Here is a 230686-nt window from a genome sequence, read left to right as displayed (position 1 = left end):
GGCGGACCAGGGCCCGGGCGATCGCGACGCGCTGCTGCTCGCCGCCGGACAGCTTGTCGGGCAGGTCGTCGAGCCGGTCGCCCAGCCCGACGCGCTCGAGCATCTCGGCCGCGAGCCGGTTCCGGGACCAGAACTGCCGGCCCCGCGCGTACAGCAGCGGCGCGGCGACGTTCTCCAGCACGGTCCGGCCGGTCAGCAGGTTGAACTGCTGGAACACGAACCCGAACGACGCCCCGCGCAGCCGCGCCCGCCGGCGGCCGGACAGCCGACGGGTGGAGGTGCCGTCGAGCAGGTACTCGCCCTCGGTGGGGGAGTCGAGCAGCCCGAGCAGGTTGAGCAGCGTCGACTTGCCGGTGCCGGAGCGCCCGACCACGGCGACGTGCTCGCCGGCGTCCACGCTCAGCGTGACGCCGCGCAGGATGTGCAGCACCCGGTCGTCGGCCAGCCGCACGGACCGGGTGACGTCCGTCAGCTCCAGGAGGCTCATCCGCCGCACACGTTCGGGTCGGCCGTGGCGGGGTCGGTGCAGTCGACGTCGGTCAGGCTTGACACCGGTGCGTACTCCAGGACGGTGTCGCCCTCGGCCAGCCCCTCGGCGATCTGCACCTGCTTGCCGTCGGTGAGGCCCAGGACCACCGCACGCTGCTCGCTCGCGCCGTCCGCGCCGACGACCCACACGTTGCCGTTCTGCACGGAGCCCTGCACGGCCGTCACCGGCACGACGAGCGCGCCCTCGGCGGTGCCGTTCACGATCTCGATGTCCGCTCCCAGCCCGGGGAACGCGGTGACCTCGGCCGGCACCGCGCAGGAGACGGTCCCGGAGGTGGAGGCGCCGGCGTCGGGGGACTGCGGGTCCGCGGGCTCGTCCTGCGCGGCAGCCCCGATCCGCAGCCCGGTGCAGGTGAACGGCGCGGGGCCGCCCTTGAGCGTGACGGTGGCCTCGCCCGGCGCGTCGACCAGCCGGTACTGCTGGTCCGGGGTCAGCGTGCCCTGGACGGACAGCGTGCCCGGGGTGACGGTGCCGACGGAGTCGCCCACGGCCACGACCTGGTCCTTCAGCACCGAGAGGCGCAGCGTCCCGGCCGTGCCCGCGAGCACCGTCTGCCGGGTGACCTTCGGCTTGTTCTCGGTGACGGTCTGCATCCCGGTCTCGGGGTCGGTGGTGACCGTGGGGTCGACCGGGGTCTCCGAGCGCAGCTCGAGCACCGGGGTGTCGGCGGCGACCGCCTGCCCGTCCTGGGCGAGCAGCCGGTGCACCGTGCCGGCGAGCGTCGCCCGCACCGGCTTCGGCGCGTCCGCGACCACCGAGGCGGAGACGGTCACGGCGTTGGTGACGGTGCCGGTGGTCACCTGCACCTGCGGCTCGGTGACCTGGGCGGACGGCTGCAGCGGGTCCTCCGCCGCGGACACCCGGTCGGCGCCCGCGAACGCGATCTTCGCGAGCGCGACGGCGATGACCGCCCACAGGACGATGCGGATCGCGGGGAACACGATCCGGCGCGTGACGCCCACGGCGCCTCCTCCGGTCCACGCGCGCGGTCCGGGGTGCCGCACGCTATCTCGCGGCGAACGCTACCGCGCGAAGCGGACTACCGGGGCAGGTTTCGGCCCCCGACTTCCCACGAGCACGAACGGGACGCCCGCGGCCCGCGCCGTCGCGCGCCGAGATCGGTGCTCCGGGCCGAGATCGGTGGTCCGGAGCACCGATCTCGGCGAGAAGCACCGATCTCGGCGAGAAGCACCGATCTCGGCGAGGGCCCGGCGTGGGGTCAGGCGGCCGGGGCGCTCGCCGTGGCCACCAGGAACGCCGGCGCGTGCAGGCCCTCGGCCGCGAACGCCGCCGCGACGGCCGCCGCCACGGCGTCCACCGCGTCGGCGCGCACCAGCGCGATCGCCGAGCCGCCGAACCCGCCGCCGGTCATCCGGGCGCCGAGTGCGCCGGCCCCCCGCGCGGACTCGACGGCGACGTCGAGCTCGCGGCAGGACACCTCGTAGTCGTCGCGCAGCGAGGCGTGCGAGGCGTCCATCGCCGACCCGACCTCCTCGACGCGGTCGTCGTCGAGCAGCCCGACGAACTCCTCGACGCGCGCGATCTCGGTCACGACGTGCCGGACCCGGCGCACCAGCACCTCGACCTCGTCGCGGCCCTCGCCGACCGGCCCGGTGCCGTGCGCCAGTGCGGCCAGCGCGTCGCCGAGCCCGTCCAGGTCGATCTCGCGCAGGGTCGCGATCCCGAGGCGGGACGCGGCCTCCTCGCACGCGGCGCGGCGGGCGGCGTACTGGCCGTCGACGAGCGCGTGCTCGGCCTTGGTGTCGATGACGAGCAGCGCGAGGTCGTGCGCCGACAGGTCGAACGGCACGTGCCGGGTCGACCCGTCGCGGCAGTCGAGCAGCAGGGCGTGGCCGGCACGGGCGCGCAGCGACACCGCCTGGTCCATGCCGCCCGTGCTCGCGCCGGCGATCTCGTTCTCCGCGCGGATGCAGGCGTCGGCCAGCGCGGCGCGCCCGGCGTCGTCCGGCGCGTCGGCGGTGCCCGCGAGCCCGAGACCGTACAGGGCGTCGAGCGCGACGGCCGCCGCGCACTCGAGCGCCGCGGACGAGGACAGGCCCGCGCCGTACGGGACGCACGAGTCGACCGCGACGTCGAAGCCGCCGACCTCGTGGCCCGCCTGGCGCAGGGCCCAGGCGACGCCGACGACGTAGGCGGGCCAGCCGCTCACCGCGCCGGGCGCGACCTCGGACAGCGCGACCTCGCGGACGCCGGTGCTCTCCTGCGCCGACACCAGGCGCACGGTGTCGCCGTCGGTGCGGCGCACGGCGACGTAGGTGCGGGTGGGGGAGCGCGAACGGCAGGCAGAGGCCGCCGTTGTAGTCGGTGTGCTCGCCGATGAGGTTGACCCGGCCCGGCGCGGACCAGGTGCCGTCGGGCTCGGCGCCGAACCGGTCGGCGAACAGCGCGCGCACGCGCTCGGCCCCCGCGGCGGGCTCCCAGGCCCCGACCCACACCGGGGTGTCCTCGTGCTGCTGCTCCATGCGCGTCATCGCTCCTCGGGCTGGTGGTCGGTCGGGGTGAGCAGCGCGCAGCCGGCGTCGGCCAGCACCGCCCGGGCGGGTTCGGGGAGGCCGGCGTCGGTGACGACGACGTCCACCTCCTCCAGGGGCGCGATCCGGGCGAGCCCGACCACGCCCCACTTCGTGTGGTCCGCGAGCACCGTCACCGCGGCCGCGCACCGCAGCAGGGCGCGGTCGGTGGCGGCCTCGGCGAGGTTCGGGGTCATCAGACCCGACTCGTCGAGCCCGTGCACGCCGAGGAACAACCGGTCGACACGCAGCGTCGCGAGCGCGGTGTGTCGGCGACGGGACCGACGAGGGCGTCGGACGGGGTGCGGCTGCCGCCGGTGAGGATCACGTCGAGAGCGCCGCCCGCCGCGCCCGCCGCCTCGTGCAGCGTCCGGGCGACCGGCAGCGAGTTGGTGACCACGGTCAGCGGCCGCAGCGCGGGGTCGGCGGCGATCTGCTGCGCGAGCAGGTGCACGGTCGACCCGGCCGACAGCGCGACGGCCTGGCCGGGCTCGATGGTGCGGGCGGCGAGGGCGGCGATGTCCCGCTTCTCGGCGGTCGCCCAGGTGCTCTTCTCGGCGAAGCCGGGCTCGTCGGTCGGCCGGCCGGGCCCGCCGTCCGCGGCCACCGCCCCGCCGTGCACGCGGCGCACGAGGCCGGCGCGGTCGAGCTCGGTGATGTCGCGGCGGACGGTCATCTCGGAGACGTCGAGCTGCTCGACCAGGTCGGCGACCCGGACGGCCCCGTGGGCGCGCACCTCCGCGAGGATGCGGTCCTGACGCTGGCTGGCGAGCACCGCGACAGTATCCACCAGGACCGCACACGAACCAACATGCCCACGCGCGGCGCGGGGTGGCGGCGCACCGCGGGTCGGAGGGACGCCCGCGGTGCGCCGCCGGCTCAGGCGGCCGCGGCGGCCGGCGCGAGGGGGAACGCCCGCGCGTACGCCTCGGGACCGTGCCACCGCTCGACCCACGACTGGTGCGGCAGGAGGACCCAGAGCAGCGGGTACAGGAGCACCGGGGTCCCCGGCAGCACGACCAGCACGATCAGCGCGAGCCAGCGCATCGGCCAGTCGCCGATGCCCGCACGCCGCGCGAGTCCCGCGCACACCCCGCCGAGCACCCGGCCGTCCCGGGGCCGGACCAGGCCGTGCCGCCACATGAAGCCGTAGATCCCGTTCATCGTCGTCTCTCCTCCGGTCGGTTCTGATACCCAGAACACTCCCGGGGAGCGGGGGTGCGGCACATCGGGGGACGACCCCGGACCGCCCCTGAGATCGGCGCGGCCGGGGTCGGCCGGACGGGCGAGGCGGGCCGCCCTGCCGCGCCGGCCGCGGGTCGCCCGCTCGGACGAGCGGGGGTCCGTCCGCGGGGGGACGGCGCCGGGGCGCGCGACCACGGCCGTCGGACCGGGGGCGTGCGCGCGGCAGCGACCGGGGACGGATCCCGGTCGCGGACGGGACGCCCGGGAGCGCCCGGTGCGGTCAGCGGCCGACGGGCGTGAGGCCCAGCGACTTCCCCGCGAGGCCCCGCGACCGCGCCGTGAGCGCCGTCGCCACCCCGCGCAGCGCGACGGCGGCGGGGGAGTCCCGGTCCGTCAGCACGACCGGCGTGCCGCCGTCGCCCGCCTCGCGCAGCCGGATGTCGAGCGGGACCTGGCCGAGGACCGGGACCGTCGTGCCGGTCGACCGGGACAGCCCCTCGGCCACCCGCGCGCCGCCGCCGGACCCGAACAGCTCGAGCCGGGAGCCGTCCGGCTGCTCCAGCCACGCCATGTTCTCGACGACGCCGACGACGCCCTGCCGGGTCTGGGTGGCGATGGACCCGGCGCGCTCGGCGACCTCCGCCGCCGCGAGCTGCGGGGTCGTCACGACCACGAGCTCCGAGCCCGGCAGCAGCTGCGCGACCGAGATCGCGATGTCGCCGGTCCCGGGCGGCAGGTCGAGCAGCAGCACGTCGAGGTCGCCCCAGAACACGTCCGCGAGGAACTGCTGGAGCGCGCGGTGCAGCATCGGCCCGCGCCACACGACCGGCTGGCCCGGCGGGACGAACATGCCGATCGAGATGACCTTGACCTCGTGCGCGATCGGCGGGAGCAGCATCTCGTCGACCCGGGTCGGCGGCTGGGTGACGCCGAGCATCCGCGGGATCGAGAAGCCGTAGATGTCCGCGTCGACGACGCCGACCCGCAGCCCCTGCTGCGCCATCGCGACGGCGAGGTTGGCGGTGACCGACGACTTGCCGACGCCGCCCTTGCCGGACGCCACGGCGAACACCTTGGTCAGCGAGGTCGGCTTGCTGAACGGGATCACGGGCTCGGCGCCGCCGCGCAGCCGCTCGGTGAGGGCCGCGCGCTGCTCGGGGCTCATCACGCCGAGCGCCATCCGCACGTCCGCCACGCCCTCGACGGTCCGCACGGCCGCGGTGACGTCCTTCGTGATGGTGTCCCGCAGCGGGCACCCCGCGGTCGTCAGGTCGATGCCGACGGTGACGAGCGCGCCCGCCGCCGGGGTGGTGTCGACGTCGACCGACCGGACCATGCCGAGGTCGGTGATCGGCCGCCGGATCTCCGGGTCGAGCACCCGGGTGAGGGCCTCCCGCACGGCGGCGGCGACGGCCTCGGGGTCACGGGTGTCCAGCGCGGGCGACATGCCGTCCATCGTAGGTGCGCGCGCGGGGGCTCCGGCCGGGACCCCGGCGTCAGGCCTGCGGCTCAGCCCGTGGGCGTCCGCCCGCGGTCGTCCGCGACCGCCCGGCGGTCCCGGTCGCGGGCGCGGTCCGCGCGCCCGCGGTCGACCCGGTCGCGGACGGCGGCGTCGCGCGCCGTGTCCGCGGCGTCGTCCTCGGCCGCCTCGCGCTCCTCGACCAGCTCCTCGAGCAGGTTCCGCAGCTCGGACCGGACGAAGTCGCGCGTGGCGACCTCGGACAGGGCGATGCGCAGGGCCGCCATCTCCCGGGCGAGGAACTCGGTGTCCGCCAGGTTCCGCTCGGCGCGCTGCCGGTCCTGCTCGGCCTGCACCCGGTCGCGGTCGGTCTGGCGGTTCTGCGCGAGCAGGATCAGCGGCGCGGAGTACGACGCCTGCAGCGACAGCATGAGCGTGAGGGCGGTGAACCCGTTGGCGGCCTTGTCGAACCGCAGGTGCTCCGGGCCCCAGGAGTTCCAGACCAGCCAGGCCGCGCAGAACAGGCTCAGCCAGAGCAGGAACTTGGGCGTGCCCATGAACCGGGCGATGCCCTCGGAGACCTTGCCGAACGCGTCGTCCTCGAGCTTGGGCAGCAGGCTGCGGCGCGCGGTCTTCGGGGTGTCGAGACGGTCAGCCACGGCGGCCTCCCCTCGGGGTCGGGCGTGCCGCGGGGCGGGAGCCGCGGGCGCCGACGGCGGGCACCTCGCCCGTCGGGACGGGCTGCACCTCCTCGTCGGTCTCGCGCCAGTCCTCGGGCAGCAGGTGGTCGAGCACGTCGTCGACGCTGACGGCGCCGAGCAGCCGGCGGTCGTCGTCGACGACGGGGATCGCGAGCAGGTCGTAGGTCGCCAGCCGGCGGGTCACCGCGAGCAGCGGCGCGTCGGCGGGCACGGGGTCGATGTCGGTGTCGACCAGGGCGCCGATCGCCTCGTGCGGGGGCTCGCGCAGCAGGCGCTGGAGGTGGACGACGCCGATGAACCGGCCGGTCGGCGTCTCCAGCGGCGGGCGGACGACGAACACCATCGACGCCAGGGCGGGGGTGAGGTCCTTGCGGCGCACGTGGGCGAGCGCCGCGGCGATCGGCGTCTCGGGGCCCAGGACGACCGGCTCGGTCGTCATCAGGCCGCCCGCGGTGTTGTCCTCGTACGCGAGCAGCCGGCGGACGTCCCGCGCCTCCTCCGGCTCCATGAGGGCCAGCAGCTCGGCCTGCTGGTCGTCGGGGAGCTCGCCGAGCAGGTCGGCGGCGTCGTCGGGCTGCATCGCCTCGAGCACGTCGGCGGCGCGGGTGCGCTCGAGGTGGGACAGGATCGCGACCTGGTCGTCCTCGGGCAGCTCCTCGAGCACGTCGGCGAGGCGCTCGTCGTCCAGCGCCGCCGCCACCTCCATCCGCCGGGTCGAGCCCATGTCGTGCAGCACGTCGGCGAGGTCCGCGGGCTTCAGCTCGTCGTACTGCTGGAGCAGCAGCGCGGCGCCCTGCGCGTCGGCGGCGGTGCGGGCGAGCCCGGCGATCTCCTCGATGTCGAGCAGCTCGGGCACCCCGCGGCGGCGCAGCAGCCCGCCGCGCCCCGTGTGCTTGCGGACGAACACCTTGGCGACCAGCCAGTCGCCGTTGCGCTGGCGCTCGATCGCGACGTCCTCGACCGTCGCCGAGCCGGAGCCGTCGGCGAGCTGCACGGTGCGGTCGAACAGCTCGCCGACCACCAGCGTCTCGAACGGGCGCTGCTCGAACCGGCGCATGTTCACCAGGCCGGTCGAGATGACCTGGCCGGCGTCGATCGCGGTCACCCGGGTCAGCGGCACGAACACGCGGCGCTTGCCCGGCACCTCGACGACCAGGCCGACCGCGCGCGGGGCGCCCTTGGGGCGGAGCAGCACGACGACGTCGCGGACCCGCCCGACCTGGTCGCCGATGGGGTCGAAGACGTTGGTGCCGGCGAGGCGCGCGACGAAGACTCGGGTCCCGGTGCCGCTCACGGTGGTCAGCGTAGACGGCGCCCGGCGGTGCGGCGCGCCGCGACGCGGGTGGTCCCGGAGCCCGGGCGACCCTGGCCGGAGCCTGGACGCGGACCATGAAACCCCTGCGTATCGGCCGTGCCGCCTGGCGCCGCGACCCCCCGCGGGGCGAGGATGGAGGCATGTCGTTCACCGGCGGTGCCCGCATCCCCCAGACGCCCACGCTGCCCCAGGGCGAGACGGTCGCGTCCTACGGCACGTACCTCGAGGCGCAGAAGGCCGTCGACCACCTCTCGGACCACCAGTTCCCGGTCCAGATGGTGACGATCGTCGGCACCGACCTGCGCATGGTCGAGCGCGTCACCGGCCGGCTCACCTACGCCCGCGTCGCGATGGGCGGGTTCGGGTCGGGCGCGTGGTTCGGCGTGTTCATCGGCCTGCTGTTCCTGCTGTCCGGCGGCTCCTCCGGGATCCTGTTCGCGGCCGTGCTGTTCGGCGGCGCCGCGGGCCTGCTGCTCGCGGTGCTCGTGTACGCGACCAGCCGCGGGAAGCGGGACTTCACGTCGCAGAGCCAGATCGTCGCCGCGCAGTACGCGGTGCTGTGCCGGGCCGAGCGCGCGCACGAGGCGCGGCAGATGCTGCGCGAGGTCGGCGGCGTGCGGGTGGGCGCGGCGACGCCGGTGCCGCCGGCGCACCCGATGGGCGCGCGGCCCTCCGACCCGACCGCGGCGTACCCGCAGGCAGCGCCGGGGAAGCCCGCGCCGGGCCAGCCCCCGGTCGCCCCCGGCCAGCCGCTGGCCCAGCCGCGGTACGGCCAGCTCGCGCCGCAGCAGCCCCCGGCCGAGCCGCGCTACGGGCAGCTCGCGCCCCAGCCGCCGGCCGCGCCGCCGTCGGGTGCGCCCGAGACCCCGCCGGGCGCCGAGAAGCAGGACTGACGACCGACGGCCCGGTCCCCCCGCGCGGAGGGGACCGGGCCGTCGTGCTGCCGGGACCGTGGCGTCAGCGGGGGAGCAGCCCCGCCATCCACGCCTCGACGTCCTCCGGGGTGCGGGGGAGCGCGGCCGACAGGTTCTCGTTGCCGTCGGCCGTCACGAGCACGTCGTCCTCGATCCGCACGCCGATGCCGCGCAGCTCCTCCGGGACCCGGAGGTCGTCGACCTGGAAGTACAGGCCCGGCTCGATCGTGAACACCATGCCCGGCTCGATCACCGCGTCCAGGTACATCTCCCCGGCGGGCCTGCGCGCAGTCGTGCACGTCCAGCCCGAGGTGGTGGCTCGTGCCGTGCACCATCCAGCGGCGGTGCTGCTGGCCCTCGGGGCTGAGCGACTCCTCGACGGAGACGGGCAGCATGCCCCACGCGCCGAGCCGGTCGGCGATCACGTCCATCGCGGCGGCGTGCACGTCCCGGAACCGGTTGCCCGGCACGGCGACCGCGAACGCGGCGTCCGCGGCGTCGAGCACCGCCTGGTAGACCCGGCGCTGCGCGTCGGTGAACGTGCCGTCGACCGGGAGCGTCCGCGTCACGTCCGCGGTGTACAGCGAGTCGACCTCGACGCCCGCGTCGATCAGCACCAGCTCGCCCTCGCGGACCTGCCCGTCGTTGTCCGTCCAGTGCAGGGTGGTGGCGTGCGGGCCGGCGGCGGCGATCGTCTCGTAGCCGACGTAGTTGCCCTCGACGCGCGCCTGGGACAGGAACGTCCCCTCGATGACGCGCTCGCCGCGGCGGTGCGCCACGGCCTCGGGCAGCCGGCGGACGACCTCCGCGAAGCCCTCGGCGGTCGCGGCGACGGCGCTGCGCAGCTCGGCGACCTCGTGCTCGTCCTTGACCAGCCGCAGCTCCGACAGCGCCTCGACCAGCGCGGCGTCGCGCTCCCCGGCGTCCTCCGTCGCGCGGATCTCCTCGACGACGGCCTCGACCGCCTCGTCCACGCCCGGGACCAGCAGCACCCGGACGCCGTCGGCGCCCGCGTCCTTGGCCAGGGCGTCGCGCAGGTCGTCGCTGTGCGCGGTCGCGATGCCGGTGACCGTCGCCATGTCCTCGAGCGTCGGGCGCGGGCCGACCCAGAACTCGCCGTACCGGGCGTCGGAGAAGAACTCCTCGGTGTCCCGGCCCGCGAGCGGGCGCATGTACAGCACGGCGCGGTGCGTCGACCGGCCGCCGCCGGGCAGCTCGTCGCCCTCGCCGTCCGCGGCGGGGTGCAGCACCAGGACCGCGTCGGGCTCCTGCTCGGCGCCCAGGCCGGTGAGGTGGGCGAACGCGGAGTGCGGGCGGAACCGGTAGTCGGTGTCGTTCGACCGCACCTTGTAGGAGCCGGCCGGGACCACGAGGCGCTCGCCCGGGAACGCGGCGGCCAGGCGCGCGCGCCGCGCGGCGGTGAACGGGGCCGCCGGACCCGCGACCGCGGTGCTCGCCGGGCGCTCGGCCCAGCCGGAGGTCACCCAGTCGAGGAACGCGGCCGACTGGGGGCGCTGGCTGCGGTTCGAGCCGCGGTCGGCGAGCGTCTGCTCGCCCTCGGCGGGCTCGGACAGGGCGGGCGCGGGGGTCTCGGGCGTGGGGTCGGTGGCCATGCGCCCAGTCTGGCACCGCGGACGGGACCAGGGGGCGGGCGGCGCAGGTCACCGGTACCGGTGAGTAGCCTTGCGCGGTGCGCATCGACCTCCACACCCACTCGTCGGTCTCCGACGGCACCGAGACCCCGGGGGAGCTGGTCGCCTCGGCCGCCGCGGCCGGCCTCGACGTCGTCGCGCTGACCGACCACGACACGACGGCCGGCTGGGCCGAGGCGTCCGACGCCGCCCGCCGGGTCGGCGTCGCCCTCGTCCCCGGCACCGAGGTGTCCGCCCTGTCGCGCGGCGTCAGCGTGCACCTGCTGTCGTACCTGCAGGACCCGGCGCACCCGGCGCTCGCGGACGTGGTCGCGCAGACCCGGGACGCGCGGCTGCACCGGGGCCGGGCGATCGTCGAGCGGCTGTCGGAGGACCTGCCGATCACCTGGGACGACGTGCTCGCGCAGCAGTCGCCCGGCACCGTCGTCGGCCGGCCGCACATCGCGGACGCGCTGGTCGCGCTGGGTGTCGTGCCCGACCGGACGGCCGCGTTCGCGGACCTGCTGTCCGCGCGCGGCCGGTACTACGTGCCGTACTACGCGCCGGAGGCGGTCGAGGCCGTCGAGGCGGTCCTGGCGTCCGGCGGGGTGCCGGTGTTCGCGCACCCCGGCGCCGACGGCCGCGGCCGGGTGGTGCCGGACTCCGACATCGAGGAGCTGGCCGAGGCCGGGCTCGTGGGGCTCGAGGTGCACCACCGGGACCACACCCCCGAGCAGCGCGCGCGTCTGACGGCGCTCGCCGACCGGCTGGGGCTGCTGGTCACGGGTTCGAGCGACTACCACGGGACGGGGAAGGACAACGTGCTCGGCGAGAACACGACGGCGCCGGAGGTGCTCGCGGAGATCGAGCGCCGGGGCCGCACGGCGGTGGTGTGCGGATGAGCGCGGTGCTCGACTGGCGGCTGCTGTCCGAGGTCTTCATCACCCTGTTCGTCATCATGGACCCGCCCGGGACGGTGCCGATCTTCCTCGGCCTGACCGGCGCGATGACCCGGCAGCAGCGGAACCGCGCCGCCCGGCAGGCGATCTTCGTGGCCTTCGGCGTCGTGCTCGCGTTCGCGGTGTTCGGGCAGAGCCTGCTGTCGTACATGCACATCTCGCTGCCCGCGCTCCAGGCCTCCGGCGGGCTGCTGCTGCTGCTCGTCGCGATGGAGCTGCTGACCGGCAAGTCCGAGGAGCCGCAGCCGTCCGGGAACTCCAAGGTCAACGTGGCGCTGGTGCCGCTCGGGACGCCGCTGCTCGCGGGGCCGGGCGCGATCGTCGCGGTGATGGTGTTCGTGCAGCAGAGCGACGGGACGCTGGCCGACTGGGTGGCGATCGCGGTCGGCATCGTGCTGGTGCACGTGTGCCTCTGGCTCGCCATGCGGTTCGCGGGGTTCATCCACCGGCTGCTGGGTGACTCGGGCACCACGCTGGTGACGCGGATCGCCGGTCTGCTGCTGGCGGCGATCGCGGTCCAGCTGGTGGCGGACGCGGTGACGGCGTTCGTCAAGGCGGCGTAGCGCGCCCGCACTGTCGGGCTGCCGCGCTGCCCGGCGCCGCGCTGCCGCGCTGCCCGGCCGTCGAGCGGGTAACCGACACGTCGAACGAGTACGCGCCGACTACTCCCTCGACGCGTCGGTTGCTCGCTCGGTGCGGCGGACGCCGGCGCCGGGGTCGCCGTGCGGCGCTCGCGGGGCGAGGATCGGCGCGTGAGCACTCCCTCCCTCCGCGGGCGGCTCGGCGACGAGCTGTTCGCCCGCGTCGCCGGTCCGCGCGGCCCGCAGGTGCGCGACCGCATCCACCTGACCCCGGGGCCGCGCTGGTTCGGGCCGGACGACGCGATCCGGCGGGTGCACGGCGACGCGTCGATGTTCGTCGGCGGGCTGACCGCGCTGCTGCTGCAGTCCTGGCACCCGCTCGCGATGGCCGCCGTCGCGGCGCACTCCGGCTACCGCGGCGACCCGTGGGGCCGGCTGCAGCGCACCAGCACGTTCCTCGCGGTCACGACGTTCGGCACCGCGGAGCACGCGGCACAGGCGGTCGCGACCGTGCGGGCGATCCACGACCGGATCACCGGCGTCACCGAGGAGGGCGAGCCGTACGCCGCCTCGGACCCGCACCTGCTGCGCTGGGTGCACATCACCGAGGCGCACGCGTTCCTCACCGCGCACCAGCGGTACGGGGCGCGGCCGCTCGACGCCGCGGGCTGCGACGCCTACGTGGCGCAGTCGGCGCGGGTGGGGCGGGCGCTCGGCGCCGAGGACCTGCCCGAGACGGCCGCAGGGCTGCACGCGGCGCTCGACTCCTACCTCCCGGAGCTCCGCGGGACGCCGGCGGCGCGGGAGGCCGCGGAGTTCCTGCTCGCCGACCCGCCCCTGCCCGTGCCGGTCCGGCTGCCGTACGGGGTGCTCGCGGCGGCGGCCGTCGCCGGCTTGCCGCGGGCGGCGCGCGCCCCGCTGGGGCTGCCTGACGTGCCGTGGCTGGACGCGACCCTGGCGCCGGCGGGCGGGCACGCCATCACCCGGCTGATCCGCTGGGCCCTGGCGACCACCCCGGCTCCGCCGACGGCGGACACGCACCCGGCGTAGCCCGGTCGCGCGGGCCGGGGTCGCCGGTTGCGCCCGAGGTCGGCGTTTGCGCCACCCCTTCCGTGGACGGAACCGACGACCTCGGCGCACACGCGCCGGCCTCGCGGCACCCTCCGGAGACAGCGCGAGGGCGCCCCCGCCGGTGGCCGGGGCGCCCTCGTCGTGCTGCGGGAGGCTCAGGCCTCCGCGGGAGCGGCCGGGGCCGACTCGCCCTCGGCGCCCGGGCGGCCGCCGCGGGTGCGCCGGCGGTTGCGGCGCCGGCGCGGGGCGGCGCCCTCCTCACGGCCCTCGGCGGGGCCGGTGGTCGACTCGGCGGGGCCGGTCGAGCCCTCGACCGCGCCCGACGCGACGGGGGCGTCGCCCGAGCCGCCGCGGCGCCGGCTGCGCGAGCGACCGCCCTCGCCGCCCTCGGAACGCGCGCCCTCGGACCGCGAGCCCTCGGAGCGACCGCGGCCCTCGCCGCGCCCGCCCTCGCGAGAGCCGGAGCCGGCACCGCCGCGCCCGCCCGAGTCCCGCCCGCCGCGGCCGCCGTCGCGCGGGCCGGAGTCCCGGCCGGACGAGTGCCGCTTGCCGGTCTCGCCCAGGTCCTCGAGCACCTCGGCGTCGAGGCCCTCGCGGGTCCGCTTGGAGCGCGGCAGGCGCCCGGTGGTGCCCTCGGGGATGCCGAGGTCGGTGTACAGGTGCGGGGAGGAGGAGTAGGTCTCCTGCGGCTCCGGGAAGCCGAGCTCCAGCGCCTTGTCGATCAGGCCCCAGCGCGGGACGTCGTCCCAGTCGACGAACGTGACCGCGGTGCCCTTGTTGCCGGCACGGCCGGTGCGGCCGGTGCGGTGCAGGTAGGTCTTCTCGTCCTCGGGGCACTGGTAGTTGATGACGTGCGTGACGTCGTCGACGTCGATGCCGCGCGCGGCGACGTCGGTGGCGACGAGGACGTCGACCTTGCCGTTGCGGAACGCGCGCAGCGCCTGCTCGCGGGCGCCCTGGCCGAGGTCGCCGTGCAGCGCACCGGCGGCGAAGCCGCGCTCGACGAGCTCGTCGGCGACCTTCGCGGCGGTGCGCTTGGTGCGGGCGAACACGATGGTCAGGCCGCGGCCCTCGGACTGCAGGATGCGGGCGAGCACCTCGACCTTGTCGAGCGCGTGCGCGCGGTAGACGACCTGCTTGATGTTCTTGACCGTCTGGCCGGCGTCGTCCGGCTCGCTGGCGCGGATGTGCGTCGGCTGGGTCATGTAGCGGCGGGCCATCGCGACGACGGCGCCCGGCATGGTGGCCGAGAACAGCATCGTGTGCCGCGAGGCGGGGGTGCGGGCCAGCAGCTTCTCGACGTCGGGCAGGAAGCCGAGGTCCAGCATCTCGTCGGCCTCGTCGAGCACGACGCACTTGATGCGGGACAGGTCCAGGTGGCCCTGGTTCATCAGGTCGATCATGCGGCCCGGGGTGCCGACGACGACCTCGACGCCTCGCTGCAGCATCTCGATCTGCGGCTCGTAGGCGCGGCCGCCGTAGAGCAGCGCGATGCGGACGGAGCGACGCTTGGACGCGGTCTCCAGGTCACCGGCCACCTGCACCGCGAGCTCGCGGGTCGGGACGATGACGATCGCCTGCGGCTTGCCGGGCGCGGGCAGGGTGTCGAAGCCCTCCTCGCCGGGGGCGACGACGCGGTGCAGCAGCGGGACGCCGAAGCCGAGGGTCTTGCCGGTGCCGGTCTTGGCCTGGCCGATGATGTCGTGGCCGGACAGCGCCACGGGCAGGGTCATCGCCTGGATGGGGAACGGGGTGCTGATGCCGGCGTCGGCGAGCGCCTGGACGATCTCGGGGCGGACGTCGAAGTCCGCGAAGGTCACGTCGGCGGCCTGCACGGAGGCGGCCGTGGGGGTGTCGATGGTCTCCACGGCGACGTCCTCGGGCGCGAGGGCGTCGGTGGTGCTGGGTTCGGTCGAGGTCACGGACTGCTCTTCACTCGTGAAGGTGGCGTGCGGCGCGTCGCGCCCCGCGAGGGGGTCCGCGACGGGCATCGCCACAGGTGGTCCGGCAGCCGATCGTGCAAGTCAGCGAGAGCGGGCCGGGCGCCGGGGGCGCCGCGGTTCGCTCGGCGCACCGTGGTCGGGACGACCGGGCAACCGATGAACACGCCCGATGATACGCGCAGGGGCGCCCGGACCGCGGGGAGGCCGCGGGCGGCAGGCGTGCCGGGAGCCGGCCGGAGACCGCCCGGACCGCCCCGGGAACCGACCTCGCCCCCCGCCGCCCCCGCTCGATCCGGAGCGCGGCCGGTCGTCAGCCCGCGACGGCCGCCTCCGGGGAGCGCTCCTCGGAGGCCTCCCCGTCCGCCCCGTGCGCGGTCCCCGCCGCCAGCACGGCGGCCCGCAGCCGGCGCTGCTGCGTCGCCGCGACCAGCAGCGCCACCGCGGTCGTCGTCACCGTGACCGCGAACGCGGCGGTGTGCCCGGACGCGTCCGCGAGCCGCCCGGCGATGCTCGACCCGAGCGCGTAGCCGACGCCGGTCGCCGAGGCGAGGGCCGTCATCGCCGCGCCGGTGCGCCCCGCGGGGACGACCCGCTCGCCCAGCGAGAACACGCCGATCATGTACGGCGCGACGGCGAACCCGAGCACCGCGACGGCGGCGGTCAGCGCGGGCAGGGAGTCGACCAGCAGCAGCGGCCAGGACAGCGCGACGAGCGCGCACGCGGCGACGAGCACCCGGCGCTCCTGCCCGATCCGCGCCGGGATGAACGCGGTGCCGATGCCGGCGGCCGCGCTGCCGACGCCGAGCACGGCGTGGATCAGACCCGCGAGCCCGGGCTGGCCCGCCTGGGTCGCGAGCACGGTGGTGCCGGTCTGGGTGGCGCCGAACAGCACGCCGACCGCGGCCTGTGCCACGACGAGCACCGCGAACGCGGGGGTGAGCAGCCTGCCGGAGGGGCGGGTGTGCGGGCCGGTCGCGGTGCGCCGCGCGGTCGGGTGCAGGGCGAACGCGGTGCCGAACACCGCCAGCAGGCCGGCGGCCGTGACGAGCGCGCCGGCGGGGGACAGCCACACGGCCACGACCCCGACCAGGGCCGGGCCGATCGCGAACGACGCCTCGTCGACGGCGCCCTCGTAGGAGAACGCGGCGTCGACCAGGCGGCGCTGCTCGGGGCCGGTGCCGGCGGTGATCGGGCGCCAGCGGACGCGGGCGAGCGGGCCGACCTGCGGCAGCGCGAGCCCCGTGACGGCGGCGACCGCGACGAGCGCGGCACCGCCCGCGCCCTGGTGCGCGAGCAGGGTCAGCGCGCCGAGCGAGGTCGCGCCGGCGAGCGACTGCACGAGGACGACGGGGCGCTGGCCGAACCGGTCGGCGAGACCGCCGGCGACCGGCGCGCCGACCGCGTTCGCGACGGCGAGCGCGCCCGCGGCGAGGCCGCCGAGCCCGTAGGTGCCGGTGGCGGTCGAGACGAGCAGCAGGGTGCCGAGCTGGGCCATCGCCATCGGCAGGCGGCCGAGGAAGGCGACGAGGACGTAGGCCGGGCCGGCCAGGCGGAACAGACGCGCGTAGGCGTTCAGGGCGGACACGAGGGACCCTCCGGGTGCACGAGACGGGCGACGCGCCTCCCCGCCTCCAGGTCGCGTCCGGTGTCCCTCAGCTGGCCCCATCCTAGCCGCGTGCACCCGGACCGGGCGAGGCCCCCTGCGGGCACGGCGCTACCCTGGAGGGATGACCGAGGTCGCTCACGACGCCCAGCCGCAGGCCCAGCCGCCGGCGCAGCACGCCCCCGAGGCCGCCGACACCGTCGAGCTGCTCGGGCTGGTCGCCCACCTGCAGCACGTCGCGTTCAACCGGCTCGCCGAGGACGCCCGCGTCGCCCCCACCACCGCCCAGCAGCTCGAGCTCAGCCGGCTGGCCGCCGCCGCGGTCGACCGCCGGGACCGGGTGCTCGCCCGCGTCGTCGAGCTGGGCGGGGAGCCCGAGCGGTGCCTCGGCGCGTACGCGCGGCTGCTCGAGGACTTCGACTCGCGCACGCAGCCCAGCACCTGGTGGGAGCGGCTGCTCCGGTCCTACGTGGCCGACGGCGTGTCCGACGACTTCTGCCGGATCGCGGCGTCCGCCGTGGACGACCGGTCGCGCGCGCTCCTGCTCGAGGTGCTGGACGACGCGGCGCACGCGAACCTCGCCGTCGGCGAGCTCGAGGCCGCCGGGGCGCAGGACGAGGTGCTGGTGTCCCGGCTCGCGCTGTGGGGCCGCCGCCTGGTCGGCGAGGCGCTCGGCGTCGTCCAGCAGGCGATGTCGGCGCACCCCGCCCTGGGCCGGCTGGTGACCCGCCGCGAGGCGGAGGCCCGGGCCGCGGCCGAGGAGCCCGCCGCCGCGGCCGCCGCCCCCGCAGCGGAGGCGGCGGTCGCCGAGGCCGACGGCGCGGCCCCCGCGAAGCTGTTCGGCGAGCTCACGGCCGAGCACACCCGCCGCATGTCCCGGCTGGGCCTGACGGCCTGACGGCCTGACGGCCTGACGGCCGGGCGGCCTGACGGCCTGACGGCCGGGCGGCCTGACGGCCTGACGGCCTGACGGCCTGACGGCCTGACGGCCGGGCGCCCGCCGGAGACGACGACGCCCCGCACCGGATCACCGGTGCGGGGCGTCGCTGCGTCTGCGGGTGCCGCTCAGATCGCGCCGAAGCCGACGCGGCCCTTCGACTCCGTGCCGATCTCGACGTAGCCGATCGAGGCGGACGGCACGATGACGCGCCGGCCGCGGTTGTCGGTCAGCTCGAGCACCGGCTTGCCGTTCAGGGCCTCGGTGACGGCGGCGGTGACCTCGTCGGCCGTCTGGTCCGACTCGATCACCAGCTCGCGGGGCAGGTTCTGCACACCGATCGTGATGTCCACGCTTCGTCGTCTCCTCGTCCGTCGTGTCGCTGCCCGGTCATCCTAGGCCGGGCCGACGTCCCCGGGGTCGTCGAGCGGCCCGCGTTCGCCCTGGGTGGACACGTCGTGCGACCCGTCGGCAGGCTCGGCGTCGGACCCGGCGGCCCCGGGGACGAACCCGGCGACGCCGCCCCACGCCAGCCGCGCGACCAGCGTGGCGGTGTCGCGCGCGGAGCTGCCGTCCGGTGCCCGGAGCCGGCGGGTCGCGGCGGCCTGGGCCATCGCGGCGACCGACGGCGCGAGCAGGGCGGCGGTCTCGGCCGGCACGCCCGCGACCTCGCCGAGGACCGACTGCAGCCGGCGGGTGACGGCCTCGGTGGCCCGCTCGACCCGGGCGCGCACCTCCAGGTCGTGCCGGACGTCCGACTCGAACAGCAGGGCGGACGACTCCCCGGCGCCGTCGACGAAGTCCACGTACGCGCGCACCACGCCGGTGAGGATGGCGCGGGCGTCGTGCGGCCGGACCTCGCCCGGCGGGTGCATGGCCACGGCGGCGTCGACGGCGGACAGCAGCTCGTCCCCGCGGGCGTCGACGACGGTGAGGTAGAGGTCGAGCTTGGACGGGAAGTGCCGGTACAGCACCGGCTTGCTGACCTCGGCGCGGTCGGCGATGTCGTCCATCGACACGTGGTGGAAGCCCTCGGACGTGAACAGCTCCTGGGCGATCGCCAGGACCTGCGCGCGGCGGAGCGCGCGGGGCATGCGCGCCGGGCGTCCGCGGCCGGCGGGGGGCTGGTCCATCGGGCGATGATAGCCACGGCGGGCGGGCGCTCAGCGGGGTGTCCGTGGGTACGCACGCACCGGGTCGCCGCCCGCTCGAGGGGGGGCCGCCGGGCCCCGTGGACGGGCTCGGGACGCGCCCGGTCGGCGTGCCCCGGGTGTCGGTGGCGTGTGATGGGATCGGGGCCGTGACCCCGACCCCCGCCGGACCGCCCTCCGCGGCCGGGCTGCGCCTCGTGCGGCCCGCGCTCGCGGACGTGCCGGCGCCGGTCCGGCTCGGAGCGGACCAGCGGGCCGTGGTCGACCGGGTCGTGGCGGGCGCCGACCCCGCACTGCTGGTCGTCGGCGCGGCGGGCACGGGCAAGACCCTGCTCGCCGTCGAGGCGGTGGCGGCGGCGCTGGGGGCGGACGACGACGGGCTGTTCCCCTCGCCGGACCTGCCGTCGCCGGACGAGGTCCTGGTGCTCGCGTCCGGGCGCCGCGCGGCCGCCGAGCTGCGCGACCGGATCGGCGCGCGGGTCCGGCGCACGACGGGCCAGGCGATGGTGCGCACCCCGGCGGCGGCGGCGTTCGCGGTGCTGCGGGCGCGCGCCGCGCTCCTCGGGGACCCGGCGCCGACCCTCATCTCCGGGCCCGAGCAGGACCTCGCGCTCGCCGAGCTGCTCGCCGGCCACGCGGCGGGGGAGGGCGTGCCGCTGGCCTGGCCCGCCGGCGTTCCGGAGGAGGCGCTCACGCTGCGCGCGTTCCGCGGCGAGCTGCGCGACCTCGTCATGCGCGCGGCCGAGCGGGGCGTCGAGCCCGAGGACCTGGCGCTGCTCGGCGAGCGGCACGGCCGGCCCGAGTGGGTCGCGGCCGCGGGGCTCTACCAGGAGTACGTGGACGTGACCACGCTGCGGGCGGGCACGCCCGACGCCGGCGCGCGCTACGACCCGGCGGTCGTCGTCGAGGAGGCGGCCGAGGTGCTGCGCACCTGGGAGGACGAGCTGCCCGGGCCCCGCCCGCGGTGGCGGCTGGTGGTGGTCGACGACTACCAGGAGGCGACCGAGGCGACGGCGCGGCTGCTGCGCGTGCTGCAGGACAACGGCGCGCGGCTGCTGCTGCTCGCGGATCCGGACGCCGCGGTGCAGACGTTCCGCGGGGCGACGCCGGCGCTCGTCGGGCGGGCGGACGTGGCCGGGACGGGGCCGGGCGAGCTCGGTGCGGCGCGGCTGGTGCTCGACGGCGTGCGGCGGCACGGGCCGGTGCTGCGCGGCGTGGCGGCCCGGGTGGCCGAGCGGATCGCGGTGGTCGGCGGCGCGGCGCACCGGCGGGCACTGCCGGTGCCGGGGGCCGGGGCGCCCGCTGCCGGCGGGGTGCCGACGCAGGGCGGCGAGGTCGGGGGCGTGCCGACGCCGGCCGGCGAGCCGGGACGCGTGCCGACGCCGGACGGTGGGGCGGGAGGCACGCCGGTGCCCGGCGGCGCCGTCGCCGTCCCGCGCGACGTGCTCCGGGCCGCGGTGCTGCCCAGCCCCGCGCAGGAGGCCGCCTGGGTCGCCCACGCCCTGCGCCGCGCGCACCTGGAGGACGGCACCCCCTGGGCCGAGATGGCCGTGATCGCCCGGTCCGGCGGCCAGGTCACCGCCCTGCGCCGCGCGCTCGGCTCCGCGCAGGTGCCGGTCGCGGTCGTCGGCAGCGACGTGCCGCTCCGCGACGAGCCCGCGGTGCGCCCGCTGCTCGACTCCCTGCGCGTCGCGCTGGGCCCGGATGCCGGCGGCTCCGCCCTGGACGCCGAGCTCGCCGCGCGGCTGTGCTGCTCGCCGCTCGGCGGGATGGACGCGGTGGGCCTGCGGCGGCTCCGGCGCAGCCTCCGGGCGGAGGAGGTGGCGCTCGGCGGCGGCCGCGCGAGCGACGAGCTGCTGGTCGAGGTGCTGCTGAGCCCGGCAGCCGCGGCCGTGCTGCAGCCGGTGGTACGCCGGCCCGTCGCCCGGATCGCCACGGTGCTCGCGGCCGGCCGGGAGGCGGCCGCGGCGCCGGGGGCGGACGCGCAGGCCGTGCTCTGGGCGATCTGGGACGCGTCGGGCCTGGCCGAGCCGTGGCGGCGGTCGGCGCTCGCGGGCGGCCCGGGCGGGGCGCGCGCGGACCGGGACCTCGACGCCGTGCTGGCCCTGTTCCGCGCCGCCGAGACCTTCGTCGACCGGATGCCGCAGGCCCGCGCGGCCGCGTTCCTCGAGTGGGTCGAGGCCCAGGAGCTGCCGTCCGACACGATCGCCGCGCGCGCCCGCCGGGACGCCGTGTCCGTGCTGACGCCCGCCGGTGCGGCGGGGCGGGAGTGGGACGTCGTCGCGGTCGCGGGCGTGCAGGAGGGCGTCTGGCCCGACCTGCGGCTGCGCGACTCGCTGCTCGGGTCGCAGGCGCTGGTCGACGTGCTGGCCGGGCGCGGCGCGGGCCGGGCGGCCGGCGCGGACGCCGCCCCCGCGGACGCGCACGCCGCGGCCGAGGCCGGCGCCGCCGCCCGGGCCGCGGTGCTCGCCGACGAGCTGCGCTCCTTCCACGTCGCCGTGTCGCGCGCCCGGCGGGTGCTGCTCGTGACCGCGGTGTCCGACGAGGACGACCAGCCGTCGCCGTTCCTCGACCTCGTCGAGCCGAACGACGAGGACGACGACCCGCGCCGCACCGCCGCGCCCGCCCCGCTCGACCTGCGCGGCCTGGTGGCGCAGCTGCGCGGCCGGCTGGAGCAGTCCGCGCGCGCGGGCGCCCCCGAAGCGGAGGCCGCCGCCGTGCTCGCGCGCCTCGCCGACGAGGGCGTCCCGGGCGCCGACCCCGCGGAGTGGCACGGCCTCGCCGACCCGTCGAGCGACGCGCCGCTGTGGGCCGCGGGCGAGCGGGTGCCGGTGTCGCCGTCGCGCATCGAGACCGCCGGCACCTGCACGCTGCGCTGGGCGCTGGAGGCCGCGGGCGGCACGGCGCCGAGCAGCGCGCGGCAGTCGCTCGGCACGCTCGTGCACGCCCTCGCGCAGACCCACCCGCGGGGCGGCCGGGAGGCGCTGATGGCGGAGCTCGACCGGCGGTGGCCGGAGCTCGGGCTCGGGCACGGCTGGCCCGCGACGCTGGAGCGGCGGCGCGCGGAGGCGATGGTCGGGCGGCTCGCGGACTACCTGGAGAAGGCGGGCGAGCCGCTCGCGATCGAGGCGCGGTTCGAGCTCGAGCTCGACCGGGCGGTGGTGCGCGGGACGCTGGACCGGGTGGAGCGGGCCGAGCCGGGTCCGGCCGTGGACCCCGACGGCGAGGCCGACGGCGCGCCGGTGCCGGTCCGGGTCGTCGACCTGAAGACCGGTCGGACGGCGCCGTCGGCGCAGGAGGCCACGACCAACCCGCAGCTCGGCGCGTACCAGCTGGCCGTGGACGCCGGCGCGGTCGAGGGCCTGACGCCGGGGGCGGTCAGCGCGGGGGCGCAGCTGGTCTTCGTGTCGGACGTCAACAAGGCCAGGGCGGCGCTCCGCGAGCAGCCCGCGCTCGGCCCGGACGCCCCGGACGACCCGTCCTGGGCGCGGACCCACATCGAGGAGGTGGCGGAGCGGATGGCCGCCTCGTCGTTCGCCGCGACCGCGAACACCCTGTGCGACCGCTGCCCCGTGCGCCGGTCCTGCCCGCTGCGCGACGAGGGCGGGCAGGTGGTCGCGTGACCGCGCCCGCGCTCGCCGCCACGCTGTCCGCCCTGGACATCGCGCGGCTGCTGCGGCGCGACCCGCCGACCGACGAGCAGGTGGCGGTCATCGAGTCGCCGGTGAGCCCCGCGCTCGTCGTGGCGGGCGCGGGATCGGGCAAGACCGAGACCATGTCCGCGCGCGTCGTCTGGCTGCTCGCGAACGGGCTGGTCGCGCCGGAGGAGGTCCTCGGCCTCACGTTCACCCGCAAGGCCGCCGGCGAGCTCGCGGAGCGCGTCCGCCGCCGCCTGCGGCACCTCGCGCGCGCCGCTGCGGCCGAGGGCGTGCACCTGCCCGGGCTGTCCGTCGCCGAGGACGCGGCCGACGGCGGCGCGGCGCTCCTCACCGTCGCCCGGCCGAGCATCTCCACCTACAACGCGTACGCGGCGTCGCTGGTCGGGGACCACGGGCTGCGGATCGGCGTCGAGCCGTCCGCCCGGCTGCTCGGCGAGGCCGCGCAGTGGCAGCTGGCCAGCGAGGTCGTCGAGTCGTGGACCGCCGACCTCGACTCGTCCGCCGCCGTGTCGACCGTGGTCGAGGCGGTGCTCACCCTGTCGGGCGCGCTGGACGAGCACCTCATCGACGCCGACGAGGCACGCCGCCGCATCGAGGGGATCGTCGACGACATCGAGGCGACCCCGCCCGGCACCCCGCCGCGGCAGCCGTACGCCAAGGTGCGCGAGCTCGTGGCGTCGCTGCGCGAGCGGCAGCGGATGCTCGACCTCGTCGCGGCGTACCGGGAGCGCAAGCGCGCGGCGGACGCCCTCGACTTCGGAGACCAGGTGGCGATCGCCGCCCGGCTGGCCCGGGACGTGCCCGAGGTCGGCGCGGGGGAGCGGGCCCGGTTCCGGGTGGTGCTGCTCGACGAGTACCAGGACACGTCCTACGCGCAGCTGGTGCTGCTCTCGGAGCTGTTCGGCGGCGGGCACCCGGTCACGGCGGTCGGCGACCCGCACCAGTCGATCTACGGCTGGCGGGGCGCGAGCGCGGGCGGGCTCGAGCGGTTCCCGACCGACTTCCCGGACGTCGCCGACGACGGCGACCGGCGGCCGGCGGCCGTCTACGCGCTGTCGACCTCCTGGCGGAACGACGTCGCGGTGCTCGACGCCGCCAACCACGTCGCCGCTCCACTGCGCCGGCCGGAGAAGGCGCGCGTGGCGCTGCCGACGCTCGGCGCCCGGCCCGGCGCGGGAGCCGGCGAGGTGGTCGCGCACCTCGCGCCCACGCTGGAGGAGGAGGCGCAGGCCGTCGCCGAGTTCGTCGCCGCGCGCTGGCGGCCCGAGGGCGGACCGGGCGTCGACGGCGGCGTGCCCGCGCCCGGCGGCGCGCGGGTCACGGCGGCCGTGCTGTGCCGCAAGCGCGCGCAGTTCCCGGTGCTGCACCGGGCGCTGCGGGCGGCCGGGCTGCCGGTGGAGGTCGTCGGCCTCGGCGGGCTGCTCAACACGCCCGAGGTCGTCGACGTCGTGGCGCTCCTGCAGGCGGCGCACGACCCGTCGCGCGGGGACGCGCTCATGCGGCTGCTCACCGGGGCGCGGACGATGCTCGGCGCGGCGGACCTGCACGCGCTCGCGGACTGGTCGGCGCACCTGGCGCGGGGGCTCGACGCGCGGGCGGCGGCGGCCGTGGCGCGGGACCGGGCGGCGTCGGCGGCGGGGGCGGCGACGTCGGACGCCGCGGGTGCGGGCGCCGGGGGTGCGGACGGGGCCGGGAGCGGTGCGGGAGACCGGACGGACCCCGGGCGGGCGGGCGGCGCCCCCGGTGCCCTCGCGGGCGACGGCGTCGCGATCGACGGCGCCCCGTCGGCGGGGATCCCCGGCGACGGGGCCGCCGAGCCCGCCCCGGTCGTGGCCGACGTCGTGGACGAGCGCAGCATCGTCGACGCGGTCGACTCCCCGCCCCCGCCCGGCTGGCGGAGCCCGTCCGGGCGGGGCCTCACCCCGACGGGCCTGACCCGGGTCACGGCCGTCGGCGAGGTGCTGCGCGCCGTCCGGCAGCACACCTACCTGTCCCTCCCCGAGCTGGTCGCGCACGCCGAGCGGCTGTGGGGCCTCGACATCGAGGTCGCGTCCCGCGCGGGCGTCGCCCCGGGCCGGGCCCGCGCGCACCTCGACGCGTTCCGCGAGGTCGCGGTCCGGTACGCCGACGCGACCGACGACCCGACCCTCGGCGGGTTCCTCGCCTGGCTGGAGTCGGCCGACGCGCACGAGCACGGCCTCGACATGCCGGTCGCCGAGCCGGACCCCGACGCCGTCCAGCTCATCACGGTGCACGCGGCCAAGGGGCTGGAGTGGGACGCGGTCGCCGTGGCCGGCCTGGTCGACGGCGGGCTGCCCGCCACCCGCACCCAGGGCCCGAACGGCCCGACCGACTCCGCCTGGCTCACCGGTCTGGGCGAGCTGCCGTACCCGCTGCGCGGCGACCGGCACGACCTGCCCGACCTCGCCTACGCCGGCGCCGCCGACCCGAAGGACCTGGAGGAGCGGCGCAAGCAGTTCCTCCTGGACGCGGGCGACCACCAGGTCGCCGAGGAGCGGCGGCTCGCCTACGTGGCGTTCACCCGGGCGCGGGCCGCGCTGCTGCTGACCGGCGCGTGGTGGGGCGACGGGTCGCGGGTGCGACCGCCGTCGTTGTTCCTCACCGAGGTGGTCGACGCCGGGCTGGCGCGGGTCGCCGGCTGGGCCGACCTGCCCGACGAGGGCACGGAGAACCCGCGGACGCAGGAGGTGGCGGGCGCGGTGTGGCCCGCGGACCCGTTCGGCGGCGAGGCCGAGGGCGGCCCGGTGCGGCGAGCCGCGGTCGAGGCGGCCGCGGCGGCGGTGCGCGCGGCACGGGACGAGCGCGCGGCGGCCGGCGGGGGCGCGGCGGGCGGCGACGGCGCGGCGCGCCGGACGGCCTGGGACCGCACGGTCGACCTGCTGCTCGCCGAGCGCGCGCTGGAGTCCCGGCCGCGGCCGGAGGTCGAGCTGCCCGCGCACCTGTCCGCGTCCGCCGTGGTCCGGCTCGCCGCCGACAGCGGCGAGTTCGCCCGGGCGCTGCGCCGGCCGGTGCCGAACCGCCCGTCGCCGCAGGCCCGGCGCGGCACCCAGTTCCACGCGTGGGTCGAGGGGTTCTTCGGGTCGCCGGCGCTGGTCGACCTCGACGACCTGCCCGGCGCCGACGACGACTCCGTCCCGGTCGACGCCGACGAGGCCGCGCTGCGCGCCGCGTTCCTCGCGACCCCGTGGGCCGCGCTGGAGCCGGTCGCGGTCGAGGTCGACGTCGAGACGACCGTCGCCGGCTACGTGCTGCGCTCGCGGATCGACGCGGTGTTCCGCGACCCCGACCGCCCGGGCGACCGGGACGCGGTGGTCGTCGTCGACTGGAAGACCGGCGCCCCGCCCACCGACCCGGACGCCACCGCGGTGCGCGAGCTGCAGCTCGCGGTCTACCGGCTCGCGTGGTCCCGGTGGACGGGCACCCCGCTCGACCGGGTGAGCGCGGCCTTCTGCTACGTCGGCGCGGGCCGCACGGTCCGCCCGGCGCGGCTGCTGGGCGCGGACGAGATCGAGCGCCTGCTCCTCGCGGCCACGGACGGCCCGCGGGCCTGACGCGCCGCGCGGGGCGTGCCGCGGCCGGGCCGCGTGAGGTCGGCGGAAACAGGTGACGACCTCGCCCGCCCCGCGCCGGCCGAGGTCGTCGGTTCCGGCCGCCGGAGGGGTGGCGCAAGCGGCGACCTCGGGCGGAAGCGACGACCTCACATCTCACGCGCACGCGCACTGCGTCGCGCCGCCGCCAGAGCCGGCGTCAGAGCGGGGCCGCGCCCGGCTCCGCGACGTCGCGGGTCTGCTCGTCCAGCTCGTCGAGCATCTGGACCGCGTCCGCGACCACCTCGTCGTCGCCGGACCGCACCCCGTAGAGCAGCCAGCGCGCCAGCGCGAGCTCGCCCGCGAGCAGCGCGCGGTCGGCGAGGTGCGGGTCGGTGAGCTCGGTGCGGCGCAGCTGGTACGCCTCCATGATCGAGTCGACCGAGTCCTGCGGCGCGGCGACGAGCAGCCACGCGAGGTCGTCCGCGGGGTCGGCGACCTTGGCCTCGCCCCAGGACGTCACGCCGGTCACGGCGCCGTCGGCGACGAGCACGTGGTCGGCCGACAGGTCGCCGTGCACGACGACGGGCGCGAACTTCCACACCGCGACGTCCTCGAGCCGCTCCTCCCAGCGCCGCAGCAGCGTGGCGGGCACCCGGCCGGTGCGGGCGGCCTCGTCGACCTCCGCGAGCCGGCGCGCGCGGTACGCGGCCGCGTCGTAGACCGGCAGCCCGGCGTCCTCGACGAGCGCCACGGGCAGCTCGTGCAGCGCCGCGATCGAGCGGCCGAGCGAGGCGGCGATCCCGGGGCCGGGGGCGACGCGCTCGAGGTCGACCGGGCGGCCCGGCAGCTCGCGGTGCACGACCACGCGGCCGCCCTCCTCGAGCGGCGCGGCGCCCGCGACCCGCGGCACGTCGAACGGCAGCTTCCCGGCGTCGACGTGGTCCCCGAGCGCGCCGAGCAGCACCAGCTCGGCCTCGAGCGCGGCTCCCGCGGCGGCGTTCCGCGGCGCGCGCACCACCCAGTGCCGGCGCTGCCCGTCGGTCACCAGGGCGACGTCGTCGTCCCCCGCGGCCGCGGCGGCCCGCACCTCGCGGGCGTCGAAGCCCGGGACGGCGACGGTCGCGAGAGCGGCGAGAGCAAGGGGAGAACGCACCGTCCCAGGGTAGGACCCCGGCGCGCCCGGGGCCGGTCCGCGCGGCGCCGGGCGTGTCATCGCGCGGTCGCCCGGCGACGTGGCGCGGGTCGCACCGCCTCCGGTCGGCCGTCGACTGCGACCGGCGCGCGCGACGCGTACGGTGGCGACGTGTTCGCCTCCGACCTCCCTCTGTCGCGGACGGTCACGGACCGGGCCGCGGACCTCCGCGGTGACGAGGACCTGCTGCCCGCGCTGCTCGACGACGCCTCCACCCGCGTGCTGCTGGTCTCCGGCGGCCGGGTCGTGACCCGCCGCCGCGGCCGCCGCCTGGCCCTGGCGCTCTACACGCCGCAGGAGGCGGCGCTGCGCGCGCCGAGCTCGTCGCTGGCGGAGCGCTGGGCGTTCCTCGGCTACGACGACGCCGACCGCGTCCCCGGTGTCGCGCCCGGCGAGATCCGGCCCGAAGGCCCCGCCTACCTGGCGCACCACGTGCCCGAGGGCGGGACCGCGGCGCTGCCCGCGGGCGACGAGTGGACCGCGCTGCGCGAGGTCGGCGGCGAGCTGTCGGCGCGGGACGCCGGCCTCGCGACGGCCGCCGTCGCGCTCTACGAGTGGCACGTGCGGTATCCGCGGTGCCCGCGGTGCGGCGCCGAGACGCAGCCGGTGTCGAGCGGCTGGGTGCGCCGCTGCCCGGTCGACGGGTCGGACCACTACCCGCGGACGGACCCGGCGGTGATCATGGCGGTCGTCGACGACGACGACCGGCTGCTGCTCGCGAACTCGGCCGCGTGGCCGACGCACCGGTTCTCGACGCTCGCGGGCTTCGTCGAGCCGGGGGAGTCCGTCGAGCACGCGATCCGCCGGGAGGCGCGCGAGGAGACCGCCGTCGTGGTCGGCGAGGTCGAGTACCGGGGCAGCCAGCCGTGGCCGTTCCCCGCGTCGCTGATGCTGGGCTTCCGTGCCCGGGCGCTGTCGACCGAGATCACCGTCGACGGCGACGAGCTGCGCGCCGCGCGCTGGTTCGACCGGGAGACGCTGCGCGCCGAGGTGGAGTCCGGCTCGGTCGTGCTGCCCCCGGGCACCTCGATCGCCCGGGCGCTGATCGAGGACTGGTACGGCGGGGAGCTGCCCACCGACCCGCTGCGGGACGGCTGGAGCCGCGGTGCGGTGCCGCCGGCGGAGCAGGCCGCGTCGCCCGCGCCCGCCGCACCGGCCGAGGCGGTCCCGGTCGACGCGGAGCCCGCGCCCGCGGCGCAGCCCCCGGCCACCCGGCGCCAGGGCCGGCGCGCCGCGCCCGCCCCCGTGGACGAGGGCCCGCTCGGCACGCGCTGAGCGGTGCCGGGCGGGCCCTCGGGTCCGGGTGCTGCGCGACCGCAGCGGGGGGTCAGGCGCCGAGGCGCTCGCGGACCTGCACCAGCGACGGGTTCGTGGCCGCGGAGCCGTCCGGGAACAGCACGGTCGGCACGGTCTGGTTGCCCCCGTTCACCCGCTCGACGAACGCCGCGGCGTCCGGCAGCTGCTCGATGTCGACCTCGGTGTACGCGATGCCCGCGGAGTCGAGCTGCGTCTTCAGGCGGCGGCAGTAGCCGCACCAGGTCGTCGAGTACATCGTCACGGTGCCCTCGGCGGGCAGGTCCTGCGTGGTCGTCATCGTCTGCCTTCGCATGGTCGGTGTCGCGTCACCGGTCTGAACGCCCGGCGCCCGCAGGATCATCCCGGACGCGTCCGGGACCGCGCGCACGCGCCCCTGGGGACGGCGGTCCCGGCGTGTCGGCGGGAGGTGCGAGGATCGACGGCGATGCCTGCCGACGACCTCCTCGACGCCCTCGACCCGGACCAGCGGGAGGTCGCGCGCGCCCTCACCGGGCCGGTGTGCGTGCTGGCCGGGGCGGGGACCGGCAAGACCCGCGCCATCACGCACCGGATCGCCTACGGCGTGCGCACCGGCGTCTACGCCCCGACCAGCGTGCTCGCCGTGACGTTCACCGCCCGCGCGGCGGGGGAGATGCGCACCCGCCTGCGCGACCTCGGCGTCGCGGGCGTGCAGGCGCGCACGTTCCACTCGGCCGCGCTGCGCCAGCTCCGGTACTTCTGGCCGAAGGTCGTCGGCGGCCCCTCGCCGCAGGTGCTGGCCCAGAAGGCGCCGGTCGTCGCGGACGCCTGCCACCGGCTGGGCCTGTCCGTCGACCGGGTGTCGGTCCGCGACCTCGCGTCCGAGATCGAGTGGGCCAAGGTGTCCCGCATCACCGCCGAGGACTACGTCCGCGCCGCTGCGGCGGCCGACCGCCCGGCGCCGGCGGGCCACGACCACCACGTCGTCGCCCGGCTCATCACGGCGTACGAGGACGCCAAGGACGCGCGCGGCGTCATGGACATGGAGGACATCCTCTGGCTGCTGTCGGGGATGCTGGTCGAGAACCGCGCCGTGGCGGACGAGATCCGGCACCAGTACCGGCGGTTCGTCGTGGACGAGTACCAAGACATCTCCCCGCTGCAGAAGTTCCTGCTCGACCAGTGGCTCGGCGGGCGCGACGAGCTGTGCGTCGTCGGCGACCCGAGCCAGACCATCTACTCGTTCGCCGGCGCGACGCCGCACTACCTGACCCGGTTCACCGCCGAGCACCCCGAGGCGCAGGTCGTCCGGCTGGTGCGCGACTACCGGTCGACCCCGCAGGTCGTGGGCCTCGCGAACGAGGTGCTGCGCCGCGCCCCGAAGGACCGGGCGGCCCGCTGGGAGCCGCTCGAGCTCATCGCGCAGCGCCCGTCCGCCGGACCCGTGCGGTTCGCGGTCTACGACGACGACGAGGCGGAGGCCGCCGGGGTCGCCACCCGGATCGGCCGGCTGGTCGCGGCGGGCACGCGCCCCAGCGAGATCGCGGTGCTGTACCGGACCAACGCGCAGTCCGAGGCGTTCGAGCAGGCGCTCGCGCACCAGGGGATCGGCTACGTGCTGCGCGGCGGGGAGCGGTTCTTCCAGCGCAAGGAGGTCCGGGACGCGATCGTGCGGCTGCGCGGCGCCGCGGTGGCGGCCGAGGCCGACGTGCCGATGACCGAGACCGTGCGGGACGCGCTGCGGTCGGCGGGCTGGACGGACGAGCCGCCCGCGGCCCGCGGCGCCTCGCGCGAGCGCTGGGACACGCTGCACGCGCTGGTGACCCTCGCGGACGACCTGGCCGCGGCGGCGGAGCGCGCGGGCACCCGCGCGACGGTCCAGGACCTCATCGCCGACCTGGACGAGCGCGCCGCCGCCCAGCACGCGCCGACCGTCGAGGGCGTCACGCTCGCGTCGCTGCACGCCGCCAAGGGCCTCGAGTGGGACGCGGTGTTCCTCGCCGGACTCAGCGAGGGCCTGGTGCCGTGGGCGTCCGCCGACACCGCCGCCGACCTCGCGGAGGAGCGCCGGCTGCTCTACGTCGGCATCACCCGCGCCCGGCAGCACCTCGAGCTGTCGTACGGCCGGTCCCGCACCCCGGGCGGTCGTGCGACCCGGCGGCGGTCGCGGTTCCTCGACGGCCTGTGGCCGCAGGAGGGGCGCGCGCGGTTCGGCGACGGGCGGCCGCGCGCCGTCCCGCGCCTGACCGGGGAGGTCGACGCCGAGCTGCTGGCCGCCCTGCACGCCTGGCGGGCCGACCTCGCGCGGGCGACGGCGAAGCCCGCGTACACGGTCCTCGGCGACGCGACGCTGTCCGCCATCGCCGAGCTGCGGCCGGCGAGCGTCCCGGAGCTGGCGCGGGTCCAGGGGATCGGCCCGGCCAAGATCGACCGCTACGGGCCCGACCTGCTGGCCATCGTGGCCGGTCGCAGGCCCGCGACGGGCGAGGCGGCGGCGGCCGGCTGATCGGCCGATCGGGGGACCCGGGAGAACTCGTGGAAAAAACTCTCGGTAAATCGGTTGTGCCGCCCGCGAGGGCCCCTCTACGGTGAACGAGTCCTGCTGGAAGGCCGTGCTGCGCGAAGCGGCGGCGGCCCGATGACGAGAAGGAGGTGTGGTGCTGTGAAGAACAACTTCGACGAGTTCGGCGTCGGCGCGATCGCGCTGCCGTTCGTGGCACCCATCTCCGGCGAGATCCAGGGGACCGCTGTGTCCCCCGCCGCCCCGGGCACGGGCATCCGTGGCTTCGGCGGCACCGGTCTCCGGCTGCGTGCGCGCGATCTCTCGTCCCGCTCCGACTCCGCCCCAGGAGGACCGGTCATCTGAGTCGATGACCAGCCCGTCCAGGCCGTGGAGTCCACCGGATTCCGCGGCCTTCGTCTTCCCCGGCACCTGCAGGGGGGCGAGGCAGCTGCGGATCCACCGCCACCTCGCTCAACCCGCAAGTCATTCAGGAGGACATCGTGCGGCTCACGACGCTGCTCGACACGGTCAACCAGGGCGGATCCGGTCCCTGGCCGCCCGCCTCGACGCCCGCCGTCACCGATGTGCAGTTCGACGCCCTGGTCGCCGGCCTCATCCCGTGCCGGTCCAACGACCCGGAGCTCTGGTTCGCCGAGCGGACCGCCGAGGTCGAGCAGGCCAAGGCGCTCTGCCGCACCTGCCCGCTGCTCGAGGGCTGCCTCGCCGGCGCGGTCGAGCGTCAGGAGCCCTGGGGCGTGTGGGGCGGCGAGGTGTTCGTCGGCGGCCAGGTCGTCGCGGTCAAGCGCGGCCGCGGCCGGCCGCGCAAGGACGCCAGCCCGGCGGCCTGACCGCCCCGCGGGCCCGGCACCCGGTCCGAGCGACCGGGTGCCGGGCACGCGGCGCGTCCCGCGCACCCCGCGGCCGTCAGCCGGCCAGGGCCGCGCACCCGCACCCGGGGTGCGCGGCCCAGCGGCGCAGCCGCGGCGCCATGGACGGCACCGGGACCTCGTACTGCGCCCCCGCGGTCCGGGGCACGCCGCCGTCCAGGTGCGCGAGCACCTCCGCCGCGGCGAGCCCGCCGACCACCGCGGACAGGGCCGCCGGGGGCTCGGCCACGCCGTCGGCCGGCGCGGGGGCGACCAGCTGCGCGAGGACGGTCGGCCACGCCGGGTCTGCTTCCGCCCGGTGCAGGTCCAGGCAGCGCACGCAAGGCGGCGGCGCCCCGCCGGGCGGAGCCGGGCGGACGAACGGTCCCACCAGCGCATCGGCCTCCCGGGTCACCACGGGCAGGTGGGGCACGTCGGCACCGAGCAGCGCGAGCGCCGTCGCCGGGTCGGGCGCGTCGGCCGCCACGGTCACGACCACGTCGGGCGGGTCCGCCAGCAGCGCGGCGGGGCCCCGCCCCGTCCGCACGCGGGTCCGCGGCGCCAGCGCGCGCAGGGCGCAGGCGAGCGCAGCGGCCCGGTCGGGTCCGTCGCCCCCCGGCACCAGGTCCGCGGGACCGGTCGGCCGCGGGTCGTCGAGCAGCAGCGTGCCGACGCCCGCGAGGGCGAGCGTGGTCGCGACCGCCGCCCCGGCCCGGCCGAGGCCGGCGACCGCCACCGTCGAGGCCGCGCGCCGGCGCACGGAGTCGACGCCGTCGCCGTCGGCGCGCGCGAGGCCGTGGGCGAGGGCCTCGGGCCGCAGGTCGGGCCGGACCCGTCGCGCGCGCGACGCGCTCGGGCGGAGCAGTCCCGCGGCACCCAGCGCGTCGAGCGCCGGCGCGGGCAGCGCGTCGTCGACGCGGCGGTCGCCCGCGCGGAGCAGGCGCTCGGCCTGCTCGGGGGTCAACCCCGCGATGCGCACCGCCCACCGCGGGTCGAGGCCCACCTGGACCTCGTCGGTCGCGCGCCGCAGCACGCGGAGTCCCTGCCGGAGCTGCACGGCGCCCCACCCCCGTCCCGTCGAGAACCACCACCGTGGCACCCCGGGAGGGGGCGGACGCCGTCGTCCACAGGTCGGGTCCTGCTCAGGCCTTGCCGAGGATCCGGTTCAGCTTGGTGCTGCACACCGGGCAGGTGGCCTTGGCCATGCGGCGACCCGACTCGGAGACGACGACCTCACCCTCGGCCTGGCGCTTCTCCTTGCACTTCACGCAGTAGAACTCGCCGGCGTAGGTCTCGGCCATGTCTGTCTCCTCGCATCGGTTCGGCGGCGCCGCGTCCCGGCGCCCGGGCCAGTATCCACGCCGTGCGGCGGTCGCGGGAGGGTTCCACCCGCCCGTCGTGCGGCAGTTGCCCCAGATCAGGGCCCCGAACCGCTACGGTGCTGGACGTGCAGCCGTCGCGGGAGCACCCCCGGACGCCGGTCGACCCGGTGCGCTCGGCCGCGCCCGCGGCCTCGGCCGCCCGACCCGCCGCCGCCCGCGCGGTGGGCGCGCCGTCCGACGGCACGGCCCCGGGCGGCCCGGCCGACGGCGACCCGCGGCTCGGACCCGTCGAGGTGCGCCGCTCCCGCCGCCGGTCCCGCACCGTGACCGCGTACCGGGAGGGCGGCCGGACCATCGTCGCCATCCCCGCGCGGTTCACCCGGGCGCAGGAGCGCGAGTGGGTGCGCCGGATGCTCGACCGGCTCGCCACCCAGGAGCAGCGGCGCCGCCCGTCCGACGACCAGCTGGTGCGCCGCGCGGCCGAGCTGAGCCAGCGCTACCTGGGTGGCCGGGCCGTGCCGTCCAGCGTCCGGTGGTCCGGCAACCAGGGGCGGCGCTGGGGCTCGTGCAGCGTCGGGGAGGGCAGCATCCGGCTGTCCGACCGGCTGCGCGGGATGCCGCAGTGGGTCACGGACTACGTGCTGCTGCACGAGCTCACGCACCTGCTGCACGCCGGCCACGGCCCGGAGTTCTGGGCCGAGCTCGAGGCGTACCCGCGCACCGAGCGCGCGCGGGGGTTCCTCGAGGGCTACTCGTTCGCGGAGCGCGCGCCCGGGGAGGGCGACGACTCCGGGGAGGCACCCTCCGCGGAGGAGGACGTGGCCGACCCCGAGGCGGACTGACCGCCCCGGGGCCCGCACGGGCTCAGCGGGTGGGCTCGTCGCCGCCCGGCGCACCGCCCTCGGCGGCCCCGCCGTCGGCCGGGCCCTCGCCGAGGATCTCCGCCAGCGCCCGGTCCAGGTCCGCGTGCTCGCCCTCGGCCGCGGCGCGCCGCCCGGCGTACCCGGCGGGGTCGTCGAGGTCCTCGGCGGTCGGCAGCAGGTCGGGGTGGTCCCACACGGCGTCGCGCGCCTCCGGCCCCTGCTCGCGGGCGATGCGCGCCCACAGCGCGGCGGCGTCCCGTGACCGGCGGGGCCGCAGCTCCAGGCCGACCAGGGTCGCGAACGTCTGCTCGGCGGGCCCGCCGGCGGCCCGGCGCCGGCGGATCATCTCGCGCAGGGCGACGGCGTGCGGCAGGTGCGGGAGCGCCGCCGTGGCGACGACCTCGTCCACCCAGCCCTCGACCAGCGCGAGCGCGGTCTCCAGCCGGGCGAGCACGGCCTGCTGCTCGGGCGTGGTCTGCGGGGCGAACACCCCGGACGACAGCGCGCCCTGGAGGGCTGCCGGGTCCGTCGGGTCGATGGCCCGCACCGACTCCTCGAGGCTCTCGACGTCGATGGTGATGCCGCGGGCGTAGGCGTCGACGGCCGCGAGCAGATGGCCGCGCAGCCAGGTGACGTGGGTGAACAACCGGGCGTGCGCCGCCTCGCGGAGCGCGAGGAACAGCCGCACCTCCTCGAGCGGGATCTCCAGGCCGTCGGCGAACGCGGCGACGTTGCCCGGCACCAGCGCGGTCGCGGGCTCGGCCACCAGCGGCAGGCCCGCGTCGGTGAGCCCGAACACCTCGCGGGACAGCGAGCCGGCCGCCTGGCCGACCTGCATGCCGAACACGAGCGCGCCGAGCTGGCGCATCATCGCGGCGGGGTCGAGGCCGCCGGCGCCGAACCCCGCCGGGAGGTCCATGCCCTCGGGCAGCTGGTCGGCGAGGGTCGCGGCCAGGGCCGTCGACATCGACGTCGCCACCGGCTCGGTCAGCGTGCGCCAGGTCGGCAGGGTCTGCTCGACCCACTCGGACCGGGACAGGGCGCGGACGTGCCCGCCGGCGGGCGGGAGGTCGGTGGCCGCGTCCAGCCACAGCTCCGCGACGCCGAGCGCCTCGGTCGCCTGCCGCTGCTCGGCCGGGCTGAGGGTCGGGTCGCCGCCGCTGACCGCCTGCTGCCGGGCCATGTCGTGGGCGACGTCCCAGTTCACGGGGCCGTCGCCGCTGGACGACAGCATCCGCTGGACCTGGGCGATCACCTGGTTCATCAGCATCGGGTCGTCGGGCAGGCCGGACGCGCGGGCCATCTCCGCGGGGTCGAGGCCCTGCTCGCGCATCTGGCGCAGCGCCTCGTCCGCGCCCGGGCCGAACATCTGGCGCAGCATCTGCTCCCAGGCGGCGCCGTCGGAGGGCTCGCCGGGCTGGCGCGCGGTGGGGTCGTCGGTCATCTCGGTGCTCCCGGGCTCGTCGTGGTGCCACCGTAACCACACCCCCGCGCACCGGGACCCGGTCGTCACCTCCGGTTCGCTGAGGGCGCACGCGACCCTCACGGGTCCGTGCGGCATGATCGTCCGGTGCACGCCCAGCCCGGAAGCCCCTCGGACCCCGACGCGTCGGCCGCGGACCGGACCGACCCGCTCGACGGCGGGGCCGGCCGCCCGCCCCTCGGCGACGCCCCGGAGGGCGCGTCCGAGGACCTCCGGGAGCCCGCCCCGCCGGTGACCCGGCGCGCCGCGCTGCTGTCCGGCGGCGTCCTGCTCACGGCGGTGCTGCTCGTGGTGCTGCTGCTGATGCCGGTGCCGTACGCGGTGAACTCGCCGGGGCCGACGCTGGACACCCTCGGCGAGCACGACGGCCAGGCGCTCATCACGGTCGACGGCGCCGAGACCTACGACTCGACCGGGCAGCTGCGGCTCACCACCGTCTCCACCACCGGGGGCCCGGGCTACCCGTCCAGCGTGCTCGGCGTGCTGCAGGGCTGGCTGAGCCCGTCGCGGCGGGTGCTGCCGGTCGAGTCGGTGTTCCCGCAGGACGCGACGCAGGAGCAGCTCGACCAGCAGAACGAGGCGCAGATGGTGTCCTCGCAGGAGAACGCGACCGTCGCCGCGCTCGAGGAGCTGGGCTACACCGTCCCGGTCACGCTCACCGTGCACGACGCGGTCGAGGGCTCGGGCGCGGAGGGCGTGGTCGAGGAGGGCGACGTGCTCCTGTCCTACGACGGGACGGCCCTCACCTCCTACGGCCAGCTCATCGACCTCCTGGACGAGACCACCCCCGGGACCACGGTCACGCTCGGCGTGCAGCGCGCCGGCTCGGAGGTCGACCTCGACGTCGTCACGGGTGCCCGCGAGGACGGCTCCGGCAGCCAGCTCGGCGTGTACATCGACCCGACGTTCGACCCGCCGGTGGACGTGTCCATCCGGATCGACCAGATCGGCGGCTCCAGCGCGGGCACCATGTTCGCGCTCGGGATCATCGACAAGCTCACGCCCGAGGACGAGGCGAACGGCCAGGTCATCGCCGGCACCGGGACCATGGACCTCAACGGCGCCGTCGGTCCGATCGGCGGTATCCGGCAGAAGATGGCCGGCTCGCTCCGGGACGGCGCCGAGTGGTTCCTCGCGCCGGCGGACAACTGCGACGAGGTCGTCGGGCACGTCCCAGACGGGCTGACGGTGGTCAGGATCGCGACGCTGCACGAGGCGCGCGAGGCCGTCGAGGCGATCGGCGCGGGGGAGGCCGGCGACCTGCCGACCTGCACGGCGGCGGACGCGAGCTGAGCCCCGGGGGGACTCAGGCGAACGTCGCCCGCAGCCCCTCGACCAGCCCGGGCACGACGTCCTCGCCCTGGCCCACGGCGTCGTCCCGGTCCTCGGCCCGCTGCCGCACGGCGCACCACGACGGCCCGCCGCGCAGCACGCCGACGGCGAGCCGCACGTCCTGCCGCTGCGGGTGCGCGAGCAGCGCCGCCAGCGCGGCGTCGGGGTCCTCGGGCAGGCCCTCCTCGGCCTCCGGCGGCAGCACGACCCGCTCGACCGTGAGCGCGGCGCCGTCGACGCCCTCGGGCCAGGCGATGGCGCCGAGCAGGCCCTCCAGGTCGTCGCTCGCGGGCAGCCCCTCCTGCTCCACCGAGGTGAGGTGGTCGGGGTCGGCGGCCGCGGCGGCCAGCACGTCGGGCGGCAGCTGCGAGGCGAGCGCGGGCTCGGCGTCGAGGGCGGCCTGCGTCCGGACCAGGGCGAACACCCGCACGGGGCCGTCCCAGCCGCCCGTGGCGACGTGCCGCTCGATCTCGACGACCGCGGCCGCGAGGGCGCGCTGGGCGGGGGTGCTGGCGGGGGTGTCCGGGGTCTGCGTCACGGGCGCCATCCTCCCACCCGCGCGCCGCGGCGCGGTCGGCACCCGGCACGGGTGCGTGGGGCGCGGGCTGTGGGAACCTGGGGCCCACCTGGCGCGTTGTGCTGATCGTGCGCGTGCTGGAAGGTGCGTGCACGCGTGACCCGTACCCGACGACGAGGACCTCAAGGCCGTGACCTTCGCCAACCCGTCCGCCCGCCAGCCCCGGGGGCCACGACCGCCCCGGCCCCCGAGAGGCGCCGCCGGCCGTCGTCGGCCCAGCCCGCTCGCGATCACCGTCGTGGTGCTCGCCCTGGTCGTGGTGGCCGTGCTGCTGCTCGCCCAGTTCTGGACCGAGGTCCTGTGGTTCGACCAGCTGGGCTTCTCCCAGGTGCTCTGGACCCAGTGGCTCACCCGCGGGGCGCTGTTCCTCGCCGGCCTGCTCGTCATGGGCGGGGCCGTGTTCTCCAGCCTGGCGATCGGCTACCGCACCCGGCCGGTCTACGCGCCGTCCAACCAGGAGCAGGCCAGCCTCGACGCGTACCGCGAGGCCGTCGAGCCGCTGCGCCGCGTCGTGCTCGTCGCCGGTCCCGCGGTGCTCGGCCTGTTCGCCGGCATCGCCGCCTCCCAGCAGTGGAGCTCGATCCAGCTCTGGATGAACAGCACCGAGGTCGGTCGCGAGGACCCGCAGTGGGGCCTCGACCTGTCGTTCTACATGTTCCAGCTGCCGGGCATGCGGTTCATCGTCAGCTTCCTCATGGCCGTCACGGTGCTGGCCGGCATCGCCGCCGTCGCCACGCACTACCTGTACGGCGGGTTCCGGGTCGGCGGGTCCTCGAGCACCCCGCGCATGACGCGCGCCGCCCGGGTGCACCTCTCCGTGATCGCCGCCGTCCTCATGGTGCTGATCGCGGCCAACTACTTCCTCGACCGCTACTCGATCCTGACGCAGGAGGGCGACCGGTTCGCCGGCGCCTCGTACACCGACGTCAACGCGGTCATCCCCTCCAAGAGCATCCTGGCGGGCGTCGCGCTGCTCGTCGCCGTCATGTTCGTCGTCACCGCGGTGCGCGGCACCTGGCGGCTGCCGGCCATCGGCGTCGGCCTCATGATCGTGAGCGCGGTCGCCATCGGCGGGATCTACCCGGCGGTCGTCCAGCGGTTCCAGGTGAACCCGAACCAGCAGGACGCGGAGTCGGAGTTCATCCAGCGGAACATCGACGCCACGCTCGCGGCGTACGGCCTGGAGGACGTGGAGACCAGCGACTACAACGCCAGCGTCACCGCCGAGCCGGGCGCGTTGCGCGAGGACGCGGAGACCACCGCCTCCATCCGCCTGCTCGACCCGCAGGTCGTGTCGGACTCGTTCCGGCAGCTCGAGCAGATCCGCGGGTTCTACTCGTTCCCCGACACCCTGTCCGTCGACCGGTACGACGTGGCCGACGAGAGCCGCGACACGGTGATCGCGGTCCGCGAGCTCGACCTGGACGGCCTGGACGCCCAGCGCCGGAACTGGACGAACGACGCCACCGTGTACACCCACGGGTTCGGCGTCGTCGCCGCGTACGGCAACACCACCACGTCGAGCGGCGCGCCCGAGTTCTGGGAGGGCGGCATCCCGTCGTCCGGCGAGATGGGCGAGTACGAGCCGCGGATCTACTTCGGCCAGAGCTCGCCGAGCTACTCGATCGTCGGCGCGCCCGAGGGCTCCGAGTGGGAGCTCGACTACCCGGACGACGAGTCGGGCGGCGCGGTGAACACCTCGTTCCCGACCGACGAGATCTCGGCGGGCCCGGAGATCGGGACGTTCTGGAGCAAGCTGCTCTACTCGATCAAGTTCGGCTCCGAGCAGATCCTGTTCTCCGACCGCGTGACGGCCGAGTCGCAGATCCTCTACGACCGCGACCCGGTCGACCGCGTCCAGAAGGTCGCGCCGTACCTCACGCTCGACGGCCGGGTGTACCCCGCGGTCGTCGACGGCCGGGTCAAGTGGATCGTCGACGGCTACACGACGTCGAACCAGTACCCGTACGCCGCGGCGCAGTCCCTCGAGGACGCCACCGTCGACTCGCTCACCGAGACGTCGACCACCATCGCGGCCCTGCAGCCCGAGAAGGTCAACTACATCCGCAACTCGGTGAAGGCCACGGTCGACGCCTACGACGGCAGCGTCACGCTGTACGCCTGGGACTCCTCCGACCCGGTCCTGCAGGCCTGGAGCAACGTCTTCGACACCTCGCTGGAGCCGGTGTCCGAGATCAGCTCCGAGCTCATGAGCCACATCCGGTACCCCGAGGACCTGTTCAAGGTGCAGCGCACCCTGCTCGGCACCTACCACGTGACCGACCCGGGCCAGTTCTTCTCGGGCAACGACGCGTGGCGCACCCCGAACGACCCGACGGCCTCCGGGCAGAGCGTCGCGCAGCCGCCGTACTACCTGACGCTCGAGATGCCGACGCAGGACGCGGCCACGTTCTCGCTGATGTCCACGTACGTGCCCGCGGGCGGCAACGCCCGTGACGTGCTGACCGGGTACATCGCGGTGGACGCGGAGGCCGGGTCGACCGAGGGCGAACCCGCGGAGGGCTACGGCAAGATCCGGCTGCTGGAGCTGCCACGCGACTCCACGGTCCCGGGCCCGAACCAGATGAACAACAACTTCTCGTCCAACCCGGACGTGTCGAACGAGCTGAACATCCTGGCCCGCGGCGACTCCCAGGTCATCCGCGGCAACCTGCTCACGCTCCCCGTCGGCGGCGGCCTGCTCTACGTGCAGCCCGTGTACGTCCAGGCGGCGAGCGGTACCCAGTTCCCGCTGCTGCAGCGCGTGCTGGTGTCGTTCGGTGACCAGATCGGCTTCGCGAGCACGCTCGACGAGGCGCTGGACCAGGTGTTCGGCGGTGACGACGGCACGTCCGCGGGCGACGCCGGCAACGAGATCACGCCGCCCGACACGGGCGGGGACACCGGGGACGGCACCGGGACGGGCGACGGCACCGCCACGCCCGCGCCGACCCCGGCCCCGACGGGTGACACGGGCGCCGGCGCGGCCGACGCCCAGACCCGGCTGACGCAGGCGATCGACCGGGCCACCCAGGCGTACCAGGACGGGCAGGCCGCGCTCGCGGACGGCGACTTCGCCGCCTACGGCGAGGCGCAGTCGCGGCTGCAGGCCGCCCTGGAGGACGCCGCGGCGGCCGACGCGGAGCTGGGCGGCTCGGGCGGCTGAGCCCGGGGCGCACGCACGACGGCGGCGGGCCGGTTCCCCAGCGGGGGAGCCGGCCCGCCGCCGCGTCCGGGCCGAGCTCGCGCTCGCGCGTACGAGGTCGGCGGTTGCGCCCGAGGTCGGCGGTTGCGCCGGGGGTCGGGCGGCCGGAGCCGCCGACCTCGACGCGGCGGGCCGCGCGCCGCGGGCCCGGTGTGACCGAGGGCACGGGGGCTGGATTTGGACTGGCCGTCACCCTGGCGTAACGTAGTGATCACCGACGCGGGGTGGAGCAGCTCGGTAGCTCGCTGGGCTCATAACCCAGAGGTCGCAGGTTCAAATCCTGCCCCCGCTACAACGCAGACCTGCGAGCGCAGGTTTGGCCGAAGGCCCCCAGGGATCTCCCTGGGGGCCTTCGCCGTTTTCGCGCCGGTTCGACGCACCGTGGGCCGAGGATCTGGGGTCTGAGCCCGCGACTGCGGCCTGTGCAGCTGCACACCGGGTGCCTGGGCACGGTGGCGGTGCCCACCCGCTGCCACCGCTGACTTCACCTGCGGGTCAGCCGTGGGCCGGTCGCGCTTTGGCTGGTTACTGGGTGCGCATCGAGCGCGAGCCGTTGGATCTGATCGCCGTGCGCTGGCTCGGGGTTGAGGAGAGCCGGTCCGCGGGTGGTGTCGTCGCGCCTCTCGTCGGCGGGGCGGCCGCGCGTTCCGGAAGGCGTCCGTTGGCTCGGCTGTGCGGTTGTCGCACGGGCTGTGAGGCGACGGGTGTGCCGAGACAGAGGGGGAGGTCCGGCGCGTGCGGACATTGCGTGGTTCGACGTACGACCCACGGTCGCCCTGCGAACGCGGCCAGTCGGGCCGCCGCACGAAGGACCGACGCCATGTCGAGCACGACCATTCGTGGGCTGAACCGCGACGAGTGGCTCACCCGGGACGAGATCGCCGGGTTGATGGGTCGCACGGAGGACACCGTGCGCCGGCTGCAGCGGGACAACGCGCTGCGTACGCGCTCGGGTGAGAACGGCAAGGTACTGCTGCGGCTCGGGGACCTCATCGATCTTGGCAAAATCTCCGAGTCGGTCCTCGACCCGCAGGTCAGCGCGCGCGAGGTCGCTGACGCCGTCGCGGTGCGGCGGGAGCTGCAGGACGTGCGCGAGGAGCGGTGCGAGCTCGCCGGGCGTCTCGCCGGTTACGAGGAGCGGGTGTCCGAGCTGCTTGCGCACATCGCGACGCTCAACACCCTGGTCTCCGTCCTGAGGTCGCAGCAGGCGGCGGAGGTGCCGGCGTGAGTGCGTCGCTGCGCCTGGTGAAGAGCGCCGCGGGCGCTGTGTCCGAGACGTCGTCGACTTCGCCGTTGTTCGCGCTGGTCGCACTTGAGCCGGTTCGCGTGAGCGAGGAGGACGTCGACCTCGTCGCTTTGGCGAACGCCGGCGAGCAGGTGCTCGACCTGGACGCGGACGTCTCGCGGGCGACGGCGGCGCAGTTGGCCCTGGACTGGTTCATCGAGTACGAGGGGACGCACGCCCGCACGGACGGGGAACGAGCCGAGAGTCTGATCTCGTACACGCGCCGCTACGTGCTTCCCCACCTCATCGAGACCGCTCTCGCCGCTCCCGCCGACAGGCGCACGGTGGAGGACCTGACCTTCGCGCAGGCCCAGGCGCTTGCGCTGACGCTGGCGGGCAAGCGCGAGCTGCCGGCCGCGACCGTCGCAGGCGACGTCCTCAAGCGCGCGGCGGTCACGTGCGTCTGGCTCACGATGCAGGAGGCCGGCGAGGTCAGCCATGGTGGGCTGAAGGCAGTCAGCGACGCCTGCGCCGAGGGGAAAGTCGTGGCTCGAAAGCAGGGCCGTGGACCCATCCTCGTCCAGGCTGCTGAGCTGCGAGCAGCCGGGTTGCTCGTCGAGCCGGAGAAGCCCCACGGGATGAAGCGCGAGTCGGCGAAGAACGTCCTGTTCGTGCTGAAGCAGGCGATGCTCCGTGCGCACGACCACGGGGTGGCAATACGCGGCAACTACACGCGGCTGAACGCCCTCACGCCCGCCCGCAAGGACCTGGCTCGACAGCCACGCATCGACCCGGGGTACGTGCCGGTCCACGCCGCCCGTCTGGTCGCGGGGCACCTGAGCGTGGTCCACCAGCTGACTCTGTGGCTGCTGCGTCTGACGGGCATGCGGATCGGCGAGGCGTTCGGTCTGCTGGTCAAGGACTTCTTCCAGGTGAGTGACGGGTCGTGGGCGCTGCGCATCGAGAAGCAGGGCGGGGAGTGGAAGCTCGTGCGCGACGGCGACACCGGCCGGTTCGTCTACCAGCCGTACAAGGAGGGCACGAAGACTGAGCAGTCCATGCGCACCATCCGGGTGCCGAAGCTGCTCGCGAGTCTGCTGCACGAGGTGATCGAGGTGTTCCACACCCGGGACGGGGTGGTGCTCGCCGAGAACCGTCTGATCCCGGGCCTGGGGAAGGACCAGGCCTCCGGCATGTCGTCCTTCCGGTCGGCGCTCGACGGCGCGCAGGCGGCGGCGGGGCTTGTGAAGTCGGTGCCGCATGACATGCGTGGGTTCGTGATCACGGACCACCGCAACGCCGGGGTCGACGATCGGCTCGGGGAGTACTACGTCGGGCACGGCGAGCAGAAGCGGACTGTGCACGCCGGCTACGACGACGGTGTCCCAGTCGAGCTGCAGACCCCTGCGACCGACGCGATGGCTGACCTGCTGGCGGCCGCAGGCATCAGCGCGCTCATCGTGCCGACGGACAAGCGGGAGGGGTGGGGGAGGGACACGGTGCTCGGGCGCCAGCGTGAGGCGCTGCTGGCACGGATGGCCGCGCGCGGGTGGTTCGCTGCGTCGGAGGGCGTCGAAGCAGACGCGGTCCTACTGAGTACCCGCCAGGTCGCCGAGGCCGTCGGCAAGCACGAGGCCGAGGTCCGTCGGATGCTGCAGAGCGGTGCTATCCGCGGCGCGAAGGTGCTGGTGTCTGGGGCCCAGACGTGGCGGGTGGACGAGCGCGATCTGCGGGTGTACCTGGAGGCGAGGAGTGGCTCGTCGCTGCACGACGTCGCCGCGCGGATCGGGCTGAACTACCACCAGGCACGCGACCTGTGCCTGCGGCTCGGCGTGCTTTCGACGAGCAGGGAGAAGGGGACCACGATCCGGCTCGGCCCGGAAGCCGTGGCCAAGGTCGAGGTGGAGATGGATCGGGTGCGGGAAGCATCCCGGGATGTCGTCGATCTCCAGGCCGCCGCAGACCAGCTCGGACTTCCCGTGGGTCAGGTGGAGAAGCTCGTGCGTTCCGGAGATCTGGTGCTCGCAGACGACCCGCGGGGTACTCGGCGTCGGCATGTCACCGTGTCCTCGGTGGCCGAGCACTCCCGGCGCATGAAGCGGGTGCGTGGCGGCCGAGACGAGCGGTTCGTGCCGTTGCACGACGCGAGGCGGGCGCTCGGTCTGACCCGCTATCAGATGTCCGACCTGATCGGGCTCGGGTGGCTGACGGCCACGACGATCAACCGCCGTCAGCATGTCGGCATGACCTCGCTTCTCGAGTACGCCGGCAGCAGGGGTCTGTCCAACACCGTGGTGCGCGAACTCGGCCGAGCGGCGGTCGCGGCATGACGTGGCATGTGGCGTGAAGGCCGGCGGGATGCGCACGCCCAGACATCCCGCGAGCCGACGAGAGCACGCACGAACCCGGCGCAAGACGTGGGGACCTGCTCCGTCCCTCGATCGCCAGTGCCGATGTGCAGCCCCGACGCCGGATCGCCGACGACAGGCGTTGCCGTGGGCGACGCAGATGAGAGACGCCATCGAGATAACCGGAGCCGCCTCTGATCGATACGTTGTCTGCGTGATCGGTGATCTCATACCCAGCGACCTCGTACGCGCTCTGCGATACGTCGGGATGCTGAACGATGGCGGGTCGGGGGTCGCGGATGCGCACCTTGACGCTTGGCTCGCACTGACACCTCCTGGCGAGATCCCGATTCTCGGCGCGACGTCTTTGTCGAGCGGCATCGAGCGGCTCCTGATGCAGAGCCGTCAATACGGGGGGTACCTCCGCTCAGTAGGCTGGGCGGACGGCTCGTCCCTATGGCTGACCGAAGCCGGCCGAGCGATCGTCAGCGCCCACGAGCAGGCCGCGCCCGAGGCGCCTGATGCGCCGGAGGGTCTGGTCATCCTCTCCCCGGAGAACCCGCTCAACCTGGTCACGCTCACCGGTGCGGTCGCGGCTGCCAAAGCCGGGATGCTCGTCGACCCGTACTTCAAGGACGACCTGTTCCCGTGGCTGATGGACGCGACATCCATCGACCGGGTGCTGCTATGTCGCGCAGCATCGGACCGGACGGTGCTCGAGCTGATCGTGGGCGCGGCTGAAGCCCAAGGACGTGCTCTTGAGGTTCGGTGCCTGCCCCCCAGGGCACAGCACGACCGGTACCTCATGGCCGAGGACGGAGCGGTGTCGACGATCGGCGCGTCCCTGAACGGGCTGCACAAGCACTTCACGACGATCGCGCCTGTGCCTGAGCCGGGGGCCGACGCTGTGCGGACGTTCCTGGACGCTCAGTGGGAGGCAGCCGAGGTCGTTCAGGCGAAGAGCACCCTCGCCGCGGAGATCGGTGATCCGGACGACTGACGGCGTCGCGCGTCGGTGACGCAAGCGGACGGGGCATACGACTGTGCGAGCTCTCGAGGGTCAGGTCCTTGCGCGTGCCCGCGACGTTGAGGGCAGGCTCCTCGCAGCGAGTCGGCCGTCGTGGCGAGTGCAGGCGCTGATGCCGGGTCCGGCCTCGCTGTGGCGCTGTTCAAGGGATTCTCGACGCATGAGCCGAGTGCAGTTCCAGGATCTGCTCGCCGAGCCGGTACGAAACGGCGTCTACAAGCCAAAGGAGTTTCACGGCTCCGGGGTGCGGCTCGTTAACATGAAGGAGTTGTTCGCATTCGACACCCTCTCGGACCAACCCGACTCCCGCATCGAACTGACGCCGACCGAGTGGAAGAAGTCGGAGCTTCGCGACGGCGACCTCCTGTTTGCCCGACGCTCCTTCGTCCTGGCAGGAGCAGGAAAGTGCTCGATCGTCGTTGATCCGCCTGAAGCGCTGACATTCGAGTCTTCGATGATTCGTGCGCGTCCCAATCCCGAGCGGGCGGACTCTCGATTCCTCTTCTACTACTTCAAATCGCCGCAGGGTCGAGCTCGCATGGCCTCGATCGCGGCTCGCACGGCTGTGTCGGGCATCACTGGGGGCAACCTCTCCGCGTTGGAGATCGAGGTCCCTGCCGTCGACACACAACGGCGGATCGCGAAGGTGCTCAAGCACTTCGACGACCTGATCGAGAACAACCGGCGCCGGGTTGAGGTGCTGGAGGAGGTGGCGCGGGCGATCTACCGCGAGTGGTTCGTGAAGTTCCGCTACCCCGGCCGCGGCGACGTGCCCCTGGTCGACTCCGCCATCGGCCCGATCCCTGAGGGGTGGGAGTGGGGCAACGTTGACGACCTTGTGCGCATCGTCAAGGACACAGTTGATCCGTCTACCCTCGATCCGGGTATAGCCGCAGTGGGACTGGAGCACATCCCCAGAGGGCAGATCACCCTCGATGCCTGGGGTAGAGCGGGGGACCAGGGCAGCCGCAAGGCAGTGTTCACGAAGGGCGACGTGCTGTTCGGGAAGATCAGGCCCTACTTCCACAAAGTCAGCGTCGCGCCGATAGATGGCATCAGCTCGACCGACGCGATCGTCATCCGACCGCTGGAACCACACTGGGGCCAAGTCGTCATGCTGACGTCAAGCGTTGAGTTCGTCGCTCACGCCACCCAAACCTCCAACGGGACGAAGATGCCGCGTGCCGACTGGAAGGTGCTCGGTCAGTGGCCGGTCGCCGTTCCCCCGGAGAGACTGTCCGCGGCTTTCACTAGGATGGCGCGAGACCAACTCGGGCTGGCCGAGACGCTGATGTTTGAGAATCGTCGGTTGACCGCGCTCCGCGACCTCTTGCTGCCGAAGCTGGTGACCGGGCAGATCGACGTGTCGGCGCTCAACCTCGGGACGCTGGTTGAGGGTGCGGTGGCGTGATGGTGCCGACGGGGGCGGAGTACCTGTACGTGGAGAAGCCGAGCATGGAGTTGCTGGAACAGCTCGGCTGGGCGCCGGTTGACGCGTTCCACGAGGTCCTCGGGCCGGAAGGAACGGTCGGTCGTGACTCGCAGCACGACGTCGTGCTCACTCACCGGCTGCGGTTCGCGATGCGCAAGCTCAACCCCGAGCACGTCCCTGACGCGGCGATCAACGAGGCTATCGAGGCCCTGACGAAGGACCGTACGGTCATGGACCGGGTGCGTGCCAACCGAGAGGTGCACGAACTCCTCCGTGACGGTTACCGGGCCGAGTGGACGGACGACCGCGGCGAGCAACAGATCGAGACGCTCAGGTTCCTGGACTTTGGTCTCCCGACGAACAACGACCTGCTGGCTGTGCAGCAGATGTGGGTCAAGGGCAACCTGCACAGCCGGCGCCTCGATGTCGCGCTTTTCGTCAACGGCATCCCGTTGGTGGTGATGGAATTCAAGGAACCCAACGAGTCGGTCAAGTCGGCGTACGACAACAACCTGACCGACTACCGCGACACCATTCCGAAGCTGTTCATCCCGAACTGCTTCGTGCTGCTGTCCAACGGCAGTCAGGCCAAGGTCGGGTCCACCTACGCGCCGTGGGAGTTCTTCAACGACTGGTTGGTCATCGACGCCCATGGCGCCCGCGGGGCGGTCGCGCTGGAAACGGCGCTACGAGGCACCTGCGACCCCGCGGTCCTGCTGGACCTGCTCGAGAACTTCATGGCGTACATGGAACGCCCCGGCGGCCTGATCAAGGTCATGGCGCGCTCCCACCAGTACCTCGGCGTCAACGCAGCCATCGACAACCTCCACCGCGCGCGCGCCGAGCAGGACACGCGACTCGGCGTCTTCTGGCACACGCAAGGCTCGGGCAAGTCGCTGTCGATGCTGTGGTTCACCCAGAAGGTGCTGCGCCAGGTGCCAGGCAAGTGGACCTTCGTCATGGTCACCGACCGCACCGAGCTCGACACTCAGCTCCACGGCGAGTTCGCGGACGCCGGTGCGATCTCGCCCGAGGCCCGGGTGCATGCCCAGTCCGTCGCGCACCTGCGCGAGCTGCTGGCCGCCGACCACCGGTACGTGTTCACACTCATCCAGAAGTTCCAGCCCTCCAAGGCGCTGGGGGAGCGGCAGATGCCGGTGCTGTCGAATCGCTCCGACGTCATCGTCATCACCGATGAGGCGCACCGCAGCCAGTACGACACACTCGCCCTCAACATGCGCACTGCGCTGCCGCACGCCTCGATGATGGGCTTCACCGGCACCCCGCTGATCGCCGGCGAGGAACAGGCCACCCGCGAGCAGTTCGGCGACTACGTCAGCGTCTACAACTTCCGCGACGCCATCGAGGACGGCGCGACGGTCCCGCTCTACTACGAGAACCGCATCCCCGAACTCCAACTGGTCAACGAGAACTTCTCCGACGAACTCAATGCCCTCCTCGAGGAGGCCGAGCTCGACGAAGACGCCGAGGGCCAGCTGGCACGCGCCTTCGGCACCCAGTACACGTTGCTGACCCGTCCCGAGCGCCTGAAGACCATCGCCAAGGACCTTGTCGCTCACTTCGTCGGCCGCGGATTCAGCGGCAAGGCGATGTACGTCGGGCTCGACAAGGCCGCCGCTGTACGGATGTACAACCTGGTCCGGGAGGCGTGGGCCGAACATCTGGACGAGTTGAGGGCTGAGCACGATGCGCTTCCCGAGCTGGAGCGCCCCTGGCTGGCGTCGCGAATCGAGCTGATGGAGACCACCGACATGGCGGTGGTGGTCTCGCAGAGCCAGAACGAGCTCAAGATGCTCGACGACCTCGGTCTCGACATCCGCCCGCACCGCGAGCGGATGAACCGGGAGGACCTCGCCGAGAAGTTCAAGGACCCGGACGACCCGCTGCGGCTGGTGTTCGTCTGCGCGATGTGGATGACCGGCTTCGACGCTCCCAGCGTCTCGACCGTGTACCTCGACCGACCGATGCGCAACCACACCCTGATGCAGACGATCGCCCGCGCCAACCGTGTCTTCCCGGAGAAGGACAACGGTCTCATCGTCGACTACGTCGGCGTCTTCAGGAACCTGGAGAAGGCCCTGGCGATCTACGGGGCCGCCAACGCCGGCGAGTCGCCCATCGAGATCATCGACGCCCTCGCGGGCGAGCTGGATGCGGCCGTGGCAGCGGTGTTCGACTTCTGCTCGGGCGTTGGAGTGGACCTCGCGGCGATGCGCGACGCCGAAGGGTTCGACCACGTGGCCAAGCGCGACGCCGCCGTCGAGGCGCTACTCGTGGACGAGGAGACGCGCACCGACTTCCAGCAGAAGGCCCGTCAGGCCCGCAAGCTCTTCAAGGCCCTGCTGCCCGATCCGAGAGCCGCTGCCCAGCAGGGCAACGTCGCCGCGATCCGGGTGATCGCCGAACGCGTCGCGGAGGTCACGCGCCCGCCCGAGGCCGACATCGGAGCCGTCGCCGATGCGGTCGACGCCTTGCTCGACCGGTCGGTGGGTGCCGAGGAGTACGTCATCCGGGCAGCGGCCGAGGGGACGAAGCCGGACCCCCTGATTGATCTGTCGCAGATCGACTTCGAGGGCCTGGCCGCCAGGTTCGCAGGCCGCGAGCGAGCAGAGACCGATCGGCTGGCGCAGTTGCTCCGTCAGCAGGCGATCGGCGCGGCGGTGCGCAACCCGACCCGGTACGAGTTGGTCGAGCGGATCGAGCAGCTCATTGACGACTACAACGCCGGCAGCGTGAACATTGACGAATACCTCCGCCGCCTGGTCGAACTGTCCCAAACCCTGACGAAGGAAGAGGAGCGTTGCGCACGGGAGGGACTAACCGAGGAAGAGCTCGCGATCTTCGACCTCTTGACTCAGCCCGAACCGGTGCTGACTGACGACGAGCGCGAGACGGTGAAGGCCAGCGCCAAGAAGTTGCTGGAGCGTCTCCACGACAAGCTCGTCCAGGACTGGCGTCGCAAGGTCGACGTCAAGAACGACGTCGACAGCACGATTCGGCGCATCCTGGACCAGGGCTTGCCCGAGACGCCGTACACCGTCGAGATCTTCACGTCGAAGGTGCAGCTCGTCATGGATCACGTGCTCACCGCCTACGGCGACAACGGCGAGAGCGCGTACGACGGACGAGTGGACGTCCAGTTCTCGCAGGGTCCGCCAGTTGAGCTCGCCGGACCCATTGACGTGAACCGGATCGCCGACGATGTGGTGGCGCGCATCCACTCTGACCCCGTGTTCGCTCGCCACGTGGCCCAGCAGCTCGTGTCGAGTGGCGACGTTTAGCCACTGCAGGAGCGCGTGGTCGGGCGGGCCGGGTCGGTCTCTGGACCGCCCCGGGCGGGTCAGTTCGAGGAGCCGCTCCACGGTCGGCCGGAGCGGTGCTTCACGCTCCGGGAGTCAGGCGGCTCGCTCCTGACGGTGCCTATGGGGCGCAGTTCGCGCCCGAAATGGGTGGGTGCTGAATCCGTGGTGAGACGGGTGCGGACCGTCACGCGGCTTCGTAGAAAGTGGGCGCTGACCTGCTGCTCCGCAATCCTTGAAGACCCCGCTGGTCGATCGCCGACCACATGCGCTCCGAGCGGGTCGTCGACGCGGTACAGATGGCGATCTGGCGGCGCCACCCCGCACCCGGGGCGATCGTCCACGCGGACCGCGGCAGCCAGTACACGTCGTGGATCTTCGGGCACCGGCTGCGCCAAGCCGGGCTGCTCGGGTCGATGGGCCGGGTCGCCTCGAGCGTGGACAACACCATGATGGAGAGCTTTTGTCGAGCATGCAGCGTGAGCTGCTCGACCGCCGCCGTCCGCCTATGCCACACCGAAGACTCCGCCTGAGCCGCCGTCAGACAGGCTCGGGCGCGTGCTCGTCGGTGTCGGTGTCGGCGGGTGCCGGGCGTGGCTCGGCCCAACGGAACTGTCGTCCGGGGATGGGCCAAGGCAAGTCGGCGAGGGTGACGCCCGCGCCCAGATCGACGCGTCCCTGGTCGACGGGGGAGGTCTCGGTGAGTTCCCGGTCTGGATTGATGAAGTCGTCGCCGAAGTCGGGGTGGAGTTCTCGAGTGCGGGGCGTCCAGCGAGTGGGTAGGGCGGCGAGCGTTGCGTCGGCGGGGTGGTGGTAGGCGTGGCGTCGTGCGGTTTGGAGCGTCAGAGCGTTGATCTCCCGCGCGAGGTGTGTCGTGCCGGGGCCGAGGACGTCGCGCTGCGGGTGTGCGCTCGGGACGATGACGAGACTGCGCCGGCGGGACAGCGGCAGGACGAATCCGCCTGCGTTGGCGATGCCGACCCCCTGCCAGCTGGGGTGGTCTTCGGCGGCAACCAAAGAGACCGGGTGGTCGGCGGTTAGGAGCGTCCTCCGATCGAAGACCTGCAGCGCCCATCGGTGGTTGGACAGGCGTTCGCGGGTCGTCTCGAGCAGGTCGACGATGAGGCGCAGGTGGTCGCGGGCGTCGGGTCGGATGCGGGTGCCACCGGGTTGGGTGAGGTCGTCCCACTCGGCGTCCACGCGGGCGGGCGAGCAGGGAGTGTTCTCGGCTCGTTCGATGTGCTGGCGCAGGGCGCGCTTGCCGGCCGAGCCGACCAGGAGCTGGTACATGAGCGACTGGATCTCGGTCGTGGCGTCACGCAAGGCGTGGCCGCGCAGGTGCTGCAGGGCGATCCAGGTGGCCATGGCTTCTCGCTCACGGGGCGCGAGGGGCCATGCGAGGTCGATGGCATGGCGTAGGGCGATGGCGGCGGGGTCTTCGATCTCGGCGAATCGTCTTTCGAAGAAGTCGTCGAGGTGGCCTTCGTCCTCGACGGAGTAGAAGTCCTTGACGACGGTGGCGTCGTTGACGGAGATCGGGTGCGACTTGCCGGTCTCCAGGACGAGGCGTGTGAGGGTCTTCTCCTCGGCGGCGAAGCCCTTGAGGTAGAACTTGGAGACGGTGTGCTGGCGGCGCACCGTTCTTCGGTTCGCGTTCACGAGAAGACCCTAGACGCCGGCCGTTCGGGGGCGTTTGAGCGGTCCTGAGATCAGGGGCGTTCGAAGAAGTCGGCGGGGCTGATGTCCAGCGTCATAGCGAGCCGTCGGATCGTGACCAGGGTGGGGTTGCGTCGTCCGCGTTCGACTCCGGCGATGTAGGTCCGGTCCAGCCCGGAGGCGGAGGCTAGCTGTTCCTGCGTGAGGGCGGACTCGGTGCGCAGCTGTTGGAGGCGCGACCCGAAGTCGCGCTGCCATGCCGGCTGTTGCTCGGGGTTGTGCACGACGCGACGGTACAGGCGGCCCGCCCTCCGTCGGGAGCAGCGGTTCGCATCCGGTGCGTGCGTTGCGGTGCCTTCTGCGTCTCGATCCCCGGAGCCGGCTCACTGTTGGTTGCACTCGTCTCGGGCGCCGTCGGCTCCGCGCTGGTGAAGTCTTCCGCATCGTCTCGGCGTTGAGCTCGCACCGCCAGACGGCGGAGACGGTTCCTCAGGCTCGTGGAGAAAAGTGCTTCCGGCGACGCGCTGGAGCACGAACCGCAGTGCCTGGCGGTTGCTGAGGGCGTCGAGCTAGCCCGGGGCATCGACGGTGAGCCACGACCGCGGGGCCTGGCTCATGCGTACCGGCACCGCGATCGTGCTTCGTCCCGCGAGGTCGTGTCTCCTCGTCGTTCTTGATCGACGGGCATGGCGGATGGGCTTAGGCCCTTCGTCCGGCGTCCCGTACTGGTCGGTTCCACGCGGTTCGAGCGTCTTTGCGTGCGTCTGAGCTGCCGCGGAATGCGTATGCGGGGTGCACGGTGACTGGTCCGGTGTTGCTGGCGGCGGTGCGGTGGATGTACCCCGCCTGCTCGAGGGAGTGAAGGGCGCCGGACCAGGCGGCCCGGCTCATGTCGATGTACGCAGCGGCGGCGCGCGGCGACCCGAGTGCCGGGGTGGTGCTGCCGGTGTCGATGAGCGCGATGAGGCGTAGGAGTACGCGGATGCGGCTCCCGGCGAGGTCGTCGGCAATGAGTTGGCGCAGGCTGGGGGTGAACACCTTGACCCATCGGTTGGGCGGCGGCGCGATGTGCGAGGCCCGGAGCGTGTCCCTGTGCTCGCTGCTGTCGCCCCGGTAGACCAGGGTCGGGTCGAGCCGGAGGCTCGTGGTGCCGTGCAGGGAGTCCTTGGTCAGGACGTGGCTGGTGCGGAGCTCGGTGGTAGCGGCGCTGACGGTGTCTGGGTGCCGTCCGAGCTCGGCGGCGGTCGTGGCGCTGATCCAGGGGCTGACGGTGGCCGAGTTCGGCTTGATCCTGGTCATGAGGTGCAGGAGGAGCTCGAGCGCTGCGGGCGACAGGACGCCGGTGCGTGCGAGCTCGGTGAGCCGGTGCGGGTAGACCCGCACCCAGGAGTGGTCGGCGAGCAGCCCGTCGGTGCGGACGGGTGCGGTCGGGGGAAGCTGTCGGGGGCGGTGCTGCACGATGCGTCTCCAGAGCGGACCCGCACGGTGCGGGTCGTGGAGTCGGCACCGTTCCGGTGGTGGGTGGTCGGCGCAGTCGACGCACGGCTGTGCGTGTCTTCGTTCGGCCGGGTGCGGCCGGTCGCGCGTGACCGCGCTCGCGTCTCGATCGCAGCCGTGACCTGCGGCATAACGTGTCCGGGCGGATCGCTGCTCTTTTATCTGACTTCTTGGGGTCTGGGCGAAGCTGTGAACGCGGGGGCTGGGTGCGGGGTGCGTCGGGGGAAAAGCGCGCATCCGGGGGAGTCATGTGGGGCGTGAGCCGAGTTGCGGCAGCCGGTTGGTCTGGAGCAAGAAGCTCCTTGGGGATGGCGCGGGTTCGTCAGGCGGCGGTGGGATCAGCGTGGTGATCGAGGTAGTTCTGGACGGCGGTGGTCGCGGTGAGGCTGGCGGGAAAGAACAGGCACCGGCCGGCGTGCCGGGTCGTCAGCACTCGCGGTGGGCCGGGGTGGCCGTGCGTCTCACGGATGGTCAGGTCGCGGCGGACCGTGGCCTGCGGCGACGTCCCGCTGTAGGTGAGACCCCCGAGCGCACGGACGCCGTGGATGATCTCGTCGGCCGTCAGTGCTCGCTGAGAGGCCAGCACGACGCGGATGGCGGTCTCGCGCAGCGAGTGGGCGGGGGATGGCTGCCGGTTGGCGCGCCCGCTGAACGCGTGTTGCTGCAGGTGGGTGCCGAGATCGTGACCGTATCTGGCCCAGTGTGCGCCTCGGTCCCCGAGCGCCTGGGTGGCGGTCGTCGCGGCGGAGACGGTGTTGAGCAGGTCGATCTCGGGGTTGAGCATCCGGATCACGGAGCACTCGATCACTCGCAGGACGTCGGGATCGGGGTGCGGACTGTCGAGGGTGACCAGGGCGATCGTCTTGATGTCGAGTGCGCTGATGGATCGGACCCAGCGGGTGAGGGAGGCCCAGGCGCGTCCACTGGTGTGGTGCTCGCTGATGCCGACGTAGCCGGCGATCCGATCGGTGCGATCGGGGTGGGTACTGGTGCCGGCGAGCAGGTACAGGTGGCCGTTGAGCGCGGCTCGCCAGGTCTCCTGCTTGGTGAGGGGCGCGTGGACGTCCGCGATCCGGATCGTGGCGTGGGGGATGTGGATCGGCGATCGCCAGGTCAGTGCGTGGGTCATGAGCACTTTGGTAGTCGGTGCTCGGGACACCGGACGTGATCGCGGGGCGCCAGCGTTCCGCTGACGTGGCCAGCGATCGGCCGCGGGGATCGCGGATCAGGGATCGCTGGTGGTCGTGTCGGGTCGCACGGTGTCAGGTGGTGGACCAGCGGGCGGCGGTGTCGGCTGCGAGTTGGATCGCGATCGTGTTGTCGAGGTTGCGGTCGTAGATCCACTCGCGGGGCGATCGGTTGGCGAGTTCGGCTGCTGGCTGGCAGAACCAGGTGGCGATCGTCCAGCCGTCGACGGGTGCGCGGCGGAGGTGTCGGAGGGCGGCGCTGATCGGGGGGTGGACGTCGCTCCAGTCGAACTGGAAGGCGGGGTAGAGGGCCCAGTCGTCGTTGGTGCGGACCTGGAGGAGGTCTCCGCGGGTGACCATGGCGTGGACGTGGTGGCGGTCGTGGCTGTCGAGGATCGCCAGGACGTCGTCGATGGTCCACAGCGGACCGATGAGCGGGTCGGTGATCGTGGGCGTGGGGCGGGGGCGGTCGGGAAGGCGTGGTGTGCCGGTCATGCGGGTCCGCCCTGCAGTGCTCGGGGGAACTGGGTGCGGGTGGTGGCAGCCTCGTGCGGGGGCAGGAGCTCGATGGACTCGACGATGCGCTGCCAGCGCCACTCGTGGTCGGGCCAGGTCGGTCCGGGGTCGAACGTGTACCGGGGGCGTTCGCCGACGCGGATGGTGCCGTGGTCGAGGTGTCGGGTGCTCAGGTTGTAGGAGGAGACGCTGAGCAGGGTCGACCACTCGTTGTCGAAGGGGAACCGGCCGGAGCCGGCGCCGCACGCGCGCACGACGAGGTGCTCGCTGCCGAGGTCGAGGTAGTACTTGGTGGTTCCTGCGGAGGAGATCCGGTACATGCCGGAGGCCTGGGTGATGGTGAGCGTCAGGAGTGCGGGGGCCGTGCCGCCGCGGTTGTCGTCGGGCGTGTCGTCCATGGGGTTCCGTTCTCGTACGTGCCGCCTCCGTGCCTGCCGAGGGCTTCGCGAGAGCTGGGCAGTTAGCATGGGCGCGCTGGTGTGACTTATCAGGATCATGCAGCAGGTCAGCTCTTCTTGACTAGCGAGTGATGGCGACCAGTCCGAAGGAAGGGGAGTTCGTGCGACGGACCGTGGAGTCAGTGACCTCGTTGAAGGCGGAGCTCTTCTTCGGGGATCGAGGTGTGGGCGCCCTCCCCGTCGACGGAGACCTCACGCTCACCGTGGACGGCGACGCGCCGTGGAGGGGGAAGCTGTCTTCGAACGCTCTGGAGGCAGCTGGGTGTGTGCGGGCGGACCGCGGTCCCGCGGGTCGGCCGACCCGTGACGAGGTGCGCGCATGTGTCCAGGCCGCGATCGATGTGGACGCCGAGTTCCTCGGCCTGGCGGTGGACTGGCGGTCAGCCCGGTTCGCCGTGGTTTCGCAGGGCCACGTCATCCAGGTGGAAGCCGCCGTGAGCCGGGAGCCTCGAGGGACGTCGCGCGCCGTGGGACGGGCGACCGTGCACGCTGAGCTCACGGACGGCAGGCCGGAGCGGTTCGAGTTCGTCCTGTCCGATGCCGCGGGGATCGAGCGCGATCGGAAGGTGGTTGATGTGGACGTGTCCTGGGGGCCAGGCGTCGACCGGCTCGCGGCGGCTGGTCTCAGGGTGCTGGACGTTGAGCTAGCGCTGTGGGGCTTGCCCGCGCGCACCTTCTGGAGTCTCAGTTTCGGCGAGGGGCCGGCGTGGGAGGGAGGGTTGGCGCACTCGGGTGAGGTGAGCGTGTGGACGACCGTGCCGCAGTGGGGAGGGGCTTCTGGCGTCTGAGCGGCCTCCGCCCAAGGACGGCGTCTCGACCGGCTGCCCTGTCGACGTCGTCCCTCGCCCTTGTCCGCTGGCGCGCACTATCGTCGCGATGATGCCGCGACGTGTGGTCCGGTCGTCCGGAACCGACGGCGAGGGCGGCGAGGCGACCGTCACCAACGAGGACGGGGATCTGCTGAAGGAGGGTTTCGTGCCGATGGAGTTCCGGCCAGTGCGTCTGCCCCGACGCGCTCTCACTGCGGCGCAGGCCGAGAAGTTCGCGGCGCTCCGCGAGGAGATCGAGACGGAGCTGGCTTCACGCGCCGCTGCACGTGCCCGGCTCCGTGGTCAGGGCCGAGACGCGGAGCGGCGGCGCTGGAAGATCCGGTAGCGCCGCGGTACGCGTTCGACGGCGGCGACCCAGCCGAGCCCGGAGCCGACGGCGATGCCGATCTCGCGAGGATCCCTGCCCGGCTCCGAACACGGCCGGCTCGCTCGCGGCCGCCATCGTGTCGCCGCGACATCCAGCGAGCTCCGGACGCACCAGGATGACGCCACTCCGCCCTGTGATGCCCGCCCCCTACCGGCCTGACCTGCATGATCGCTGACCTGCGAGAAGTGGTTCGTCCGCATCGAACGGTCCTGCTCGATCTCGACGGCCCGGTTTCCCGTAGCTCATTGCGCAGCGTCGACGACCCGGCACCGTGCCTCCGTCAGCACGAGACGGAGGGTTGCAGTGAGCAGCAGGTCGCGGTACCAGGGCAGTCGGCACATGGAGCTGGAGCGGTGGCTGCGGCGCCGCTGCGAGGAGGAGTTCACTCGCTCCGGCAGGTTGATCTCAGCCGTCCGCGCCATGCGGACCTCGTCCACGTCCGTCGACGACTGGCTCGCCTCGGCGGCCACGTCGTTCGCGGCCGCGGACCGGCGGGATCCCGATGTCGCGAGTGCGATCGACCTCGGTTTCGACGTGGTGCGTCGCGACAGCACCGGCGAGGCGCGTCGCCGGGAGCTCGGCGACGCCGTGTTCGTCATCCGCCAGTACCACGCTCCTGGCGGGTCCAAGCGCGCACAGATCGGCGTACTCCTCCACGTGGGGCGCACCTTCTTCGTGTACCTGCTCTCCAGTGCTCGGGCCTCCAACCTCGAGGCCGAGACCAAGGACCGCGCAGGTAACGCCTCGACCGAGGTCATCTCGTCGGTGGTGCGAGCCATGGCGGCGTTCGGGAGTCGAAACGACGACGACTACCGACCCCACCTGTACGCGCGCGAGCACGAGCGGATCGTGCGCGACGTCCGCCATGGCGAGAACCTGAAGGAGACGCTCACGCGGTGCCGGGCGATCGCGCACATCCCGCAGACGTACGACATGACCCGGTCGCGCGATGCTGGGATGTTCCAGTTCGGTTCGATGATGGCGTCGAACAACGCGAGCGCCGTGATCGTGGGCATGAACCGGGCCGAGGTCGTGATGCAGGCGCACGGCCGGTTCTACGAGGACATCAAGCTGGCCCCGTTCACCCACGGACCTGCGGTCGTGCGGGAACGCGACCGCCGCAACGGCATGCCGGTCGAGACGGTCGACAAGCACAGGCTCTCTGTGACCGACGACGTTGAGGCCGCCCGCCGGACGCTGCGGCTCCTGGTGGATCGCATCCTCGCAGGAGAGGCCACCGGCTCGAGCGACTGGCATGCGGTCGGTGAGCTGATGGCGGAGCGGGGCCTGGAGTCGCGCCTGCCCACGAACCGGAAGCGGGGGCTGCTCCTGCAGGACACGGACCCGTCCGGCTGGGCGGAGGCCGCCCGGTCGCTGTTCGCGGAGCGTTGGATCGAGGGCTGGCGCAGCGGACGCTTCACCAAGCGCGTGAAGCAGAAGGTCGATCTTGAGCTCGACGGGCTGGACCTCGAGCTCGAGCGGGCGGAGGACGGCAAGCGGGTTGTCGTATGCAGCATCGACATGCCGCTCCCTGAGGGCGGGTGGGGGGTGTCGGATGAGGAGTGGGACCGGGTCCTGGCGCTGCGCTACCCGAAGGGCCGCAAGCCTCGGCAGCTCAGCGGGCACGTGCTGCCGTTCGCCGGCCTCGACCCCTGGCAGGACGAGCGCGGGACGTGGAAGGTCATGCCGGCCGGCAGCATCTACAAGGTCTACGTCGGTCCCGAGCGGGCGGGCGCCGCGTGGAAGAAGTGGTGCGGGGATGCGCAGCGCGTGGCGACCATCCGGCCGCGGGAATGGCACCGGAGCTTGGCCGCGGCAGCCGAGGACGCCCTGTCGACCGTAGGAGACGTGATCCTCCCGCTGTGGGACGAGCCCGGGCGCCGCGGGTCTTCTCGTGCGCGGACGGCGATTGAGGCCGATCGCCGCCGCCTGGAGCGGCAGATCAAGGACGCGGACATGCGGGTCGACGGAGCGGTGGAGACGTACAACGAGCTGCGGGGGATGGCAATGAGAGATCAGTCCGCTCCCGCCGAGCAGCGTGCAGAGCGGGCCAAGCGAGCATGGGACCGAGCCGAGTGGGTGCTCGCGGGGCTGAGAGCAGAGCTCGCAGCGCTGGAGGTCGGCGGTCGCGAGGCCGAACCCGAGCCCGAGGAGGCGTGGGCGTCGACCGCGACCGTGGAGTTCGTCGTGGCCGCGCTCTCGACCAGCCCGGGGTCGGCGCCTGCATGGCTGCAGCGTGCGTGCGCGTCGCTGTTCCGTGATCTGCGTGTGGCGCCGGCGACGAGCCAGCGGTCCGGGCGGCGGGAGCTGGAGTGGAGCTGCATGCTGGTGCTGCCGGTGCGGACCGATGACGGCGCCGCCCGTGAGGTCGCGATGCCGCTGTCGGGACGCATCTTCGACCGGGCCAACGCGAGCAGCGCGTCACCCGAGCGAGCGGCCACCGGCTCGGAGGTCTGGGCGTGGCACTTCTTCTACCGGGGTGCCTCGATGGCGGAGATCGGGGTGCTCAGTGGTGGCATCGACGGGAGCGGGAAGAAGAACTCCTACCTGTACAAGGGCCTGAGCGCTTGGCTCGGGGAGAAGGTGACCGAGTCCACCTACGTCAACGCGCTGCTGGACTGCCCGGTGGCGGAGACCCGCAGAGCCGTGTGGTGGGCGGTCACGGGGGACGACGCCTCGGTACGCGGGCTCGACGAGGGGTTCGTGCGACACGTGGCCGCGACGTACACGACCCCGGCACGGCTGCAGACCTGGGGGTGGTGCCACGACTCGCACGACCTGGCGCGGTCGGTGGCGGACTACCTGCTGCGCGCGGGAGGTTCCGCGTCGATGCTGGCGATCTCGGCGGACCTCGGGGTGGCGCACGATGACCTGGTCGCGTTGACGAGGGTCAATGGCACTCAGCGCCCGGGCGAGGTGAAGGTGCGGGCTCGCCATGCGGTCTCTCCGTTCGAGCGCAACTGGGTGCGATCCACGCGGTGGATGACCGCGGATGAGAAGCGGCTCTCGTTGCGCGAGTGCCCGCACGCGGACTGCCCCGAGCGTCTGCGCGGGAGGACGCCGTACGCGAGCCACGTGCTGGCGACGCCGGAGACCGTCCTCGGGCACGGAGTGCTGTGCCCGAGCTGCCGTCGGCTCCCGGTCGCGGAGCTCGGGGGCGTGCGGTTTCCCTCGGCGTACCTGCGCCCGTGGAGCGGCCGGTTCGGGGTCCGGGCCCGTGCGAGGCAGCGCCAGCACGTGGGGACGCACCTCGACCCGGCGCGTCCGGATCATGGGCCGGGCGCGCCGCTCGCAGACACCGGAGCGCGGCCGCGTCCGGAGACCCGGCGGAACCTCCCCGGCACGCACGTGGCCAAGGCGTTGCAGGGCGCCCAGCTCGCTGGACGGTCTTTCCTGTTCGTGGGTGTCGACGAGCGCTCGCTGGCTCGTCTTCATGAGCTGGTCGAGTCCCGCGGCGGGCGGATCGCCACGAGGCTCCGCGCGACGGCGGCCGGAGTGGTGGCGGGGCCTGCAGGATGCCGCGATCCGCGGGTCGCTCGAGCCCGCGACCTCGGGGTACCGGTGTTCGATCTCGAGGAGTTCGACAGCGAGGTCCGTGCCGGCTGGCGGCCGCAGCCGTTGGCTACTGCGGCGTGACCCGGACGCGCGTCTCGGCGCCGGTGAGGCGGGCGACTGGTGCCGGGCCGCCGGTCGGTGTGCTCTCCATCATCGTCCTGAGGTGCTCCCACCCGAGCGAACGCCAGTGCGCGATCCGCTCCTCCGGGGTGGTGCCGGGTGCTGCGATGGTGGGCATGGCGGTCTCCTCCTGGACAGCCGGGCGCCGTCCAGGAGGAAACCGTTCGTGGCATCTCGAGCCCTGCCATGAGCTCGACCGACATGCCCGGGCACTCAGTAGTAGACGGTGAGTGGGCCGCTTGGTCCGTCCATTACCCGCGCCGGGGTCTCGAACACGCGCGTGAGCACCTCGTCGGTGAACAGCTCCGACGGCGGGCCGTACCTCAGCACCTGTCCGTCCTTGACCGCACAGATCAGGTCGGCGTAGTGACCGGCGACGTCGATGTCGTGCAGGACGACCACGATGGTCGTGTCGAGTTCGCGCGCGGTCCGGCGCAGGTGCTGCGTCATCTGCCACGGCGTGCTGCATGTCGAGGTTGTTCAGCGGTTGGTCGAGGAGCGCGTAGTAGGTGTGCTGGCACAGCACCATGCGACGTAGGCGCGCTGACGCTGACTCCCGAGAGCTTTGTCGAGGTAACGGCCGCCAGCGCCGTCAGGTCGAGGAAGTTGACCGCCCTGCTGATCCTCCTCGTCGTGCGGAGTGAGTCGGCCGCGCGAGTGCGGAAGCGCCTGAGGCCCACGAGCTGCCGCACGGTGAGCCGAGCCGCGAAGTGGTCCTGGCGGAGGATTGCCACCACGCGGGCGAAATCTGCCGACGATGTCCGCGAGACGTCGAGGCAGGCGACCTCGATCGTGCCCGAGGTGAGCCCGGGGAGGCGGCCGATCAGCGTCAGGAGCGTCTGGTTCGGGTCGAACGGCTGCGGTGGCGGCATCGAGGCGGGTGTCCGAGGGCGTCGGTTCCGACTGATGCGGCCGCCCTGGCGTGGGGTGGCCACGGGCCGGGTCCTTGGCAGCTCGTTGTCGGTGGGGGTCGGTACGGTCCGCAGCACGTGCATCCGACGAAGGGAACGGGCCCGGGTGAGCATCGAGGGGCAGGTGAGCGTGGCCGCTGAGGCCGGCGTGGCGGTAGGGGGCGGCGTACGAGCGGTCGCGGGCGAGGGAAGGGTGCCTCGCCGGCCGCGAGCTGCACCTGGCATCAGCGGACTGCTCGGGTCATGGCGGCACTCGCGGGAAGGAAGGCGCGCGGCACGGTGCAGGGCGTCCTTGGCCCGTCTCGGGCTGAGCGATCCGCCGGGTGAGGCGGAGTCGCTGCGCCGCGCGGCGCACTTCTTGCGCCCCCGGGAGTCCTGGATCCTGTGGACTGCCTACAGCGTCATGCTGGCCCTGGGGTTGGTCTTCGCTGTTGTGATGACCTTCGCCCAAGGTCATGGTGTGGTCAGCCGCGCCGTTGCCCGCGCGCACGCGGAGCCGACCTCTGAGGCGGTGGCAGCCGCTGGTCAGGCCGGGGCCGACCTGGCTGCCATGACGGCGGCGATGTTCATGACGGTCGTGTTCGTCGCGCTCGTGTGGCTCGTGTTCATCTGGGCGTGGGGCGCGATCAGCCTTCGGTTCGGGGGCCGGGATCGGAATGTGGGGCTTGCGACCAGGCAGGTGCTGCGCGCGCTCCAGCGGCCGCACAGCACCACGGCCCTGGCGCGCCGTCGTCTGTTGGAGGCGACCCGTCGCTGGGCGGGTTGCGCACGTCGCGCGGGGATGCGCCAGGACGTTCGGGAGTCGGTCGTGGCTGCCGTGTCGAGTCGCGCGAGCCGGACGCCGGCCGGGGTCGCGTCGCTGCGTAGCGACTTGCAGCAGATCGCGATCGCGTACGACACCGGCGAGCTGTTGGACGGGCGTGTGGTGATGGAGCAGCGGTCTCACACCTGGGCGCAGATGACCCGGGTCCTCGGGGTGGTGTCGGTGGCGGCGGTCCCTCCGACGGTGGCGGCGCTCTTGGCGTACGGCGCGACGCGGTTCGTCAGCGGAGGGTGACCCTCGGGCCGGGGGTGGCGCGCTGGCGGCGGCGGTGTCCTCGGCCGGTTGTGTCAGCGAGGCGGTGAGTTCTGGCCAGAGTGGTCCGTTCGAGCCCTGGGGCATCGCGTGTGGTTGATCTGCCTGGCCGTTTGCCCGCGGGGCCAAGGTCCGCGGTGCCAGCATGTGCCTCATGGCGATCGAGGACGACATCATCGAGTGGGCTCTGGAGCGGCCGGCCTGGCAGCAGGAGGTGCTCGTTGCACTCGCTGATGGTGTGACGTTCACTCCCGCGTCGATCAGCGACCTGGTCGACCAGGTCGTTGCTGGTGCGAGTGCCGAGCCGAATCTCGAGGCGAAGCGGATCCAGATCAAGTCGGGCGCGGTGGAGCAGGTCGGGCTGTACGCGCTCAGCGACCTCGTGGGGGTCAACGCCCTGGCCGGGGGGCAGACTCTCGAGTTCGGGAGTACGGGTCTGACCGTGGTCTACGGGGACAACGGAAGCGGGAAGTCCGGGTATGCCCGGTTGGTGAAGTCGCTGGTGAGTGCCCGGCACAGGGCGGAGATCCTGCCGAACGTGTTCGTGGAGAGCCCGCCTGTTCCCTCGGGAGTTCTGCGGTACTTGGTCGACGGGGAGGAGCGAAGGTGCGTGTTCCCGGGGGAGCCGCCGGCGGAGTTGCTGAAGGTGAGCTTCTACGACGAGCACTGTGGTGACGAGTACCTGGCTCGTCAGTCGACGATCTCGTACCGGCCGTCGGCGTTGCGGTTGCTCGACGGGCTGATCTCCGTGTGTGACGACGTTCGCGCGCAGGTGTCCGTTCGGATCAAGGCTGCCCAGGCTGCCGCGCTCGATCTCGATCTGCCGGTGGGGACGTCGGCTGCTGCGTTCGTCGGTGGTCTCGCTGCGACGACGACTGCGGAGGAGATCGCGGAGGCGACGGCCCTTCCGGACGGTTTCAACGAGGCGCTGGCCGCGGCTCTGCAGGAGGAGGCTCGGCTGGCCGGTAGTGATTCTGAGCGTGAGCAGAGCCGGCTGCTCGCTCTGGCGCGGCAGGTGGATGCGCTGCTGGGCGAGCTGACGGGTCTGTTGGACGAACTGGCTCCGGAGCGGGTGGCGGTGCGGGTGTCGCTGCGTGATGCGGCGCGTACGGCGCGGGAGGCGGCCGCGATGGCGGCTCGCGGTTCGTTCGATCAGGAGCCGCTCGAGGGGGTGGGTTCGGACACGTGGCGTGCGCTGTGGGTCGCTGCCCGTGAGTACTCGGTGGCCGAGGCGTACCACGACCACGCGTTCCCGGTGGCCGCTTCGGGGTCGGTGTGCGTGCTGTGTCAGCAGGAGCTCGGGGCCGAGGCTCAGGATCGGTTGCGCCGGTTCGACCGGTACATGACGGACACCACCGAGCGCGATGCGCTCGTGGCCGAGCGGCGTCTGGCTGAGGCGGTGCGTGAGTTGACGGATCTGGCGTTCGCGACGCCGGAGCGCACGGCGGCGATCGCCGCGGTCAGCGCCGTGGATGAGGATCTCGCTGCGGCGGCGACGGCGCTGCTGTCGGAGGCGCAGACCTTCCGCGATGCTCTCGTCGCGCAGCTGCGTGAGGGCGCTCCCGCTCCTTCTCCTCTGCCGGCGAGTGCGGTGCCGGGTCGGTTGATGGGTGTCGTGGCTGACCTGCGTGCCAAGGCGGACGCCACGGATGTGGTGGGGTTCCTAGCGGCGCGGAGCGCCGCTACTCGGGCGAAGGAGGCGTTGCAGGCGTCGTCGACGCTGGCAAACGCTGTCGAGAAGGTGCATAGCGAGGTCGCTCGCCTGGTCGAGCTGGGTCGCCTTCGTGCGGCGTTGACCGCGGCCGATACCAACGCCATCACGAGGAAGTCCTCGACGCTGACGCGGCAGTACGCCACGCGGAGGATTCTCGATCAGTTCACGCGCGAGACCGAGCGGTTGGACCTGCGTGGCGTGACTCTTCAGGACATGGGCGGGCAGAAGGGCAAGCTGAACCAGATGCCGGGCCTTCTCGACGCGGTGACCAGCGCGGCTGCTCCTTCTGTTCTGAGCGAGGGTGAGCAGACTGCGCTGGGTCTGGCGGGCTTCTTCACCGAGGCGGTGTTCGACGAGTCGCGCTCGACGATCGTCTTCGACGACCCGGTCACGTCGCTGGATCATCAGCGTCGTCGAAAGGTCGCTGATCGGCTCGTGGGGCTGGCGAAGGATCGTCAGGTGGTCGTGTTCACCCACGATGCGTCGTTCACGGGCGACCTGTCCGCTGCAGCGGAGCGAGATGGTGTTCCTCTCGCGGAGCGTTCGGTCGAGCGTCGGGGCGGGACCGTGCCGGGCATCTGCTGGCAGACGTTCCCGTGGAAGGCCAAGGGTGTGGGGTCGCGGATCGGCGACCTGGAGGCTGAGCTCGCGCGCATGCGGAGGGACCTTCCCGCTCTTGCTCAGCGTGACTGGGAAGCGCGGGTCGCGGCGTGGGCGGGTGACTTGTCTGAGACGTGGGAGCGCTGTGTGGCGGGCGAGATCGTGAATCAGGTCTTCGATCGTGGTTCCTCGAAGGTGCACCTGATGAAGTTCCGGTTGCTCACGCGGATCGACGAGCGCGACAACCAGGACGTGCTGGACGGGCTCGCGGCGACCTCGTTGTGGGCGCGCCGGCACGACAAGGCGCTCGAGACGAACTTCGTCGCTCCCGGGATCGAGGAGCTCGAGAAAGAGCTTGACCGCATCCGCGCGTGGCGTCAGCGGATCAAGAAGTACCTCAGTTAGGTCCCGGTCCGGCTCGGTGAGCGGGCTGCGACCTAGCGCGAGAGTGTGCCGCACGCGCTGGGATCGGGGATCGGGGCTTGCATGTCGAGCGGCGGGGGCTTCGCCGGTGCTGGTGGCGGGGTGGGTGGTGACGGTGGAGCTGTTGAGTTGAGGGTGCTCGAGTTTGTGGTGGGCCGGGCGTTCGTTGCGTTAGAGCGTGTCGAGGGTGGTCAGTGCGGCGTCGCTGAGTGGTCGTGGTGTGCCCGGGTGGCGTCGTTGTGCTGTTTGGGCGCTCTTGCGGGCGTCGCCCAGGTCTGCGCGTGCCGTCTTGCGGCGTTCGTTGAAGTCGAGGAGGTGGACGACCTTGATGCGGCGGTGTGTTCCGACTGTGGTGGAGGTCAGCACGCCGGAGTTGAGGTAGGTAAGCAGGTGCTGGCGGCTGATGTTGATCAGGGAGGCGGCTTCGGTCGGGGTGAGCTCCTGGTCGTGCGGGAGCACTGTGACGTCTGCGCCGCGGGTCACGGCTGAGGCGAGGTTCTGTAGCAGAGCGAGCACGGGCGAGGTGGGGGAGAGCCGATGGGTTGCTGCTTCGACGACCATGTCGAGGTCGCGTTTGACGGCGTTGTTCGCCTTCATCGTGGTGACCACCAGGCACCTCCCATCTGTGGCAACAGTAGGCGGAGGTGGGTCTGCGCGGGGCGGGGTCGATGGCGTCGTCTCCCGTGGCGCACGCGTTCTCGCCGCGTCGCCGACCGTTCTGCTCATGCTCGCGGTTGTCGGTGTGTTGGAGCAGCCCTGGTGGTCCGGACGCTGTCCGGACGACCTTTGTGTTGCTCGGCGTCCGACGACCGCGGCGACCCTCCTTCGATCCCAGTCTGGCGAGCCGCAGGCCCGCCGACTCGTGCCGGTCAGTGGAGACAGTCGTTGCAGAGAACGACGGCACGTGCGGGGGGATCGACGCCGGCGCGCTGATCTCGTGCGAGATCGGAACGGCGCGGTCCGTCCGACTGAGCGCATCGTCACCGCCGCGTGACGGCACCGACCCAGACCCATGCGTGATCGAGGTGGTCGAAGCGATCGACGAACCGGATCCTGACCGCTCTCTTGGTCCATGCGACGGCGTCGCCGTCGACTTCGAGGTCTTCGCCGTTCACGGTGAGCACCCAGGCGCGCACCGGGATGGCGCGCTCGGGTCGGTGCTCGTCGGCGCCGTACTGCTTGGGCATCAGCGACCTGGCTCGCTGTGGGAATGGGGTGCTACTGGTCGGGCGACTCACCAACCGATCGTATCGAACACACGTTCGACTGAAGGAATGGGCCAGGTCGCCGCGGTTCCGCTCGCCGACGCGACCTGAAGGCGGTCAACCACCTCGCGGGAGGGTGCAGTACGCCCGGGCCCTGCGCTTCTTGGGGGTGACTTGAGGTCATCGCGTTGCGAGCAGGCCTGGCGGTGGCCAAGGCCCGAGAGCGAGGCCCGCCTGGGGTGCTCCCGCGGGATCAGGGCACGAACTTGACGGTCCGGTGGTGCTGCGTCGGTCGCGCCTATGTCGCCCTTCGCGCGTCGAGCCTGTCGTTGGTCACCGGGCGCCCGAGCGCTGCGTCCTGTCGGTCAGTGTCTGGTGCGGGGCTGCCCGATCCGTCTGGGCGGGGATGGCCGCGCTGCATGCGGTCGACGAGTTCGTCCACCCCACGCGGCCACCAGGCGTATCCCGTCTGGTTGATCGCGTCGATCGCGAGGTCGAACCAAGAGCGCGCGGCGCCTTCCAGGCCTTCGCCGGCCACGATCGGGCCCGTGACGGGTAGGTATCCGCGGACGCGGTGCTCCTCGTCCCACGGCAGGTAACCACCGGGGGTCTGCGGGTCCGGGCGGCGGAAGACCTCCGTCGGCGGGGTGACGGTGAGACGGGCGGTGTAGTCACTGGCGACCCGCAGTGTCGTGCGGGCCTCCCACAGCAGGGCGAAGAAGTCGATCGCGGTGGACGCCAGGTCGTCGATCGGAACTTGCCCACGCTGCCGGCCCTCGCGCGGCAGTGCGCCCCCGCGAGTGAACGCGACCATCACAGCGCCGTCCCCGTGCACCTCGATGCGGGCACGGATCGTCGCGTCGGTCATGCCTGTGGGACGTGAGCTCTCCCGGACGTACCGCTGCAGACCACGGCGGGTCTGCGCGTCGGCGGTCTCGCTGCGTGGGCCGATGCCGTCGGATGCGATCGGTGAGTGCCACGCCCGGTCGATGAGCAGGTGCGCGGTGAGGATCCGCAGATCGCGGGGTCGGCGCAGCGGAACGTCAGGGATCCCCTGAGCCACCACCCAGCGTGCATCGCCCTGGGGCAGGGAAGCCACGAAGGGTCTGCTGCACGGATAGGTGACAGCGGTTCGCAGCCCTCGGAGTGTCGGCCCGGTCCGCGCGCGCTGAGGCGGGGGAAGGTGATCGCGATGTGGGTCGTCTCGGCCTACAACTCGTCGCTCTGCTTGTCTGGGGGTTCGGTCGAGGTGCTGGACGTGTGGGACTCGGCGACGCGGAGCAATGCTTGCCGGAGGGCCTCGTCGCGTGCTTCCCTCCGGGCGTCGTCGGTGGCATCCGCAACCGCCACGAGACGAAACCGGGCTGGACCCGGTCGCGGCGTGCCCCACGACCGGGTGCGGCCGGCGATTCTGAGGTCGTGGAGAAGGCGTTCCCGCTCGTCTTCCGCAAGCCTGGCGTACATCTCGTCGAACCGCTCGACCCACTCCTCGATCGACAGGCCGCCGTTCTCCGAAGCCTGCGCCGCTTCGGCGGTCTCGTCGACTGCCTGGCGATCGGATCCAAGCCCGAGCTGTCGCTGCGCGAGCTCGAGGAAGTCCTTCGAGGTCACTTGCGCGTACTCCAGTCCCACAACCCGGGCAAACTCTTCTACGAGTTCGGGCTGGGCTGACATCGTGCCTGCCTGCTTGAGCCACCAGTCGTCCTTGGCGTCGTCGGTGACCATCAGGACCGGTCGCCGCACCGCGGCGGCGTGCTCGAGGACCTCTGCCCAAAGTAGGTAGTCGCCCGCTGCGTTTCGCGGGATTGATTTGGTGGCCCCGTCCTTCCAGCCCGGTGGAATTCGGTTCGGTAGCCGATAGTCCATGAAGTCCCGCACTCGCGCGCGAAGCACATCGCTGGTGGGCTGGCGCAGCACGCGACGGCCGTACAACGCGCGGACCTTGTGCATGACGACGTCGTTATCGGCGTCGACAAGGGCGCGGTCCTGATCGCGCGCCGCGCGAAGGTCAACGAGCAGGGCGTCGACGTGGGGCTGCACGGTGGCTCGCAGGTCGGCGATGCGGTCGGCATGGACGTGACGTCCTCCGCCGAAGATCGCCGCGGGGCGGCTGGGTAGCTTCTCGATCTCGTTGATGAGGTCGATGTAGGAGGCCGCAAGGCTGGTGCGGACCGAGTCGGAGTTGCGCATGAACTCGATCGCGACCTGATGGGGCATGACCAGCCGGTCATGGAGTCGGTCGAGCGCCTCGAACCAGGCATCCCGCGTGGTGGCGCTCACCCGGTACAACGAGAGCAGGACGTTCGCGTCAAGCACCACGTCTGCTCCGTCGAAGACGGCCGACGGGTCTGCCGCAGCGGGCGGATCGGGCAACAGCGGGTCGCTCACAGTCTGATCTTGCACCGCCCAAAGTGTTCGAGTGGCAGATTCAGCCGGACTTGCGGCACTACGAACTGACGGGTCCCCCGCGGCGGGGGGGCGCGGTGAACGTTATGGGGTTGAATGCCGTGCCTCTCGAGCGGCATTGCCTGCCCTCACCGCCGGCCGAGATCGACTCGAACGGGGCATCGCCTCGTCGTCGCCGGTGCGTCCGCCCCGGTTACCGCGCTCTTGACCAGCACCAGAGCGAGCGCCATCAGCAGGAGGGGCGCGGCGAGCGAGGAGCAGCTGCGGCTGCAGCGGTAGATCCAGCGCCTCGATCGCGACCTCGCTGGCGAGCAGCGCGAGAGCCATGCGGATGCGCGATCTTCGGCGCGACGGTCCGGACGGCCGCCGCCACAGCCGGTCCGTTCTCCGGTTTCGAGCTCTGCTGCTCCAGCGCGACACGCCAAAGCGCGCACGCCACGCCGAAGAGCGGCGTATCCATCTGGATGTGTCCTCCGCGCGCTTCCCAGCGCGCGGTCTTGTGCGTGCAGTTGTGGATCGCTCTGGGAACTCCTATGGACGAAGGTGCAACCGTCCAGCAAGTGCGCGGACTGCTTGAGCGCGCGCTCACGCTCGCCCCTGTGGACGAAGTAGCACTGCGTCTTCCGATCGAATGCCACACGTGTAACACCAGAAGTAGTGCTGGGTTCCGATGTCGGGCACCACAGGTAGTGTGTCAGGCGAAGCACGACGACCCCGGTCAGCGACCGCTGATCGTGGGAAGCGGGCTGGCTCGGGGTCGACGGCGTTCTTTGGCGGGAACAAGTCGACACTACCTCCGGGCCTCGCGGGAGCGTCAATCGGGCGCGCCCGCGAGGCCGGAGCGCCGGTCTTCGCCGCGCTGCCTCCGAGGAGGGGGCTGCCATGGACAAGTACCGCGTAACGCACGTCAGCAAGGATCAGTCCGGTGACATCACCGCGATCGGCGTCAAGGACCGGTGGCGGCTGCCGGTGACGACCGCCATCTCCCGCATCAAGGGCGGCGTCGAGAACTACTACGTGGACTACCCCGTCCACGCCGACATCGTCGTGGGCCGCACTCGGTGGGGCACGGAGTACCTCCACAGCACCGCCGACACCATCACGCGCAACAACCTCGACAACCTCCCGCGGCTCTGAGGAGAAGCCGGCGCCGGCCAGCAGGGCGGCGCCGGCTTCTACCGCACCACGACCACGAGCCGACAGGAGAAGCCTGATGAGCGACCCGGTTTCCGATCCCCGCGAGCAGCAGCGGCGACGCGACCTTGCGCGACTCGAGACGTTCGTCGCGCGAGCGCGGCGCATCGAGTCCCACTCGCTGGCAAGCGATCTCGACAAGCTGCGACAGCTCTCCACGGGGCCCATGACCTTCAACCAGCGGGACGGGAAGTCCTACCTTCGCTACGACTTCCCGCCTGAGGAGCAGGTGGAGTCCGCGGCAGCTCGAGTTCGCCCGCTGCTGCTCACCGACGTCTCCGTCCTCGCTGTCCTGAAAGCGATCGACTCGCTCACGGCGGGCAGTTCCGAGCGCGAGGGCATCCGTGAGTGGACCAGCAAAGTGCGCAAGATGTGGAAGCGCCGCACCGCTGAGACATCGGATGGGACATCAGGCTTCTCCGCGACGTGGGAGTCCACGACCACGGGCGAAAGCGGTCAGACCGACCACGCCGAGCTCGCCAGAGCATGGATCTATGGTGACGTGGTTCACCACGACGTCGATCATCTCGAGCGGACGAAGGGGTGGGACGTCGGTGACCGGTTCCGGGCGGCCGTCCCCCTGATCGCCTACATGATGGTCGAGTCGCTCAACATCCTGGACGCAGTTCGCGAACTCGAAAAGCACGGCGAGCTCACCCTCGCGCCCCGGGCGTGGACTGACCCAGTCGTCGCTGATCCCGCCTACGAGCGCGAGGTAACGCTGCACGTCGCGCCGCCGGGGACCCCCGCGCCTGCTGATCTGACGCAACCGCTCGATGACGCTTGGGCGCGCGTGGTCGCCCCCGCGGCGCCCGCTGGCGAGACAACACGCGCGGAGCAGAACGAACTCGACGATCCCGCCTGAACACCTCAGTGCTGAGGGTTGACCGCCGCATCCGCGGGGTGGACCGTTGTGGCTTGGAACCTACACATGGCCGACGTAGGTCCTGGTGGACGCGTTCGACTCACCCCGCACAATCCCCGGTCGCGGGGCCGACCACACCCAGCATCTGACTACGGATCAGAAGTCGTCGCTGATCTCGGGTGGGCGGTGTCGCACCCTTCGGGGCAGAAGAGCCACACGCATCCGCTCGTGCTCGGCAACTCGCTGTAGCTCAAGGGGCTCAGCCTGGAACAGCGGGACGCCGCACACGACCGCCGCCTCGAACACGGTTCCCACAGCCGTTCCCGGAGCACCCTTCTCGATGCGGGCGACGAGGGCTGGTGTCACGCCCAACCGCCCCGCAAGGTCGGACGCGGTCCACCTCAGCTCCCGGCGGGCTGCGCCGATCTGCGCGCCGATCGCCATGAGGGCGTAGTTGGTGGAGGGGAGGTACGTGCGAGCCTGCTTCACCATGCGGGACCGTTCATAAGCCGAGAATAAGACGCCTAACGTGCGATTTATAAGCACTGTAGACCGTCTCGGTCGGGCCGAGTCAACGCCAGCAGGCCGCTCGTCGGTGGGGGGTCGGCTCGGCTGCGTCCCGCGGGCTTCCCGGGTCGTGCACCCAGTTCAGAAGCGCGCGATGATCCGCGCGTGCGCGATGGCCATCCACACGACCTGTCGTGCTCGTCCGCGAGCAGAGGCGTGGATGGTGCAGTCTGGCCGGATGGAGCGTGGCGAGGACACGAGCGCGGCCGTCGACGCGGTCACGTCGGCGTCGATCCGGCTGGCGTTCGGCGATCGCGGAGTCGGACGGATCCCACTGGACGGTGACATTGTCCTGTTCGCGCGCGAGGAGGCTTCGTGGCAAACGAGCGTGTCGGTCCAGGCCATGGCAGCCGCCGAGAGGGTGTGGGCTGGTAGGGGCGCCGACCGTGGCTCGCCGGAGTCAGCTGTCGCCTGCGCTCGGGCCGCGCTGGAGTTCGACCTCGCCTTCTTCGGGCTCGCGGCGGATTGGGCCACAGCTGTGGTGGATGTCGTCGCTGACGGCGCCGAAGTCGAGGTTGCCGTTGCGGTACGACCGGCTACGCGGTCGGTGCGCGGTGCGATGAGACGAGCTGCTGTCCGCATGGAGCTGGTGGACGGCGCGCCGACCGAGATCGAGTTCGTGCTGTCGGATGACGAGGTCAAGGTGCTTGACCGCCAGGAGCTGCGGCCCGAGGAGTCGTCGAGCGTGCGCGGGTTGGACGCGCTTGCATCGGTGGCGCTCGGGATGCTGGATCGTGCGCTTGAGGAGCGTGGGATGCCGCAGAGGGCGTTCTGGACATTGGACTACAGCGAGGCGCCGGCGTGGGAAGCGCCTGCGGGGACGTGTGGGGAGCTCGCCGTGTGGACGACGTTCCCCGCTGTGGGACTACCCGATGGGCGGCCGTTCACGCGACGCGACCCGTTGCTGCCGTGATCAGCGGCGCCCATGCTTCGCGGACCGCAAGGGGTAGGACCAGCTGTGCCCACAGGTCCGCGAGCAACGCCCCGTCGATCATCGCGGCGATGTCCGGGGCGGTTCCTTCGATGAGCAGCTGCTCGTACGCTCGGGCTCGCGTGTGACGGTCAGCCAGGTTCACACGTCGGTCCGGTGTAGACCACGACACGTGCAGCGGCATTTCCACGACTGCGAGCGCCTGCTCGACGGGCAGCCGTGGCAGGTGGTTCGGGACGGCGACGGTGCGGCCTCTGCCGACGGGGACGTCGGTGAACACGATGTCGTCCTCGGCGACCAGGTGGGCCCCAAGGGCGGCGAGCAGCCGTTGCGCGGTCGCCAGGCTCGGGGACTTCCTGCCGGCCTCGTACGCCGACACAGTCGGGCGTGACGTCCCGGCCCGACGTGCCAGCTCGCCCTGCGTGAGGCCGGCGCGCTCGCGCGCTCCGCGCACCACCGACGTGATCACGTCGACCACCTCCACCAACGAGCGTATCCGTTCAGATACCGCAGGCACGGCTTGCGGTGAGCTACGCAGCACGATGACGGACTCGGCCGCGAAGCGTCACGGGATGACGCTGTCGTGCCGGGGCGCAGCTTGGTTGACGTGCACGCCTGGCACACTCGAAGCCGGGCCACAGCGAAAGGAGGCGCTGATGGACTGCGCCAGGTGCGACGGCACACGGGTGCCGGCCACGCGTCCCCGGGTCGTCGAGCGCGACGGCCGCCTCGCGGTCGTGCGTGACGTGCCCGTGGAGATCTGCGACAACTGCGGCGAGGTGTACCTCGACGCCGCAGTCGCCATGCAGCTCGACGTCCTGTTTCGGCAAATGCTGGGCGGACCGGTCGAGCAGGCGGTCGGGCGCTTCGTGCCCGCTGCGGCCTGAGGGCAGCACCGCAGCCCCGCACAACTGTGCGGGGCAGCGCCCGTTCGCGGATGACCCCGTGTGGACCGAGCGAGGGCATCTGACGGCGCTTCCATGCCCCCACCTGCGCGCCGGGGCGTCCCGACCCCCGCGACGAGGTGCACTACGACCTCGTCGTGACCGCCAGACCAGACCTGAACCCCGGCCGCCAGCTGACGGTCTCGCCCGCACAGCGTTGAGCCGCCCGAGGCCGGCTCGCTCCGACGTTCGAACGCGTCCTGGCGGACCTCGGCGAGCCGCAGGCGCTGCCTGCTCGCCGACCGTCCACCAGAGGTGCCCAGTAGCGTGAGCACAAGGACTGGAGGAACGCTCATGTCGACCTCGCTCACCAAGGCCGTGGTGTCGGTCGAGGTGCCGCCGCAGGCGCGCCCGAACGGGCACTTCTACATCCATGAGGCCCAGCTCGACGGCGACGAGAACCTCGCCGAGCTGGACCGAATCGAGATCCTCGACGAGGGCGGACGGTACGTGGCCGCTGTCGTCGAGGAGATCACGCACGACACCTTCGGCCCGGTCTACCGGGTCAAGCTCGGGAGCTGAACGCCAGCTTCCCGGGGCGCCTCACTCAGCACGGCCGCTGACGCGGCCGGCCTGATCGCCTGGCGTCGGTTGGGGCGAGTTCCGCGTGTTGGCGGATCAGCGGTCGGGTTGCTGGCTCACCTGCGACGTCAGCAGCCGCGTCGCCGAGCCGATGTCCGCTTCGAGTTGGTCGTCCAGCGGCGGGAGCCCGGCCAACGCCCGCCGGAGCGCTCCGGCCGTCGGCGCAGCTCCGGCGGGCCGAAGCTCCGCGACCACCCGGCCCGACCGGGTGATCGTGAACGTCTCGCCGCGCGCGACTGCGTCCAGCAGACCGGACAGGTGCCGGGCCGCGCGGGTAGCGGTGACGGTGCGCATGCGTCGAGCGTAGGACGGCGGCGTCCCGGCCCCGGTCGGTTTGGTGCGGTGGTGCCGGGCGCAGGCTGCGGAGCCAGCGCGCCAGCCGCCTCGGGGCCCTTGGCTCGGGTGCTAGGCCGCGTGAACTCGAGAGGAAGTCGTCTCACAGCCGCATTGCCTGGGCTCGCAATGTCTGGGCCTGGCGGTAGCCGTCGAGGCGCTGGCCGTGTGATCGGTGTCCCGCGTGCCTGCTTCGATGGATCCATGACCGTAACGGGTGTGCAGATGCACAGGCATGACGCCTTGATCAGCGAGAACGCCGAATGGCCGCCAGGTCGCTCGCAAGCCCTCGTGATCCCCCCGCTACAACGCAGACCTGCCAGCGCAGGTTTGGGCGAAGGCCCCCAGGGATCTCCCTGGGGGCCTTCGGCGTTTTCACGCGGGTTCGACGCACCGTGGGCCGGGGATCTGGGGTCTGACCCCGCAATTGCGGCCTGTGCAGCTGCACACCAGGTGCCTGGGCACGGTCGCGGTGCCCACCCACTGCCACCCCTGGCTTCACCTGCGGGTCAGCCGTGGGCCGGTCGCGCTCCGGTTGCGCACCGGGTGTGCACCGAGGGCGAGCCGTTGAGCCTGATCGCCGTGCGCTGGCTCTGGCTGGAGGCGAGCCGGTCCGAAGGTGGAGGCTTCACGCCTCTCGTCGGCGGGGCGGCCGCGCGTACCAACAGGGGTCCGTTGGCTCGGCTGTGCGGTTGTCGCACGGGCAGTGCGACGACGGGTGTGCCGGGACCGAGGGGGAGGTCCGGCGCGTGCGGACATTGCGGGGTTCTGCGTACGACTCACGGTCGCCCTGCGAACGCGGCCAGTGGGGCCGCCGCACGAGGGACTGACGCCATGTCGAGCACCACCATCCGCGGGCTGAACCGCGACGAGTGGCTGACCCGGGACGAGATCGCCGGGTTGATGGGTCGCACGGAGGACACCGTGCGCCGGCTGCAGCGGGACAACGCGCTGCGGACGCGCTCGGGTGAGAACGGCAAGGTGCTGCTGCAGCTCGGCGACCTCATCGATCTCGGCAAGATCTCCGAGTCGGTCCTCGAGCCGCAGGTCAGCGAGCCGGGCACGGGGCACATCCATCCAGCGGCGCCTACCGGCACCACACATGGGTGTCACCTACTCGTGCAGCAGACCCTCCCGCCCCTTCCGGGTCTGTCCAGACGGCCGACCCAACGCCGCAGACCCGGGCACCGGGCTGGGAACCGGGAGGTCAGAACCGAGTCTGCGGGCGTAGACTGTTGATCAGCCCGGTGTCGAGGACCTCTCAGTGAGGCGACGACCCGGATCCAGCATCGGAGGGCGTCATGCCCGTCCAGCCTGCTTCCCACTCCACACCCGCCCGCAGCCGGCAGCCCCTCGAGCCCACGGTCCGGGCACCTCGCCCCAGCGAACCCACCCGGGCGTCGGGAACCCGCACGAGCGCCGCATGGTTCGGCATCTGCGTCGGCGTCCTGGTCCTGGCCGCGCTCGTCGTGTTCATGGTGCAGAACACCGGCCCCGTCGCGGTCTCCTTCCTCGGCATGACCGGGACAGCTCCGCTTGCCCTGACGCTGCTCATCGCAGGCCTCGGCGTGGGCATCGTGGTCCTGGTGTTCGCCTCTTTGCGCATCGGCCAGCTCCGCCGCCGTTCCGCCAGCGGCCACCCGACCGGAGCACGACGGTGACCGCCTACGGCGAGCTCGCCACCAGCGAGCAGCCGCTCCGGCTCGCGTCGATCCTGACCAGCGCCCTGCCTGCGCTGCTCGGAACGAGCCAGGCGCCGACGCAGTACACGGTCCCGGCCGTGTTCTCCCGCCAGGTGTCCGTGCCCGAGAAGACCGCGATCGAGGGACCGGAGACCGTCCGCCGGCTCACCGAGCGCGGCTACCCGCAGGTGACGCTGCAGGTCTCGGACAGGCGCCTGCTCATCGGCCGCACCAGCCTCGAGCAACTCGAGGACGGGCTCGCGCACGAGATCGCGCTGACGCTGACCGACATCGGGCGCGCCGTCGCCCGTGAGCGCGACGAGCGAGCGGCCGCAGCGACCGCGCGTCAGTCCGTGGAGGCGGACCGCGCGGTCGACGTGCAGCGGTCGGTGGACCGCATCGTCTTCGAGTAAGCGTCGCCGTTCGACGGCGCGATCCGGGTCGAGCCCGTTCGATCCGAGGCGCCGGCGGCCGGCGGCCGCGCCACAGCGCACGCTGCTCGGCTCGTCCGCGGGCGCAGGGGGTCCGCGGGCGAGCTCGACTGGTACAGAGACGTATCAAGTTGCGACGAGTAGCCCGGGCGCAGCGGTGGTTCGAGTCACCGACCGCGGCGAAGCGCGGCGCGGGTGATCTCGGGCGTACCCGCGAGCCTCCCCATCCCGCCGCGTCAGCCCGACGCAACAGGCCACGAGGTGCGTGGCTCGGGGGGACTTTCGGCTGTCACCGCGCGTCGGCGGGCCTCAGCGCCCGGATCCGAGGTCGTCAGCAGGGAGCTGCGCCGTCTCGTGAGGCGTCAGATCGGGTGCAACCACCGGCAGCGCACCGAGGCCGATCGAGTCGAGCACCTCGTGCAGGCGGGTCTTGAGCTCCCGCTCTGCGTCGGCCTTGCCCTGCAGGTAGGCGAGCTGTGCTGCTGCTCCGACTGCTGCGCCGGTGCTGCGGTACGACCCCCAGATCTCCTCCTCCGCGAACGTCCCGCTGTGGAGGCGGACGACCTCGACGTACTCACCTCGCTGACGACCCGTCCAGTACGTGTGGTCGGCGGTGTAGTCACGCCAGCCTGGCTCCTGCATCGTGGGCACTTCACACCATCCTCATCGAGTTTCGCCGTGCGCGTCACGCTCCCCACGGGACGGTGACCGACGCACTCGGGACGGACCTGAGCGGCTGCTGCGGCCTTGCTGGCGTGGTCGAGCTGGACATCGGGCCCCCGTAGTAGCTCGCAGCAGATGAAGTCCCTCCGGGCCACCAAGCTCGGGGCGACGCGGTGGTGGTTCAGCAATCGTCGCGGCGGCCCCGCACGCGCAGGGCGGGGCGTCGAGCCGCGAGCCGGCGCCGCATGCGCGGCTGAGTAACACCCACGCGCTGTTCCACGGGCCCCGTAGCGGCCCTCGTGCGCTCCGTGCATGTCGGGAGGCCGGACGCGCGCGCCGGACCCGTTCCACCCCCGGCACCGACGACGCGGCTCCTGCAGACCTGACCCCGGCCGTCCGGGCGAGGTGGACCGCTCGTCACTCGGTACGGGGCGACGTGTTGATGTCGTCCGGGTCGGGCCCGGGGCTGGTCGGCGGCTCGCCAGGTGTACCGGGGCCGTCGGCGTCGCGGTCGGCATCGGTCGGGGAGTCGTAGGACGGGTTGATGTCGTCGAGGTTCGCTCCCGGGCTCGCCGAGGGCGCGGGTACCGCGTCCGACGATCCGTCGCGGCGTGCGGGGTGCGGCACAGGCGTGGTAGCGCTCATGGTGCTGGGTCCTCTCCGACCCTGAGGGCCAGGCGTTGGATCGACCAGGGGTTGTCAGGCGAGGTGGGTCACCGCGACGAGCGGTACTGCGCAGCCAGCGGGCATTGGAAGGGGTCGGTGGCGGCGAGCCCGACCTTGTTGAGGTGGCGGATGACGATGCCGTAGGACCGGTGCAGGCTGGTCTCGGTGTACGCGATGCCGTGCGCGGCGCAGAACGCGCGCACGGTCGGCTGCAGCCGGCGCAGGTTCGGACGCGGCATGCTGGGGAACAGGTGGTGCTCGATCTGGTAGTTCAGGCCGCCCATGAACGTGTCGATGACCCGGTTGCCGCGGATGTTGCGGCTCATGAGCACCTGCCGGCGCAGGAAGTCGATCCGCACGTCCCGCGGGACCAGCGGCATACCTTTGTGGTTGGGGGCGAACACGGCCCCCATGTACAGGCCGAACAGCCCCAGCTGCACGCCCAGGAACGCGAACGCCATCCCGACCGGCAGCATCCAGAACACCAGCGCGAGGTACCCGCCCAGGCGGAGCGTGATGAGCACGATCTCCACGGGGCGGCGCTTGACCGGCCCGCGACCGAAGATCGTCTTCACGCCGGACACGTGCAGGTTCAGGCCCTCGAGCAGCAGGACGGGGAAGAACAACCAGCCCTGGCGCCGGGTCAGCCACCCCGTGAGGCCGGTGCGAGCCGCCGGCAGGTCCTCGGTGTGGAACACGATGACGTCGGTCGCGATGTCGGGGTCCGCGCCGACCTGGTTCGGCTTGGCGTGATGACGGGAGTGCTTGTGCTGCCACCAGCCGTAGCTCATCCCCGCGTACAGGTTCGCGATGATCAGGCTCGACCAGTCGTTCCAGCGCCCCGACTCGAAGATCTGGCGGTGGGCGGCGTCGTGCCCCAGGAACATCACCTGCCCCAGCACCGCGGCCAGGACAGCGGCGGTGACCAGCTGCCACCACGAGGGGCCCACGGCGACGAACGTCACGACCGTGGCCACCAGCAGGGCGGTGAGCACCAGGAACTGCGTCCAGTAGTACCCGTGGCGGCGGCGCATGAGACCGGACTCCTGCACCTGGCGGCTCAGGTCGGTGAACTCGCTGACCTGCCGCTCCCGTGCCGGCCGGACCGGCGCCCTCCCGGTCGGGGCTGACGTGCGGGTGTCCACGGGGCCCTACTCGAACGTGATCGCCGACACCGCGGCATGCACCGTGGCGGTGCGGCGGCGTTCATCCTGTACATGCACCTCGGCGGCCGCCGCACGTTCGTCACCGACTCTGCGCAGCTCCCGCCCCAGCTCCTGGAGCATGTCGTTCAGCGCACGGGCCAGCCCGTCGCGGAGCTGCTCGAGCGTGGTGCCCTCGACGAGCAGACGCCGGTCAGACACGACCAGGTGCAGGCCAGGGCCCCCGCCGCACTCCTCGGCGATGCTGGCCGCGGTCCACGGATCCTCGATGTGCTGACGTTCGTGCGGGCTCACGCGGCGCGAGAAGATCAGCGGGACCGTGTACGAGGCGGGCTGGGCGGCCGTGCCGAGCTCAACAGGGAGGCCGGACTCGAGCACGGACACCACACGCAGGAAGTCACCCGCGGTGTTGTCGGTCCGGGAGGTGGAGGAGACGGGCGAGAGTGCGGTCATGGCAGGACCTCGGTCCGGTGGGTGGGCGGCGAACGCACGGCGTCGCCGACGTGCTCAGAGCGCGAGACGCTGCTCGCTGTTGCGCAGACGGCGGCGCAGCTGCCCGATCCGCAGGCCGCCGACGAGCAGGACCACCAGGGCCGCCCCCAACGCCGCGATCAGCAGGATCGCGGCCAGCGGAGCCGCGCCCATCATGCCGAGGAAGGACACCGTCACGGATTCGGTGTTCTGCAGCATGAACACGACCAGCGCGATCATGATGAGGACCCCGACCGTGATGCCGAACCACGCGGCGCTCGTCCGGGTGCCCGAGCCGCGCTGACGCACGTCGTCCTGGGGGTCGCGGATCTCGGGCAGCACCGGCTCACGGCCATGCTGCGGGCGAGAGCGGGAGACTGGCTGGACGGGCATGACGCCCTCCGATGCTGGATCCGGGTCGTCGCCTCACTCAGAGGTCCTCGACACCGGGTTACTCCGAGCGTACGCCTCCAGGCCCCGGGCCGCCGCTCGGCGCCATCGCCCCGGGATCGGGGTCTGCGCTGATCACCGCGCCTCGCCGAGACAGGGCGTGAACCGCCCCGGGTTCCATGAAGGCGCCGACTCGACGCGAGAAACTCGCAGTTGATGAGAGAACTGGTTGCTGACCTGGTGCAACGTCATGACCGGGCACCGGCCCCGACGCCATCGGCGCGTCCTCGATGTAGCGCCTGACGTGCGGACACACCGCATCGCACGGTGAGACGAGTCCTCTCACCTGGTTGATACTCGTCCTAGCGGCGCGCCGACCACGACCATGACGTCGACGTGAGGGCGAGCACGGCCTGCCGCTCAGGCCCGCCAGGTCGGTCGAAAGTCGGGGTGCCCCTCGTACAGCGACGCCATGGCGCGCAGGATCCGGTCACCGACGTAGTGCACGCCGCTGTCGTGCCGCGAACCGGCCTCGCGCTCCATGTCCACGGTCTCGTCGAGGCCCGTCGCCTCGTCCGCGAGGACGATCAGCTCCCGCCGGACGCGGCATTCGGCCAGGACGCGCACCGGGTCCGCGGGATCCCTGCGGTAGACGGCGTCGTCCGTCCGACCCGCTCCATGGCGGGGTCCGCCGTGACCGCCGCCCTGCAACTGACGACGGGCGGCAGCCTCGCTCTCGGCGATGCGCTCGAGGAGGAAAGCCGTGAGCGTCATCGAAGGGGCGTCCTCGGATCGGGATCTCTGCGGCACGTGGTCGTTCTCATCCGCCTGCGCGCGCACCCCCCGCCGGATGCGTCCGGGGGTGCGACCGCCGGGAGTCGAGCCGGCTGACGACGGTTGGGTCAAGAATCACACTCCCGAGCGGACCCGGCATCTGGCGGACCCACGAGACGAGTAGCCGGTCGCGACGAATGCCGCACCCGGCGCGGATGTCGAGCCGGGCTCGCCCGTCGATGTGCCGCGACGGCACGGCAGATGGGCCAGGCGCGCGGGCGCGGCTCGCTCGAAGGCGTGGTCGCTCAGCGCCGGACACCGGTGCGGCTTGCTGGTCGACCGCTGAGCGTGCGAGTTCTGGATGACGACGCGAACTTCCCGGATGACGAGCGCTGGGAGAACGAGCGGATCTGGGCACTCGAGACCGCCGTCGCTGCAGGGGCGCGCGTCGTGAACCTCTCGCTGGGAGACTCGAGGCGCCCGTACCTGGCGACCGGGCCGACGCCGCTGGCTGCAACGGTCGATTCGTTCGTGCGTGAGCACGGCATCGTCGTGGTGATGAGTACGGGCGACATGTTCCCAGGTGTGTACGACAGCGATGCAGGCGCCGAGAAGTTCACCGATCGACTTCTCGGGGGAGACGACGCGGGGCCTCTTGACTCGGCGACGAGCGCACTGTCCTTGACGGTGGGCGCGCTCGGGGCCGACGAGGGACGAGGGGTGCGAGAGGCGAAGGACTCCGTCGACGTGCTGCCGTTCGGTTCGGCGAATGCGCCCTCGCCATTGACGCGTCGTGGACCGGGGGCGGCGAACATGATCAAGCCGGAGCTCGTGACGCCGGGCGGGCATCTGATGAGCACCGGGGTCAGCTCCGCTCCTCAGTCGAAGGCGTCCTCGGGGGTGCTGGGCGCGGAGGGCCGAAGTCGAGACCGGCTGCTGACGACTGGGTCGGGATCCAGCTTCGCGGCGCCACTCGTCACCCACGGCGTTGCTCGTGCACTCGGAGCCAACGCTGGCTTCAGTGGACCCCGGACTCGCTCTGCGAGTCCAGGAATGATCGGTGTCCTGCGTGCCTGCTCCGATGATCTCGTGACCATGACGAGGGGTGGGCAGATGCACAGGCACAATTCGCTGAGCAGCGAAGACGTGGTCGGTCCACCAGGCCGCTCGCCCGCCCCGGTGATCCCCCCGCTACACAGTGCCGATGCAGATCGGTGGCGAAGGCCCGGACCGCACGGTCCGGGCCTTCGTCGTCCCGGCTCAGCCCTGCGACCGCCCGATCAGCTCGAGCGTGTCGACCACGCGGTTCGAGAAGCCCCACTCGTTGTCGTACCAGGCCACGACCTTCACGTGCCTCCCGTCGACCCGCGTCAGGTGCGAGTCGAAGACCGACGACGCCGGGTTCCCGACGATGTCGGACGAGACGAGGAAGTCCTCGGAGTACTCGAGCACCCCGGCGAGCGGCCCGGCCGCCGCGGCGCGGTACGCCGCCAGCACGTCCTCGCGGGTGACGTCGCGCGCGACGGTCGCGTTCAGCTCGACCACGGAGCCCACGGGGACGGGCACCCGGATCGAGTCGCCCGACAGCCGGCCGTCGAGCTGCGGAAGCACGAGCCCGATCGCCTTGGCGGCGCCGGTCGTCGTCGGGACGATGTTGACCGCGGCCGCCCGCGCGCGGCGGGGGTCGCGGTGCGGGCCGTCCTGCAGGTTCTGCTCCTGCGTGTAGGCGTGCACCGTCGTCATGAACGCGTGATCGACGCCGGCCAGCTCGTCGAGGACGAGGGCCAGCGGCGCGAGGGCGTTGGTCGTGCACGAGGCGTTCGAGATCACGGTGTGCGCGGCCGGGTCGTAGGCGTCGGTGTTGACGCCGTACGCGATCGTGACGTCCGCCCCGTCGGACGGCGCGCCGACGAGCACGGCGCGCGCGCCGGCGTCGAGGTGGCCGCGCGCGGCGGCGGCGCTCGCGAACCGCCCGGTCGACTCCAGCACGACGTCGACGCCGAGCTCCGCCCACGGCAGCCGGGCGGGCTCGCGCTCCGCCAGGACGGCGATGCGCCGCCCGTCGACGACCAGGTGGTCGCCGTCGACGGACACGGGGCGGCCGAGCCGGCCCGCGGTGGAGTCGAAGGCGAGCAGGCGGGCGAGGGCGGCCGGCTCGGTGAGGTCGTTGACGGCGACGACCTCGAGGTCGCTGCCGCGCTCGAGGAGCGCGCGCAGGACGTTGCGGCCGATGCGTCCGAAGCCGTTGATGGCGACGCGGGTCATGGGGATCCTCCCGGTGGTGTCCGTGGGTGACGCCACCAGCCTCGGCGTGCGGGCGCGGCGCCGACAGCGGCGCGAGCGCCATGGTCCGCACGGATCTCGCCAGCCTCCCGGGCGGTCGCGCCGCGCTACTCGCCCCGGGCGAACGTCCGGCGGTACTCGCTCGGCGTCGTCCCCAGCACCCTCTGGAAGTGCCGCCGCAGGTTCGCACCCGTCCCCAGCCCGACGTCCACGGCCACCTGCTCCACGGACCGCGCCGAACGCTCCAGCAGCTCGCGGGCGACGTCCACCCGGGCCCGCAGCACCCACTCCATCGGCGTGTACCCGGAGTCCTCGACGAACCGACGCGAGAACGTCCGCGGCGACACCGCCGCGTGCCGGGCGAGCGCCTCCAGGGTCAGCGGCTCCCCGAGCCGGTGCAGGGCCCACTCCCGCGTCGCGGCGAACCGCTCGCCGAGCGGCTCCGGGACGCTCCGCGGCACGTACTGCGCCTGGCCGCCGGAGCGGTAGGGCGCGGCGACGAGGCGGCGAGCGGCGTGGTTCGACGGGGCGACGCCGAGGTCGCGCCGGATGAGGTGCAGGCACAGGTCGATCCCGGACGCCGCACCCGCGGAGGTGAGGACCTGGCCCTCGTCGACGAACAGCACGTTCTCGTCGACGGTGACCCGTGGGTACCGGGCGGCGAAGGCCCGCGTGTAGTGCCAGTGCGTCGTGGCCCGGCGGTCGTCGAGGAGACCGGTGGCGGCCAGCGCGAACGCTCCCGTGGAGATCGCGGCGAGGTCGGCGCCCCGCGCGTTGGCGGCGAGCAGCGCGGCGACGACGGCCGGCGGCGGGTCCTCCTGGTCGGGGTGCCGGTAGCCGGGGATGAACACGACGTCGGCCCAGGCCAGCGCGTCGAGCCCGTCCGCGACGTGGTACGACAGGCCGTCGCCCCCGCGGACCAGGCCCGGGGCCGGACCGCACACGCGGACCTCGTACGGCATGCTCGGCCGGTTCGTGAACACCTGGGCCGGGATGCCGACGTCGAGCGGCTTGGCGCCCTCGAGCACGAGCACGGCGACGCGACGGAGTCGGGTGGCGGGCACGGCGTCAGCGTAGGGCGCGCCCGGTCCCGCCCGGCTCAGCCCTGCCGGCGGAGCTCGACCGCGCGGCGCACCCCCCACAGGTAGTCGGCCGGTCGCTCCCAGGCGGCGAAGTGCCCGCCGTGGGCGTGCTCGCGCCAGTCCGCGACCGCGAAGAACCGCTCGGCGAACCGGCGCGGGGCGTTGACGAGGTCGTGGCCGAACACGGTGAACACGGTGGGTGCCTCGACGCGAGGCCAGTCCTTGGCGCCGCCGGCGGCGTACGGGGTGAAGGACGTCCCGATCGCACCGGTGAACCAGTACGCGCTGACCCAGGTCAGGGCCTCGTCCGGCGTGAACGCCCGTGCCAGGTCGCCGTCGGAGTCCGTCCAGTCCACCAGCTTCTCGACGATCCACGCGGCCAGGCCCGCGGGGGAGTCGCCGAGCCCCACCGCGAGCGTGCCGGGCCGGGTGGCCTGCTCGTGCATGTAGCCGCCCCGCTCCGCCTGCCACCGGTGCCCGTACGCGACGTACGCCCGCTCCTCCTCCGACAGGTCATCGGGCAGGTCGACCAGGAAGTGGTACTGGGAGACGTCCGTGAGGTGCAGGGCGGTCACGGCGTCGGGGTGCCGGGCGGCGAGCGCCTCCGCGACGTCGCACCCCACGTCGCCCGCCGACAGCACGTAGCGCTCGAACCCGAGCTCGCGCAGCGCGCCCGCGACCGCGTCTGCCATGTCGGCGGCGGAGAGGCCACCCCCGTCGACCGGTGCCGCGAACGGGAACCCGGGCAGCGCCGGGACGACCACCGTCAGGTCCGCCAGCGCGGGAAGCACCCGCTCGAAGCGCAGCACCGAGTCGGGCCAGCCGTGCAGCAGGACCACGACCGGGGCGTCGGGAGCGCCGCGGCGCACGATCGCCCGCACCGGGACCGCCGCGTCCTCGGTCTCGAACCAGGGCTGGGCCGCGATCCGGTCCTCCTGGGCGCGCCAGTCGAACCCGGTGCGCCAGTGCGCGAGGAGCGCGGCCAGCACGTCGCGGTCGACACCGGTCGGCCGGCCCAGGGCGGGCGTCGGGACCGTGCGGGTCCGGGCCAGCCGGTCGGTCAGGTCGTCGAGCGCGTCCGGGGAGACCCGGACGAAGGCGTGCTCGCGCATGCGCGTCCCCTCGTCGGTCGTGGTGCCGTCCTGCGGTCGGGACCAACCTGGCACCGAGCACCGACACCGGGCCACCCCGCGACGGCGGAGACGGGCCGGGTCCCGGGGAGGTGACGCGGGAGGCGGGGCGACCCGCGCCGACGGACCGGGCGTCCGAAATCCGGGGACGGCGGCGCCGCCCGGCCGTACCGTGGCGCTCGTGCTGCTGCGCCGCGAGGGACCCACCGACCACGACGCGGTCCGCGCTCTGCACGCGGCCGCGTTCGGCGACCACGGCGCTACGGTCGCCGACCTGACGGACGACCTGCGGGCGACGCTGCTCGACGGGGCCGGTGCCGGCCGTCCCGGGGCGCCCGGCACGGTTCGCGGAGGGTCGTGGGTCGCCGCCGCGCCCGACGGGACCGTCGCCGGCCACGTGATGCTGACCCCGGCCCTGGTGGACGCGCCCGCACGCCTGGTCGACGTGCTGGTGCTGAGCCCGCTGGCGGTGCACCCGGACCACCAGCGGCGGGGCACGGGCGCCGCGCTCGTCGCCCACGCGCTCGCCCGGGCGGAGGCGCAGGGTGCGCCGCTGGTGTTCCTGGAGGGGGACCCGGGGTACTACGGGAGGCTGGGCTTCCACCCCGCGGGGCCGGAGGGCTTCCGGAAGCCGTCGCTGCGGATCCCCGACGCCGCGTTCCAGGTGGCCCGGCTGCCCGCGGCCCGGCCGTGGATGTCCGGCACGCTGGTGTACCCGGACGTGTTCTGGAGGCACGACGCGGTGGGTCTGCGCCCGGCACCCTGACGCTCGCAGCCGGCTCGGCGGGACGACCGCGCGGCGGCACGGTCGCCGCGGCGACGGTCCCGGGATACAACGGGGGGCATGGCTGACGTGCACCGCGAGATCGAGCGCAAGTACGCCACCGGCCCGGACGTCGAGCTCCCGGCGCTGACCGAGCTACTGGCCGGCACCACCGGGCTGCCCGACGGCGGCACCCCGGTCGCCACGAGCGACGACGCCGTCGAGCTGGTCGCGACCTACTTCGACACCGCCGACCTGCGGCTCGCCGCGGCCGGGCTGACGCTGCGCCGGCGCACCGGAGGCGACGACGCGGGCTGGCACCTCAAGGTCCCGGCAGGCCCGGACGAGCGGTCCGAGGTCCGGCTGCCGCCGGGGCGGGCGGTGCACACCGTGCCCGCGCCGCTGCGCGCGTTCGTGCACGCCGCGACGCTGGGTGCGACGCTCCGGCCGGTCGCCGAGGTGCGGACGTCGCGGGCGGTGCACCGGCTGGCGGACGCGACCGGCCGGGTGCTGCTCGAGCTGGTCGACGACCGGGTCACGGCGCGCCGGGTCCGTCCGTCGGGCTCGACGGTCGACGTCGTCGGCGCGCCCGAGGAGTGGCGCGAGGTCGAGGTCGAGCTGGTCGAGGGCGCGGGCGACCTGCTGGACGCGGTCGAGGAGCGGCTCGCCGCCCTGGGCGTGCGCCCGGCGGAGCAGCGCTCCAAGCTGGAGCGGGTGCTCGGGCCGGCCGACGAGCACGCGACCACCCGCGGCCGGCCGACGCCGAAGTCCCCCGCCGGGGACGTCGTGCTCGGCTACGTCGCGGACCAGCTGGACCGGTTGCGCGAGCAGGACCTGCGCGTCCGGCTCGGCGCCCCCGACGCGGTGCACCAGATGCGGGTCGCCGCCCGGCGGGTGCGCAACGCGCTGCGGACGTTCCGCCGGCTGTTCGAGCCCGGTGTCGTGCGGCCGCTGCGGGACGAGCTCGGCTGGCTCGCGGACGTGCTCGGCCGGGCCCGCGACGCGGAGGTGCTGCGCGAGCGGGTGCGGTCCGCGGTCGAGGGCCCCGGCGCGGAGGAGGCCGTCGGCTCGGGGACGCACGCGGTCGCGGTGGCCGCGGACGCGGAGCTCGGCCAGGCGGCGCGGGACGCGCTCGACGCGCTCCTCGGCGAGCTCGACGGTGACCGGTACCGGCGCCTGCTGCGCGACCTCGCGGCGTTCGTGGCGGAGCCGCGCTACTCCGACGAGGGGCGGCGCCGGGCGCGGCGCGTGCTGCCCGCCCAGGTCGCCCGGCGGGACCGCCAGGTGCGGCGGCGGCTGCGGCGTGCGCGCCGGGTGCCCGAGGGGCGGCGCCGCGACGACGCGCTGCACGACGCCCGCAAGGCCGCCAAGGCCGCCCGGTATGCGGGCGAGTCGGTCGCGGGCGTCCTCGGGACGGACGCCGCCCGGTACGCGCGCCGGATGGAGGACCTCCAGGAGGTGCTCGGCGAGCACCACGACTCGGTGGTCACCCGGGCGCGGCTCCGGGACCTCGCCCGGCACGCGCCGAGCACCGAGGTGGCGTTCTTGTACGGCCGGCTGCACGCCCTGGAGGAGGCGCGCGGGCGGGAGACCGAGCGGGCGGCACGGGGCGTGGCCCGCGCGGCGGGCAAGCGCGGGCTCCGCCGCTGGCTCGGCTAGCCGCACCCGCGGCGGCCGAGGTCGAGGGCGTCCCGCCGCTGCGGGGGAGGAACCATCGGCCCCGCCGGGAACCCTCGACCTCGCGCGCCCGGCTCAGACCCGGAAGCCGCCCACCAGCCGCTGCAGGTCCGTGGACATCTCTGCGAGGGACGTCACCGCCCGGCGGGACTCGGCGGCGCCCTGGGTGGTGAGGTCCGCCGCGCCCGCGACCCCCGCGATGTTGCCGGCGATCTCGCCGGTGCCGGTGGCCGCCTCGGCGACGCTCCGGTTCATCTCGGCCGTGGTGGCCGTCTGCTCCTCGACGGCCGACGAGATGGACAGCTGGAAGTCGTTGATCTGGGTGATGATGCCGGCGACGTCGTCGATCGCCGCGACCGCGCCCGCGGTGTCCGCCTGGATCGACTCGACGCGGCGTGCGATGTCCTCGGTCGCCCGCGCGGTCTCCTGCGCGAGCTCCTTGACCTCGCCGGCGACGACCGCGAAGCCCTTGCCGGCCTCGCCCGCGCGGGCCGCTTCGATGGTGGCGTTGAGCGCCAGCAGGTTGGTCTGCTCCGCGATCGAGGTGATCAGCTTCACCACGTTGCCGATCTCCTTGCTCGACTCGCCCAGGCGGTCGACGGTCGCTGTCGTCGTCCCGACGGCGGACACGCCCCGGCCGGCGACCTCGGCGGCCCGCGACGCGCTCCGGGCGATCTCCTGGATCGAGGCGCCCATCTGCTCGGAACCGGCCGCCACGGTCTGGACGTTCCGGGACACCTGCTCCGCGGCGGCGGAGACGACGCCCGCCTGGGCGGCCGTCTCCTCCGCCGAGGCCGCGATCTGCCCGCTGCTCGCGGACATCTGCTCGGCGGCGGAGGCGAGCGCCGTCGAGGACCGGTCGATGGTGCCGATCACCCCGCGCAGCGTGCCGACGGCCGCGTCGAGGGCGGCGCCCATCCGGCCGACCTCGTCGCGGCTCGTCAGGCCGGACGTCACCGTGAGGTCGCCCTGCTCCAGCGCGGCGGCCACGACCTGGACCCGCTGCAGGCCCCGCACGATCGACCGGGCGACGAGGGCAGCCAGGCCCAGCGCGAGCGCCGTGCCCGTGACGAGCAGCACGACCACGAGGGTGCGGCTCGTCCGGTAGTCGGCACCGGCGCGGTCCACCGCCGCGGCGGCGTCGGACTCCTCGCGCTCGACGAGCGCGGTGGCGCTCGCGGACATCGCGTCGATGATGGGCTGGGCGACCGTGTCCCGGGCCTCGGCGAACGCGGCGGTGTCGTGCGCGCGGCTGGCGACGAGCAGCTGGCCGTCACGGACCTCGAGGTAGTCGGCGAGCGCCGCCTCGAAGTCCTGCAGCGCGCCCCGCGAGTCGTCGTCGAGCGGCAGCGCGGCGTAGGCGGCGAGCGCCTCGCGGAGCTCCGCCTCGCTCGCGGCGATCCTGTCCTCGAACCGGGCCATGACGGCGTCGTCGGTGGACAGCGCGTGGTTGGTGACGTCGAGCCGCATCTGGACCATCGCCCGCCGCAGGGTCGCGGCCTGCTGCAGGCCGACCACGTTCTCGGCGTACATGGCGGTGGTGGCGGCGTTCGTCGACCCCAGCGCCACGAGGCCGACGACCCCGACCAGGGCGCCGACGGCGGCCGCGAGCAGGACGGCGGCGAGGATCCGGGCGCGAACGCCGCGGTCGCCGAGCCAGGACAGGACGGACGGGCGCCGGGCGCCCACGGTGACGGTGGTGGTGGTCACGGGATCTTCCTCCGGGCGTGCGCGCGGGGCGCCCCCTGCACCCCGGTGCCCGACCCATCGGCAGGGCGGCCGCCGACACCTGGGACTTTGGTCCCAGACGCGTCGACGCGCGCACGGCGCCGGTCTCGGCCACGCTGGTGCCGGACGTCCGACCCGGGGAAGGGGTGGTCAGCGTGCCGGAGCGGCGGCGCCGCGCGACGTCGGTGGAGAAGGGCTCCGACCGAGGGCGCGGCCTGGAGACCTACCGGTCGATGCGCGACTTCGACCGCACCGCCGAACCCGCGGGCGCGGCGACCCCGGCGCCGACCGACCCCGGGGCCCCGCGGCGGTTCGTCGTGCAGCGGCACCGCGCCCGGCGGCTGCACTACGACGTGCGGTTCGAGGTCGACGGCGTGCTGGTGTCCTGGGCGGTGCCGCGCGGCCCGACGCTCGACCCGGACGTGCGTCGCATGGCTGTGCACGTCGAGGACCACCCGCTGGAGTACGAGGACTTCGAGGGCGTGATCCCGGCGGAGGAGTACGGCGGCGGGGACGTCATCGTGTGGGACCGCGGCACCTGGGAGCCGCACGGCACCGACGACCCGGCGGCGACGATCGCGGCGGGCGAGCTGCACGCCGACGTCCACGGCGAGAAGCTGCGCGGCCGCCTGGTGCTGGTGCGCCGCGGCGAGCCGGGCGCGGACGGCAAGGAGCAGTGGATCCTCGTGCACAAGCACGACGAGCACGCCGAGAAGGGTTGGGATGCCGAGGACCACCCACGGTCCGTGCTGAGCGGCCGGACCAACGACGAGGTCAAGGCCGACCCCGACCGGCTGTGGCGGTCCGACCGCCCCGCCGCCGAGGCGTCCGTCGACCTGCGGGCGCCGCAGGCCGGGCCGCCGACCGACGACGAGCTCGCCGCGCTCGACGACCTCGGCCCGAACGGCGGGACCTGGGAGGTGCACGGTCGCCGGCTCAAGGTCACGAACCTCGACAAGGTGCTGTTCCCGGCGCGCGACGGCGAGGAGCCCGTGACCAAGCGCGAGCTGCTCCGGTACGCCGCGCGGGTCGCGCCCGTCGTGCTGCCGTACCTGCACGGCCGGGCGCTCAACATGCACCGGTTCCCGCAGGGCGCCGGCACCGCGGGATTCTGGCACAAGGAGCTGCCGTCGCACGCGCCCGACTGGCTGCCGCGCTGGGACAACCCCGAGGCCGATTCCGGCGACAGCCGCACGTACCTGGTCGTCGACGAGCCGGCCGCACTGATCTGGGCGGCCAACTTCGGGGCGCTGGAGTGGCACGCGTGGACCTCTCGGACCGACGCGCCGCGGCAACCCACCTACGCGCTCGTCGACCTCGACCCGGGGCCGTCGACCGCCTGGGAGGACGTGCTGCTGCTCGCCCGGCTGCACCGGGACGCGTTCGAGCACCTGGGCGTGCGCGCGGCGCCGAAGGTGACCGGGCAGCGCGGGATCCAGATCTGGATCCCGATCGCGACCGGCCCGTCGTTCGACGACACCCGCGCCTGGGTCGAGCGGGTCTCGCGGACCGTCGGCGCGGTGGTGCCGGACCTGGTGAGCTGGAAGTGGGAGGTCAAGGCCCGCGGCGGGCAGGCGCGGCTCGACTACACGCAGAACGCGATCAACAAGACGCTGGTCGCGCCGTACAGCCCGCGGGCGCGTGCGGGGGCGCCGGTGTCGGCGCCGATCACCTGGGACGAGCTCGACGAGCCGTGGCTCCGGCCCGACGCGTTCACGATCCGCACGGTGCTGGACCGGGTGGCGGAGCGGGGGGACCCGTTCCGCGCGCTGCTCGGGCCGGGGCAGGTGCTGCCGCGGCTGGCGTGACCGCACGGGCGGCCGGGGCGACGAGGTCGGTGGAACGCGACGAGGTCGTCACCCGTGAGTGACGACCTCGTGCGGATGTGACGACCTCGGCGCCGGGAGGCCCGGCGGGCCGGGGTGCGGGGTCAGGAGCGGCGGCGGGCGGCGGCGAGGGCGGCGAGCGGGCGGCGCTGCCGCGGCCGGCGTCCGGGGTCGTCGCCCCGGGCGGCCTGCGAGCGCCGGTGCTCGAGCCGGTGCTCGAGCTCGCGCTCCTGCTGGCGGTACACGACGAGGAACAGGTCGGGGTGCACGGGGTCCTCCTGCACGGTTCGGGTGGCGGGTCGCGCCACCGGCTGGGTCGCCGCGAGGGAGGCGGTCGCGTCCTCGCGGCCCGTGGACCGGGGGTGGTGGTCCACGGGTCCATCCTCTCGCGCGCGAGGGACGACGGGGCCGCTGACCTGGGGGTGGATCACCCGTCCGCGCACCACGACGGCCCGGGGCGAGCGGGTGCGGAAGGGACCAGGGTCCCGGTCCGCGGGTGACGTCCGCCGCGGCTCGGGCCGGTGCTCCCCGCTCCGCACTCGTCCCGCGGGTGCCGGCCCGCCCGCGCCCACCGGTCTCAGCCCGCCGGTGCCGCCAGCGCCCGCACCGTGTCGATCGTGTCGGCCTCCGCCGCGGACTTGTCCTCCCGGTACCGCAGCACCCGCGCGAACCGGAGCGCCAGCCCGCCGGGGTACCGGGTGGACCGCTGCAGCCCGTCGAACGCGATCTCCACCACCTGCTCGGGCCGCAGCGTCACGGTCCAGCCGTCGTCGGCGACCTCGAGCTCCCGGAACCGCGCGGTCTGCCAGGCGAGCATCTCGTCCGTCATGCCCTTGAACGTCTTGCCGAGCATGACGAACCCGCCGTCGCCGTCCCGCGCGCCGAGGTGGATGTTGGACAGGGAGCCGACCCGGCGGCCGGAGCCGCGCTCCACGGCCAGCACCACCAGGTCGAGGGTGTGCCGCGGCTTGACCTTGACCCAGGCGCCGCCGCGCCGGCCGGCCTCGTAGGGCGCGGCGGCGTCCTTGACGATCACGCCCTCCTGCCCGGCGGCGACCCAGCCGGCGAACGCCTCCTGCGCCACGTCGAGGTCCGCGGTGACGACCCGCTCGACGGCGTGGTCCGGGGCGATCGCGTCGAGCACGGCCAGCCGGTCGGTCAGCGGGGCGTCGAGCAGGTCGACGCCGTCGCGGTGCAGGACGTCGAAGAAGAACGGGTGCAGCGCGGTGGTCGCGGCGAGCTCGGCGTCCCGGGTGGCGCTGCGCGCGGCGGTCTCCTGGAACGGGCGCGGCCGGCCGTCGGCGTCCAGGGCCAGGGCCTCGCCGTCGAGCACCACCGAGCGCACCGGCAGGGCCATCGCCGCCGCGACGACCTCGGGCACCCGGGTGGTGATGTCGTCGAGGCTGCGGGTGTAGACGCGCACGTCGTCGCCGTCGCGGTGCACCTGGATCCGGATGCCGTCGAGCTTGGCGTCCACGACGACCGCCCGGCCGTCGAACCCCGCGACCGCGGCGGGGACGTCGGGCGCCGAGGCGGCGAGCATCGGCCGCACCGGGCGGCCGACCGCCAGGCCGAACGCGTCCAGGGCGGCCCGCGCCGCCTCGGGGGTCGGTGCCGCGAGCGCCGCCCCGGCGACCGGCTCGCTCGCTCCTGCCAGCATCGCCGCCCGCCGGACTGTCGCGACCGGCACGCCGGCGGCCTCGGCGACGGCGTCCAGCAGGAGCGCGTCGAGCGCGCCCTGGCGCACCTCGCCGGCGACGAGGCCCGCGAGGAACCGCTGCTCGTCGGCGGTGGCCGCGCCGAACAGCTCCGCCGCGAGCGCCGATCACGCGCCGGCGGAGCCCGGGCCGGACAGCCCGGCCATGCGCTCGAAGGTCGCGTCCACGGCGAGGACGTCGAGGGACGGCTCGGCCGCGGGCGGCGGCAGGTCGCGCAGGGACCGCCAGCCGAGGCCGGTGCGGCGCTGCCGGAGCTCGCCCGCGAGGTACCGCGCGACGACGGGCACCTCGTCCGGGCCGGTGCGGCGGAGCAGGTTGACGAGCAGCGCGCGCTTGGCGAGGCGCGAGCGGGTCGCGGCCAGGCCCGCGCTGGTGGCGGCGACGTCGGCGAGCAGCACGTCGTCATCCTGCCGCCGACCACCGACACGCGCCCGCGGGCGACGAGAGCGGCGTCCCGGCCCGGCCCCGCCCCGGCGGCGACCCCACCCGATCGTCGCGAAGCGCACGCCAGGACCCGGTGGCGTCGCGAGAATCGGGTGGGGACGGGAACGGCGGCCGGGCCCGGCTCACTCGGGGGACAGGGTGCCCCGCGTGAGCCGGACCTCCTCCGCGTCGAGCTGGGCCTGCACCTCGCGCAGCACGATGTCGTCGATCGTCCGCTCATCGCGCAGCCGCACCACCGCCGCGCGCTTGTGCGCGAGCACCGCCAGCCGGAGCGCGTCGAAGTCGGCCTCGCGCGGGCGGCCGTCGTCGGCGGGCCCGTCGCCGGCCTCCGCCAGCGCCTCCGCGTGCATCCGGTACTCCGCCTCCAGCTTGGCGACGACCTTGCCGGTCAGCCCGAGCCGCTCGGCCTCGACCGGGAGGGCGTCCAGCGCGGCCCGGGTCGCGACCTTCTCCGCGTGGTGCCGCTCGGTGTCGACGCCGTCGTCGGCGGGGAGCCGGGCCCAGCGGACGACTGCCGGCAGCGTGAGCCCCTGGACGAGCAGCGTCGCCAGGATCACGCCGCCGGTGATGAAGATGATGACGTCGCGCCCGGGGAACGGCGCGCCGTCCCCGGTGGTCTCGGGCACGCCCAGCGCCGCGGCCAGCGACACCGCACCGCGGAACCCCGCCCACGCGCCGGGCATCCGGTGCCGCCAGGACACGCGCCGGGTGCGCTGCACCGGGCGGCGGTCGAGGGCCCGGACGACGTAGGGCGTCGTGTGGAACCACAGCATCCGGGCGCCGATCACCGCTCCGAACGCGGCCGCGGTCCACCCCAGTGCCTCGGCGAGCCGGGCGGAGGTCAGCCCGTCCGCGGCGGTGACGAGCTGCATCCCGACGAGCACGAACAGCGCCCCGTTCAGCACGTGGCTGACGACCGCCCAGAACGACTGCGACTGCACCCGGGCGGCGGCGGGGATGAGGCGCGGCCCGCTCTGGCTGATGAGCAGGCCGGCGACGACCACGGCGAGGACGCCGGACGCCTCGACGAGCTCGGCGAGGAGGAACGCGGCGAACGGGGTCAGCACGCTGATCACGCTCTGCTGGATCGCCTCGTGCATGCGCTCGCGCAGCTGGACCGCCAGCCACCACACCACCACCCCCGCGGCCGCGCCGCCGAGGTAGGAGAGCGTGAACCGGCCCGCGAGGTAGCCGCCGGTGACCGGCTCGGCGACGGCGTGCACCGCGATCGCGTAGATGACCAGGGCGGTGCCGTCGTTGACCAGGCTCTCCGCGCGCAGGGTGGTGAGGGTGCGGCGCGGCATGCCGCGGGCGACGCCGGCGACCGCGGTGGCGTCGGTGGGCGCGAGCACGCCGCCGAGGATCCACGCCGGGCCCCACGGCATCCCGAGGGCGTGCAGCACGACGGCGACCACGCCCGCGGTCACCACCACGAGCAGCACGCTGGACAGCACGATGACCCGCAGGTTCGCGCGGATCTCGCGCAGCGACGTCGTCAGGCTCTCCCAGTAGAGCAGCGCGGGCAGCACCACCAGCAGCACCAGCTCCGGCGGCACCGTGAGCCCGCGGAACGCGGGGAGGAACCCGAGGCCGATCCCGAGGACGAGCAGGACCAGCGGCGGCGCGACGCCGAGCCGGCGCCCCAGGGCCGTTCCGGCCAGGAGCGCGAGCAGCACGACGACGATGAGCTCCAGCGTGAGCACGGTGCCTCCTGCGGCGCGGGCGGCCGGTCGTCGAGGGGGCGGCCGGGCGGGACGGCACGAGGATGCTCGCGCCGCCCCGACCCGGCAAGAGGGGGTGGCTCAGCCGGCCCCTGCGCCCGCACCGGCACCCGTGCCCGCACCGACGGCGACCGCGGCCCCGGCGACCGGCGGCAGCACGCCCGTGGTCGCGAGCCGCCGGTACCAGTGCCCCGAGTCCTTCACGGTGCGCGCCATCGTCGCGTAGTCGACGTGCACGATCCCGAACCGGCGCTCGTACCCGTACGCCCACTCGAAGTTGTCCAGCAGCGACCACGCGAAGTAGCCCCGGACGTCGGCCCCGGCGTCCAGCGCCGCGCCGACCGCCTCGACGTGCGCGCGCAGGTACGCGACGCGGTCGGTGTCGTGCACGCCCCCGTCGGGCGCGACGACGTCGGGGTACGCCGCCCCGTTCTCGGTGACGTGCAGCGGGAGGCCGGGGCGGCGGCGGTGCAGGTCGACCAGCAGCTCGGTCAGCCCGGACGGGTCGACGACCCAGCCCATCGCGGTCCGCGGGCCCGGCTGGTGGCGCCAGCGGACGCCCTCGACGAGGTTGGCTGGCGGTCGGGTCGCGCCCGCGGGCGAGGCCGCCTGCACGTCGGCCTGCCCGGCCGTGGCGTCCCCGGCCCGGTGGGCCGGCCCGGCCGCGCCCCCATCCGCGCCGACGAGCGCGGTCGTGTAGTAGTTCACGCCGAGCGCGTCCAGCCGCGTCCGGACCAGCTCCAGGTCGCCGTCGCGCACGAACGACCAGTCGGTCAGGTGCGCCGTCTCCGCGACGGCCTCCTCCGGGTAGGCGCCGTCGAGCAGCGGCCCGAGGAACACCTCGTTCGCCACCCGGTCGAGCCGCGCCTTCGCGGCCGCGTCCGCGGGCGCCGCCGACGCGGCCCGGTTCACCTGGAGGTTCAGCGTGATCGACACCGGCGCCGCGTCCCCCGCGGCGGCGCGCACCGCGCGGGCGCCGAGCCCGTGCGCCAGGTTGAGCGTGTGCACCGCGGCGAGCGCCCGGGCGGGGTCCTGCACGCCGGGGGCGTGCTCGCCGGACGCGTACCCGAGGTAGGCGGAGCACCACGGCTCGTTCAGCGTGGTCCACAGCGCGACGCGGTCGCCGAGCGCGCCCGCCACGAGGCCCGCGTAGTCGGCGAACCGCCAGGCGGTGTCCCGCTCGGGCCAGCCGCCGGCGTCCTCCAGCGCCTGGGGGAGGTCCCAGTGGTAGAGCGTGACGACCGGGTCGATGCCGTGCGCCAGCAGGGTGTCGGCCAGCCGCCGGTAGAAGTCCAGCCCGGCCTGGTTCGCCGGCCCGCGTCCGGTCGGCTGCACGCGGGGCCACGCGACGGAGAACCGGTAGGCGCCCAGGCCGAGGTCGGCCATGAGGGCGACGTCGTCGGCGAACCGCCGGTAGTGGTCGGTGCCGAGGTCGCCGGTGTGGCCGCCGAGCACCGCACCGGGGGTCCGGGAGAACGTGTCCCAGATCGACGGGCCGCGGCCGTCCGCGTCCGTCGCGCCCTCCACCTGGTACGCGGCCGTGGCCGCGCCCCAGAGGAAGCCGTCGGGGAACCGGCGCGCCCCGCTCACCGGGCCGCCTCGAGGTCGGCCTCGAGGTCCGGGTCACCCGCGACCGGCACGCCCCGCAGGTCGTTCGCCGACCGCAGCACGGGCGCGGCCGTCAGGTCGGCCAGGTCGAGCACGGCGTCCGTCGTCACGTGGAACGTCGCCCGCTCGCCGGCGAGCAGCGTGACGAGGGCGTCGTCGACGAGCGCGTCCGCCGCGAGCCGGTCGGCGTGCAGCGTGACGTCGGCCGCGTAGGACCGCGCGACGACCTCGACCCGGTAGCCGCCGGGCTCGCGCGCCGCGGTGGCCCGCACCGCCCCCGGGTCGAGCCGCAGGTCGACGTCCTCGACGAACACGTGCGTCGCCCGCCGCTCGGAGCCGCCGTCCGGCAGCCGCGCCGCCAGCACCTCGCCGGCCGGGTCGCGGGGCGTCGCCAGGTCCGCCGGCACCGGCACGACGGCCACCGACCGCGGCTCGACCGCCACGGGCACGCCCGCCGCCGCGGCCGTCACGCCGCCGAGCGTCTCCCGGCGCAGGTGCGCGGTGCCGGCCCAGGGCTCGTCGGTGTCGTTGGTCGCGACCAGCACGATCCGCCGTCGCGCTCGGCGAGGAGCAGCGTGCGCGGGGCGCCGGCGGCGCGCAAGGCGTACCAGAGCGGCTTGGGCCGCTCGGCGGAGTCGACGGCCGCCCAGGACGTGACCGGCCAGCAGTCGTTGAGCTGCCAGACGATCCAGCCCGCGGTGCGCGGCCACCAGGCGCGGTAGTGCTCGACCGCGTGCCGGACCGCGCGCGCCTGGTTGAGCTGGGCCGCCCAGTGCCAGTCGGCGAAGTCGCGGGGGACGCCCAGGTGCGGCGCCATGCCGCGGTCGAGCTTGCCGTTGCCGTCCTCGGCCTTCTGGTGCACGAGGAACACGGGGTCCTCCTGCGGCACGGGCGCGTCCGCGAGCGGGCCGCCGTCGACGGCGTGCACCGCGTCGACGAGGGTGCGCCAGGCCGGCGGCCCCTGGAACCCGAACTCGGAGCAGAACCGCGGGATCTCCGAGCGGTAGACCGTGTAGTCGACGCGGTTCCACACCTCCCACTGGTGGTGCGTGCCGCGGTCGGGGTCGTTGGGGTGCACGTCCTCGGGGTCGCGGCGCGGGGTGAACGGGCTGTTGGTGGCGTACGGGCGGGTCGGGTCCAGCTCCGCCAGCACGGCCGGGAACAGCTCCTCGGCGTACCACCGGCCCCATGTGGCGTCGCCGAGCTGCGCCTTCCAGCCCCAGTCCTCGTGGCCCCAGACGTTCTCGTTGCCGCCGTTCCACAGCACCAGCGACGGGTGCGGCATCAGGCGCACCACGTTCTCCCGCGCCTCCGCCTCGATCTCGGAGCGCAGCGGCTCCTCCTCGGGGTACGCCGCGCAGGCGAGCAGGAAGTCCTGCCAGACCAGCAGGCCGCGCTCGTCGCACGCCTCGTAGAAGTCCTCGGACTCGTAGATCCCGCCGCCCCAGACCCGCAGCAGGTTGAGGTGCGCGTCCGCCGCCTGGTCGAGCCGGCGCACCAGGCGCTCGCGGGTGATCCGGGTCAGGAGGTGGTCGTCGGGGATCCAGTTGGCGCCGCGCACGGCGACCGGGCGGCCGTTGACCACGAGGGTGAACCGGGTGCCGTGCTCGTCGTCGGCGGTGTCGAGGGCCACCGACCGGAAGCCGACCCGGCGGCGCCAGGTGTCGAGCGCGGCGCGGTCGCCGCCGCCGGCCGGCGCCAGCGTCACGTCCAGGTCCACCAGCGGCTGCTCGCCGTGCCCGACCGGCCACCACACGGGGGCGTCCGGGACCGCGAGCTCGACGGCCGCCGCGGAGTCGCCCGCCGGCACGGTCACGGAGGCCGACACCCCCAGCACCGCCGCCCGGACGGTCAGCGCGGCGTCCGGGACCAGCCCCGACCGCTCCACGTCCACGTGCACCGCGACCCGGCCGGTGCCGTCCGCGTCGAGCGTGACCAGCGGCCGCACCCGAGCGAGCCGGGCCACCGACCAGCGCTCGACCCGCACCGGCTTCCACAGCCCGGCGGTGCGCAGGTCGGGCCCCCAGTCCCAGCCGAACGAGCACGCCATCTTGCGGACGAAGTTGTACGGCACCGGGCTGTAGGCCGACGGCCGGTCGCCCAGGGCGTCCCGCACCTCGTCGGCGTACGCGGTGGCGGACCGCAGGTCGACGGTGAGCGCGCGCGGCGCCCCGTCCGCCAGGTCCCGCACGTCGTACCGGTACGACCGGTGCATGTTCGCCGTCGTCCCGAGCACCCGCCCGCCGAGCGCCACGGTGCCCACGGTGTCGATGCCGTGCAGCACGAGGTCGACCCGCTCGCCGTCCGCGGCCGGCTCCAGCGCGAGCGCCCGCTCGTACCGCCAGTCCGTGCCGTGGACCCAGCGCACCGACTCCTCGTGCGCGTCCAGGTACGGGTCGGGGATCAGGCCCGCGGCGAGCAGGTCGGTGTGCACCGAGCCGGGCACGTCGGCGGCGAGCGGGCCCGCGGCGAGGACGGCGTCGGGCACGGGGCCGGCGGTGGCGGTGACGGTCCAGCCGTCGGCGAGGGTGTGGTGCTGCACGGGTGCTCCCGGGTGTCGCAGGGGTGGCTCAGGGTGGCGCAGGGGTGTCGCAGGTGTCAGCGGCGCTCGCGGACGACGCGCACGCCGCCCGCCGGCACCGTGGTGACGGGCCCGACCTCCGCGCCGGTGAGCAGGTCGGTCCCGGACGCGGTGGCCGTGCGGTCCGCGCCGGTGTGGTTGAGCAGGAACAGGTACGAGGACCCGTCGCCGACGCGGCGGACCGCCTCGACGCCCGGGTCGGCCTGGGCGGTGCGCGGCAGCCCCACCTCCTCGACGAGCCGGGCGGCGACCCGGTCGACGGCCTCCCGGGGCAGCGCTGCCCCGACGTACCAGGCGGCCCCGCCGCCGGGGAGGGACCGCCGGGTCACGGCCGGCCCGTCCGCCAGCGAGGACGTGGCGTACCGGACGACCGCCTCGGCGCCGTCCAGCTCGACCCGCTCGGTCCAGTCCGCGACCTCCGCGCCGTCGTCCAGCAGGACGCGCTCGCCCGCCTGGAGCGGGTAGAACTCGTCGGTCCACGCGCCGAGCACGTCCTGCAGCGCGTCCAGCCCGGGCCGGACCCGGCCGCTCGGCTCGCAGACCCCGGACAGGTAGGTGACCAGCAGCGTCCCGCCGCGCTCGGGCACGGCGCGCAGCCGGTCCGCCTCCGCATCGGACAGCACCTGGAGCGTCGGCACCAGCACCAGGTCGTAGCCGCCCAGGTCGGTCCCGGGCGGCACGACGTCGCACAGCACCTGCCGCTCCCACAGCGCGCGGTGCCAGGTACGCAGCTCGCGCCCGTACCGCAGCGCCCGGTGCGGGGTCAGCCCGTGCTGCAGCGCCCAGCCGGCCGCGTCGTCGACGACCATCGCGGCCCGCGCGGGCTCGACCACGGTGCCCTGCACCTCCGCGAGGGACCGGAGGTCGCGCCCGAGGGCGACGACCTCCCGCCAGATCCGCGACCGGGTCCCGGAGTGCGGCACCATCGCGGAGTGGAACTGCTCGGCCCCCGCGGTCGAGGCGCGCCACTGGAAGAACAGCGCGCCGTCGGAGCCGCGGGCGACGTGCCCCAGGGCGTTCCGGGCGATCTCGCCGGGGTCCTTGGCGCGGTTGCGCTGCTGCCACGAGGGCGCCCCGGTGGAGTGCTCCATGAGCAGCCACGGCCGGCGACCCGCCGACATGCCGCGCATCCGGTCGCCGGCGAACGCGAGGTCCTGCTCCCGGTCCGGGTCGTCGACCAGCGTGTAGTGGTCGTTCGCCACGACGGCGGTGTGCGGGGCCCACGACGCGTAGTCGACGACCTGCGCGCCGGGCCCGACCATCATGTTCGTGGTCACGGGCGCATCGGAGTGCCGCTCCAGCACCTCCTTCTCGGCGAGGTAGTGCGCGAGCAGCGCGTCCGAGGAGTACCGCTCGTAGTCGAGGTACAGGCCGGGGTTCGGCGCCCCGTGCTTCCCGCGCGGCGGCAGGATCTCGTCCCACGCGCCGAACCGGTGCCCCCACTGCGCCGTGCCCCACGCGGCGTTCACCGCGTCGAGGGACCCGTACCCCGCGCGCAGCCAGTCCCGGAACGCCGCCGCGGACACGTCGCAGTAGCACCGGGCGTTGCCGCCGCCGAGCTCGTTGCTCACGTGCCAGAGCCGCACGGCGGGATGGTGCCCGTACCGCCGCGCCAGCGCCTCGACGTACCGCAGCGCGTACCGCCGGAACACCGCGCTGCTCGGGCACCACGCCAGCCTGCCGCCGGGCGGCTGCTGGTACAGGTCAGCGTCGTAGGGCAGCACCTCGGGGTGCGCGGTGTGCAGCCAGGACGGCGGCGCGGCGGTCGGCGTGGCCAGGTCGATCGCGATGCCCTGGGCGTGCAGCAGCTCGACCGCCTCGTCGAACCAGGTCCAGTCGAACGCGCCGTCGGAGGTCTCGACCAGGCCCCAGGAGAACACCCCGAGGGTCACCAGGTTGACCCCGGCCTCGCGCATCAGGGCGACGTCCTCGTCCCACACCGCGCGGGGCCACTGCTCGGGGTTGTAGTCGCCGCCGTAGGCGAGGCCGTCGACCAGGCGGACCGGCGGGGGTGCGGCGGCGGGCGGCGGCGGGACGACCGCGCTGACGAACTCAGGCACGCGCGCGCTCCTTCGCGACCGACGACGCGGCGACGGCCGCGGCCTCCGCCTCGTCGATCGGCACCCACGCCCCGAGCGTGTGGTCGTAGCAGACCGAGTTGTCGATCGCGTCGCGCGCCACGGCGGTGTCGCCCTCGCGCCCGACGCTGCCGACCCGGTCCGGGTCGGGCGCGGCCATCGCGAGCAGCTTCGTGTAGTCGTGGTGCGGGTCCAGGATCACGGCGTCCGCCGGCCCGCGCTCCACCACCCGGCCGCGGTAGAGCACCAGGATCTCGTCGGAGAAGTGCCGCGCGGTCGCCAGGTCGTGCGTGATGTAGAGGACCGCGAGGTTGTCCTCGCGCTGCAGCCGGCCGAGCAGGTTGAGCACGCCGAGCCGGATGGACACGTCGAGCATCGACACCGGCTCGTCCGCGATCAGCACCTGCGCGCCCGGGGCGAGCGCCCGGGCGATCGCGACGCGCTGCCGCTGCCCGCCGGACAGCTCGTGCGGCCGGCGCGCGGCCATGTCCTCCGCGGGGTGCAGGTTGACCCGCTCCAGCATCTCCAGCACCCGGGCGTGGGTGGACGCCGCGTCGTGGGTGCGGCGGTGGATCCGCAGCGGCCGGGCCACGTGGTGCTCGACCGAGTGGAACGGGTTCAGGGAGGCGAACGGGTCCTGGAACACCATCTGCACGTGCCGCTGGTACACCGAGCCCATCACGGGCGTCCGGTCGTCCAGCTGCACGTCGATCCGCCCGGAGGTCGGCTTCTCCATCCGGGTGAGCAGCTTGGCGATCGTCGACTTGCCGGAGCCCGACTCGCCCACCAGGGCGACGGTGCGCCGGGGCACCAGGTCGAACGACACCCGGTCGACGGCCCGCAGGGTGCTGCGGCGCAGGCCGGAGCGCAGGGCGTAGTCCTTGGTCAGGTTGGTCACGTGCACGCTGGTCATCAGGCCTCCTCGGGGTCGACGCCCTCGCGGATGAACGCGCCGCGCTCGCCGGACAGGCTCGGGAACGACCCGAGCAGCCGGCGGGTGTACGGGTGGGCGGGGGAGCGGTGCAGCTGGGCGGCGGTCTCCAGCTCGACGATCTCGCCGGCGAGCATCACCGCGATCCGGTCGCTGATCTCCAGCAGCAGCGGCAGGTCGTGCGTGATGAACACGACCGCGAAGTCGAGCTCGTCGCGCAGCCGGACGATCTCGCGGAGGATCTCCCGCTGCACCACCACGTCGAGGGCGGTGGTGGGCTCGTCCATGATCATGATCTGCGGCTCGAGCAGCATGGCCATCGCGATCATCACCCGCTGCCGCATGCCGCCGGACAGCTCGTGCGGGTAGGACCGCAGTCGCCCGGGGTCGACGCCGACCCGGGTCAGCACCTCGGCGGACCGCGCCCTGCGCTGGGTCCGCGACATCGAGGAGTGCGCCCGCAGCGTGTCGTCGAGCTGGGCGCCGACCGTGCGGACCGGGTTGAGCGAGTTCATCGCGCCCTGGAACACCATCGACAGCTGCGACCAGCGGAACCGGCGCAGCGGCTCGTCGTCCAGCCCGAGCAGGTCGACGTCGCCGCCGTCCCGGTCGTGGAACACCACGGAGCCGGACGCGATCCGGGCCGGCGGCTGGTGCAGCCGGTTGATCGCGTAGGCGAGCGTCGTCTTGCCGCAGCCGGACTCGCCGGCCAGACCGAGGATCTCGCCGCGGCCGAGCTGCAGGCTCGCGCCCCTGACGGCGGTGACGGGCTCCTCGACGTCGTAGACGACGGTGAGGTCGGTGACGGTGAGCACGGGGCGGCGCGCCGGCGCCGCGGCGTGCGGGACGCGGTCGGTGAGCGTGGTCATCAGGCGGCCTTCCTGGCGACGCGGGCGGCCGCCTTCGCGCGACGGCGGGCGGTGCGGGCGTTCTTCAGGCGGGGGTTGATGATCTCGTCGATCGAGAAGTTGACGAGGGACAGCCCCATGCCGAACAGGGCGATCACGAGCCCCGGCGGCACGAACCACCACCAGGCGCCGAGCGGGAGCGCGAAGCCGTTCTGCGCGTAGAACAGCATCGTGCCGAGGGTCGAGGCGTTCGAGGCGCCGAGGCCCAGGAACGACAGCCCCGCCTCGCCGAGGATCGCCGCGATCACCGCGTACACGAACTGCGACGCGAGCACCGGGAGCAGGTTCGGCAGGATCTCCACGCCGATGACCCGCCACGGCTTCTCGCCCGACAGCCGGGACGCGGCCACGTAGTCGCGGGACCGCACCGACAGGGTCTGCGCGCGCAGCACCCGCGCCGAGGCCGCCCACGACGTCAGGGCGAGCACCACCGCGATGGTCCACAGCCCGCGGCTCTCCCGCGGCACGAAGCCCGAGATCACGATCACCAGCGGCAGGCCCGGGATCACCAGGAACACGTTCGACAGCAGGGAGAACCCCTCGTCCGCCGCGCCGCCCAGGTAGGCGCCGTAGATGCCGAAGAACGCCGACAGCACCGTGGCGAGCACGCCGACCATCAGGCCGATCTGCAGCGAGCCGCGGGTCGCGTGCGCCAGCTGGGCGAGCACGTCCTGGCCGGTCTGGGTGGTGCCGAGCCAGTGCTCCGCCGACGGCGGGGCCAGGCCGACGTCGGAGATCGCGTCGGGGTCGCCGACCAGGTACGGCCCGACCACGCCGAGCAGCACGACCCCGGCGATCAGGACGAGGCCGGTGGCGAGCCACGGGGTCATGGTCGGCAGCAGCATCCGCCACGCGGGGCGGGCGCGGGTCCCCGCGGGGCGGGGCTCGGGAGTGGTGGTGGTCGGGGTGGCCTCGACGGGGCCGCCGGGCCCCTCGACGGCCACCTGCACGTCCGGTCCGATGTTCGTCATCGCCGGCTCCCCTCAGCCCTTCGCGCGGGTGCGCGGGTCGATGAGGCCGTACAGCAGGTCGACGACGAGGTTCGCGCCGAGCACGGCCAGGGTGATGAACAGGAACACGCCCTGCATGAGCGCGTAGTCGTTGTTGGTGACCGCGGCGAGCAGCCGGGACCCGATGCCGGGGTAGGAGAACACCTGCTCGGTGACCACGGACCCGGAGACGACGAAGCCCAGGGAGATGGCGAACCCGGCGACCGACGGCAGCACGGCGTTGCGGGCGGCGTAGTTCCGCATCACCTGCCCGTGCGGCAGGCCCTTGGCGCGCGCGGTCAGCACGTAGTCCTCGGACAGCGTCGACACCATCATGTTGCGCATCCCGAGCAGCCAGCCGCCGATCGACGCGACCACGATGGTCAGCGCGGGCACGAAGCCGTACTCGATCGCGGAGCCGATGAACTCCGGCGACCAGCCGGGGTCGAGCACCACGTCGTAGCCGCCCTGCGAGGGGAACCAGCCGAGCACCCGGGACAGCAGGTAGACCAGCACCAGCGCGAGCCAGAAGTACGGCACCGCGGCGAGCAGCGTGGTCAGCGGCACCGCCGAGTCCAGCCAGGTGCCGGGGCGCCAGCCGACGAACGCGCCGAGCAGCACGCCGATGGTCGCCGCGAGCACCGTGGCGATGCCGACCAGCACGACGGTCCACGGCATCGACGTGCCGATGACCTCGCTGACCGGGGTCGGGAAGTAGGTGACCGAGACGCCGAGGTCGCCGTGCAGCAGGTTCGACAGGTAGGTGCCGTACTGCTGCAGCAGGGAGTCGGTGGTGTCGCCGCCCAGCAGGGCGGAGTACGCCTCCCGGGTCTCGGGGGTGACCGTCCCGCCGCGCTGCTGGAGCTTGGCCAGCAGGATGTCGACCGGGTTGCCCGGGAGCAGGCGGGGGATGAGGAAGTTCAGGGTGACGGCGGCCCACAGGGCGACCGCGTAGAAGCCGAGCTTGCGCAGGACGTAGTTCACGTCGCGACCCTTCCGACGGCGGGGGAGACCGGCCCGGGTCGCCTCAGCCGGCCGCCGGCTCCAGGCGCTTGAAGATCTCCGCGGCGTCGAACGCGGACCACACCGCCGGGAAGGCGTACATGTCGTCCTCGGTCGGCCAGCCGGTGAACCCGCCGACGTTCCACTCGCTCGTGGTGCCGCCGGTGAGGATCGGGATGTACGGCATGTCCTCGACGACCGCGGCCTGGATGGTGTCGAAGTACGGCTGCCGGGCCTCGGCGTCGTCCAGCGGCATGGTCTTCAGGGACTCGAGCGCGGCGTCCACGTCCGGGTCCGCGTACCGGGAGTAGTTGTTGCCCGCCGCCTCGCCGACCGGGGCGCCCGTCGCCGACGAGAAGAAGTACGTGTACAGGTAGTACGGGTCGGGCGCCGGGCCCTGCCACAGCGAGTCGATCGCCAGCTGGAAGTTGCCCTGGGTGCGGCGCTCGGTCCACTCGTTCCACGACGACTGCGCGGTCTGCACGTCGATGCCCGCGGCCTTGGCCTGCTGCGCGATCGTCTGCACGGCGGTGATGTAGTCGGTCCAGCCGGTGACGACCTCGACCGTCACGGTGAGCCGCTCGCCGTCCTTGGCGTAGATGCCGTCGGAGCCCTTGGCCCAGCCGGCGGCCTCGAGCACCGCGGCGGCGCCCTCGGGGTCGGCCTTCTCGGGGGCGACCGGCTCCTCGACGTCGGCCGAGATGGTGGCCTCCTGCGTGGAGGTCAGGGCGAACGTCGGCGAGATCTCGGACGCGGTCTCCTCGAACGCGAGCTGGTTGAGCTGCGTGCGGTCCATCGCCAGGTACAGCGCGTGCCGGACCGCCGGGTCGGTCTGGGGACCGGAGCAGCCGAGCTCGACGCTGGAGCAGGTCGCGAGCACCATCTGGTTCTGCGCGGCGGTCAGCGTGTCGTAGCCGGGGAAGTTCTCGGCGACGTTCTGGATGTCCGGCACCGGGCCGGTCTGCCAGTCGATCGTGCCGTTCGCGATCCCGTCGGCGCCCGCGGTGTTGCCGGACAGGGACAGGAACCGGATCGTCTTCACGGCCGGCTCGCCGCCCCAGTAGTCGGGGTTCGCGGTGTAGGTGAACGCCTGCGGCTTGAAGTCGCCGAGCACGTACGCGCCGGTGCCGACCGGGTTCTCGACCACGTCGGCGGTCGGGTCGACGTCCGCCCACAGGTGCTCGGGGACGATCGGCACCCCGGACAGCACGTCGGGGCCCTGCACGAACGCGGGCGCCTCGAACGTGAACGTGACGTGGGTGTCGTCGGTCGCGGCCGCGGTTCCCGCGTAGCCGACGTTGTTGATCGCCGGGGTGCTCGCGAGCAGGTCGTAGGTGAACACCACGTCGTCGGCCGTGAACGGCTCGCCGTCGCTCCAGGTGACGTCGTCCCGGAGCGTGACCTGCAGCTCGGTGCCGTCGTCGTTCCAGGTGTAGTCGGTGCCGAGCAGGGGGACCGGGTCGGACTCGGCGGCCTTGTTGATGAAGAACAGCTGCTCGTAGATCGCGCCGAGCCCGCCGATCCGGGACGGGGAGAACGGGTTGAAGTTGACCTGGTAGTCGCCGGACTGGCCGGTGTAGGCGACGAGCGTGCTGCCGTCGCCCGAGGCGCCGGTGCTGCCCGAGCCGCCGCCGTCGCCGCCGCTGCACGCGGCGAGGAGGGCGAGCGTCGCGGCGCCGGCGACGAGCGGGACGACGCGGCGGGCGCGGCGCCGGTGCGTGCGTGCTGACCTGAGGAACATCGCTGGTCCTTTCCACCCGTCGCGGCCGACGGTCTGGTCGTGGCCGCGTCGTCGCGGCCCGGGGAAACGCAGGCATATCGTTACGTGCTTAAATTAAGCATGTCAAGATATGGTCGGGACATGCGAGCACCTCGTGCCGCGACCGGGGCGCTCGTCCTCGACCTGATCCGCACGCACGGCACGGTCAGCAGGGTCGAGCTCGCCGACCGGTCCGGGCTCACCGCGGCGACCATCACGCACGTCGTGCGCGACCTCATGGGCGAGGGCCTCGTGCACGAGGTCGGCCGGGTCACCGGCGGCGTCGGGTCGCCCCGGCGGCTGCTGGAGCTCGACGCCGGGGCCTGGTTCGCGGTCGGGGTGCAGCTCGACCGGTGCGCCAGCAGCGTCGTCGTCACCGACTTCGCGGGGCGGCGGGTCGCGTCCACCGGCGTGCGCGGCGTGGGCCGGGGCGCGCCCGACGACACCCTGCCCGTGCTCGCCCGGCACATCGACCTGCTGCTGGCCGGGGCCGGCATCCCGCGCGACCGGGTGCTCGGCGTCGGGCTGGTCACCCACGGGCCCCAGGACCGCGGGGCCGGCGCCGTGCTCACCGGGCAGCCGACGCCGGAGTGGCGGGACTACCCGCTCACCGGGACGCTCTCCCGGCTGCTCGGGCTGCCGGTGCTGCTGGAGAACGACGCGACCGCCGCCGCCGTCGGCGAGCAGTGGGTCGGCGCGCTCGACGTCGACACGTTCGGCGTGCTCTACATGGCGACCGGCGTGGGCGGCGGCGTGATCGCCGGCTCGGAGGTGTACCGCGGCGGCACCGCCAACCCGGTCGAGATCGGGCACGTCCCGGTCGACCCCGCGGGACCCGCGTGCGCGTGCGGCAACCGGGGGTGCGTGGAGGTGCTGGCGGGGCCGGCTGCGGTCGTCGGCGCCGCGCTGGGCGACGCGGCGCTCGCGGACCGGCTCGGGCTGACCGGCGGGGGAGACGCGGTGCTGGCCGACTTCCAGCGGGTGGCGCGGGCCGCGGTCGCGGGCGACGCGGCGTGCGCGGCGCTGCTCGCGGCCTCCGCCCGGCACCTCGGCACCGCGGCCGTGACGCTGATGAACCTGTTCGACCTCGACACCGTGGTGCTCGCCGGACCCGCGTTCGGCGTCGCCGGGCCGCTGTACGTCGCGGGGGTGCAGGCGGCGGTCGACGCCGGGGCGCTCGCGCGGCTGCTGCGGCCGGTGCGGGTGCGGCTGTCCCGCGACGTGCGGGTGTCTGCGGCGGTGGGCGGGGCGCTGGTGGTGCTGCGGTCGCCGCTCGGGCGGCCGGGGGCGGCCGCCGTGCCCGCCGTGCCCGCCGTGCCTGCCGTGCCTGCCTAGGACCCGCTCGACCCGACCGTCCGACTCGAAGGAGAGCCCGTGACCGACCCGACCCCCACTCCTGCGCCCGACCCGGCGTCCTGGACCCTGCTGCGCCGCGACGGCGTCGCCGTCGTCCTGGCCCACCCGCGCGACGGCCTGCCCGAGGTGCAGCACTGGGGCGCCGACCTCGGGCCGCTCGCACCGGCCGACCTCGCCGGGCTGCGGGCCGCCGCCGACCGGCAGACGCCCCCGGGCACGCTCGACGCTGCCGGGCACCCGTCGCTGCTGCCGCAGGACACCGACGGCTGGCCGGGTCGCCCGGGGCTGCAGCTCGTGCGCGGCGGCGTGCCGCTCACCCCGCGGTGGCGGGCCGAGCCGCCCGCCGCGGACGAGGACGGCCACGCCGTCGAGGTCGTCGCGCGCGACGCCGCCGCCGGGCTGGTGCTGCGCTCGCGGCTGCACCTGGAGCCCGGCGGGCTGCTGGGTGTCGACCACCGGCTGGAGGTGGCGCCGGACGCGCCCGGTCCCGTCGAGGTGCAGGCCCTGGAGGCGGCGCTGCCGGTGCCCACCCGCGCGGACGTGGTGACCACGTTCGCCGGCCGGTGGACCCGGGAGAAGGCGCCGGCGACCGGCCCGCTGCCGCGCGGCTCGCTGGCGCGGCAGACCCGGCGCGGCCGCCCGGGCCACGACCACCCGTGGCTGCTGGCCCTGTCCGCCGCGGCGCCGCGGGACCGGGACGGCGAGGTCTGGGCCGTGCACCTCGCGTGGCCCGCGGACGCCACGTACCGCACCGACCGGCTGCCCGACCAGCCGACGCTGCTCGGCGCGGGCGAGCTGCTGCGGGCCGCGGAGGTCGTGCTGGCGCCGGGGGAGGCGTTCGCGGCGCCGACGGCGTGGTTCGCGTGGTCCGGCGCGGGTCTCGACGGCGTGTCCGCGCGGTTCCACCGGTACCTGCGCGCGCGCCCGCAGCACCCCCGCACGGAGCGGCCGCTCGTGCTCAACACCTGGGAGGCGGTCTACTTCGACCACGAGCCGGCGACCGTGCTCCGGCTCGCGGAACGGGCGGCGCGGATCGGTGTCGAGCGGTTCGTGCTGGACGACGGCTGGTTCCTCGCGCGCCGCGACGACACCCGCGGGCTCGGTGACTGGGTGGTCGACCGGACCGTGTGGCCGGACGGGCTCGGGCCGCTCGCGGACCGGGTGCACGCGCTCGGCATGCAGTTCGGGCTGTGGTTCGAGCCCGAGATGGTCAGCCTCGACTCCGACCTGGCGCGGGCGCACCCGGACTGGCTGCTGCACGACCTCGACCGGGTCCCCGACCCCGAGGGGCTGTCGTACCGCACCCAGTACGTGCTCGACCTGGCCCGGCCGGAGGCGCGGCAGCACGTCCTGGGACAGCTCTCCGCCCTGGTGGCGGAGCTCGGGATCGACTTCATCAAGTGGGACCACAACCGCGACCTGGTCGACGCCCGGCACGACGGCCGGCCCGGCGTCGACGCGCAGACCAGGGCGGTCCTGGGCCTGATGGCGGAGCTGAAGGCGCGGCACCCGGGCCTGGAGATCGAGTCCTGCTCCTCCGGCGGCGCGCGCAGCGACCTCGGCGTGCTGGAGGTCGCCGACCGGGTGTGGGCGTCCGACTCCAACGACGCCGTCGAGCGGCAGGACATCCAGCGCTGGACCGGGCTGCTGCTGCCGCCGGAGCTCGTCGGCGCGCACGTCGGGCCGCCGACGTCGCACAGCTCCGGCCGGACCCTCGACCTGTCGTACCGGCTCGCGACGAGCCTGATGGGCTCCGCGGGCTTCGAGTGGGACGTGCTGTCCTGCTCGGACGAGGAGGTCGAGGTGCTCACCCGGTTCGCGGGGCTGTACCGGGAGCTGCGGCCGCTCCTGCACACCGGGACCGCCGTGCACGCGGACGTGCGGGACCCGGCGCTCCGGGTGGTGGGCGCGGTGGCGCCGGACGGCTCCGCGGGGGTGTGGACGGTCGCGACCGTCGCCGCGCTGGAGGACGCCCGGCCGGAGCCGGTCCGGCTGCACGGGCTGCGCCCCGACGTGCGGTACCGGGTGCGGGTGCGCGACGAGATCGGCGCCGCGCGCTGGGGCTGGATCACGCCGCCCTGGCTGGCCGCGGGCGAGGTGACCCTCCCGGGCCGGGTGCTCGGCGAGGTCGGGCTGCAGATCCCCGCGCTGTGGCCGGCGCAGGCGCTCGTGCTGCACGCGACGGCGGTCTGAGCCGGTGGCCGCCGCGCCCGCGTCAGGCGGGCGGCGGCGCCGTCGAGCCGCGCGCGACCACCCGCACCCCCGGGGTGCGGGTGGTCGCCGGCGGGCCGCCGGCCACCGCCCGCAGCAGCACCTCGGCGGTGAGCGCGCCGAGCTCGTGCACGTCGCGGCTCACCACGGAGAGCGGGGGTTGGGAGATGCGCACGTTCGCCGAGTCGTCCCAGGCCAGCACCGACAGGTCCTGCGGGACCCGCACGCCGAGCCGCGCCGCCTCGCGCAGGCCGGCCAGCGGCATCAGGTCGTTGTCGTACACGATCGCCGTCGGCGGCTCGGGCAGGGCGAGCAGCTCGGCCGTGCGCAGCGCGCCGCTCGCCGCGCCGTAGTCGCCCTCCCGGTGCGCCACCGCGATCCCGGCGGCGGCCGCGGCCTCGTGGAACGCCGTGGCGCGCACCCGGGTGTGCCGGTAGCGCTCCGGCCCCGACACCCACCCCACCCGGCGGTGGCCGAGGTCCGCCAGGAACGCGACCGCGGTGCGCATCGCGTCGTCGTTGTCGTAGTCGACGACCCACCGGCCGTCGCCGGGCTCGCCGCCGAGCAGCACGGACGGCAGCCCGAGGTCCCGGCAGACCTGCTCGCGGGGGTCGTCGGCCACCAGGTCGGAGATCACCACGGCGTCCACGAGCCCGTCCCGGGCCCAACGGCGGTAGGCCACCAGCTCGGCGTCGAGGTCCGGCACGACGTGCACGAACACGCTCGCCCCGTGCGCGTCGAGCTCCTCCTCCATGCCCGCCAGCAGGTCCGTGTAGAAGGGCTCCAGCGCGCCGTCGTCGTCGGCCGGCAGCAGCGCCAGCCCGACCCGGACGCCGCTGCCCGGCCGCCGGTCGGGCGGCGTCGGCGTCGTCATGCGCGCAGCATCGCACGCCGCGCGCGGCGGGGGTGTGCCGCCGTGCCATGCTGAGCGGCATGGACGGCGTCGAGGTCGGGCAGGGCGCCGGGCGGCGGGGCGGCCGCGCGCCGTCGACCACGCGCTCCCGGGTGCTCGACCTGGTCCGCACCCGCGGGCCGATCAGCCGGGTCGAGCTGGCCGAGCTGACCGGGCTGACCCAGGCGGCGATCTCGCACGCGGTGCGCGCGCTGCTCGACCAGGGGCTGCTCCGCGAGAGCGGCGCGCGGGAGTGGACCGGCGGCAAGCCGCGGGTGATGCTCACGCTCGACCCGCTCGCGCGGTGCGCGGTGGGCGTGCAGCTCGGCGCGGACTGGCTGGTCGTCGTGCTCATCGACGCGCGCGGCGCCGTCGTGGCCCGGACCCGGGTGCGCGGCGCGCGCGACGAGGACCCCGAGGCGGTCGTCATCGGCATCGCGGGGGAGATCGACCTGCTGCTCCGGGCCTCCGGGATCGGTCGGGACCGGGTCGCCGGCGTGGGCCTCGCCGTCCCGGGCACCCTGGACCTCGAGGCGGGCGCCATCACGGTCTCCCGCTCGCTGCACCGGTGGCAGGGCTTCCCGGTCCGGGCGGACCTCGCGGAGGCCGTCGGGCTGCCGGTGGTGCTGGACAACGACGCGACCGCCGCGGCCGTCGGCGAGTACTGGGCCGGCCGCACCGCCGGGTCGGTCGCGCACTGCACGCTCTACATGGGCGCGGGCATCGGCGCGGGCGTCGTCGTCGGCGGCACCGTGCACCGCGGCGCCAGCGGGAACCCGGGTCCGCTGGGCCGGATGCACCTGCATCGCGCCGGGCACGACGCCGGGCCGACGCTCGAGGAGCTCGCCGCCCCGCACGCCGTCGCGCGGCGGGCCCGGGAGGCGGTGGCCGCGGGTCGCACGACCATGGCGCGGCTCAGCGCGGACGGCGACCCGATCACCGACTTCGGGGCGCTGGCCACCGCCGCCGTCCAGGGCGACCCGCTCGCGCTCGAGCTCGTCGAGGACTCCGCGGAGTACCTGGCGGACGCCGCCGTGACCGCCGCGAACCTGCTGGACGTCGACTCGGTGGTGCTGGCCGGACCGGCGTTCAGCACGGCGGGGTCGCTGTACGCGCAGGTCGTCGAGCGGCGGCTGCGGGCCGAGCTGCACGCGGCCGACCGGCACGGGGTGCGCGTGGCGCTCGCCGCGCACGTCGCGGACGCGGCGGCGGTCGGGGCCGCGGCGCTCGTGCTGCAGGAGGACCTGGCGCCGCGGCGGGGGTGACGCGCCGGGCGCCACGCCACGCGGGGGCGTCGGGGAGCCGGGGCCGGGTCGTCGGCGGGGAGCGGCGCCGGGTCAGCGACGCCGGGTCAGCAGCTCCAGGCTCACCGCGTCGACCAGCAGCCCCTGGTCCGCGCGCACCCACCGGTCGCCGGTGGCCCGGTGCTCCGCCGGGGGTGGCGAACCGGTACCCGTACAGCCGAGCCCGCACCCACCGCGGGCGCTCGCCGCGGAACGGGTCGTGCGCCAGCAGCCGCAGCGTGGGCCGGTCGGCCTCCAGCAGCTTCGCGAGGAACGGCACGAACCAGCGCAGCTGCGCCGCCGACCCGAGCGCCAGGAACCACATGAGCCAGTCGAGCCGCAGGTGGTACGGCGCGTACTGCCGGGGCAGCCGCCGGACGTCGCCGGGCTTGCCGCGGAACCCGTACTCGAGCCAGGTCGCGGCCTCGGGGTCCTCGTCCCGGGTGCCCTCGACCACCACCTCGGTGCGTCGGCGCGTGATCGTGCCGAACGCGCCGTAGGCGTTGACCAGGTGGAAAGGGTTGAAGGACGCGTTCATCCGCTGGTTCCGGGACGCCAGGTTGCGCGCCGGCCAGAAGGACAGCACGACGCACAGCGCGGTGACGGCGAGCGCGACCCCGACGAACCACGGCGGCGGGTCGGCCGGCGGCGCGCCGGTGCGGACGTCGACGCCGACCAGCCCGAGGACCGCGGCCCAGGACCGGTCGTCGACGGCCGAGGCCGCCAGCACGATGGTCAGCCAGTTCAGCCAGGCGAAGTTGCCGGACAGCACCAGCCAGAGCTGCGTCACGATCATCACCCCGGCGGCGGTGCCCGCCACCGGGCCGGGGACCAGCAGCCCGAACGGCACCACCAGCTGCGCGACGTGGTTGGCCGCGACCTCGACGCGGTGCAGCGGGCGGGGGAGCAGGTGGAACAGCCGGCTGGAGGGGCCCGGCATCGGCTGGGTCTCGTGGTGGTAGTACAGCGCCGTCAGGTCGCGCCAGGCCGGGTCGCCCCGCCACTTGATCAGGCCCGCGCCGAGCTCCAGCCGGAACACCAGCCACCACAGCAGCGCGAGGACGGTCCACGGCGGGGCGACGTCGTCCGAGCCCAGGAACGCCACGAGGAACCCCGCCTCCAGCAGCAGCGACTCCCAGCCGAACCCGTAGAACGTCTGCCCGACGTTGACCACCGACAGGTACAGGACCCACAGCACGGCGAAGGCGAGCAGCGGCAGCCACGGCGGGCCCTGCTGCGGCAGCCCGACGACCAGCACCGCGGCGACCAGGAGCCCGACCCAGCCCCCGACGACCAGCAGCCGGTCGGAGTACCGCCAGGCGAACAGGCTCGGCGCGTCCCGGAACGGCACCCGCTCGGTGAACGCAGGGACCGGGAGCAGGCCGCGCTCGCCGAGCAGCGGGCGGAACTGGCGGAGCACGTTCATGAACGCGAGCACGTACACGGCGGCGACGCCGCGCTGCGCGACCGCGCGGGCGATCGTGTACCCCTCCGCGCCGAACCACTCCACCGCCCCGCCCGCCTCCCGCGCCGTGCCGCCGCCTCGCCCCGCCTCGCGCCCCGCCTCGCGCCCCGCCCTCCTCGCCTCGTCCCCGCCTCCCACCCTTGCCCTCCTCGCCGAGATGGCAACTCTCGGCTGTCGTCGGGGGCCCCGAGACAGCCGAGAGTTGCCATCTCGGCGGGACGGGCGACCGGGCGCGGGGCGCAGCGGGGCGCGGCGTGCCGCGCGGCGTGGACAGAGGGGTTCACAACGTGACGCTAGCGATATATCGTTAGCGTCATGCGATACAACGACACACACGATGAGTTCGAGAGCGAGGGCCGCGACGAGCGGTCCGGTCGCGGCCCGCACGGGTCGCACGAGGGGCACCGCGGGCGCGGGCGGGGGTTCGGCGGCCACGGGCCGCGCGGCTTCGGCCCGGGCGCGGGGTTCGGCCCCGGCGGAGGCTTCGGCCCCGGGGGCCCTGGGGGGTTCGGCCCGGGCGGGTTCGGCCCCGGTGGGCGGCGCGGCCGACGTCCGCGCGGAGACGTCCGCAACGCCATCCTGCTGCTGCTCGCCGAGCACCCGATGCACGGCTACCAGCTGATGGAGGCCATCGCGGAGCGCAGCGACGGCCGGTGGCGCCCGAGCCCCGGCGCCGTCTACCCGACGCTGAACCTCCTGGAGGACGAGGGCGTCGTGACGCTCACGGCCTCGGCGGGGCGCAAGCTCGCCACGCTGACCGAGGAGGGCCGCGCGCTCGTCGAGCGGGACTCGGCGTCCTGGCCCGACCCGTTCGCGACCGGCGACGCCGAGCAGGGCGTCGACCTGCGCGCCGAGGTCGGCCCGCTGCTCGAGGCCGTCCGGGCCGTCGGGCGCGGCGGCACCGAGGCGCAGCGGGTCCGCGCGGGCGAGATCCTCGCCGAGGCGCGCCGGTCGGTGTACCGCGTGCTGGCGGGCGACGACCCGGCCGCCGACCCCGCGCCGGCCCCGGACGACCCGGCGCCGGAGGGCCCGACCGCCTGACGGGTGGCCGTGCCGGGCGGGCGGGTCAGGGCCAGACGTGCGCCTGCTCGGCGAAGTCCGCCGGGTCGCTGTGCACCGGGATCACGCACAGCAGGTGGCCGCCCGGGACGCGCAGCGTCCGGCAGTCGAGCCAGCCGCCGACCTCGACGGCGCCCAGGTCCAGCAGCCGCGCCGTCTCGGCGGCGACGTCGTCGGTCTCCATGTCGAGGTGGTACCGGGCCGGGCCGCCGATCGACTGCACCGCGGCGACCAGCCCGGGGATCGGGTCCTCGAGGTGCGTGAACTGCTCCTCGTCCGGCACCGACCACGAGGCCACGCCGGTGGCGGCGGACCAGAAGCGCGCCGCGGCGGCGGCCTCGGCGTGCGGGGCGTCGATGAGCAGGGTCGAGATCCGGCTGCGGTGCACGGGCATCCTCCTCGATGTCCCGACGGACGGTAGCGCTCCCACCGCCGCGACCACCAGTCCCGGGTCGCGCCGGTCAGTCGCCGTCGGCGCCGACGCCCGCGGGCACCGGGCGAGCGGCGCCCGGTTCCGCGGCCGACGGGGCCCGGTCCGCCGGCGCGATGTCGCCGCGCGGCGCGTTCGTGCCGCCCCTCGCGGCCGCCGCGCCCGCGGCCGCCGTCCGGCGGGTGTGCGTCTCGATCGCGGCCAGCACCACGGCCAGCACCGCCGCGGCGAGCAGCGTCGCGCGCGTGCCGAGCGCGTCCGGCGCGCTCGCCACCGCGCCGATCCCCGCGCCGCCGGCGAACGCCAGCACGATCACGGCGAGGCGCAGGGCGACCACGCGCTGGGTGCGGTCGTAGCCGCTGAGCCACTCGTAGGCCGCGGTCACGAGCGTGCGCAGGTTCCCGGTGGTCATCGTCGTGCTGTAGGTGGTGTCCCGGACGAGCCGGAAGGTCGTGACCTGCAGCGCGGCGACGAACGCGACCGCCATGGTCGTCACGAGCGTGGGCACCGCGCGCGGCAGCCCCGCGACGGCGACCAGCACGGCGATCTCGGCGAGCAGCACCACGCGGGTCGGGTCGTCGAGCCCGGGCAGCCGACGGTGCGCCGCCAGCCACTCCGCCGCGACCAGGCCCAGCACGAACGCGCCGATGATCGGCAGGTAGCCCGCCGCCTGGGCCCACTGGCCCTCGGCGGCGTGGATCGCCACGAACACGACGTTGCCGGTCTGGGCGTTGGCGAACACGCCGCCGTGCGCCACGAACGTGTACGCGTCGAGGAAGCCGCCGACGACGGCGAGCGCGGCCCCGGTCGCGGGGTGCTCGGGGCGGGTGCGAACCCTCACGGCTCGCGCCGCCCCTCGGGGGTGGTGCGGGTCGGTCGCTGCCGGGTCACGCCGCTCACGCTCCCCAGTATGCGCCTAGTCGTCCCATGACTTGGTGGGACCACCGGCCCACGGCCGGCCCGCACCGCCCGCGGGCTCAGCCCTCCGCGAGCAGCGCCGGGATCTGCCCGACCGCGTCGCGCATACCCTCCTCCATCCCCATCGCGATCACCTGGGCCATCGCCTCGGCGTCCGGGAACCGCGTGGTGATGGTCATGCGCGTCCCGCCGTCGACGGGCGTGAGCTCGGTGCGCATCACGGCAGCGGGCATGGCGTCGTCCGGGTTGCCCTCGGCGTCGGAGAACCCGTCCTGGATCTCGATCGAGCGCGGCGGGTCGACCGCGAGCACCCGCCACCAGCCGTGCGCCCGCGTCCCGTCCGGGCCGGTCATGTAGTACCGCGACTCGGCGCCGGGGGTGAGGTCGTGGGCGGGGAAGGTCGCCGGCCACCCCGGAGGGCCCCACCAGCGGCCGAGCTGCTCGCCCTCGGACCACAGCCGCCACACCCGCTCGGGCGGGGCGGCGAGCTCGGTCACCACGGTGAGCGTCAGCGCGTCGGTGTCCTTGATGGTGTCCACGACGGTCATGAGTCGTCCCCTTCTCGCGTGTCCCCGAGGAGCTCCGCCATGCGGTCGATGCGGCCGCGCCAGATCTCCTCGTACCGGTCGAGCAGCCGTGCGGCCGCCCGGATGGTCGCGACGTCGGGGTGGACGACCTGCTCGCGGCCCTGCCGCTGCTTGGTCACGAGGTGCGCGCGCTCGAGCACCGCGACGTGCTTCTGCACGGCGGCGAAGCTCATCTCGTAGGAGCGCGCGAGGGCGGTCACCGACGCCTCCCGGCGCAGCACCCGCGTGACGATGTCGCGGCGGGTGGCGTCGGCCAGCGCGGCGAACACCCGGTCCACCTCGTCGGGGTCCAGCTGACGTACAACCATGTGGTTGTACGTTACGCGGGTGTGGCCCGGGTCACAAGACCCCGCTGTGGCCCGGGACGCGGCAGACTGGCCCGCATGATCGCCGCCGGACTGGTGCTCGCCGCGCTCGCGGCCCTGGTGCACGTCTACATCTTCACGCTCGAGTCGTTCACGTGGACGTCCCCCCGGACCCGCGCGACCTTCGGCACGACGCCCGAGGGCGCCGAGGCCACGAAGGAGCTCGCGTTCAACCAGGGCTTCTACAACCTGTTCCTCGCGGTGGTCGCGGGCGGCGGGGGTCGTCGCCACGGCGACCGGCGCGGACGCCGTGGGCGCGGCGCTCGCTGGCCGGCACCGGGTCGATGCTCGCGGCGGCGCTCGTGCTCGTGCTGTCGTCGCCGGACAAGGCGCGGGCGGCCGCGGTGCAGGGCGCGTTCCCGCTCCTCGCGGTCGTCGCGACGGTCGTCGGCCTGCTCGCCTGAGCCGGGGCCGACCGGCCTAGGACGTTACGTCCGCGGTGGTGAACCGCGCCCACGCGAGCGTCCCGAACACGGCCACCCACGCCGCCTGCACCGCGAGCCCCGAGCCGACGACGCCCCAGTCCACCTGCACCCGGAGGAACTCGGCGAAGTCGAACCAGTGGTGCGTCAGCAGCCCGGGGTGGATCGCGGAGAGCTGCGGCAGCGAGTCCAGGACCGTCGACACCACGGCGACCACGACCGTCGCGGCCATCGCGCCGACGGGCACCTCGGTGAGCGTCGAGAAGAACAGCCCGACCGCGACCAGCCCGGTCAGCGAGAGCCCGACGTACGCGACGATCCCGGCGACCCGGACGAGCCCCTCGCCGACGGGCACGGTGCTGCCGGACAGCAGCACCACGTCGTGCACGCCGAAGTACGCCGCCCCGATCAGCAGCCCGGTCACCGCGACCGCGAGCACCGCGGCGGCGGCGAACGCGAGCGCGGCCAGCGCCTTCACGGCCAGCAGCCGCGTCCGGGGCACGGGGACCACCAGCAGGTAGCGCAGCGTGCCGGCGGAGGCCTCGCCGGCGACGGCGTCGCCGGACGCGATGCCGATGCACAGCGGGAGCAGGAACGGCAGGCAGAGGAACAGCGCGGCGACGACCAGGAACAGCCCGTTGCCGGTGACCTGCGCCAGGAAGGCGGGGCCCTGCCCCGACAGCGCGCTGTCCCGGGTGACCAGCAGCACCGTGCCGATGACGACCGGCACCAGCGCGAGCCCCGCGAGCAGCACCAGGTTCCGGCGGCGCCCGAGCACCAGGCGCAGCTCGGACCGCAGCAGGCGGGCGAACGCGACCGGCGCGGCCGCCGCCGCCGGGGCCTCCAGCACCTCAGCGCGCGACATCGAAGCCCTCCCCGGTCAGCTCGACGAACACCTGCTCCAGGCTCGGCCGGTCGACCTCGAGGCCGACCAGGTCGACGCCCGCGTGCACGAGCGCGGCCGACACCTTCTCGGGCGGCGTCGGGCCGAGCGCCGCGGTGAGCCGCGCCGTCCCCGCCCCGCCCGGCAGCGCCCGCCCGTCGCGCGCCACGTCGGCGAGGCCCAGCCCGCGCAGGACGTCCGCGGCGGCGTCGGCCTGCGTGGAGCGGGTGGTCACGGCCAGCCGCGCCCCCTCGCGGTCCGTCAGCGCGGCCCGCTCGCCCTGGAGCAGCAGCCGGCCGCGGCTCATGATCCCGACGTGCGTGCACACCTGCTCGATCTCGGCGAGCAGGTGCGACGACACGAGCACCGTCGCGCCCCCGTCGGCGAGCTCCCGGACCAGGTGCCGCACCTCGCGGGTGCCCTGGGGGTCGAGGCCGTTGGTCGGCTCGTCCAGCACCAGCAGGTCCCGCGGCTGCAGCAGCGCGGCGGCCAGGCCGAGCCGCTGCTTCATGCCGAGCGAGTACTGCCGGTAGGGCTTGGTCGCCGCCGCCCCGAGGCCGACCCGGTCGAGCGCGGCGTCCGCGCGCCGGCGGCTGGTGCGCGGGTCGGCGGTGGCGTCCCCGGCGTCGAGGCGCGCCAGGTTGGCCCGCCCGGACAGGTACGGGTGGAACGCGGGCCCCTCGACGAGCGCGCCGACCCGCGGCAGCACCCTCGCGGCCTCCTCCGGCATCGCGGCGCCGAGCAGCCAGGCGCGCCCGGCCGTCGGGTGGGCGAGGCCGAGCAGCATGCGGATCGTGGTCGTCTTCCCGGACCCGTTCGGCCCGAGGAACCCGTACACGGCGCCGCGGGGCACCTCGAGGTCCAGGCCGTCGACGGCGACCTGGCCGCTCCGGAACCGCTTGGTCAGGCCGGCGGTCCGGACGGCCAGGTCGCCGTCGTGGTGCGCGTCGCTCATGCCGCGGCGCGCAGGGCGTCCGCCGGCACCGAGCCGACCAGCACCCGGCCGTCGTCGGTGATCAGCACCGACAGCAGGGTCGAGCTGAGCAGCCGGCCCTCGGGGACCGCGGTGGTGAGCTGGTCGTAGAGCGCCGTGGTGTCGAGCGACGGGCGCCCGGGGGTGCCGTCCTCGTCGCTCGGGACGAACTGCTGCACGAGGTCCTGCGCCTCCTCGGAGCCGAGCACGCGCTCCGCGCCGGGGACCGTGGCGAGCGAGGCGGCGTCCCCGCCGACCAGGCCCGCGACGTCGACGTCGCTCAGCGTGACGACGGTCGACCAGCCGGAGCCGACGACTGCGACGCCGTCGGGGAGCGGCGGGACGGTCCCGGGGTCGGCGGCGCCCTCCGGCACCTCCGGCAGCGGCACGACCACGTCCTCGGTGGCGGCGCCGGCGGGGGCGGAGAACGCCAGCACGGAGTCGTCGGGCGCCGTGAACTGCACGTCGGTGAACCCGACCTCGAGCGAGGGGGCCGCGCCGTCGGAGGTCGACCAGGTCTGGACCCGCAGCGGCTGGGCGGTCTCGGCATCCACCGCGACGACGACCCGGGACACGAGCGTCCCGTCGTCGGTGGGGCTCACCACGAGCTGGTAGGCGTCCCGGCCGGCGACCGTCGTCGGGCTGTCGACGGTGACGTCGGCGTCCTGCTCGGCGAGCGCCAGCACCTGCGCGGCGGCCGCCTCAGGGGTGGGCAGATCGGCGGCTCCGGCCGCGGCGGCCCGGTCCGCGAGCGCCTGGTACCGGGCGACGTCGGCGGGGTCGAGCGTGTAGTGCGTGACCGCGTCGTCGGTCGACGAGTAGGTCCACGCCTCGGCGCCGTCGTGCACCACCGAGTACTCCGAGGTCGCGCCGAGCAGCGAGACCCGGGACCGCTCCGCGCCGTCGGACCACACCCGCAGCGTGGACGAGCCGCCCAGCAGGTTGAGCGGGTCCGCGCCGGTCATCTCCGCCGGCAGCTCGGGCAGGCCCAGGCGCGCGGTGTAGACGACGGTGCCCTGGACGGGCGTCGGCTCGGCGTCGGCGACCCTGCTCAGCAGCTCCTGCGGGGTGAGCGCCGGCAGGTCGGCGTCGCCCGAGGAGGCGAGCGCCGGGACGCCGACCGCGGCGGCCACCGCCACGGCGACGACCCCGGGCACGGCCCAGCGGGCGCGGGGGGAGAGGGTGCGGCGGGGGCGCTCGGTGTCGGCCATGCCCCCACTGTGCGCCACCCGGCCTGAGGCGGCGCTGAGAACGCCGCCACCCGTCGGGGGCGGCCGTGCGGCGCCCGCGGTGCGATGCTGCGGGGGTGCGGGTGCTGGTGGTGGACGACGAGCGCGGGCTGGTGGACGCCCTGCGCCGCGGGCTGACGGCCGAGGGGTTCGCGGTCGACGTGGCCTACGACGGCGCCGCGGGGCTCGACCTCGCGACCGACCGCGACTACGACGCGATCGTGCTCGACGTGATGCTGCCGCGGCGCAACGGCTACGACGTCGTCACCGGCCTGCGCGCCGCCGGGGTGACCACGCCGGTGCTGCTGCTGAGCGCGAAGGACGGGGAGCACGACGTCGCGGACGGGCTGGACGTCGGGGCCGACGACTACCTGACCAAGCCGTTCTCGTTCGTCGTGCTCGTCGCGCGGATCCGGGCGCTGCTGCGCCGGCCGCCGCAGGTGCGGCCCGCGGTGCTGGCGGTCGGCGACCTGGTGCTCGACCCCGCCGCGCGCACCGTGACCCGGGGCGGGGAGCAGGTCGACCTCACGGCGCGGGAGCTGGCGCTGCTCGAGTACCTGATGCGGCACGCGGACCGGGTCGTCGGGAAGGTCGAGCTGCGGGACCACGTCTGGGACGGGCCGGGCGAGGACGGCAACGTCGTCGAGGTGTACGTGGGGTACCTGCGCCGCAAGCTCGGGCGGGAGGCGATCGCCACGGTCCGCGGCGCGGGCTACCGGGTCGCGGGGTGAGCGGCAGCCGGCCGCGCCGGGTCCGGTGGTCGCTGCGCGCCCGGCTCACGGTGCTCACCGCGGGGCTGCTGTGCGCCGCGCTCGTGGTCGGGGCGGTCGTGCTCAGCACCGTGCTGTCCCGCGGGCGGGTGGCGGCGCTCGACGAGGTGGTGCGGGCGCGGGCGGAGACCGTGGCGGCGCTGGTGGCGAGCGACCAGGTCCCCGAGGCGCTGCCCGTGGCCGAGCCGGGGGAGATCGTCCAGGTGCTCGATTCCGGCGGCCGGGTCGTCGCCACGTCGCCGACCGCCAGCCGGACCCTGCCGGTGCTCGCCGGGGAGGCGCTGGCGGACCTGGGGGCGCGGGCCGCGGCGGCGCCGGGTGAGCCGGTGGTCGGCGGGACCGAGGCGTCCGCGTACGACCGCGCGGCCCGGGTGGCGGTGGTCGCGCCCGCCGGTGCCCCCGACGGGACGGTGGTGGTCGCGACGGTGCCGGTCGCCGAGGTCCAAGGGCTGGTCCGGGCGCTGCGCCTGGCGCTCGCCGGCGTGGTGCCGGTGCTGACCGCGCTGTTCGCGGCGGCGATCTGGGTGGCCCTCGGGCGCGCGCTGCGGCCGGTCGAGCGCCTGCGGTCCGCGGCGGCGCAGGTGGCGCGGGTCGGCGGACCCGGCTCGCTGCCGGACCCCGGCACCGACGACGAGGTCGGCGCGCTGGCCCGGACGCTCAACGAGATGCTGGACCGGCTCGAGGAGGCGGCCGGCCGGCAGCGCGCGTTCGTCGCGGACGCCGCGCACGAGCTGCGCACCCCGCTGGCGGCGCTGCGGGCCCAGCTCGAGGTGGCCGGCACGCACCCGGAGGCCTACGCGCCCGGGGAGCTCGTCGAGGGCCTCGGCGACCAGGTGCGGCGGATGCAGGCGCTGGTCGACGACCTGCTGCTGCTCGCGCGCCTCGGGTCGCGCCCGGTGCCGGACGCCGACGTGGACCTCGGGGAGGTCGCGCGGGAGGCGGCGGCGCTGGCGGCGGCCGGGGCCGGGGCTGGGGCTGCGGACGCGCAGGGTGCGCCCGCGGCGGCCGGCGCGCCGGCGCGGCCCGTGGCGCTCGAGGTCGTCGGCGCGGGGCGGGCGCGCGGGGACGCGGCGGCGCTGGGCCGGGTGGTCCGCAACCTCGTCGACAACGCGATCGGGCACGCCGCGGGGTCGGTGCGCGTCGAGGTCGCCGACGGGCTGGTGGCCGTCGTCGACGACGGCCCGGGGGTCGCCGCACCCGACCGGGAGCGGGCGTTCGCGCGGTTCGTGCGCCTGGACGCGGCGCGGGCGCGGCCCGGTGGCGGCAGCGGGCTCGGGCTGGCGATCGCCCGGGAGGTCGCGCGCGAGCACGGGGGCGACGTGGTGCTGGCCGACCGGCCCGACGGCGCGCCCGGCCTGCGGGCGGAGCTGCGGCTGCCCTGACGCTCAGGACGGCAGCGACACGACCGCCGGCAGGCCGCCGTCGCGGACGCCGTCGAGGACCAGCCGCTCGTGCGGCACGACGAGCTCGGGGAGCGCGCCGAGGGGGAACCAGCGCATCTCGACCGCCTTGTCCGGCTCGGCGACGGCCGGGTCGCCGGACCAGCGCCGCGCGACGAAGAACCAGTCGCAGCGCTGCTCGACCTGCGGGCCGCCCCGCTCGAACCGGTGCAGCGACGTCACGGGCTCGAGGTCCGCCGGGTCGATGCGCACGCCGGCCTCCTCCGCCGCCTCGCGCACCGCCGCCTCGTGGACGGACTCGCCCGGGTCGACGTGCCCGGCGAGCGTCACCCACCGGCCGTCCATGTACCCGGTGCCGTGGCGGAGCTGCAGCAGCACCTCGTCCCCGCGGAGCAGGAGCACGTAGGCGGCGGCGACGAGCAGCGAGCGGTGGCCCAGGTGGTCGTCGGGTGCGTAGCGGTCGGTCACGGGGCCCGACTCTGCCATGTGCGGCTGCGTGTGACGCATCTCACAGGCCGCACGTGTGACGGGCTCGGAGCATGGCGGGATGACACCCCATGTGCAGCCCACCACCGCCCGTCGCCTCCGCGCCGCCCTCGTCGGCGCCGCCGTCCTCGCCCTGTCCGCGTTCGCCGCCCCCGCGAACGCGGCGGACGACGACCCGGGGCCCGTGGAGGTGACGGGGTACAGCGCGAGCCAGTGCGGGGCCGGGCGGTTCTGCCTCTGGAGCGGCACCGGGTACTCGGGCACGTTCTGGTCCACCGGGACGTCCGGTCTGCAGGCCACGTCGATGGCGAGCGCCGGCTCCGTCTGGAACCGGATGGCCGTGGACGTGCGCACCTACTCCGGGTCGGGTGGCACCGGCGGCGTCACCTGCTGGAACGCCGGGGCGCAGACGCCGACGACGTCCGTGGGCAGCCTCTCGGTCCGTACGATGACTGCGACGACATGCTGACGAGCGACCTGAGGACGGCGTGGGGGCAGGGGGCGACGAGGGCGCGGACGGCGCCCTCGCGGGTGACGGCGACGCCGAGGCGTTCGCCGCTGCCTACCGCCTGCTCGCGCCCCAGGTCCGCGGGTACGCCCGCCGGCAGGTCCCGGACGACCTCGTCGAGGACGTGGTCGCGGAGACCTTCCTGGTGCTGTGGCGTCGGTGGGCCGACGCGCCCGTGCCCGCCGCCGAGCTCCGGCCCTGGGTGTTCGGCGTCGCCCGCAACAAGGTCAAGCACGTCCACGAGCAGCGCGGCCGGCAGCTCCGTACCGTCGCCGGGGCCGCGGCGGCCGAGCCCACCCGGGCGCCGGTCGCGGACCCGTCGGACCGGCTCGCCGGCGACGACCTGGCCCGGTGGCTGCTCGCCCAGCTGCCGCCGGCCGAGGGCGAGGCGATGTCCCTGACCGTGTGGGCCGGGCTCACGCCGAGCGAGGCGGCCGAGGTGCTCGGCTGCTCGCTCACCGCGCTCACCTCGCGGCTGTCCCGGGCCCGCGCCCGGCTGGCCGCGGTGCTCGACGGCACGACGCACGACGGCACGACGGACGGCACGACGCACACCTCAGGACCCGGGGGGAGGGACCGATGACCGACGACGACCGCGACGCCGAGCTCCGCGGCGCCCTCGCCGAGGCGGACGCGCTGCGCGCGCTGCTGGCCGCGCACGACGTCGGCGCGCCGGCCCCGGTCGCCCACCGCGGCGACGAGGACCTGCTGGCCCGCATCCTGGCGACGGGCCCGTCCGCACCGGTCGGCGCCGACGGCGACGCCGGGCCGGCCCCGGCCCCGGTCGTCCCCCTGCGCGCCTCCCGCCGCGCCGACCGCGCCCCGCGTCGCGTGCGCCGGTGGGTCGCCGCCGCGGCGGGCGTCGCCGCGGCCGCGGTGGGCGGCACCGTGCTCGCCCTGCTCCCGCTGCACGACCCGCCGGCCGCGGTCGCGAGCGGGTCCCCGCCGATGCTCGCCTACCCCGTCACCCCCGAGGAGCTGGCGGCGGGCGGCGGCGAGCCGGCGCGCGACACGCTGCTCGCGCTCGCGGACGCCGCGGCCGCCCACCCCGACCCCGAGCCGGCCGGCGACGTGCAGCACGTGCTGGCGCAGGCCTGGTACCTCAGCACGGTCGTCGGCGGGGACGGCACCGCGACGTCGACGGTCGACCCGGTGGTCCGGCAGACCTGGTTGAGCCCGGACGGGTCGCTCGTCGCGACGGAGTGGCGCGGGCAGCACCTCGGAGAGGACGGGCTGCTCGCCGCGATCGACACCACGCCGGCGGACGCGGCGGTGGACCGGATCCCCGCGGGGACGTTCGACCCCGGGCTCTTCACCGCGATGTCCGACGACCCGGCCACGCTGCGCGCCGAGCTCCTCGAGGCGGCCGGCGGCGCCGCGATCGGCTGCGGCCCCGACACGACCTCCGCGGCGTGGTGCCTCTACCAGGCCGCCGCGATCGTGTCCGACGGGTACGTCCTGCCCTCGGCGTTCGAGTCGACGCTGTGGACGGTCCTGGCCGACGAGCCGGGCGTGACGCTCGCCGGCGAGGTGACCGACCGGACCGGGCGGCGCGCCGTGGCGCTCGGTGTCCCCGGCGGACCGCCGACCGGGATCGAGGCGGTGCAGGTGCTCCTCGTCGACGCGGGCACCGGGCGGATGTCCGGGCACGAGGAGGTCACGCTGCGCTCGGAGCCGGCCGGCATCGACGAGCCCACCGTGACCCAGTTCCGGTACGTCGTCGGCGCGGACCTCGTCGCCGAGCCGGGTGGCGGCCCGCCGGGCGACGGTGCCGCGCCGGACGCCGCGCCGTCAGGCCTGCAGCTCGACGAGGACGGCCGGGACCTCGTCCGCCAGCTCGCGCGCCAGGTAGCCCAGCGGTCCGATGCGGGCGGCCAGGCGGTCGCCGGCGGACCCGTGGACGGCGGTGCCCCAGCAGGCGGCCTGCTCGGGAGGGGCGCCGCCGGCGAGGAGTCCCGCGACGGCCCCCGCCAGCACGTCGCCGCTGCCTGACGTCCCGAGCCCGGGGTAGCCGGTCGCCGACGTCCATCGTCGCCCGTCCGGGTGCGCGATCGTCCCGGCGCAGCTCACGACCGCGCCCCACCGCTCGGCCACCCGGACCGCCGCGTCGTCCGGGTCGACGTCGTCGACCCCCAGCAGCCGCGCCGCCTCGGTCGTGTTCGGGGTGAGGACGGTGCGGCCCTCCGGCAGCGCGACCTCGTCCCGCAGCCCCGGCAGCACGCCGAGCGCGAAGGCGTCGAGCAGCACGGCCGCGTCCCGGCCGGCGAGGGCGTCGAGCACCGACCGCACCAGGGCCGCGGCGCCCTCGGGCTCGTCCAGCCCGGGGCCCACGACGACGGCGTCGGCGCGCTCGAGCTCCGCGGCCAGGTGCGGCGGCGTCGCGCCGGTCGGCGAGCCGTCGGCGTCCTCCGGCAGGGCCAGCACGCCGGCCTCGGGCGTGGCCACCGCGAGCGGCGCCGCGACGGACTCGGCCACCGCGAGCGTCAACCGCCCGGCGCCGATGCGGAGCGCGGTCAGGCCGGCGAGCGCGGCGGCGCCCGGGGTGCGGCGGGCACCGCCGACGACGAGCACGCCGCCGCGGACGTCCTTGGCCCCGTCGCGCGCCGGCAGCGGCCAGCCGCGCAGCAGCGCCGGGGTGAGGGCGGGCGCGTCACTCATCGCCCTGCCCCGGGTGCTCGGTGACCTCGGCGCCGCCGAGGTGCGCGACGTCGTCGACGACCTCGGCGCGCCACCCGTCCGGGCCGCCGACCAGGACCGTCACGGACGCGTTCCGGACGCTGTGCTCGGCGACCTGCGCCATCAGCTCGTCCTCGGTGAGGCCCTCGCAGACGTAGCGCAGCAGCCAGATGACGGCGTCGTGGCAGACGACCAGCACGCGCCGGCCCGCCTCGCGCCGCTCGATGTCCGCGACGGCCGAGCGGAGCCGCAGCGCGACGTCGGCCCAGGACTCGCCGCCGGGCGGCCGGAAGTACATCTTCCCGAGGCGGTCGCGGCGGGCGGCCTCGTCGGGGAACCGCGCGTCGACGCCGTGGCTGGTGAGGCCGTCGAGGATGCCGAGCTCCCGGTCCCGCAGCCGCTCGTCGACGACCGTGCGCAGCGGCAGACCGGCCTTCTCGAGCGCCAGCTCGGCGGTGCGCCGGGCCCGGACGTACGGCGACACCCAGAGGACCTCGGGGGCCTCATCGGGCGGCAGCGTGGCGAGGTGGGCGCCGAGTGCGCGGGCCTGCTCCTCCCCGGTGCCGGACAGCGGGGTGTCGGCGTCGCGCCAGGGCACGCCGACGGTCTCGGCACCGGAGCGCTCCGCGCGGGTCGCGGCGACGTTGCCCTCGCTCTCCCCGTGGCGGACGAGCACGAGTCTGCTGGTCATGACCCCACCGTCGCAGGACGCCTCGCGGGCCGCATCCGGACGCGGTCGGTCCCGGCGGTGGGCCCTCGGTCCCTGCCGGAGCACCGGGCGGCGGCGATACGTTCTCGTGACAGCGTTCACAAGGTGGTGGGCGCGTGGCGTGAGGAGAGCTGCTGTGCCCGAGATGATGAAGGCCGCGGTCGTCCGCGACCTCGGCGCCCCGCTGGTCGTCGAGGAGCGCCCGGTGCCGGTGCCGGGGCCGGGCGAGGCGCTGGTCCGGGTCGACTACTCCGGCGTGTGCCACACCGACCTGCACGCCGCGCGCGGCGACTGGCCCGTGAAGCCGTCGCCGCCGTTCGTGCCCGGGCACGAGGGGGCGGGTCGCGTGGTCGCGGTCGGCTCCGAGGTGCGCGGCGTCCGCGAGGGCGACCGGCTCGGCAACGCCTGGCTGGCGACGGCCTGCGGGACGTGCCGGGACTGCCTGCGCGGCTGGGAGACGCTGTGCACCGGGCAGCAGAACTCCGGGTACTCGGTCGACGGCTCGTTCGCCGAGTACATGCTCGTCGACGCGCGGTACGCGCCGCGGATCCCCGAGGGGGTCGACGCGGCCGGCGTCACCGCCGTGCTGTGCGCGGGCGTCACGGTCTACAAGGGCCTCAAGGTCGCCGACGCGAAGCCGGGGGACTGGGTGGTGGTCTCCGGGATCGGCGGTCTCGGGCACATGGCGATCCAGTACGCCGCCGCGATGGGCTACCGGGTGATCGCCGTGACGGGCTCGGAGGCCAAGCGCGCGTCCGCGCTGGAGTACGGCGCCGAGCTCGTGGTCAACCACCGCGACGGCGACCCGGGCGAGGCGGTGCACGACCTGGTCGGCGGCGCGCACGCGGCGCTGGTGACGGCGGTCAGCGAGTCGACGTTCCCGCAGGCGCTGTCGATGCTGCGCCGCGGCGGGACGGTGTCGCTGGTCGGGCTGCCGCCGGGCACCTTCCCGCTGTCGATCTTCGACACCGTGCTGCGGGGGCTGACCGTGCGCGGGTCGATCGTCGGCACCCGGCTCGACATGCAGGAGGCCGTCGACCTCTACGCCCGCGGGCTCGTGCGCACCAAGTACGAGCTGCGGCCGCTCGACGCGGTGAACGACGTCTTCACGCGGATGGAGACCGGCACGATCGACGGGCGGGTGGTCCTCGACACGGGGCTGTGACCGGCTGTGACACGATGTGATCGAGGTCACACGATGGCGACGTGACGGATCGTCGTTCCCTGCGGACTACACGGGTGACGCGCACGGCGGGTGTGGAGGGCACCGGCCGGCGCGCGGCGGCACCGTCCGAGCCCGCAGGGGGCGGCTCGGCCGGCTCCGCCGCACCCGATCGACCCCCGGGAGCAGCGCTCCCGGGGGTCGTTGCGGTTCCGGGCGCGGGTGCGCGGGGGCGAGGGATCGGCCGGCGTCAGGACGCGGGCGGGCCGAGCGGGGTCGCGGCCAGCGCGCGGGCCACGCCCACCAGGTTCTGCGCCATCGCGCGCCCGGTCGACCGGCTCCACTCGTGGCCCTCGTCGGTGCCGGAGTAGTCCGGCCCCGGGCCCGGCCCGCGGTTCCAGTAGGTCCAGCCCTGCGGTGCGACGGTGAAGCCGATGTCCACCAACCCGCCGGCGATCTCGGAGATGACGTGGTGCGCGCCGTCCTCGTTGCCGGTGACGACCACCCCCGCGACCCGGTTGTAGGCCACCGGGCGGCCGGCGTCGTCCGTCTCGGAGATCATCGCGTCCATCCGCTCCAGCATCTTCTGGGCGATCGACGACGGGTGGCCGACCCAGGTCGGCGTGGCGACGACCAGGATCTCGGCGTCGAGCACCGCGCGACGCACCGCCGGCCACTCGTCGGTGCCACCGAGATCGGACTCGACCCCGGGCGGGATGTCGTGGTCGGCCAGCCGGATGGTGCTGACCTCGACGCCGTGGCCCTCGAGCGCCTCGACGACGACGCGTGCGAGCTGCTCGGTGTTCGACGGCTGCGGCGACGGCTTCAGCGTGCAGTTCAGGACGAGGGCTCTCATGCCCCCACGCTCCTCCGCCGCCACGGATCCGGCGACCGGAGACGCGTGCGGTCAGGCGACCGGGGTGTCCCGGCGGCGGGGGAGGGTCGGGCGCGCCGGGCGGCGGGCGGCGGCGCGGGGGGACGCGTCGCGCGGCTCCGGGCCCGGCTCGTGGCCGACGCCCGGGTTCGGGTCCGTGCCGCCCGGGCGCGCCGGGTCCTCGGTCTCCAGGTCCGGGTCGGCGTCCGGGGCCTCGCCGGCGCCCGGAGCGGCCGCCGTCGAGCCCTCGGCGAGCTGCGGCATCATCTCCTCGAGCCGCGGACGCCAGCCGGCGTACCGCTCGGGGAAGCACCGGCGCAGCAGGTCGATCATCGCGGACGCCGCGGTGGACGCGCCGGGCGAGGCGCCGAGCAGGCCCGCGATCGACCCGTCGGCGGCCGTGATCAGCTCGGTGCCGAACTCCAGCACGCCGCCGCCCTTGCCGCGCTTGATGACCTGCACGCGCTGGCCGGCGGTGATGAGCTCCCAGTCGCGCTCGCGCGCCGTCGGCATGAACCCGCGCAGCGTGCGCATCCGGGCGTCGCGGGTCGCCAGCACCTCGCTGATCAGGTACTTCAGCAGGTCGAGGTTGTGCAGGCCGACCGCGACCAGCGGGATCAGGTTGCCCGGCCGGACGGTGCGGACCAGGTCGGTCCACGAGCCGGCCTTGAGGAACTTCATGCTCCAGCCGGCGTACGGGCCGAACAGCAGCGCCGGGTCGCCCTGGACCACGCGGGTGTCGAGGTGCGGGACCGACATGGGCGGGGAGCCGACGGCGGCCTTGCCGTAGACCTTGCCGCGGTGCCGCTCGACGAGCGCCGGGTCGGTGGTGCGGAGGAACTGGCCGCTGATCGGGAAGCCGCCGTAGCCCTTGATCTCCGGGATGCCGGCGTCCTGGAGCAGGCGCAGCGCGCCGCCGCCGGCGCCGATGAACACGAACCGCGCGTCGAGCGTCGACCGCTTCGGGCTGGCGTTCCACGCCCGGTCGACCAGGTGCAGCCGCCAGCCGCCGCCGCGGCGCCGGCTGATCCGCCGGACCTCGTGCTGCAGCCGGACCCGGGCGCCGCGGGCGACGAGGTCGTCGACCATGCGCCGGGCGAGGGTGCCGAAGTCGACGTCGAGGCCGTCGAGGGCGCGGGTGGCGGCCACGGGCTCCTCGGGATCGCGGTCGGCCATGATCAGCGGGGTCCAGGACGCGATGGTCTCGGGGTCCTCGGTGTACTCGAGGTGCGCGAACCGGGGGTGCGCGGTCAGCGCGGCGTGCCGGCGGCGGAGGTAGTCCACGTCGTCGGCGCCCCGGACGAACGTCAGGTGCGGGACGGCGGACCGGAACGAGTCGTCGGGCAGGCGGCCCTCGTCGCGCAGGTGGTCCCACAGCTGGCAGGACAGCGCGAACTGCTCGTTGATCGTCACCGCCTTGGCGATGTCGACGGTGCCGTCGGCGCGCTCGGGGGTGTAGTTCAGCTCGCAGAGCGCGGCGTGCCCGGTGCCGGCGTTGTTCCAGGCGTCCGTGCTCTCCAGGGCGATCCCGTCCAGCCGCTCGACGATCTCGATCCGCCAGGACGGCTCGAGCTCGGAGAGCAGGGTGGCGAGCGTGGCGGACATGATCCCGCCACCGACCAGGACGACATCGACCGGCTCGACAGTTGAGGGCACGACTCGATGGTAACCAGCGCACGCGGTGCTCGGTGCACCAGATCCACGCACCGGGCACCAGGGACGATCGTCCCGGCGGTCCCTCCGGGCTGCGGTGGCCGTTCGGGGTGCGAGGTCCGGGGCCTGGTGCCAGCGTGGGCCCATGAGCACCGACGACACCACGCAGAGCGGCTACGACCCCGCCGAGGACCCCGACACCGACCCGGAGATGCTCAACCCGCGCACCGGGACGCAGGCCTCCGGCGGTGACGAGGGCGGCGCCGACCCCGACGCGGACCCGGACAACCTGAACCCGCGCACCGACGGCGCGGACGGCGGCGGCGCCGGGACCCCGTGAGGCGGCTCGACCGCACGCTGCTCGACTCCTACCTCGGCGACCACCTCGCCGGGGCGGAGGGCGGCAGCGCGCGGTTCGGCCGCATGGCGGAGGCCTACGCGGACACCCCGCTGGGGCCGGCGCTCGCCCGGATCGCGCAGGAGGTCACCGACGAGCGCGAGTGGCTGCGCGACACCTCCTACCGGCTCGACGTGCGGCCGTCGGTGGTCAAGCGCGTCGGCCTGGCGGTCGTCGAGCGCGCGGGGCGGCTGAAGCCCAACGGGCGGCTGACCGACCAGTCCCCGCTGACCGCCGTGCTGGAGCTCGACCTGATGCGCGGCGCCGTCGTCGCCAAGCGCGGCCTGTGGGAGACGCTGCACATCTGGGCCGACGACCTGGGGCTCGACCCGGCGCAGCTGCAGCGGCTGCTGGACCAGGCCGACGAGCAGATCGCGACGCTGACCCGGCTCGGGCAGGTCGCCCGCGAGCAGGCGTTCGCGGAGGACGGCGAGCCGGGCGAGCCGGCCGGGACCGGGGAGGCGCGGTGAAGGTCGTCGTCATCGGCGCCAGCGGCAACGTCGGCACCGCCGTGCTGCGCCGGCTGCGCGACGACCCGACCGTGACGGCCCTGGTCGGCGTGGCCCGGCGCACGCCGCGCCGGACGCCCCCGCCGCCGTACGACACCACCGACTGGCACGCCGTCGACATCGGCGCGCCCGGCCCGGACGGCCCGGTCGTCGAGCGGCTGCGCCGCGTGTTCGCCGGCGCCGACGCGGTCGTCAACCTCGCGTGGCTGATCCAGCCGAGCCACGACCGCGACCAGCTCCGGCGGGTCAACGTCGACGGGATGCGCCGCGTGCTCGGCGCGGTGGTCGACGCGAGCGTGCCGCACCTGGTCGTCGCGTCGTCGGTCGGGGCGTACAGCCCGTCGTACTCCGACGAGCCCCGGGACGAGGAGTGGGACACCGGCGGGATCCGGTCGTCCGACTACAGCGTCGACAAGGTCGCGGTCGAGCGGCTGCTGGACGAGGCCGAGCTGCGGTACCCGACCCTGACGATCGCGCGGCTGCGCCCGGCGCTGGTCTTCCAGCACGCCGCGGGGCACGAGATCACGCGGTACTTCCTCGGGCCGTTCGTGCCGGCGGGGCTCCTCGACAACCGGCTGCCGGTGCTGCCGTGGCCCGCGGGGTTCCGGCTGCAGGCGGTGCACGCCGACGACCTCGCCGACGCGTACCGCGAGGCGGTCGTCCGGCAGGCGCGCGGGCCGTACAACGTGGCCGGGCCGGGGATCATCCGGGCCGCCGACGTGGCCGACGTCGTGTCGCGGGGCCGGTGGCGGGAGGTGCCGCACGCCCCGGTGCGCACCGCGCTGCAGCTGGCGTGGCACGCGCGGCTCGCGCCGGTCGGGCCCGGCTGGTTCGACATGGGGGCGTCGGCGCCGGTCCTCGACACGACCCGCGCCGAGCGGCAGCTCGGGTTCCACCCGCGGTACACCGGGGTGCAGGCGATGCGGCAGCTGGTCGCGGGGATCGCGCGCGGGGCGGGGACGGCGAGCCCGCCGATGCGGCCGCGCTGAGGCGCCCGCCAGGTCGGCGGCAGACGTCGGGCATGCTGGTGGCATGTCCGACGCCCCCCGGCTCGTCCTCGGCGACCCCGCCGCGCCCGTCACGATCACCGAGTACGGCGACCTCGAGTGCCCGTACTGCCGGGACGCCGAGCCGGTGCTCCGGCAGCTGGTCGAGGAGTCCGACGGCGGGGTGCGGCTCGTCTGGCGGCACTTCCCGCTGTTCCAGGTGCACCCGCACGCGCTGATCGCGGCGCTCGCGGCCGAGGCCGCCGCGGAGCAGGGGCTGTTCTGGGAGATGCAGCGGCTGCTGTTCGCGCAGCAGGACCGGCTGGCCGAGCCCGACCTCCGGGCCGCGGGCGCGCGCCTCGGCCTCGACCCGGCGACCGTCGCGGGCGAGGGCGCCCAGCCGTACGCCGACCTGGTCGAGGCGGACTACGTCGGCGGTCTCGAGCTCGGGGTGCGGGGGACGCCCACGCTCCTGGTCCAGGGGGAGCGGTACCGGGGCCCGGTCGAGCTGCCCGCGCTGCGCGCGGCGGTCGCGGCGGCGGCGCCGGCGCGCTGAGGCCGCGCACCCGCGGAACCCCACCCGTTCCTCGCGTCGACCCCCGATCGATCGGGGGTCGACGCGAGAAGAGGGTGGGGATCAGGAGCCGGCGACCCAGGGTCGCGGCGGCAGCCCGGCGGGCAGCTCGTCGCCCGGCGAGCACAGCGGCAGCCGGTCGCCGAGGACCCGGAGCAGCACCGTGCCGAGCACCGCCGCGATGAGCGAGCCCGCGAGGATGCCGATCTTCGCCTGCTCGACGAGCTCGCCCTCGAACGCCAGCTCGGCGATGAACAGCGAGATCGTGAACCCGATCCCGGCGAGCACCGCGCCGCCGAGCAGGTGGCCCCACCGCACCCGCCCGGGCAGCCGCCCGAGCCCGGTGCGGATGGCGAGCGTCGCGGCCCCGGTGATGCCGATCGTGTTGCCGGCCACCAGCGCCACCGCCACGCCGATCGTCACGCTCGACGTCGCGGCCGCGCGCAACGCCTCCGGGTCGAGCCGCACGCCCGCGTTCGCCAGGCCGAACACCGGCACGATCACGAACGCCGACCAGGGGTGCAGCAGCCGCTGCAGGCGCTCGCCGGCGGGCACCGTGGCGCGCGCCGCGAGCTCGGCCAGGTGCTCCCGGTCCGCGGTCGGCTCGGCGACCAGCCCGTCGGTCCAGCGGGGCACCTGCTCGACGTGGTCCCGCGCCATCGGCCGCGACGGCAGCAGCAGACCGACCAGCACGCCCGCGAGCGTCGCGTGCACGCCCGAGGCGTTCACCGCGAACCACAGGGCGACGCCGATGAGCGCGTACGGCGTCAGCCGCCAGACGCCGAGCCACCGCAGGACGAGCAGCCCCAGCACCAGCACCCCGGCGACGGCGAGCGCCGCGACGTCGACGCCGTCGTTGTAGAACACCGCCATCACCGTGATCGCGCCGATGTCGTCGACGATCGCCAGCGTCAGCAGGAACAGCCGCAGCCGGTCCGGGCAGGCCGGGCCGAACAGCGCGAGGATGCCGACCAGGAACGCCGTGTCGGTCGACATGACGACGCCCCAGCCGTGCGCGGCCTCGGTGCCCGCGTTGAACAGCAGGTAGATGACGGCCGGGATCGCCAGGCCGCCCAGCGCGCCGAGCGCCGGCACCGCGACGGTCCGGCGGTCCCGCAGCTCGCCGCTGGTGATCTCCCGGTTGATCTCGAGGCCGACCACGCAGAAGAACACCGCCATCGCGGCGTCGTTCACCCAGTGGTGCAGGCTCAGGTCGATCCCGAACGAGCCCAGGTGGAAGCCGGCCGACGTCGACCACAGCGCGTCGTACGCGTCCGAGAGCGGCGAGTTCGCCCACACCAGCGCGAGCACGGTCGCCCCGAGCAGGAAGACGGCGCTGCCGGCCTCGGTCGCGAGGAAGTCGCGCACCGAGGGGCTGACGGAGGGCAGGCGGACCCGCAGCGGCGGGCCGGGAACGGCACGGGTGGGCTCTGCGGCGTCCGTGGCCACGGGCGGCTCCCCTCGCGGTCGTTGACGGGCGGCTGACTCCGGGGCCGGACCCGGCCCCGACGTCGGACAACGCGGTGGGCAGCGCCAGTATGCCGACCCGGGGTCGTCCGGCGGGAGAAGGAGGGCGGGACCGGGTCGGTGACGGGCGGCGACGGGGCGGCGGCGCGGCGCCGATGGGCGACGATGGGGGCATGACGACCTCCGACGCCGCCCCGTCCGCCCCCGCCCCGCGCACCGCCCTCGTCACCGGCGCAGGCCGGGGCATCGGCCGCGGCCTCGCGCTCGGCCTGGTCCGCGCCGGGTGGGACGTCGCGCTCGCCGGCCGCACCCGCGCCCACCTCGACGCCGTCGCCGAGGAGGCCCGGGCCACCCGCCCCGGCGCCCGGGTCGTGGTCGAGACCGTCGACGTGGTGGACCGCGACGCCGTCGCCGCGGCGGTCGCGCGGGTCGAGGAGGCGTTCGCGGACCTCGGCGGGCTGGGCCTGCTCGTCAACAACGCCGGGGTCATCGAGCGGGCCGAGGTCGACCTGGTCGCCGACGACGTCGAGGACGTGTGGCGCGTGATCGAGACGAACGTGCGCGGCCCCCTGCTGCTCGCGCACGCGGTGCTGCCGGGCATGCTGGCACGCGGCTCCGGGCACCTGGTGAACATCAACTCCGGCTCGGGGCACCGGCCGTCGGGCGTCTACACGGGCTACGGCATCAGCAAGGGCGCGCTCGCGCGGCTCACCACGATGCTCGACGCGCAGTACGCCGGCCGGGGCGTCACGGTGCTCGACGTCGCGCCGGGCGTGGTCGTCACCGACATGACCCAGGCGATGCCGCTGCACGACGACCGCACCGAGTGGACGCCGGTCGAGGCGACGGTCGAGCTGGTGGACGCCTTCGGGTCCGGGCGGCTGGACGCGCTGCACGGCCGGTTCGTGCGCGCGGGCACGGACACCCCGGAGAGCCTGGCCGCGCTGGCGGACCGGATCGTGGCGGCCGACGCCCGGACGCTCCGCCTGGCCCCCTACGGCGAGGACGACCCGGTCGCCTGACGCAGCCGCACGCCCGGGGGTCAGAGGGCCGGGGAGTCCAGGCGGGCCGGGACGCGGGAGCCCTCGCCCGCGGCGCGCAGGACGTCGCGGAGGCGCTCGGCCGCCGCGTCGAGCTGCTCGGCGGGGACGTCCTGGCGGGCGTTCGCGAAGCTCAGCTCGCCCTCGCCCCACGCCGGCAGGACGTGCAGGTGCAGGTGCGGCACCTCGAACCCGGCGACCAGCAGCGCGGCGCGCGGCGCGTCCCACGCGGCCTGCTGCGCCCGACCGATCGCCTTGGCGACGACCGTCAGGTGCGCGAGCAGGTCGTCGTCGGCCTCGGTGAACGACGCCACCTCGGCGCGGGGCACCACGAGCACGTGGCCGTCCGTGATCGGGGCGATCGTGCCGAACGCCACCGCGCGGTCGTCGGCCCAGACGAACCGGCCGGGGATCTCGCCGTCGATGATGCGGGTGAACAGGGTCGTCATGCGGCCCACGGTAGCGAGGCCGCCCGCGCGCCGCGGTCTCAGGCGGCGAGCTTCTCCTGCAGCGCCAGCACCGTGCGCCAGTTCCGGGCGGTCCCGGTCCGCCCGGACATCCGGTCGAGCACCCCGGCGGTGACCTTGGACCGGCCGATGCCGTCCGGGTAGTGCACGTACCCCGCGCTGCCCCGCCAGGTCCCGCGCTCGCGGCCGTAGGAGGACAGGTCCATCCGGCCGTCGGCCTGCGCCGGGCCGTCGAGGAACACCACGACGAGGTGGGACGGGTCGCTCGCCGCAGGTCCGGGGTACGGGTTGGCCGCCACCAGGTCGTCGACCTGCGCCCGGGTCCGGACGGTGAGCGCGAGCGGGCGTCCGAGCCGCTCGCGCAGGCCGGTCGTCAGGGCCGCGGCCAGCCCCGCGGCGTCGCCGGGGGAGCCCGCGGCGGGCACCAGCAGCAGGTTGCCGGTGGTCAGGTGCGTCGAGACGTCGCCGTGCCCGAGGTCGGCCGCCGCGGCGCGCAGGTCGGCCATGGGCAGCGCGGACGTGCCGCCGACGTTCACGGCGCGCAGCAGCACGAGCACCCGCTCGCCGGGCGGGACGGGGTCGGGCTCCGCGATCGCCATGGCCCCACTCTGCCCGCCCGGAGGCGTCAGAGGTAGCGCAGCGGGTCGAACTCGTCGAGCGGGATGATCCGCAGCCGCGGCAGGGTGACGTTGAAGGCCTTGACGTCGGTCTCCAGGTCGAACGCCTGGAGCCCGCGGTCGGCGAGGTGGCTGAGCGCGGTGCTGGTGAACTCGCGGAACGCGAGCAGCCCGACGCGGCGGTCGCCGCCGAGCAGCGCCTCGATCTCGGGGGCGAAGTCGCCGTCGTGCGAGGCGAGCAGGACGTCGCCCTGCCGGTCGGCCAGCGCCTCCAGCGTGCGCTTGATGCCGATGTCGACGACCTTGCCCTCGCCGGCCAGCGGGATCGGCTGGTACCCGATCGCGAGCAGCGCCTGCACGAACGACATGGGCAGCGTGCCGCTGGTGGCGTTGAGGAAGAACAGGCCGCGCGGCTGCTGGCCCCAGGTGCGGTGCGCGAACTCCAGCACGCGCTCCCAGCGGGGCCGCTGCTCCGGGGTGGGCCGGCCGTTGAAGATCGAGGAGCCGAGGGTCGCGTCGATGTTCTCGCCGTCGACCAGCACGTACGTCGAGCGGACGCCGTCGTTCTGCATCGGGCCAGACTAGCCGCGCCGCCGGGTGCCGCCGCGGGAACACCGCCGGGACCGCCGGGGTTGGGTGAGGTAGATGCGAACGCATGGACCGGCGGACGGAGCGGCGATGACGGTGCAGGACACGGCGATGGCCCCGGGGCCCGCGGCCGGGGCGGTGGACGTGCGGGCCGCGGCGGTCGCCTGGGAGGAGCTGTTCCGCGCGCAGGTCGCGATCATGCGCCGGCTGCAGCGCGACCCGATCTGGGACCGCATCACGCTGCGGGAGTACGACGTGCTGTTCACGCTGTCCCGCGCGCCGGGGGGCCTGCGGCTGCGCGACCTGGGGGAGTCGAGCCTGCTCAGCCAGCCGAGCCTGAGCCGGATGGTCGAGCGCCTCGAGGAGGCCGGCTGGGTGCGGCGCGCCCCGGCGGCCGGCGACGGTCGCGGCGTCGTGGTCGGGCTCACCGCCGCGGGAGCGGCGCTGCAGAAGGACGTCGGCCGGCGGCACGTCCAGGCCATCGCGCACTACGTCGGCGGGGCCCTGGACCCGGAGCAGCTCGCGGCGCTCACGGACGTGGCCGGCGCGCTGCGGGCGGGCCAGCCGGCCATCCCGGACCTCGACCGCGGCGACGGCGCAGCAGGTCACGACGCGGACGCGGGCGCGCCGTGACGCCGCCCGGCAGGCCATGGGCCGGCGCACGGGGGGACCTCCGGCCCACGACGGGGCCTGGTCCGCGACGGACCATGGATGTCGGCGGGTCCGGGCCGGGAGGGGGTCGGACGCGACCGCCGCGACCCAGCCGCTGGAGGGCAGAGCGATGAACGTCCTGGTGACGGTGGCCTCGCGCCACGGTGCCACCGCGGAGATCGGCTCGGCCGTCGCGGACGTGCTGCGGGCCGACGGGCACGTGGTCGACGAGGTCGCGCCGGAGGACGTGGCCGACCTCGACGGGTACGACGCGGTCGTGCTCGGCTCGGCGGTGTACACGGCGCACTGGATGCCGTCGGCGCGCGACCTGGCCGCGCGGCTCGCGGGCGAGCTGCGGCGGCGGCAGGTCTGGGTGTTCTCGTCCGGCCTCGCCACGCAGCCCGCGGCGCGCGCGAACAGCCCGCACGAGCTGCTCGCGCTCATGCAGGACGTCGGGGCGGTCGGGCACCGGGCGTTCGCCGGGCGGCTGCTGCGCAGCGAGCTCGCGTTCGCGGAGCGGGCGATCATCGCGGGCGCCCGCGCCAAGGAGGGCGACCACCGGGACTTCGACGCGGTCCGGGCCTGGGCCCGGGACATCGCCGGGCAGCTGCGGGCGCTCGCCCCGCGGGAGGCCGCCAGCGCCTGACGGCCCCGGCGCGCGGGCGTGCAAGCCGCTTGCGCGATCACGTCGTAGAGTTGCGGCATGGCTGGACGGCTCGCGGAGGTCGCGCAGAAGGTCGGGGTGTCCGAGGCGACGGTGAGCCGGGTGCTCAACGGCCGCAGCGGCGTGTCCGAGCAGACGCGCCAGGCGGTGCTGACCGCGCTGGACGTGCTCGGCTACGAGCGGCCCACCAAGCTGCGCGGCGAGCGCGCCCGCCTCGTCGGCCTCGTGCTGCCCGAGCTGCAGAACCCGATCTTCCCGGCGTTCGCCGAGGTGGTCGGCGGCGCGCTCGCGCAGCAGGGCTACACGCCGGTGCTCTGCACCCAGACCGCGGGCGGGGTGTCCGAGGCCGACTACGTCGACCTGCTGCTCACCCAGCAGGTGTCGGGGATCGTGTTCGCCGGCGGCAACTTCGCCCAGCGCGGCGCCGACCACGACCACTACGCGCTGCTCGCCGACCGCGGCCTGCCCGTCGTGCTCATCAACGCCTCGATCGAGGAGCTGCCGTTCCCGCGGGTCTCCTGCGACGACGAGGTGGCGGTCGAGCAGGCCGTCGGGCACCTGGCGTCGCTCGGGCACACCCGCATCGGGCTGGTGCTGGGCCCGGTCGACCACGTGCCGTCCGAGCGCAAGCTGCACGCCGCCCGCGCCGCCGCCGCCCGCCTCGGCGTCGAGCTGGCGGACGACGCGATCGCCCGCAGCGCCTACTCGCTGGAGAGCGGGCAGGCCGCCGCGACCCGGCTGCTCCGGCAGGGCCTGACCGGCCTGGTGTGCGCGAGCGACCCGCTGGCCCTCGGGGCGATCCGGGCCGCGCGGCGCGCCGGACTGCGGGTGCCGGAGGACGTGTCGGTGGTGGGGTACGACGACTCGCTGTTCATGAACTGCACCGAGCCGCCGCTGACCACGGTGCGGCAGCCGATCGAGCCGATGGGGCGGGCCGCGATCGACCTGCTGGTCGGGCTGATCGGCGGGCACCCGGTGTCGACGGACGAGCTGCTGTTCGAGCCGGAGCTGGTCGTGCGCGGCAGCACCGCGCCGGCCCCGGGCGCCTGAACCGCCGGGGCCGTCGGCCTCGCCCCCGCCCGCCCGCCCCGCCTCGCGGCCCCTCGCGGCCGTGAGGTCGTCACACGTGGGTGAGGTCGGCGGGCACGAGTGACGACCTCACGCCCTTGTGACGACCTCGCGCCCCTGTGACGACGTCGCTCGGCCCCTGCCCTCGTGCCCGAGCCCCGGCGCCCCGTGCCCCCGCACGCGGCGTGTGCCCGCCCTCGCCCCCCCGTGTGTCGCGTTTCCATAACTTAACTGTCGACTTCTTGCGCAGAAGCCGTCGCCGGATTTAGTGTCCCTGCTACGCGGTCACCGACGACCGCGGACCGGCCGAGAGCAGAGGCACGCCGTGGTGCATCCCCCGAGCGACGACCCCACCTGGTGGCGGGACGCCGTGATCTACGAGGTCTACGTCCGCTCGTTCGCGGACGGCGACGGCGACGGCACCGGCGACCTCGCGGGTGTCCGCAGCCGGCTGCTGTACCTGCGGGACCTCGGCGTCGACGCGCTGTGGTTCACGCCCTGGTACGCGTCGCCGATGGCCGACGGCGGCTACGACGTCGCCGACTACCGCGCGATCGACCCGGCGTTCGGCACCCTCGCCGAGGCGGAGGTGCTGATCGCCGAGGCCCTGGCGCTCGGCATCCGGACGATCGTCGACGTCGTCCCGAACCACGTCTCGGACCAGCACCCGTGGTTCCGCGCCGCGCTCGCCGCGGGCCCGGGCTCCCCGGAGCGCGAGCGGTTCTGGTTCCACCCGGGCACCGGCCCCGACGGCGCGGGCATCCCGACGCACTGGGAGTCGAGCTTCGGCGGCGAGACCTGGACCCGCACGACGAACCCCGACGGGACGCCGGGGGAGTGGTACCTGCACCTGTTCACCGCGCAGCAGCCCGACCTGAACTGGACGCACCCGGACGTGTGGGCCGAGCACGAGGACGTGCTGCGGTTCTGGTTCGACCGGGGCGTCGCGGGCATCCGGATCGACTCGGCCGCGCTGCTGGTCAAGGACCCGGCGCTGCCGGAGCTCCCGGCCCCCGGCACGGCGACGCGCCCCGGCGGGCACCCGCACCTCGACCGCGACGAGCTGCACGACGTCTACCGCGCCTGGCGCAAGGTCGCCGACTCCTACCCGGGCACCCGGGTGCTGGTGGGGGAGGTCTGGCTGGACGACGCCGAGCGGTTCGCGGCCTACCTGCGCCCCGACGAGATGCACACCGCGTTCAACTTCGACGTCATGGCCCAGCCCTGGGACGCGGCCGCGCTCCGGGCGTCGGTCGACCGCACGCTGGCCGCGCACCGCGACGTCGGCGCCCCGGCCACCTGGGTGCTGTCGAACCACGACGTGACCCGCCCGGTGACGCGGTACGGCCGCGGGGACTCGTCGTTCTCCTTCGCCGCGAAGCGCGCCGGCACCCCGACCGACCTGGACCTGGGCACCCGCCGGGCCCGGGCGGCCGCGCTGCTCACCGCCGCGCTGCCGGGGTCGCTGTACCTCTACCAGGGCGACGAGCTCGGGCTGCCCGAGGTGGAGGACCTGCCGCCCGAGGCGGTGCAGGACCCGATGCACGAGCGGTCCGGCGGGGTGGACCCCGGGCGGGACGGCTGCCGGGTGCCGCTGCCGTGGTCGGGGGACCGGCCGCCGTACGGCTTCTCGGCCGGAGGGCTCGACGGGGCGACCGCCGGCCCGTGGCTCCCGCAGCCCGCCGGCTGGGCCGACCGGACCGTCGCGGCCCAGGAGGCCGACCCCGGCTCGATGCTCCAGCTGTACCGCGCCGCGCTCGCCCTGCGTCGCGCGGAGCCCGGCCTCGGCGACGGCGAGCTGCGCTGGCTCGACGCCGGACCCGGCGTGCTCGCGTTCGCCCGCGGCGACGTGCTCTGCGTCGTCAACCTGTCCGCCGGCCCGGTCCCGCTGCCGTCGCACCGCGGCGTGCTGCTGGCCAGCGGCCCCACCGACGGCACCGCGCTCGACCCCGACACCGCGGCCTGGCTCCGCGCCGCCTGACCACCGAACCCACCCACCGCACCACCCGACCCGAGGAGTGACGATGAGGTCCTCACGCACGACGGCGCTCGCCCTGACCGGCGCGCTGTCCTTCACCCTGCTCGCCGCGTGCAGCAGCGGCTCCGACGACGCCGGCGAGGGCGACGGCACGTCGGGCGGCAAGACCGTCCTGCGGGTCGTGTCCCTGCTGCCCGGCTCGGAGCAGGAGGCGTTCGACGCCTTCGACGAGCAGGTCGCCCAGTTCGAGGAGGCGAACCCGGACATCGACGTGCAGCCCGAGGAGTACGAGTGGAAGGCGACGACGTTCGCCGCCCAGCTCGCCGGCGGCACGCTGCCCGACGTGTTCGAGATCCCGTTCACGGACGGCAAGACCCTGATCGAGAACGGCCAGCTCGCCGACATCGACGCGCAGGTCCAGGCGCTGCCCTACGCCGACGACTTCAACCCGAACGTCCTGGAGGCCGGCACCGGCGCGGACGGCAAGGTGTACGCGATCCCGGCCAAGTCGGTCTACGGCATCGGGCTGCACTACAACCGGGCGCTGTTCGAGCAGGCCGGCCTCGACCCCGACGACCCGCCGACCACCTGGGACGAGGTGCGCGCGGACGCCAAGGCGATCGCCGACGCCACCGGCCAGGCGGGCTACGCCACGATGACGCAGAACAACACGGGCGGCTGGCAGCTCACCGTCGCCACCTACGCCCGCGGCGGCCGGGTCCAGGAGACGAACGACGACGGCACCTACACCGCGACGCTCGACAACGACGGCACGAAGGAGGCCCTGGAGTACCTGCACGACCTGCGCTGGGAGGACAACTCCATGGGCGCGAACTTCCTGCTGGACTGGTCGTCGATCAACCAGGCGTTCGCGGCGGGCCAGGTCGGCATGTACACGTCGGGCTCCGACGTCTACACCTCGCTGGTGCAGACCAACGCGATCAACCCCGACGACTACGGCCTGACCGCCGTGCCGCTCGAGGGCGACGACGCGGGCGTGCTCGGCGGCGGGACGCTCGCCGCGGTCAGCACCTCGGCCTCCGAGGCGCAGAAGGAGGCCGCCGTGAAGTGGATCGACTTCTACTACCTGCGCAAGCTCACCGATCAGGACGCCGCGGTGAAGGACGCCGAGACGCTCGTGGCCTCGGACCAGCCGGTCGGCACCCCGGTGCTGCCGATCTTCAGCCAGGAGCAGTACGACGAGTCGCAGACCTGGATCGCCGACCTGGTGAACGTGCCGCTCGACCAGATGACGGGGTTCACCGACGTCATCTTCGACCAGCCCCTGGTCCTCGAGCCGGCGGGCTCGACGCAGGAGCTGTACGGCGCGCTGGACACGGTGGTCCAGGCGGTGCTGACCGACGAGGGCGCCGACATCGACGCGCTGCTGGAGCAGGCGGACGCGGACGTGCAGGCGATCCTCGACAAGAACGCGGGCTGACGTGGCCCTGACCCACGAGGCCCGTGCCACCTCGCCGCGGCGGACCCCCCTCACCTGGGTCCGCCGCGGCGGGCTGAGCACGCTCGTCTTCGCGCTGCCGCTGCTGGTGGTGTTCGGGCTGTTCTCCTGGCTGCCGGTCGGCAGGGCCGTGGTGATGAGCCTCCAGGAGACCAACCTGGTCACGACCACCTGGGTCGGCCTGGACAACTTCAGGACGGTGCTCGCCGACCCGCTGCTGGCCACTGCGGTCGGCAACACGCTGTGGTTCGCGGCGCTGGCCCTGCTCTTCGGCTACCCCGTGCCGCTGCTGGCCGCGGTGCTGATGAGCGAGGTGCGGCGGGCCAAGGGCCTGTACAGCGCGCTGGCGTACCTGCCCGTGGTGGTGCCGCCGGTCGTCGCCGTGCTGCTGTGGAAGTTCTTCTTCGACGCGCGGCCCGAGGGCGTGTTCAACACCATGCTCGGCTGGGTCGGGGCCGGGCCGGTGCCCTGGCTGCAGGACGCGGACTGGGCGATGCCGTCGCTGGTGCTGGAGGCGACCTGGGCCGCGGCCGGCGGGACGATCATCATCTACCTGGCCGCGCTCACGTCGGTGCCGGGGGAGCTGTACGACGCCGCCGAGGTCGACGGGGCGTCGGTGTGGCGCAAGATCTGGCACGTGACGATGCCGCAGCTGCGCGGCGTCCTGCTCATCACGTTCATCCTGCAGATCATCGGGACCGCGCAGGTCTTCCTGGAGCCGTACCTGTTCACCGACGGCGGGCCGGCGAACGCGACGATCACGGTGCTGCTGCTCGTCTACCGGTACGCGTTCGGGCAGAGCCTCGGCGGCGACTACGGGGCGGCGACCGCGCTGAGCCTCATGCTCGCCGCGGTGCTGGCCGTGCTGTCCGTCGTGTACTTCCGCCTCACCCGGTCCTGGAGCCAGACATGACGACGTCGACGAGTCCCGCCGGTCCCGCGACGACGGCCGAGGTGGCCGCGGCGGAGGTCGCCGCCGGGGCGGCCGCCGCCCCGGCGGTCCCGGGCAAGCCCCGCCGCGGACCGCGCCTCGGCCGCCGCTCCGGGCCACGCCCCGACGAGGCCGACCGCGGCGCCCTGTCGCCCGCCGACTGGCGCCGCCCGCTGGTCCGCCGGTCGATGCGGCTGTCCCACGGCGTGCTGCTCGCGCTGCTGGTCCTGTGCGGCCTGGGCCCGCTGGTGCTGCTCGCGAAGTTCGCGGTCACCCCGACGCAGGACATCCTGCGCACCCCGCTGGCCGTGTTCCCGAACGGCGTCGCCTGGGACAACCTGTCGGCCGCGTGGAACGACGTGCAGGTGAGCCGGTACTTCCTCAACACGGTGGTGCTCGCCGCGGGGGCGTGGGCCAGCCAGGTCCTGGTCGCGACGACCGGCGGCTACCTGCTGTCGGTGCTCCGGCCGCGGTACGCGAAGGTCGTGCAGGCGGCGGTGCTGGCGACGTTGTTCGTGCCGGCCGTCGTGCTGCTGGTGCCGCTGTACCTGGTGATCCTCGACCCGCCCCTGCTCGGCCGGTCGCTGATGAACTCGTACTGGGCGGTCTGGCTGCCGGCCGGGGCGAGCGCGTTCAACGTGCTGCTGATGCAGCGGTTCTTCGACAGCCTGCCCCGGGAGGTGTTCGAGGCCGCGCGGGTCGACGGGGCCGGGCCGTTCCGGCTGTTCTGGTCGATCGTGCTGCCGATGAGCCGGCCGGTCCTCGGCGTGGTGTCGGTGTTCGCGATCATCGCGTCGTGGAAGGACTTCCTGTGGCCGCTGCTGGTGCTGCGGGACCCGGACATCCAGCCGCTGTCCGTGCGGCTGCCGTCGCTCCAGGCCACCACCGACCTCGGGGTGCTGATGGCGGCGCTGGCGATCTCGACGCTGATCCCGGTGCTGCTGTTCCTGGTGTTCCAGCGGCTGTTCCTGCGGGGCGCGGGGCTGGGTGGGGCGGTCAAGGGGTGACGCCCGCGCCCGCCGCCGGTGCGCGCCGCCCGCGCAGCCCCGCGATCTGACGCCCCGTCGTATCAAGATCACGCCTGAGTGGTCGGCCTCCCGGCGGGCGGGTGCGGGGGCCGATGGGATGATGAGGCGGTGTCTTCCCCCACCGTGACGGCGTCGTCGCTCGCACCGTACGACGCCCTCCTCCTCCTCTCGTTCGGCGGCCCGGAGAAGCCCGAGGACGTCCTGCCGTTCATGCGCAACGTGACCCGCGGCAAGGGCATCCCCGAGGAGCGCCTGGTCGAGGTCAGCCAGCACTACGCGCTGTTCGGCGGCCGCAGCCCGATCAACGACCAGAACCGCGAGCTGCTCGCCGCCCTGCGCGCCGAGCTCGACGCGCGCGGCATCGACACCCCGCTCGCGTGGGGCAACCGCAACTGGGAGCCCTACACCGACGGCGCCCTGGCGGACCTGCGCGAGCGCGGCACGTCCCGCGTGCTCGCGGTCGTCACCAGCGCCTACGGGTCCTACTCCGGCTGCCGGCAGTACCGTGAGCACGTCGCCGCGGCGCTCGCGGGCGTGGCGGGGGAGGCGGACGGCTGCTCCGACGCCGAGGCCGCCGCGGGCGTCCAGGTCGACAAGCTGCGGCACTACTTCAACCACCCGGGCTTCGTGCGCGCCAACGCCGACGCCGTGGTCGAGGCGTTCACCGAGCTCGCCGCGCAGGTCGGCCGGCCGGTCGCCGAGGTGGCGGCCGAGGCGCCGCTGCTGTTCGTCACGCACTCGATCCCGCTCGCGATGGAGGCCGGCTCCGCCGCCGCCCGCCCCGGGTACCAGGCCCAGCACCAGGACGCCTGCCGCGAGGTGGTGCAGCTGGTCGCCGCCGAGCTCGGGGTCTCGCCGGACTGGAGCCTGGCGTTCTGCTCGCGCTCCGGCCCGCCGTCGCAGCCGTGGCTCGAGCCCGACATCAACGACGTGCTCGCCGAGCGGGCGGAGGCCGGCACCACCGCGGTCGTCATGTCGCCGATCGGCTTCGTGTCCGACCACATGGAGGTCGCCTACGACCTCGACACCGAGGCGATGGCCACCGCGAAGGACCTCGGCGTCACCGCCGTCCGCGCGGGCTCGGCGTCCACCCGGGCCCCGTTCGTCGCCGGTCTGGTCGACCTGATGCTCGAGCGCGCCGCCGCCGAGCGCGGCGAGGACCCCGACCGGGCGACCGTCGGCGTGCTCGGCGCCTGGCCCGACCGGTGCGCCGTCGGCTGCTGCTTCCAGCGCGCCGGCGTCGACACGGGCCTGCCCACGATCAACCAGCAGCGAGCGGACGACACCAGCGAGGGAGCAGCAGCACGATGAGCACCACGACGCCGCCGGTCGGCGGGCACAGCCCCGAGACCGCCGACGAGATCAACGCCTCGATCCGGTACGCGATGTACGCGGTGTTCGAGACCACGGAGCCGCTGCCGGCCGACGGTGTCGAGCGGAAACGCTACGTCGAGGACGCGCTCGCCGCGCTGACCGGCCCCGACGCCCCCGAGGGCCTGGTCGTCCGCGGCTGGTACGACGTCGCCGGCCTGCGCGCCGACGCGGACCTCATGGTCTGGTGGTGGGCCCCGACGATCGAGGCCGTGCAGGAGGCGTTCCACCGGCTCCGTGCCAGCGAGCTCGGCGCGCACCTGCTGCCCGTGTGGTCCGTCGCGGCGATGCACCGCCCGGCCGAGTTCAACCGCGGCCACGTCCCGGCGTTCCTGGCCGGCGAGGAGCCGCGCGACTACCTGTGCGTGTACCCGTTCGTCCGGTCCTACGAGTGGTACCTGCTGTCCGACGAGGAGCGCCGCGAGCTGCTCCGGGAGCACGGCCACGCCGCCCGGGACTACGCCGACGTCCGCGCCAACACGCTGTCGTCGTTCGCGCTCGGCGACTACGAGTGGATCCTCGGGTTCGAGGCGGACGAGCTGCACCGCATCGTCGACCTCATGCGCGACCTGCGCGCCACCGGCGCCCGCCGGCACGTGCGCGAGGAGGTGCCGTTCTACACCGGCCCGCGCGTCGAGCTCGCGGACTGGGCGGAGCGGCAGCCGCGCGCCTGACCGGGCGCGTCGACTAGACGGAGTCCTCGGCGGGGGCGGGCAGCAGGCGGCTGACCCGCCCCTCGCCGTCGACGAGCACCAGCGCGCCGTCGGCCACGGCCGCGCGCACGGGGTGGGCCAGCAGGTCGAGCACCGCCCGCTCCCGGGCCATGTGCTCGGGCGTGCCGGCCATGAGCGTGGTCACCACGGGGCCGAACGTCAGCGTGCCGGTGCGGGTGCCGGGCGCGGCGTCGGCCGGCGCGGGCCGGCCCGGGTCGGCCGCGGGGCCGCCCGGGTCCGCGTCGCCACCGTCCGGGGCGAAGGACCAGGTGCCGCGCAGCCGGTTCACCCCGCCGGTGCCGTAGACCTGGCCGTCCCCGGAGAACGTCAGCGCCGGGTGCGCGCGCTCCGGACCGTCGTCGAGCGGCACGCCCGCGACCTCGGTGAACCGCCACGTGCGCCCGACGACCTCGTCCATGGCATCGATCCTGCCACCGCGCGCCGCGGCCCGCCGAGCGCGGTACCTCCCGGCGAGCGCGCCAGCTCCCGCCCAGCGCGGCAGCTCGAGCCACCGCGCTCGCCGCGGATGGCCGCGCTCGGCGTCCGGCCACCCGGGCCGCCTCTGCGCGCGGCCTACGCTCTCCGGCCCTGCCGCCTCCGATCGGAGGGGGCGGGACCGGAAGGCGTAGAGCGCGCGGGCGACGGCCGCGGGCCGGCGGCGGCGGGCGACTGGCTCGGCGCTCCGGCGGTGTCACCAGGCGGCGGCCAGGGCCTCCAGGGTCGCGATGCGGTCCTCGACCGCGTGGGTGGTCGCCGTGACGATCAGCTCGTCCGCGCCGGTGCGCTCCACGAGCTCGCGCAGGGCGGCGGCGGCAGGCTCCGCCGTGGTCGCGATCTGCGTGCCGGCCACCTTCGCGAAGAACTCCGCCGCCTGCACCGGGTCGAGGTCCGCGAGCAGCTTCTCGGCGTCCTCCGGCGTCTCGATCGGCGCGAGCGCGCCCCGGCTCCGCAGCCGCAGCGCCATGACCTTCGACGGCCCGGCGAGCCACTGCGCCCGCTCCTCCGACTCGGCCACGATCACCGACGCCGACACCATGAGGTGCGGGGCGTCCAGCACCGCGGACGGGCGGAACGCCGACCGGTAGACCTCGGCGGCCGTGGTCGTGATGCCGGTGCCGAAGTGGTGCGCGTACGAGAACGGCAGGCCGAGCTCGCCGGCGAGCTGCGCGCTGAACGTCGACGAGCCCCAGCAGCCACACCTCGGGCGTGCCGGCCGGCACCGGGGTGGCGCGCAGCCGCTGCGCGACGGCGGACGCGGCGCGGCCGGCGGGCAGCTGGCCCAGCAGGTGCAGCACGTCGAGCAGCTCGGCCGGGAAGTCCTCGGCGCCCAGGCCCTCGACGGTGCGGCGCAGCGCGGCGGCGGTCATCGGGTCGGCGCCCGGCGCGCGGCCGATGCCCAGGTCGACCCGGCCCGGGTGCAGCGCCTCCAGCATCGCGAACTGCTCGGCGATCACCAGCGGCGGGTGGTTCGGCAGCATGACGCCGCCGGAGCCGACCCGGATCCGCTCGGTCGACGCGGCGAGGTGCGCGAGCAGCACGCCGGGGGAGGTCGACGCGACCGCGGGCATGCTGTGGTGCTCGGCGACCCAGAACCGGCGGTAGCCCAGGGCGTCGGCGCGCGCCGGGCGAGCGTGGTGGAGTCGGCGAGCGCGTCGGCGCTGGTGGCGCCCGTCCCGACGGGGGACAGGTCCAGCACGGACAGGGGGACCTCGGGGCGGACGACGGGCTGGTGCGCGCGGGCGGCGTCGGGGGTGCTCACCTCAGGCGCAACGCGGCCGGCGCCCGGGGACTTCCCGGGGCCGGCCGCGTCCCGCGTCACACGCCCCGCCGCGGCGCCGGTCAGGGGTACAGCCCCCGGAGCTGGTGCGCCTCGGCCACCCGCCGCACCCCGATCACCAGCGCGGCGTCCCGCAGCGTGATGCCGTCGGCCCGGGCCCGCTGCGCCACGGCGGCGTAGGCGGAGCGCATCCGCTGCTCCAGCCGGTCCTCGATCTCGCGCTCGGTCCACCAGTACGCCTGCTGCGCCTGCACCCACTCGAAGTACGACACCACCACCACGCCGCCGGCGTTCGCGAGGATGTCCGGGACGACGGTGATCCCGCGGTCGGCGAGCACCCGGTCGCCCGCGCTGGTCGTCGGGCCGTTCGCGCCCTCCACCACCCAGCGGGCCTTGACCGCCGCGGCGGCGTCCTCGTCCAGCACGTCCTCGGTCGCGGCGGGGATCAGCACGTCGACGTCGAGCGCCAGCAGCTCCGCGTTGGTCAGCGGGTCCGCGCCGGGGAAGTCGACCACCGACCCGGTCTCGGCGACGTGGGTGTGCAGCGCGGCCACGTCCAGGCCCCCCGGGTGGTGCACGCCGCCGTACTGGTCGCTGACGGCGACGACGCGCGCACCGCCCTCCGCGAGGAACCGCGCCGCGTGCGAGCCGACCTTGCCGAAGCCCTGCACCGCGGCCGTCACCTCGGACAGCTCCGTCCCGGCGTCGGCCAGCGCGGCGGCGGTCGCGTGCACGACGCCGCGGGAGGTGGCGGTCGCCCGGCCGAGCGACCCGCCGACGGCGAGCGGCTTGCCGGTGACGACGGCCGGGATCGTGTACCCGGAGTTCACCGAGTACGTGTCCATCACCCAGCTCATCGTCTGCTCGGTCGTGCCGACGTCGGGCGCCATGATGTCCCGCTCCGGGCCGATGATCGGCATCACCTCGGAGGTGTACCGCCGGGTCACGCGCTCGAGCTCGGCGGGGGAGTAGCCGCGCGGGTCGATGGCCACGCCGCCCTTGGCGCCGCCGTACGGCAGCTCGACGACCGCGCACTTCCAGGTCATCCACATCGCCAGAGCCCGGACCTCGTCGATGTCGACGCCCGGCGCGTAGCGCAGGCCGCCCTTGCCGGGGCCGCGGGAGATGTTGTGCTGCACCCGGTAGCCGGACAGCAGCTCGATCCGGCCGTCGTCCCGGCGCAGGGGCACGGCGACGTGCAGCTCGCGGCGCGGGGTGGCGAGCATCTGGTGCAGGCCGTCGTCGTACCCGAGCAGGTCGACGGCCGACGACAGCTGGGCGAGCGCCGTCGTCAGGGGGGAGGAGGTGCGCGGGGCGGGAGTCGCGGGGGTGGGCGACGGGGACGTCCCGGTCGGAGCGGTCGCGGTCATGCAGAGGCCTCCTGGGCATCACGCCCGGCCGTCCGGGCGCGGCCTCGTCGCCGCCCCCGTCGGCGGCGGCCGGGGTACCTCGTCACTGTGCCACAGGAGCCGGGTGGGGACCGGTCGGGCGCCCTCGAGGTCAGGAGGTGCGGCCGGGGCCGTACTCGAAGTGCCAGTACTCGGCGTAGGGCTGGCCCTGCCGGACGCGGGCCGGGGCGTACCAGCCGTAGGTCGGCCCGTTCGCGACCAGCCAGTCGTACCGGGCGGTGCCGAACCCGTACGTCCCGACCCACTCCTGCACGTCCAGCGCGGTGCCGAGGCCGTGCGACGACGTGCCGGGCGCCGCGGCGAGCCCGCCGAACGCCGCCTTCATCGCCACCTGGTCGTCGTACGACCGGTAGGTGAGGTCCAGGTCGATCGACGCGCCGAACCGGGCCCGGAACGCCTCGTTCAGCGCGGTGAGGGCGTCGGCGGCGTCGCAGCGCAGGTACTGGGCGAACCCCAGCTGGTCGGTGCCCCAGGGCACCTGGCACATCTGCGAGGCGGGCATGTGGCCGTTCGAGCCGTCGCCGTCGGCGGTGGGCACCGACGTCACCCACAGCACGTCGCCCTGGGCGTCGACCGGCCGGCCGTCGACCCAGCCCGCGATGCCGGGGTTGCTCGGCGCGCCCGCGGGGGCCCCGCCGGAGCCGGATCCCGCGCCCGCCCGCGCGGCGGCCGCGGCGTCGGCGTCGGCCTGCTCCTGCGCGGCACGGGCGGCGTCCGCGGCGGCGGCCTCCGCTGCGGCCTGCTCGGCGGCGACGCGCGCGGCCTCCTCGGCCTCGGCCTGCTCGCGGGCGACCCGGGCGGCGGCCTCGGTCGATCGGCGGGACGCCTCGGACTCGGCGGTGCGGCGCTGCTCGGAGAGGAAGTCGTCCTCGGCGGCGGACAGCTCGGCGGTCAGGCCGATCGCCTCGGCGCGCTGCTCGGCCTCCGCGGCGCGCTCGCGGGCCTGGTGCAGCTGCACCCCGGCGATCGCGACGCCGGCGACCAGCACGGCGCTTGTCGCGGCGGCGACCACGGCCCTGCCGCGCCCGTAGCGGCGGGCCGGGGAGGGGCCGGTGGTGACCACGGCGTGCGGGTCGGGGGTGTCGCCCGGTCCTCCCGCCGCCCGCGCCCGGGCCTCGCGGCGCGTCGCGGGCGGGGGGACGGACGGCGAGCCCCCGGTGGGCGTCCCGGGGTCGCGCGTCGCGTCGGGCTCCGTCACTTGCCGCCCAGGCCGTCGATCTGCGCCAGCTCGTCGGCGGACAGCGTGAACTGCAGCGCCTCGAGGTTGTGCGCGATGCGGTCCTTGTTGGTCGACTTCGGGATGACGACGATCCCGTGGTCGACGTGCCAGCGCAGCACGACCTGGCGGGTGCTCACGCCGTGCGCCTCGGCGATCGCGGTGAGCACCGGGTCGTCCAGGTCGGTGCGCTTGAACGGGCTGTACCCCTCGACGACGACGCCGCGCTCGGCGTGCGCCGCCAGCAGGTCGGCGTCGAAGTCGCCCGGGCTCCACGGGATCTGGTTCACCGCGGGGGCCTCGCCGGTGGCGGCGATCAGCTCGTCGATCTGCGCGATCGAGTAGTTGGACACGCCGATCGAGCGCACCAGGCCCTCGTCGCGCGCGGCGATGAACTGCTCCCAGGTGGCCGGCGTCGCCTGCTTGTTCGGCGGCCAGTGGACCAGCCAGAGGTCGAGGTGGTCGGTGCCGAGGGCGGCCAGCGACTCGTGCAGTGTCCGGCGCTCGCGCCCGGCGTGGTCCGGCGGCAGCTTGGTGGTGACGAACACGGCGTCCCGGTCGACGTCGACGAGCGACAGCGCGCGGCCGACCTCGGCCTCGTTCCCGTAGCCGGTGGCGGTGTCGACGTGCGTGTAGCCGAGCTCGAGCGCGGCGACCACGGCGCGCTCGGCGTCGCCGCCCTCGGACTGCCAGGTGCCGAGGCCGAGCAGCGGCATCGCGCCGCCCTTCAGCGTGACGGTGGGGATCTGCGGAGCGGGTGTCATGCGTCCATCGTGGCTCAGCCCGCGGCCCGAGGCCACGGCAGCGGCGGGACCAGCGGTGGGACCAGCGGGGCCACCGCCCGGCGGAACTGGGCGGGCGTCTCGCCGGTCAGCCGGCCGAACGTGCGGGTGAACGACGCCTGGTCGTAGAACCCGGCGGCCGCTGCCACCTCGGCGAGCGGCAGGTCCGACCCGCCGAGCAGCGCGGCGGCGTGGTCGACCCGCGCCCGCAGCACGTACTGCTGCGGGGACAGCGCGTACACCCGGCGCACCCGGCGGTCGAGCGTCGACGCCGAGCAGCCCGCCGCCTCGGCGAGCTCCGCCACCGTCGGCGGGTCCGCGAGCCGCGCCTGCACGAACGCCGCCACCCGGGACAGGGCCTCGACGGTCGCCGCGTCGGCGTCGCCCGCGCGCAGCGCCTGCGAGATGCTCACCAGCCCCACCACCGCGCCGGCGTCGTCGCGCACCGGCTCCTTGGACGTGAGGTACCAGCCGGGCGGGCCGCCGGGGCGGCGGATCAGCTCGAGCTCCCGGTGCAGCGCCCGGCCGGTCGCCAGCACGTCGCGGTCCTGGGCGTCGTACCGCTCGGCGAGGTGCGCGAGGAACAGCTCGGCGGCGGTGCGGCCGACGACGGTCCGGCGCGACCGCTCCGGGGTGCGGCGGACGAACGCGTCGTTGACCACCACGTACCGGCCGGTCACGTCCTTGGCGCAGAACATCGTGCCGGTCAGGTCGTCGCACAGCCGCAGCAGGGCGGGGGTGAGGGCGCGGAGCAGGGCGCGCGCGGGGGCGTCGGCGGCGGGCGCGGCGGGGGACGCGGCGAGGTGGGGTGGACGGCGTTCCATGTCGGGGGCAGCGTAGGTGCTGCGCGTGACGGGCACGTGTCACGGATCGGGCCCGGTGGCCCGGGCGATCCGTGCAAGACGGGGCGCGGGGCGCTCGGGAAGGATCCCGCCATGACGACGACCCAGGACCCGGCCGCCGCCGCCGACGCCGCGACGCCCGCCCCCGAGCACCTGACCCGGGACGCGGTGGACCTCGCGCACCGCTGGATGGACGCGACCGCCGCCGACGAGACGCCCGCGGAGCGCCGCGCGACCGGCCGGCTCGCCGCCCTGGTCGCCGACCCCGCCGGCCTGGAGCTCGCGGTGCGGTTCGTCGACCGGGTCGCCCGGCCGGAGGACGCCCGGGTCGCCGCGGCCGAGCTCGCCGACCTCGGGGGCCGCGCCGCCGACGCCGCGGCGTTCCTCGGCGGAGTGGACCGGGCGCTGCTCGGCGTCGGCGCGAAGGTGGCCCCGCTGCTGCCGTCCGCCGTCGTGCCCGCGGCGCGGATCCGCCTGCGCCAGCTCGTCGGCCACCTGGTCGCCGACGCCGGCCCGGGGCTCGGCCCGCACCTGGCGCGTGCCCGGAGGGAGGGCTTCCGGCTCAACCTCAACCTGCTCGGCGAGGCGGTGCTCGGCGAGGACGAGGCGAACCGCCGGCTGCACCGGGTCGCCGAGCTGGCCGCCCGCCCGGACGTCGACTACGTGTCGATCAAGGTCTCGGCCGTCGCCAGCCAGCTGTCGACCTGGGACACCGAGGGCAGCGTGCGGCGGGTCGTCGACCGGCTGCGCCCGCTGTACCGGGCCGCCGCCGCGAGCGGCACGTTCCTCAACCTCGACATGGAGGAGTACCGCGACCTCGCCCTGACGGTGCGGGTGTTCGACGAGCTGGTGAACGACCCCGACGTGCTCGGCGCCGAGATGGGCATCGTGCTGCAGGCCTACCTGCCCGACACCTCCGACGCGCTCGAGGAGATCACCGCGATCGCCCGGCGCCGGGTCGAGGCGGGCGGCGCGCGGCTCAAGGTGCGGCTGGTCAAGGGCGCCAACCTCGCGATGGAGCAGGTCGAGGCCGAGCTGCACGGCTGGGCGCAGGCGCCGTACGCCGGCAAGCCCGACGTCGACGCGCACTACGTCCGGCTGGTCCGGCGCGCGCTCGACCCGACGCGGACCTCCGCGCTGCGCGTCGGCGTCGCCAGCCACAACCTGTTCCACGTCGCCTACGCCCACCTGCTCGCCGCGCACCGCGGGGTGTCCGAGGCCCTCGACATCGAGATGCTGCAGGGGATGGCCCCGGCGCAGGCCCGCGCGGTGCAGCGCGAGGTCGGGCAGGTGCTGCTCTACACGCCGGTCGTCGCGAGGCAGGACTTCGACGTCGCGATCTCCTACCTCGTGCGCCGGCTGGAGGAGAACGCCGCGCACCAGAACTTCCTGCACGCGCTGTTCGCCGGCGGGGACGGGCCGGACGAGGGGATCGGCTCCCAGGAGGACGCGTTCCTCGCGTCGGTGGCGGGCGCGGACCGGGTGCCGGTCGAGCGCCGCCGGCTGCCGCGCGACCCCGGGGCACCGTCGCCGCAGCCGGGCTCCTTCCGGAACGCCGCCGACACCGACCCCGCCGTCGCCGAGTCCCGGGACTGGGCGGCCCGCCTGGTCGCGGCGGACGTCGAGCCCCCGGCCGGCGCCGTCGAGGTCGGGACGGAGGCCGAGGTGGACGCGGTCGTCGCCCGCGCCGTCGCCGCCGCCCCCGCGTGGTCCGCGCGCACCCCCGCCGAGCGCGCCGCCGTGCTGCGCCGCGCCGCCGACGAGCTCGAGGCCGCCCGCGGCGACCTGGTCGCGACGATGGTGCACGAGGGCGGCAAGACCGTCGCCGAGGCCGACCCCGAGGTCAGCGAGGCCGTCGACTTCGCCCGGTACTACGCGGACCGCGCGGAGGAGCTCACGGACGGGCGCGTCCCGGGTGCCGTGTTCCGGCCGCGCGGCGTCACCGTCGTCACCCCGCCGTGGAACTTCCCGGTCGCCATCCCGGTCGGCTCGATGCTGGCGGCGCTCGCGGCCGGGTCGCCGGTGCTGATCAAGCCTGCGCCGCAGACCCCGCGGTGCGTGCGGGTGGCCGGCGCGGCGATCCAGCGGGCGCTCGACGCGTCCGGGGTCGAGGAGGCCGCGCTGCAGGTCGTGCTGTCGCCCGAGGGTGAGGTCGGCCGCCGGCTGGTCACGCACCCGGACGTCGCGCGGGTCGTGCTGACCGGGTCGCTGGAGACGGCGCAGCTGTTCGCCGGCTGGCGGCCCGACCTGGACGTGCTCGCGGAGACCTCCGGGAAGAACGCCCTGATCATCACGCCGTCGGCCGACGTGGACCTCGCGGTGGCGGACCTGGTGCGGTCGGCGTTCGGGCACGCCGGGCAGAAGTGCTCGGCCGCGTCGCTGGCGATCCTCGTCGGCTCGGCCGGCACGTCCGACCGGCTGCGCCGGCAGCTCGCCGACTCGGTGTCGTCGCTGCGCGTCGGCTGGTCCGACGACCTCGGCACCACGATGGGCCCGCTGGTCGAGCCCGCGTCGGGCAAGCTGCTCCGGGCGCTGACCACGCTCGACGAGGGCGAGTCGTGGCTCGTGCAGCCGCGGCGGCTCGACGAGGAGGGCCGGCTGTGGACGCCCGGCGTCAAGCACGGCGTGCGCCCCGGGTCCTGGTTCCACCTCACGGAGTGCTTCGGCCCGGTGCTCGGCGTGATCCGGGTCGACACCCTCGACGAGGCGATCGCGGTGCAGAACGCCGTCGCGCTCGGCCTCACCGGCGGCCTGCACTCGCTGGACGAGGCCGAGATCGCGCACTGGCTCGACCGCGTCGAGGTCGGCAACGCGTACGTGAACCGGCACATCACCGGCGCGATCGTGCAGCGGCAGCCCTTCGGCGGCTGGAAGGCCTCGGTCGTCGGCCCCGGGGCGAAGGCCGGCGGCCCGTCCTACGTCGCGCAGCTCGGCGCGTGGTCCGACGCCCCGGAGGTCGCGGCGCTCGACGCCGAGGCCTGGCTGGCGTGGGCGCACGCCGACGACGCGCGGGTCTGGGCCGACGAGCTCGGCACCGCGCACGACCCGTCCGGCCTGGCCTCCGAGGAGAACGCGCTCCGGCACCGCCCCGTGCCGCACCTGACCGTGCGCGTCGGGGCCGACGGGCGCGAGCGGGACGTGCTGCGCGTGCTGTCGGCGGCGCGGACCGCGGGCGTGCCGGTGACGGTGAGCCGGGCCGCGGAGGAGGCGGACGACGCGTTCGCGCTGCGGGTCGCGGCGGGCGAGGTCACGGGCCGGGTGCGCGTCGTCGGCTCGGCGCCGGGCCTGCGCGCGGCAGCGGTCACGCGCACGGGCGAGGTGACGGTGCTGGACGCGCCCGTCGTGGCGAGCGGGCGCCGGGAGCTGATGACGGTCGTGCGCGAGCAGGCGGTGTCCCGCACCCGCCACCGCTTCGGCCACGTCGACCTGACGCGCTGACAGGCGGGGCGCGCGGGCGGCCCGCGCCGGACGCGCCGGGCTGCGGCCCGCCTGCGAGCGCGTCGTCGAGTGAGCACGGGACACGTCGAGCGAGTAGTAGGTGACTGCTCGCTCGACGTGTCGACTACTCGCTCGGCGCTCGAGCCCCGCGGCGGGCGAGCCGCCGGGGGCGGGCATCGCTGGGCCGACGCCCGACGGCGGCCGCGGGCTCAGGCCGAGCCGCGCACCACCAGCTCCGGCTCGAACACCTGGGCCTCCGTGCGGGCGTGCCGGCCCTGGAGCTGCGCCACGAGCTCCTCGCCGGCCGCCCTCGCCATCGCGATCACCGGCTGCGTCACGGTCGTGAGGTTCGGCTTCGTGGTCGTCGCCAGGCCCGAGTTGTCGTAGCCGACCACCGCCACGTCGCCCGGCACGGCCCGCCCGGCCTCGGCCAGCTCGGGCAGCGCGCCCGCCGCCATGAGGTCCGAGGCGATGAAGATGCCGTCGAGGTCGGGGAACCGCTCGAGCAGCTCGCGCGCCGCCGCGGAGCCGCCGTCGACGGTGAAGTCGCCGTGGACCACCGCGTCGTCCGGCAGGCCGGCGTCGGAGAGCGCCGCCCGCCACCCGGCGAGACGGTCGATGCCCGCGGACATGTCGGCGGGGCCGGCGATGGTCGCGATCCGGCGTCGCCCCAGCCGGACGAGGTGCTCGGTCGCGATCCGCCCGCCGCGCAGGTTGTCGGTGTCGACGACGGCCGCGGCCTCGCCGCCGACGAGCGGCCGGCCGATGAACACGGTCGGCAGCCGGGAGGCCTGCAGCGCGCGGTCGATGGCGTCGTCCCGGTGGTGCGAGACCACGATGGCGCCGTCGACGTGCCCGGCGCGCAGGTACCGCGCGGTCCGCTCGGACTCGCCCGGGCGCGCGATGACGAGCAGCAGCTGCAGGTCGGCCAGCGCGAGCGGGGTGGAGACCCCGTTGAGCACGCCGGCGAAGAACGGGTCGGACAGCACGCGCTCGTCCGGCTCGGGCACGACCAGCGCGACCGAGTCGGTGCGCCGGGTGACGAGCGACCGTGCGGCGCGGTTCGGCGTGTAGCCCAGGTCGGCGACCGCCGCGGCGACGGACTCCATGGCCTCGGGCGACACCCGGTCGCCGCCGTTGATGGCGCGCGAGGCGGTGGACCGGGAGACGCCCGCGCGCAGCGCGACCTGCTCGAGGGTCGGTGCCGGGTGGGTGGCCGACGGGATGGCGGACTGGTCGATCACGGTGGATCGCCCCCCTCGTGACGGTCGGGTGGTGCCCGTGCGCGGGGCACCGGCGGGCGCGCGCCCCTGCACGGGGCCCGCGGACGGGCCCCGCGCGAAGCGTAGCGGTCAGCCCTTGACGGCCCCGGCCATGATCCCCGCGACCAGCTGGCGGCCGGCGACGACGAACAGCAGGAGCAGCGGGATGATCGACAGGACGACACCGGCCATGATCAGCGGGAGGTCCTGGAAGAAGCCGGCCTGCAGCAGCTTGAGCGCCACGGGCAGGGTCGGGTTCTGGTTGCCGAGCACGATGGACGGCCAGAAGAAGTTCGTCCACGACGTGATGAAGGTGAACAGCGCCAGCATCGCCGCCGCCGGCCGGGCCGCGGGCAGGGCCACCGACCAGAACGTGCGGAACATGGACGCGCCGTCGACGCGGGCGGCCTCGATGAGCTCGTAGGGGAGCGCGGAGTCGAGGTACTGGGTCATCCAGAACACGCCGAACGCGGTCACCATCGCCGGCAGGATCACCGCGAGCAGGTTGCCCGTCAGGCCGAGCTCGCGCATGACGATGTAGAGCGGGACGACGCCGAGCTGGGTCGGCACGGCCATCGTCGCGATGACGAACACCAGCAGCGGGCCGCGGCCGCGGAACCGGAGCTTGGAGAACGAGTAGCCCGCGAGCGTCGAGAAGAACACCACGGACAGGCTGGTGATCACGGCGACGACCAGCGAGTTGCCGGTCGCCTTCACCAGGTCGATGTCGGCGTCGAAGACGCGCTGCAGGTTGGTGAAGAACTCGCCGCCCGGGATGAGCGAGGGCACCGGGTTCTGCGCCACGTCCGCCGACGTCGAGGACGACAGCAGGAAGGTGTAGTAGAGCGGGTAGGCGGAGATCAGCAGGAACGCGCCGAGGACGACGTAGGTGACCCAGCCCGGCCGGCGGTCGGCGCCGCCGTTGGTCTTGTTGCGCTTGCGCTGCGCCGCGCGGGCCGCGCCCTTGCCGGCGGTCTGCGCGATGACGGGGACGGACGGGGCGCTCATCGGGGGTCCACCTCGATCGGTGCGGCCGCGGGGACCGCGGCGTCGGACGTCTGCTTGACCCGGCGGGCGAGGTCGCGCGAGGCGCGGCGGCTCTGCCTGCGGGCGGCCTTCGCGGTGCGGCTCATGTCGTCCGCGGAGGCGATGCGCCGGGTCAGGAAGTTGTTGAGCAGCGCGAAGATGATGATGATCAGGAACAGCAGCCAGGCGACCGCCGCGGCCCGGCCGAGCTGCTGCTTGTTCCAGCCCAGCTCGTACAGGTAGAGCGTCACGGTCTTCCACTGGCCGTTCGACCCGCCGAGGCCGGTCGCGTCGTACATGCGCGGCTCGTCGAAGATCTGCAGGCCGCCGATGGTCGACGTGAGGATCACGAAGATCATCGTCGGGCGGACCATCGGCACGGTGATGGAGAAGAACTGCCGGATGCGGTTCGCGCCGTCGAGCGTCGCGGCCTCGTACATGTCGCGGGGGATGGCCTGCATCGCGGCCAGGAGGATCAGCGCGTTGTAGCCGGTCCAGCGGAAGTTCACCATCGACGCGATGGCGATGTGCGAGGCGAACGCGTCCTTGTGCCAGCCGATCGGGTCGATGCCGATCTGGCCGAGCAGGGAGTTGATCATGCCCGAGCCGTCGGCGAACATCTGCGAGAACACCAGGCCGACGGCGACCGGGGCGACGACGTAGGGGAGCAGCACGCCCATCCGCCAGAACGTCTTCGCGCGGAGGTTCGCGTCCAGCATCGCGGCGATGACGAGGGCGGCGATCACCTGGGGCACCGTGGACAGCAGGAAGATGCTGAAGGTGTTGCGCAGCGAGTTCCAGAAGAACGTCTGGCCGAGCACGAAGGTGAAGTTGTCGAGGCCGACGAAGTCGCCCTGGCCGCCGATCAGGCTCCACTCGTGCAGGGAGACCCAGCCGGTGTAGAGCAGCGGGAACAGGCCGACCACCGCGAACAGCAGGAAGAACGGCGAGATGTAGAGGTAGGGCGAGACCTTCACGTCCCAGCGGCCCAGCGTCTGCTTGAAGCCGATCTTCCGGGGCGCGCGGTCGTCGTCGCTGCGCGGTGCCGCGCCCCTGGGGGGCGCCGTCTGGGTGGCCATGGGGATCCTTCGTGCGAGCGGGCCGGGGTCGTGCGGTGCGGGCGCGGGCGGTGCCCGCGCGACGGACCGGGCCGCCGGGGAGTCCCGGCGGCCCGGCCCGGTGGGGTCAGCCGATCGCGGCGACCGCGTCCTCGAAGCCCTTCCAGGACTCGTCGGGGGTCATCGACTTGTCGACGTCGACGCGGTTGAAGGCGTCCGACAGGCCGGTGCGGATGGTGAAGTAGTTCTCACCCTTGAACGGCGCGACGGAGATGGCCGCGGCCCGGTCGGTGTAGATCTGGCCGGTCGGCGCGTCGTTGAAGAACTCGCGGGTCATGCCCTGGAGCTCGTCCGACTGCTGCGCCTCGATCTGGCTCGGGAAGTTGCCGTTGACGGCGAACGCGGCGAGCTGCTGCTCCGGGGCGGTCAGCCAGTCGGCGAGCGCCTTGGCCTCCTCCGGGTGCTTCGACATCGTCGGGACGGCGAGGAACGAGCCGCCCCAGTTGCCGCCGCCGCCGGGGAAGACGTTGGCGATGTCCCAGCCCTCGACGCCCGCGGAGTTGCCCTCGATGTTGCCGAGGAACCAGGCCGGGGCCAGCGCGACCGCGAAGCCGTTGCTCTGGAACGCGTTGGTCCAGTCGGTCTCCCACTGCTTGAGGCCGGCGGACTGGTCCTCGTGCGACAGGATCGTGTCGTAGATGTCGCGGATCTCGGGGTTGTCGAGCGCGATGATCTCGCCGGAGTCGGGGTCCTCGAAAGGCACCTCGACCTGGTTGATCATGCCCTGGGCCAGCGCGTCGGCGGAGTCGAAGAACGCCGGGCCGGTGCCCGCGGCCATGAACTGGTCGCCGACCGCGAAGAAGTCGTCCCAGGTGGCGTCGTCGCCGCCGAAGAGCTCGGCCACGGCCTCGCGGTCCGTCGGGAGGCCGGCGGCGGCGAACAGGTCGGCGCGGTAGGCGATGGCCTCCGGGCCGATGTCCGTCGGGTAGCCGAGCAGCTCGCCGCCGGGGGTGGTGGCCTGGTCGGTGGTCCACTTGTTCCAGCGGCCGTCGACCGAGTCGCTGCTCAGGTCGGTGAACTGGTCCGAGTACTGGATCATCTGCGGCAGCCAGTCGACCTCGACGCCCACGACGTCCGCGAGGCCCGAGCCGGCGCCGAGCGCCGTCTGGAACTGCTCCTTGGCGTCGTCGGACTTGCCGAACTTGTTGTGCTCGATCTTGATGTTCGGGTTCTCCTCCTCGTACTGCTTGAGGAGGTCCTCGTAGCCGAACTGGTTGAAGGTCGAGATGGTCAGGGTGATCTGACCGTCCGAGCCCTCGTCGCCGGCGGCGTCGTCCGACCCGCCGCCGCACGCCGTCGCCAGCAGGGCGACGCTCGCCGCTCCGGCCACGGCCACCCACGTCTTGCGCGTGCTCCTGCGCACTGTGACTCCCTCGTCATCCGCGGCGACGTCGCCGCTCCCGTCGGGTCGCCGGCACCGGCGCCCGTCGTGGGACCGCTCCCACCACCTGATGCGGGAGCGCTCTCACGCCATGTCAGGCACCTTGTCGTCCGGGAGTCGGTGAAGTCAAGCGAGCCGACGCGCAAACGGGTGTGGAAGCGGTCCCACGAGCGTGTTCGTGCAGGTCAGGGGCGTACGGCGGCCGGGCGCGTTACGGAATCGTTACGCCTCGTCGGCGCTGGCGACCCACTCGCGCGCGACGCCGGCCTCGGCCTCGAGGGCCCCGCGCACGGCCTTGGCGGCGGCCTGCTCGACCGCCGACCCGAACAGGGGGACGTTCGCCTTGAGGTCGCCGTCATAGGTGATCGCCGAGCCGCCGTCGGCCGCCGCGAGCGCGACCGTCCCGGTGAGCCGGACCGGGGCGCCGGCGATCTCGACCGCCACGGTCCCGGTGCGGCTGCCGTCCGCGGCTGCGGGCTCCCAGGCCTCGACCTGACGCACCTCGAGCGTCGAGCCGACGAATGCGCGCACGTTCGCGGGGATCTGGTCCGTCGGCAGCGCGCGCCGCGTCGTCACCGTGAGCGCGCCGTCCTCGGCGGGGGCCACGTCGACGTGCAGCACCTCGGCGCCGCTCGCGATGACCTTCGCGCGGACGTACACGGGGTCCGCCAGCATCGTCCCGGCGGTGCGGGGGTCGGTCGGCACGGGGACGGTGACCTGCAGGTGCACGGGCGTTCGGGTCCTTCCGAGGTGCGCGGGCGGCCGCGGGGGAGTGCGGGTCCGACGACATTATCCGCCCGGGCGGGCCCGCGCGCCCCGGTCGGGCGACGGGCGTGGGCCGCGTCACGTGCCGCGGGGTGGGACGGGCCCGGGCCGGGCGCGTCCTGCGCCGTACCCTGGGGCCGTGTCCACCCTGAGCGAGCTCGCGCAGCGCCACGCCCACCTCGACGCCGCGGACCTCGAGTGGCTGCACCTGCTGGTCGGCGACTGGCAGGTCATCTCGGACCTCGCGTTCGCCGACCTCGTCCTGTGGCTGCCCACCGACGACGGCGACTTCGTGGCCATCGCGCAGGCCCGCCCCAGCACCGGCGCGACCGTGCACTACGACGACGTCGTGGGCTCGCGCGCGCCCGAGGGGCAGCGGCCGCAGCTCGAGCGCTCGCTGAGCGAGGTCCGGGCGCAGCGGTCCCGCGAGCCGCGCTGGTTCGGGTCGTACGCGGTGCGCGAGGAGGCGGTGCCGGTCGTGCACGAGGGCCGCGCGATCGCCGTGATCGCCCGGCAGACCAACCTCGGTGGCGCCCGCACGCCCAGCCGCCTGGAGCTGAACTACGTCGAGGCCGCGGACGACATCATGGGCATGATCGCCCGCGGCGAGTTCCCGATGACCAATGCCGCGACCGGCCCGCGCCGCGGTGCGCCGCGCGTCGCCGACGGCCTCGTGCGGCTGAACTCCGAGGGCGAGGTGCTGTACGCCAGCCCCAACGCCCTGTCCTGCTTCCACCGGTTCGGCGCGATGGACGACCTGGTCGGCCGGTCGCTGGTCGAGGTGGTCGCCGACCTGATCGAGCAGAACTCGCCGGTCGACGAGTCGATGCCGCTGGTGCTCATGGGCCGCGCGCCGTGGCGCACCGACATCGAGGCGCACGGCGTCGCGCTGTCCCTGCGCGCGGTCCCGCTGTCCGAGGAGGGGGAGCGGATCGGTGCCGTGCTGCTGTGCCGGGACGTGTCCGAGCTGCGTCGTCGGGAGCGGGAGCTCATCACCAAGGACGCGACGATCCGCGAGATCCACCACCGCGTGAAGAACAACCTGCAGACGGTGGCCGCCCTGCTGCGGCTGCAGGCCCGGCGGATGAACGTGCCCGAGGCGCGCGCGGCGCTCGAGGAGGCGATGCGCCGGGTCGCGACGATCGCGCTGGTGCACGAGACGCTGTCTCAGACGCTCGACGAGACCGTCGTGTTCGACGAGCTGGTCGGCCGGTCGCTGCGGCTCGCCGCCGACGTGGCGTCGGCCGGGGCGTCGGTGCGGACGCTGGTGCGCGGCACGTTCGGGCCGGTGTCCGCCGAGGACGCCACGGCGCTCGCGCTCGTGCTGACCGAGCTGGTGACGAACGCCGTCGAGCACGGGCTGGCCGGGCGGGACCACGGGTCGGTCGAGGTGAACGCGGAGCGCGTCGAGGACGACCTCACGGTCACGGTCGCGGACGACGGCGCCGGCATCCCGGCCGACTCCGCCGGCAGCAGCGCGGGCCCCGGGACGGGCCTCGGCACCCAGATCGTCTCGACCCTGGTGACCAACGAGCTGCGCGGCTCGATCGCGTGGGCGCCGCGCGAGGGCGGCGGCACGGAGGTCACGCTGCGCGCGACGCTGCGCACCCCGGGCCGCGACGCGGCGGCCACGGTCGCGTAGCCCTGCCGCGGAGCCCTCGCATCGCGGCGCCGCGCCGCGCCCTTCGTCGAGATGGCAACTCTCGGCTGCGCGGGACGCCCGTCGCACAGCCGAGAGTTGCCAACTCGGCGGGGGCGTCCGCCGAGTCTGCACGAGCGGTCTGTGGGTCGGCGCCGGCGCAGAGGCGCGGGGTGGAGACTCGGCGGCGCGGAGCGCGTGAGGCCGGACGCGACGACGCCCGCCGTGCCCCGGAGGGAGGGGCGCGGCGGGCGTCGTCGGCGTGCTGCCTGCGGGTCAGCCCGCGCGGCGCTGCCGGGCGGTGCGGCGCTTGAGGGCGCGGCGCTCGTCCTCGGACAGCCCGCCCCAGACGCCGGCGTCCTGGCCGGACTCCAGCGCCCACTTCAGGCAGGTGTCGACGACGTCGCACCGGCGGCACACGGCCTTGGCCTCCTCGATCTGCAGCAGGGCCGGGCCCGTGTTGCCGATCGGGAAGAACAGCTCCGGGTCCTCGGTCAGACACGCTGCCTGGTGACGCCAATCCATCGAAACACTCCTCAGCACAGGGGCATGCCACGACCAGGGGGCTGGGTGGCATGGGAGCACGAGCACACGTCCGACGCACGGAAGAAGGCGGGGGGCGTGAGCGTCGGCGCTCGGGGGAATCGAACTGCTGAGTACAAGATTCACATGGCCGCCGGAGGGCGCACAAGGGGTTACGCGCAGGTTTCTTGCGCGTGACGAGTGAGGCGTCTGTCACATCTGTGTGCACCCTGAACGCCTGGGCCGCACGGTACTCCCACCGGGTCGCCGGGCGCCAACCGGTCCGGTCGTCGGGACCATCGTCCCTGGCCTCCGGGACGTCGTCGCCGGGACCAGCGAGGACGTCTCCGCGCTTTCACCCGCGGCGCGCGTAGGGTCGGCGGCGTGACCGGATCCGCCACCCCCCAGCCGTCCCGGGCGTCCGCCCCGGGCGCCGTCCGGCTGCTCGCCGGCCTCGTGCTCCTGCAGGCCCTCGCCGTGGCGGTGATCGCCGGGGCGCTCGTCGTGGCGCTCGTCCGCGGGACGTCGATGCCCGGGCCGGTGGTGTTCCTCGTGCTGCTCGCGGCGGGCATCGCGGCGGTGCTGGGCGGGGCGGGGCGCGCGCTGCTGCAGGGGCACCGCTGGGGCAGGGCGCCGGTGATGACGGTCCAGATCCTGCTGGTCGTGCTGGCGGTCGGCTGGCTCGGCGTCGAGGTGGCCGTCTGGTCGGTGGCGGTGCTGGTGCTGGCGGTCGTCGTCGGCGGCCTGCTGGTGACCCCGACGGTCGTCGCCTGGACCACGGTCGGCGCGGGCCGCGAGGACTGACCTGCGCCCGCGCGCCCGCGCGAGATCGGTGGTTCGGCGCGAGATCGGTGGTTCCAGGCACCGATCTCGGCGCGAAGCACCGATCTCGACGCAGGCGGACGCACGCGCGCGCCCGGCGGGGAGTCCCCGTCGGGCGCGCGTCGCCGGCGCCGTCAGTCGACCGCGAGGGCCGCCACCGGGGGCGTCCGGGCCGCCGTGCGGCCCGGGAGCGCGGAGGCGAGCACGCCCGCCACCAGGGCCACCCCGAGCACCAGCCCGAGGTCGGCCCACGGCACCCGGAGCTGCAGGTCGGCGATCCCGGCGAGCACCGCGGCCGACCCGAGCCAGCCGTAGGCCAGGCCGAGCGCGACGCCGACCACCGCGCCGACGCCGGCGATCAGCGCGCCCTCGACGGCCATCGACGCCCGCAGCTGCCGCCGGGTGAGCCCGAGGGCCCGGAGCGTCGCCGACTCGCGGCGCCGCTCGATCACCGACAGCGACAGCGTGTTGGTGACGCCGATGAGCGCGATCACCACCGCCACCGCGAGCAGCCCGACCACGACCGCGAGCAGGGTGTCGATCGCCCGCTGGTACAGCGCCCGCTCGAGCGCCGCGCCGGTGATGTCGAGCGCCGAGTCCGCCGTCAGGTCCTGCACCTGCTGCACGACCCGCCCCGAGTCGTTGATCTCCGCGACACGCAGCCAGGCGGTGCTCTCGGTGCCGGCGGAGCCGATCGCGTCGAGCGTGGCGGGGGGTGACCAGCACGGTCCAGTCGTCCAGCGGCACGACCACGGCGGTCAGGTCGACCGTGCCCGCCGCGGCGGACCCCGCGTCGCCCTCGCTGCGGGCGAGGGCGACGGTGTCGCCGTCCTCGATCCCGCTGCTGGCGGCCAGCGCGCGGGGCATGACGACGGTGCCGTCGCCGATCGCGTCGACCAGGTCGGCGTCGCGGAGCACGTCCGCGGCCTGCTCCGGGGTGATCCCGAGGGCGTCGACGACGTTCCCGGACCCGCCGAGCTCGACGCTGTCCCGGGCGAGGGCGGCCACGGACTCGACGCCGGGGATGTCGGCGAGCGCGCCGACCGTGCCCGCAGGGAGCGCCTCGGCCACCGCGGTGCCGTCCTCGTCGGCGGTGTACGGCGACGTCACCGCGAGGTCGACCGGGGAACCGGGTGTCCAGCTCGTCGTCCAGGGTGGCCCGGGCGGTGACGGCGCCGGTGCTCATCATCGCGACGAGCGTGACGCCGATCAGGAGCGCCGTGCTGGTGGCGGCGGTGCGCGCCGGGTTGCGGCCGGTGTTGGCGGCGGCGAGCCGCGCGGGCATCCCGAGCCGGCCGACGAGGCCGCCGATCGCGGCGACCACCCGCGGCATCCAGAACACGGCGCCGACGAGCAGGCCGACGAACGACGCCGCGCCGCCGAGGATCGCGATGCCGACCGCCGCGACGAGGATCTGCTGCGACAGGGCGACCCCGCCGGCGAGCAGGAGCGCGCCGCCGACGACCAGCACCAGGCTGACGACCAGGCGGAACCGACCCGCGCGGCTGCCCGCGGCGGGGGCGTCGGCCGGGCGCAGCGCGGCGATCGGCGCGACCCGGGTCGCGACGCGGGCGGGCGTCAGCGCGGCGAGGACGGTGACGACGAGGCCGACCGCGAGCGGCGCGACGACGCTCGCCACGGTGGGCCGCACGACGGTCGGGACCGGGAACGGCAGGTCGGCGTTCTGCATCACCAGCAGGGCGATCTGCACCAGCCCGGTGCCGAGCAGCGTGCCCGCGACCGAGGCCGCCAGCCCCAGCAGGGCCGGCCTCCAGCAGCACGGACCCCCGGACCTGGGAGCGCACGGCGCCGACGCAGCGGAGCAGGGCGAGCGTCCGGGTCCGCTGGGCGACCAGGACCTGGAAGGTGTTCGCGATGACGAGGCCGGCGACGATCATCGCCACGGCGGCGAACGCCAGCACGACGACGAGGATCGGACCGGTGCCGTCGCTGCCGGACAGGGCGCGCTCCGCCGCGGCGTCGCGGGTCAGCACGATCGGGTCGGTGCTGCCGGATGCGGTCAGCACGTCCTCGACGGCGTCGATCACGGTCGCGGTCGGCGCCCGGGTCGACGGCGACCAGCAGCTGGGAGGTCGCGGCGTCGGCGAGGGTGGGCTCGGCGTCGCCCTGGCCCCAGCCCGCCCAGAGGAGGGTGTCGGCGGTCGTGGCCAGCGCCGCGCCGTCGTACTGGGCCCACGCGGACGTCGGGTCGGTGGTCAGGCCCACGACCTCGGCGTCGACGCCGACCTCGCGGTAGGTGCCCTCCTCCTCGCCGGGTGCCGCGGTGGCGGCCTCGCCCGCCGCGCCCTCGTCCGCCGCGTCGCCGGTCGGGCCGGCCTCGCCCGCCTGCCACGCGTAGTAGGACACGGTGATCGTGTCCCCGACGCCCACGCCGAGCCGCTCGGCCGCCCGCTCGGGCAGCGCGATCTCGCCGTCCGCGGTCGGCAGGGCGCCGGCCGTCACGTGCTGGGTGTCGAAGGCCGGGTCGCTGGACACGGGCACGAGCGTCTGCGAGATCGCCCGGTCGCCGGCTGACATGCTCACGTACGGCGCGACGATGCGGGGGTCGGCCGCCGCCACGCCGGGCGTCGCGCGCACGGCGTCGACGGTCTTCTCCGTCAGCGCGTCGCCGTTCCCGGCGTCGGCCAGGATGTCGGCGCTCCCGTACGACGCGGTGAGCGAGTCGTACGAGATCCGCTGCATGACGTCACCGGCGAGCAGCGTGGCGGCGACGAACGCGGTGCCGATCGCCACCGCGACCCCCGCGGCGGTGAGCCTTCCGAGGCTGCGGCGCATCTGCGCCAGGGTGAGCCGCCACATCAGGAACCCACCGCCGTCTCGGTGACCTCGAGCTGGCGCAGCGCGTCCAGCCCGGCGAGCACGGCCTCGGGGGTCGGGTCGACGATGTCGCCGGCGATCCGCCCGTCGGCGAGCAGCACCACGCGGTCGGCGTAGGCCGCGGCGGTCGGGTCGTGCGTGACCATGATGATCGTGCGGCCGAGCTCGCGGACGGAGCGGCGCAGGAAGCTCAGCACCTCGGCGCCGGAGCGCGAGTCGAGGTTGCCGGTGGGCTCGTCGGCGAACACGACCTCGGGCTTCGCGATCAGGGCGCGGGCGATCGCGACGCGCTGCTGCTGGCCGCCCGACAGCTCGGACGGGCGGTGCGTGAGCCGCTGGCCGAGGCCGAGGGTCGCGACCAGGGTGTCGAACCAGGCGCGGTCGGCCTTGGCGCCGGCGAGCTCGAGCGGCAGCAGGATGTTCTGCTCCGCCGTGAACATCGGCAGCAGGTTGAACGACTGGAACACGAAGCCGACCCGGTCGCGGCGCAGCCGGGTGAGGGCGTCGTCGTCGAGCGTCGTGACGTCCGTCTGCCCGAGGAACGCGGACCCGGAGGTCGCCGCGTCCAGGCCGGCGAGCACGTGCATGAGCGTCGACTTGCCGGACCCCGACGGGCCCATGATCGCGGTGAACTCGCCGGCCGCGAAGTCGACGTCCACCCCGGCGAGCGCGCGCACCTCGGCCTCGCCGCGGCCGTAGACCTTGGTCAGGCCGCGGGCGCGGACGGCGGCCTCCCGGTGCTGCGGTGCCGCGGCGTGCGGGGGGATCGGGCCGGCGCCGGCGGCGGGGGCGGGGACGAACGGGTCCACGGCTGTGCTCCTGGGTCTGGGGATCGGGACGTCCCCGACGCTACGGAGTGCGCCCGTCCCGCCGCGTCCACCCCCGGTCCGGACCTCGCGTCATCCCGGGGTACGACGCCCGGGCCGCGGCGCGCGACCGGGGCCCGACCGGCCCCGTGCCGGAGTCAGGCCCCGGGGACGACCAGGCCGGTCTCGTACGCCACGACGACCGCCTGCACCCGGTCCCGGGCGCCCAGCTTCGCGAGGATCCGCCCGACGTGCGTCTTGACGGTGGCCTCGGCGACGAACAGGTCCTCGCCGATCTCGGTGTTCGACCGACCGCGGGCCATCAGCACCAGCACCTCGCGCTCGCGGTCGGTGAGCGTCGCGAGCGCCTCGGCACCGGCGGACGCCTGCTGCTGCTCGGCGGGCAGGGCCGTGACCAGGTGCTCCAGCAGCCGCCGGGTCGACGACGGGGCGATGACCGCGTCGCCGCGGTGCACCGTGCGGATCGCGTCGAGCATGTCCTCGGGCGGCGTGTCCTTGAGCAGGAAGCCGCTCGCCCCCGCGCGGATGGCGGCGAGCACGTACTCGTCGATGTCGAACGTGGTGAGCACGATGATCCGCGGCGCGGGGTGCTCGGGCGTGCCCGCGGCGACGATCTGCTCGGTGGCGGCGAGGCCGTCGAGGTGCGGCATCCGGACGTCCATCAGCACGACGTCGACCGGGCCGAGGACGCCGGCCTGCGCGGTGCCCGCGGTGAGCGCCTGGACGGCCTGGGCGCCGTCGCCGGCCTCCAGGACCACCTCGAGGTCGGGCTGGGAGTCGATGACCAGGCGGAACCCGGCGCGCACGAGCTGCTGGTCGTCGACGAGGCCGACGCGGATGGCGGACATGGGCGTCAGCCTAGGGTGCCGGGCGCGGCGGCCCGGTCGTCCGCCGGCGCGCCCGGGGGCAGCGGCAGCTCGGCGCGCACCCGGAACCCGCCGCCCGGACGCGGGCCGGCGCTCAGGGTGCCGCCGACCATCGTCGCGCGCTCCCGCATGCCGAGCAGGCCCTGCCCGGCGCCGTCGGAGTCCGCCGCGGCGCCCCGGCCGTCGTCGGTGATCTCCAGCACCAGCGCCGCGGCCTGCCACTGCGCGAGCACGGTGACGGTCACGTCGGGGCCGCCGTGCTTGAGCACGTTGGTCAGCGCCTCCTGGCAGATCCGGTACACCGTCAGGCCGATGCCCGGGGGCAGCCGGCGCGGCGTGCCCATGCGGACGAGCGACGCCCGGACCCCGGAGGAGCGGACCTGCTCGACCAGGGACTCGAGGTCGTGCTCGGCTGGCTGCGGGGTGTAGGGCGCGGCGGCCGCGGCCGGGCCTGCGGGACCCGTCGCACCCGGCGCGGCCGGCGCGCCCGGCACCCGCTCCGGCTCCCGCAGCACCCCGAGCAGCCGGCGCATGTCGGCCAGCGCCGCCCGCCCGGTCTCGGCGATCGTGCCGAGCGCGCGCGTCGCCGCCTCGGGGTCCGCCGCGGCCGCGTACCGGCCGCCGTCCGCCTGGGCCACGACGACGGAGAGCGAGTGGGCGACGATGTCGTGCATCTCGCGCGCGATCCGGGTGCGCTCGGCGGCGGTGGCGATCCGCGCCTGCTGGTCGCGCTCGACCTCCAGCCGCTCCGCGCGGTCGCGCAGCGCGGCGATCGTCACTCGTCGCGAGCGCCGGACGAGGCCGAACGCCCACACGGCCAGCGCGGTGACGGAGGCGAACAGCCACAGGGCGATCGCGGACGCCGCCATCTCCGCGGCGCTGCCGGCCCAGGACTGCAGCAGCAGCCCGGACACCATGAACAGGTTCCCGACGAGCGCCGAACCCATCGCCGTGAGGTGGGCCCACCGCGGCCCGTGCACCGTGACCGAGTACAGCGCGAGCAGCACCGCCAGGTCCGACGGCAGCAGCAGCGGCACGCCGACCAGCAGGTGCAGGAGGCAGGCGACGTAGACGCTCACCACCGAGGCGACCGGGTGCGTCCGCCGCCAGCCCAGCGGCGCCCAGGCGAGCGCGGCCAGCGCGGCCCCGGCGTAGGAGCCGAGCCCCCAGTTCGGCGCCATGCTGGCCCCGAGGGGCACGACGACGAGACCCGTCAGCACCATCGCGCCGACGTCGATCCCGAGCTGGTGGCGTTCCTCCCACCGCGTGAGGCGTTCCCACCACGTCATCGCGCCAGCGTAGGTCGGCGTGCCGCCCGGGTCGTGCCCCCGCGGGCGGACCGAGGTCCCGGTCGGCGTCCGACCACGGGGGGACGGGCGGACTTCACCGAAGCGATACCCCGGTGAGCGGTGTCGTGGACCGTTCTTTGACCTAACATGGGCGGAATGACGCAGGTGCTGCTGGCGGAGGACGATCCCGCGATTGCCGAGCCTTTGGCGCGGGCACTGGGCCGGGAGGGCTACGACGTCCGGGTCCAGGGCACCGGTCAGGGGGCCATCGACCGCGCGAGCGAGGCCGACCTCGTGGTGCTCGACCTCGGGCTGCCGGACATGGACGGGCTCGACGTGGCGCGCGCCATCCGGAACCAGGGCCTGACCACGCCCGTGCTGGTGCTGACCGCCCGCGCCGACGAGGTGGACCTGGTCGTAGGGCTCGACGCGGGCGCCGACGACTACGTGACCAAGCCGTTCCGGCTGGCCGAGCTGCTCGCCCGCGTGCGGGCCCTGCTGCGGCGCACCGGCGGGGACACCCCGGACGAGGACGAGCTGCGCAGCCAGGACGTCCGCGTCGACGTCGCGGCGCACCGCGCGTTCCAGGCGGAGCGCGAGCTGCACCTCACCGCCAAGGAGTTCGACCTGCTCCGCGTGCTGGTCGGCGCGGCGGGCACCGTCGTCGCCCGCGAGACGCTCATGCGCGAGGTGTGGGGCTCCGACCCGACCGGCTCCACCAAGACGCTCGACATGCACGTGTCGTGGCTGCGCCGCAAGCTCGGCGACGACGCGAGCGCGCCCCGCTACATCAGCACGGTGCGGGGGATGGGCTTCCGGTTCGAGTCCGGCGAGGGCAACCGGGGCTGACCCGTGCGCCGCCGCGTCCTCCAGGCCACCATCGCGGCCGTCACGGTGGCGGTCGTCCTGCTCGGGTTCCCGCTCGCCTTCCTCGGCGCGCAGTACGTCCGGGACAACGAGATCGGGTCGCTCGAGACCCGTGCGTCCGACCTGGCGCGGCAGATCGACAGCCGCGTCCAGGAGGGCACGCCGCTGTCCGACACCATGCTCGAGCCGTACGTCGACCGCGGCGGCGGCGTCGCGGTGAGCATCTTCGTCGTCACCACCGACGGCGCCCGGTACCAGGCGGGCCCCGACGTGCCCGAGCGCGCCATCACGATCACCGAGACGTCCACCACCGGCGCCCGGATCACGATGTACGCCCCGTGGTGGGACGTGTTCCTCATGAGCGCGCAGATCATGGGGCTGGTCGTGGCGGCCGCGATCGTCGCCTTCGCGGCCGGCATCGCCATGGCCATCTGGCAGGCGAACCGGCTGGCCGCCCCGCTGGTCTACCTGGCGGCCTCCGCCGAGCAGCTGGGCTCCGGGCAGGTGCGCCCGCAGCTGGAGCCGTCCGGGGTCGAGGAGATCGACCTCGTCGCGGCCGAGCTCGCCCGCAGCGCCGACCGGATGGCGGGTCGGCTCGCCGCCGAGCGCCAGTTCGCCTCCGACGCGTCCCACCAGCTCCGCACCCCGCTGACCGCGCTGACGATGCGGCTCGAGGAGATCATGCTGGCCTCCGACGACCCCGCGGTGCGCGAGGAGGCGCGGATCTCGCTGGAGCAGGTCGAGCGGCTGGTCACGGTCGTCGACGACCTGCTGACCCGCTCCCGGCGCGCCCAGGGCGGCACCACCGAGGCGATCCGGCTGGGCGACGTCGTGCACCAGCAGGAGGAGGAGTGGCGGCCGACCTTCGAGGCCGAGGGCCGTCGCCTCGTCATCGAGGTCGACCCGAAGGCGCAGGTGCTCGCCACCCCCGGCGCGCTGGCCCAGGTGCTGGCGACGCTCATCGAGAACTCGCTGCGGCACGGCGGCGGCACGACCACGGTCCGGTCCCGGGCGGGCGCGGCGCGGTCGGTCGTGGTCGAGGTGGCCGACGAGGGCGACGGCGTCCCGGACGACCTGGCGCCGCGGATCTTCGAGCGCGAGGTCACCTCGGGCAAGGGCACCGGCCTCGGCCTGGCGCTGGCGCGGGACCTGGCGTCGGCCGACGGGGCGCGGCTCGAGCTCGCGCAGCGGCGGCCGGCGGTGTTCGCGCTGTTCCTCGCGGGCGTGCCGGCGGCGATGGCGCCCGACGTGGTGCTGCCGCGCGGGTCGGTCATCTCGCCGCGTTCCGAGCGGGCGCGCCGGGCGGCGCTGAGGCGCGGGCACCTACGCGCCACCCGCGGTCACCCCCGGTGGGTGGGGGAGGGGCGCGACGCGCGGCGCTAGCCTCGCCGCGAGGGGCGCCTCCCGCGGCGGGCGCCCGAGGGGGTGGGGTCGATGGCCGAGCAGCGTCCCGCGCCGGGGACGGCGGCGGACCTCACGGCGCGGATCGCCGCGCTGGAGGCGGAAACGCGCAGCTGCGGGCCGCCGCGACCGCGCGCGCCGCGGCGGAAGCGAGCGCGGGCCCGGCGGGCGGTGGCTCCGTCACGCCGCCGGCACCCCCGCGGCAGCGGCACCGGACGCGGGCGGCGGCCGCGGTGGTGCTGATCGTGCTCGGCGCACTGCTCGCCCCCGTGGCCGTCGTCGCCGTCTGGGCGAAGGACCTGGTCACCGACACCGACCGCTACCTCGCGACCGTGGGCCCGCTCGTCGACGACCCGCAGATCCAGGGCGCCGTGACCAACCGGGTCACGGGCGCGATCGTCGAGGCCGCCGACCTGGACGGGCTCGCCTCGGACGCGGTGACGGCGGTCGAGGGGCTCGGCCTGCCGCCGCGGGTCGCCGCCCTCGCCGGCTCGCTGCAGGCGCCGCTGGTGGACGCCGCGACGAACGTCATCCGCCGGGCGGTGGACGCGGTCGTGACATCGGACGTGTTCGAGGCGGTGTGGGACGAGGCCAACCGGACGGTGCACGACCAGCTGAACGCCGTCCTGCGCGGCGACCCGGACGCGATCGCGAGCATCGACGCCCAGGGGGACGCTGGTGGTCGACCTGACCGGCGTGGTGGACACGGTGCGCAGCTCGCTGTCGGACGCGGGCTTCACGGTGGTGGACCGGCTGCCCGCGATCAGCGCGAGCTTCCCGCTGATGCAGAGCGCCGACCTGGTCCGCGCGCAGAACGCCTACCGGCTGCTGGACCTGCTCGGCACGTGGCTGATCTGGCTGTCGCTCGGCCTGCTGGCCGCGGGCGTGCTGGACGCCGTGCACCGCGCCCGGGCGCTCGTGATCGCCGGGCTGTCGCGCTGGCCGGGGCGATGCTGCTGCTGGGCGCGGCGCTGACGATCGGGCGGTCCGTGTACGTCGACGCCCTCCCGCCGGGCGTGCAGCGGCCCGACGCGGCGGTGGTGGTCTACGACCAGGTGGTGGCGTTCCTGCGGGTCGCGCTGCGCTCGGCGTTCGTGCTCGGCGTCGTCGTCGCCCTGGTGGCGTTCCTGGCCGGCGGGACGTCGGCGGCGCGGGCGCTGCGCGCGTCCTGGGCCCGCGGCGCGACCTGGCTCCGGTCGGCCGGCGAGCGGCGCGGGATCAGCACCGGGCCGGTGGGGGTGTGGTTCGGCGAGCAGCGGGTGCTGGTGCGCGTCGTGATCGGCGCGGGGGCGGCCCTGGCGCTGGTGCTCGCCGGGCACCTGACGCCGGCGTACGTGGGTGGCGTGGCGGTCGTGGCGGTGGTGCTGCTGGCGGTGACGACGCTGGTGGCGCGCCCGCCGACGCCGCCGGCCGGGCCGGCGGCCGACGGCGGGGTCAGTCCCGGGTGAGGCGGGGGTGCGGGAGCGGCCCCGGAGCGGGCGGCGCGTGGGTCGGGTCGTCCGCCGCGCGGGACTCGTGGCCCACCTCGGCCAGCGCGACCGGCAGGCCCGCGGAGCCCGTGAACACGAACATCTTGTAGCCCACGTACCGCACGACCGTGCCCAGCACGATGCCGATGACGTTCGCGACGTTGTCCGAGAACGGCCCGGAGTGGCCCAGCACGTAGTGCGAGAACCACAGCGTGCCGACGGTGAACCCGATGCCGACGACGTTGATCGCGGAGAACAGCAGCAGCTCGCGCCCGCCCCGGTGCTTGCTCTGGCCGGCGAACGTCCAGTGCCGGCTGCCGAGCCAGGACACCAGCGTCGCGAGCACGACGGCGATGATGCGCGCGGTCAGCGGCTTGCCGTGCAGCGCGTCGACCGGGCCGAACCGCAGCAGGTTGTACGTGCCGAGGTCGACGACGAACGCGACCGTGCCGACCGAGCCGAACCGGACCAGCTCGAGGGCCCGGTCGCGCAGGGACCGGCGTGGCATGCGGTAGAGCAGGCCGTGCAGCAGTCCGGGACGGGCCTCGGGGGCGGGTCCCGGTGCGGCCGCGAGGCGGGGCGCACCGGAGGGAGTCACCCCGACAGGGTACGGCGAGACGCTGGGGGACCGCTGTGCGAGGTCGGTTAGGCTCACGGCTCGTGGCAGCACCCGTGGTGGCAGTGGTCGGTGGTGGGCAGCTCGCCCGCATGATGGCGCCCGCGGCGACGGCGCTCGGCGTGCACCTGCGGGTGCTGGTCGAGGACGCCGTGTCGTCGGCGGCGCAGGTGGTGGTCGACGCGCCCGTGGGCGCGGCGGCGGACCCGGTGGCCGTCGAGGCGCTCGTGGTCGGCGCGGACGCGCTCACCTTCGAGCACGAGCACGTGCCGAACGGCCTGCTCACCGAGCTGCAGGACCGCGGCGTCGCCGTGCGCCCCGGCCCGGACGCGCTGGTGCACGCGCAGGACAAGATCGTGATGCGCACCCGGCTGACGGCGCTCGGCGTGCCGTGCCCGCGGTGGGCGCCGCTGGACTCGGCCGACGACCTCGCCGCGTTCCTCGCGGCCGGCGACGGCACCGCCGTGGTGAAGACCGCGCGCGGCGGCTACGACGGCAAGGGCGTGCGGGTCGTGCGGTCCGCCGACGAGGCTGCCGACTGGCTGACGGCGGCCGCCGACGGCACCGGGGCCCCGCTGCTGGCCGAGGAGCGGGTGCCGTTCACCCGGGAGCTGGCCGCGCTCGTGGCCCGCACGCCGTCCGGCGAGGTGCGGACCTGGCCGGTCGTCGAGTCGGTGCAGCGCGACGGCGTGTGCGCCGAGGTGGTCGCCCCGGCGCCCGACCTCGACCCGCGCACCGCCGCCACCGCGGAGCGGATCGCCCGCGAGGTGGCCGTGGGCCTGGGCGTCACCGGCGTGCTCGCGGTCGAGCTGTTCGAGGTCGCGGACCCCGAGGGCGGCGCCCCGCGCGTGCTGGTGAACGAGCTGGCGATGCGCCCGCACAACTCGGGGCACTGGACGATCGACGGCGCGGTGACCAGCCAGTTCGAGCAGCACCTGCGCGCCGTGCTCGACCTCCCGCTCGGCGGCACCGAGGCGCGCGCGCCCTGGACCGTGATGGCCAACGTGCTGGGCTCGACGCGCGCCGCGCTCACCGACGGCCTTGCCGAGGTGGCCGCCCTCGACCCCGGCGCGAAGGTGCACCTGTACGGCAAGGGCGTGCGCCCCGGCCGCAAGCTCGGGCACGTGACCGTGTCCGGGGACGACCTGGCCGACGTGCGGCGCCGGGCGGTCGCCGCGGCGGCCGTGCTGCGCGGCGACACACCCGCCTGACCCGCCCCACCCACCACCCCCACCGGAGGCACCGCATGGCCACCCCGCTCGTCGGCATCGTCATGGGCTCGGACTCGGACTGGCCCGTCATGGAGGCGGCGGCCGAGGCGCTCGCCGAGTTCGACGTCCCGGTGGAGGTCGACGTCGTCTCCGCGCACCGGCAGCCGGACAAGATGGTCGCCTACGGCCGCGAGGCCGCCGGGCGCGGGCTGCGGGCGATCATCGCGGGCGCGGGCGGGGCGGCCCACCTGCCGGGCATGCTCGCGGCGGTCACGCCGCTGCCCGTGATCGGCGTGCCGGTGCCGCTGGCCCGGCTCGACGGGATGGACTCGCTGCTGTCGATCGTGCAGATGCCCGCGGGGGTGCCGGTGGCGACGGTGTCGATCGGCGGCGCCCGCAACGCCGGGCTGCTCGCCGCCCGCATCCTCGGGGCGGGCACCGACGAGACGGCTCGCCGGCTCGCGGCGGCGATGCTCGCGTTCCAGGACGACCTGCGCGCGCAGGCGGACGCCAAGGGCGAGCGGCTGCGCTCCCTGCACGGCGACGGCCGCCGCCCCGCGGTGGGCTTCGGCGGCTGACGCCCCGCCGCGCCCCGCCGCGCCCGGCCGCCTTCGCCGAGTCTCCACGTCGCGTCTGCGCGACCGCGGTCCCGGGCAGGCGCGAGACGGAGGCTCGGCGGGGGGAGACCCGCACGGGGTCCTGAGCATCGCGCGGGTGGCCTGCGCGCGCCGTGAAGGTCTCGTCGAGAGGCGCCGGGGGCGGGCCCGCTCGACGGGCGGACCGCCGGTCCGACACCTACCGTCGAGACGGTGACGACCACCGCGCCGCCCCGCACCGCCCGACCCGACGCCGCCCCGGCGCCGGGCCGCAGCCCCTCGACCGCCGCGCGGGCCCCCCGCCTCGCCGCGCTGGACGCCCTGCGGTTCCTCGCCGCGATCGGCGTGCTCGCGTACCACTTCACCGCCCGGCAGACCGACGCCTGGGGGCGCGACCTCGCCGAGGTCGCGCCTGCGGTCGCCGGCTGGGCGACCTACACGTCGCTGGGGCCGGAGCTGTTCTTCGTGATCAGCGGGTTCGTCATCCTCATGACGGCCTGGGGCCGGTCGGTGCCCGACATCGTCGGCTCCCGGGTCGCGCGGCTGTACCCGGCGTACTGGACCGGCGTGCTGCTCACCGGCGCGCTGCTGCTGCTCGTCTGGGAGGGCAAGCAGATCACCGGCGGCCAGGTGCTGGTCAATCTCACGCTGCTGCAGTCCCTGTTCGACGTCGGGCACGTGGACGGCGTGTACTGGACGCTCTGGGTCGAGCTGCGGTTCTACGTGCTGATCGCGCTGTTCGCGGCGGTGGGGATCACCCGGCGGCGCGTCCTGTGGTTCGCCGCGCTGTGGCCGGCGGCGGCGATGCTCGCCCGGGCGCTGGGCTGGTCGGATGCCGTGACCTGGCTGGTGGCGCCGTACGCCCCGCTGTTCGCCGCCGGCATGGCGCTGTACGTCATCCACCGCACCGGGCACGCCGTCGTGCCGTGGCTGCTCGTCGCGGGCAACACCGCCGTCGCGACGGCCGCGCTGGTGCCCGCCCGGATGCACTCGCTGGGCGCGAACTCCGTGGTCGAGCCGAGCGCGGTGCTGCTCGCGGTCGCGCTGCCGGCGTGCGTCGGCCTCGTCGCCCTGGTGTCCCTGACGCCGCTCGCGCGGTGGCGCTGGGCCGGCCTCACCGCCGCGGGCGCGCTGACCTACCCGCTGTACCTCACGCACGAGTACTGGGGCCTGTGGGTGATCCACCTGCTGCACGACCGGCTGCCGGTGTGGGCGGTCCTCGCCGCGGCGACCGCGTTCTCGCTGCTGCTCGCGTGGCTGGTGCACCGGTTCGTCGAGAAGCCGTTCGGGCCCCGGCTGCGCCGCGCGACCACCGCGGGCTGCGAGCGGGTGCGGGACGCGCTGGTGGGACTGGCCGGGCTGGTCCGCGCCGGGTTCCGGCCCGGTCAGGTGCCGGGGACGCCCCCGACCACGCCCGGCTCGAGGGAGCCGTCCCGGATCGCCGCGAAGAAGGACGGCGTCTGGTCCGGGTCGAGGAGCACGGTGGACCCGGCGTTGCCGGGGCGGTAGTCCAGGCTCTTGATGGGCGGGGTGCCGGTGATGCCGCCGGGACCCGTGGCCGCGCGGAACCCGAGGGCCAGTCGGCCGAGGTCGACGATGCCCGTCTCGTCGCTCGCCGTCAGCACGGCGGTCCCGGAGTCGATCAGCGAGACCTGCTTGCCCGGCTGGAAGAGCAGCGCCGGGTTCTCGGCCTTGGCGGCCACCGCGCTGATCAGCGCGCGCTGCCGCAGCCCTCGACCGATGTCGCCGGACGGGTCGGAGTAGCGCATGCGCGAGTAGGCGAGCGCCTGGACGCCGTCGACGGTCTTGCAGCCCGGGGCGTCCCAGACCAGGCCGGAGTTCTTGTCGTCCAGCGGGAACGTGATCCCGGTGCTGCCGTCGAGGCACAGCTCGACCCCGCCGAGCGCGTCGACGATCTGCTCGACGCCGCCGAAGCCGATCTCCACGTAGTGGTCGACCGTGAGGCCCGTCAGCTGCTCGACCGTCTGGACCAGCAGCGGGGCGCCGCCCCAGGAGAACGCGGCGTTCAGCTTGCTCGGGTCGTGCCCCGGGATGTCGACGTAGGTGTCCCGCGGCAGCGAGATCAGCGCGGCGGGCCCGGAGTCCGGGACCTGCAGCAGCAGGATCGTGTCGGTGCGCGCACCGACCGTGTCGGGGTCCTCGATGGCACCGTCCTCGCGGGAGTCGGAACCGGCGAGCAGGTACGTGGTGCCCGGGGTGTCCGCCGCGCCCGACAGCGCGGCGACGTGCTGGACCTTGCCGTTCGCCCACAGCACCAGGCCCACGGGCCAGGCCAGCAGCAGCACGAGCGCGACGACCACCACGGCGGCGACCACGCGGCCGCGGCGGCGCCTGCGGCGCGGGGCGGCGGGCGCCGCAGCCGAGGCGGGGTCGGCGGGGCGGGCGGCGCCGGGTCCGGCGGGCCGGGCGCGGCCGGGTCCGACGGGGGCGGTCTGCCGGGGAGGACGCGAGGCCGCGGGGCGGTCGGTGGCGGGGTGGTCGGCCGGGCGGCCACCGGCGCCCACCGGGACGGCGCTCGAGCCCTGCCGCGCGGACGAGCGCAAGGGCGTGGCCGACGCCCCGCCGGCGGCGGGGTCGGCGGGGCCGCGGCCGGAGACGCGGACCGGGCGAGGGGCGTCGTCGCCGCCCGCGGGAGCGACGGGGCCCGGGGCGTCGGGCGCGGAGCGCGGTGCGGACGTGCGGCCGGGCCGCGCCGGCGGCCGCTGCGGGCGCACGGGACGGGCCGCGGCCGGGTCCGGCGCGGGGGTGCCGACGGATCGCGCGCCGTCGGCCGACGGGCGCCGGCCCGCCGCGCCGGGCGCGAAGCTCGGCGGGGTCCCGCGGGGGTCGTCGCGGCGGTCTCGGTCCTCGGGGCGCGCCACGGTCAGCCGCAGACCGCGGTGACGTCGCCGGCCGAGAACGCCTCCTTGCCCGCCTCGCGGGTCTGGGTGGTGGCCGCGGGCGCGGGCGCCGTCGGCGTCTCCGTGCCGGCCCCGGTTCCGGGGTCGGTGGTCCCCGGGTCGGTCGTGCCCGGGTCCGTGGTCGACGGGTCGTCGCCGGTCCCGGCGAGCATCGGCTGGTCGGCCGCGACGTTCGCCCAGATCGTGTCGGCCTCCGAGGTCCACACCACCCGGTTCGGGTCGCTCGGCGCTGCCGCGAACGGGATCGTCATGAAGGAGATGTTGTCAGCCGACGCGCTCCGGAGGCTGTAGGCGAGCCCGGCCATGTCGGAGATCGAGCTGAACCCGGAGTCGATCGACAGCGACTCGGTGGCCGAGTCGAGGAACCGGATCAGCTGCGTGATGTCCGTGAGCATGTTCTTGCTCAGCAGCTCGCGGACCACGGCGGCCAGCAGCTCCTGCTGGCGGCCGAGGCGGTTGGTGTCCGAGCCGTCGCCGACGCCCTTGCCGGTGCGGGCGCGGGCGAACGCGAGGGCGGTCGCGCCGTCCAGCGTCTGCTCGCCGGCGGAGAGCACCAGCCCGGCCTTCGGGGCGTCCATGTCGTTCGGGATGCAGATGGGGACGCCGCCGATGGCGTCGACCATCTTGGTGAACCCGGCGAAGTCCACCACGACGAAGTGGTCGATCCGCACGCCGGTGTTCTGCTGCACGGTGTTCACGGCGCACGCCGCCGCCGAGGCGATGTCGCCGCCCCGGTCGGCCCCGAGCGCGAACGCGGAGTTGAACATCGCGTTCCGCTGGGGGGAGGTGGTCTCGCCGGACGACATCGTGCAGGACGGGATGTCGACGAGCGAGTCGCGGGGGATCGAGATGAGCTCGACCCGGGTCCGGTCCGCCGAGATGTGCGCGACGATCGTGGTGTCGGACCGCATGCCGCCGACGTAGCCGCCGATGGCCTCGTTCTCGCCGTCCCGCTCGTCCGAGCCCATCAGCAGGATGTTCACGTCGCGTCCCGCGTTCGGGTCGTCCGGGTCGGCGGGGCCCGTGGCGGTCGCGACGGGCTCGGGCAGCGCCTGGATCAGGTCGCTCGCGTCGATCGTGTTGATGTTGCCGTTGAGCTGGACGTACAGCGCCGCGGCGCCCGAGGCGCCGAAGCAGAGCACGGCGACGACGGCGAGCGCTGCGCCCCGCAGCACGCCGTGGCTGCGCCTGAGGCGGCCGTGGCGGACGGCGCGCGGGCGCGGCGGAGCGGCATGGCGGGAGGTCACGACAGAGCAGCATAGGAGGCGGGGCGGCCCGTGCGGCGGACCGTCCGGGCGTGCGCCGTAAAGGATTCGTGCAGATCACCCGCCCGCGGCACGGCGCGGGCGGGTGCTCCCGCACGACGACGGCCGCCCTCGCACCGGGTGCGGGGGCGGCCGTCGTCGGGGCGGGAGGTCAGCGGCCGAGCTGCGCGTACTTCGCCTCCGTGGCGTCCTTCTGCGGCCGCCACCAGGCCTCGTTGGCCTGGTACCACTCGATCGTGGCGGCGAGGCCGTCCCGGAACGTCGTGTACCGCGGCTCCCAGCCGAGCTCGGTGCGGAGCTTGGTCGCGTCGATGGCGTACCGCAGGTCGTGGCCCGGGCGGTCGCTCACCAGGTCGTAGGCGTCCGACGGCTGCCCGGTCAGCTCGAGGATCAGCTCGACGACGGACTTGTTGTTCTCCTCGCCGTCCGCGCCGATCAGGTAGGTCTCGCCGAGGCGGCCCTTCGTGATGATGTCCCAGACGGCCGAGTTGTGGTCCTCGACGTGGATCCAGTCGCGGACGTTCTCCCCGGTGCCGTAGAGCTTCGGTCGCACGCCGTCGATCACGTTCGTGATCTGGCGCGGGATGAACTTCTCGACGTGCTGGTACGGGCCGTAGTTGTTCGAGCAGTTCGAGATGGTGGCGCGCACGCCGAACGACCGTGCCCAGGCGCGCACCAGCAGGTCCGAGGACGCCTTGGTGGAGGAGTACGGGCTCGACGGGTTGTACGGGGTGTCCGGCGTGAACTTGGCCGGGTCGTCGAGCTCCAGGTCGCCGTAGACCTCGTCGGTGGAGATGTGGTGGTACCGGACGTCGTGGCGCCGCACGGCCTCGAGCAGCGTGTACGTGCCGATGACGTTGGTGTGCACGAACGGCCACGGGTCGTGCAGCGAGTTGTCGTTGTGCGACTCGGCGGCGAAGTGCACGACGACGTCGCTGCTCTTCACCAGGTCGTCCACGACGTCGTGGTCGGTGATGCTGCCCTTCGCGAAGGTGATCCGGTCCCAGACCGGGGCGAGGCTCTTCTCGTCGCCCGCGTAGGTCAGCGCGTCGAGCACGGTGACCTTGACCTCGGGGTGCTCGCGCACGACCTGGTGGACGAAGTTGGAGCCGATGAAGCCGGCTCCGCCGGTGACGAGGATGTGCACGGGGCGGCCTTTCGGGAGCTGCTCGGGACCGGACCACCCTACCGGGCGGCAACCGCCCCGGGGGGCCGGCTCCGGAGCTCGGCGGCAGGGGCCCGGTCGCGTGGCCGCTACGCTTCCGCCGGGCCGGATCCGGCGGGGCGCGGGCCCCGGAGCGCCCGCGACGACCAGGAGGGTACGTGCTGACGCGACGCGTGAGGTGGGGGGCGGCGGCCGCCGTGGGTGCGGCGGTGCTCGCCCACCTGTGGCTCCAGGCCGGGATGATGCTCGGCTGGGCCGGCTTCAACACGTCCTACGTGCGGAACTACTTCTGGAGCGACCAGCTCGCCTACCTCGGGATCGCGGCGACCGTCGCGGACGGGGGCAGCGCCTCGGTCGAGCCGTACACCACGACGGGCTCCATCTACTACCCCCGCGCGTACTACGTCCTCCTCGGGCTGCTGGCGCGGCTCACGGACACCAGCCCGGCGACCATGTGGCTGGTGTGCGGGCTGCTCGTGCAGGCCCTCCTCGTGGCCGCGGTCGGCGTCACCGCCGTCCTGCTGTCCCGCCGCTGGTGGGCCGGCCTCGTCGCGTTCGTCCCCTTCGTGCTCGGGACGGGCTCCCGGCTGCTGAACGGCGGCTGGTCCACCCAGCTGGACTCCCACGCCGTGCTGTGGGGGCCGTCCGGCGTGCTGTTCACCCTCAACGGGGAGACCGTCGCGCTCTCGGTCGGGGTGTGCGCGGTCCTGGTCCTGGTCCTCGTCGCGGCCGGCCGGATCCGCGGGCGGGCTGCCTGGGTCGCTGCCGTGCTCGCGTGCCTGGCGGCCGGCGTGACGGCGAACGTGCAGACCTACGGCTTCCTGACCACGGTGTTCGTGCTCGCGGCCGGGACCGCCGCGGTCGGCCTCGTCCGCTCGCGGTCCTGGCGCCCGGCCGCGCTGTCCGCCGCGCTCGTCGTGGTGGTGTTCCTCGTCGGGCCGCGCGTCGCGGACGCCGTGTCCCCGCTCGCGACGCTCGTGCTCGGCCTGCTGCCCGCGGCGCCCGGCGTGCTGCTGCTGCTCCGGGAGACCCGCTGGCGCGGGCTGTGGTGCGCCGCGGCCCTGGTCGTGGGCGCCGCGCCGCAGGTCGTGGCGACCGCCGCGGGCGTCGTGTCCGGCGACGACTTCCTCGTGTACCGGGAGAGCTCGTCGAAGAACCTCGGCGTCCCGGCCGGGTCCGGCCTCTGGGCGGCGATGGCCGTGATCCCGGTCCTGCTGCTGGTGGTGGCGCTCGGGATCCGGCACCGGCGGGTGCTGTGGATCGCGGTGCCCTCCGCGCTCGGCGCGGTGTGGTTGCTCCTCGCCGCCAACGACCACTGGGGTGCCAACCAGGAGCCCTACCGGCTCTGGCTCGACACCTACGTCATGGCCGCCGCCGTGCTCGTGCCCGTCGCGACCTGGGCGTTCGCCGAGGTCCTGCTGCCGCGGGCCGGGGACGCCCGCGGGCCGGTGGACCTGGAGCCCGCCGAGCCCCGTCCGCGCGACCCCGTCCGCGCGGAGCGGTGGGTCGTCGCCGGGCTCGTCGCGGCGAGCCTCGCGGTGTCGGCTGTCTGGAGCGCGGACTTCCCGCTGTTCCGCTCGGGCGTCGACTCCGGCCGCTACCTCGCCATCACCTCGCCCGGCTACCTCGCGGCCGCCGAGCTCGCGGACGAGACGGACGGCTCGATCGTCCTCACCGACGCGTGCGTCGACCCGGTGGTGTTCAAGCCCGTCTGGGGCGGGCCGGTCGCCTACTACAACCCCGGGCTCGCGTGGCCGGGGGACAAGGAGGCCGTCGACGCGGGGCTCGAGGCGCGCCGGGCGCCGGACGCGTTCGACCAGGAGCTCGTGACCGGCGGCGGGATCGGGTGGCTCCTGGTGAACGCCGACTGCGAGCTCGACCTGACGCAGTTCGCGGACGCGGACCTCGTCGACTCGCGGGAGTTCTCGGACGACGGCGTGACCCGGCAGACGCTCGAGCTCTGGCGGCTCGAAGGGGCCGCGGACCCGCCCGCCTGAGTGCCAGGAGCGCCGGGTAGCATGCCGGGATCCCGCGAGCCCGAGGCGCTCGTCGGCGCGCCCGGCGCCGGGGACCTGCGAGAGCGAGGGCACTGCGTGCTGAGCCGGTCGACGAGCACGGACGCCCTCCGCGGGGCCTGCGCGAAGGAGTCCCCGTGGTAGACGTCGCCGTCGCGACGCTGGCCCTCGCGGCCGCGCTGGTGGTGATCGGTGCCGCGGTCCGGCTGTGCGTGGACGGGGTCCTGCGGATGCCGGCCGGGCTCGGCGTGACGCTCGGCCTCGGCACCGCCGCGGTGTCCGTCCCCGTCTCGATCGTCTTCGCGCTGGGCGGCCGGGCGCTAGTCGGCGTGGCGGCGGTCCTCGCGGCGTCCGCGGTCGCCTGGGTCGCTGCGGCCGGGCTGCGGCTCCGCCGGCGCCAGGGCGCGTCGGGCCTGCTGCGCGCGGCGGTCGCCGCCGTCGGGGCGACCCGGCTCGACCTCGTCGCGGCCGGGGTGACCGCTGTCGCGCTGCTGCCCATCGCGCGGCACGGGCTCACCTACTGGACGACGGGCGCGAACGACTACCCGAGCTACGCCGCGTCGGTCGAGGTGTGGGCCTCCGGGGGCGACCGGGGCGTGGCCTTCCTCGACCGGCACCCGGACGGGTTCGGGGAGTACCAGCTGTGGCGGGCCCAGACGGCGAAGCCGATGGCGACCGCCCTGCTGCTGCTCGGCACCCGGGTCACGGGCCTCGAGGCGGCGCAGCTGCTCACCCCTGTGACGATCGTGCTGTTCTTCCTGCTCGCCTCCGCCCTGCTGTCCGTGACCGCCACCCTGACGCCCGGTCGCCGGTGGCCGGTCGCGGTCGCCACGGTGGTGCCGCTGCTGTCGGTCGTCCCGCTGGCGCGGGTGTACGACGCGCAGCCCGGGCAGGCCGCCGCCGTCGCGCTGCTCGCGGTGCTGCTCGCGGTCGCGGCGGCCGACCGCCGACCCGCCGGCCGGTGGCCGACCGTCGTCGTCGCCGCGGTGGTCGGCGCCGCCGCGCTGGGGATGAACCCGACGCTCGTGGTCGGGAGCGCGCCGGCCGCCGCGGCCGTGCTGCTCGGGGTCCTGTGGCGGCGCCGTGGGGAGCCCGGCGCGGTGCCGCCGAGCGACCTGCTCCTGGCGGCGGCGGGCGCGTTCGTGCTCAGCCTGCCGTTCCTGGGCGGCTACGTCTCCCTCGGCTCGAGCGAGGCCGACGGGACCGGCGGGTTCGACGTGCCGTTCCCGTCGCCCGCCTCGCTGATCGCGCTCCAGCGCCACCTCGTGACCGGGAGCTGGACCTGGGCGTGGGTCGCGCTGCTGGTGGCGGCGGCGGTCGGCTTCGTGGTGCTCCGCCTGCGGCGGCCCGGCCCGTGGTGGCCGGCGCTGGTGGTCCTCGGCGTGGTGGCGAACGGCGTCGCCCTCGTGGTGGTGTACCACGAGGACTCCTACACCGTGCACAAGTTCCTGGCCCTCGCCATCGCGCTGTTCGTGCCGCTGGCGTTCGCGGGGGTCGTGGGCCGGCTCTCCCTGCGGGGCGCCAGGACCACGCTGGCGGGTGTGGGCCTCCTGGCCGCCGCGGCCTCGGTGAACGCCGTCGCGACCGCGGACGCCGTCCCGGTCGTCGTCACGGACGACTTCTGGGACATCGCGACCGACCCGCGCGTCGCGGAGCTCGACGAGGTCAACGTCCGGGTGTCCGACATCTACGAGGTGCCGCTGCTGGCGACGCTCCTCGAGAACGACAGCGTGGTGGTCACCGAGCTGACCTACGCCCCGAGCCATCCTCCGCGGGGCGAGTGGGCGATCATCCACTCGGGCTGGTGGGACCTGGGACCGATGGACGAGGTGATCGACCTCAGCCCGACCTACCAGCTCGTGCGGTTCCAGCTGCCGACGGTCGCCGCGGGCGAGCGGGTCGACTTCGGCGCCGACGCGCCCGGCAGCTCCAGCCTGCTCTACGGCCGCTGGTACCGCGCGGCGGACGGCGACATGCGCGCTGCGGGCAGGGAGGCCTGGATCGCCTTCGCGCTGCCCGACGAGCTCGTGGGCCAGGAGCTGGAGCTCCGGCTCACCGGCAGGTTCGGCACGAGCGGGGGCGGCTCGCTCCTCGTCCAGGGGGAGGGTGCCTCCGTCGCCTCGGGGTCGCTGCGTGACGACCAGGGGCGCACGGAGCGCGACGTCCACACCGGGAGCGCGCAGACGGCCACCGTCACGATCCCCGCTGAGGCGACGTCCTCCGACGACGGCCGGCTGGTGGTGCGGCTCAGCGCGAGCGACGCCGGGCAGTTCTGGCTGCGGCTCGACTCGATGCGGGTCGGAGCGGCCGCGCCCGACGAGGCGACCGGCTGAGCCCGGGTGAGTCGGACGTCCTGTCCGGTCCGGCCTGGTCACCAGGTAACATCCAGGTGATCCCAAGGGGCCGACACGTTCGGCGGCGCGCCGGGCGCCGGGGATCGTGAACGGAGTGGCTGGTGCTCAGGCGGTTGACGGGTCCGTGGCGACGCTTCTTCAACTCCCGGTTCGAGACGGTGGCCGCCGAGCTCCGCGCGACGCGCGCCGAGGCGCAGGCGGCCAGGGCCGCCGCGGACCTGGCGATCGGTCAGCTCCGGCTGACGGGCGACGCGCTGGCTGCGCTCCGTGAGGACCTGGCCCGGCGCGACGAGGCGACGGACCAGGTGCTCACCGTCCTCGGGAGGCAGCTCGCGGCCCTCGAGGCGCAGATCGGCTCGTCCGGGGGCGGAGGGCGCCCCGCCGCGATCCCGGACCCTCGCCGCTGATGCGGGTGCTCGCCGACGCGCAGGCGATGCAGGGGGCGATCACCGGCGAACGCGGGATCGGGCGGTACACCGCCGAGCTCGCCCGCCACCTCGAGGCGCGGCACCCCGGCGTCGTGGAGTCCTGGGTGCTGCGTCCGGGCCAGCCGGTGCCCGTGCAGGTGCCGGACCTGCTGTGGCGGAGCCGCCTGAGGTTCGCCGACGACCCGGACCACACGGTCCCGGACGTCTGGCACGTCACCTCCCCGTTCGAGTCGCCGGAGCTCCCGGTGGACGCGGTGTGGCCGGCGTGGGCCCGCAGCACGCGGACGCGCCTGTACGTGACGCTCTACGACCTCATCCCCCTGGTGTTCCCGGAGACGTACCTCGCCGACGTCACGGTCCGCTCCGGGTACGCCGAGCGCCTCCAGCTGGTCCAGGCGGCGGATCGCGTGCTCGCGATCTCGGAGGCCACCGCCAGGGACGCGGTCCGGCTCCTCGACGTGCCCGCGTCCCGGATCGACGTCGTCGGGACCGGGCTGGCGACGGGGGTTCACCCCGGCCCCGCCGGAGCCGCGCCGCGAGAGCGCCCCGCTCCCGCCGGGGGTCAGGCCGGGGTTCGTGATGTACACGGGCGGACTCGACTTCCGCAAGAACGTGGCGGGCCTGCTCCGCGGGTACGCACTCCTCCCGGAAGGGCTCCGCCGGGCTCACCAGCTGCTGGTCGTGTGCCGCATGACGGACCAGGAGCGTGTCGGTCTGGACGAGCTCTGCGCGGCTCTCGGGATCGCGGGCGACGTCGTGCTCGCCGGATACGTGCCGGAGGCGGTGCTCGTCCGGCTGTACCGGGAGACGGAGCTCTTCGTCTTCCCGTCGCTGTACGAGGGTTTCGGCCTCCCGGTGGTCGAGGCGGCCGCGTGCGGCGCGCCGGTCGTCGCCGCCGACAACTCCGCGCTGCGTGACCTCGTCCGCGACCCGCGGGGGCGGTTCGACGCCACCGACCCCGCCGACATCGCGCGGTGCCTCGCCGCGGTCCTCACGGACCCGGGGGCTCCGGGCGTCGCTGAGGGCGCCCGACCTGGCGTCGACCCACGACTGGGCGGAGGTGGCCGACCGGGTGGTCGACGCCTACCGCCGGCCCCGGTCGCGCCGCCGACCGCGCGTGTGGCTCGTGGGCCCGCTCCCGCCCGTGCAGAGCGGAGTGGCCGACTACTCGGCCGCGGTCCTCGAGGCGCTCGCCGATCTCGTCGACGTCGACGTGATCACGCACGCGGACGCCCACAGGAGGAGCCTGCCCGGCGTGCGGTGGTTCCGGTACGACGACGCGGCGGCGCTCGAACGGCTCTCCGGGGCGCCGGACCTCCGGCTCATGGTGATCGGGAACAACGAGCACCACGTGGAGGTCCTGGACCTGCTCCACCGGTTCGGCGGGACGGCGCTGTGCCACGACGTGCGCCTCACGGGGCTCGTCGCGACCGCCCGTGCCCGCCGCGCCGACGGCGTCCCGGCCTCGGCGGCGGCGCTCCTCGACGCAGCCGCGAAGGAGCAGCGCCCGGACGTGCACGCCGACCACCGGTGGATCGCGCCGCACGACTACTACCTCGCCAACGGGTACCTGAGCGAGGCCGTCCTCGCGGGCGCCGACGCCGTTCTCGTGCACTCCCCGCTCGCCGCCACGCTGGCGAGGTTGAACCTCCCGCCGGCGCAGCGGACGAGGGTGGGGGTGGTGCCGTTCGGGCACCGACGCCGCGTGCGGCGCCCGGGGGTGGAGCGGGACCACGTCGTCTCCCTCGGGGTCCAGCACTGGACCAAGGACTCGGCGAAGGTGTGCGAGGCGTTCGTCCGGCTCGCCCGGCGTCATCCCGACCTGCGCTTCGCGGTGGTCGGTCGTTTCGCGGACCCGGGGCTCGAGTCCGAGTGCCGCGCCGTGATCGACGCCGCGGGGATGAGCGCCCGCGTCACGCTCACCGGGTGGGTCGAGCCGGGGGAGTACGACGACTGGCTCGACCGCGCCCTGCTCGCCGTCCAGCTGCGCTCGTACACCAACGGCGAGTCGTCGGCGGCGGTCGCGGACTGCTTCGGCGCCGGCGTCCCGGTCGTCACGTCGAGCACCGGCCTCGGCGACGGCCAGGAGGGGATCTGCCTCGGGGTGCCCGTGGACGTCGAGCTCGACGCCCTCGTGGACCGCGTCGGGGCCCTGCTCGACGACCCGGGACGTCGCGCGACGTTGGCCGTCCGGGCGGGCGCGTACGCCGAGGCGCGCGACTTCGGAGCGGTCGCCCGCGCGCTCGTCTCCAGGATCACCGGCCCCGGGGCGACCTGAGCCCGGCGCCCGCCCCATCTCCCTGGACCACCACCGAGAGGACACCCACCCCCCATGCGTGAGCTCGTGAAGACGCTCATCCGCCCGCTCCTGCGCGTCCCCGTCGTCGGGCGGCTGCTGCGGACGGCCCAGGCGACGTGGCGCGGCCCCGTGACCGGGGTGCGCCTCGACCAGGTGGAGGAGTCGTCGCGGCGGCACGCCGCCGAGCTCGCGAGGCTCGGGGCCGAGGCGTCCGCCGGCGAGCAGCGGATGTCCGGGGCGCTCGACAGCCTGCTCGGGAACGTCACGCAGGTCGCGGCGCGGCAGCGCGAGATCGACGCGGACGCGGAGAACCTGGCGCGCTCGGTGCCGGTCGCCCTGCGGCGCCTGACCCGCGCGCTGGCCGACGCCGATTTGCGGGTCGGCGCCGTCGAGAGCGAGGTGCGGGACGTCGTCGGGCGCCTCGACGGCGCCGTGCCGCAGCAGGTCGAGCCGCGGCTCGACGACCTGACCCGCTCGGTCTCCTTCCTCCTCGAGCGCGTGGAGTTCGTCCGCTCGGAGCTCCTGTTCGAGGTCCGGTACGGGAGGGGCGCGGACGCTGCGGGCGAGGCCGAGCGGGTGCAGACCCGGGTCAAGGTCGACCTCGCCGGCAGGACCGGGCCGCTGCGCGTGAACCTCGGCTGCGGGCACGTCCCGCTGGAGGGCTACGTCAACGTGGACAACCGCGACCTCCCCAGCGTCGACGTGGTCGCCGACGTGTTCGCCATGCCGTTCGAGGACGGCACGGTGGACGAGTTCTTCTCCTCGCACTTCCTCGAGCACTTCCCGCTCGAGCAGCTCCGGCGGCGTCTGCTCCCCGCGCTCCGTGCCAAGCTCACGCCCGGCGGCACCCTGCGCGCCGTCGTCCCCGACGTGGACGCGATGATGCGGGCCTACGTCGCGGGCACCTATCCCTACGACGACATGCGCGAGGTCGTCTACGGCGGCCAGGACTACGACGGGGACTTCCACTACAACATGTTCACGCCCGACTCGCTCACGGAGATCCTGGCCTCGGGCGGGTTCCGGGACGTGCGCGTGGTCGAGGCCGCGCGCGTGAACGGCAAGTCGCTCGAGTTCGAGATCGAGGCGACCCGTGCCTGAGGGCCGGCCGGTGTTCCCGGAGCGGTACCCGGACGTGTCCATCGTCATCAACACCCTGGACCGCGAGGACCAGCTGCGGAGCGCGCTGTCCTCGCTGCGCTGGCTGCGGTACCCGGGCAGGTTCGAGGTGGTGGTGATCGACGGGCCCTCGAAGGACGGGACCCAGGAGCTGCTCGCGGGCTGGGGCGGCGACGTCAAGGTGGGCCGGGCGCCGGTCGCGAACCTCTCCGTGTCGCGCAATGCCGGCATCCGTCTGTCCGCGGGCGAGGTCGTCGTGTTCCTCGACGACGACGCGGTCCCGGAGCCGGACTGGCTCACCGAGCTGGTGGCGCCGTACCGGACGGCCGGGGTCGGTGCCAGCGGCGGCTTCGTGCTCGACCACACCGGGCACGAGTACCAGTACCGCTACGCGCTGCTCGACCGGTTCGGCGGGGCGAGCTTCGACGTCGACGGACCGACGCCGGAGCGCTGCTACCCGGGCTCGTGGGCGATCCCGCACATGCTGGGGACCAACTCGTCCTACCTGCGGTCGGCCCTGGTCGAGGTCGGTGGTTACGACGAGTTCTTCGAGTACTACCTCGACGAGTCCGACGTCCAGCTGCGGATCGCGGACGCGGGCTACGTGATCGCGCGCCCGGCGGGCGCACGGGTCCACCACCACTTCGCGGCGAGCCACCTGCGGAGCACGCGGCGTGCGGTGCACAACTGGTACCCGATCCTGAAGAACAAGCTGTACTTCGGTCTCAAGCACGCGCGCGACTACGTCTCGGTCGAGCAGGTGATGGCCGAGTTCGGGCAGTTCGTGGCGGGTCGCCGGCAGGAGGTGCGCTGGACGGTCGAGAACGGACTGCTCGACGAGTCCGCTCTGGCGCGGTTCGAGGCCGACCTCGAGCGTGCGACCGAGGACGGTCTGCGCGGTGGGCTGGCCGGCGACGCGGCCCGGGCGGACCTCGCGACCGGACCGGGCCCGTTCGTGCCGTTCCCGACGCACGAGGTCGCGGACCTCCGGCGCATGGTCCTCGTGACCTCGGAGTACCCGCCCGAGGGCGTCGGCGGCATCGCCACCTACACCCAGGTGCTCGCCGCCGGCTTCGCGGCGCGCGGCCACGAGCCGCACGTCGTCACGATCTCCCGGGACATCACGCGGGTGGACTGGGAGGACGGCGTCTGGGTGCACCGCGTGGCGCTCGACCTGGACGCCGCGACGGCGGACCCCGCCCGGGGTGCCGTCCCGGTCGGCCCGTGGGCGTGGTCGGCCGCCTGCCGGGACGAGGTGCTGCGGATCGCCGAGACGGGTCCGGTCGACGTGGTCGACGTCCCGATCTGGGACTCGCAGGGCCTGGCGCTCGCGCGCGAGGACAGGTTCCCGCTCGTCCTCACGCTCGAGACCTCGCTCGCTCTGTGGCTGCGGTCGCACCCGGAGCGGGCGGACGACCCGCAGTTCGTGGCCGACTTCGTCGAGCCGATGCTCGCGGCCGAGCTCGAGATGCTGCGGTCGGCCGACGTGGTCCGGGCGATCTCGGGGGCGATCCTCACGGACGTGACGGCGGCCCACGACGTGGCACCCGCCGCCGCCGTGGTGGCCCCGCTCGGCATCGCGGAGCCGGCCGACGCCGCGCGGGTCAACCCGCACGCCGCGCGGGTCTCCCGGGCGGAGGGGACGGTGAACCTGCTGTTCGTCGGGAGGGTGGAACCGCGCAAGGGCGTCGACGTCCTCCTGGAGGCGTTCGCGCTCGCCCACGAGCGCGCGCCCCACCTGCGCCTGAACATCGTCGGTGACGACACCATCGCGTGGGCCGACGGTGGGACGCTGCGCAGCGCGTTCGAGTCGGAGCACGCCGGGCGGCCGCACGCGGCGGCGGTCCGCTTCCTGGGGCTGGTGAGCGACGACCAGCTCGCGCTCGCGTACGACGCGTCCGACGTCTTCGTGGCGCCGTCCCGCTACGAGTCGTTCGGGCTCGTCCTGGTCGAGGCGATGATGCGCGGACTGCCCGTGGTGTCCACCCGCGTGGGCGGCGTCCCCGAGGTGGTCGACGACGGGCGAGACGGGTACCTCGTCCCGCCCGACGACCCGGGTGCGCTCGCGGACGCGCTCGTCGAGCTCGGCTCCGACCCGGGGCTGCGCTCCCGCATGGGGCGGCACGGGCGCGCGCACTACGAGCGCGCGTACACCGTCGACGCGGTCGTCGAGGCCAGCCTCGGCGTCTACGGGAAGGCGGCCGTGCTCCGGGACGGCGGGGTCCCGCGGTGAGGGTCGCCTTCGTCACGAGCATCTGCGTCCCGTTCGACGCCATCTCCGGGATCGTGCGCCAGTGCGTGCTCTGGGCGGAGGAGGCCGGCCACGAGACCCTGCTGTTCGCGCACGACTCCGCGTTCGACGACCTCGCGACCGTGCGCGTCCGGACGGCCGCCGAGGTGGTCACGCACCCGTTCTACCGGTCGGCCGACGTCGTGGTCCTCGACATGGGGATCTACTACACGCTGTTCGGGGCGCTGCTCGCCGCGCCGGAGGGTGCGCGCACCCTGGTCCGGTTCCACAACGTGACACCGAGGGCGCTCGTCCCGAGCTGGCAGCACGACGTGATCGACCGGTCGATCGAGCAGCTCGCGCTCCTGCGGTTCGTGGACGCGGTGCTCTGCGACTCCGAGTACAACCGCACGGAGCTGCGGGGGCTGGGGATCGAGACCCCGGCGGTCGTGCGGGACCTGCCGGTGGCCGTCGCGCTCGACCCGCCCGCGGCCAAGCCGAGCGCGGACGACGGCGTGCTCCGGGTGGCGTTCGTCGGGCGGTTCGTCCGGTCGAAAGGGCCGCTGGAGCTGATCGCCGCGCTCGACCGTGCGCTCCCCGGCATCCCGCAGGACCGGGTCGAGCTCGACATGGTCGGGAACGCCGAGTTCTCGGACGCCGACCTGCTCGAGCAGACGGCGCGCGCGTGCGAGGACCTCCAGCGCCGGTCCGCGGGCCGGCTGACGGCCCGCGTGCACCGCAGCGCGCCCGACGAGCTGCGCGACTCGGTCCTGCGGCGCGCCGACCTCTTCGTGCTGCCGACGTACCACGAGGGCTTCTGCGTCCCCGCGGTCGAGGCCCTGGCCGGCGGGTGCGACGTCATCACCTACGACAACTCGAACATGCCGCACGTCCTCGACGGCCTGGGCACGCTGGTCCCGACAGGCGACGTCGCCGCCCTCGGCGCCGCGATCGCGGCGCGGGCGGTGCTGCGCGCGGACCCGGTGTGGGACGCGCAGGGCTACGCCGCGTCCGCCGACGCGGCGCGGCGCTACGTCGCCCGGTTCGACCCGGGACCGATCCGCGAGCAGTTCCTGCGCGACCTCGACCCCGCTGCCGGATCCCGCCCGTGAGCCCGGGCGCGGCCGCGGCAGCTCGCTAGCGCGGCCCGCCGGACGGGCGCCGGTCGATCAGGGCGGCGTCGTCGACCCGGCCGGAGTTGCGGTCGCGCACCGCGAGCTCGGCGCTCAGCCCGAACAGGATGAACTGGAGCCCGCCGAGCACCAGGAGCACCGCGGCGACCAGCATCGGGCGGTCGCCGACCGTCGCGCCCGCGATCCGGAGCACGAGCAGGTAGAGCAGCATGAGGCCGCCGAGCCCGAGGCTCGCCACGCCGAGGCCACCGAACAGGTGGGACGGCCGGTGCTCGTACGACATGAGGAACCGCACGGTCAGCAGGTCCATGAACCCGCGCCAGAAGCGCGCGATGCCGTACTTGGTGGTGCCGTGCATGCGGGCGTGGTGGTGGACCGGCACCTCCGCCGTGCGGAAACCCCGCCAGTGGGCGATGACCGTGAGGTAGCGGTGCATCTCGCCGTACATCATCGGGGCGAGCTCGGCGGCGACCTCGGCGCGCATCGCCTTGTACCCCGAGTTGAAGTCGGAGCCCGGCACCCGCGTCATCACGGACGTGACGCGGTTGTACAGGCGCGAGGTGTGCCGCTTGACGAAGCGGTCGTTCCGCAGCAGCCGTGCGCCCGTGACCAGGTCGGCGCCCTCGTCGAGCCGCTCGATCAGCCGGGGGAGCTCGGTGGGGTCGTCCTGGCCGTCGGCGTCCATCATCACGACGGTCGAGGCCCCGGCCGCGATGGCGGTGCGGAACCCGACGCGGAGGGCCTCGGCCTTGCCGCGGTTGGTGCGCAGCGTGACGACCTGGAGCACCTCGCGGCCACCGGACACCGCGCGGACGACGTCGGCCGTTCCGTCGCGGGAGCCGTCGTCGACGACGAGGACGTGCAGCTCGCCCGGGATCAGGGGGGCCTGGTCGAGCACCCGGGGGAGGAGCTCCTGCAGGTTCTCGGCCTCGTTGTAGGCGGGGATGAGGACGAACGTGGAAGACACCTCGGACCAAGCTCCTTCGGGATCGCGTCGATGACGCAGGCGCGCCTTGGCGCAGGAGCCTATCCGGTCGCGCGGGGCACCCAGCCGACGCCTGGCTCGACGTGGAACGCCCACGGGGGGCGCCCTGATCGTGGTGTGATGCTCCGCATGGACGCGCTGAGGCGGGGTTGGGCGGGGTTGCTGGTGGCGGCGGCGATGGCGGCCGCGGGGGTGACGGCGGCGGCTCCGGCGGCCGCGGCGGACCCGGGTTGCGTCGTCGCGCCCGAGGTGGGCCGCGACGACCGCCAGGCGGCGCTCGGGGTGTTCCGGGACGGGACCTGGTACGTCCGGGGCAGCCTGACGTCCGGCCCGGCGGACCTGTGCTTCGTGTTCGGTCAGGCCGGTGACCAGCCGGTGTTCGGCGACTGGGACGGCGACGGGCTGCCGACGCCGGGGGTGTTCCGGGCGTCGACCGGCACCTGGTACCTGAGCAACGCGCCGTTCGCGCAGTCGGGGGCGGACGTCGTGGTGCAGTACGGCTCACCGGGCGACCTCGCGTACATGGGCGACTTCGACGCGGACGGCGTCACCACGGTCGGGGTGTACCGGCCTGGCGAGCAGCGGTTCTACCTGCGCAACTCCAACACCTCCGGGATCGCGGACGGGGCGTTCCGGTTCGGGCAGCCGGGTGACCAGCCCGCGCCCGACCCGCAGGTGAACGGGCTCCGGGTGTACCGGCCGTCGGACGCTGCGTTCGTCGGCGCCTACCTGACCGGGCCCGAGCCGGGAACCGCGTACTCCTGGCAGTTCGGCAACCCGGGCGACGTGCCGCTCTGGGGGCCCTGGGAGACCGGGGGCACCGCGCTGGGCGGGTGGAACGCCCAGGCGGCCCCGGGCGTCTACCGGCCCTCGACCGGCGAGTGGCTGCTCCTGACCGACCGGTTCGCCCCGCCGTCCCTCCCCACCGTCACGGTCCTGCAGTTCGGCAATCCCGGGGACGTGCGCATCGGCTTCGAGCCGCGGTGCTCCGGCCGGGGGGCCTGCGGCGAGCTGGGCGGGTAACCGCGCGCGGAAGCACCCGGGTGAACCTCGGGCAGGACGGCGCGATCCGGTCCTGACGGCAGCGTCCGTCGGTCACAGTGATCTCCGTCCCTGTCCTGCCCCCGAACGGACCCCGACGTGCGCGCAGCACCCACCACGAACGACCGCCCCCGGCCTCGCACCCGCCGCGTCCTCCGGGCGCTCGCACCCGTCCTCGGCGCCGTCGTCGCGGTGGCCGCGACCGCCGCGCCGGCCGCGGCCGGGGTCGGCACGTTCCCCGACGACACCGCCGAGCCCGGTGTCGCCGCCACGACCGACATCACGCGGTACGCGTTGCGCCTGGACGGTTCGACGGTGAAGGCGACGATCTTCTTCCGGGCGTGGGACCCCGCCCTGGTCGACGGGCACGACTTCTCCGCGTCGATCGAGACGACGGGCGACGCCATGATCGAGTACCAGCTCCTGAGGTACGGCACCGAGAGCACCAAGCGTGACCGGACGGTGCTGCTCCGGGCGGGCGACGACGGCGGGGCCGTCGCGGGGTGCCCGGTGACGTTCACGGCGTCGGCCGCGACCCGGTCCGTCAGCCTCGCCGTGGCGGCTGCCTGCGTGCAGGACCCTGCGACGGCGCGGCTCGCGGTCTTCGCGGCCCCGGTCTCCGGCGGCACGGCCCCCGACTTCGCGCCGGGCGAGGAGGGTGGGTACAGCCCGTGGGTGACCGCGGGGCCGAGCGGACCGGACGTGCCGACGCTGCCGGTCTACCGGTTCTGGAGCCCGCGGTTCGACAACGCGCACTTCTTCACCACGAACGCCGACGAGGCCGCGCGGTTGACCGCGAGCGACCGGAACTGGGTCGCCGAGGGCCAGCCGTTCTCCGCGTTCGCCGCCGACGGCACGACCTGCGCCGCCGGGACGACCGCGGTGCACCGGTTCTACTCGATGCGGTTCCGGTCCCACTTCTTCACCGCCAGCGCCGCCGAGAAGAACGCGATCGTCGCCGGCGACAAGAACTGGGCCTACGAGGGCGTCGCCTACTGCGCGACCACCACCGCGCAGCCGGGCACCACGCCCCTGTACCGGTTCTGGAGCCCGACGTTCGGCAAGCACCACTTCACCACCGACGCCGCCGAGGCCCGCCGGCTCGACGTGGACGACCCGAACTGGGACGCCGAGGGCATCGCCTACTACGTCGCCCCCTGACCGGCGACCCCTGCGGCTGACCTCCGGACCGAGGCTCAGGGCAGCACGTAGTAGGCGACACCCTCGTAGGTCCAGTTGCGGTCGACCGCGCGGATCTGGTCGGCCTCGGCCTGGTTCGCGGTGTAGAAGTGCTTGCCGAAGCCCGGGCTCCAGAACCGGTAGAGGGGCGTCGAACCGGCGACCTGGCTCGGGTAGGCGCAGTACGCGACGCCCTCGTAGGCCCAGTTCCGGTCGGTCGCCTGGATCCGCTCCTTCTCCGCCGCGCTCTGCGTGTAGAAGTGCGACCGGAACACCGCGGAGTAGAACCGGTGCACCGGCGCACCCTGCGTGCAGGTCGTCCCGCTGGCGGTCAGGGCGCTGAACGCGGCGCCCTCGTAGATCCAGCTGCGATCGGTGTCGATGATGTGCCGCGCCTCGGTGCCGCTGGTGGTGAAGAAGTGGGCGTTGCCGAAGCCGGGGCTCCAGAACCGGTAGACGCGCGCCGTCCCGCCGGTGGGGTCCGTCGGGGTCAGGGACCGGTCGACGGGCACGACGCGGGACTGGTACTGGGGGAAGACGAGGCCGCCGCGGCCGGCGGTGTTCCACACGTGCACCCGGCCGGCCCCGGCGAGCTGCTCGAGGGTGCCCGACCGTCCGTTCCCGACGGCGGACCCGACGACCACCTCGTTGGTCCCGTTGCCGTCGAGGTCGCCGACCGCAGCGCTGCCGAACAGCGCGAAGCTCGTGCCCGTGTCCGCGACGACCGCACCGGTGCGGGCGTCGAACGCCTTGACGTGCCAGTTGCCGTCGGTCGTCACGACCTCGGCGCGTCCGTCGCCCGTGACGTCCGCGAGCACCGGCCCGCCGAAGTGCCCGCCCGACCCGGCGGGCGCGGTCGTCGTCGCCCCGGTGCTGGACCAGCGGACGCCCCCGTTGCGGTCGAGCAGGTAGGTCACGCCGCCGGGGCAGCTGCCGTCCAGGCAGGCCACGTCGCCGATCGCGATCTCGGGCCGGCCGTCCCCGTCGACGTCCCCGACCGCGGGTGCCGCGAGCAGGACGCCCCGGGTCTGGAACGACCAGCGCAGCGTGGCGTCCGCGCCCACGACCCACAGCCGGTGGCCGCGCGTGGCCGTGCCCGTGGGGAAGTAGCCGCCCCCGGCGACGACCTCGAGCCGCGAGTCGCCGTCCAGGTCGGCGAGCACGGGGGTGGAGTGCATGAACGAGTCGGTGCGGAACGGCCACCCCGGGAGCTCCTCGCCCGTCACAGAGACGGCGTGCAGCAGCCCGCCGCGGGACAGCGACCCGTACGGGCGGCAGTCGCCGCAGTCGCTCTCGACGTCGCTGCCGAAGACGATCTCGGGGCGGCCGTCCGCGTTGAGGTCGCCGACGGCGGCGCCGGAGGCGATGCCGTCCCAGACGTCCCGGGGCCAGCCGGGCAGGACGCGGCCGCGGCCGTCCCACACCCACATCTTGTGGCTGTAGGAACCGACGATCACCTCGGAGGCGCCGTCACCGTCCAGGTCCGCGAGCGTGGGCCCGGCGACGACGCCGGTGCAGGCGTTGGTCGCGCAGCGCGCCGGGTAGTCGGCGTTCCAGCCGGTGAACTGGGGCCAGCCGGGCTCCAGCGTCCCGTCGGGCCCCCAGGCGAACACCCACCCGTTGTCCGACCCGGCGACCACCTCGAGCGCGCCGTCGCCGTCGATGTCGCCCACCGCCGGGGAGCCGTTGACGGGACCCGCCTGCGCGCCGGGCGCGTCGAGGTACCTGTTCCACAGCGAGCTGCCGTCGTCGTTGTAGGCGTACACCCGGCCGTCGAGCGACCCGATCACGATCTCCTGCCGGCCGTCGCGATCGAGGTCGGCGAGGACGGGGGACGAGTGCTTGGACCAGCCGCTGACGCCGGTGCTGCCCTCGATGGGCACGTTCATCGGGCGGGCGGAGCCGAGGTCGGTGGCGACCGGCCAACCGGAGCGCGGTGGCCAGGACGGCTCGGCGGCGGCGGCCGGGAGCGCCGACAGGGCGGTGGCGACGAGGGCGGCGACGAGGGCGCTCGCGACCGCGCGCGCACGGGCGGCGCGCGTCACGGCGGACGTGTCAGGCATGCGTGTATTGAGGCACAGGTCACCCGCCGGCGCCGCCCGACGCACCGTGGCGGACGGGTGACGCGTGCCCGCGGCCGACGCGGACGGGCGTCAGCCCAGCCCGTAGGCCCCGACGGTGGCGTCGGCGCACGCCGCCCAGGTCCACCCGCGCGCGTGCGCCCGGCGGGCCGCGCGCGCGGCGTCGTCGTCCGGTGCCCCGAGCACCTCCTCGAGCGCGCCCGCGATCGCCGTCACGTCCTGGGCGGCGTGCAGCAGGCCGTGCGGACCCACGACCTCGCGCACCGCGTCGATGGACGAGGCGACCACGGGCCGGCCCGCCGCCAGCGCCTCGAGCGCCGGCAGGCCGAACCCCTCGTCGAGCGAGGGCAGCACGAGGGCGCGGCTCGCGGCGACCAGCCCGCGCAGCTGGTCGTCGTCGAGCCAGCCCGCCAGGTGGACGTCGGACCCGCTGCCGTCGACCGCGGACCGTCCGGCGGGCCCGGCCAGGACCAGGGGAGGCGTGCCGGGGCGCGAGCGGCGCAGGGCGGCGTGCGCCTCGACGAGCCGCGCCAGGTTCTTCCGGGGGTCGAGGGACCCGACGAACAGGTAGAAGTCGTCGACGCCCACCTGCCCCGCCAGCGGCTCCGGCACGCGGGGCGTCGCGTCGAACCACGCCGGCTCGACGCCGAGCGGGGTCGGGGTCACCCGCTCCGCGTCGAGGTCGTAGAAGTCGCGCACGGCCTCGGCGACCGCGCGGCTGGGGGTGACCACGTGGGCTCCGCGGCGCAGCGCGCGCCGGACGAGGCTGCGGTAGGCGAGGGAGTCGGCCGACACCGTCTCGCGGTGCAGCTCGTACGTGAGGTCGTGCACGGTCAGCACCTCGCGCGCGTGCCGGGAGGGCGGGGAGACGAAGTTGGTCCCGTGGAACACCGCGCACCGCCCCACCAGCGCCTCCGCGCGCGGGTGGTCCCAGCGGAGCCAGGCCTCGCGGAGCACCCGGGCGGGCACCCGGGGCCCGACCTGGCGCACCCCCGCGGGCAGGTCGGTCAGCCGGCCGCCGCGCGCGGTCCACGTGGACACGGCCGTCTCCACGTCGCCGAGCCCGGCGCGCACGAGCGCCGCCGGCAGCTCGCGGACCAGGTGGTGGGCGTACCTGCCGACGCCGGTCCTGCGGCCGAGCAGGGGCGTGGCGTCGAGCACGATGCGCATGCGGAAGATGCTCTCACCCGCGGCGGAGCCTTCACGAGGCCCACACCGAAGGTGCGCGGGGCCGCCCGTCCCGGGACGATTCGTCCTGTTGGCGGGTTGTACGCTGGTCGGCATGCCCTCAACCCCTGGCTCCGTCGCGCCGACGTCCGAGCCGGCGTCCCGGCCGCCGCGATCCGGCGCCGAACCGACGCGCAAGGAGCGCTTCGCGACCACGGTGCTGGAGTACCGCGCCGCGCGCGAGCTCCTGCGCAACCTGGTCCGGCGCGACATCAAGATCCAGCACCGCGGGACCGCGCTCGGTGCCCTGTGGTCGCTGATCACGCCGATCACGACCGTCGCGATCTACACCTTCATCTTCACGGTCATCATGCCCGCGTCGCCCGTGCGCGACGCGGGGAACGTGCCGTTCGCCGTGTACCTGTTCGTGGGGCTCACGATCTGGAACCTCATGCAGAACGGCGCGATCGGCGGCACCAGCTCCGTCGTCGGCGCCGGGTACCTGCTGAGCAAGGTCTACTTCCGGCGCGAGATCCTGCCGCTGACGAGCGTGCTGTCGGCCTTCGTCACGTTCCTGTGGGAGTTCGGCGTCGCGCTGATCGTCGTCGTCGTGGTGGTGGGCATCCCGAGCTGGCACGTGGTGTTCGTGCCGCTGATCGTGCTCGTCGCGATGCTCCTCGCGTTCGGCATCGGGCTCCTGCTCTCGACCGCCGCGGTGTTCTTCCGCGACGTGCAGCACTTCATCGGCATCTTCATGCAGATGTGGTTCTGGGGGACCCCGATCATCTACTCCCTCAACCTGCTCGAGCACCGTCCGACGTTCCTCAACATCGTGCAGCTCAACCCCATGACGGGCGTGGTCGTCTCGCTGCGCAACGTCCTGCTCATGGACGCGGCGCCCGACTGGAAGCTGCTCGGGTACGGGGCGGTCGTCGGGCTCGTGCTCGTCGTCGTCGGCTTCGTGGTGTTCCGCCGCAACGAACGACTCTTCGCGGAGATGATCTGAAGATGACCGGTACCGCCATCGAGGTCGACGACGTCTGGAAGAGCTTCCGCGTCTACCAGGAGCGCTCGCACACCCTCAAGGAGCGCTTCATCGGCCGATCGAACAAGTTCGACGAGTTCTGGGCGCTCAAGGGCGTCAGCTTCGAGGTGCCGCAGGGGTCGACCCTGGGCATCGTCGGGCCCAACGGCTCCGGCAAGTCGACGACGCTGAAGGTGCTGGCCCGCATCCTCAGCCCGAACAAGGGCCAGGTCCGCGTCAACGGCTCGGTCGCCGCGCTGCTGGAGCTGGGCACGGGCTTCCACCCCGACCTGACGGGTCGGGAGAACGTCTACCTCGCGAGCTCGGTCCTCGGGCGCAAGGAGGCGGAGACGGACGCGCTGTACGAGTCGATCGTCGACTTCGCCGGCGTCGAGCAGTTCATGGACCCTCCCGGTCAAGAACTACAGCTCGGGCATGTACGCCCGCCTCGCGTTCGCCGTCTCGATCAGCGTCGAGCCGGACATCCTCCTGCTCGACGAGGTCCTCGCCGTGGGCGACGAGGAGTTCCAGATGAAGTGCTTCGAGCGGATCGCGCACTTCCGGCAGGACGGCCGGACGATCGTCCTCGTCTCGCACAGCCTGGACACGATCCGCGGGATGTGCCGCGACGCGATCTGGATCGAGAAGGGCGACCTGCGCGCCTACGGTCCCTCCGACGAGGTCGTGGGCCAGTACCTCGGCGACGTGCACGTGAGCGACGTCCCGTCGGTGGGCGGCTCCTCCTCCAGCGCGTCGCGGTGGGGCAACGGCGACGTGGAGATCACCGCGGTGCGCACCGTCGACTCGCAGGGGCGCGCGACCTCGACCCTGCACGGTGCCGACGCCGCCGCGATCGAGGTGGACTACCGGTCGCGCAAGCCGGTGGACGAGCTGGTGGTGGGGTTCGCGCTCTACCGCGCGGACACCGAGCAGCACGTGCACGGCCAGAACTCGGCCCGGAGCGACCTCACCCGGTCGCTGCCGCCGCAGGGGACCGTGCGGTTCCAGTTCGACGAGCTGCCGCTCCTCAAGGGCCCCCACATGATGACCGTCGCGGTGCACGACTTCGCCTGCAGCACGATCTACGACTGGCACGAGCGCGAGTACTCGTTCCAGGTGGTCGACAGCCCGCGCACGCTCGGCCAGAACGGGACGCTCTTCGCGCCCGGCACCTGGTCGCTGCAGCCGCTGGCGGACCGCACCCCGAACCCCGTCTGACCGAAGGACGCCATGCTCAAGAACAACGACGTCTCCGTCGTCATGCAGCGGGTCCGCGCGGACGTGTCCCGCGCCCGCCGCGAGCGGACCACCGGTCCGGTCTTCGTGGAGATGGAGCCGGACGACCGCTACGGGATCCAGGAGCTCCGGCCGCTCGCCAACATCACCGTCGACCGGCCGTCCGGCTCGGCCCGGGCGGTGGTCGGCCCCGCGATCACCTTCTCGAAGCGCGTGTTCCGCCGGCTCGCCCGGTGGTACGCCAAGCCGGTCGCCGACCAGCAGGCCAGCATCAACCAGGGCCTCCTCGGCGTGGACGAGCGCATCGCGGCGACGGTCGGCCGCACCGAGGAGGGCCTCCGGGACCTCCTCCTGCGGATGGACACCCTCGAGCGGGCGGTCGACAACCTCGGTGCCGACGTCGCCGCGCGGCCGTCGGGCGGCGGCTCGGGGTCGGACTCCGAGCTCGACCCGAGCGTGCAGCGGATCCTCGCGTACAGCAGCTTCGAGGACCGGCACCGCGGGTCGCAGGGCGTGGTCCGCCCGCTGCTGGCGCCCTACCTCCAGCACTTCGACGGCTGCGAGCGGGTGCTCGACCTCGGGTGCGGGCGCGGCGAGTTCGTCGACATGCTGAACGAGCGGGGGATCTCCGCCTACGGGGTCGACTCCGACGCGTCGCAGGTGGAGACGGCGCGGTCCGCGGGTCGCGACGTGCGGCTCGAGGACGCGGTCGAGCACCTGCGCGGCCTGGAGACCGGGGAGGTGGACGGGGTGTTCTCGAGCCAGGTGGCCGAGCACCTCACCACCAACCAGCTCATCGGCTCGATCGACCTGGTGCACCGCAAGCTCGCCCCGGGCGGCGTGTTCGTCATGGAGACGCCGAACCCCGAGGCGCTGTTCATCCTGGCGACGTTCTTCTACGTCGACCTCACGCACATCAAGCCGATCCACCCCGAGGCGCTGAAGTGGGCGTTCGAGGCCTGCGGCTTCGAGGACGTGCGCATCGAGCGCAGCCAGCGCGTCCCCGACTCGGCGCGGCTGACGCCGGTCCCCGAGGAGCTGCGGACGCAGCCCGGGTGGGACGTGCTCGCCGCGAACACCGACATGCTGAACGACCTGATCTACGGGTACCAGCACTACGCGATCGTCGCCCACAAGCCCGACACGAGGAACTCATGACCACGACGGACGTTGCAGCTGCCCCGGACGCGCAGGCCGCTCCGGGCGCCCGACCGGTGGCGATCGTCATCCTGACGTGGAACGCCATCGGCTTCTCCCAGCGGTGCTACGAGTCGGTGCGCGCCACCGCCGTCGGCGCGGACTACCGGCTGGTCTTCGTGGACAACGGGAGCACCGACGGCACCGTCGACTGGCTCGGCGAGCTCGACGCGCAGCACGACGACGTCGCGGTGGTCCTGAACGGCGAGAACCTCGGCTTCACCAAGGCGGTCAACCTCGGCATCGCGCTGGCACGTCCGGACGAGGACGTGATCCTGCTCAACAACGACATCCGCTTCGACGAGGCGGGGTGGATCCAGAAGCTGCAGGAGACCGCCTACGCCCAGCCCGACGTCGCGGTGGTCGGCTCCCGCCTGGTGGACCAGACGGGCCGGATCAACCACACCGGCGCCTACGTCCAGCCGGTCGAGATCCTCGGCCAGCAGCTCGGCGGCACGGAGAAGAACATCGAGCAGGCGCGTGGGACGCGCGAGGTCGAGGCCGTCATCTTCGCCCTGGCCTACCTCACCCGGCACGGGCTCGACACCCTCGGGGTGCTCGACGAGGGGCTGTTCGCCTACTTCGAGGACACCGACTACTGCCTGCGCGCGCGCCAGGCCGGGCTGAAGGTCATGTACCGCGGGGACGTCTCGCCGGTGCACTTCCACAACACGTCCACCCGCGAGAACAAGGTCGACATCTGGTCGATCCTCACGGAGTCGCAGAAGTACTTCGGCGCGAAGTGGCGCGACTGGCTCGACCGCGACCGGTACGACGTCGACGCGCACTGGCGCTCGGTGGCGCACAGCCCGCTCGGGTACGCCGTCGGCAGCCGCAAGATCATGGAGCAGCTGCACTACCAGGACGTGCGGGTGTCGTTCGAGAACGCGTACGGCCACGTCGACGGCCCGACGGGCGAGCCCCTGATCGACGACATCATGAAGCGGGAGCCCTCGAGCAAGGCGGTCGAGATCTCCTACTCGCAGGCCGACTTCTTCCGGCGCAGCGAGGCCCGCTACCAGGTCGGGTACACGATGCTCGAGGTCACCGGCCTCCCGAAGGACTGGGTCGACGGCTGCAACCAGATGGACGAGGTCTGGGTGCCGGCGAGCTTCAACGTCGACACGTTCCGCGCCAGCGGCGTGACCGTGCCGATCCACGTGATGCCGCTCGGTGTCGACCCGCTGTACTTCAACCCGCAGATCCGGGGCGAGCGGATCACCGACTCGTTCACCTTCCTGTCGGTCTTCGAGTGGGGCGAGCGGAAGGCCCCCGAGGTGCTGCTGCGCGCCTTCGCGCACGAGTTCAGCAAGAACGAGGACGTCACGCTGCTGCTGTCGGTCTTCAACCGGGACCCCTCGGTCGACGTGCGGGCGGAGATCGCCAAGATGCACCTGCCCGAGTCGGCGCGCATCGTGGTGATGATCAACCCGGAGTTCACGGGTTACCAGATGGGTTCGCTCTACCGCTCGGCGGACTGCTTCGTGCTGCCGACCCGCGGCGAGGGCTGGGGCCAGCCGGTGCTCGAGGCGATGGCGTGCGGCCTGCCGGTCATCTCGACCGGCTGGAGCGGCGTCGCCGACTTCCTGGACGAGGAGGTCGGTTTCCCGATCGGGTACAGCATGACGCCGGCCGAGGCGCGCTGCGTGTACTACGACGGCTTCGACTGGGCGGAGCCCGACGAGGCGCACCTGCGCGCCCGGATGCGCGAGGTCGCGGGCTCGCTCGACCTCGCCCGCATCAAGGGCGAGAAGGCCGCGCAGCGCGTCGCCGAGAACTACACGTGGGAGCACGCGGCGCGCCGGATCGCGAACCGGCTGCGCGAGATCGGCTGATCGGGCCGGCGCCCGCCGCGTGTGTCGGGCGGGCGCCGGGGCGGGGGCGACGTAGGGTCGGTGCGTCCCCAGCTCGGCCGTCGGACGGAGCAGTCCCGTGGGTAAGTGGTTGATCGCCCTCCTGACCGCGGCGGTGTCGCTGCCGCTCGCCGTGGCGCCGCCGCCCGCCGCGCCGTCGGCGCCCGCGGCGACCGACTCCGGTGGCGAGGGCATCCAGGTGACCGAGCTGGCCCTCGAGGACGGCGAGGTCCCCTCGGCTCCCTCGGCCCGGCAGGCGCCCGCGGGCGAGGCGGAGTCCGCGGTCTGGAGCACGACCCCGTTCACCGTGCTCGGGATCAGCTGGGCCGACACGGCCTCGGACGTGACGGTCCGGTTCCGGGCCCACGGCGCGTCGGGGTGGTCCGCCTGGCGCACGACCGAGGCCGGCGAGGGCGAGATGTCCGGCGGCCGGGTCAACACCGACGCGCTGGTGGTGGAGGAGTCGGACGGGCTCGAGGTCCGGCTCACGGCGGGCGAGGGCGAGCTGCGCGACGTCAAGACCGTGATCATCGACCCGGGCGAGGACCCGGCGGCGCTGCGGCAGTCCGCGTCCGAGGTGGGCGCCACGGTGCGGAACGCCGCCCTGGTCACCCCGGCGGCCTCGTCGATCGGCCGGCCCGCGATCATCACGCGCGCGCAGTGGGGCGCGGACGAGTCGCTCCGCGGGTGCGCGTCGGACCACACCACGTCGCTCGTCGCGGCGGCGGTGCACCACACCGACTCGGTGAACACCTACTCGGCGGACGCCGCCGCGGGGATCATCCGGGGCATCTACGCCTACCACACCCGGTCGGAGGCCGCCGGGGGCCGGGGCTGGTGCGACATCGGCTACAACGCGCTCGTGGACCGGTTCGGGCGCGTCTACGAAGGCCGGCTCGGGTCGTTCGACGAGAGCGTGGTCGGCGTGCACACCGGCGGGTTCAACTCGCGGACGTTCGGCGTGTCCGTGGTGGGCAACTACGTGTCGACGGTGCCGTCCGCCGAGGTGCTGGAGGGGGTGTCGCAGGCCATCGCCTGGAAGTTCGCGACGGAGCGGATCCTCGCGAACACCTCGGTCTCGATGGTGTCGGGCGGCGGTGCGTCGAAGTACCCCGAGGGGACGACGGTCACCTTCCCCACCATCTACGGGCACCGCGACGCCCAGTTCACGTCCTGCCCGGGGGAGCAGCTCTACGCGCGGCTCGGCCTGATCCGGAACCGGGTCGCCGAGCTCGCCAACGAGGTGGTGCACGCCTCCCCGGCGGCGAGCTGGGAGGCGACCCGGACGACCGCCGCAGCGATCGGGGTGGTCGGATGGGCCTTCGATCCCTCCGAGCCCACGCGGTCCCTTGTCGTGGACGCGGTGGTCGACGGCGCCTCGCACCCCGTGCTCGCGGACAGGTCGCGTCCCGACGTCGCCAACGCGTACCCCGGTGCCGGGGCCGCCCACGGCTTCTCGGTCGACGTGCCCGTCTCCCCCGGACGCCACACCGTGTGCCTCTGGGTGCGCAACGTGGGGCCGGGCGTGGACCAGCTGCTCGGCTGCCGCGACGTGACGGCGGTGAACGCGGCGCCGGTCGGGTTCGTGGACCAGGTGGTCGCGACCCCGTCGTCGATCCGGGTCGCCGGCTGGGCGCTCGACACCGACGCGGGCACGGCGCCGGTCGACGTGCACGTGTACGTGAACGGCGCCCACCTCGCCACCGCGCGCGCCGACGGGTCGCGTCCCGACATCGGCGCGGCGTACCCGGCGGCCGGCGCGGCCCACGGCTTCTCGCTGGAGCTGCCGGTGGCGGCGGGCGCGCACCGGGTGTGCGTGTACGCGATCAACGCCCCGGCCGGCGCGAACCCGTCGCTCGGCTGCCGCGACGTGACGGTGGTCAACGCCACCCCGGTCGGCTTCCTGGACCGGGTGACGGCGACGCCGTCGTCGGTGCGGGTGGCGGGTTGGGCGCTCGACGCCGACGCCGGCACGGGTCCCGTCGACGTGCACGTGTACGTCGACGGCCGTCACCTCTCGACCGCGCGGGCCGACGCGTCGCGCCCCGACATCGGGCGTGCGTACCCCGCGGCGGGGGCCGCCCACGGCTTCGACCTGGAGCTGCCGGTGGCGGCGGGTGCGCACCGGGTGTGCGTGTACGTGATCAACACGCCGACCGGGTACAACCCGTCGCTGGGGTGCCGCGACGTGACCGTGGTCAACGCCGCGCCTGTCGGGTTCCTCGACCAGGTCGTCGCGGCGTCGCCGTCCTCCGTGCGGGTGTCGGGCTGGGCGCTGGACACCGACGCCGGCACCGCCCCCGTGGACGTCCACGTGTACGTCGACGGCGGGTACGCCGGGACCGTGCGCGCCGACGCCGCGCGTCCCGACATCGGCGCCGCCTACCCGGCGGCCGGTGCGGCGCACGGGTTCTCCGGCGAGCTGACCGTGGTGGCGGGTGCGCACCGGGTGTGCGCCTACGCGATCAACACGCCGGCCGGGTACAACCCGGCGATCGGCTGCCGGGACGTCGCGGTCGGCTGAGCGTCCCCGGGTGGCGGGCGCGGGCCGCTAGGCTGCCCCGGTGCAGATACGGCGGAGCAGGGGACGTGCCGCAGCCGTCGTGACCGGGGCGGCCGCGCTGGCCCTCGGGCTCGCGGCCTGCGTCGGGGGCGGCTCGCCCACGGAGGTGGACCCGACGGCGACGACCCCGCCCACGGCGGACGCGCCCTCGGGCTCGCCCGCGCCGTCCGCGGCGGCGCCCGCCCCGGGGGAGACCGGGGACGCCGGGGGCGGGGCGCAGGCCCCGTCGTCGGGCGAGGGCTCGGGCGAGGGCTCCGGCGGCGGCCCGGCCGGTGGCGCAGCGGCGGACCGCACGCCCGTCGACGTCGTGACCAGCTACGGCCTGTGGGACGAGGCGGCGCAGCAGGTGCAGGTCGCCGGCTACGCCGCCCGGGTGGAGGCGGGCGGCACCTGCACGCTCGTCGTGTCGAGCGCGACGGGCGCCGCCCGCAGCAGCGCTGCCGCGGTCCCGGACGCGACCACCACCAGCTGCGGCATGCTCGCGGTCGGGGTCGCCGATCTTCCTGGCGCGGGTCCGTGGCAGGCCGTGCTGCAGTACGACTCGCCGACTTCCTCAGGCGAGTCCGCCCCGATGACGATAGGCAGGGAGTGACCCCCGTGACCCGGACCGACCGACGGCTGCGCGCGCTCGTGCTGGCGACCGTGGCCCTGCTGCTGGCGGCCACGGCGCTCGCGAGCCTGCCCACGCGGGCGGAGGCCGCCAACATGGCGGCGTTCGACCCCGGCTACCTGATCAGCGACACCGTGTTCTACGACTCCTCCGCGATGTCAGCGGACGCCGTGCAGTCGTTCCTGAGCACGAAGGGCGCGGCGTGCCGGCCCGCGGCGGACGGCACGGCGTGCCTGAAGGACTACCGCCAGACGACGGCGACGCGCGCGGCCGACGCGCGGTGCACCGGCACCTACCAGGGCGCCGCGAACGAGTCCGCCGCGACCATCATCACGAAGGTCGCCCAGGCCTGCGGCGTCAACCCGCGCGTGCTGCTCGTGACGCTGCAGAAGGAGCAGAGCCTCGTGACGCGGACCACCGCGGGCTCGGCCTCCGTCTACCAGAAGGCGATGGGGTTCGGCTGCCCGGACACCGCGGCCTGCGACTCGAAGTACTACGGCTTCTTCAACCAGGTGTACTCGGCCGCGTCCCAGTTCCGCGGCTACGCGCTCAACCCCACGCGGTTCAACCACCGCGCCGGCGCCGTCAACACGATCCGGTACTACCCGGCGAGCAAGCCGGAGTGCGGCTCCTCGCAGGTGTACATCCGCAACCAGGCGACGGCGAGCCTGTACAACTACACGCCGTACCAGCCCAACGCGGCGGCGCTCGCCGCCGGCCTGGGCACGGGTGACAGCTGCTCGTCGTACGGCAACCGCAACTTCTGGGTGTACTTCACCGACTGGTTCGGCTCGGCGTACACCTCGGACCCGATCGGGTTCCTGGACGCCGCGACCGCGGTGGGGCCGAACACCGTCCGGCTCTCCGGCTGGGCGCTCGACCCGGACACCTACGGCCCGCTGGAGATCCACGTCTACGTCGACGGCCAGCCCACCGGCGGCGTCGCGAACCAGCCGCGGCCGGACATCGGTGCCGCGTACCCGGGGTGGGGCGACAACCACGGGTTCACGATCGACGCACCCGTCTCCGAGGGCACGCACCAGGCGTGCGCCTACGCGATCAACCAGCCCGCCGGCACCAACCCGCTGCTGGGCTGCCGCACCGTCACCACGGTCAACACCGCTCCCACCGGCTTCCTCGACTCGGTCTCGGCGACGCCCTCGACGATCCGGGTGGCCGGCTGGACGTGGGACCCCGACACGACCGCCGCCCTCGACGTGCACGTGTACGTGGACTCCACGCACGTGGGCGTGCTGCGCGCCGACCAGGCCCGCGCCGACGTCGGTGCGGCCCACCCGGCGGCGGGCGGGTCGCGCGGCTTCTCCGGCGAGTTCGCCGTGGCGGCGGGGAACCACCGTGTCTGCGTGTACCCGATCAACGTCCCGGCGAGCGCCAACCCGGCGCTCGGCTGCGCCCAGGTCTCCGTCGTCAACGCGGAGCCGAGCGGCTTCGTCGACGAGATCGTCGGCACCACCGGGGCCGTGCGGGTCGGCGGCTGGGCCTGGGACGCCGACGCGGGCGCGGCGACCGGCATCCACGTCTACGTCGACGGCCGGTACGCCGGCGCCACGGCGACAGGGCTCGCGCGGCCCGACGTGGCGGCGTCCGTCCCGGGCGTCGGGGCGGCGACGGGGTTCTCCGCGGAGCTGCCCGCGTCGCCCGGCACCCACACCGTGTGCGTGTACGCGATCAACGCGCCGGCGGGGGTCAACCCGGTGCTCCGCTGCGCCTCGGGCGTGACGGTCGGCTGAGCGGGGCCGTCCCGGGCCGGTGCCGGTCCGGGACGGCTCGGCTCGGCTCAGGCCGCGCGCATCCGCCGGCCGAGCCAGAGGTAGGCCAGGCGCCGCTGGGCGGCGGCGACGCGGGCACGGGTGTTCCCGATCCGGACGTCGCCGCCCCCGACGGCGTCGGGCGCGAGGTCCCGCATCCGCGCCGCGAACCCGGCCGCCTGCTGGTACTGCTCCGCGGCGAGCCGCACGCTCCACTGCGCGGCGCTGACCCGGAACGACGCGAGCGACTCCGGGAGCGCGACGAGGTCGCCCTGCAGGAGGACGCGGCCGTAGGTGCCGGCGTCGATGTAGTAGGGGAACGTGTCGTCCCACCAGCCCGCGGACTCGAGCGCGTCGCGCCGCAGCAGCACGCAGGCGGGCTCCCCGAGCGGGTTCGTCCCGCTGCGCACGACGGCCCGGACCGCATCGCGCCCGGGGACCCGGCCCTCGAGCCCGTTGAGGCCGCGCCCGCGGAGGAAGACCTGCCCCCGCCCGTCGACCAGGTCACGGCGGCTCGCCACCAGGACGGCCCCGTCGCCCGCGGCGTCGAGCGCGGCGACCTGCCGCGCGACGGCCTCCGGGTGCAGCAGGTCGTCGCCGCACACGAGCTTGATCAGCTCGCCCGAGGCGGCGCGGCTGACCCGGTCCCAGTTGCGCTTCGCGCCGCCGCCCGCCTCGGTGCTGAGCAGCACCACGCGGGGGTCGTCGGCGAACGGGGCGAGCTCCGCCACGGTCCGGTCGGTCGAGGCGTGGTCGGAGACGACGACCTCGAGGTCCTGGTACGTCTGCGCGAGGATCGAGCGCATCGTCTCGGCGATGTAGTCCTCGTTGTTGTAGGCGGGGACGACGATCGAGACCCGGGGGTTCACGCGAGCTCCGTTCTGGTGGTGTCGTCCTGCTCGGACCGGTCCGGGGACCGCCGGAACGAGAAGCCCCGGTGGCCGAAGTAGCTGATCAGCATGGTCACGCTCGTGATCAGGAGCTGCGCCGGGATGGCGGCCAGCCCGATCAGCTCGACCACGAAGGGGAGCGCGACCGCGTTGACGCCGAGCGACGTCAGGTTGACCACCTCGAACCGCGCGAGGTCGAGCCACACGTGCCCGCGCACCCGGAAGACGAACCTCCGGTAGAGCACGAAGGCGCAGAGCACCGCGGCCACGTGGGCGCACAGCAGGCTCACCATGTAGTGGGTGGAGCCGCCGATGGTCAGCTGGAAGAAGATGAACCAGCCGGTCCCGACGAGCGTGTTGATCCCGCCGACGATGAGGAACGCGACGCGCTGGTCGCGGACGATCCGGAACAGCGGGCCGAGGGACCCCTGCATGCCGGCGGGCGGCCGGCGCGTCGCGTCGGTGGGGGAGTCGGCGCCGGGAGACGCGTCGGGGATCGTCACAGTGTCGTCACTTGCTCGCTAGCGGAGGAGGGAGGCGGAGCACCGGACCGGCCAGGCGGACCTCGGCGCCCGACTATAGTCGCACCGTGTCATCCGCTCCCGGTGCTTCTTCGCCGCCTGTGCACGAGATCTCCATCGTGGTGCCCGTCTACCAGGGCGCGCGCACGCTCGGCCCCCTGGTCGCGGAGATCGAACCCCTCACCCGCGGGTTCACCACGCCGGAGGGGCACGAGGCGACGGTCGCCGAGGTGCTGCTCGTGTTCGACCACGGCCCGGACGGCTCGGCGGAGGTCATCCGCGAGCTCGCGGGGACGCACCCGTTCGTCCGCCCCGTGTGGCTGTCCCGCAACTTCGGCCAGCACCCCGCGACCCTCGCCGGCATGGCGTCGTCGGGCGGGGACTGGATCGTCACCCTCGACGAGGACGGGCAGCACGACCCGGCGGCCATCGCCGACATGCTCGACGTGGCGATGCGCGAGCAGGCGACGGTGGTCTACGCCCGCGCCGTCAACCCCCCTCCGCACGGCGCGCTGCGCAACGTCGCGTCGCGGGGGGCGAAGCGGCTGACGGACGCGCTCACCGGCGGCACCCAGACCCGGCACTTCCAGAGCTTCCGGCTGGTCGTCGGCGAGCTCGGCCGGTCGGTCGCCGCGTACGCGGGGTCCGGCGTCTACCTCGACGTGGCGCTCGGCTGGGTCGCCGGCGACGTCGTCACGTGCCCGGTGACCCTCCGGACCGAGGACCGGCCGTCCGGCTACCGGTTGCGGACGCTCCTCTCGCACTTCTGGCGCATGGTCCTGACCAGCGGGACCCGGGGCCTGCGGTTCGTCAGCGTGCTCGGGGTCATCTTCGCCGCGCTCGGCGTCGTCCTCGCCGTGGTGATCGCCGTCGGCCGCCTGACCGGGGGCGACACGCCGGCAGGCTGGGCGTCGACGGTCATCGCGGTGCTGCTCACCAGCGGGGCCGTGCTGTTCTCGCTCGGCATCGTCGCCGAGTACGTGGGCGTCGCGGTGAACATGGCCATGGGCAAGCCGGCGTACCTGATCGTCGGCGACCCCCGCTCGGGCCCGCTCGGCCGGGAACCCGCCCGGCGATGAGCACCGCCGTCGCCGGGCGGGGCGTGCCCACCCTGGTGGTCGGCGCCCGCGGCCTGCTGGGGTCGGCCGTCGGCCGCCACCTGCGGGCCCGAGGAGCGACGGTCCTCGAGGCGCGGGTGCCGTGGGCCGACCACGACCGAGCCGTTCCGGCGCTGCACGCCGCGCTGGCGGCCCTGCTGCGCGCCGCGGACGGCGGCCCGTGGCAGCTGGCGTGGTGCGCCGGCTCCGGCGTGACGTCGACGCCGCGCGCGGTGCTGGAGGCGGAGGTCGCCTCGACGCGGCGGTGGGTGGACGAGGTGCTCGGCGAGGGTGCCGACCTCGCGGGCGGGCGCGTGTTCCTCGCGTCGTCCGCGGGCGGGGTGTACGCCGGCGCGGGCCGGGCGCCGTTCTCCGAGCTGACCGAGCCGGCCCCGCTGTCCGCCTACGGCGAGGCGAAGCTGGCGATGGAGGCCGAGATCCGCCGGCTGGCCCGCGACGGAGGTGCGCGTGCGCTCGTCGGACGGCTCTCGAACCTCTACGGGCCCGGCCAGGACCTCAGCAAGGCCCAGGGCCTGATCTCGCAGCTGTGCCGGAGCCAGATCACGGGTCAGCCGCTCGGGGTGTACGTCTCGCTCGACACGGTGCGCGACTACCTGTTCGTCGCCGACGCGGCGGGCATGGTCGCGGACGGGCTCGCCGGACTGCCGGGCGTGGTCCCCGCGGGCGACGCCTGCACGAAGATCCTCGCCTCGCAGCGGTCCGCGTCGATCGCCGCCGTGGTGGGGGAGGTGCGCCGGGTGTTCCGCCGCCGCCCGCCGCTGCGTCTGGCGGCCTCGCCCCACGCGGCGGGGCAGGCGCGCGACCTGAGGTTCCGCTCGGTGGTCTGGCCCGAGCTGGACCAGAGACAGCTCACGACCCTGCCCGCCGGGATCCTCGCCACCGCGCACGACCTCGCCCGGCACATCCGGGCGGGCGAGCTCGTGCGCTCCTGACGCGCGCCCCGCGGTCAGGCGGGGTCGGCCACGAGGTGCCGCCACACCAGGTCGGCGTACTCGTCCCACGTCCGCCGGGGAGCGCTGCGGGCCTCGGCCGCCAGCCGGGCGTGGGCGTCGTCGTCCGTGACGAGCGTCCACACCGCGTCCGCGATCGCCTCGTCGTCCCGCGGGTCGACGAGGATCGCACCGCCGTGCGCCGCGATCTCGCGCATCGAGCCGAAGTCCGAGGTGACCACCGGGGTTCCCGCCGCGATGGCCTCCGCCACGGGCAGCCCGAAGCCCTCGTTCAGCGACGGGAACACCACGGCGCGGGCGAGCGTGTACGCCGCCCAGAGGAAACCGTCGGAGATCGCCGAGACCGTCTCGACGGGCCGGCCCTGCTCGCGCAGCAGCTCGACCTGCGCCCCGAACTCGTCGGCGCCCCACGAGTTGCCCCCGACGAAGACGAGGGTGAACCTCGCCCCCCGGCGCCACGCCAGCTCGGCGGCGTGCAGCACGGCGAGGTGGTTCTTCCGCGGCTCGTGGCTGCCGACGCACAGGACCAGCGGGAGCTCGTCCGTCCGGAGCGTCGTGCGGACCCGGTCCAGCGACTCCTCGTCGGGCGTGCCGGTCTCGGCCGGCAGCAGGATCGGCTCGACCTCGGGCCCCTCGAGGCCGGTCCCCGTGAGCATCCGGCGCCAGCCGCGGTACTCGCCCGCCGCCGCCGCGGAGATCGCGGCCACCCGGTCCATGTGCCGCACGGCGGCGAGGTTGTTCGCGAACGCGGACCCCATCCCGGGCCCGGTGGTCTCGGCCGAGGTGAGCGGCACGCAGTCGAACCCGATCACGCCGGTGCGGGACCGGGACCAGCGCGCCAGGGCCAGCATGCGGGCGGTGCGCGGCGGCTCGGTCGCGAGCTCCGGCAGGACGTAGGTGCTCCGCCAGGGCACGACCACGCGACGGTCGCCGGGACGGCCGGGCTCGTCACCGCCGTGGAGCGCGGTGCGCTCCTCGTCCGCGGAGAGCCGGCGGATCGCACGGTTGTCGGACGTCCAGCCCACGAGGGTGATCCGGTGCGTCTCGTCCCACCGGCGGACCGTCTGGCGCGCGACCCGCTGGATGCCCGTCGCGAGCGCCGTGTGCGCGGTGTGCTGCACGTCGACGAGGACCGCCCCGGTCACGACCTCGACCTCGCGCAGCTCGCGCCCGCGGCCGAGCAGCCCGCGCGAGGGCAGCAGGAACGGGCGGACCGCGGCGAGCGGGCCGTCGAGCTCGACCGCCCGGCGCACGGTCGTCACGTCGGCCTCGAGGGGGAGCTCCGCGCGCAGGACGGCGAGCGTCAACCAGACCGTCGCGGGGTCGCCCCCGGCCAGCTCGGTGAGCAGGGCCTGCACGAGGTCGGGTCCGGACCCGGGCGCGTCGGAGCCCCGCAGCGCCCCGACGAGCGTGGCGAGACGAGCGCGCGCGGCGGCGCGGCGCCCGCCCGAGGCGCGGTCGAGGGTGCGGCCGATCTCCGCCGCGGCGGTGTCGCTGGTCGCGGTGGTCATCGTCGCGCCTCCTCGGGCCGGGCGGTCGCGGGGACGAGCTGCGCCCAGGACTCGCCGGCGTAGTCGTCCCAGGTCCGCCTCGGTCGGGCCGCGGCGGCGGCCGCGAGGTCCTGGACCAGGTCCGCGTCGGTGAGCAGGCGCCGCATCGCCGCGGTGAGGTCGGCGTCGTCCCTCGGGTCGACGAGGAGGGTGCCGCCGTCGGCCGCGACCTCGGCGGTGGAGCCGAAGCTGCTGGTGATCGCGGGGGTCCCCACCGCGAGGGACTCGGCCACCGGGAGACCGAAGCCCTCGTGCAGCGACGGGAACACGGTGAACCGCGCGGTCCGGTAGGCGTTCCACAGGTCCTCGTCGCGCACCGCCCGCCCGACGGCGACCCGCCGCCCCGCGCGGCGGAGGCGGCGCACGGCGGCGTCGAACGGCGCGGAGGCCCAGCTCGAGCCCCCGATGAACCGGAGCTCGAACCGCAGGCCCTCGCGCCAGAGCAGCTCGGCGGCGTGCAGCACCGCCAGGTGGTTCTTGCGCGGCTCGTGGCTGCCCACGACCACCACCAGCGGGTCGCCGTCGCGCACGGGGGCCGGGGTCGCGAGGGAGCTCGGGATGTCCACGGGCAGCGGGCAGTCGGTGACGGCCGGGCCGCCGAGTCCCTGGGCGGGCAGCATGTCGACGAAACCGCGGAACTCCTCGGCGGCCGACGCGCTGATCCCGCTGACCCGGTGCGCGTGCTTGATGATCGTGAGGTACCGGGCGAACCGCTCCGGCTCGATCGGCGGCATCAGGTCCGCGCTGACCACCGGGATGCAGTCGTACCCGACGACGCCGACGGTGTTCCCGGAGTGCTCGGCCAGGCTCGCGAGCGTCGAGCAGAGGTGCGGCGCGGGGACCTCGGGCAGGACCACCGTGCTGCGCCACGGCACGAGGACCCGCCGCGAGCTCCGGACGCGGGGCGGCTCGCCGGCCGGGCCGCGCCACGCGAGGACCCGCCCCGTCTCGACCGCGTCCAGGCGGCGCATGGCGAGCGTGGGCGTCCACGCCACGGGGGTGACGTCGTGGTCGCGGTGCCAGCGCGGCAGCGTCGAGCGGACCACGCGCTGGATGCCGGTGTTGAGGTCGTGCCGGGCGCTGAAGTCGACGTCCACGACGACGGCGTCGGTCAGCACCTCGAGCTGGACGAGGAGGTCGCTCCACCGCGCGGCGCCCAGCGTCCTCTCGAGCAGCCAGGCGGCGGCCTCGGCCGGGGCGGCGGTGGTGACGCGCCGCCGCGCGGACCGCACCTGGGCGTCGGTCGGGAACGACCCCGTGAGCCCGACCAGCAGCAGCCAGGTGGTCGACGTCCCGTCCGCGGCCGCGGCCGCCTCCACGAGGGTGGCGAGGAGCGTGCCGACGTCGGCGGCGTGCCGGCCGGTCGCCGCCGGCGCGTCCGGCACGAGGACGTCGGCCACGGTGCGCAGCCGGCCGGCGAGCGCGGCGGTGACCAGGTCCGGGTCGGTGGTCGGCGCGGGGGTCGTCGTGCGCTTCACCGGCGCACCCGCGAGCGGACCAGCCGCAGCGGCTTGGTGATGCGCCAGGACAGCGTCCGTCGCATCGCCTCGATCTCCCGGGCGAGGTGCTCGGCCTCGCCGCCCGAGCCCATCGCCTCGGCGGCGGTCAGCGCCCACCCGTCGACCGCGCGGGTGCGCCAGGTGCCGACCTCGGCCGTGAGGCGGGCGTTCTCCCGCTCGAGCAGGTCCGCCGCCGCGGAGGTGTAGTCGTCCTCGGGGCCGGCGGGGTGGTCCAGCGACGCCCCGAGCGCGGCGAGGTGCTCCGGGGCGACGTGGTAGCGGGACGCTCCGTCGAACAGGGTCGCCCGGTACCCCGCCTCCTCGAGCGCGGCGACGAGCGACGCGGCGCCCGGGACGTCGCCGGCCGGCGCGAGCACGACCCACGGGCGCAGGCCCGAGGCGACGGCCTCGGCGGCGACGCCGGCCGCGTCCGGGCCCACGACGAGGGCGTGCAGGCCGTCGACAGGCCCGTCGACCGCCGGTGCGGGCCCCGGGCCGCCCGCCCAGCCGTGCTCCCGCAGCGCCGCGCACCGGTCCTCGTCGTCGGGCGCGAGCTCGAGGTAGCGGGGGGCGGGGAGGTGGCCGAGGGCTCGGTGCAGGACGACGTCCTCGTTCCGGGCGGCGTACGACACGAATCGGTGGGCGGGCACCCGAGGAGTGTAGGGCGGCGGGGCGGCCCCGGGGGCCGGGACCTCCCGGTACCATCGACGGGCCACATATCGCCGACTCACGAGACAGGTTCCGATGAAGCGCGCATTGATCACCGGGGTGACCGGCCAGGACGGCCTCTACCTCTCCGAGCTCCTGCTCGGCAAGGGCTACGAGGTCTACGGCCTGGTCCGCGGCCAGAACAACCCGAAGCTGGCCCTCCTCGAGGCGACGGTCCCGGGCGTCAAGGTGCTCACGGGCGACCTGATGGACATGTCGTCGCTGCTGCGGGCGCTCGCCGTCGCCCAGCCCGACGAGGTGTACAACCTCGGCGCGATCTCGTTCGTCGCGTACTCGTGGGAGAACGCCCACCTGACGTCGGACGTGACGGGCAAGGGCGTCCTCAACATCCTCGAGGCGATCCGGCTCCACTCGGGCGACGACCCCTCGAAGGTGCGCTTCTACCAGGCGTCGAGCTCCGAGATGTTCGGCAAGGTCCAGGAGGTCCCGCAGCGCGAGTCGACGCTGCTGTGGCCGCGCTCGCCCTACGGCGTGGCCAAGGTCTTCGGTCACTACATGACGATCAACTACCGCGAGTCGTACGGCATGCACGCGTCGTCGGGCATCCTGTTCAACCACGAGTCGCCGCGCCGCGGCCCCGAGTTCGTGACGCGCAAGGTCTCGCAGGCCGTCGCGCGCATCAAGCTCGGCCTGCAGGACGACATCTCCCTGGGCAACCTCGACGCGAAGCGCGACTGGGGCTTCGCGGGGGACTACGTCGAGGCGATGTGGCGGATGCTGCAGCAGGACCAGGCGGACGACTACGTGGTCGCGACGGGTGAGACCCACTCCATCGGCGAGCTGCTCGACGTCGCGTTCGCGCACGTGGGGATCGAGGACTGGTCCCGCTACGTCAAGCAGGACCCGCGCTTCATGCGCCCCGCCGAGGTCGACCTGCTCATCGGCGACCCCGCGAAGGCCAAGGCCGAGCTCGGCTGGGAGCCGCAGGTCGGCTTCCAGCAGCTGGTGCAGATGATGGTCGAGAACGACCTCGCCGAGCAGCAGGCGCTGGCCGGGCGCTGACGGCGTGACCGCAGCACTGGTGACCGGCGCGACCGGTCAGGACGGGTCGTACCTCTGCGAGCGGCTGGCCGCCGAGGGCGTGCAGGTGCACGCCCTCGTGCGGCCCTCCGCCGGGGGGACGGACGAGGCGGGCCTCGCCCACCTCCGCGAGGCCGTCCCCGGCCTGCGGACCCACGTCGCCGACCTCGCGGACGGGGACGCGCTCCGGGCGGTCGTGGACGCCGTCGAGCCGGACGAGGTGTACAACCTCGCGGGCATCTCCTCGGTGGCGTACTCGTGGAAGGCCCCGGTCGAGACCGGCGTCGTGAGCGGCATCGCGGTCGCGGCGCTGCTCGAGGCCGCGTGGGCGCTGCAGGAGCGGACCGGCCGCACGGTACGGGTCGTCCAGGCGTCGAGCGCCGAGATCTTCGGCTCGGCCGAGCAGGTCCCGCAGGACGAGTCCACGCCGATCCGGCCGGTCACGCCGTACGGCGCCGCGAAGGCCTACGCGCACCACATGGTGGGTGTGTACCGCGGGCGCGGGCTGCACGCGGCGACCGTGATCCTGTACAACCACGAGTCGCCGCGCCGCCCCGCCACGTTCGTCACGCGGAAGATCACCCAGGGCGCCGCTCGGATCGCGGCCGGCCTGGACAGCACGCTGACTCTCGGGTCGCTCGACGTGCTGCGCGACTGGGGCTGGGCGCCCGACTACGTCGAGGCGGCGGTCGCGGCGCTGCGCGCGGAGGCGGCCGACGACTTCGTCGTCGCGACCGGCGTCGCGCACTCGGTCGAGGACTTCGTCGCGGCGGCGTTCGACCGGGCAGGGGTCGCCGACTGGCGCGCGCACGTGCGCACCGACCCGGCGTTCGTCCGCCCCGCGGACGCGGCGCTGCAGCTCGGCGACGCCACCCGGGCGCGGGACGTGCTCGGCTGGCGGCCGACGACGGACTTCGACGGCGTGGTCGCGGCCATGGTCGACCACGACCTCGACCTGATCGCCCGAGACCGGCGGTGAGCCGGGCGGACCTGCTGCGCCCGGACGCGGCGCCGGCGGCCGCGGCGACCGACCGACCGGAGGCTCCCCGCGACCGCCGGTCGCTGGCCCTCGAGGCCGCGACGTACGTGTCCGCCGCGCTCGCCACCGTCGTCGCGACAGTGGCGGGGCTGCAGCTGTGGCGGGCCGACCTCCGCGTGCCGTTCCAGTACCAGGGCGACGCGATCGCGGTGAGCGCCCACATCAAGACGGTGCTCGAGACGGGCTGGTACGAGTTCCAGCCGCTGCTCGGTTTCCCGGCGGGGCAGACGTACCACGACTTCCCGACCGCCGACAACCTCAACTTCGTGTTCGCGCACGTCCTGGGCTGGTTCACCTCGGACTGGGCCGTCGCCCTGAACGCGTACTACCTGCTCGGGTTCCCGCTGGCGGCCCTCGCCGGCGTCTGGTTCCTGCGCGAGGCCGGCCTGACCCGGTCGATGTCCGCGGTCCTGGCGGCCCTGTTCGCCCTCGCGCCGTACCACTTCACGCGCGGCGAGAGCCACCTGTGGCTGGCCTCGTACTTCACGCTGCCGCTCGCGATGGTGGTCGTCCTGCGGGCCCTGCGCGGCGAGCCGCTGTGGGGCGGCGGGCGCGGACCACGGTTCGTCCGCCTGCTCACCGGGCGCGGCGCGTCGACGGTGGTGTGCCTGGCGCTCGTCGCGACCGCGTCGTCGTACTACGCCGTCTTCGTGCTGATCCTGCTCGCCGCGGCGGGCGCCGGGGCGTGGCTGCGGGACCGGCGGGCGGCACGCTTCCTCGGCGCCGCGGGAGCGGGCGTCGTCGCCGTCGTCGTCGTGCTGCTCAACATGCTGCCGGACATCCTCTACACGCGCGCGCACGGCGAGAGCGCCGCGGGATTCGTGCGGGACCCGGCCGAGGTCGAGATCTACGCGCTCAAGCTCGCGCAGCTGCTGCTCCCGGTCCCGGGGCACCGGGTCCCCGTGCTCGCGGCCCTGCGCCAGCGGTACGACTCGACCTACCCGCTGATCTCGGAGCAGCCGGCGCTCGGCGCCGTCGCGGCGGCAGGCTTCGTGGCCGCGATGCTCGTCGTGGCGTACACGCTGGTGCTCCGAGGCCGGCGGGACGCGCTGCTGCTGCCGGAGCAGGTGCGCAGGAGCACCGCGATCGCGCACCTCTCGATGCTGACGTTCGTGGCGTTCCTCTGGTCCACGGTCGGCGGCCTCGCCACCTTCCTGTCGTTCGTCACGGCCAGCCTGCGCGGGTGGAACCGGATGTCGATCGTCATCGCGCTGCTGTGCCTGGCGGTGATCGGGCTCGTGCTGGACGCCGCCGTCGCGCGGCTCGGCCGGTGGGCGCGCGCACGGGGCCTGCGACCGTCCGTGCGGCGCGCCGTCGCCTGGTGCCTCGCGGGCGGGGTGCTGCTGGTCGGCTGCGCGGACCAGGTGACCCCGGGCGCCGTGCCGCGCTACGAGGAGACGACCGCGGCCTTCGACGCCGACGCCCGGTGGATCGGCCAGGTCGAGGACGCCCTCCCCGACGACGCGGCGGTGTTCCAGCTCCCGTACCTGGCGTTCCCGGAGACGGTGCCCGGGACCGAGCAGCTGCGGGCGTACCTGCACTCGCCGACGCTGCGCTGGTCGGGCGGCGCGATCAAGGGCCGGGCGACGACCGACTGGTCGCGCGGGGTGGCGGAGCTCGACCCGACCGAGATGGTGGACGACCTCGTCGCCGCGGGCTTCTCCGGCGTGCTGCTCGACCGCGTCGCCTACGGCGACGGTGCCGCCGAGGTGGAGGCGGGGCTGGCTCAGGCGGCCGGACCTGCCGTCACGCAGAGCGAGGACGGTCGGTACGTCCTGTTCTCCCTCGTCGACGAGGCCGAGGCCGCGGCCGCGGACACCCCGGCGGCGGACCTGGAGACCCTGCGGGAGTCCGTGGTCGAGCCGGTCACCGTCTACCCCGGCACCGGGTCCGCGGCGGTGGAGCTCTCCGACGGCACGCAGGGCTGGGCCGTGGCCGCGGGCGGTTCCTCGCTCGTGCTCGAGAACCCGCGGGACGAGCCCGTGGAGGTCCGGGTCACCGCCCAGGTGGCGGCGCCGACGGCGGGTTCGGTCGCGTTCGAGGCCGGAGAGCGCACCTGGACGGTCGGCACGGGGTCCGGCGCCGGCGCGCTCGACGTCGCGCTGACGGTGCCACCCGGCAGGTCGGAGCTCGTCGTCCGCCCCGACGGCGGGGCGGAGGGCGTCGTCCTGGGCGACCTGCGGGTCGCGGAGGCGGACCTCCCCGCGCTGAGGCGGTGACGCGCGCCCGGGCCGCTCAGGCGGCCCGGGCCGCCGCGCGGTAGACCTCCACCGTCGCGGCCGCGCACGCCGCCCACGAGTAGCCGGCTGCCTCGGCGCGAGCGACGGACGCCAGCCGGTCGCGGTCGGCGACCGCTGCGGCGATCCCGGCGGCCACGGCGCCGCTGTCCAGCGGGTCGACCAGCACCGGGCTGGCGGCGATCTCGGCCATCGAGGTCCCGGCGGAGGTCACCACGGGCACGCCGTGCGCCAGCGCCTCGAGCACCGGCATGCCGAACCCCTCCCAGAGCGAGGGGAAGCAGAAGACCAGCGCGCCCGCGTACGCGGCGTGCAGGTCGGCCTCGCCGAGCTGGCCGAGGCGGTGGACGCGGTCGGCGGGCAGCGCCCGGACGGCGTCCCGGACCGCCGCGTGGTCGCCCCACCCGTCCGGTCCCACGAGGACCAGGTCGAGGTCGGGGTGGGTGGTGCGCAGCTCGGCGTAGGCCGCCAGGAGCACGCCGACGTTCTTGCGCGGCTCGAGGGTCCCGCACCACAGCACGTACGGACGCGTCAGGCCGTGCCGGGACCGGAACGCGGCCAGCTCGTCCGGCCGGACGTCGGGGACCCGGACGCCATGCGGGACGACGTGCACCCGCCCCGGGTCGATCCCTGCGGCGAGGCAGTCGTCCCGGGTGGTGCCCGAGACGGCGACCACCGCCGCCGCCTCCTCCCGGACGATCTGCAGGGCGCGCCGGAAGAAGGCGGCGCCGCGCGGCGTGAAGTGCTCGGGCGCGCGCAGGAACGCGAGGTCGTGGACGGTGACGACGAGCGCCCCGCCGGACGCCGGCGGGACCGCCCAGGTGGTCGCGTGCACGACGTCGGCCGGCCCGTCCGCGGCGCGGACCCGCGGCCGGCGCCAGCGGGTCCACGCCTCGTAGAGCGCGGTCCGGGGCAGCGCCGACCGCCGCAGCGGCAGGCCCTCGTCATGGCGCCAGGCGGCCGGCGGCGGGCCGTCGTGGCGTGCGGTCAGCCCCGTCGTCCGGACGTCGTCGCGGCGCAGCAGTGCGGAGCTCAGCTCGCGGACATACGTGCCGGAGCCGCCGGGCACGCGCTGCCACAGCTGCTCGACCGTCAGCGCCGCGCGCAGCGGGGCCGCGCCGCCGGCGGGCACGGTCAGGCGTCGCCGAGGCCGGACACGTACGCCTGGACCTCGTCGTACCGGGGGAGGAGCCCCTGCTCCAGCGCCTCGGCGAGGGTCGGCGCCGCCTCGTCCTTGGCCGAGAGGTGCGGGACCAGCGGGCGCCCGCTCCGGTCGGTGGTGGGCCACTCGACGCCGACGGCGGGGTCGAGCGGGTGGATGCCGTGCTCGCGCTCCGGTGCGTACCCGGACGAGCAGAGGTACATGACGGTGGAGTCGTCCTCCAGCGAGCAGAACCCGTGACCCAGGCCCTCGGAGAGGTACACGGCGCGGCGGTCCCGGTCGTCGAGGAGCACGGTGTCCCAGCGGCCGAAGGTCGGGGACCCGACGCGGATGTCCACGATCACGTCGAGCACCGCCCCGCGCACGCAGGTGACGTACTTCGCCTGGCCCGGGGGCACGTCGGCGAAGTGGATGCCGCGCAGGACGCCCGCCGCCGACACCGAGCAGTTCACCTGCTGGAGGTCGAGCGGGTGGCCCACCGCGTCGCGGAAGGGGGCGATCTTGAACGCCTCGAGGAACGCGCCGCGGGAGTCACCGATCACCCGGGGCGTCACCTCCCAGGCGCCCGCGACGGCGAGCTCGCGGAACTGCATCAGGACTCCATCCGGTCGGCAACCCCGTCAGCGTACCTGCCGGTAGGGTTGCTGCTCGTCGCCACAGGAGGGAGCAGCGCCGTGCGCTGGTTGGTCGCAGGAGCCGGCGGGATGCTGGGTCAGGACGTCGTCCGCGTGCTGCGGGACGCGGGGGAGGACGTCACCGGTCTGGACCGCGCGGAGGCGGACATCACCGACCCGGTCGCGCTGGAGCCCTGGCTCGACGGAGCCGACGTGGTGGTGAACTGCGCCGCCTGGACGGCCGTCGACGCGGCCGAGACGGCGGAGGCCGACGCCTTCACCGTGAACGCGGTCGGGGCGGCGACCCTCGCCCGCGGCGCAGCACGCCACGGCGTGCGGCTCGTGCACGTCTCGACCGACTACGTCTTCGACGGGCTCGCGACGTCGCCGTACCCGGAGGGGGCCCCGCAGCGCCCGCGCTCCGCCTACGGGCGCACCAAGGCGGCGGGCGAGTGGGCCGTCGCGGCCGCCGCGCCGGACCACCTCGTGGTCCGGACCGCCTGGCTCTACGGCGCCGGCGGTCCCTGCTTCCCCGCGACGGTGCAGAAGGTGCTCCGGGAGCGCGGCTCGATGCAGGTCGTCGACGACCAGGTCGGGCAGCCGACGTGGACCGTGGACCTGGCGCGCTTCGTGCTCGCGCTCGTCCGGGCCGGGGTGCCCTCGGGCAGCTACCACGGCACGTCGTCGGGCCAGGCGTCCTGGTACGAGTTCGCCGGCGCGGTCGCGGCCGCGGCCGGGCTGGACCCCGCGCTCGTGACGCCGACGACGAGCGAGAGCTTCGTGCGGCCGGCCCCGCGCCCCGCCTACTCCGTCCTCGGCCACGACGCCGCGGCTGCCGCCGGGGTGGCCCCGATCGGCGACTGGCGCGAGCGCTGGGAGGAGGCGGCGGCGTCCGTCCTCGCGCCGGGGGCGGGTGCCCCCGAGCCGCGCCCGTGAAGGTCCTCGTCGACGCCACCGCGATCCCCGTCGACCTCGGCGGCGTGGGGCGGTACGTGGTCGAGCTCGTCGCGGCGCTCGACGCGCTCGGCCTCGCGGTCGCCGTGGCGTGCCGCCCGGGAGCCGAGGCCTGGGTCGCGGAGCGCGCCCCGGGCGCCGAGGTCCTCGTCGGGCCCGCCCGGATCGCCTCCCGGCCGGGACGCCTCGTGTGGGAGCAGTCCGGCCTGCCCCTCATGGTGCGCGCGACCGGTGCCGACGTGCTGCTCAGCCCCCACTACACGATGCCGACCGTCACGGGGGCCGCGCGGGTGGTCACCCTGCACGACGCGACCTTCTTCAGCGCCCCGGAGGTGCACGGCCGGGTCAAGCGCCGGTTCTTCGCCGCCGCGACCCGGGCGGCGGTGCGCGGGGCGGACGCGCTCGTCGTGCCGTCCCGGGCGACGCGCGACGAGGTCGTCCGGTACACCGGGGGCGACGTGCGTCGGTTCCACGTCGCCCACCACGGGGTCGACCGCGCGGTGTTCCACCCGGTGGGTGATGCCGCCCGCCGGGAGGTGGCCGAGCTCCTCGGGCTCGGGGGCCGGTCGTACGTCGCGTTCCTGGGGACCCTCGAGCCCCGCAAGAACGTCCCGGCGCTGGTCCGCGGCTGGGCCCGCGCCGTCGCGGACCTGCCGGAGCCGCCCGCGCTCGTGCTCGCGGGGGGCAAGGGCTGGGACACCTCGGTCGCGCCGGAGGTCGACGCCGTGGACCCCCGGCTGACCGTCCTCCGGCCCGGCTACCTGCCGTTCGAGAGCCTGGCGGCGTACCTGTCGGGGGCCGCGGTCGTGGCCTACCCGAGCCTCGGCGAGGGCTTCGGGCTCCCCGTCCTCGAGGCGATGGCGTGCGGTGCCGCCGTGCTCACGAGCCGCGAGCTCTCGCTGCCCGAGGTGGGCGGCGACGCGGTCGCCTACACGGGGACCTCCGACGTCGAGATCGGTGCCGCGCTCCGGGACCTGCTCGACGACGACGCCGGGCGCGCCGGGCTCGCGGACCGGGCACTGGACCGCGCGGCCACGTTCACCTGGGAGCGCTCGGCGCGCGAGCACGTCGCCGCGTTCGAGGCCGCGCTGGACCGGCACCGGCGCCGCTGAGGCGCAGGTGCCGGTCGCGGCCGGTCAGCCCCGCTCGTCCAGCAGGCCGAGCAGGTAGCTGCCGTAGCCGGACTTCACGAGGGCCTCGGCACGGCGGCGCAGGCCGTCGTCGTCCAGGAAGCCCCGGCGCCACGCGACCTCTTCCGGGCAGCCCACCTTGAGGCCCTGGCGGTGCTCGATGGTGCGGACGTAGTCGGAGGCCTCGACGAGCGAGTCGAAGGTCCCCGTGTCCAGCCACGCCGTCCCGCGCGGCAGCACCTCGACCTGCAGGCGCCCCTGCTCGAGGTACGCGCGGTTCACGTCGGTGATCTCGTACTCGCCGCGCGCCGACGGCGCGAGGTCGCGGGCGATCGCCACGACGTCGTTGTCGTAGAAGTAGAGCCCGGGCACGGCGTAGCTCGACCGCGGGGCCGTGGGCTTCTCCTCCAACGACAGGGCGCGGCCCGCGTCGTCGAACTCGACCACGCCGTACGCCGTCGGGTCGGCGACGCGGTAGGCGAACACCGCCGCGCCGTCGATCGCGCCGAAGCGCTCGAGCTGCGAGCCCAGGCCGGCCCCGTAGAAGATGTTGTCACCCAGGACGAGCGCCGCCGAGTCCGAGCCCACGAAGTCCGCGCCGAGCACGAACGCCTGCGCCAGGCCGTTGGGCTCCGCCTGGACGGTGTACTCGATCGAGACGCCGAACTGCGAGCCGTCGCCGAGGAGGCGACGGAACTGCTCGGCGTCGTGCGGCGTCGTGATCACGAGGATGTCCCGGATGCCGGCGAGCATGAGCGTCGACAGCGGGTAGTAGATCATCGGCTTGTCGTAGACGGGCACGAGCTGCTTGCTGACGCCGAGGGTGATGGGGTGCAGTCGGGTACCGGAACCCCCGGCCAGGATGATGCCGCGCATGCGGGACATTGTGGCGCATCCGGCGGGCCGGCGTGCGCGGTCCGACCCACGGGCGTCGCGTTACGCTGCGCGGGCACCGCCACCACCTCGCCCCACCGCGCGTCAGGAGGCCCATGAAGGTCTTCGTCCAGATCCCCTGCCTCGACGAGGAGCGCACGCTCCCGGCGGTCCTCGCGAGCATCCCGCGCGAGATCGAGGGCGTGGACGAGCTCGAGGTCCTGGTGGTCGACGACGGGTCCTCGGACCGCACGTCGGAGGTCGCCCGCGAGCACGGCGTCCGGCACGTCCTGCGGCACACCCGGACGCAGGGCCTGGCCCGGTCGTTCCGCGACGGCGTGGACTACGCGCTCGCGCACGGCGCGGACGTCGTCGTGAACACCGACGGCGACAACCAGTACCCCCAGGAGCGCATCCCGGACCTGCTGCGCCCCGTCCTGGAGGGCCGCGCGGACATCGTCGTCGCGGACCGGCAGACGGCGACGATCGCGCACTTCTCGCCCGGGAAGAAGCTGCTGCACCGGTTCGGGAGCGCGGTCGTCAACGTGGCGGCGGACACGGCGCTGCCCGACGCCGCCAGCGGGTTCCGGGCGTACTCGCGCGCGGCCCTGCTCCGGCTCAACGTCGTCACGGAGTTCTCCTACTGCATGGAGACGATCATCCAGGCCGGGCACAAGCGGCTCAGGATCGTCTCGATCCCTGTGACGACCAACCCCAAGACCCGCGAGTCGCGGCTGTTCCGCCACGCGCACCAGCACGTCGCCAGGTCGGCCTCCGCGATCGTGCGCAGCTACCTCATGTACAAGCCGCACGTGCTGTTCGCGTGGCTCGCCGCCGTGTTCGGCGTGCTGGCGCTCGTCCCGGCGGTCCGGTTCCTGGTGCTCTGGGCGAACGGGGGAGGCGACGGCAACGTCCAGTCGCTCATCTTCGCCGCGATCATGGCGGTGGCCGCGCTGCTCTCGGTCGCGCTGGGCATCCTGTCGGACCTGCTGCGCACCAACCGCACGCTGCTCGAGGAGCAGCTGGAGCGGATCAAGCAGATCCAGTACCCGGGCCCGGGGGCGTAGCCGAGGCGTCGGCCGGGCCGTCGGCCGGGTCGCGCGCCGGGTCGTGCGCGGGAGGTCCGCCGTGGCGGGCGAGCAGCGCCGCGACGCCCGCCGCCCCGGCGTCGGCGACGACCATGAGGACGCGGCTGACCAGCGCGACCAGCAGGGCGTCCGCCGAGGACAGCACCGGGGCCAGCGCGAGCACCAGCGCCGCCTCGCGCGGTCCGGCTCCCGCCGGGGCGATGACGACGAGCAGGCCGACGACCCACGCGAGCGCGAACGCCGCCGTGCCGAGCACGGCGGCGCGGCCGGGGTCGCCGGGCGCCAGGTCCGCGACGAGCACGACGGCGTGCGCGCCGAACAGCAGCCACATCACGAGGGCCCACGCGGCGGAGCGCGCCAGGCCGGGCCCGGCGACCCGGACGGGCTCCTCGCCCCGGCGCAGCAGCCGCAGGGCGAGCGCGACCAGCCGGTTGAACACCGGCGGCAGCAGCCCGACGATCCCGAGGGGCACGACGGCGACGGCCCACCAGTAGGTCGACAGCGAGCCGGGGGACGCCGCGGCGAGCCCGACGACGGCGACGGCGCCGCCGACCACGAGCAGCACGGCGAGCGCGGCGAGGGCCACGACGGCGCTCCGGGCACGGGACACGCGGTGCGCCCGGCCGAGCTCGGCCTGCGCGACGACCGCCCACACGCTCCCGGGCACGTACTTGCCGAGCTGGCCGTGGTAGTAGATCCGCGCGGCGGCGCCCAGCGGCGGCGGCGCGCCCGTGGCGGCGAGCAGGCTGCGCCAGGACAGCATCTGCGCGACGAGCCCCGCGCAGGCGAGCACGAGGGAGAGCACCACCGTGCCGGCGTCCAGCCGCGTCAGGGCGTCCGCGAGCTCCTCGCGCCGCCTCAGCACCGACCACACGAGCAGCGCGAGCGCGACGGCGAAGAACACCGCCCCCACCACAGCTCGCCTGGATCGCACCGCACGAGGATAGGGGGACGGGGCCATCGCCTAGGGTGTCCGGGAGCCGCACCCACCCAGCACCGAGGAGGACCGGCGTGCCCGGTACCGGACAGATCGCCCGTTCCGCCTACGTCGCGACGTCGCGCGCCGCCCGCGACGTCGCCCGCAGGACCGGTGTCTTCGACCGGCTGGACCGCCGGTACCGCGAGGCGCCGCGCAGCGTCGGCGGGCACCTGCGGACGCTGTTCGCCATCCACGACGTCGAGGACCTGGTGGCCCTGGACCAGCCCTGGTGGACCTACGGCGCGATCGACGCCGTCGCCGCCCACCTCGCGGCGCTGGAGGGCCGGGCGCGCGTCTTCGAGTACGGCTCGGGCGCGAGCTCGGTCTGGCTCGGCCGCCGCGCCGGCGAGGTGCACAGCGTGGAGCACCACGCGGGGTTCGCGGGGGTGATGCGCCGCGTGCTCGCCGAGGCCGGTCTCGAGGGCACGGTGACGCTGCACGAGGTGGCGCCGACGACGGGCGACTCCCCGGTGGTGCCGTCGCAGCGCCGCGGCGAGGAGGGCAACGACTACGCCGGGTACGTGGCGAGCATCGACGCCGTCCCGGGCGAGTTCGACCTCGTCGTGGTCGACGGCCGGGCCCGCGTGGCCTGCCTCGAGCAGGCGGCCGCGCGCCTCGGGCCGGGCGGGATCGTCCTGTTCGACGACTCCCAGCGGCCGCGGTACGCCCCGGGGCTGGCCGGCAGCGGGCTGCGCGTCGAGCGCCACCGCGGCTGGGTGCCGTCGCTGCCCTTCCCGCGCGAGTCCTCGGTGCTCCGGATCGCGCGCGGCTGACCCGTCCGTCTGCGCGGACGTCCCTCGACGGCGGGGCGTTGGGTAGCATCGGACGCCCTGCCGCCGCACCCCACGAGGGACCACGTGTACCGCCTGACGAACGCGATCCAGAACTACGCCTGGGGCTCGCCCGCCGCGATCCCCGAGCTGCTCGGCACCGAGGCGACCGGGGAGCCGGTCGCCGAGGCGTGGTTCGGTGCGCACAGCAGCGCCCCGTCGCACTGCGTGCGCGACGACGGCAGCACGGGCGCCCCCATGCCCGACGTCATCGCGGCCGACCCCGGGAGCGTCCTCGGCGAGGACGTCGAGGCGCGGTTCGGCGCGACCCTGCCGTACCTGCTCAAGGTCATCGCGGCGGAGACCCCGCTGTCGCTCCAGGTCCACCCGCACGTCGCCCGGGCGCGCGAGGGGTTCGCGGAGGAGGAGGCCGCGGGCGTGCCGCTGGACGCGCCGCACCGCAACTTCCGCGACCGGAACCACAAGCCCGAGCTCGTCTACGCGCTCACCCGGTTCGAGGCGATGTGCGGGTTCCGCGCCCCGCGTCGGGCCGCCGAGCTGCTCGAGGGCCTGGACACCCCTCTCGCCAAGGGCCTGCGGGAGCTGCTCGCGGAGCAGCCGACCGCGGCCGGCATCGAGGCCGCGTTCACCCGCCTGCTGCGCCCGGAGACGCGCCCGACCGCCGAGGAGGTCGGGGAGATCGCCGTCGCGTGCGCCGCCCGGCTCGAGGCGGGCTCGCCGTCGCCCCGGGCCGACCGCACCGTGGTCCAGCTGCAGGCGGCCTACCCGGGTGACCCGGGGGTGGTGACCTCCCTGCTGCTCAACCCCGTGACGCTCCAGCCCGGCGAGGCGCTGTTCGTGCCCGCAGGCGGGGTCCACGCGTACCTCAGGGGCCTCGGCATCGAGATCATGGCGTCGTCGGACAACGTGCTGCGTGCCGGTCTCACGCCCAAGCACGTCGACGTCGACGAGCTGCTGCGCAACGTCGACTACGTCGCCGCACCGCCGATCCGGAT

197 protein-coding genes, 1 tRNA gene and 15 pseudogenes (2 of these 213 only partly in view) are annotated in these 230686 nt (G+C 74.7%); 102 read left to right on the top strand and 111 right to left on the bottom strand.

The window, feature by feature from the left end:
* The 9 genes and pseudogenes from FKM96_RS04625 to FKM96_RS04590 all read right to left on the bottom strand — a co-directional run.
* Positions 1 to 487 carry the 5' portion of an ABC transporter ATP-binding protein gene (locus tag FKM96_RS04625; protein WP_147794247.1) on the bottom strand. The gene continues 332 nt to the left of window position 1, outside the view, so only the first 487 of its 819 coding nucleotides appear in the window; it begins with the start codon at positions 485 to 487; its stop codon lies off the left edge, out of view.
* Complete coding sequence (locus tag FKM96_RS04620; RefSeq protein WP_147794246.1) at positions 484 to 1512, bottom strand: efflux RND transporter periplasmic adaptor subunit; 1029 nt, start codon at positions 1510 to 1512, stop codon at positions 484 to 486. Before FKM96_RS04620 ends, FKM96_RS04625 begins: the two co-directional genes overlap by 4 nt.
* A gap of 257 nt (positions 1513 to 1769) precedes the next feature.
* A pseudogene (galK, locus tag FKM96_RS04615) lies at positions 1770 to 3033 on the bottom strand (galactokinase).
* Between the two features lie 5 nt (positions 3034 to 3038).
* Complete coding sequence (locus tag FKM96_RS22115; RefSeq protein WP_371300492.1) at positions 3039 to 3305, bottom strand: hypothetical protein; 267 nt, start codon at positions 3303 to 3305, stop codon at positions 3039 to 3041.
* The gene (locus tag FKM96_RS04610; RefSeq protein ID WP_371300491.1) at positions 3278 to 3856 is read right to left on the bottom strand and encodes a DeoR/GlpR family DNA-binding transcription regulator; all 579 of its coding nucleotides are present in this window, start codon (positions 3854 to 3856) and stop codon (positions 3278 to 3280) included. Before FKM96_RS04610 ends, FKM96_RS22115 begins: the two co-directional genes overlap by 28 nt.
* A gap of 104 nt (positions 3857 to 3960) precedes the next feature.
* Entirely contained in the window at positions 3961 to 4245 is a 285-nt protein-coding gene (locus tag FKM96_RS04605; protein ID WP_147794245.1) for a PspC domain-containing protein, read from the bottom strand.
* A 301-nt stretch (positions 4246 to 4546) separates the two neighbouring features.
* On the bottom strand, positions 4547 to 5713 hold the full coding sequence (locus tag FKM96_RS04600; RefSeq protein ID WP_147794244.1) for an Mrp/NBP35 family ATP-binding protein: 1167 nt from the start codon (positions 5711 to 5713) through the stop codon (positions 4547 to 4549).
* Between the two features lie 62 nt (positions 5714 to 5775).
* Positions 5776 to 6384 carry a DUF1003 domain-containing protein gene (locus tag FKM96_RS04595; protein WP_147794243.1) on the bottom strand — a complete coding sequence of 203 codons (609 nt, stop codon included), beginning with the start codon at positions 6382 to 6384 and terminating at the stop codon, positions 5776 to 5778.
* Positions 6377 to 7720, bottom strand: coding sequence for a magnesium transporter MgtE N-terminal domain-containing protein (locus tag FKM96_RS04590; protein WP_147794242.1), 1344 nt, complete (start codon positions 7718 to 7720; stop codon positions 6377 to 6379). Before FKM96_RS04590 ends, FKM96_RS04595 begins: the two co-directional genes overlap by 8 nt.
* Positions 7721 to 7881: 161 nt before the next feature.
* On the opposite strand from FKM96_RS04590, the gene FKM96_RS04585 reads away from it, so the two are divergent.
* Complete coding sequence (locus FKM96_RS04585; protein WP_147794241.1) at positions 7882 to 8634, top strand: general stress protein; 753 nt, start codon at positions 7882 to 7884, stop codon at positions 8632 to 8634.
* Between the two features lie 64 nt (positions 8635 to 8698).
* Here FKM96_RS04585 and FKM96_RS04580 read toward each other — a convergent pair.
* Positions 8699 to 10268: pseudogene (locus FKM96_RS04580) on the bottom strand (aminopeptidase P family protein).
* A 77-nt stretch (positions 10269 to 10345) separates the two neighbouring features.
* Here FKM96_RS04580 and FKM96_RS04575 point away from each other — a divergent pair.
* The 3 genes from FKM96_RS04575 (at position 10346) to FKM96_RS04565 (ending at position 12876) form a co-directional block, all read left to right on the top strand.
* The gene (locus FKM96_RS04575) at positions 10346 to 11188 is read left to right on the top strand and encodes a PHP domain-containing protein (RefSeq protein WP_147794240.1); all 843 of its coding nucleotides are present in this window, start codon (positions 10346 to 10348) and stop codon (positions 11186 to 11188) included.
* Positions 11185 to 11808: a MarC family protein gene (locus tag FKM96_RS04570; protein WP_147794239.1), complete on the top strand. Its 624-nt coding sequence runs from the start codon at positions 11185 to 11187 to the stop codon at positions 11806 to 11808. The genes FKM96_RS04575 and FKM96_RS04570 overlap by 4 nt, the downstream gene beginning before the upstream one ends.
* 189 nt (positions 11809 to 11997) lie before the next feature.
* Positions 11998 to 12876, top strand: a complete 879-nt coding sequence (locus FKM96_RS04565; protein WP_147794238.1) for an oxygenase MpaB family protein — start codon at positions 11998 to 12000, stop codon at positions 12874 to 12876.
* A gap of 176 nt (positions 12877 to 13052) precedes the next feature.
* On the opposite strand, the gene FKM96_RS04560 is transcribed toward FKM96_RS04565, so the two are convergent.
* Positions 13053 to 14819, bottom strand: coding sequence for a DEAD/DEAH box helicase (locus tag FKM96_RS04560; RefSeq protein WP_371300490.1), 1767 nt, complete (start codon positions 14817 to 14819; stop codon positions 13053 to 13055).
* A gap of 331 nt (positions 14820 to 15150) precedes the next feature.
* Positions 15151 to 16425: an MFS transporter gene (locus FKM96_RS04555; protein ID WP_147794236.1), complete on the bottom strand. Its 1275-nt coding sequence runs from the start codon at positions 16423 to 16425 to the stop codon at positions 15151 to 15153.
* Positions 16426 to 16567: 142 nt separating this feature from the next.
* Here FKM96_RS04555 and FKM96_RS04550 point away from each other — a divergent pair, with 142 nt between their 5' ends.
* Positions 16568 to 17341 (top strand): ferritin-like fold-containing protein, encoded by a 774-nt coding sequence (locus tag FKM96_RS04550; RefSeq protein WP_147794235.1) that lies wholly within the window; start codon positions 16568 to 16570, stop codon positions 17339 to 17341.
* Between the two features lie 167 nt (positions 17342 to 17508).
* Here FKM96_RS04550 and FKM96_RS04545 read toward each other — a convergent pair whose 3' ends face one another.
* Positions 17509 to 17733, bottom strand: a complete 225-nt coding sequence (locus FKM96_RS04545) for a DUF3107 domain-containing protein (RefSeq protein ID WP_147794234.1) — start codon at positions 17731 to 17733, stop codon at positions 17509 to 17511.
* A 42-nt stretch (positions 17734 to 17775) separates the two neighbouring features.
* A complete protein-coding gene (locus FKM96_RS04540; RefSeq protein WP_147794233.1) occupies positions 17776 to 18513 on the bottom strand; it encodes a TetR/AcrR family transcriptional regulator in 738 nt (245 codons plus the stop codon).
* Between the two features lie 167 nt (positions 18514 to 18680).
* Here FKM96_RS04540 and FKM96_RS04535 point away from each other — a divergent pair, with 167 nt between their 5' ends.
* Both FKM96_RS04535 and FKM96_RS04530 read left to right on the top strand, forming a co-directional pair.
* Positions 18681 to 22154, top strand: a complete 3474-nt coding sequence (locus FKM96_RS04535; RefSeq protein ID WP_246855201.1) for a UrvD/REP family ATP-dependent DNA helicase — start codon at positions 18681 to 18683, stop codon at positions 22152 to 22154.
* Positions 22151 to 25762, top strand: a complete 3612-nt coding sequence (locus tag FKM96_RS04530; RefSeq protein WP_147794232.1) for an ATP-dependent DNA helicase — start codon at positions 22151 to 22153, stop codon at positions 25760 to 25762. The genes FKM96_RS04535 and FKM96_RS04530 overlap by 4 nt, the downstream gene beginning before the upstream one ends.
* Before the next feature lie 196 nt (positions 25763 to 25958).
* Here FKM96_RS04530 and FKM96_RS04525 read toward each other — a convergent pair whose 3' ends face one another.
* A complete protein-coding gene (locus FKM96_RS04525; protein ID WP_217617152.1) occupies positions 25959 to 26894 on the bottom strand; it encodes a phosphotransferase in 936 nt (311 codons plus the stop codon).
* Positions 26895 to 27044: 150 nt separating this feature from the next.
* On the opposite strand from FKM96_RS04525, the gene nudC reads away from it, so the two are divergent.
* Positions 27045 to 28208 carry an NAD(+) diphosphatase gene (nudC, locus tag FKM96_RS04520; protein ID WP_147794230.1) on the top strand — a complete coding sequence of 388 codons (1164 nt, stop codon included), beginning with the start codon at positions 27045 to 27047 and terminating at the stop codon, positions 28206 to 28208.
* Positions 28209 to 28260: 52 nt separating this feature from the next.
* Here the strand turns inward: nudC and FKM96_RS04515 are convergent, their stop codons facing one another.
* Entirely contained in the window at positions 28261 to 28527 is a 267-nt protein-coding gene (locus FKM96_RS04515; RefSeq protein ID WP_147794229.1) for a mycoredoxin, read from the bottom strand.
* 147 nt (positions 28528 to 28674) lie between these two features.
* Between FKM96_RS04515 and FKM96_RS04510 the strand changes: the two genes are divergently transcribed.
* The 3 genes from FKM96_RS04510 (at position 28675) to FKM96_RS04500 (ending at position 31559) form a co-directional block, all read left to right on the top strand.
* Complete coding sequence (locus tag FKM96_RS04510; RefSeq protein ID WP_147794228.1) at positions 28675 to 30714, top strand: ATP-dependent helicase; 2040 nt, start codon at positions 28675 to 28677, stop codon at positions 30712 to 30714.
* Between the two features lie 156 nt (positions 30715 to 30870).
* Positions 30871 to 31074: a hypothetical protein gene (locus FKM96_RS04505; protein ID WP_147794227.1), complete on the top strand. Its 204-nt coding sequence runs from the start codon at positions 30871 to 30873 to the stop codon at positions 31072 to 31074.
* A gap of 137 nt (positions 31075 to 31211) precedes the next feature.
* Positions 31212 to 31559 (top strand): WhiB family transcriptional regulator, encoded by a 348-nt coding sequence (locus tag FKM96_RS04500; protein WP_147794226.1) that lies wholly within the window; start codon positions 31212 to 31214, stop codon positions 31557 to 31559.
* A gap of 76 nt (positions 31560 to 31635) precedes the next feature.
* Here the strand turns inward: FKM96_RS04500 and FKM96_RS04495 are convergent, their stop codons facing one another.
* Both FKM96_RS04495 and FKM96_RS04490 read right to left on the bottom strand, forming a co-directional pair.
* Entirely contained in the window at positions 31636 to 32634 is a 999-nt protein-coding gene (locus tag FKM96_RS04495) for a thiamine biosynthesis protein ThiF (RefSeq protein ID WP_168216881.1), read from the bottom strand.
* An 85-nt stretch (positions 32635 to 32719) separates the two neighbouring features.
* Complete coding sequence (locus tag FKM96_RS04490; protein WP_147794224.1) at positions 32720 to 32878, bottom strand: DUF5679 domain-containing protein; 159 nt, start codon at positions 32876 to 32878, stop codon at positions 32720 to 32722.
* 314 nt (positions 32879 to 33192) lie between these two features.
* Between FKM96_RS04490 and FKM96_RS04485 the strand changes: the two genes are divergently transcribed.
* Positions 33193 to 33741 (top strand): YgjP-like metallopeptidase domain-containing protein, encoded by a 549-nt coding sequence (locus FKM96_RS04485; RefSeq protein ID WP_246855329.1) that lies wholly within the window; start codon positions 33193 to 33195, stop codon positions 33739 to 33741.
* A gap of 22 nt (positions 33742 to 33763) precedes the next feature.
* Here FKM96_RS04485 and FKM96_RS04480 read toward each other — a convergent pair whose 3' ends face one another.
* On the bottom strand, positions 33764 to 35206 hold the full coding sequence (locus FKM96_RS04480) for a zinc-dependent metalloprotease (RefSeq protein ID WP_147794223.1): 1443 nt from the start codon (positions 35204 to 35206) through the stop codon (positions 33764 to 33766).
* A 126-nt stretch (positions 35207 to 35332) separates the two neighbouring features.
* Between FKM96_RS04480 and FKM96_RS04475 the strand changes: the two genes are divergently transcribed.
* The gene (locus FKM96_RS04475; protein WP_246855200.1) at positions 35333 to 36538 is read left to right on the top strand and encodes a PDZ domain-containing protein; all 1206 of its coding nucleotides are present in this window, start codon (positions 35333 to 35335) and stop codon (positions 36536 to 36538) included.
* Positions 36539 to 36551: 13 nt separating this feature from the next.
* Here the strand turns inward: FKM96_RS04475 and FKM96_RS04470 are convergent, their stop codons facing one another.
* A complete protein-coding gene (locus FKM96_RS04470) occupies positions 36552 to 37124 on the bottom strand; it encodes a PPA1309 family protein (RefSeq protein ID WP_147794222.1) in 573 nt (190 codons plus the stop codon).
* 259 nt (positions 37125 to 37383) lie between these two features.
* On the opposite strand from FKM96_RS04470, the gene FKM96_RS04465 reads away from it, so the two are divergent.
* The 8 genes from FKM96_RS04465 to FKM96_RS04430 all read left to right on the top strand — a co-directional run bounded on the left by FKM96_RS04465 (position 37384) and on the right by FKM96_RS04430 (position 50244).
* Positions 37384 to 40320: a UPF0182 family protein gene (locus tag FKM96_RS04465; protein WP_371300522.1), complete on the top strand. Its 2937-nt coding sequence runs from the start codon at positions 37384 to 37386 to the stop codon at positions 40318 to 40320.
* A gap of 257 nt (positions 40321 to 40577) precedes the next feature.
* Positions 40578 to 40651 (top strand) — tRNA-Met (locus FKM96_RS04460).
* A gap of 528 nt (positions 40652 to 41179) precedes the next feature.
* On the top strand, positions 41180 to 41587 hold the full coding sequence (locus FKM96_RS04455; RefSeq protein WP_147794220.1) for a hypothetical protein: 408 nt from the start codon (positions 41180 to 41182) through the stop codon (positions 41585 to 41587).
* Positions 41584 to 43914: a helix-turn-helix domain-containing protein gene (locus tag FKM96_RS04450; protein ID WP_147794219.1), complete on the top strand. Its 2331-nt coding sequence runs from the start codon at positions 41584 to 41586 to the stop codon at positions 43912 to 43914. Before FKM96_RS04455 ends, FKM96_RS04450 begins: the two co-directional genes overlap by 4 nt.
* A 232-nt stretch (positions 43915 to 44146) precedes the next feature.
* Positions 44147 to 44932, top strand: a complete 786-nt coding sequence (locus FKM96_RS04445) for a hypothetical protein (RefSeq protein ID WP_147794218.1) — start codon at positions 44147 to 44149, stop codon at positions 44930 to 44932.
* Between the two features lie 187 nt (positions 44933 to 45119).
* Positions 45120 to 46370 carry a restriction endonuclease subunit S gene (locus FKM96_RS04440; RefSeq protein WP_168216880.1) on the top strand — a complete coding sequence of 417 codons (1251 nt, stop codon included), beginning with the start codon at positions 45120 to 45122 and terminating at the stop codon, positions 46368 to 46370.
* Positions 46370 to 49693, top strand: coding sequence for a type I restriction endonuclease subunit R (locus FKM96_RS04435; protein ID WP_147796917.1), 3324 nt, complete (start codon positions 46370 to 46372; stop codon positions 49691 to 49693). Before FKM96_RS04440 ends, FKM96_RS04435 begins: the two co-directional genes overlap by 1 nt.
* A 284-nt stretch (positions 49694 to 49977) precedes the next feature.
* Entirely contained in the window at positions 49978 to 50244 is a 267-nt protein-coding gene (locus FKM96_RS04430; RefSeq protein ID WP_147794216.1) for a DDE-type integrase/transposase/recombinase, read from the top strand.
* A 7-nt stretch (positions 50245 to 50251) separates the two neighbouring features.
* Here FKM96_RS04430 and FKM96_RS04425 read toward each other — a convergent pair whose 3' ends face one another.
* From FKM96_RS04425 to FKM96_RS04400, 6 genes are all read right to left on the bottom strand, one after another.
* Positions 50252 to 51370 (bottom strand): DUF4238 domain-containing protein, encoded by a 1119-nt coding sequence (locus FKM96_RS04425; protein ID WP_147794215.1) that lies wholly within the window; start codon positions 51368 to 51370, stop codon positions 50252 to 50254.
* Positions 51371 to 51420: 50 nt separating this feature from the next.
* Positions 51421 to 51651: a helix-turn-helix domain-containing protein gene (locus tag FKM96_RS04420; protein WP_147794214.1), complete on the bottom strand. Its 231-nt coding sequence runs from the start codon at positions 51649 to 51651 to the stop codon at positions 51421 to 51423.
* A 415-nt stretch (positions 51652 to 52066) separates the two neighbouring features.
* Positions 52067 to 52825, bottom strand: coding sequence for a hypothetical protein (locus FKM96_RS04415; protein ID WP_147794213.1), 759 nt, complete (start codon positions 52823 to 52825; stop codon positions 52067 to 52069).
* Positions 52826 to 53186: 361 nt separating this feature from the next.
* Positions 53187 to 53993: a hypothetical protein gene (locus FKM96_RS04410; protein WP_147794212.1), complete on the bottom strand. Its 807-nt coding sequence runs from the start codon at positions 53991 to 53993 to the stop codon at positions 53187 to 53189.
* A gap of 133 nt (positions 53994 to 54126) precedes the next feature.
* Positions 54127 to 54546 carry a hypothetical protein gene (locus tag FKM96_RS04405; RefSeq protein ID WP_147794211.1) on the bottom strand — a complete coding sequence of 140 codons (420 nt, stop codon included), beginning with the start codon at positions 54544 to 54546 and terminating at the stop codon, positions 54127 to 54129.
* Positions 54543 to 54965, bottom strand: a complete 423-nt coding sequence (locus tag FKM96_RS04400) for a hypothetical protein (protein ID WP_147794210.1) — start codon at positions 54963 to 54965, stop codon at positions 54543 to 54545. The genes FKM96_RS04405 and FKM96_RS04400 overlap by 4 nt, the downstream gene beginning before the upstream one ends.
* 131 nt (positions 54966 to 55096) lie before the next feature.
* On the opposite strand from FKM96_RS04400, the gene FKM96_RS04395 reads away from it, so the two are divergent.
* The 3 genes from FKM96_RS04395 (at position 55097) to FKM96_RS04385 (ending at position 59858) form a co-directional block, all read left to right on the top strand.
* Positions 55097 to 55813, top strand: a complete 717-nt coding sequence (locus FKM96_RS04395) for a hypothetical protein (protein ID WP_147794209.1) — start codon at positions 55097 to 55099, stop codon at positions 55811 to 55813.
* Positions 55814 to 55904: 91 nt separating this feature from the next.
* Positions 55905 to 56180 carry a hypothetical protein gene (locus FKM96_RS04390; protein ID WP_147794208.1) on the top strand — a complete coding sequence of 92 codons (276 nt, stop codon included), beginning with the start codon at positions 55905 to 55907 and terminating at the stop codon, positions 56178 to 56180.
* A gap of 381 nt (positions 56181 to 56561) precedes the next feature.
* Complete coding sequence (locus FKM96_RS04385; protein ID WP_147794207.1) at positions 56562 to 59858, top strand: hypothetical protein; 3297 nt, start codon at positions 56562 to 56564, stop codon at positions 59856 to 59858.
* Here FKM96_RS04385 and FKM96_RS20530 read toward each other — a convergent pair.
* Together FKM96_RS20530 and FKM96_RS22110 are read right to left on the bottom strand one after the other, a co-directional pair.
* A complete protein-coding gene (locus FKM96_RS20530) occupies positions 59845 to 60015 on the bottom strand; it encodes a hypothetical protein (protein ID WP_168216879.1) in 171 nt (56 codons plus the stop codon). The genes FKM96_RS04385 and FKM96_RS20530 overlap by 14 nt on opposite strands.
* Positions 60016 to 60110: 95 nt before the next feature.
* Positions 60111 to 60736, bottom strand: a pseudogene (locus FKM96_RS22110) (ATP-binding cassette domain-containing protein); the annotation flags it as partial.
* 364 nt (positions 60737 to 61100) lie between these two features.
* Between FKM96_RS22110 and FKM96_RS04375 the strand changes: the two are divergent.
* Both FKM96_RS04375 and FKM96_RS04370 read left to right on the top strand, forming a co-directional pair.
* A complete protein-coding gene (locus tag FKM96_RS04375; protein ID WP_147794205.1) occupies positions 61101 to 61865 on the top strand; it encodes a hypothetical protein in 765 nt (254 codons plus the stop codon).
* A gap of 172 nt (positions 61866 to 62037) precedes the next feature.
* The gene (locus FKM96_RS04370) at positions 62038 to 64602 is read left to right on the top strand and encodes an AAA family ATPase (protein WP_147794204.1); all 2565 of its coding nucleotides are present in this window, start codon (positions 62038 to 62040) and stop codon (positions 64600 to 64602) included.
* A 189-nt stretch (positions 64603 to 64791) separates the two neighbouring features.
* Here FKM96_RS04370 and FKM96_RS04365 read toward each other — a convergent pair whose 3' ends face one another.
* From FKM96_RS04365 to FKM96_RS04350, 4 genes are all read right to left on the bottom strand, one after another.
* Complete coding sequence (locus tag FKM96_RS04365) at positions 64792 to 65229, bottom strand: helix-turn-helix domain-containing protein (protein ID WP_147794203.1); 438 nt, start codon at positions 65227 to 65229, stop codon at positions 64792 to 64794.
* A gap of 371 nt (positions 65230 to 65600) precedes the next feature.
* Positions 65601 to 65807 (bottom strand): hypothetical protein, encoded by a 207-nt coding sequence (locus FKM96_RS04360; RefSeq protein WP_246855198.1) that lies wholly within the window; start codon positions 65805 to 65807, stop codon positions 65601 to 65603.
* A 316-nt stretch (positions 65808 to 66123) separates the two neighbouring features.
* Entirely contained in the window at positions 66124 to 66924 is an 801-nt protein-coding gene (locus FKM96_RS04355; RefSeq protein ID WP_147794201.1) for a hypothetical protein, read from the bottom strand.
* Positions 66925 to 67034: 110 nt separating this feature from the next.
* Complete coding sequence (locus FKM96_RS04350; RefSeq protein ID WP_147794200.1) at positions 67035 to 68213, bottom strand: PIN-like domain-containing protein; 1179 nt, start codon at positions 68211 to 68213, stop codon at positions 67035 to 67037.
* Between the two features lie 900 nt (positions 68214 to 69113).
* On the opposite strand from FKM96_RS04350, the gene FKM96_RS04340 reads away from it, so the two are divergent.
* Positions 69114 to 69368: a DUF3892 domain-containing protein gene (locus FKM96_RS04340; protein WP_147794198.1), complete on the top strand. Its 255-nt coding sequence runs from the start codon at positions 69114 to 69116 to the stop codon at positions 69366 to 69368.
* A 76-nt stretch (positions 69369 to 69444) separates the two neighbouring features.
* Positions 69445 to 70290, top strand: a complete 846-nt coding sequence (locus tag FKM96_RS04335; protein WP_147794197.1) for a hypothetical protein — start codon at positions 69445 to 69447, stop codon at positions 70288 to 70290.
* A 156-nt stretch (positions 70291 to 70446) separates the two neighbouring features.
* Here FKM96_RS04335 and FKM96_RS04330 read toward each other — a convergent pair whose 3' ends face one another.
* A complete protein-coding gene (locus FKM96_RS04330) occupies positions 70447 to 70782 on the bottom strand; it encodes a helix-turn-helix domain-containing protein (protein ID WP_147794196.1) in 336 nt (111 codons plus the stop codon).
* A 253-nt stretch (positions 70783 to 71035) separates the two neighbouring features.
* Between FKM96_RS04330 and FKM96_RS04325 the strand changes: the two genes are divergently transcribed.
* Positions 71036 to 71770 (top strand): hypothetical protein, encoded by a 735-nt coding sequence (locus tag FKM96_RS04325; protein ID WP_147794195.1) that lies wholly within the window; start codon positions 71036 to 71038, stop codon positions 71768 to 71770.
* Here the strand turns inward: FKM96_RS04325 and FKM96_RS04320 are convergent.
* Positions 71742 to 72266 carry a helix-turn-helix transcriptional regulator gene (locus tag FKM96_RS04320; protein ID WP_147794194.1) on the bottom strand — a complete coding sequence of 175 codons (525 nt, stop codon included), beginning with the start codon at positions 72264 to 72266 and terminating at the stop codon, positions 71742 to 71744. The genes FKM96_RS04325 and FKM96_RS04320 overlap by 29 nt on opposite strands.
* Before the next feature lie 178 nt (positions 72267 to 72444).
* Between FKM96_RS04320 and FKM96_RS20525 the strand changes: the two genes are divergently transcribed.
* Together FKM96_RS20525 and FKM96_RS04310 are read left to right on the top strand one after the other, a co-directional pair.
* Complete coding sequence (locus FKM96_RS20525) at positions 72445 to 72675, top strand: type II toxin-antitoxin system MqsA family antitoxin (RefSeq protein WP_168216877.1); 231 nt, start codon at positions 72445 to 72447, stop codon at positions 72673 to 72675.
* A 351-nt stretch (positions 72676 to 73026) separates the two neighbouring features.
* Positions 73027 to 73254 (top strand): hypothetical protein, encoded by a 228-nt coding sequence (locus tag FKM96_RS04310; protein ID WP_147794192.1) that lies wholly within the window; start codon positions 73027 to 73029, stop codon positions 73252 to 73254.
* Positions 73255 to 73350: 96 nt separating this feature from the next.
* On the opposite strand, the gene FKM96_RS04305 is transcribed toward FKM96_RS04310, so the two are convergent.
* Positions 73351 to 73608 (bottom strand): type II toxin-antitoxin system Phd/YefM family antitoxin, encoded by a 258-nt coding sequence (locus FKM96_RS04305; RefSeq protein WP_147794191.1) that lies wholly within the window; start codon positions 73606 to 73608, stop codon positions 73351 to 73353.
* 873 nt (positions 73609 to 74481) lie between these two features.
* On the opposite strand from FKM96_RS04305, the gene FKM96_RS04300 reads away from it, so the two are divergent.
* The 3 genes from FKM96_RS04300 (at position 74482) to FKM96_RS04290 (ending at position 75742) form a co-directional block, all read left to right on the top strand.
* The gene (locus FKM96_RS04300; protein ID WP_147794190.1) at positions 74482 to 74886 is read left to right on the top strand and encodes a hypothetical protein; all 405 of its coding nucleotides are present in this window, start codon (positions 74482 to 74484) and stop codon (positions 74884 to 74886) included.
* A 62-nt stretch (positions 74887 to 74948) separates the two neighbouring features.
* Positions 74949 to 75308 carry a lipopolysaccharide assembly LapA domain-containing protein gene (locus FKM96_RS04295; RefSeq protein WP_147794189.1) on the top strand — a complete coding sequence of 120 codons (360 nt, stop codon included), beginning with the start codon at positions 74949 to 74951 and terminating at the stop codon, positions 75306 to 75308.
* On the top strand, positions 75305 to 75742 hold the full coding sequence (locus FKM96_RS04290) for a hypothetical protein (protein WP_147794188.1): 438 nt from the start codon (positions 75305 to 75307) through the stop codon (positions 75740 to 75742). The genes FKM96_RS04295 and FKM96_RS04290 overlap by 4 nt, the downstream gene beginning before the upstream one ends.
* 327 nt (positions 75743 to 76069) lie before the next feature.
* Here FKM96_RS04290 and FKM96_RS04285 read toward each other — a convergent pair whose 3' ends face one another.
* From FKM96_RS04285 to FKM96_RS20995, 6 genes are all read right to left on the bottom strand, one after another.
* The gene (locus FKM96_RS04285) at positions 76070 to 76411 is read right to left on the bottom strand and encodes a hypothetical protein (RefSeq protein ID WP_147794187.1); all 342 of its coding nucleotides are present in this window, start codon (positions 76409 to 76411) and stop codon (positions 76070 to 76072) included.
* A gap of 429 nt (positions 76412 to 76840) precedes the next feature.
* Positions 76841 to 77068: a hypothetical protein gene (locus tag FKM96_RS04280; protein WP_147794186.1), complete on the bottom strand. Its 228-nt coding sequence runs from the start codon at positions 77066 to 77068 to the stop codon at positions 76841 to 76843.
* A gap of 68 nt (positions 77069 to 77136) precedes the next feature.
* The gene (locus FKM96_RS04275) at positions 77137 to 78234 is read right to left on the bottom strand and encodes a fatty acid desaturase (RefSeq protein WP_371300489.1); all 1098 of its coding nucleotides are present in this window, start codon (positions 78232 to 78234) and stop codon (positions 77137 to 77139) included.
* Positions 78235 to 78240: 6 nt separating this feature from the next.
* Positions 78241 to 78705, bottom strand: a complete 465-nt coding sequence (locus FKM96_RS04270) for a hypothetical protein (RefSeq protein WP_147794185.1) — start codon at positions 78703 to 78705, stop codon at positions 78241 to 78243.
* A gap of 54 nt (positions 78706 to 78759) precedes the next feature.
* Positions 78760 to 79065 (bottom strand): lipopolysaccharide assembly protein LapA domain-containing protein, encoded by a 306-nt coding sequence (locus FKM96_RS04265; RefSeq protein ID WP_168216876.1) that lies wholly within the window; start codon positions 79063 to 79065, stop codon positions 78760 to 78762.
* A gap of 468 nt (positions 79066 to 79533) precedes the next feature.
* The gene (locus tag FKM96_RS20995; RefSeq protein WP_210417366.1) at positions 79534 to 79887 is read right to left on the bottom strand and encodes a DUF6221 family protein; all 354 of its coding nucleotides are present in this window, start codon (positions 79885 to 79887) and stop codon (positions 79534 to 79536) included.
* A gap of 261 nt (positions 79888 to 80148) precedes the next feature.
* Between FKM96_RS20995 and FKM96_RS22105 the strand changes: the two are divergent.
* Positions 80149 to 80853, top strand: a pseudogene (locus FKM96_RS22105) (S8 family serine peptidase); the annotation flags it as partial.
* Positions 80854 to 81147: 294 nt separating this feature from the next.
* On the opposite strand, the gene gap reads toward FKM96_RS22105, so the two are convergent.
* The 3 genes from gap to FKM96_RS04240 form a co-directional block, all read right to left on the bottom strand.
* The gene (gene gap, locus FKM96_RS04250) at positions 81148 to 82152 is read right to left on the bottom strand and encodes a type I glyceraldehyde-3-phosphate dehydrogenase (RefSeq protein WP_147794183.1); all 1005 of its coding nucleotides are present in this window, start codon (positions 82150 to 82152) and stop codon (positions 81148 to 81150) included.
* A gap of 125 nt (positions 82153 to 82277) precedes the next feature.
* Entirely contained in the window at positions 82278 to 83234 is a 957-nt protein-coding gene (locus FKM96_RS04245) for a GlxA family transcriptional regulator (RefSeq protein WP_147794182.1), read from the bottom strand.
* A 35-nt stretch (positions 83235 to 83269) separates the two neighbouring features.
* A complete protein-coding gene (locus FKM96_RS04240) occupies positions 83270 to 84364 on the bottom strand; it encodes an epoxide hydrolase family protein (RefSeq protein ID WP_147794181.1) in 1095 nt (364 codons plus the stop codon).
* Between the two features lie 199 nt (positions 84365 to 84563).
* Between FKM96_RS04240 and FKM96_RS04235 the strand changes: the two genes are divergently transcribed.
* Together FKM96_RS04235 and FKM96_RS04230 are read left to right on the top strand one after the other, a co-directional pair.
* On the top strand, positions 84564 to 85148 hold the full coding sequence (locus FKM96_RS04235) for a GNAT family N-acetyltransferase (RefSeq protein WP_246855197.1): 585 nt from the start codon (positions 84564 to 84566) through the stop codon (positions 85146 to 85148).
* Positions 85149 to 85226: 78 nt separating this feature from the next.
* Positions 85227 to 86804 carry a CYTH and CHAD domain-containing protein gene (locus FKM96_RS04230; RefSeq protein WP_147794179.1) on the top strand — a complete coding sequence of 526 codons (1578 nt, stop codon included), beginning with the start codon at positions 85227 to 85229 and terminating at the stop codon, positions 86802 to 86804.
* Between the two features lie 93 nt (positions 86805 to 86897).
* On the opposite strand, the gene FKM96_RS04225 is transcribed toward FKM96_RS04230, so the two are convergent.
* Positions 86898 to 88532: a methyl-accepting chemotaxis protein gene (locus FKM96_RS04225; protein ID WP_147794178.1), complete on the bottom strand. Its 1635-nt coding sequence runs from the start codon at positions 88530 to 88532 to the stop codon at positions 86898 to 86900.
* A 173-nt stretch (positions 88533 to 88705) separates the two neighbouring features.
* On the opposite strand from FKM96_RS04225, the gene ligD reads away from it, so the two are divergent.
* A complete protein-coding gene (ligD, locus tag FKM96_RS04220) occupies positions 88706 to 90358 on the top strand; it encodes a non-homologous end-joining DNA ligase (protein ID WP_371300488.1) in 1653 nt (550 codons plus the stop codon).
* Between the two features lie 122 nt (positions 90359 to 90480).
* Here the strand turns inward: ligD and FKM96_RS04215 are convergent, their stop codons facing one another.
* From FKM96_RS04215 to FKM96_RS04165, 12 genes and pseudogenes are all read right to left on the bottom strand, one after another.
* Positions 90481 to 90750 carry a hypothetical protein gene (locus tag FKM96_RS04215; RefSeq protein WP_147794177.1) on the bottom strand — a complete coding sequence of 90 codons (270 nt, stop codon included), beginning with the start codon at positions 90748 to 90750 and terminating at the stop codon, positions 90481 to 90483.
* A 203-nt stretch (positions 90751 to 90953) separates the two neighbouring features.
* Positions 90954 to 92492: pseudogene (locus FKM96_RS04210) on the bottom strand (ATP-dependent DNA ligase).
* Between the two features lie 168 nt (positions 92493 to 92660).
* Positions 92661 to 94241 carry a Na+/H+ antiporter gene (locus tag FKM96_RS04205; protein WP_147794176.1) on the bottom strand — a complete coding sequence of 527 codons (1581 nt, stop codon included), beginning with the start codon at positions 94239 to 94241 and terminating at the stop codon, positions 92661 to 92663.
* 99 nt (positions 94242 to 94340) lie between these two features.
* On the bottom strand, positions 94341 to 95849 hold the full coding sequence (locus FKM96_RS04200) for a glycoside hydrolase family 1 protein (protein WP_147794175.1): 1509 nt from the start codon (positions 95847 to 95849) through the stop codon (positions 94341 to 94343).
* Positions 95846 to 96412, bottom strand: a complete 567-nt coding sequence (locus FKM96_RS22100; RefSeq protein ID WP_371300487.1) for a glycoside hydrolase family 2 protein — start codon at positions 96410 to 96412, stop codon at positions 95846 to 95848. Before FKM96_RS22100 ends, FKM96_RS04200 begins: the two co-directional genes overlap by 4 nt.
* Positions 96334 to 98409, bottom strand: a complete 2076-nt coding sequence (locus tag FKM96_RS04195) for a glycoside hydrolase family 2 protein (RefSeq protein ID WP_371300486.1) — start codon at positions 98407 to 98409, stop codon at positions 96334 to 96336. The genes FKM96_RS22100 and FKM96_RS04195 overlap by 79 nt, the downstream gene beginning before the upstream one ends.
* A 56-nt stretch (positions 98410 to 98465) precedes the next feature.
* Complete coding sequence (locus FKM96_RS04190; RefSeq protein WP_246855196.1) at positions 98466 to 100508, bottom strand: beta-galactosidase; 2043 nt, start codon at positions 100506 to 100508, stop codon at positions 98466 to 98468.
* Positions 100501 to 101439, bottom strand: coding sequence for an ABC transporter ATP-binding protein (locus FKM96_RS04185; protein ID WP_147794174.1), 939 nt, complete (start codon positions 101437 to 101439; stop codon positions 100501 to 100503). The genes FKM96_RS04190 and FKM96_RS04185 overlap by 8 nt, the downstream gene beginning before the upstream one ends.
* Positions 101439 to 102326: an ABC transporter ATP-binding protein gene (locus tag FKM96_RS04180; protein WP_147794173.1), complete on the bottom strand. Its 888-nt coding sequence runs from the start codon at positions 102324 to 102326 to the stop codon at positions 101439 to 101441. The genes FKM96_RS04185 and FKM96_RS04180 overlap by 1 nt, the downstream gene beginning before the upstream one ends.
* Entirely contained in the window at positions 102326 to 103336 is a 1011-nt protein-coding gene (locus tag FKM96_RS04175; protein WP_246855195.1) for an ABC transporter permease, read from the bottom strand. Before FKM96_RS04175 ends, FKM96_RS04180 begins: the two co-directional genes overlap by 1 nt.
* A gap of 12 nt (positions 103337 to 103348) precedes the next feature.
* A complete protein-coding gene (locus tag FKM96_RS04170) occupies positions 103349 to 104338 on the bottom strand; it encodes an ABC transporter permease (protein ID WP_147794172.1) in 990 nt (329 codons plus the stop codon).
* 43 nt (positions 104339 to 104381) lie between these two features.
* Positions 104382 to 106097, bottom strand: coding sequence for an ABC transporter substrate-binding protein (locus FKM96_RS04165; protein WP_147794171.1), 1716 nt, complete (start codon positions 106095 to 106097; stop codon positions 104382 to 104384).
* Between the two features lie 120 nt (positions 106098 to 106217).
* Here FKM96_RS04165 and FKM96_RS04160 point away from each other — a divergent pair, with 120 nt between their 5' ends.
* Both FKM96_RS04160 and FKM96_RS04155 read left to right on the top strand, forming a co-directional pair.
* The gene (locus FKM96_RS04160; protein ID WP_168216875.1) at positions 106218 to 107450 is read left to right on the top strand and encodes an ROK family transcriptional regulator; all 1233 of its coding nucleotides are present in this window, start codon (positions 106218 to 106220) and stop codon (positions 107448 to 107450) included.
* 39 nt (positions 107451 to 107489) lie between these two features.
* A complete protein-coding gene (locus tag FKM96_RS04155) occupies positions 107490 to 109664 on the top strand; it encodes an alpha-galactosidase (RefSeq protein WP_210417365.1) in 2175 nt (724 codons plus the stop codon).
* A gap of 22 nt (positions 109665 to 109686) precedes the next feature.
* Here the strand turns inward: FKM96_RS04155 and FKM96_RS04150 are convergent, their stop codons facing one another.
* Complete coding sequence (locus FKM96_RS04150) at positions 109687 to 110556, bottom strand: LacI family DNA-binding transcriptional regulator (protein ID WP_147794169.1); 870 nt, start codon at positions 110554 to 110556, stop codon at positions 109687 to 109689.
* 59 nt (positions 110557 to 110615) lie between these two features.
* Here FKM96_RS04150 and FKM96_RS04145 point away from each other — a divergent pair, with 59 nt between their 5' ends.
* Positions 110616 to 111839 (top strand): ROK family transcriptional regulator, encoded by a 1224-nt coding sequence (locus FKM96_RS04145; protein ID WP_168216874.1) that lies wholly within the window; start codon positions 110616 to 110618, stop codon positions 111837 to 111839.
* Between the two features lie 72 nt (positions 111840 to 111911).
* Here the strand turns inward: FKM96_RS04145 and FKM96_RS04140 are convergent.
* Positions 111912 to 113367 (bottom strand): annotated as a pseudogene (locus FKM96_RS04140) (lipase maturation factor family protein).
* A gap of 270 nt (positions 113368 to 113637) precedes the next feature.
* Between FKM96_RS04140 and FKM96_RS04135 the strand changes: the two are divergent.
* Complete coding sequence (locus tag FKM96_RS04135; RefSeq protein ID WP_147794167.1) at positions 113638 to 114363, top strand: PadR family transcriptional regulator; 726 nt, start codon at positions 113638 to 113640, stop codon at positions 114361 to 114363.
* A 25-nt stretch (positions 114364 to 114388) separates the two neighbouring features.
* Here FKM96_RS04135 and FKM96_RS04130 read toward each other — a convergent pair whose 3' ends face one another.
* The 4 genes from FKM96_RS04130 to FKM96_RS04115 form a co-directional block, all read right to left on the bottom strand.
* Entirely contained in the window at positions 114389 to 114769 is a 381-nt protein-coding gene (locus FKM96_RS04130) for a VOC family protein (protein WP_147794166.1), read from the bottom strand.
* 73 nt (positions 114770 to 114842) lie between these two features.
* Complete coding sequence (locus FKM96_RS04125) at positions 114843 to 115652, bottom strand: YoaK family protein (RefSeq protein ID WP_147794165.1); 810 nt, start codon at positions 115650 to 115652, stop codon at positions 114843 to 114845.
* Positions 115653 to 115788: 136 nt separating this feature from the next.
* Positions 115789 to 116277, bottom strand: coding sequence for an SRPBCC domain-containing protein (locus tag FKM96_RS04120; protein WP_147794164.1), 489 nt, complete (start codon positions 116275 to 116277; stop codon positions 115789 to 115791).
* Positions 116274 to 116624 carry a metalloregulator ArsR/SmtB family transcription factor gene (locus FKM96_RS04115; RefSeq protein ID WP_147794163.1) on the bottom strand — a complete coding sequence of 117 codons (351 nt, stop codon included), beginning with the start codon at positions 116622 to 116624 and terminating at the stop codon, positions 116274 to 116276. Before FKM96_RS04115 ends, FKM96_RS04120 begins: the two co-directional genes overlap by 4 nt.
* 75 nt (positions 116625 to 116699) lie before the next feature.
* Between FKM96_RS04115 and FKM96_RS04110 the strand changes: the two are divergent.
* Positions 116700 to 117085, top strand: a pseudogene (locus tag FKM96_RS04110) (DUF1304 domain-containing protein).
* Positions 117086 to 117101: 16 nt separating this feature from the next.
* Here the strand turns inward: FKM96_RS04110 and FKM96_RS04105 are convergent.
* The 3 genes from FKM96_RS04105 to FKM96_RS04095 are packed head-to-tail and all read right to left on the bottom strand — an operon-like array spanning position 117102 to position 120170.
* Positions 117102 to 117968: an ABC transporter permease gene (locus tag FKM96_RS04105; protein ID WP_147794162.1), complete on the bottom strand. Its 867-nt coding sequence runs from the start codon at positions 117966 to 117968 to the stop codon at positions 117102 to 117104.
* The gene (locus FKM96_RS04100) at positions 117955 to 118941 is read right to left on the bottom strand and encodes an ABC transporter ATP-binding protein (protein ID WP_147794161.1); all 987 of its coding nucleotides are present in this window, start codon (positions 118939 to 118941) and stop codon (positions 117955 to 117957) included. The genes FKM96_RS04105 and FKM96_RS04100 overlap by 14 nt, the downstream gene beginning before the upstream one ends.
* Positions 118938 to 120170, bottom strand: coding sequence for a hypothetical protein (locus tag FKM96_RS04095; RefSeq protein WP_147794160.1), 1233 nt, complete (start codon positions 120168 to 120170; stop codon positions 118938 to 118940). The genes FKM96_RS04100 and FKM96_RS04095 overlap by 4 nt, the downstream gene beginning before the upstream one ends.
* Positions 120171 to 120265: 95 nt before the next feature.
* On the opposite strand from FKM96_RS04095, the gene FKM96_RS04090 reads away from it, so the two are divergent.
* The gene (locus FKM96_RS04090) at positions 120266 to 120919 is read left to right on the top strand and encodes a response regulator transcription factor (RefSeq protein ID WP_147794159.1); all 654 of its coding nucleotides are present in this window, start codon (positions 120266 to 120268) and stop codon (positions 120917 to 120919) included.
* Positions 120916 to 122340 carry a HAMP domain-containing sensor histidine kinase gene (locus tag FKM96_RS04085; RefSeq protein WP_147794158.1) on the top strand — a complete coding sequence of 475 codons (1425 nt, stop codon included), beginning with the start codon at positions 120916 to 120918 and terminating at the stop codon, positions 122338 to 122340. Before FKM96_RS04090 ends, FKM96_RS04085 begins: the two co-directional genes overlap by 4 nt.
* A 3-nt stretch (positions 122341 to 122343) precedes the next feature.
* On the opposite strand, the gene FKM96_RS04080 is transcribed toward FKM96_RS04085, so the two are convergent.
* Entirely contained in the window at positions 122344 to 122826 is a 483-nt protein-coding gene (locus FKM96_RS04080; RefSeq protein WP_246855194.1) for an NUDIX domain-containing protein, read from the bottom strand.
* 79 nt (positions 122827 to 122905) lie between these two features.
* Between FKM96_RS04080 and FKM96_RS04075 the strand changes: the two genes are divergently transcribed.
* From FKM96_RS04075 to FKM96_RS21300, 3 genes and pseudogenes are all read left to right on the top strand, one after another.
* Complete coding sequence (locus FKM96_RS04075; protein WP_147794156.1) at positions 122906 to 123313, top strand: peptidase inhibitor family I36 protein; 408 nt, start codon at positions 122906 to 122908, stop codon at positions 123311 to 123313.
* A gap of 19 nt (positions 123314 to 123332) precedes the next feature.
* A complete protein-coding gene (locus tag FKM96_RS04070) occupies positions 123333 to 123935 on the top strand; it encodes an RNA polymerase sigma factor (RefSeq protein ID WP_168216873.1) in 603 nt (200 codons plus the stop codon).
* Positions 123932 to 124939 (top strand): annotated as a pseudogene (locus FKM96_RS21300) (hypothetical protein); the annotation flags it as partial. The gene FKM96_RS04070 and the pseudogene FKM96_RS21300, both read left to right, overlap by 4 nt.
* A 204-nt stretch (positions 124940 to 125143) precedes the next feature.
* On the opposite strand, the gene FKM96_RS04065 reads toward FKM96_RS21300, so the two are convergent.
* Positions 125144 to 126010 (bottom strand): NAD(P)H-hydrate dehydratase, encoded by an 867-nt coding sequence (locus FKM96_RS04065; RefSeq protein ID WP_147794154.1) that lies wholly within the window; start codon positions 126008 to 126010, stop codon positions 125144 to 125146.
* Complete coding sequence (locus tag FKM96_RS04060; RefSeq protein ID WP_147794153.1) at positions 126003 to 126719, bottom strand: histidine phosphatase family protein; 717 nt, start codon at positions 126717 to 126719, stop codon at positions 126003 to 126005. The genes FKM96_RS04065 and FKM96_RS04060 overlap by 8 nt, the downstream gene beginning before the upstream one ends.
* Positions 126720 to 126882: 163 nt before the next feature.
* Here FKM96_RS04060 and adhP point away from each other — a divergent pair, with 163 nt between their 5' ends.
* Complete coding sequence (gene adhP / locus FKM96_RS04055; protein WP_246855328.1) at positions 126883 to 127902, top strand: alcohol dehydrogenase AdhP; 1020 nt, start codon at positions 126883 to 126885, stop codon at positions 127900 to 127902.
* 247 nt (positions 127903 to 128149) lie between these two features.
* Here the strand turns inward: adhP and FKM96_RS04050 are convergent, their stop codons facing one another.
* Both FKM96_RS04050 and mqo read right to left on the bottom strand, forming a co-directional pair.
* Complete coding sequence (locus FKM96_RS04050) at positions 128150 to 128755, bottom strand: flavodoxin family protein (protein WP_147794152.1); 606 nt, start codon at positions 128753 to 128755, stop codon at positions 128150 to 128152.
* A gap of 51 nt (positions 128756 to 128806) precedes the next feature.
* Entirely contained in the window at positions 128807 to 130378 is a 1572-nt protein-coding gene (gene mqo, locus FKM96_RS04045) for a malate dehydrogenase (quinone) (protein ID WP_246855327.1), read from the bottom strand.
* Positions 130379 to 130571: 193 nt separating this feature from the next.
* Here mqo and FKM96_RS20520 point away from each other — a divergent pair, with 193 nt between their 5' ends.
* From FKM96_RS20520 to FKM96_RS04030, 4 genes are read left to right on the top strand one after another with little or no spacing between them, the layout of a single operon-like run.
* Entirely contained in the window at positions 130572 to 130766 is a 195-nt protein-coding gene (locus tag FKM96_RS20520; RefSeq protein WP_168216872.1) for a hypothetical protein, read from the top strand.
* Positions 130763 to 131293 (top strand): hypothetical protein, encoded by a 531-nt coding sequence (locus FKM96_RS04040; protein WP_147794151.1) that lies wholly within the window; start codon positions 130763 to 130765, stop codon positions 131291 to 131293. The genes FKM96_RS20520 and FKM96_RS04040 overlap by 4 nt, the downstream gene beginning before the upstream one ends.
* Positions 131290 to 132321: an NAD-dependent epimerase/dehydratase family protein gene (locus FKM96_RS04035; protein ID WP_147794150.1), complete on the top strand. Its 1032-nt coding sequence runs from the start codon at positions 131290 to 131292 to the stop codon at positions 132319 to 132321. Before FKM96_RS04040 ends, FKM96_RS04035 begins: the two co-directional genes overlap by 4 nt.
* Positions 132322 to 132364: 43 nt before the next feature.
* Complete coding sequence (locus FKM96_RS04030; protein WP_147794149.1) at positions 132365 to 132874, top strand: DsbA family protein; 510 nt, start codon at positions 132365 to 132367, stop codon at positions 132872 to 132874.
* An 81-nt stretch (positions 132875 to 132955) separates the two neighbouring features.
* Here FKM96_RS04030 and nhaA read toward each other — a convergent pair whose 3' ends face one another.
* Entirely contained in the window at positions 132956 to 134341 is a 1386-nt protein-coding gene (gene nhaA / locus FKM96_RS04025; RefSeq protein ID WP_147794148.1) for a Na+/H+ antiporter NhaA, read from the bottom strand.
* Positions 134342 to 134532: 191 nt separating this feature from the next.
* Here nhaA and FKM96_RS04020 point away from each other — a divergent pair, with 191 nt between their 5' ends.
* Positions 134533 to 135381 (top strand): SDR family oxidoreductase, encoded by an 849-nt coding sequence (locus tag FKM96_RS04020; protein ID WP_147794147.1) that lies wholly within the window; start codon positions 134533 to 134535, stop codon positions 135379 to 135381.
* A 20-nt stretch (positions 135382 to 135401) separates the two neighbouring features.
* Here FKM96_RS04020 and FKM96_RS04015 read toward each other — a convergent pair whose 3' ends face one another.
* From FKM96_RS04015 to FKM96_RS04005, 3 genes are read right to left on the bottom strand one after another with little or no spacing between them, the layout of a single operon-like run.
* Positions 135402 to 135848: an HIT family protein gene (locus tag FKM96_RS04015; RefSeq protein WP_147794146.1), complete on the bottom strand. Its 447-nt coding sequence runs from the start codon at positions 135846 to 135848 to the stop codon at positions 135402 to 135404.
* 38 nt (positions 135849 to 135886) lie between these two features.
* Positions 135887 to 136465 carry a DUF1697 domain-containing protein gene (locus tag FKM96_RS04010; RefSeq protein WP_147794145.1) on the bottom strand — a complete coding sequence of 193 codons (579 nt, stop codon included), beginning with the start codon at positions 136463 to 136465 and terminating at the stop codon, positions 135887 to 135889.
* Between the two features lie 26 nt (positions 136466 to 136491).
* Positions 136492 to 137055 (bottom strand): NYN domain-containing protein, encoded by a 564-nt coding sequence (locus tag FKM96_RS04005; protein WP_147794144.1) that lies wholly within the window; start codon positions 137053 to 137055, stop codon positions 136492 to 136494.
* Positions 137056 to 137161: 106 nt separating this feature from the next.
* Between FKM96_RS04005 and FKM96_RS04000 the strand changes: the two genes are divergently transcribed.
* From FKM96_RS04000 to hemQ, 9 genes are all read left to right on the top strand, one after another.
* On the top strand, positions 137162 to 137704 hold the full coding sequence (locus tag FKM96_RS04000; RefSeq protein ID WP_246855193.1) for a MarR family winged helix-turn-helix transcriptional regulator: 543 nt from the start codon (positions 137162 to 137164) through the stop codon (positions 137702 to 137704).
* 148 nt (positions 137705 to 137852) lie between these two features.
* Positions 137853 to 138368, top strand: a complete 516-nt coding sequence (locus tag FKM96_RS03995; protein ID WP_147794143.1) for a flavodoxin domain-containing protein — start codon at positions 137853 to 137855, stop codon at positions 138366 to 138368.
* Between the two features lie 57 nt (positions 138369 to 138425).
* Positions 138426 to 139436, top strand: a complete 1011-nt coding sequence (locus FKM96_RS03990) for a LacI family DNA-binding transcriptional regulator (protein WP_147794142.1) — start codon at positions 138426 to 138428, stop codon at positions 139434 to 139436.
* Between the two features lie 343 nt (positions 139437 to 139779).
* Positions 139780 to 141435, top strand: coding sequence for a glycoside hydrolase family 13 protein (locus FKM96_RS03985; RefSeq protein ID WP_210417364.1), 1656 nt, complete (start codon positions 139780 to 139782; stop codon positions 141433 to 141435).
* Between the two features lie 43 nt (positions 141436 to 141478).
* Positions 141479 to 142873 (top strand): ABC transporter substrate-binding protein, encoded by a 1395-nt coding sequence (locus tag FKM96_RS03980; RefSeq protein ID WP_147794140.1) that lies wholly within the window; start codon positions 141479 to 141481, stop codon positions 142871 to 142873.
* A gap of 1 nt (position 142874) precedes the next feature.
* Positions 142875 to 143804 carry a carbohydrate ABC transporter permease gene (locus FKM96_RS03975; protein ID WP_210417363.1) on the top strand — a complete coding sequence of 310 codons (930 nt, stop codon included), beginning with the start codon at positions 142875 to 142877 and terminating at the stop codon, positions 143802 to 143804.
* Complete coding sequence (locus tag FKM96_RS03970; RefSeq protein WP_147794139.1) at positions 143801 to 144829, top strand: carbohydrate ABC transporter permease; 1029 nt, start codon at positions 143801 to 143803, stop codon at positions 144827 to 144829. The genes FKM96_RS03975 and FKM96_RS03970 overlap by 4 nt, the downstream gene beginning before the upstream one ends.
* Before the next feature lie 129 nt (positions 144830 to 144958).
* Positions 144959 to 146161, top strand: coding sequence for a ferrochelatase (locus tag FKM96_RS03965; protein WP_147794138.1), 1203 nt, complete (start codon positions 144959 to 144961; stop codon positions 146159 to 146161).
* Complete coding sequence (hemQ, locus tag FKM96_RS03960; protein ID WP_147794137.1) at positions 146158 to 146895, top strand: hydrogen peroxide-dependent heme synthase; 738 nt, start codon at positions 146158 to 146160, stop codon at positions 146893 to 146895. Before FKM96_RS03965 ends, hemQ begins: the two co-directional genes overlap by 4 nt.
* A 13-nt stretch (positions 146896 to 146908) precedes the next feature.
* Here the strand turns inward: hemQ and FKM96_RS03955 are convergent, their stop codons facing one another.
* The 7 genes and pseudogenes from FKM96_RS03955 to FKM96_RS03930 form a co-directional block, all read right to left on the bottom strand.
* Positions 146909 to 147352, bottom strand: coding sequence for an META domain-containing protein (locus FKM96_RS03955; RefSeq protein ID WP_147794136.1), 444 nt, complete (start codon positions 147350 to 147352; stop codon positions 146909 to 146911).
* Between the two features lie 273 nt (positions 147353 to 147625).
* A complete protein-coding gene (locus FKM96_RS21295; RefSeq protein ID WP_246855192.1) occupies positions 147626 to 147991 on the bottom strand; it encodes a hypothetical protein in 366 nt (121 codons plus the stop codon).
* Between the two features lie 181 nt (positions 147992 to 148172).
* Positions 148173 to 148502 (bottom strand): annotated as a pseudogene (locus tag FKM96_RS21290) (LLM class flavin-dependent oxidoreductase); the annotation flags it as partial.
* Positions 148503 to 148773: 271 nt separating this feature from the next.
* Positions 148774 to 150081 (bottom strand): Glu/Leu/Phe/Val dehydrogenase, encoded by a 1308-nt coding sequence (locus tag FKM96_RS03945; RefSeq protein ID WP_147794135.1) that lies wholly within the window; start codon positions 150079 to 150081, stop codon positions 148774 to 148776.
* A gap of 130 nt (positions 150082 to 150211) precedes the next feature.
* Positions 150212 to 151318: a D-alanyl-D-alanine carboxypeptidase family protein gene (locus FKM96_RS03940; protein ID WP_147794134.1), complete on the bottom strand. Its 1107-nt coding sequence runs from the start codon at positions 151316 to 151318 to the stop codon at positions 150212 to 150214.
* On the bottom strand, positions 151315 to 152100 hold the full coding sequence (locus FKM96_RS03935; protein ID WP_147794133.1) for an aldo/keto reductase: 786 nt from the start codon (positions 152098 to 152100) through the stop codon (positions 151315 to 151317). The genes FKM96_RS03940 and FKM96_RS03935 overlap by 4 nt, the downstream gene beginning before the upstream one ends.
* A gap of 14 nt (positions 152101 to 152114) precedes the next feature.
* Positions 152115 to 152942 carry a helix-turn-helix domain-containing protein gene (locus FKM96_RS03930; protein WP_147794132.1) on the bottom strand — a complete coding sequence of 276 codons (828 nt, stop codon included), beginning with the start codon at positions 152940 to 152942 and terminating at the stop codon, positions 152115 to 152117.
* A gap of 111 nt (positions 152943 to 153053) precedes the next feature.
* Here FKM96_RS03930 and FKM96_RS03925 point away from each other — a divergent pair, with 111 nt between their 5' ends.
* On the top strand, positions 153054 to 156398 hold the full coding sequence (locus tag FKM96_RS03925) for a proline dehydrogenase family protein (protein WP_147794131.1): 3345 nt from the start codon (positions 153054 to 153056) through the stop codon (positions 156396 to 156398).
* Positions 156399 to 156607: 209 nt separating this feature from the next.
* Here FKM96_RS03925 and FKM96_RS03920 read toward each other — a convergent pair whose 3' ends face one another.
* The 5 genes from FKM96_RS03920 to FKM96_RS03900 all read right to left on the bottom strand — a co-directional run bounded on the left by FKM96_RS03920 (position 156608) and on the right by FKM96_RS03900 (position 161914).
* Positions 156608 to 157642, bottom strand: coding sequence for a LacI family DNA-binding transcriptional regulator (locus FKM96_RS03920; RefSeq protein ID WP_147794130.1), 1035 nt, complete (start codon positions 157640 to 157642; stop codon positions 156608 to 156610).
* A 108-nt stretch (positions 157643 to 157750) separates the two neighbouring features.
* On the bottom strand, positions 157751 to 158668 hold the full coding sequence (locus FKM96_RS03915) for a carbohydrate ABC transporter permease (protein ID WP_147794129.1): 918 nt from the start codon (positions 158666 to 158668) through the stop codon (positions 157751 to 157753).
* Positions 158665 to 159765 (bottom strand): carbohydrate ABC transporter permease, encoded by a 1101-nt coding sequence (locus FKM96_RS03910; RefSeq protein ID WP_210417362.1) that lies wholly within the window; start codon positions 159763 to 159765, stop codon positions 158665 to 158667. Before FKM96_RS03910 ends, FKM96_RS03915 begins: the two co-directional genes overlap by 4 nt.
* Positions 159766 to 159871: 106 nt before the next feature.
* A complete protein-coding gene (locus FKM96_RS03905; protein ID WP_147794128.1) occupies positions 159872 to 161167 on the bottom strand; it encodes an ABC transporter substrate-binding protein in 1296 nt (431 codons plus the stop codon).
* A 240-nt stretch (positions 161168 to 161407) separates the two neighbouring features.
* On the bottom strand, positions 161408 to 161914 hold the full coding sequence (locus FKM96_RS03900; RefSeq protein ID WP_147794127.1) for a DUF2505 domain-containing protein: 507 nt from the start codon (positions 161912 to 161914) through the stop codon (positions 161408 to 161410).
* Between the two features lie 175 nt (positions 161915 to 162089).
* Here FKM96_RS03900 and FKM96_RS03895 point away from each other — a divergent pair, with 175 nt between their 5' ends.
* Positions 162090 to 163592, top strand: coding sequence for a sensor histidine kinase (locus tag FKM96_RS03895; RefSeq protein WP_147794126.1), 1503 nt, complete (start codon positions 162090 to 162092; stop codon positions 163590 to 163592).
* 273 nt (positions 163593 to 163865) lie between these two features.
* Here FKM96_RS03895 and FKM96_RS03890 read toward each other — a convergent pair whose 3' ends face one another.
* The gene (locus FKM96_RS03890) at positions 163866 to 164114 is read right to left on the bottom strand and encodes a WhiB family transcriptional regulator (RefSeq protein WP_147794125.1); all 249 of its coding nucleotides are present in this window, start codon (positions 164112 to 164114) and stop codon (positions 163866 to 163868) included.
* 381 nt (positions 164115 to 164495) lie between these two features.
* On the opposite strand from FKM96_RS03890, the gene FKM96_RS03885 reads away from it, so the two are divergent.
* On the top strand, positions 164496 to 164915 hold the full coding sequence (locus FKM96_RS03885) for a hypothetical protein (protein WP_246855191.1): 420 nt from the start codon (positions 164496 to 164498) through the stop codon (positions 164913 to 164915).
* Positions 164916 to 165067: 152 nt separating this feature from the next.
* Here FKM96_RS03885 and FKM96_RS03880 read toward each other — a convergent pair whose 3' ends face one another.
* The 7 genes and pseudogenes from FKM96_RS03880 to FKM96_RS03855 form a co-directional block, all read right to left on the bottom strand.
* The gene (locus FKM96_RS03880) at positions 165068 to 165559 is read right to left on the bottom strand and encodes an ABC transporter permease (RefSeq protein WP_246855190.1); all 492 of its coding nucleotides are present in this window, start codon (positions 165557 to 165559) and stop codon (positions 165068 to 165070) included.
* Positions 165538 to 166644, bottom strand: coding sequence for a hypothetical protein (locus FKM96_RS03875; RefSeq protein ID WP_147794123.1), 1107 nt, complete (start codon positions 166642 to 166644; stop codon positions 165538 to 165540). Before FKM96_RS03875 ends, FKM96_RS03880 begins: the two co-directional genes overlap by 22 nt.
* 94 nt (positions 166645 to 166738) lie before the next feature.
* Positions 166739 to 166831: pseudogene (locus tag FKM96_RS22095) on the bottom strand (hypothetical protein); the annotation flags it as partial.
* A gap of 211 nt (positions 166832 to 167042) precedes the next feature.
* Positions 167043 to 167636 (bottom strand): annotated as a pseudogene (locus FKM96_RS22090) (hypothetical protein); the annotation flags it as partial.
* A gap of 116 nt (positions 167637 to 167752) precedes the next feature.
* The gene (locus tag FKM96_RS03865) at positions 167753 to 168538 is read right to left on the bottom strand and encodes an ABC transporter ATP-binding protein (RefSeq protein WP_210417423.1); all 786 of its coding nucleotides are present in this window, start codon (positions 168536 to 168538) and stop codon (positions 167753 to 167755) included.
* Positions 168539 to 168735: 197 nt separating this feature from the next.
* Positions 168736 to 169446, bottom strand: a complete 711-nt coding sequence (locus tag FKM96_RS03860; RefSeq protein WP_147794120.1) for a response regulator transcription factor — start codon at positions 169444 to 169446, stop codon at positions 168736 to 168738.
* 5 nt (positions 169447 to 169451) lie between these two features.
* Positions 169452 to 170753, bottom strand: a complete 1302-nt coding sequence (locus tag FKM96_RS03855) for a sensor histidine kinase (protein WP_147794119.1) — start codon at positions 170751 to 170753, stop codon at positions 169452 to 169454.
* 156 nt (positions 170754 to 170909) lie between these two features.
* Between FKM96_RS03855 and FKM96_RS03850 the strand changes: the two genes are divergently transcribed.
* The 4 genes from FKM96_RS03850 to FKM96_RS21280 all read left to right on the top strand — a co-directional run bounded on the left by FKM96_RS03850 (position 170910) and on the right by FKM96_RS21280 (position 174469).
* Positions 170910 to 171602, top strand: coding sequence for a response regulator transcription factor (locus FKM96_RS03850; protein ID WP_147794118.1), 693 nt, complete (start codon positions 170910 to 170912; stop codon positions 171600 to 171602).
* A gap of 3 nt (positions 171603 to 171605) precedes the next feature.
* Positions 171606 to 173003, top strand: coding sequence for an ATP-binding protein (locus FKM96_RS03845; RefSeq protein WP_147794117.1), 1398 nt, complete (start codon positions 171606 to 171608; stop codon positions 173001 to 173003).
* A gap of 696 nt (positions 173004 to 173699) precedes the next feature.
* Complete coding sequence (locus FKM96_RS21285; RefSeq protein WP_246855189.1) at positions 173700 to 173996, top strand: hypothetical protein; 297 nt, start codon at positions 173700 to 173702, stop codon at positions 173994 to 173996.
* Positions 173972 to 174469 carry a hypothetical protein gene (locus FKM96_RS21280; RefSeq protein WP_246855188.1) on the top strand — a complete coding sequence of 166 codons (498 nt, stop codon included), beginning with the start codon at positions 173972 to 173974 and terminating at the stop codon, positions 174467 to 174469. The genes FKM96_RS21285 and FKM96_RS21280 overlap by 25 nt, the downstream gene beginning before the upstream one ends.
* Here FKM96_RS21280 and FKM96_RS03835 read toward each other — a convergent pair.
* Positions 174456 to 175088: a GtrA family protein gene (locus FKM96_RS03835; protein ID WP_246855187.1), complete on the bottom strand. Its 633-nt coding sequence runs from the start codon at positions 175086 to 175088 to the stop codon at positions 174456 to 174458. The two genes, FKM96_RS21280 and FKM96_RS03835, sit on opposite strands and share 14 nt — an antisense overlap.
* A gap of 62 nt (positions 175089 to 175150) precedes the next feature.
* On the opposite strand from FKM96_RS03835, the gene FKM96_RS03830 reads away from it, so the two are divergent.
* The 3 genes and pseudogenes from FKM96_RS03830 to FKM96_RS21275 all read left to right on the top strand — a co-directional run.
* Complete coding sequence (locus FKM96_RS03830) at positions 175151 to 176317, top strand: 5-(carboxyamino)imidazole ribonucleotide synthase (RefSeq protein WP_147794116.1); 1167 nt, start codon at positions 175151 to 175153, stop codon at positions 176315 to 176317.
* Between the two features lie 35 nt (positions 176318 to 176352).
* Positions 176353 to 176895, top strand: coding sequence for a 5-(carboxyamino)imidazole ribonucleotide mutase (gene purE / locus FKM96_RS03825; RefSeq protein WP_147794115.1), 543 nt, complete (start codon positions 176353 to 176355; stop codon positions 176893 to 176895).
* A 231-nt stretch (positions 176896 to 177126) separates the two neighbouring features.
* Positions 177127 to 178119, top strand: a pseudogene (locus tag FKM96_RS21275) (acyltransferase family protein); the annotation flags it as partial.
* Positions 178120 to 178298: 179 nt separating this feature from the next.
* On the opposite strand, the gene FKM96_RS21270 reads toward FKM96_RS21275, so the two are convergent.
* The 3 genes from FKM96_RS21270 to rfbB all read right to left on the bottom strand — a co-directional run bounded on the left by FKM96_RS21270 (position 178299) and on the right by rfbB (position 182246).
* On the bottom strand, positions 178299 to 179249 hold the full coding sequence (locus FKM96_RS21270) for an LCP family protein (RefSeq protein WP_147794113.1): 951 nt from the start codon (positions 179247 to 179249) through the stop codon (positions 178299 to 178301).
* Positions 179250 to 179797: 548 nt separating this feature from the next.
* Positions 179798 to 181009, bottom strand: coding sequence for an LCP family protein (locus FKM96_RS03810; RefSeq protein ID WP_246855186.1), 1212 nt, complete (start codon positions 181007 to 181009; stop codon positions 179798 to 179800).
* Between the two features lie 241 nt (positions 181010 to 181250).
* Entirely contained in the window at positions 181251 to 182246 is a 996-nt protein-coding gene (gene rfbB / locus FKM96_RS03805; RefSeq protein WP_147794112.1) for a dTDP-glucose 4,6-dehydratase, read from the bottom strand.
* Positions 182247 to 182422: 176 nt separating this feature from the next.
* Here rfbB and FKM96_RS03800 point away from each other — a divergent pair, with 176 nt between their 5' ends.
* The 9 genes and pseudogenes from FKM96_RS03800 (at position 182423) to FKM96_RS03765 (ending at position 193821) form a co-directional block, all read left to right on the top strand.
* On the top strand, positions 182423 to 184261 hold the full coding sequence (locus tag FKM96_RS03800; RefSeq protein WP_147794111.1) for a hypothetical protein: 1839 nt from the start codon (positions 182423 to 182425) through the stop codon (positions 184259 to 184261).
* 155 nt (positions 184262 to 184416) lie between these two features.
* Positions 184417 to 186612, top strand: a complete 2196-nt coding sequence (locus FKM96_RS03795; protein WP_147794110.1) for a hypothetical protein — start codon at positions 184417 to 184419, stop codon at positions 186610 to 186612.
* 122 nt (positions 186613 to 186734) lie between these two features.
* Positions 186735 to 187040 carry a hypothetical protein gene (locus FKM96_RS03790; protein ID WP_147794109.1) on the top strand — a complete coding sequence of 102 codons (306 nt, stop codon included), beginning with the start codon at positions 186735 to 186737 and terminating at the stop codon, positions 187038 to 187040.
* Positions 187040 to 187498, top strand: a pseudogene (locus tag FKM96_RS22085) (hypothetical protein); the annotation flags it as partial. The gene FKM96_RS03790 and the pseudogene FKM96_RS22085, both read left to right, overlap by 1 nt.
* A gap of 142 nt (positions 187499 to 187640) precedes the next feature.
* Positions 187641 to 188006: pseudogene (locus FKM96_RS22080) on the top strand (glycosyltransferase); the annotation flags it as partial.
* A 199-nt stretch (positions 188007 to 188205) separates the two neighbouring features.
* Positions 188206 to 189339 (top strand): glycosyltransferase, encoded by a 1134-nt coding sequence (locus FKM96_RS03780; protein WP_147794107.1) that lies wholly within the window; start codon positions 188206 to 188208, stop codon positions 189337 to 189339.
* A gap of 54 nt (positions 189340 to 189393) precedes the next feature.
* Positions 189394 to 190461 carry a methyltransferase domain-containing protein gene (locus tag FKM96_RS03775; RefSeq protein WP_147794106.1) on the top strand — a complete coding sequence of 356 codons (1068 nt, stop codon included), beginning with the start codon at positions 189394 to 189396 and terminating at the stop codon, positions 190459 to 190461.
* Positions 190454 to 192712 (top strand): glycosyltransferase, encoded by a 2259-nt coding sequence (locus FKM96_RS03770; RefSeq protein ID WP_147794105.1) that lies wholly within the window; start codon positions 190454 to 190456, stop codon positions 192710 to 192712. The genes FKM96_RS03775 and FKM96_RS03770 overlap by 8 nt, the downstream gene beginning before the upstream one ends.
* On the top strand, positions 192709 to 193821 hold the full coding sequence (locus FKM96_RS03765; RefSeq protein ID WP_147794104.1) for a glycosyltransferase family 4 protein: 1113 nt from the start codon (positions 192709 to 192711) through the stop codon (positions 193819 to 193821). The genes FKM96_RS03770 and FKM96_RS03765 overlap by 4 nt, the downstream gene beginning before the upstream one ends.
* Positions 193822 to 193846: 25 nt before the next feature.
* Here the strand turns inward: FKM96_RS03765 and FKM96_RS03760 are convergent, their stop codons facing one another.
* Positions 193847 to 194809 (bottom strand): glycosyltransferase family 2 protein, encoded by a 963-nt coding sequence (locus tag FKM96_RS03760; protein ID WP_168216868.1) that lies wholly within the window; start codon positions 194807 to 194809, stop codon positions 193847 to 193849.
* Positions 194810 to 194947: 138 nt separating this feature from the next.
* Between FKM96_RS03760 and FKM96_RS03750 the strand changes: the two genes are divergently transcribed.
* Positions 194948 to 195850 carry a hypothetical protein gene (locus tag FKM96_RS03750; protein ID WP_168216867.1) on the top strand — a complete coding sequence of 301 codons (903 nt, stop codon included), beginning with the start codon at positions 194948 to 194950 and terminating at the stop codon, positions 195848 to 195850.
* A gap of 117 nt (positions 195851 to 195967) precedes the next feature.
* Positions 195968 to 197029 carry a hypothetical protein gene (locus FKM96_RS03745; protein WP_147794101.1) on the top strand — a complete coding sequence of 354 codons (1062 nt, stop codon included), beginning with the start codon at positions 195968 to 195970 and terminating at the stop codon, positions 197027 to 197029.
* Positions 197030 to 197064: 35 nt separating this feature from the next.
* Here the strand turns inward: FKM96_RS03745 and FKM96_RS03740 are convergent, their stop codons facing one another.
* Positions 197065 to 199110, bottom strand: a complete 2046-nt coding sequence (locus FKM96_RS03740; protein ID WP_147794100.1) for an FG-GAP-like repeat-containing protein — start codon at positions 199108 to 199110, stop codon at positions 197065 to 197067.
* 90 nt (positions 199111 to 199200) lie between these two features.
* Positions 199201 to 200298, bottom strand: a complete 1098-nt coding sequence (locus tag FKM96_RS03735; protein ID WP_147794099.1) for a glycosyltransferase family 1 protein — start codon at positions 200296 to 200298, stop codon at positions 199201 to 199203.
* A gap of 112 nt (positions 200299 to 200410) precedes the next feature.
* Here FKM96_RS03735 and FKM96_RS03730 point away from each other — a divergent pair, with 112 nt between their 5' ends.
* The 8 genes and pseudogenes from FKM96_RS03730 (at position 200411) to FKM96_RS03700 (ending at position 210529) form a co-directional block, all read left to right on the top strand.
* Positions 200411 to 201301 carry an ABC transporter permease gene (locus FKM96_RS03730; RefSeq protein WP_168216866.1) on the top strand — a complete coding sequence of 297 codons (891 nt, stop codon included), beginning with the start codon at positions 200411 to 200413 and terminating at the stop codon, positions 201299 to 201301.
* A 2-nt stretch (positions 201302 to 201303) separates the two neighbouring features.
* Positions 201304 to 201507: pseudogene (locus FKM96_RS22075) on the top strand (ATP-binding cassette domain-containing protein); the annotation flags it as partial.
* 247 nt (positions 201508 to 201754) lie between these two features.
* Positions 201755 to 202537, top strand: coding sequence for a Wzt carbohydrate-binding domain-containing protein (locus FKM96_RS20985; RefSeq protein ID WP_210417361.1), 783 nt, complete (start codon positions 201755 to 201757; stop codon positions 202535 to 202537).
* Between the two features lie 12 nt (positions 202538 to 202549).
* A complete protein-coding gene (locus tag FKM96_RS03720; protein WP_147794097.1) occupies positions 202550 to 203713 on the top strand; it encodes a bifunctional 2-polyprenyl-6-hydroxyphenol methylase/3-demethylubiquinol 3-O-methyltransferase UbiG in 1164 nt (387 codons plus the stop codon).
* Positions 203710 to 205587: a glycosyltransferase gene (locus tag FKM96_RS21265; RefSeq protein ID WP_147794096.1), complete on the top strand. Its 1878-nt coding sequence runs from the start codon at positions 203710 to 203712 to the stop codon at positions 205585 to 205587. The genes FKM96_RS03720 and FKM96_RS21265 overlap by 4 nt, the downstream gene beginning before the upstream one ends.
* Positions 205588 to 205696: 109 nt before the next feature.
* On the top strand, positions 205697 to 208129 hold the full coding sequence (locus FKM96_RS03710) for an N-acetylmuramoyl-L-alanine amidase (protein ID WP_147794095.1): 2433 nt from the start codon (positions 205697 to 205699) through the stop codon (positions 208127 to 208129).
* 40 nt (positions 208130 to 208169) lie between these two features.
* Positions 208170 to 208760 (top strand): hypothetical protein, encoded by a 591-nt coding sequence (locus tag FKM96_RS03705; RefSeq protein WP_147794094.1) that lies wholly within the window; start codon positions 208170 to 208172, stop codon positions 208758 to 208760.
* Positions 208761 to 208765: 5 nt separating this feature from the next.
* A complete protein-coding gene (locus FKM96_RS03700; RefSeq protein ID WP_147794093.1) occupies positions 208766 to 210529 on the top strand; it encodes a hypothetical protein in 1764 nt (587 codons plus the stop codon).
* A 47-nt stretch (positions 210530 to 210576) separates the two neighbouring features.
* Here FKM96_RS03700 and FKM96_RS03695 read toward each other — a convergent pair whose 3' ends face one another.
* Together FKM96_RS03695 and FKM96_RS03690 are read right to left on the bottom strand one after the other, a co-directional pair.
* Positions 210577 to 211416 carry a glycosyltransferase family 2 protein gene (locus tag FKM96_RS03695; protein ID WP_147794092.1) on the bottom strand — a complete coding sequence of 280 codons (840 nt, stop codon included), beginning with the start codon at positions 211414 to 211416 and terminating at the stop codon, positions 210577 to 210579.
* On the bottom strand, positions 211413 to 211940 hold the full coding sequence (locus FKM96_RS03690) for a GtrA family protein (protein ID WP_246855185.1): 528 nt from the start codon (positions 211938 to 211940) through the stop codon (positions 211413 to 211415). Before FKM96_RS03690 ends, FKM96_RS03695 begins: the two co-directional genes overlap by 4 nt.
* A 119-nt stretch (positions 211941 to 212059) precedes the next feature.
* On the opposite strand from FKM96_RS03690, the gene FKM96_RS03685 reads away from it, so the two are divergent.
* Both FKM96_RS03685 and FKM96_RS03680 read left to right on the top strand, forming a co-directional pair.
* On the top strand, positions 212060 to 213037 hold the full coding sequence (locus tag FKM96_RS03685) for a glycosyltransferase (protein ID WP_246855184.1): 978 nt from the start codon (positions 212060 to 212062) through the stop codon (positions 213035 to 213037).
* Complete coding sequence (locus FKM96_RS03680) at positions 213034 to 214008, top strand: NAD(P)-dependent oxidoreductase (RefSeq protein ID WP_147794091.1); 975 nt, start codon at positions 213034 to 213036, stop codon at positions 214006 to 214008. The genes FKM96_RS03685 and FKM96_RS03680 overlap by 4 nt, the downstream gene beginning before the upstream one ends.
* Positions 214009 to 214022: 14 nt before the next feature.
* Here the strand turns inward: FKM96_RS03680 and FKM96_RS03675 are convergent, their stop codons facing one another.
* From FKM96_RS03675 to FKM96_RS03665, 3 genes are read right to left on the bottom strand one after another with little or no spacing between them, the layout of a single operon-like run.
* On the bottom strand, positions 214023 to 215537 hold the full coding sequence (locus tag FKM96_RS03675) for a glycosyltransferase (RefSeq protein ID WP_147794090.1): 1515 nt from the start codon (positions 215535 to 215537) through the stop codon (positions 214023 to 214025).
* Positions 215534 to 217054 (bottom strand): glycosyltransferase family 1 protein, encoded by a 1521-nt coding sequence (locus FKM96_RS03670; protein ID WP_147794089.1) that lies wholly within the window; start codon positions 217052 to 217054, stop codon positions 215534 to 215536. Before FKM96_RS03670 ends, FKM96_RS03675 begins: the two co-directional genes overlap by 4 nt.
* Complete coding sequence (locus FKM96_RS03665; protein WP_147794088.1) at positions 217051 to 217725, bottom strand: hypothetical protein; 675 nt, start codon at positions 217723 to 217725, stop codon at positions 217051 to 217053. Before FKM96_RS03665 ends, FKM96_RS03670 begins: the two co-directional genes overlap by 4 nt.
* Positions 217726 to 217819: 94 nt before the next feature.
* Between FKM96_RS03665 and FKM96_RS03660 the strand changes: the two genes are divergently transcribed.
* Genes FKM96_RS03660 through FKM96_RS03650 form a run of 3 tightly spaced genes read left to right on the top strand, consistent with a single transcriptional unit; the run spans position 217820 to position 222082 of the window.
* On the top strand, positions 217820 to 218806 hold the full coding sequence (locus FKM96_RS03660; protein WP_147794087.1) for a GDP-mannose 4,6-dehydratase: 987 nt from the start codon (positions 217820 to 217822) through the stop codon (positions 218804 to 218806).
* A gap of 4 nt (positions 218807 to 218810) precedes the next feature.
* Complete coding sequence (locus FKM96_RS03655) at positions 218811 to 219803, top strand: GDP-mannose 4,6-dehydratase (RefSeq protein ID WP_147794086.1); 993 nt, start codon at positions 218811 to 218813, stop codon at positions 219801 to 219803.
* Complete coding sequence (locus FKM96_RS03650) at positions 219800 to 222082, top strand: hypothetical protein (RefSeq protein WP_147794085.1); 2283 nt, start codon at positions 219800 to 219802, stop codon at positions 222080 to 222082. Before FKM96_RS03655 ends, FKM96_RS03650 begins: the two co-directional genes overlap by 4 nt.
* A gap of 16 nt (positions 222083 to 222098) precedes the next feature.
* Here the strand turns inward: FKM96_RS03650 and FKM96_RS03645 are convergent, their stop codons facing one another.
* Both FKM96_RS03645 and rfbC read right to left on the bottom strand, forming a co-directional pair.
* Complete coding sequence (locus FKM96_RS03645) at positions 222099 to 223232, bottom strand: glycosyltransferase family 1 protein (RefSeq protein ID WP_210417359.1); 1134 nt, start codon at positions 223230 to 223232, stop codon at positions 222099 to 222101.
* 2 nt (positions 223233 to 223234) lie between these two features.
* Positions 223235 to 223855 carry a dTDP-4-dehydrorhamnose 3,5-epimerase gene (gene rfbC / locus FKM96_RS03640; RefSeq protein ID WP_147794084.1) on the bottom strand — a complete coding sequence of 207 codons (621 nt, stop codon included), beginning with the start codon at positions 223853 to 223855 and terminating at the stop codon, positions 223235 to 223237.
* 111 nt (positions 223856 to 223966) lie between these two features.
* Here rfbC and rfbD point away from each other — a divergent pair, with 111 nt between their 5' ends.
* Together rfbD and FKM96_RS03630 are read left to right on the top strand one after the other, a co-directional pair.
* Entirely contained in the window at positions 223967 to 224812 is an 846-nt protein-coding gene (rfbD, locus tag FKM96_RS03635) for a dTDP-4-dehydrorhamnose reductase (RefSeq protein ID WP_246855183.1), read from the top strand.
* On the top strand, positions 224809 to 225942 hold the full coding sequence (locus FKM96_RS03630) for a glycosyltransferase family 1 protein (RefSeq protein WP_147794082.1): 1134 nt from the start codon (positions 224809 to 224811) through the stop codon (positions 225940 to 225942). Before rfbD ends, FKM96_RS03630 begins: the two co-directional genes overlap by 4 nt.
* Positions 225943 to 225966: 24 nt before the next feature.
* Here the strand turns inward: FKM96_RS03630 and rfbA are convergent, their stop codons facing one another.
* Complete coding sequence (rfbA, locus tag FKM96_RS03625) at positions 225967 to 226836, bottom strand: glucose-1-phosphate thymidylyltransferase RfbA (protein WP_147794081.1); 870 nt, start codon at positions 226834 to 226836, stop codon at positions 225967 to 225969.
* Between the two features lie 113 nt (positions 226837 to 226949).
* Here rfbA and FKM96_RS03620 point away from each other — a divergent pair, with 113 nt between their 5' ends.
* Positions 226950 to 227900: a glycosyltransferase family 2 protein gene (locus tag FKM96_RS03620; protein WP_147794080.1), complete on the top strand. Its 951-nt coding sequence runs from the start codon at positions 226950 to 226952 to the stop codon at positions 227898 to 227900.
* On the opposite strand, the gene FKM96_RS03615 is transcribed toward FKM96_RS03620, so the two are convergent.
* Positions 227866 to 228855 carry a lysylphosphatidylglycerol synthase domain-containing protein gene (locus FKM96_RS03615; RefSeq protein ID WP_168216865.1) on the bottom strand — a complete coding sequence of 330 codons (990 nt, stop codon included), beginning with the start codon at positions 228853 to 228855 and terminating at the stop codon, positions 227866 to 227868. The genes FKM96_RS03620 and FKM96_RS03615 overlap by 35 nt on opposite strands.
* A 77-nt stretch (positions 228856 to 228932) precedes the next feature.
* Here FKM96_RS03615 and FKM96_RS03610 point away from each other — a divergent pair, with 77 nt between their 5' ends.
* The gene (locus FKM96_RS03610) at positions 228933 to 229673 is read left to right on the top strand and encodes a class I SAM-dependent methyltransferase (protein WP_168216864.1); all 741 of its coding nucleotides are present in this window, start codon (positions 228933 to 228935) and stop codon (positions 229671 to 229673) included.
* 84 nt (positions 229674 to 229757) lie between these two features.
* On the top strand, positions 229758 to 230686 hold the 5' portion of the coding sequence (manA, locus tag FKM96_RS03605; protein ID WP_147794077.1) for a mannose-6-phosphate isomerase, class I. 274 nt of this gene lie beyond the right edge of the window; 929 of the gene's 1203 nt are visible here — the first part of the coding sequence; it begins with the start codon at positions 229758 to 229760; the stop codon falls past the right edge of the window.

The organism is Cellulomonas sp. Y8, from assembly GCF_008033115.1.
GTDB lineage: Bacteria > Actinomycetota > Actinomycetes > Actinomycetales > Cellulomonadaceae > Cellulomonas.
The sequence above is the reverse complement of the archived record's forward strand: the minus strand, read 5'-3'. Positions and strand labels throughout refer to the sequence as shown.

Bases quoted from the DNA above. Each gene is read 5' to 3' on its own strand.
- FKM96_RS04400 (WP_147794210.1), bottom strand. From the start codon at position 54,965: ATGGACGACACGCCCGACGACAACCGCGGCGGCACGGCCCCCGCACTC.
- hemQ (WP_147794137.1), top strand. From the start codon at position 146,158: ATGAGCACCACGACGCCGCCGGTCGGCGGGCACAGCCCCGAGACCGCC.
- FKM96_RS04410 (WP_147794212.1), bottom strand. From the start codon at position 53,993: ATGACCCACGCACTGACCTGGCGATCGCCGATCCACATCCCCCACGCC.
- FKM96_RS03750 (WP_168216867.1), top strand. From the start codon at position 194,948: ATGCTCCGCATGGACGCGCTGAGGCGGGGTTGGGCGGGGTTGCTGGTG.
- FKM96_RS04150 (WP_147794169.1), bottom strand. From the start codon at position 110,556: ATGACGACGCCGACGCCGCCCGACCGGCGGCCGGGCAGCGGCGTCCGG.
- purE (WP_147794115.1), top strand. From the start codon at position 176,353: ATGGCCACCCCGCTCGTCGGCATCGTCATGGGCTCGGACTCGGACTGG.
- FKM96_RS03620 (WP_147794080.1), top strand. From the start codon at position 226,950: ATGAAGGTCTTCGTCCAGATCCCCTGCCTCGACGAGGAGCGCACGCTC.
- FKM96_RS03995 (WP_147794143.1), top strand. From the start codon at position 137,853: ATGAACGTCCTGGTGACGGTGGCCTCGCGCCACGGTGCCACCGCGGAG.
- FKM96_RS04005 (WP_147794144.1), bottom strand. From the start codon at position 137,055: ATGCAGAACGACGGCGTCCGCTCGACGTACGTGCTGGTCGACGGCGAG.
- FKM96_RS04050 (WP_147794152.1), bottom strand. From the start codon at position 128,755: ATGAGAGCCCTCGTCCTGAACTGCACGCTGAAGCCGTCGCCGCAGCCG.
- rfbA (WP_147794081.1), bottom strand. From the start codon at position 226,836: ATGCGCGGCATCATCCTGGCCGGGGGTTCCGGTACCCGACTGCACCCC.
- FKM96_RS04100 (WP_147794161.1), bottom strand. From the start codon at position 118,941: ATGAGCGACGCGCACCACGACGGCGACCTGGCCGTCCGGACCGCCGGC.
- FKM96_RS20525 (WP_168216877.1), top strand. From the start codon at position 72,445: ATGGACTGCGCCAGGTGCGACGGCACACGGGTGCCGGCCACGCGTCCC.
- FKM96_RS21280 (WP_246855188.1), top strand. From the start codon at position 173,972: ATGCTGCTGCTGGGCGCGGCGCTGACGATCGGGCGGTCCGTGTACGTC.
- FKM96_RS04455 (WP_147794220.1), top strand. From the start codon at position 41,180: ATGTCGAGCACGACCATTCGTGGGCTGAACCGCGACGAGTGGCTCACC.
- rfbD (WP_246855183.1), top strand. From the start codon at position 223,967: ATGCTGGGTCAGGACGTCGTCCGCGTGCTGCGGGACGCGGGGGAGGAC.
- FKM96_RS03680 (WP_147794091.1), top strand. From the start codon at position 213,034: ATGAGCACCGCCGTCGCCGGGCGGGGCGTGCCCACCCTGGTGGTCGGC.
- FKM96_RS04160 (WP_168216875.1), top strand. From the start codon at position 106,218: ATGCGAGCACCTCGTGCCGCGACCGGGGCGCTCGTCCTCGACCTGATC.
- FKM96_RS04515 (WP_147794229.1), bottom strand. From the start codon at position 28,527: ATGACGACCACGCAGGACCTGCCCGCCGAGGGCACCGTGACGATGTAC.
- FKM96_RS04020 (WP_147794147.1), top strand. From the start codon at position 134,533: ATGACGACCTCCGACGCCGCCCCGTCCGCCCCCGCCCCGCGCACCGCC.
- FKM96_RS04540 (WP_147794233.1), bottom strand. From the start codon at position 18,513: ATGGACCAGCCCCCCGCCGGCCGCGGACGCCCGGCGCGCATGCCCCGC.
- FKM96_RS04270 (WP_147794185.1), bottom strand. From the start codon at position 78,705: ATGACCGCACTCTCGCCCGTCTCCTCCACCTCCCGGACCGACAACACC.
- FKM96_RS20530 (WP_168216879.1), bottom strand. From the start codon at position 60,015: ATGCCCACCATCGCAGCACCCGGCACCACCCCGGAGGAGCGGATCGCG.
- FKM96_RS04405 (WP_147794211.1), bottom strand. From the start codon at position 54,546: ATGACCGGCACACCACGCCTTCCCGACCGCCCCCGCCCCACGCCCACG.
- FKM96_RS03850 (WP_147794118.1), top strand. From the start codon at position 170,910: ATGACGCAGGTGCTGCTGGCGGAGGACGATCCCGCGATTGCCGAGCCT.
- FKM96_RS04230 (WP_147794179.1), top strand. From the start codon at position 85,227: ATGGCTGACGTGCACCGCGAGATCGAGCGCAAGTACGCCACCGGCCCG.
- FKM96_RS03890 (WP_147794125.1), bottom strand. From the start codon at position 164,114: ATGGATTGGCGTCACCAGGCAGCGTGTCTGACCGAGGACCCGGAGCTG.
- FKM96_RS03990 (WP_147794142.1), top strand. From the start codon at position 138,426: ATGGCTGGACGGCTCGCGGAGGTCGCGCAGAAGGTCGGGGTGTCCGAG.
- FKM96_RS04600 (WP_147794244.1), bottom strand. From the start codon at position 5,713: ATGTCGCCCGCGCTGGACACCCGTGACCCCGAGGCCGTCGCCGCCGCC.
- FKM96_RS03855 (WP_147794119.1), bottom strand. From the start codon at position 170,753: ATGACGTGGTGGGAACGCCTCACGCGGTGGGAGGAACGCCACCAGCTC.
- FKM96_RS04585 (WP_147794241.1), top strand. From the start codon at position 7,882: ATGTCGTTCACCGGCGGTGCCCGCATCCCCCAGACGCCCACGCTGCCC.
- FKM96_RS03935 (WP_147794133.1), bottom strand. From the start codon at position 152,100: ATGACACCCGCTCCGCAGATCCCCACCGTCACGCTGAAGGGCGGCGCG.
- FKM96_RS04075 (WP_147794156.1), top strand. From the start codon at position 122,906: ATGACACCCCATGTGCAGCCCACCACCGCCCGTCGCCTCCGCGCCGCC.
- FKM96_RS04470 (WP_147794222.1), bottom strand. From the start codon at position 37,124: ATGGCGCCCGTGACGCAGACCCCGGACACCCCCGCCAGCACCCCCGCC.
- FKM96_RS04605 (WP_147794245.1), bottom strand. From the start codon at position 4,245: ATGAACGGGATCTACGGCTTCATGTGGCGGCACGGCCTGGTCCGGCCC.
- FKM96_RS04335 (WP_147794197.1), top strand. From the start codon at position 69,445: ATGAGCGACCCGGTTTCCGATCCCCGCGAGCAGCAGCGGCGACGCGAC.
- FKM96_RS03735 (WP_147794099.1), bottom strand. From the start codon at position 200,298: ATGCGCATCGTGCTCGACGCCACGCCCCTGCTCGGCCGCAGGACCGGC.
- FKM96_RS04030 (WP_147794149.1), top strand. From the start codon at position 132,365: ATGTCCGACGCCCCCCGGCTCGTCCTCGGCGACCCCGCCGCGCCCGTC.
- FKM96_RS04300 (WP_147794190.1), top strand. From the start codon at position 74,482: ATGTCGAGCACCACCATCCGCGGGCTGAACCGCGACGAGTGGCTGACC.
- FKM96_RS04390 (WP_147794208.1), top strand. From the start codon at position 55,905: ATGCCGCGACGTGTGGTCCGGTCGTCCGGAACCGACGGCGAGGGCGGC.
- FKM96_RS04330 (WP_147794196.1), bottom strand. From the start codon at position 70,782: ATGGTGAAGCAGGCTCGCACGTACCTCCCCTCCACCAACTACGCCCTC.
- FKM96_RS04435 (WP_147796917.1), top strand. From the start codon at position 46,370: ATGGTGCCGACGGGGGCGGAGTACCTGTACGTGGAGAAGCCGAGCATG.
- FKM96_RS04240 (WP_147794181.1), bottom strand. From the start codon at position 84,364: ATGCGCGAGCACGCCTTCGTCCGGGTCTCCCCGGACGCGCTCGACGAC.
- FKM96_RS03945 (WP_147794135.1), bottom strand. From the start codon at position 150,081: ATGACCGCGACCGCTCCGACCGGGACGTCCCCGTCGCCCACCCCCGCG.
- FKM96_RS03980 (WP_147794140.1), top strand. From the start codon at position 141,479: ATGAGGTCCTCACGCACGACGGCGCTCGCCCTGACCGGCGCGCTGTCC.
- FKM96_RS04120 (WP_147794164.1), bottom strand. From the start codon at position 116,277: ATGACCGTCGTGGACACCATCAAGGACACCGACGCGCTGACGCTCACC.
- FKM96_RS04010 (WP_147794145.1), bottom strand. From the start codon at position 136,465: ATGGCGATCGCGGAGCCCGACCCCGTCCCGCCCGGCGAGCGGGTGCTC.
- FKM96_RS20985 (WP_210417361.1), top strand. From the start codon at position 201,755: ATGTACGCCCGCCTCGCGTTCGCCGTCTCGATCAGCGTCGAGCCGGAC.
- FKM96_RS04280 (WP_147794186.1), bottom strand. From the start codon at position 77,068: ATGAGCGCTACCACGCCTGTGCCGCACCCCGCACGCCGCGACGGATCG.
- FKM96_RS03970 (WP_147794139.1), top strand. From the start codon at position 143,801: ATGACGACGTCGACGAGTCCCGCCGGTCCCGCGACGACGGCCGAGGTG.
- FKM96_RS04295 (WP_147794189.1), top strand. From the start codon at position 74,949: ATGCCCGTCCAGCCTGCTTCCCACTCCACACCCGCCCGCAGCCGGCAG.
- FKM96_RS04370 (WP_147794204.1), top strand. From the start codon at position 62,038: ATGGCGATCGAGGACGACATCATCGAGTGGGCTCTGGAGCGGCCGGCC.
- FKM96_RS04430 (WP_147794216.1), top strand. From the start codon at position 49,978: ATGCGCTCCGAGCGGGTCGTCGACGCGGTACAGATGGCGATCTGGCGG.
- FKM96_RS04185 (WP_147794174.1), bottom strand. From the start codon at position 101,439: ATGACCAGCGTGCACGTGACCAACCTGACCAAGGACTACGCCCTGCGC.
- FKM96_RS03860 (WP_147794120.1), bottom strand. From the start codon at position 169,446: ATGTCCGCCATCCGCGTCGGCCTCGTCGACGACCAGCAGCTCGTGCGC.
- FKM96_RS04480 (WP_147794223.1), bottom strand. From the start codon at position 35,206: ATGACCGACGACCCCACCGCGCGCCAGCCCGGCGAGCCCTCCGACGGC.
- FKM96_RS04310 (WP_147794192.1), top strand. From the start codon at position 73,027: ATGTCGACCTCGCTCACCAAGGCCGTGGTGTCGGTCGAGGTGCCGCCG.
- FKM96_RS04305 (WP_147794191.1), bottom strand. From the start codon at position 73,608: ATGCGCACCGTCACCGCTACCCGCGCGGCCCGGCACCTGTCCGGTCTG.
- FKM96_RS20520 (WP_168216872.1), top strand. From the start codon at position 130,572: ATGAGCACCGACGACACCACGCAGAGCGGCTACGACCCCGCCGAGGAC.
- FKM96_RS04145 (WP_168216874.1), top strand. From the start codon at position 110,616: ATGGACGGCGTCGAGGTCGGGCAGGGCGCCGGGCGGCGGGGCGGCCGC.
- FKM96_RS03675 (WP_147794090.1), bottom strand. From the start codon at position 215,537: ATGACCACCGCGACCAGCGACACCGCCGCGGCGGAGATCGGCCGCACC.
- FKM96_RS04180 (WP_147794173.1), bottom strand. From the start codon at position 102,326: ATGACCACGCTCACCGACCGCGTCCCGCACGCCGCGGCGCCGGCGCGC.
- FKM96_RS04395 (WP_147794209.1), top strand. From the start codon at position 55,097: ATGGCGACCAGTCCGAAGGAAGGGGAGTTCGTGCGACGGACCGTGGAG.
- FKM96_RS04135 (WP_147794167.1), top strand. From the start codon at position 113,638: ATGCGATACAACGACACACACGATGAGTTCGAGAGCGAGGGCCGCGAC.
- FKM96_RS04060 (WP_147794153.1), bottom strand. From the start codon at position 126,719: ATGACCAGCAGACTCGTGCTCGTCCGCCACGGGGAGAGCGAGGGCAAC.
- FKM96_RS04570 (WP_147794239.1), top strand. From the start codon at position 11,185: ATGAGCGCGGTGCTCGACTGGCGGCTGCTGTCCGAGGTCTTCATCACC.
- FKM96_RS03660 (WP_147794087.1), top strand. From the start codon at position 217,820: ATGAAGCGCGCATTGATCACCGGGGTGACCGGCCAGGACGGCCTCTAC.
- FKM96_RS03720 (WP_147794097.1), top strand. From the start codon at position 202,550: ATGCTCAAGAACAACGACGTCTCCGTCGTCATGCAGCGGGTCCGCGCG.
- FKM96_RS04175 (WP_246855195.1), bottom strand. From the start codon at position 103,336: ATGACGAACATCGGACCGGACGTGCAGGTGGCCGTCGAGGGGCCCGGC.
- gap (WP_147794183.1), bottom strand. From the start codon at position 82,152: ATGACCCGCGTCGCCATCAACGGCTTCGGACGCATCGGCCGCAACGTC.
- FKM96_RS04360 (WP_246855198.1), bottom strand. From the start codon at position 65,807: ATGCCCAAGCAGTACGGCGCCGACGAGCACCGACCCGAGCGCGCCATC.
- FKM96_RS04015 (WP_147794146.1), bottom strand. From the start codon at position 135,848: ATGACGACCCTGTTCACCCGCATCATCGACGGCGAGATCCCCGGCCGG.
- FKM96_RS03930 (WP_147794132.1), bottom strand. From the start codon at position 152,942: ATGGAACGCCGTCCACCCCACCTCGCCGCGTCCCCCGCCGCGCCCGCC.
- FKM96_RS04165 (WP_147794171.1), bottom strand. From the start codon at position 106,097: ATGTTCCTCAGGTCAGCACGCACGCACCGGCGCCGCGCCCGCCGCGTC.
- FKM96_RS04510 (WP_147794228.1), top strand. From the start codon at position 28,675: ATGCCTGCCGACGACCTCCTCGACGCCCTCGACCCGGACCAGCGGGAG.
- FKM96_RS03775 (WP_147794106.1), top strand. From the start codon at position 189,394: ATGCGTGAGCTCGTGAAGACGCTCATCCGCCCGCTCCTGCGCGTCCCC.
- FKM96_RS03925 (WP_147794131.1), top strand. From the start codon at position 153,054: ATGACGACGACCCAGGACCCGGCCGCCGCCGCCGACGCCGCGACGCCC.
- FKM96_RS03915 (WP_147794129.1), bottom strand. From the start codon at position 158,668: ATGAGCGCCCCGTCCGTCCCCGTCATCGCGCAGACCGCCGGCAAGGGC.
- FKM96_RS04000 (WP_246855193.1), top strand. From the start codon at position 137,162: ATGACGGTGCAGGACACGGCGATGGCCCCGGGGCCCGCGGCCGGGGCG.
- FKM96_RS03955 (WP_147794136.1), bottom strand. From the start codon at position 147,352: ATGGACGAGGTCGTCGGGCGCACGTGGCGGTTCACCGAGGTCGCGGGC.
- FKM96_RS03740 (WP_147794100.1), bottom strand. From the start codon at position 199,110: ATGCCTGACACGTCCGCCGTGACGCGCGCCGCCCGTGCGCGCGCGGTC.
- FKM96_RS03730 (WP_168216866.1), top strand. From the start codon at position 200,411: ATGCCCTCAACCCCTGGCTCCGTCGCGCCGACGTCCGAGCCGGCGTCC.
- FKM96_RS20995 (WP_210417366.1), bottom strand. From the start codon at position 79,887: ATGACGCTCACGGCTTTCCTCCTCGAGCGCATCGCCGAGAGCGAGGCT.
- FKM96_RS04105 (WP_147794162.1), bottom strand. From the start codon at position 117,968: ATGTCGCGCGCTGAGGTGCTGGAGGCCCCGGCGGCGGCGGCCGCGCCG.
- mqo (WP_246855327.1), bottom strand. From the start codon at position 130,378: ATGTCCGCCACGCTCGCCACCCTGCTCTCCGAGCTCGAGCCGTCCTGG.
- FKM96_RS04095 (WP_147794160.1), bottom strand. From the start codon at position 120,170: ATGGCCGACACCGAGCGCCCCCGCCGCACCCTCTCCCCCCGCGCCCGC.
- FKM96_RS03910 (WP_210417362.1), bottom strand. From the start codon at position 159,765: ATGGCCACCCAGACGGCGCCCCCCAGGGGCGCGGCACCGCGCAGCGAC.
- FKM96_RS04065 (WP_147794154.1), bottom strand. From the start codon at position 126,010: ATGAGTGACGCGCCCGCCCTCACCCCGGCGCTGCTGCGCGGCTGGCCG.
- FKM96_RS04440 (WP_168216880.1), top strand. From the start codon at position 45,120: ATGAGCCGAGTGCAGTTCCAGGATCTGCTCGCCGAGCCGGTACGAAAC.
- FKM96_RS04115 (WP_147794163.1), bottom strand. From the start codon at position 116,624: ATGGTTGTACGTCAGCTGGACCCCGACGAGGTGGACCGGGTGTTCGCC.
- FKM96_RS04340 (WP_147794198.1), top strand. From the start codon at position 69,114: ATGGACAAGTACCGCGTAACGCACGTCAGCAAGGATCAGTCCGGTGAC.
- adhP (WP_246855328.1), top strand. From the start codon at position 126,883: ATGATGAAGGCCGCGGTCGTCCGCGACCTCGGCGCCCCGCTGGTCGTC.
- FKM96_RS04490 (WP_147794224.1), bottom strand. From the start codon at position 32,878: ATGGCCGAGACCTACGCCGGCGAGTTCTACTGCGTGAAGTGCAAGGAG.
- FKM96_RS21265 (WP_147794096.1), top strand. From the start codon at position 203,710: ATGACCACGACGGACGTTGCAGCTGCCCCGGACGCGCAGGCCGCTCCG.
- rfbC (WP_147794084.1), bottom strand. From the start codon at position 223,855: ATGCAGTTCCGCGAGCTCGCCGTCGCGGGCGCCTGGGAGGTGACGCCC.
- FKM96_RS04385 (WP_147794207.1), top strand. From the start codon at position 56,562: ATGGAGCTGGAGCGGTGGCTGCGGCGCCGCTGCGAGGAGGAGTTCACT.
- FKM96_RS04550 (WP_147794235.1), top strand. From the start codon at position 16,568: ATGACCGAGGTCGCTCACGACGCCCAGCCGCAGGCCCAGCCGCCGGCG.
- FKM96_RS04325 (WP_147794195.1), top strand. From the start codon at position 71,036: ATGGAGCGTGGCGAGGACACGAGCGCGGCCGTCGACGCGGTCACGTCG.